This is a genomic window from Asticcacaulis sp. W401b (assembly GCF_046503825.1).
GTDB lineage: Bacteria > Pseudomonadota > Alphaproteobacteria > Caulobacterales > Caulobacteraceae > Asticcacaulis.
Genome location: NZ_JBKFEE010000001.1, coordinates 676,979 through 906,487, shown reverse-complemented (window position 1 = coordinate 906,487; position 229,509 = coordinate 676,979). Strand labels below are relative to the sequence as shown.

The 229,509-nt window shown below is 62.1% G+C and carries 202 protein-coding genes, 2 tRNA genes and 1 pseudogene (2 of these 205 only partly in view); 126 read left to right on the top strand and 79 right to left on the bottom strand.

Going from position 1 to position 229,509, the window contains the following annotated elements:
• The 8 genes in view from ACK8OE_RS04235 to ACK8OE_RS04200 are tightly spaced (each overlapping or abutting the next) and all read left to right on the top strand, a layout consistent with a single transcriptional unit that may run on beyond the window.
• Positions 1-321, top strand: partial view of an SDR family NAD(P)-dependent oxidoreductase gene (locus ACK8OE_RS04235; RefSeq protein WP_410271499.1) — the 3' portion only. It extends 480 nt beyond the left edge of the window; 321 of the gene's 801 nt are visible here — the last part of the coding sequence; its start codon lies off the left edge, out of view; its stop codon occupies positions 319-321.
• Entirely contained in the window at positions 318-1,148 is an 831-nt protein-coding gene (locus ACK8OE_RS04230) for an alpha/beta fold hydrolase (protein ID WP_410271498.1), read from the top strand. Before ACK8OE_RS04235 ends, ACK8OE_RS04230 begins: the two co-directional genes overlap by 4 nt.
• Complete coding sequence (locus ACK8OE_RS04225; RefSeq protein WP_410271497.1) at positions 1,138-1,377, top strand: acyl carrier protein; 240 nt, start codon at positions 1,138-1,140, stop codon at positions 1,375-1,377. Before ACK8OE_RS04230 ends, ACK8OE_RS04225 begins: the two co-directional genes overlap by 11 nt.
• Positions 1,378-2,487 carry an AMP-binding protein gene (locus ACK8OE_RS04220; protein WP_410271496.1) on the top strand — a complete coding sequence of 370 codons (1,110 nt, stop codon included), beginning with the start codon at positions 1,378-1,380 and terminating at the stop codon, positions 2,485-2,487.
• The gene (locus ACK8OE_RS04215) at positions 2,484-3,215 is read left to right on the top strand and encodes an SDR family NAD(P)-dependent oxidoreductase (RefSeq protein WP_410271495.1); all 732 of its coding nucleotides are present in this window, start codon (positions 2,484-2,486) and stop codon (positions 3,213-3,215) included. Before ACK8OE_RS04220 ends, ACK8OE_RS04215 begins: the two co-directional genes overlap by 4 nt.
• A complete protein-coding gene (locus ACK8OE_RS04210) occupies positions 3,215-4,228 on the top strand; it encodes a ketoacyl-ACP synthase III (protein WP_410271494.1) in 1,014 nt (337 codons plus the stop codon). Before ACK8OE_RS04215 ends, ACK8OE_RS04210 begins: the two co-directional genes overlap by 1 nt.
• Positions 4,228-5,214: a UDP-2,4-diacetamido-2,4,6-trideoxy-beta-L-altropyranose hydrolase gene (pseG, locus tag ACK8OE_RS04205; protein ID WP_410271493.1), complete on the top strand. Its 987-nt coding sequence runs from the start codon at positions 4,228-4,230 to the stop codon at positions 5,212-5,214. The genes ACK8OE_RS04210 and pseG overlap by 1 nt, the downstream gene beginning before the upstream one ends.
• Entirely contained in the window at positions 5,207-5,767 is a 561-nt protein-coding gene (locus tag ACK8OE_RS04200) for a GNAT family N-acetyltransferase (RefSeq protein ID WP_410271492.1), read from the top strand. The genes pseG and ACK8OE_RS04200 overlap by 8 nt, the downstream gene beginning before the upstream one ends.
• Before the next feature lie 128 nt (positions 5,768-5,895).
• Here ACK8OE_RS04200 and ACK8OE_RS04195 read toward each other — a convergent pair whose 3' ends face one another.
• The 4 genes from ACK8OE_RS04195 to rhmD all read right to left on the bottom strand — a co-directional run bounded on the left by ACK8OE_RS04195 (position 5,896) and on the right by rhmD (position 9,928).
• The gene (locus ACK8OE_RS04195) at positions 5,896-6,804 is read right to left on the bottom strand and encodes an amidohydrolase family protein (RefSeq protein WP_410271491.1); all 909 of its coding nucleotides are present in this window, start codon (positions 6,802-6,804) and stop codon (positions 5,896-5,898) included.
• Between the two features lie 178 nt (positions 6,805-6,982).
• Positions 6,983-7,729 (bottom strand): SDR family NAD(P)-dependent oxidoreductase, encoded by a 747-nt coding sequence (locus ACK8OE_RS04190; protein ID WP_410271490.1) that lies wholly within the window; start codon positions 7,727-7,729, stop codon positions 6,983-6,985.
• The gene (locus tag ACK8OE_RS04185; protein ID WP_298329166.1) at positions 7,729-8,601 is read right to left on the bottom strand and encodes a fumarylacetoacetate hydrolase family protein; all 873 of its coding nucleotides are present in this window, start codon (positions 8,599-8,601) and stop codon (positions 7,729-7,731) included. Before ACK8OE_RS04185 ends, ACK8OE_RS04190 begins: the two co-directional genes overlap by 1 nt.
• 130 nt (positions 8,602-8,731) lie before the next feature.
• The gene (rhmD, locus tag ACK8OE_RS04180; RefSeq protein ID WP_410271489.1) at positions 8,732-9,928 is read right to left on the bottom strand and encodes an L-rhamnonate dehydratase; all 1,197 of its coding nucleotides are present in this window, start codon (positions 9,926-9,928) and stop codon (positions 8,732-8,734) included.
• Positions 9,929-10,119: 191 nt separating this feature from the next.
• Between rhmD and ACK8OE_RS04175 the strand changes: the two genes are divergently transcribed.
• From ACK8OE_RS04175 to kduD, 4 genes are all read left to right on the top strand, one after another.
• On the top strand, positions 10,120-10,401 hold the full coding sequence (locus ACK8OE_RS04175) for a helix-turn-helix domain-containing protein (protein ID WP_290799575.1): 282 nt from the start codon (positions 10,120-10,122) through the stop codon (positions 10,399-10,401).
• Positions 10,402-10,455: 54 nt separating this feature from the next.
• Positions 10,456-11,235: an SDR family NAD(P)-dependent oxidoreductase gene (locus ACK8OE_RS04170; protein ID WP_290799576.1), complete on the top strand. Its 780-nt coding sequence runs from the start codon at positions 10,456-10,458 to the stop codon at positions 11,233-11,235.
• Positions 11,236-11,419: 184 nt separating this feature from the next.
• On the top strand, positions 11,420-12,268 hold the full coding sequence (gene kduI / locus ACK8OE_RS04165; RefSeq protein ID WP_410271594.1) for a 5-dehydro-4-deoxy-D-glucuronate isomerase: 849 nt from the start codon (positions 11,420-11,422) through the stop codon (positions 12,266-12,268).
• Between the two features lie 267 nt (positions 12,269-12,535).
• The gene (gene kduD / locus ACK8OE_RS04160) at positions 12,536-13,291 is read left to right on the top strand and encodes a 2-dehydro-3-deoxy-D-gluconate 5-dehydrogenase KduD (protein ID WP_126422511.1); all 756 of its coding nucleotides are present in this window, start codon (positions 12,536-12,538) and stop codon (positions 13,289-13,291) included.
• Positions 13,292-13,508: 217 nt separating this feature from the next.
• Here the strand turns inward: kduD and ACK8OE_RS04155 are convergent, their stop codons facing one another.
• Positions 13,509-14,147 (bottom strand): RpiB/LacA/LacB family sugar-phosphate isomerase, encoded by a 639-nt coding sequence (locus tag ACK8OE_RS04155; protein ID WP_410271488.1) that lies wholly within the window; start codon positions 14,145-14,147, stop codon positions 13,509-13,511.
• Between the two features lie 254 nt (positions 14,148-14,401).
• Here ACK8OE_RS04155 and ACK8OE_RS04150 point away from each other — a divergent pair, with 254 nt between their 5' ends.
• The 9 genes from ACK8OE_RS04150 (at position 14,402) to ACK8OE_RS04110 (ending at position 27,060) form a co-directional block, all read left to right on the top strand.
• Positions 14,402-15,541, top strand: coding sequence for an ABC transporter ATP-binding protein (locus tag ACK8OE_RS04150; RefSeq protein WP_410271487.1), 1,140 nt, complete (start codon positions 14,402-14,404; stop codon positions 15,539-15,541).
• On the top strand, positions 15,534-16,433 hold the full coding sequence (locus tag ACK8OE_RS04145) for a carbohydrate ABC transporter permease (protein ID WP_126422517.1): 900 nt from the start codon (positions 15,534-15,536) through the stop codon (positions 16,431-16,433). The genes ACK8OE_RS04150 and ACK8OE_RS04145 overlap by 8 nt, the downstream gene beginning before the upstream one ends.
• A gap of 1 nt (position 16,434) precedes the next feature.
• A complete protein-coding gene (locus ACK8OE_RS04140) occupies positions 16,435-17,313 on the top strand; it encodes a carbohydrate ABC transporter permease (RefSeq protein ID WP_410271486.1) in 879 nt (292 codons plus the stop codon).
• Between the two features lie 4 nt (positions 17,314-17,317).
• Positions 17,318-18,619 carry an ABC transporter substrate-binding protein gene (locus ACK8OE_RS04135; RefSeq protein ID WP_410271485.1) on the top strand — a complete coding sequence of 434 codons (1,302 nt, stop codon included), beginning with the start codon at positions 17,318-17,320 and terminating at the stop codon, positions 18,617-18,619.
• Positions 18,616-20,253, top strand: a complete 1,638-nt coding sequence (locus tag ACK8OE_RS04130; RefSeq protein WP_410271484.1) for a glycoside hydrolase family 28 protein — start codon at positions 18,616-18,618, stop codon at positions 20,251-20,253. Before ACK8OE_RS04135 ends, ACK8OE_RS04130 begins: the two co-directional genes overlap by 4 nt.
• Positions 20,241-21,419, top strand: coding sequence for a glycoside hydrolase family 105 protein (locus tag ACK8OE_RS04125; RefSeq protein WP_410271483.1), 1,179 nt, complete (start codon positions 20,241-20,243; stop codon positions 21,417-21,419). The genes ACK8OE_RS04130 and ACK8OE_RS04125 overlap by 13 nt, the downstream gene beginning before the upstream one ends.
• A complete protein-coding gene (locus ACK8OE_RS04120; protein WP_410271482.1) occupies positions 21,416-22,258 on the top strand; it encodes a 2-keto-4-pentenoate hydratase in 843 nt (280 codons plus the stop codon). The genes ACK8OE_RS04125 and ACK8OE_RS04120 overlap by 4 nt, the downstream gene beginning before the upstream one ends.
• 346 nt (positions 22,259-22,604) lie before the next feature.
• Complete coding sequence (locus ACK8OE_RS04115) at positions 22,605-25,547, top strand: TonB-dependent receptor (RefSeq protein WP_410271481.1); 2,943 nt, start codon at positions 22,605-22,607, stop codon at positions 25,545-25,547.
• Positions 25,548-26,040: 493 nt separating this feature from the next.
• Positions 26,041-27,060, top strand: coding sequence for a PfkB family carbohydrate kinase (locus tag ACK8OE_RS04110; protein WP_410271480.1), 1,020 nt, complete (start codon positions 26,041-26,043; stop codon positions 27,058-27,060).
• Here the strand turns inward: ACK8OE_RS04110 and ACK8OE_RS04105 are convergent.
• From ACK8OE_RS04105 to ACK8OE_RS04095, 3 genes are all read right to left on the bottom strand, one after another.
• Positions 27,050-27,454, bottom strand: a complete 405-nt coding sequence (locus ACK8OE_RS04105) for a response regulator (protein WP_410271479.1) — start codon at positions 27,452-27,454, stop codon at positions 27,050-27,052. The genes ACK8OE_RS04110 and ACK8OE_RS04105 overlap by 11 nt on opposite strands.
• Before the next feature lie 63 nt (positions 27,455-27,517).
• Positions 27,518-29,449 carry a M1 family metallopeptidase gene (locus ACK8OE_RS04100; RefSeq protein WP_410271478.1) on the bottom strand — a complete coding sequence of 644 codons (1,932 nt, stop codon included), beginning with the start codon at positions 29,447-29,449 and terminating at the stop codon, positions 27,518-27,520.
• A gap of 121 nt (positions 29,450-29,570) precedes the next feature.
• On the bottom strand, positions 29,571-31,358 hold the full coding sequence (locus ACK8OE_RS04095) for a DEAD/DEAH box helicase (RefSeq protein ID WP_410271477.1): 1,788 nt from the start codon (positions 31,356-31,358) through the stop codon (positions 29,571-29,573).
• Positions 31,359-31,922: 564 nt separating this feature from the next.
• Here ACK8OE_RS04095 and ACK8OE_RS04090 point away from each other — a divergent pair.
• Positions 31,923-32,378, top strand: a complete 456-nt coding sequence (locus ACK8OE_RS04090; protein WP_410271476.1) for a PilZ domain-containing protein — start codon at positions 31,923-31,925, stop codon at positions 32,376-32,378.
• A gap of 189 nt (positions 32,379-32,567) precedes the next feature.
• On the opposite strand, the gene ACK8OE_RS04085 is transcribed toward ACK8OE_RS04090, so the two are convergent.
• Both ACK8OE_RS04085 and serA read right to left on the bottom strand, forming a co-directional pair.
• Positions 32,568-32,945, bottom strand: a complete 378-nt coding sequence (locus ACK8OE_RS04085; RefSeq protein WP_410271475.1) for a hypothetical protein — start codon at positions 32,943-32,945, stop codon at positions 32,568-32,570.
• Between the two features lie 44 nt (positions 32,946-32,989).
• Positions 32,990-34,918, bottom strand: a complete 1,929-nt coding sequence (gene serA / locus ACK8OE_RS04080) for a phosphoglycerate dehydrogenase (RefSeq protein ID WP_410271474.1) — start codon at positions 34,916-34,918, stop codon at positions 32,990-32,992.
• A gap of 283 nt (positions 34,919-35,201) precedes the next feature.
• Between serA and ACK8OE_RS04075 the strand changes: the two genes are divergently transcribed.
• The gene (locus tag ACK8OE_RS04075) at positions 35,202-36,104 is read left to right on the top strand and encodes an Hsp33 family molecular chaperone HslO (protein ID WP_126422543.1); all 903 of its coding nucleotides are present in this window, start codon (positions 35,202-35,204) and stop codon (positions 36,102-36,104) included.
• A 37-nt stretch (positions 36,105-36,141) separates the two neighbouring features.
• Here ACK8OE_RS04075 and ACK8OE_RS04070 read toward each other — a convergent pair whose 3' ends face one another.
• The 5 genes from ACK8OE_RS04070 to cysG are packed head-to-tail and all read right to left on the bottom strand — an operon-like array spanning position 36,142 to position 40,747.
• Entirely contained in the window at positions 36,142-36,885 is a 744-nt protein-coding gene (locus ACK8OE_RS04070; protein WP_126422545.1) for a phosphoadenylyl-sulfate reductase, read from the bottom strand.
• 15 nt (positions 36,886-36,900) lie between these two features.
• Positions 36,901-37,410 (bottom strand): DUF934 domain-containing protein, encoded by a 510-nt coding sequence (locus ACK8OE_RS04065; protein WP_410271473.1) that lies wholly within the window; start codon positions 37,408-37,410, stop codon positions 36,901-36,903.
• A complete protein-coding gene (locus ACK8OE_RS04060; protein WP_410271472.1) occupies positions 37,397-39,040 on the bottom strand; it encodes a nitrite/sulfite reductase in 1,644 nt (547 codons plus the stop codon). Before ACK8OE_RS04060 ends, ACK8OE_RS04065 begins: the two co-directional genes overlap by 14 nt.
• 1 nt (position 39,041) lies before the next feature.
• Entirely contained in the window at positions 39,042-39,353 is a 312-nt protein-coding gene (locus ACK8OE_RS04055) for a DUF2849 domain-containing protein (RefSeq protein ID WP_410271471.1), read from the bottom strand.
• Positions 39,350-40,747 (bottom strand): siroheme synthase CysG, encoded by a 1,398-nt coding sequence (cysG, locus tag ACK8OE_RS04050; RefSeq protein ID WP_410271470.1) that lies wholly within the window; start codon positions 40,745-40,747, stop codon positions 39,350-39,352. Before cysG ends, ACK8OE_RS04055 begins: the two co-directional genes overlap by 4 nt.
• Before the next feature lie 191 nt (positions 40,748-40,938).
• Here cysG and pseH point away from each other — a divergent pair, with 191 nt between their 5' ends.
• The 3 genes from pseH (at position 40,939) to ACK8OE_RS04035 (ending at position 42,812) form a co-directional block, all read left to right on the top strand.
• Complete coding sequence (gene pseH, locus ACK8OE_RS04045; RefSeq protein ID WP_410271469.1) at positions 40,939-41,508, top strand: UDP-4-amino-4,6-dideoxy-N-acetyl-beta-L-altrosamine N-acetyltransferase; 570 nt, start codon at positions 40,939-40,941, stop codon at positions 41,506-41,508.
• Positions 41,509-41,687: 179 nt separating this feature from the next.
• The gene (msrB, locus tag ACK8OE_RS04040) at positions 41,688-42,161 is read left to right on the top strand and encodes a peptide-methionine (R)-S-oxide reductase MsrB (protein WP_410271468.1); all 474 of its coding nucleotides are present in this window, start codon (positions 41,688-41,690) and stop codon (positions 42,159-42,161) included.
• A 282-nt stretch (positions 42,162-42,443) separates the two neighbouring features.
• Positions 42,444-42,812 (top strand): hypothetical protein, encoded by a 369-nt coding sequence (locus tag ACK8OE_RS04035; protein ID WP_290795850.1) that lies wholly within the window; start codon positions 42,444-42,446, stop codon positions 42,810-42,812.
• Between the two features lie 205 nt (positions 42,813-43,017).
• Here ACK8OE_RS04035 and ACK8OE_RS04030 read toward each other — a convergent pair whose 3' ends face one another.
• Positions 43,018-44,451: an aldehyde dehydrogenase family protein gene (locus tag ACK8OE_RS04030; RefSeq protein WP_290795853.1), complete on the bottom strand. Its 1,434-nt coding sequence runs from the start codon at positions 44,449-44,451 to the stop codon at positions 43,018-43,020.
• Positions 44,452-44,822: 371 nt separating this feature from the next.
• On the opposite strand from ACK8OE_RS04030, the gene ACK8OE_RS04025 reads away from it, so the two are divergent.
• Entirely contained in the window at positions 44,823-45,983 is a 1,161-nt protein-coding gene (locus ACK8OE_RS04025; RefSeq protein ID WP_410271467.1) for a DegT/DnrJ/EryC1/StrS family aminotransferase, read from the top strand.
• Here ACK8OE_RS04025 and ACK8OE_RS04020 read toward each other — a convergent pair.
• Entirely contained in the window at positions 45,973-46,548 is a 576-nt protein-coding gene (locus ACK8OE_RS04020) for a PIN domain-containing protein (protein WP_410271466.1), read from the bottom strand. The genes ACK8OE_RS04025 and ACK8OE_RS04020 overlap by 11 nt on opposite strands.
• A complete protein-coding gene (locus ACK8OE_RS04015) occupies positions 46,545-47,009 on the bottom strand; it encodes a helix-turn-helix domain-containing protein (RefSeq protein WP_410271465.1) in 465 nt (154 codons plus the stop codon). The genes ACK8OE_RS04020 and ACK8OE_RS04015 overlap by 4 nt, the downstream gene beginning before the upstream one ends.
• A gap of 345 nt (positions 47,010-47,354) precedes the next feature.
• On the opposite strand from ACK8OE_RS04015, the gene ACK8OE_RS04010 reads away from it, so the two are divergent.
• The 4 genes from ACK8OE_RS04010 to ACK8OE_RS03995 all read left to right on the top strand — a co-directional run bounded on the left by ACK8OE_RS04010 (position 47,355) and on the right by ACK8OE_RS03995 (position 55,525).
• Positions 47,355-48,638: an ammonium transporter gene (locus tag ACK8OE_RS04010; protein WP_410271464.1), complete on the top strand. Its 1,284-nt coding sequence runs from the start codon at positions 47,355-47,357 to the stop codon at positions 48,636-48,638.
• Between the two features lie 414 nt (positions 48,639-49,052).
• Positions 49,053-50,498 (top strand): NAD(P)-dependent oxidoreductase, encoded by a 1,446-nt coding sequence (locus tag ACK8OE_RS04005; protein ID WP_410271463.1) that lies wholly within the window; start codon positions 49,053-49,055, stop codon positions 50,496-50,498.
• The gene (gene gltB, locus ACK8OE_RS04000; protein ID WP_410271462.1) at positions 50,495-55,015 is read left to right on the top strand and encodes a glutamate synthase large subunit; all 4,521 of its coding nucleotides are present in this window, start codon (positions 50,495-50,497) and stop codon (positions 55,013-55,015) included. The genes ACK8OE_RS04005 and gltB overlap by 4 nt, the downstream gene beginning before the upstream one ends.
• Before the next feature lie 285 nt (positions 55,016-55,300).
• Positions 55,301-55,525: a sensor signal transduction histidine kinase gene (locus tag ACK8OE_RS03995; RefSeq protein WP_410271461.1), complete on the top strand. Its 225-nt coding sequence runs from the start codon at positions 55,301-55,303 to the stop codon at positions 55,523-55,525.
• Between the two features lie 141 nt (positions 55,526-55,666).
• Here ACK8OE_RS03995 and pgi read toward each other — a convergent pair whose 3' ends face one another.
• The 5 genes from pgi to ACK8OE_RS03970 are packed head-to-tail and all read right to left on the bottom strand — an operon-like array spanning position 55,667 to position 61,078.
• Entirely contained in the window at positions 55,667-57,280 is a 1,614-nt protein-coding gene (gene pgi / locus ACK8OE_RS03990; protein WP_410271460.1) for a glucose-6-phosphate isomerase, read from the bottom strand.
• Complete coding sequence (locus ACK8OE_RS03985; protein WP_410271459.1) at positions 57,277-58,263, bottom strand: glycosyltransferase family 2 protein; 987 nt, start codon at positions 58,261-58,263, stop codon at positions 57,277-57,279. Before ACK8OE_RS03985 ends, pgi begins: the two co-directional genes overlap by 4 nt.
• Entirely contained in the window at positions 58,253-59,419 is a 1,167-nt protein-coding gene (queG, locus tag ACK8OE_RS03980) for a tRNA epoxyqueuosine(34) reductase QueG (protein ID WP_410271458.1), read from the bottom strand. The genes ACK8OE_RS03985 and queG overlap by 11 nt, the downstream gene beginning before the upstream one ends.
• Complete coding sequence (locus ACK8OE_RS03975) at positions 59,419-60,111, bottom strand: glutathione S-transferase family protein (RefSeq protein ID WP_410271457.1); 693 nt, start codon at positions 60,109-60,111, stop codon at positions 59,419-59,421. The genes queG and ACK8OE_RS03975 overlap by 1 nt, the downstream gene beginning before the upstream one ends.
• A gap of 1 nt (position 60,112) precedes the next feature.
• Positions 60,113-61,078, bottom strand: a complete 966-nt coding sequence (locus ACK8OE_RS03970; RefSeq protein ID WP_410271456.1) for a cation diffusion facilitator family transporter — start codon at positions 61,076-61,078, stop codon at positions 60,113-60,115.
• A gap of 267 nt (positions 61,079-61,345) precedes the next feature.
• On the opposite strand from ACK8OE_RS03970, the gene ACK8OE_RS03965 reads away from it, so the two are divergent.
• The 3 genes from ACK8OE_RS03965 (at position 61,346) to ACK8OE_RS03955 (ending at position 63,882) form a co-directional block, all read left to right on the top strand.
• Positions 61,346-62,536 carry a citrate/2-methylcitrate synthase gene (locus tag ACK8OE_RS03965; RefSeq protein ID WP_410271455.1) on the top strand — a complete coding sequence of 397 codons (1,191 nt, stop codon included), beginning with the start codon at positions 61,346-61,348 and terminating at the stop codon, positions 62,534-62,536.
• Positions 62,537-62,583: 47 nt separating this feature from the next.
• Entirely contained in the window at positions 62,584-63,381 is a 798-nt protein-coding gene (locus tag ACK8OE_RS03960) for an undecaprenyl-diphosphate phosphatase (protein WP_410271454.1), read from the top strand.
• A gap of 111 nt (positions 63,382-63,492) precedes the next feature.
• Entirely contained in the window at positions 63,493-63,882 is a 390-nt protein-coding gene (locus ACK8OE_RS03955; RefSeq protein WP_410271453.1) for a hypothetical protein, read from the top strand.
• A 50-nt stretch (positions 63,883-63,932) separates the two neighbouring features.
• On the opposite strand, the gene ACK8OE_RS03950 is transcribed toward ACK8OE_RS03955, so the two are convergent.
• Positions 63,933-64,898 (bottom strand): complex I NDUFA9 subunit family protein, encoded by a 966-nt coding sequence (locus ACK8OE_RS03950; protein WP_410271452.1) that lies wholly within the window; start codon positions 64,896-64,898, stop codon positions 63,933-63,935.
• 231 nt (positions 64,899-65,129) lie between these two features.
• On the opposite strand from ACK8OE_RS03950, the gene ACK8OE_RS03945 reads away from it, so the two are divergent.
• The 4 genes from ACK8OE_RS03945 to ACK8OE_RS03930 all read left to right on the top strand — a co-directional run bounded on the left by ACK8OE_RS03945 (position 65,130) and on the right by ACK8OE_RS03930 (position 67,611).
• Positions 65,130-65,216, top strand: a tRNA-Leu gene (locus tag ACK8OE_RS03945).
• Positions 65,217-65,406: 190 nt separating this feature from the next.
• Entirely contained in the window at positions 65,407-65,721 is a 315-nt protein-coding gene (locus ACK8OE_RS03940) for an Arm DNA-binding domain-containing protein (RefSeq protein ID WP_410271451.1), read from the top strand.
• 349 nt (positions 65,722-66,070) lie between these two features.
• Entirely contained in the window at positions 66,071-66,352 is a 282-nt protein-coding gene (locus ACK8OE_RS03935; protein WP_410271450.1) for a helix-turn-helix domain-containing protein, read from the top strand.
• 2 nt (positions 66,353-66,354) lie between these two features.
• Positions 66,355-67,611, top strand: a complete 1,257-nt coding sequence (locus ACK8OE_RS03930; protein ID WP_410271449.1) for a type II toxin-antitoxin system HipA family toxin — start codon at positions 66,355-66,357, stop codon at positions 67,609-67,611.
• Positions 67,612-68,451: 840 nt separating this feature from the next.
• On the opposite strand, the gene hppD is transcribed toward ACK8OE_RS03930, so the two are convergent.
• The 3 genes from hppD to ACK8OE_RS03915 all read right to left on the bottom strand — a co-directional run bounded on the left by hppD (position 68,452) and on the right by ACK8OE_RS03915 (position 71,242).
• Complete coding sequence (hppD, locus tag ACK8OE_RS03925) at positions 68,452-69,513, bottom strand: 4-hydroxyphenylpyruvate dioxygenase (RefSeq protein ID WP_410271448.1); 1,062 nt, start codon at positions 69,511-69,513, stop codon at positions 68,452-68,454.
• Between the two features lie 88 nt (positions 69,514-69,601).
• Complete coding sequence (locus ACK8OE_RS03920) at positions 69,602-70,615, bottom strand: LacI family DNA-binding transcriptional regulator (RefSeq protein ID WP_410271447.1); 1,014 nt, start codon at positions 70,613-70,615, stop codon at positions 69,602-69,604.
• A gap of 108 nt (positions 70,616-70,723) precedes the next feature.
• A complete protein-coding gene (locus ACK8OE_RS03915) occupies positions 70,724-71,242 on the bottom strand; it encodes a GcrA family cell cycle regulator (protein WP_126421509.1) in 519 nt (172 codons plus the stop codon).
• A 374-nt stretch (positions 71,243-71,616) separates the two neighbouring features.
• Between ACK8OE_RS03915 and ACK8OE_RS03910 the strand changes: the two genes are divergently transcribed.
• The 3 genes from ACK8OE_RS03910 (at position 71,617) to ACK8OE_RS03900 (ending at position 73,047) form a co-directional block, all read left to right on the top strand.
• A tRNA-Gly gene (locus ACK8OE_RS03910) sits at positions 71,617-71,690 on the top strand.
• 154 nt (positions 71,691-71,844) lie between these two features.
• Complete coding sequence (locus ACK8OE_RS03905) at positions 71,845-72,711, top strand: hypothetical protein (protein WP_410271446.1); 867 nt, start codon at positions 71,845-71,847, stop codon at positions 72,709-72,711.
• Positions 72,712-72,729: 18 nt separating this feature from the next.
• A complete protein-coding gene (locus ACK8OE_RS03900) occupies positions 72,730-73,047 on the top strand; it encodes a helix-turn-helix domain-containing protein (protein WP_126421505.1) in 318 nt (105 codons plus the stop codon).
• 16 nt (positions 73,048-73,063) lie between these two features.
• Here ACK8OE_RS03900 and ACK8OE_RS03895 read toward each other — a convergent pair whose 3' ends face one another.
• The 5 genes from ACK8OE_RS03895 to ACK8OE_RS03875 form a co-directional block, all read right to left on the bottom strand.
• On the bottom strand, positions 73,064-73,570 hold the full coding sequence (locus ACK8OE_RS03895) for a GNAT family N-acetyltransferase (protein WP_290795914.1): 507 nt from the start codon (positions 73,568-73,570) through the stop codon (positions 73,064-73,066).
• Positions 73,567-73,842, bottom strand: a complete 276-nt coding sequence (locus ACK8OE_RS03890) for a DUF1778 domain-containing protein (RefSeq protein WP_410271445.1) — start codon at positions 73,840-73,842, stop codon at positions 73,567-73,569. Before ACK8OE_RS03890 ends, ACK8OE_RS03895 begins: the two co-directional genes overlap by 4 nt.
• A 68-nt stretch (positions 73,843-73,910) precedes the next feature.
• Positions 73,911-74,459: a class I SAM-dependent methyltransferase gene (locus ACK8OE_RS03885; protein WP_410271444.1), complete on the bottom strand. Its 549-nt coding sequence runs from the start codon at positions 74,457-74,459 to the stop codon at positions 73,911-73,913.
• Between the two features lie 219 nt (positions 74,460-74,678).
• A complete protein-coding gene (locus ACK8OE_RS03880; RefSeq protein WP_410271443.1) occupies positions 74,679-75,563 on the bottom strand; it encodes a quinate 5-dehydrogenase in 885 nt (294 codons plus the stop codon).
• An 8-nt stretch (positions 75,564-75,571) separates the two neighbouring features.
• Positions 75,572-76,468 carry a LysR family transcriptional regulator gene (locus tag ACK8OE_RS03875; RefSeq protein ID WP_410271442.1) on the bottom strand — a complete coding sequence of 299 codons (897 nt, stop codon included), beginning with the start codon at positions 76,466-76,468 and terminating at the stop codon, positions 75,572-75,574.
• 96 nt (positions 76,469-76,564) lie between these two features.
• Here ACK8OE_RS03875 and ACK8OE_RS03870 point away from each other — a divergent pair, with 96 nt between their 5' ends.
• From ACK8OE_RS03870 to thpR, 7 genes are all read left to right on the top strand, one after another.
• Positions 76,565-77,854 carry an NAD(P)/FAD-dependent oxidoreductase gene (locus ACK8OE_RS03870; protein ID WP_410271441.1) on the top strand — a complete coding sequence of 430 codons (1,290 nt, stop codon included), beginning with the start codon at positions 76,565-76,567 and terminating at the stop codon, positions 77,852-77,854.
• A 42-nt stretch (positions 77,855-77,896) separates the two neighbouring features.
• Positions 77,897-79,408: an aldehyde dehydrogenase family protein gene (locus tag ACK8OE_RS03865; RefSeq protein ID WP_410271440.1), complete on the top strand. Its 1,512-nt coding sequence runs from the start codon at positions 77,897-77,899 to the stop codon at positions 79,406-79,408.
• Entirely contained in the window at positions 79,401-80,570 is a 1,170-nt protein-coding gene (locus tag ACK8OE_RS03860; protein ID WP_410271439.1) for an acyl-CoA dehydrogenase, read from the top strand. Before ACK8OE_RS03865 ends, ACK8OE_RS03860 begins: the two co-directional genes overlap by 8 nt.
• On the top strand, positions 80,570-80,926 hold the full coding sequence (locus ACK8OE_RS03855; RefSeq protein WP_410271438.1) for a hypothetical protein: 357 nt from the start codon (positions 80,570-80,572) through the stop codon (positions 80,924-80,926). The genes ACK8OE_RS03860 and ACK8OE_RS03855 overlap by 1 nt, the downstream gene beginning before the upstream one ends.
• Complete coding sequence (locus ACK8OE_RS03850) at positions 80,923-82,029, top strand: CaiB/BaiF CoA transferase family protein (RefSeq protein ID WP_410271437.1); 1,107 nt, start codon at positions 80,923-80,925, stop codon at positions 82,027-82,029. The genes ACK8OE_RS03855 and ACK8OE_RS03850 overlap by 4 nt, the downstream gene beginning before the upstream one ends.
• Before the next feature lie 112 nt (positions 82,030-82,141).
• Positions 82,142-83,821: a thiamine pyrophosphate-binding protein gene (locus tag ACK8OE_RS03845; protein WP_410271436.1), complete on the top strand. Its 1,680-nt coding sequence runs from the start codon at positions 82,142-82,144 to the stop codon at positions 83,819-83,821.
• Positions 83,822-83,830: 9 nt separating this feature from the next.
• Positions 83,831-84,361: an RNA 2',3'-cyclic phosphodiesterase gene (gene thpR, locus ACK8OE_RS03840; protein WP_410271435.1), complete on the top strand. Its 531-nt coding sequence runs from the start codon at positions 83,831-83,833 to the stop codon at positions 84,359-84,361.
• 298 nt (positions 84,362-84,659) lie between these two features.
• On the opposite strand, the gene ACK8OE_RS03835 is transcribed toward thpR, so the two are convergent.
• The gene (locus ACK8OE_RS03835) at positions 84,660-85,139 is read right to left on the bottom strand and encodes an Lrp/AsnC family transcriptional regulator (protein ID WP_126421459.1); all 480 of its coding nucleotides are present in this window, start codon (positions 85,137-85,139) and stop codon (positions 84,660-84,662) included.
• A gap of 168 nt (positions 85,140-85,307) precedes the next feature.
• Between ACK8OE_RS03835 and ACK8OE_RS03830 the strand changes: the two genes are divergently transcribed.
• The 4 genes from ACK8OE_RS03830 to ACK8OE_RS03815 all read left to right on the top strand — a co-directional run bounded on the left by ACK8OE_RS03830 (position 85,308) and on the right by ACK8OE_RS03815 (position 91,764).
• Complete coding sequence (locus tag ACK8OE_RS03830; protein WP_410271434.1) at positions 85,308-88,733, top strand: indolepyruvate ferredoxin oxidoreductase family protein; 3,426 nt, start codon at positions 85,308-85,310, stop codon at positions 88,731-88,733.
• A complete protein-coding gene (locus tag ACK8OE_RS03825) occupies positions 88,726-89,763 on the top strand; it encodes a Leu/Phe/Val dehydrogenase (RefSeq protein WP_410271433.1) in 1,038 nt (345 codons plus the stop codon). The genes ACK8OE_RS03830 and ACK8OE_RS03825 overlap by 8 nt, the downstream gene beginning before the upstream one ends.
• A 141-nt stretch (positions 89,764-89,904) precedes the next feature.
• Positions 89,905-91,005, top strand: a complete 1,101-nt coding sequence (locus ACK8OE_RS03820; RefSeq protein ID WP_410271432.1) for an enoyl-CoA hydratase/isomerase family protein — start codon at positions 89,905-89,907, stop codon at positions 91,003-91,005.
• An 81-nt stretch (positions 91,006-91,086) separates the two neighbouring features.
• Positions 91,087-91,764, top strand: coding sequence for a CAP domain-containing protein (locus ACK8OE_RS03815; RefSeq protein WP_410271431.1), 678 nt, complete (start codon positions 91,087-91,089; stop codon positions 91,762-91,764).
• Here ACK8OE_RS03815 and ACK8OE_RS03810 read toward each other — a convergent pair whose 3' ends face one another.
• Genes ACK8OE_RS03810 through ACK8OE_RS03790 form a run of 5 tightly spaced genes read right to left on the bottom strand, consistent with a single transcriptional unit; the run spans position 91,765 to position 97,959 of the window.
• A complete protein-coding gene (locus ACK8OE_RS03810) occupies positions 91,765-92,661 on the bottom strand; it encodes a hydroxymethylglutaryl-CoA lyase (protein WP_410271430.1) in 897 nt (298 codons plus the stop codon). It abuts the gene before it with no gap.
• Positions 92,658-93,818 (bottom strand): isovaleryl-CoA dehydrogenase, encoded by a 1,161-nt coding sequence (locus ACK8OE_RS03805; protein WP_410271429.1) that lies wholly within the window; start codon positions 93,816-93,818, stop codon positions 92,658-92,660. The genes ACK8OE_RS03810 and ACK8OE_RS03805 overlap by 4 nt, the downstream gene beginning before the upstream one ends.
• Before the next feature lie 46 nt (positions 93,819-93,864).
• Positions 93,865-95,574: an acetyl/propionyl/methylcrotonyl-CoA carboxylase subunit alpha gene (locus tag ACK8OE_RS03800; protein ID WP_410271593.1), complete on the bottom strand. Its 1,710-nt coding sequence runs from the start codon at positions 95,572-95,574 to the stop codon at positions 93,865-93,867.
• On the bottom strand, positions 95,574-96,353 hold the full coding sequence (locus ACK8OE_RS03795; RefSeq protein WP_410271428.1) for an enoyl-CoA hydratase/isomerase family protein: 780 nt from the start codon (positions 96,351-96,353) through the stop codon (positions 95,574-95,576). Before ACK8OE_RS03795 ends, ACK8OE_RS03800 begins: the two co-directional genes overlap by 1 nt.
• 1 nt (position 96,354) lies before the next feature.
• Entirely contained in the window at positions 96,355-97,959 is a 1,605-nt protein-coding gene (locus ACK8OE_RS03790; protein ID WP_410271427.1) for a carboxyl transferase domain-containing protein, read from the bottom strand.
• A gap of 293 nt (positions 97,960-98,252) precedes the next feature.
• On the opposite strand from ACK8OE_RS03790, the gene ACK8OE_RS03785 reads away from it, so the two are divergent.
• Both ACK8OE_RS03785 and ACK8OE_RS03780 read left to right on the top strand, forming a co-directional pair.
• Entirely contained in the window at positions 98,253-99,137 is an 885-nt protein-coding gene (locus tag ACK8OE_RS03785) for a LysR family transcriptional regulator (RefSeq protein ID WP_410271426.1), read from the top strand.
• Positions 99,138-99,237: 100 nt separating this feature from the next.
• Positions 99,238-100,578: a hypothetical protein gene (locus ACK8OE_RS03780; RefSeq protein ID WP_410271425.1), complete on the top strand. Its 1,341-nt coding sequence runs from the start codon at positions 99,238-99,240 to the stop codon at positions 100,576-100,578.
• A 121-nt stretch (positions 100,579-100,699) separates the two neighbouring features.
• Here ACK8OE_RS03780 and ACK8OE_RS03775 read toward each other — a convergent pair whose 3' ends face one another.
• Both ACK8OE_RS03775 and ACK8OE_RS03770 read right to left on the bottom strand, forming a co-directional pair.
• Positions 100,700-101,785 (bottom strand): DUF2336 domain-containing protein, encoded by a 1,086-nt coding sequence (locus tag ACK8OE_RS03775; RefSeq protein WP_410271424.1) that lies wholly within the window; start codon positions 101,783-101,785, stop codon positions 100,700-100,702.
• 9 nt (positions 101,786-101,794) lie between these two features.
• Positions 101,795-103,111, bottom strand: a complete 1,317-nt coding sequence (locus ACK8OE_RS03770; protein ID WP_410271423.1) for a hypothetical protein — start codon at positions 103,109-103,111, stop codon at positions 101,795-101,797.
• Positions 103,112-103,351: 240 nt separating this feature from the next.
• On the opposite strand from ACK8OE_RS03770, the gene ACK8OE_RS03765 reads away from it, so the two are divergent.
• A complete protein-coding gene (locus tag ACK8OE_RS03765) occupies positions 103,352-103,930 on the top strand; it encodes a hypothetical protein (protein WP_410271422.1) in 579 nt (192 codons plus the stop codon).
• Positions 103,931-103,981: 51 nt separating this feature from the next.
• Positions 103,982-104,554 (top strand): DUF2846 domain-containing protein, encoded by a 573-nt coding sequence (locus ACK8OE_RS03760; RefSeq protein WP_410271421.1) that lies wholly within the window; start codon positions 103,982-103,984, stop codon positions 104,552-104,554.
• Between the two features lie 153 nt (positions 104,555-104,707).
• Here the strand turns inward: ACK8OE_RS03760 and ACK8OE_RS03755 are convergent, their stop codons facing one another.
• Positions 104,708-106,516: an ABC-F family ATP-binding cassette domain-containing protein gene (locus ACK8OE_RS03755; RefSeq protein WP_410271592.1), complete on the bottom strand. Its 1,809-nt coding sequence runs from the start codon at positions 106,514-106,516 to the stop codon at positions 104,708-104,710.
• 294 nt (positions 106,517-106,810) lie between these two features.
• Between ACK8OE_RS03755 and ACK8OE_RS03750 the strand changes: the two genes are divergently transcribed.
• Positions 106,811-107,290, top strand: coding sequence for a YcgN family cysteine cluster protein (locus ACK8OE_RS03750; RefSeq protein WP_410271420.1), 480 nt, complete (start codon positions 106,811-106,813; stop codon positions 107,288-107,290).
• 244 nt (positions 107,291-107,534) lie between these two features.
• On the opposite strand, the gene ACK8OE_RS03745 is transcribed toward ACK8OE_RS03750, so the two are convergent.
• Positions 107,535-108,140 carry a TetR/AcrR family transcriptional regulator gene (locus ACK8OE_RS03745; protein WP_410271419.1) on the bottom strand — a complete coding sequence of 202 codons (606 nt, stop codon included), beginning with the start codon at positions 108,138-108,140 and terminating at the stop codon, positions 107,535-107,537.
• A gap of 79 nt (positions 108,141-108,219) precedes the next feature.
• Between ACK8OE_RS03745 and ACK8OE_RS03740 the strand changes: the two genes are divergently transcribed.
• From ACK8OE_RS03740 to ACK8OE_RS03680, 13 genes and pseudogenes are all read left to right on the top strand, one after another.
• Positions 108,220-109,131 (top strand): SDR family oxidoreductase, encoded by a 912-nt coding sequence (locus ACK8OE_RS03740; RefSeq protein ID WP_410271418.1) that lies wholly within the window; start codon positions 108,220-108,222, stop codon positions 109,129-109,131.
• A 746-nt stretch (positions 109,132-109,877) separates the two neighbouring features.
• Positions 109,878-110,909, top strand: a pseudogene (locus tag ACK8OE_RS03735) (glycoside hydrolase TIM-barrel-like domain-containing protein); the annotation flags it as partial.
• Between the two features lie 189 nt (positions 110,910-111,098).
• Positions 111,099-112,574, top strand: a complete 1,476-nt coding sequence (locus tag ACK8OE_RS03730) for a phage tail protein (protein WP_410271591.1) — start codon at positions 111,099-111,101, stop codon at positions 112,572-112,574.
• Positions 112,575-112,690: 116 nt separating this feature from the next.
• The gene (locus ACK8OE_RS03725; RefSeq protein WP_126421407.1) at positions 112,691-113,644 is read left to right on the top strand and encodes a DnaJ C-terminal domain-containing protein; all 954 of its coding nucleotides are present in this window, start codon (positions 112,691-112,693) and stop codon (positions 113,642-113,644) included.
• A 135-nt stretch (positions 113,645-113,779) separates the two neighbouring features.
• Positions 113,780-114,124: a hypothetical protein gene (locus ACK8OE_RS03720; RefSeq protein WP_410271417.1), complete on the top strand. Its 345-nt coding sequence runs from the start codon at positions 113,780-113,782 to the stop codon at positions 114,122-114,124.
• Positions 114,124-114,804 (top strand): response regulator transcription factor, encoded by a 681-nt coding sequence (locus ACK8OE_RS03715; protein WP_126421403.1) that lies wholly within the window; start codon positions 114,124-114,126, stop codon positions 114,802-114,804. Before ACK8OE_RS03720 ends, ACK8OE_RS03715 begins: the two co-directional genes overlap by 1 nt.
• Positions 114,805-114,846: 42 nt before the next feature.
• Complete coding sequence (locus ACK8OE_RS03710) at positions 114,847-116,256, top strand: ATP-binding protein (RefSeq protein ID WP_410271416.1); 1,410 nt, start codon at positions 114,847-114,849, stop codon at positions 116,254-116,256.
• A gap of 77 nt (positions 116,257-116,333) precedes the next feature.
• The gene (locus ACK8OE_RS03705; protein ID WP_410271415.1) at positions 116,334-117,689 is read left to right on the top strand and encodes a hypothetical protein; all 1,356 of its coding nucleotides are present in this window, start codon (positions 116,334-116,336) and stop codon (positions 117,687-117,689) included.
• Positions 117,690-117,759: 70 nt separating this feature from the next.
• Positions 117,760-118,824, top strand: a complete 1,065-nt coding sequence (locus ACK8OE_RS03700; protein WP_410271414.1) for a tetratricopeptide repeat protein — start codon at positions 117,760-117,762, stop codon at positions 118,822-118,824.
• Positions 118,825-118,876: 52 nt separating this feature from the next.
• Positions 118,877-119,371, top strand: coding sequence for a cytochrome c maturation protein CcmE (ccmE, locus tag ACK8OE_RS03695; protein WP_410271413.1), 495 nt, complete (start codon positions 118,877-118,879; stop codon positions 119,369-119,371).
• Positions 119,368-121,338: a heme lyase CcmF/NrfE family subunit gene (locus ACK8OE_RS03690; RefSeq protein WP_410271412.1), complete on the top strand. Its 1,971-nt coding sequence runs from the start codon at positions 119,368-119,370 to the stop codon at positions 121,336-121,338. Before ccmE ends, ACK8OE_RS03690 begins: the two co-directional genes overlap by 4 nt.
• The gene (locus ACK8OE_RS03685; RefSeq protein ID WP_410271411.1) at positions 121,335-121,847 is read left to right on the top strand and encodes a cytochrome c-type biogenesis protein; all 513 of its coding nucleotides are present in this window, start codon (positions 121,335-121,337) and stop codon (positions 121,845-121,847) included. Before ACK8OE_RS03690 ends, ACK8OE_RS03685 begins: the two co-directional genes overlap by 4 nt.
• Positions 121,848-122,071: 224 nt before the next feature.
• Positions 122,072-123,571, top strand: coding sequence for a Do family serine endopeptidase (locus ACK8OE_RS03680; protein WP_126421389.1), 1,500 nt, complete (start codon positions 122,072-122,074; stop codon positions 123,569-123,571).
• Positions 123,572-123,749: 178 nt separating this feature from the next.
• Here ACK8OE_RS03680 and ACK8OE_RS03675 read toward each other — a convergent pair whose 3' ends face one another.
• The 3 genes from ACK8OE_RS03675 to ACK8OE_RS03665 form a co-directional block, all read right to left on the bottom strand.
• Positions 123,750-124,130, bottom strand: coding sequence for a group II truncated hemoglobin (locus ACK8OE_RS03675; RefSeq protein ID WP_410271410.1), 381 nt, complete (start codon positions 124,128-124,130; stop codon positions 123,750-123,752).
• Positions 124,131-124,330: 200 nt separating this feature from the next.
• The gene (locus tag ACK8OE_RS03670) at positions 124,331-126,751 is read right to left on the bottom strand and encodes a glucan 1,4-alpha-glucosidase (RefSeq protein WP_410271409.1); all 2,421 of its coding nucleotides are present in this window, start codon (positions 126,749-126,751) and stop codon (positions 124,331-124,333) included.
• A gap of 345 nt (positions 126,752-127,096) precedes the next feature.
• On the bottom strand, positions 127,097-127,900 hold the full coding sequence (locus tag ACK8OE_RS03665; RefSeq protein WP_410271408.1) for a lipid II flippase Amj family protein: 804 nt from the start codon (positions 127,898-127,900) through the stop codon (positions 127,097-127,099).
• Between the two features lie 281 nt (positions 127,901-128,181).
• Between ACK8OE_RS03665 and ACK8OE_RS03660 the strand changes: the two genes are divergently transcribed.
• The 5 genes from ACK8OE_RS03660 (at position 128,182) to ACK8OE_RS03640 (ending at position 133,092) form a co-directional block, all read left to right on the top strand.
• Positions 128,182-128,655: a DUF2975 domain-containing protein gene (locus ACK8OE_RS03660; RefSeq protein WP_410271407.1), complete on the top strand. Its 474-nt coding sequence runs from the start codon at positions 128,182-128,184 to the stop codon at positions 128,653-128,655.
• Between the two features lie 2 nt (positions 128,656-128,657).
• The gene (locus ACK8OE_RS03655; RefSeq protein WP_126421380.1) at positions 128,658-128,873 is read left to right on the top strand and encodes a helix-turn-helix domain-containing protein; all 216 of its coding nucleotides are present in this window, start codon (positions 128,658-128,660) and stop codon (positions 128,871-128,873) included.
• 42 nt (positions 128,874-128,915) lie between these two features.
• Positions 128,916-129,851 (top strand): TraB/GumN family protein, encoded by a 936-nt coding sequence (locus ACK8OE_RS03650; RefSeq protein WP_410271406.1) that lies wholly within the window; start codon positions 128,916-128,918, stop codon positions 129,849-129,851.
• 288 nt (positions 129,852-130,139) lie between these two features.
• Entirely contained in the window at positions 130,140-131,723 is a 1,584-nt protein-coding gene (locus tag ACK8OE_RS03645; RefSeq protein ID WP_410271405.1) for a sodium:solute symporter family transporter, read from the top strand.
• Positions 131,724-131,844: 121 nt separating this feature from the next.
• Positions 131,845-133,092, top strand: a complete 1,248-nt coding sequence (locus tag ACK8OE_RS03640) for a dicarboxylate/amino acid:cation symporter (RefSeq protein WP_410271404.1) — start codon at positions 131,845-131,847, stop codon at positions 133,090-133,092.
• 197 nt (positions 133,093-133,289) lie between these two features.
• On the opposite strand, the gene ACK8OE_RS03635 is transcribed toward ACK8OE_RS03640, so the two are convergent.
• Positions 133,290-134,075 carry a FadR/GntR family transcriptional regulator gene (locus ACK8OE_RS03635; protein WP_126421648.1) on the bottom strand — a complete coding sequence of 262 codons (786 nt, stop codon included), beginning with the start codon at positions 134,073-134,075 and terminating at the stop codon, positions 133,290-133,292.
• A 316-nt stretch (positions 134,076-134,391) separates the two neighbouring features.
• Between ACK8OE_RS03635 and araD1 the strand changes: the two genes are divergently transcribed.
• A complete protein-coding gene (gene araD1 / locus ACK8OE_RS03630) occupies positions 134,392-135,414 on the top strand; it encodes an AraD1 family protein (protein ID WP_410271403.1) in 1,023 nt (340 codons plus the stop codon).
• Between the two features lie 163 nt (positions 135,415-135,577).
• Here the strand turns inward: araD1 and ACK8OE_RS03625 are convergent, their stop codons facing one another.
• On the bottom strand, positions 135,578-135,751 hold the full coding sequence (locus ACK8OE_RS03625) for a hypothetical protein (protein WP_172961154.1): 174 nt from the start codon (positions 135,749-135,751) through the stop codon (positions 135,578-135,580).
• Positions 135,752-136,142: 391 nt separating this feature from the next.
• On the opposite strand from ACK8OE_RS03625, the gene ACK8OE_RS03620 reads away from it, so the two are divergent.
• The 9 genes from ACK8OE_RS03620 to ACK8OE_RS03580 all read left to right on the top strand — a co-directional run bounded on the left by ACK8OE_RS03620 (position 136,143) and on the right by ACK8OE_RS03580 (position 143,678).
• Entirely contained in the window at positions 136,143-136,445 is a 303-nt protein-coding gene (locus ACK8OE_RS03620; RefSeq protein WP_290795419.1) for a hypothetical protein, read from the top strand.
• An 81-nt stretch (positions 136,446-136,526) separates the two neighbouring features.
• Positions 136,527-136,979, top strand: coding sequence for a hypothetical protein (locus ACK8OE_RS03615; RefSeq protein WP_410271402.1), 453 nt, complete (start codon positions 136,527-136,529; stop codon positions 136,977-136,979).
• Between the two features lie 106 nt (positions 136,980-137,085).
• Positions 137,086-137,241, top strand: coding sequence for an entericidin A/B family lipoprotein (locus tag ACK8OE_RS03610; protein WP_013479491.1), 156 nt, complete (start codon positions 137,086-137,088; stop codon positions 137,239-137,241).
• Between the two features lie 97 nt (positions 137,242-137,338).
• A complete protein-coding gene (locus ACK8OE_RS03605; protein WP_410271401.1) occupies positions 137,339-139,183 on the top strand; it encodes a sensor histidine kinase in 1,845 nt (614 codons plus the stop codon).
• Positions 139,184-139,187: 4 nt separating this feature from the next.
• A complete protein-coding gene (locus ACK8OE_RS03600) occupies positions 139,188-139,652 on the top strand; it encodes a response regulator (protein ID WP_290795412.1) in 465 nt (154 codons plus the stop codon).
• A gap of 7 nt (positions 139,653-139,659) precedes the next feature.
• Complete coding sequence (locus ACK8OE_RS03595; protein ID WP_410271400.1) at positions 139,660-141,237, top strand: response regulator; 1,578 nt, start codon at positions 139,660-139,662, stop codon at positions 141,235-141,237.
• 109 nt (positions 141,238-141,346) lie between these two features.
• On the top strand, positions 141,347-141,844 hold the full coding sequence (locus ACK8OE_RS03590; protein WP_410271399.1) for a hypothetical protein: 498 nt from the start codon (positions 141,347-141,349) through the stop codon (positions 141,842-141,844).
• Positions 141,845-141,924: 80 nt separating this feature from the next.
• Positions 141,925-142,737 carry a sensor histidine kinase gene (locus ACK8OE_RS03585; protein ID WP_410271398.1) on the top strand — a complete coding sequence of 271 codons (813 nt, stop codon included), beginning with the start codon at positions 141,925-141,927 and terminating at the stop codon, positions 142,735-142,737.
• A gap of 158 nt (positions 142,738-142,895) precedes the next feature.
• A complete protein-coding gene (locus ACK8OE_RS03580) occupies positions 142,896-143,678 on the top strand; it encodes a response regulator (RefSeq protein ID WP_410271397.1) in 783 nt (260 codons plus the stop codon).
• A 97-nt stretch (positions 143,679-143,775) separates the two neighbouring features.
• On the opposite strand, the gene ACK8OE_RS03575 is transcribed toward ACK8OE_RS03580, so the two are convergent.
• On the bottom strand, positions 143,776-144,261 hold the full coding sequence (locus ACK8OE_RS03575) for a MarR family winged helix-turn-helix transcriptional regulator (RefSeq protein WP_410271396.1): 486 nt from the start codon (positions 144,259-144,261) through the stop codon (positions 143,776-143,778).
• Between the two features lie 70 nt (positions 144,262-144,331).
• Between ACK8OE_RS03575 and ACK8OE_RS03570 the strand changes: the two genes are divergently transcribed.
• Complete coding sequence (locus tag ACK8OE_RS03570; protein WP_410271395.1) at positions 144,332-145,171, top strand: alpha/beta hydrolase; 840 nt, start codon at positions 144,332-144,334, stop codon at positions 145,169-145,171.
• A 48-nt stretch (positions 145,172-145,219) separates the two neighbouring features.
• Here ACK8OE_RS03570 and ACK8OE_RS03565 read toward each other — a convergent pair whose 3' ends face one another.
• From ACK8OE_RS03565 to ACK8OE_RS03540, 6 genes are all read right to left on the bottom strand, one after another.
• Positions 145,220-145,402, bottom strand: coding sequence for a DUF1328 domain-containing protein (locus ACK8OE_RS03565; protein ID WP_013479482.1), 183 nt, complete (start codon positions 145,400-145,402; stop codon positions 145,220-145,222).
• Positions 145,403-145,845: 443 nt separating this feature from the next.
• A complete protein-coding gene (locus tag ACK8OE_RS03560; protein ID WP_013479481.1) occupies positions 145,846-146,553 on the bottom strand; it encodes a response regulator in 708 nt (235 codons plus the stop codon).
• 124 nt (positions 146,554-146,677) lie between these two features.
• Positions 146,678-148,177: a tryptophan halogenase family protein gene (locus ACK8OE_RS03555; protein ID WP_410271394.1), complete on the bottom strand. Its 1,500-nt coding sequence runs from the start codon at positions 148,175-148,177 to the stop codon at positions 146,678-146,680.
• 107 nt (positions 148,178-148,284) lie between these two features.
• Complete coding sequence (locus ACK8OE_RS03550) at positions 148,285-151,140, bottom strand: TonB-dependent receptor (protein WP_290795387.1); 2,856 nt, start codon at positions 151,138-151,140, stop codon at positions 148,285-148,287.
• Between the two features lie 394 nt (positions 151,141-151,534).
• Positions 151,535-152,548 (bottom strand): LacI family DNA-binding transcriptional regulator, encoded by a 1,014-nt coding sequence (locus tag ACK8OE_RS03545; protein WP_410271393.1) that lies wholly within the window; start codon positions 152,546-152,548, stop codon positions 151,535-151,537.
• Between the two features lie 69 nt (positions 152,549-152,617).
• On the bottom strand, positions 152,618-154,699 hold the full coding sequence (locus ACK8OE_RS03540) for a glycoside hydrolase family 2 protein (RefSeq protein WP_410271392.1): 2,082 nt from the start codon (positions 154,697-154,699) through the stop codon (positions 152,618-152,620).
• A 165-nt stretch (positions 154,700-154,864) separates the two neighbouring features.
• Here ACK8OE_RS03540 and ACK8OE_RS03535 point away from each other — a divergent pair, with 165 nt between their 5' ends.
• From ACK8OE_RS03535 to ACK8OE_RS03515, 5 genes are all read left to right on the top strand, one after another.
• A complete protein-coding gene (locus ACK8OE_RS03535) occupies positions 154,865-155,593 on the top strand; it encodes a polysaccharide deacetylase family protein (protein WP_410271391.1) in 729 nt (242 codons plus the stop codon).
• Between the two features lie 140 nt (positions 155,594-155,733).
• On the top strand, positions 155,734-156,126 hold the full coding sequence (locus ACK8OE_RS03530; protein ID WP_410271390.1) for a MerC domain-containing protein: 393 nt from the start codon (positions 155,734-155,736) through the stop codon (positions 156,124-156,126).
• 85 nt (positions 156,127-156,211) lie between these two features.
• Positions 156,212-156,520 carry a Dabb family protein gene (locus ACK8OE_RS03525; RefSeq protein ID WP_126421331.1) on the top strand — a complete coding sequence of 103 codons (309 nt, stop codon included), beginning with the start codon at positions 156,212-156,214 and terminating at the stop codon, positions 156,518-156,520.
• A 298-nt stretch (positions 156,521-156,818) separates the two neighbouring features.
• Positions 156,819-157,709 (top strand): alpha/beta hydrolase, encoded by an 891-nt coding sequence (locus ACK8OE_RS03520; protein WP_410271389.1) that lies wholly within the window; start codon positions 156,819-156,821, stop codon positions 157,707-157,709.
• A 185-nt stretch (positions 157,710-157,894) separates the two neighbouring features.
• Positions 157,895-158,323 carry a hypothetical protein gene (locus tag ACK8OE_RS03515; protein WP_410271388.1) on the top strand — a complete coding sequence of 143 codons (429 nt, stop codon included), beginning with the start codon at positions 157,895-157,897 and terminating at the stop codon, positions 158,321-158,323.
• A gap of 120 nt (positions 158,324-158,443) precedes the next feature.
• On the opposite strand, the gene ACK8OE_RS03510 is transcribed toward ACK8OE_RS03515, so the two are convergent.
• Positions 158,444-159,838: an L-serine ammonia-lyase gene (locus ACK8OE_RS03510; protein ID WP_410271387.1), complete on the bottom strand. Its 1,395-nt coding sequence runs from the start codon at positions 159,836-159,838 to the stop codon at positions 158,444-158,446.
• A gap of 115 nt (positions 159,839-159,953) precedes the next feature.
• Between ACK8OE_RS03510 and ACK8OE_RS03505 the strand changes: the two genes are divergently transcribed.
• The 7 genes from ACK8OE_RS03505 to ACK8OE_RS03475 all read left to right on the top strand — a co-directional run bounded on the left by ACK8OE_RS03505 (position 159,954) and on the right by ACK8OE_RS03475 (position 167,857).
• Positions 159,954-161,930, top strand: coding sequence for an ArnT family glycosyltransferase (locus tag ACK8OE_RS03505; protein ID WP_410271386.1), 1,977 nt, complete (start codon positions 159,954-159,956; stop codon positions 161,928-161,930).
• 48 nt (positions 161,931-161,978) lie between these two features.
• On the top strand, positions 161,979-162,998 hold the full coding sequence (locus ACK8OE_RS03500) for a LacI family DNA-binding transcriptional regulator (RefSeq protein WP_410271385.1): 1,020 nt from the start codon (positions 161,979-161,981) through the stop codon (positions 162,996-162,998).
• A gap of 373 nt (positions 162,999-163,371) precedes the next feature.
• Positions 163,372-165,432, top strand: a complete 2,061-nt coding sequence (locus ACK8OE_RS03495) for a glycoside hydrolase family 97 protein (RefSeq protein WP_410271384.1) — start codon at positions 163,372-163,374, stop codon at positions 165,430-165,432.
• A 2-nt stretch (positions 165,433-165,434) separates the two neighbouring features.
• On the top strand, positions 165,435-166,397 hold the full coding sequence (locus ACK8OE_RS03490) for an alpha/beta hydrolase (protein WP_410271383.1): 963 nt from the start codon (positions 165,435-165,437) through the stop codon (positions 166,395-166,397).
• 120 nt (positions 166,398-166,517) lie between these two features.
• Positions 166,518-166,832: a type II toxin-antitoxin system RelE/ParE family toxin gene (locus ACK8OE_RS03485; protein ID WP_410271382.1), complete on the top strand. Its 315-nt coding sequence runs from the start codon at positions 166,518-166,520 to the stop codon at positions 166,830-166,832.
• Positions 166,810-167,088, top strand: coding sequence for an addiction module antidote protein (locus tag ACK8OE_RS03480; RefSeq protein WP_126421313.1), 279 nt, complete (start codon positions 166,810-166,812; stop codon positions 167,086-167,088). Before ACK8OE_RS03485 ends, ACK8OE_RS03480 begins: the two co-directional genes overlap by 23 nt.
• A 73-nt stretch (positions 167,089-167,161) precedes the next feature.
• Positions 167,162-167,857: a DsbA family oxidoreductase gene (locus tag ACK8OE_RS03475; RefSeq protein WP_410271381.1), complete on the top strand. Its 696-nt coding sequence runs from the start codon at positions 167,162-167,164 to the stop codon at positions 167,855-167,857.
• A gap of 306 nt (positions 167,858-168,163) precedes the next feature.
• Here ACK8OE_RS03475 and ACK8OE_RS03470 read toward each other — a convergent pair whose 3' ends face one another.
• Positions 168,164-168,961 carry a rhamnogalacturonan acetylesterase gene (locus tag ACK8OE_RS03470; protein WP_410271380.1) on the bottom strand — a complete coding sequence of 266 codons (798 nt, stop codon included), beginning with the start codon at positions 168,959-168,961 and terminating at the stop codon, positions 168,164-168,166.
• 194 nt (positions 168,962-169,155) lie between these two features.
• On the opposite strand from ACK8OE_RS03470, the gene ACK8OE_RS03465 reads away from it, so the two are divergent.
• The gene (locus ACK8OE_RS03465) at positions 169,156-171,003 is read left to right on the top strand and encodes an ABCB family ABC transporter ATP-binding protein/permease (RefSeq protein ID WP_410271379.1); all 1,848 of its coding nucleotides are present in this window, start codon (positions 169,156-169,158) and stop codon (positions 171,001-171,003) included.
• Here ACK8OE_RS03465 and ACK8OE_RS03460 read toward each other — a convergent pair whose 3' ends face one another.
• From ACK8OE_RS03460 to ACK8OE_RS03445, 4 genes are all read right to left on the bottom strand, one after another.
• The gene (locus ACK8OE_RS03460) at positions 171,004-171,291 is read right to left on the bottom strand and encodes a type II toxin-antitoxin system RelE/ParE family toxin (RefSeq protein ID WP_410271378.1); all 288 of its coding nucleotides are present in this window, start codon (positions 171,289-171,291) and stop codon (positions 171,004-171,006) included.
• On the bottom strand, positions 171,288-171,551 hold the full coding sequence (locus ACK8OE_RS03455; RefSeq protein ID WP_410271377.1) for a type II toxin-antitoxin system ParD family antitoxin: 264 nt from the start codon (positions 171,549-171,551) through the stop codon (positions 171,288-171,290). Before ACK8OE_RS03455 ends, ACK8OE_RS03460 begins: the two co-directional genes overlap by 4 nt.
• A 66-nt stretch (positions 171,552-171,617) precedes the next feature.
• Positions 171,618-172,400 (bottom strand): 3-hydroxybutyrate dehydrogenase, encoded by a 783-nt coding sequence (locus ACK8OE_RS03450; RefSeq protein WP_410271376.1) that lies wholly within the window; start codon positions 172,398-172,400, stop codon positions 171,618-171,620.
• 10 nt (positions 172,401-172,410) lie between these two features.
• Entirely contained in the window at positions 172,411-172,782 is a 372-nt protein-coding gene (locus ACK8OE_RS03445; RefSeq protein WP_410271375.1) for a phasin, read from the bottom strand.
• 223 nt (positions 172,783-173,005) lie between these two features.
• On the opposite strand from ACK8OE_RS03445, the gene ACK8OE_RS03440 reads away from it, so the two are divergent.
• Both ACK8OE_RS03440 and ACK8OE_RS03435 read left to right on the top strand, forming a co-directional pair.
• Positions 173,006-173,680: a response regulator transcription factor gene (locus tag ACK8OE_RS03440; RefSeq protein WP_126421297.1), complete on the top strand. Its 675-nt coding sequence runs from the start codon at positions 173,006-173,008 to the stop codon at positions 173,678-173,680.
• Positions 173,681-173,689: 9 nt separating this feature from the next.
• Positions 173,690-175,159: a sensor histidine kinase gene (locus ACK8OE_RS03435; RefSeq protein WP_126421295.1), complete on the top strand. Its 1,470-nt coding sequence runs from the start codon at positions 173,690-173,692 to the stop codon at positions 175,157-175,159.
• On the opposite strand, the gene ACK8OE_RS03430 is transcribed toward ACK8OE_RS03435, so the two are convergent.
• On the bottom strand, positions 175,160-175,363 hold the full coding sequence (locus ACK8OE_RS03430) for a hypothetical protein (RefSeq protein WP_410271374.1): 204 nt from the start codon (positions 175,361-175,363) through the stop codon (positions 175,160-175,162).
• 263 nt (positions 175,364-175,626) lie between these two features.
• Between ACK8OE_RS03430 and ACK8OE_RS03425 the strand changes: the two genes are divergently transcribed.
• The 4 genes from ACK8OE_RS03425 to ACK8OE_RS03410 all read left to right on the top strand — a co-directional run bounded on the left by ACK8OE_RS03425 (position 175,627) and on the right by ACK8OE_RS03410 (position 180,364).
• Entirely contained in the window at positions 175,627-178,587 is a 2,961-nt protein-coding gene (locus ACK8OE_RS03425) for a bifunctional [glutamine synthetase] adenylyltransferase/[glutamine synthetase]-adenylyl-L-tyrosine phosphorylase (protein WP_410271373.1), read from the top strand.
• Between the two features lie 101 nt (positions 178,588-178,688).
• Positions 178,689-179,366 carry an RNA polymerase sigma factor gene (locus tag ACK8OE_RS03420; RefSeq protein WP_410271372.1) on the top strand — a complete coding sequence of 226 codons (678 nt, stop codon included), beginning with the start codon at positions 178,689-178,691 and terminating at the stop codon, positions 179,364-179,366.
• 15 nt (positions 179,367-179,381) lie between these two features.
• The gene (locus ACK8OE_RS03415) at positions 179,382-179,816 is read left to right on the top strand and encodes a hypothetical protein (protein ID WP_410271371.1); all 435 of its coding nucleotides are present in this window, start codon (positions 179,382-179,384) and stop codon (positions 179,814-179,816) included.
• The gene (locus ACK8OE_RS03410) at positions 179,816-180,364 is read left to right on the top strand and encodes a periplasmic heavy metal sensor (RefSeq protein WP_410271370.1); all 549 of its coding nucleotides are present in this window, start codon (positions 179,816-179,818) and stop codon (positions 180,362-180,364) included. The genes ACK8OE_RS03415 and ACK8OE_RS03410 overlap by 1 nt, the downstream gene beginning before the upstream one ends.
• Here the strand turns inward: ACK8OE_RS03410 and ACK8OE_RS03405 are convergent.
• The 5 genes from ACK8OE_RS03405 to ACK8OE_RS03385 form a co-directional block, all read right to left on the bottom strand.
• Positions 180,356-181,270, bottom strand: a complete 915-nt coding sequence (locus ACK8OE_RS03405; protein WP_410271369.1) for a DMT family transporter — start codon at positions 181,268-181,270, stop codon at positions 180,356-180,358. The genes ACK8OE_RS03410 and ACK8OE_RS03405 overlap by 9 nt on opposite strands.
• Before the next feature lies 1 nt (position 181,271).
• Entirely contained in the window at positions 181,272-183,866 is a 2,595-nt protein-coding gene (locus ACK8OE_RS03400; protein ID WP_410271368.1) for a PAS domain-containing sensor histidine kinase, read from the bottom strand.
• 157 nt (positions 183,867-184,023) lie between these two features.
• Positions 184,024-184,581, bottom strand: coding sequence for a response regulator (locus tag ACK8OE_RS03395; RefSeq protein ID WP_410271367.1), 558 nt, complete (start codon positions 184,579-184,581; stop codon positions 184,024-184,026).
• 131 nt (positions 184,582-184,712) lie between these two features.
• Positions 184,713-187,316, bottom strand: a complete 2,604-nt coding sequence (gene pepN, locus ACK8OE_RS03390; protein ID WP_410271590.1) for an aminopeptidase N — start codon at positions 187,314-187,316, stop codon at positions 184,713-184,715.
• A 119-nt stretch (positions 187,317-187,435) separates the two neighbouring features.
• Complete coding sequence (locus ACK8OE_RS03385) at positions 187,436-188,053, bottom strand: hypothetical protein (RefSeq protein ID WP_410271366.1); 618 nt, start codon at positions 188,051-188,053, stop codon at positions 187,436-187,438.
• A 153-nt stretch (positions 188,054-188,206) separates the two neighbouring features.
• Between ACK8OE_RS03385 and ACK8OE_RS03380 the strand changes: the two genes are divergently transcribed.
• The 13 genes from ACK8OE_RS03380 to ACK8OE_RS03320 all read left to right on the top strand — a co-directional run bounded on the left by ACK8OE_RS03380 (position 188,207) and on the right by ACK8OE_RS03320 (position 208,262).
• Entirely contained in the window at positions 188,207-188,590 is a 384-nt protein-coding gene (locus ACK8OE_RS03380; RefSeq protein ID WP_410271365.1) for a group III truncated hemoglobin, read from the top strand.
• Between the two features lie 342 nt (positions 188,591-188,932).
• Complete coding sequence (ppc, locus tag ACK8OE_RS03375) at positions 188,933-191,605, top strand: phosphoenolpyruvate carboxylase (RefSeq protein ID WP_410271364.1); 2,673 nt, start codon at positions 188,933-188,935, stop codon at positions 191,603-191,605.
• A 222-nt stretch (positions 191,606-191,827) separates the two neighbouring features.
• Positions 191,828-193,309, top strand: a complete 1,482-nt coding sequence (gene zwf, locus ACK8OE_RS03370; RefSeq protein WP_290795312.1) for a glucose-6-phosphate dehydrogenase — start codon at positions 191,828-191,830, stop codon at positions 193,307-193,309.
• Complete coding sequence (gene pgl, locus ACK8OE_RS03365) at positions 193,302-194,033, top strand: 6-phosphogluconolactonase (protein WP_410271363.1); 732 nt, start codon at positions 193,302-193,304, stop codon at positions 194,031-194,033. The genes zwf and pgl overlap by 8 nt, the downstream gene beginning before the upstream one ends.
• A gap of 29 nt (positions 194,034-194,062) precedes the next feature.
• Positions 194,063-195,880: a phosphogluconate dehydratase gene (gene edd, locus ACK8OE_RS03360; protein ID WP_410271362.1), complete on the top strand. Its 1,818-nt coding sequence runs from the start codon at positions 194,063-194,065 to the stop codon at positions 195,878-195,880.
• A 6-nt stretch (positions 195,881-195,886) separates the two neighbouring features.
• Positions 195,887-196,903 (top strand): glucokinase, encoded by a 1,017-nt coding sequence (locus ACK8OE_RS03355; protein ID WP_410271361.1) that lies wholly within the window; start codon positions 195,887-195,889, stop codon positions 196,901-196,903.
• A 56-nt stretch (positions 196,904-196,959) separates the two neighbouring features.
• Complete coding sequence (eda, locus tag ACK8OE_RS03350; RefSeq protein ID WP_126421265.1) at positions 196,960-197,589, top strand: bifunctional 4-hydroxy-2-oxoglutarate aldolase/2-dehydro-3-deoxy-phosphogluconate aldolase; 630 nt, start codon at positions 196,960-196,962, stop codon at positions 197,587-197,589.
• Between the two features lie 185 nt (positions 197,590-197,774).
• Positions 197,775-198,833 carry a LacI family DNA-binding transcriptional regulator gene (locus ACK8OE_RS03345; RefSeq protein WP_410271360.1) on the top strand — a complete coding sequence of 353 codons (1,059 nt, stop codon included), beginning with the start codon at positions 197,775-197,777 and terminating at the stop codon, positions 198,831-198,833.
• A 545-nt stretch (positions 198,834-199,378) separates the two neighbouring features.
• On the top strand, positions 199,379-201,970 hold the full coding sequence (locus ACK8OE_RS03340; protein WP_410271359.1) for a glycoside hydrolase family 3 protein: 2,592 nt from the start codon (positions 199,379-199,381) through the stop codon (positions 201,968-201,970).
• A 175-nt stretch (positions 201,971-202,145) separates the two neighbouring features.
• Positions 202,146-203,735, top strand: coding sequence for a sodium/sugar symporter (locus ACK8OE_RS03335; RefSeq protein WP_126421259.1), 1,590 nt, complete (start codon positions 202,146-202,148; stop codon positions 203,733-203,735).
• Between the two features lie 131 nt (positions 203,736-203,866).
• Entirely contained in the window at positions 203,867-205,786 is a 1,920-nt protein-coding gene (locus ACK8OE_RS03330; RefSeq protein ID WP_410271358.1) for a polysaccharide lyase family protein, read from the top strand.
• Between the two features lie 57 nt (positions 205,787-205,843).
• Positions 205,844-206,764 (top strand): 5'-methylthioadenosine/S-adenosylhomocysteine nucleosidase, encoded by a 921-nt coding sequence (locus ACK8OE_RS03325; protein WP_410271357.1) that lies wholly within the window; start codon positions 205,844-205,846, stop codon positions 206,762-206,764.
• Between the two features lie 178 nt (positions 206,765-206,942).
• Positions 206,943-208,262: an NCS2 family permease gene (locus ACK8OE_RS03320; protein ID WP_410271356.1), complete on the top strand. Its 1,320-nt coding sequence runs from the start codon at positions 206,943-206,945 to the stop codon at positions 208,260-208,262.
• Between the two features lie 99 nt (positions 208,263-208,361).
• On the opposite strand, the gene ACK8OE_RS03315 is transcribed toward ACK8OE_RS03320, so the two are convergent.
• The 4 genes from ACK8OE_RS03315 to ACK8OE_RS03300 form a co-directional block, all read right to left on the bottom strand.
• Positions 208,362-208,601, bottom strand: a complete 240-nt coding sequence (locus ACK8OE_RS03315) for a hypothetical protein (RefSeq protein WP_410271355.1) — start codon at positions 208,599-208,601, stop codon at positions 208,362-208,364.
• A 306-nt stretch (positions 208,602-208,907) separates the two neighbouring features.
• The gene (locus ACK8OE_RS03310) at positions 208,908-209,123 is read right to left on the bottom strand and encodes a DUF6587 family protein (protein WP_410271354.1); all 216 of its coding nucleotides are present in this window, start codon (positions 209,121-209,123) and stop codon (positions 208,908-208,910) included.
• Positions 209,120-210,952 carry a ferrous iron transporter B gene (locus tag ACK8OE_RS03305; RefSeq protein ID WP_410271353.1) on the bottom strand — a complete coding sequence of 611 codons (1,833 nt, stop codon included), beginning with the start codon at positions 210,950-210,952 and terminating at the stop codon, positions 209,120-209,122. The genes ACK8OE_RS03310 and ACK8OE_RS03305 overlap by 4 nt, the downstream gene beginning before the upstream one ends.
• 15 nt (positions 210,953-210,967) lie before the next feature.
• Positions 210,968-211,204 (bottom strand): ferrous iron transport protein A, encoded by a 237-nt coding sequence (locus tag ACK8OE_RS03300; protein ID WP_013479430.1) that lies wholly within the window; start codon positions 211,202-211,204, stop codon positions 210,968-210,970.
• A 226-nt stretch (positions 211,205-211,430) separates the two neighbouring features.
• Between ACK8OE_RS03300 and ACK8OE_RS03295 the strand changes: the two genes are divergently transcribed.
• The 4 genes from ACK8OE_RS03295 to ACK8OE_RS03280 all read left to right on the top strand — a co-directional run bounded on the left by ACK8OE_RS03295 (position 211,431) and on the right by ACK8OE_RS03280 (position 214,882).
• On the top strand, positions 211,431-212,702 hold the full coding sequence (locus tag ACK8OE_RS03295) for a 3-phosphoshikimate 1-carboxyvinyltransferase (protein ID WP_410271352.1): 1,272 nt from the start codon (positions 211,431-211,433) through the stop codon (positions 212,700-212,702).
• Between the two features lie 71 nt (positions 212,703-212,773).
• A complete protein-coding gene (modA, locus tag ACK8OE_RS03290) occupies positions 212,774-213,517 on the top strand; it encodes a molybdate ABC transporter substrate-binding protein (RefSeq protein ID WP_410271351.1) in 744 nt (247 codons plus the stop codon).
• Positions 213,518-213,521: 4 nt separating this feature from the next.
• Positions 213,522-214,199 carry a molybdate ABC transporter permease subunit gene (gene modB, locus ACK8OE_RS03285; protein WP_410271350.1) on the top strand — a complete coding sequence of 226 codons (678 nt, stop codon included), beginning with the start codon at positions 213,522-213,524 and terminating at the stop codon, positions 214,197-214,199.
• The gene (locus tag ACK8OE_RS03280) at positions 214,196-214,882 is read left to right on the top strand and encodes an ATP-binding cassette domain-containing protein (RefSeq protein ID WP_410271349.1); all 687 of its coding nucleotides are present in this window, start codon (positions 214,196-214,198) and stop codon (positions 214,880-214,882) included. The genes modB and ACK8OE_RS03280 overlap by 4 nt, the downstream gene beginning before the upstream one ends.
• A gap of 31 nt (positions 214,883-214,913) precedes the next feature.
• Here ACK8OE_RS03280 and ACK8OE_RS03275 read toward each other — a convergent pair whose 3' ends face one another.
• The 3 genes from ACK8OE_RS03275 to ACK8OE_RS03265 all read right to left on the bottom strand — a co-directional run bounded on the left by ACK8OE_RS03275 (position 214,914) and on the right by ACK8OE_RS03265 (position 216,800).
• Positions 214,914-215,165: a hypothetical protein gene (locus tag ACK8OE_RS03275; protein WP_410271348.1), complete on the bottom strand. Its 252-nt coding sequence runs from the start codon at positions 215,163-215,165 to the stop codon at positions 214,914-214,916.
• A gap of 71 nt (positions 215,166-215,236) precedes the next feature.
• Positions 215,237-215,998: an SDR family NAD(P)-dependent oxidoreductase gene (locus tag ACK8OE_RS03270; RefSeq protein WP_410271347.1), complete on the bottom strand. Its 762-nt coding sequence runs from the start codon at positions 215,996-215,998 to the stop codon at positions 215,237-215,239.
• Positions 215,988-216,800: an alpha/beta hydrolase gene (locus tag ACK8OE_RS03265; RefSeq protein ID WP_410271346.1), complete on the bottom strand. Its 813-nt coding sequence runs from the start codon at positions 216,798-216,800 to the stop codon at positions 215,988-215,990. The genes ACK8OE_RS03270 and ACK8OE_RS03265 overlap by 11 nt, the downstream gene beginning before the upstream one ends.
• Before the next feature lie 162 nt (positions 216,801-216,962).
• Between ACK8OE_RS03265 and ACK8OE_RS03260 the strand changes: the two genes are divergently transcribed.
• Both ACK8OE_RS03260 and ACK8OE_RS03255 read left to right on the top strand, forming a co-directional pair.
• Complete coding sequence (locus ACK8OE_RS03260) at positions 216,963-217,874, top strand: SMP-30/gluconolactonase/LRE family protein (protein WP_410271345.1); 912 nt, start codon at positions 216,963-216,965, stop codon at positions 217,872-217,874.
• Positions 217,875-218,009: 135 nt separating this feature from the next.
• Complete coding sequence (locus ACK8OE_RS03255) at positions 218,010-220,124, top strand: malate synthase G (protein ID WP_410271344.1); 2,115 nt, start codon at positions 218,010-218,012, stop codon at positions 220,122-220,124.
• Positions 220,125-220,140: 16 nt separating this feature from the next.
• Here ACK8OE_RS03255 and ACK8OE_RS03250 read toward each other — a convergent pair whose 3' ends face one another.
• The 3 genes from ACK8OE_RS03250 to ACK8OE_RS03240 all read right to left on the bottom strand — a co-directional run bounded on the left by ACK8OE_RS03250 (position 220,141) and on the right by ACK8OE_RS03240 (position 223,876).
• Positions 220,141-220,989, bottom strand: coding sequence for an IclR family transcriptional regulator (locus tag ACK8OE_RS03250; protein ID WP_410271343.1), 849 nt, complete (start codon positions 220,987-220,989; stop codon positions 220,141-220,143).
• 40 nt (positions 220,990-221,029) lie between these two features.
• Positions 221,030-221,425 (bottom strand): MliC family protein, encoded by a 396-nt coding sequence (locus ACK8OE_RS03245; protein WP_410271342.1) that lies wholly within the window; start codon positions 221,423-221,425, stop codon positions 221,030-221,032.
• A gap of 264 nt (positions 221,426-221,689) precedes the next feature.
• A complete protein-coding gene (locus ACK8OE_RS03240) occupies positions 221,690-223,876 on the bottom strand; it encodes a prolyl oligopeptidase family serine peptidase (protein ID WP_410271341.1) in 2,187 nt (728 codons plus the stop codon).
• Between the two features lie 208 nt (positions 223,877-224,084).
• Between ACK8OE_RS03240 and ACK8OE_RS03235 the strand changes: the two genes are divergently transcribed.
• On the top strand, positions 224,085-224,699 hold the full coding sequence (locus ACK8OE_RS03235) for a hypothetical protein (protein ID WP_290795251.1): 615 nt from the start codon (positions 224,085-224,087) through the stop codon (positions 224,697-224,699).
• A 3-nt stretch (positions 224,700-224,702) separates the two neighbouring features.
• Positions 224,703-225,008, top strand: coding sequence for a winged helix-turn-helix domain-containing protein (locus ACK8OE_RS03230; RefSeq protein WP_126421220.1), 306 nt, complete (start codon positions 224,703-224,705; stop codon positions 225,006-225,008).
• Between the two features lie 193 nt (positions 225,009-225,201).
• On the opposite strand, the gene carB is transcribed toward ACK8OE_RS03230, so the two are convergent.
• From carB to carA, 3 genes are all read right to left on the bottom strand, one after another.
• On the bottom strand, positions 225,202-228,510 hold the full coding sequence (carB, locus tag ACK8OE_RS03225; protein ID WP_410271340.1) for a carbamoyl-phosphate synthase large subunit: 3,309 nt from the start codon (positions 228,508-228,510) through the stop codon (positions 225,202-225,204).
• Between the two features lie 126 nt (positions 228,511-228,636).
• A complete protein-coding gene (locus tag ACK8OE_RS03220; RefSeq protein ID WP_410271339.1) occupies positions 228,637-228,951 on the bottom strand; it encodes a hypothetical protein in 315 nt (104 codons plus the stop codon).
• Positions 228,952-228,955: 4 nt separating this feature from the next.
• Positions 228,956-229,509, bottom strand: the 3' end of a protein-coding gene (gene carA, locus ACK8OE_RS03215; protein ID WP_410271338.1) for a glutamine-hydrolyzing carbamoyl-phosphate synthase small subunit. The gene runs 619 nt beyond the window's last position; 554 of the gene's 1,173 nt are visible here — the last part of the coding sequence; its start codon lies off the right edge, out of view; the stop codon is at positions 228,956-228,958.

Below are 229,509 nucleotides of genomic sequence, written 5' to 3'. Positions count from 1 at the left end.
GCACTCAAGACCGCGCCGGGCAATGTCGTCTATGCGGCCTCCAAAGGTGGCATTATCTCAGCCGTCAAGGGGCTTGGGGTCGAGCTGGTACGCGACGGGGTGCGCGTTAATGCCGTGGCTCCAGCCATGATCGACACACCGATGTCGGATCAGTTCCGCGCCCTTCTGTCCGAAGAGAATTTTCAGCGGGTTATCGATCTGCACCCGCTGGGTTTGGGCCAGCCGGATGACGTGGCTGCGGCTATTGCTTTTCTGCTCGCCGACACCTCGCGCTGGATCACCGGTTCGATTTTGACCGTGGATGGAGGATTTCTGGCGTGACAGTCCTGTCTGTCCCCTCTGTGCCGCGACCCGCCAGCCGTCGGCTGGCCTTAAGCCGCAGCGAGGCCCATTCATGCGGGACGATGAGTTATCTCGATCTGGGCGACAAGGCGGCACCCGCCATCGTTTTCGTCCACGGCTTTGCTGCCGATCTGCTGACCTGGTCGTTTTGTCTGATTCCCCTAGCGGCCCGCTATCGTGTGGTGGCCATAGACCTGCCGGCGCATGGTCGTAGCGCTGATGCGGCGGGCGATTGCAGTCTGGGCTTTATGGCCGGATGGTTGTCCGAAGCGCTGGACGTGCTTGGTATCGAAATGGCGCATTTGGTTGGTCATTCGATGGGTGGGCGCATCAGTCTCAGTATGGCTGAAGCCCACGCAAAACAGGTCATAAGCCTTACCCTTATTTCACCCGCGGGTATGGGGGGTAGGTTTGACCGTGGTGCCCTGGAGGGCTTTCTGATCGAAGGGGATCAGGCGAGCGCCCGCCGCGCTGCCGCGCAATTGCTCGGACCGCAGAGCCAGTCGTCGGTGGACGCCTTGGCGGCCTCATTGCAGGCGGCCGCCCCACCCGCGCGACGGGACATACTGCTGCGCTTTTTGCGACGCATAGATGCGGCGCATCCATCGATGGGGTGGTATGACTGGCGTGGCCTGAGCGTGCCGCATCAGGTCATCTGGGGGCGGTCTGACCGGGTCATACCGCTGCCACCGCCCCAGCATCTGCCCGCCCGGCTGCATGCGCTCGACGGGGTAGGCCACCTGCCGCATATCGAGATGCCGGGGCGCGTAACCGGTCTGATTACGGAGTTTCTCAATGAGCTTTGATCTTGTTCGCGACGAACTGATCCAGATATTGAACGAGAAAGGTGCGACGGTTTTACCTATTGAGGCCGATTCGCCGCTGCTTAATGGTCCGCTCGATATCGACAGCCTCGATCTGGCGACTCTGGTCGTCGCGTTGGAAGAAAAAACTGGTCTTCAGCCTTTCCGCGAGGGATTTGTGCTGTTCCACACGGTGGGCGAGTTGGCCGCCCTGTTTACGAAGGCGGTCTAGATGGGGCTGACCGTCGGCGCGTCCTTCCGCCTGATCGAAGACGGGCAGGTTTTGTCCGCCGATGATCTGCGCGCGCGTGCCGAGGTTTTCCCGAAAGCCGTCCGCATTTACGGCGCTGATGAACGTTCGGTAGCCGGGCTGATCGTCGCGTTGATCGCCGCGTACATGCAAAAGACAGACCTGTTCGTTCAGCGTGTTATTGGAGCGTCCACGGCAGTATCAGAGGGCGCGTCTTCGGCCCGCCTGTGGCTGCAAACCTCCGGCACCACGGGCTCGCCCAAATGGGCCGGACACGATCTGGCAAGGCTCACTGCCGCTATCACACCGGGGACAGGGGGGGAGGCGCGCTGGCTTCTGACCTATCACCCGTTTAGCTTTGCCGGTATTCAGGTGATCCTGTCGGCACTGATCGGTGGTCACACCCTTATTGCACCGCCCGAAGGGGCAGATGTCGCGGTCATGGCTCAACTGGCTGATCACCAGCAGGCGACGCACATGAGCGGCACCCCGACCTTCTGGCGCGCCTTTCTGATGAGCGCCCCTTCTGACCTCTTCTTGCGCACCGTGACGCTGGGTGGTGAAGCCGTGGATCAGGGGCTGCTCGATGCCCTGCGCGCGCGTTTCCCGGCGGCGCACATTCGCCATATCTACGCCACCACTGAGGCCGGGGTGATCCTTACCGTCAGCGATGGTCAGGCCGGGTTCCCGGAGTCGGCTCTGGGCGGGCGTCTGGCCTTGTCGGAAGCCGGGACGCTGCTCGTTGATGGTCACGATACGCGCGACGTCGTGCATGTTGAAAATGGTCGCGTGCGCTTTCGCGGCAGACTGGACAGTCTCGTCAATATCGGCGGCGTTAAGGTCTTCCCGGAGGAGGTCGAGGCCTGGCTGGCGCTGTGTCCCGCTGTGGCAGATGCGCGTGTCTGGGCGCGACCAAACCCGATCACCGGGCACGTTCTGAGCGCTGAAATCGCTCTTGTGCCGGGGGCGGATGAGAGCGAAGTGAAGGTGCATATTCAGGGTCTGCCGCGCACCAGTCGCCCGGTAGGGCTGCGCTTCGTCGAAAGCATTACGCGCGCAGACACAGGCAAAAAATCGAGGGCTGAGGTATGACGCGCTGGGTGATGATAAGCGGGGTGAGCCGTGGTCTGGGGCACGCCTTGGCCGCCGATCTGCTGGCGGCGGGCTATGCGGTTGCGGGCTGTTCCACCACCCACAGCGATGAGGTGCGTTCCCTTCAGGATCAGTACGGTCAAGGCTTTTTCTGGCAGACTTGCGATATGGGCGACACCGACGCCATCGAAGCCTTTACCGCAGCGGCGGTGACGCATTTCGACAGTGCGCCCTGGGGCGTCATCAACAATGCCGGTATGTCGGTCGAAGGCATCCTATCGACCCTACCGTTGGCCGATATCGAGCGCGTTTTACAGGTCAACCTTACCGGGGCGATGGCCTTGACCCGCGCGGCGCTGCGCCGGATGCAGCGTAGCCGTAAGCCCGGTCGCATCATCAATATTTCCTCGATCACAGGCCTGCGCGGTTATACGGGGTTAAGCGCCTATGCCGCCTCAAAGGCGGGTATGGATGGCTTTGGCCGTGCCCTGTCGCGCGAAGTCGGACGGCTGGGGATCACCGTCAATTCCATCGCGCCGGGCTATATGAAGACCGCACTGTCTGCCGGGCTTGATGACCGCCAGTTGGAGCAGATCGTGCGCCGCACGCCTCTGGGGCGTTTGTGCGAACTGTCCGATATCACACCCCTGGTGCGCTTTCTGTTGTCCGATGAGGCCGCCTTTATCACGGGTCAGACCCTGACCGTGGATGGGGGCCTGACAAGCTGATGGCCGCCTTCGCCACAACAGGTCCGGTTTTGAGGGGAATCGTCACGGCGCTGCCCGAAAGCGTGAGCGAAAACCGCGATCTGGGCGCGCAGTTTGGCGACGAGGCCATCACCAAGATTATCGCCGCGACGGGTATTGAGCGACGCCCCGTTTCTGAAGCCCACACCGTCTCACAACTGGGTGAGGTGGCGGCCCGCCGTCTGCTGGATGGGCTCGGCTGGGCAGCGGACAGTGTGGGATTGATGATCGTGGTGACCCAGACGCCGGACTATCCGCTGCCTTCGACGGCCTGTGTGCTGCAAAACCGTCTGGGTGTAGGGCCGGGAGCGCTCTGTCTCGATATCGCTCTGGGTTGTTCGGGCTATGTCTATGGTCTGTCGGTCGTATCCTCTCTGATGCAGTCGGCGGGTATTGCCCGTGCGCTTTTGGTGGCCGGGGATATGACGACGCGCATGATCGACGAAGACAATCGCGCACTTAAGCCCCTTTTTGGCGATGCCGTGTCGGTGACGGCGCTGGAAGGGGCTGAGGCCCAAATCGCCTTTGATCTGGGTTCGGACGGGTCGGGTGCCCCCTATCTGATATCGCGGACCGGCGGCCTGGTGGAAAGCGGCCCGCCGCGTCTTTTTATGGATGGTACTCAGGTCATGGCTTTTTCGCTAAAGCAGGTGGCCCCCAGTATCGCCCGCGCGCTCGATGCCGCGGGTGAGACGATTGAGGCGATGGAGCATGTGGTGCTGCATCAGGCCAATGCGCTCATGCTCAAGACCTTGGGGCACAAGATCAAGGCGCGCGATGATCAGATGGTCTATGCCGTGCGTGACTATGGCAATACCTCATCAGCCTCTATTCCACTGGCCTTGTGCGACCGCTTTCTGACTGGCCAAAAGCGCCTGTCAAATGCGACGCCGTTACGCCTGCTGCTGTGCGGTTTCGGGGTCGGCTGGTCGTGGTCGAGCGCCGTATGGACGACCCCCGCGCCCGACCTTATCGACATTGTTCGGGTGCGCTGATGCAAGTGTGGATACGTACCGAAGCCTCGGCGCAGATTGGTCTGGGCCACTTTATGCGCTGTTTCGCTGTGGCTGAGGCGGCGCGTCATCGCGGTATGGCCGTGACCTTTCTGCTCAACGAGTCCACGGAGGCCATCCGTTCGCGTCTGGCGCAGATCGGCGCAGGATGCCGACGACTGGAGACAGCGATCGGCAGTCCGCAAGATGCCGCGGCCATACGCGCCTGCGTGCCCACGGGCGAGGTGTTGCTGGTCGATTCCTACGCGGCGGTGGCCGCGTTTTATACGGATCTTTGTGCGGATTATCGGCTGGCTGTGTTCGATGATCTGGCGCAGGTGCGGCCGCTGAACGTGCATCTGGTGATCAATGCTGCCGCTTCGGCATCGCCAGAGATGTATGCCGAAATCGCCCCGGATGCGCAGCTCTGTCTGGGCCCGGACTATGCGCCCATCCGCCACGAATTTCGCCGCTCCTACCCCACATCAGGCCGCGCGCACATCAGCGTCCTGTTTGGCGGTTCTGACCCCAAAGGCTTTACCGCCCTGTGTGCCCAAGCCCTGCTTGAGGTCGCGCCGCGCTATGATATCCGCCTGATCGTCGGCCCGGCCAATCGCGATGTCGATGCCCTGCGTCGCCTGTGTGCGGCCCATGCGGCTTTGAAACTCTATCTGTCGCCTGACAATGTGGCCGAGGTGTTAAGCGGGGCGTCTCTGGTCGTCACGGCGGCCGGCGGCAGCGTCGGTGAAGTTGCCGCCATGGGCCTGCCCGCTCTGGTCATGGTGGTGGTCGATAATCAGGCGGCCTTGCTTAGCGCCTCGCCCTATCCGGTGCTGGATGCGCGCGAAGGCTGGCCCGACGATTTCAAAGATAAGGTAAAGACCCTTCTGTCTGATGTGCTCGGCCGTGTGACCGAGGCGGCCAGGGCTCATGCTCTGGTCGATGGGCGCGGCGCGAAACGTATAGTGGAGGCCATGACCCGTGTATGAGTTTTTAAGCTACAGGCCGGTACAGCCGGATGACGCCAGGCTGTTGCTGGATTGGCGCACATCGGCGCGCATCACGCAATTCATGCTCACCGACGTGCCCTACGATATCGAGCGCCAGCGCGGCTGGATCGAACGCTGCGCCAGCCGTGACGACTATCATCACCGCATCATCTGCATCGAAGGCCGTGATGTCGGCTATACCTCGATCACGGTGACGGATCGGGTGAATGGCATAGGTGAGGTGGGCGTCTATGTGGGCGACGAAGTCGTGCCGCCCACCCTGTCGGCCTATAATTTTATCGGCACACTGAACCACGCCTTCTGTACGCTGGGCCTGCATAAGCTGGTCAATCACATCGTCCACTGGAACGACCGCGTGGTGCGGGCGCAAACCTTCAACGGCTATCGCCATGTCGGGGTGCTGAAAAATCACGTCCTCAAAAACGGGGTGCGCCACGACCTGCATATCTTTGAGCAGGAGGCGGCAGAATGGCGCACCTTCCGTAAAAAATTCCCCGACACCCGCGACTGGGACGGTAACGAGACAGAGTAGTCTCATACCAAGGGTCATTGAAAATGACTCTTGGTATTCCCTTCGAGACTGTCTCATGTCACTGAGACATATGAGACAGTCTCGTGTCTTCAACGGCCGGATGCGGTCAGCATCTTCGGCCGTTGGTATCAGAGCGCAAGATTCAGACGATAAAGCCGGTTGGCATTGCCCGCGAACATGGACTTGCGCTCAGCGTCGGAGAAATCACGGGTCACCGCGTCAAACGACTCCATTATGGTCTTATAGTCCGAGAACAGCTTGTCGGTCGGCACGTCAGAGGCGAACATCACGCGATCCGTGCCAAAGATGTCGATGACGGTCAGCACCAGCGGGCGGATGGATTCGGTCGTCCAGTGGCGATTGGCAAAGCCCATGCCGGAAATCTTCACCGAGACATGCGGCTGGGCGGCCAGCGCTTTCAGGCCCGCTTCCCAGCGGCTCAGATAGCCCTCGCCGTCATTGACCGGCATACCGGCATGATTAAGCATGACCGGAATATCAGGGTGCTTTGCCGCCAGGGACGCCGCTGCCGCCATCTGGTTTTCGTAGATTTGCAGGTCGAAGGACAGGCTGTACTTGGCCAAAAGCGCATAGCCGGCCTGCCACTGCGGGTCTTCCAGCAAATTGGCGGGCGTATAGCTGAAATAGGGATTCGGGTGCCAGTTGAGTATGTGGCGGATGCCGCGCACGGCCGAATGCTGCGTATGGGCTTCCATCAGGGCTTCGACCTTCGGATCGTTCAGCCCGGCAAAGGCGACAATCGCTGTAGGCAGACCGGTCTGTTCATGCAGCTTTTGCAGCCACTGCGTCTCGGCCAGGGCGTCGTCCGGATGCGCACCGGCGTCGATATGCACGGTGCCGCGCACGTCGAACCCTGTGGCGTCGGCCTGATAATGAGCGGGGAGGTAGGTCGAGGCAATGGCCTCGGTCGAGCCGTTGACGCCTGTATCGTCGAACGGCGCGCTCAGCCAGCTGTAGCGCAGATGGTCTAGGTCCCACAGGTGAATATGGGCGTCGATGAAAGGCAGTTTGGTCACGTTTCCTCCGAGCCAGCCGCTCTGGAGGTCTGCAAAGCCTCATCCGTCTGCGATACGCGGCTAACGTACTCAACTACGCTAGAGCATTCGTCGGCTAAGTCTTTTCGACTCACCATAGCGATTTTTGTGCTTTGTTATAAGAGAACGGCGGCCCCGTCAGGCGCCGCCGTCAGATCATTTAGTAGGTCGTGCGACCACCCGATGTATCAAACACCGAGGCAGTGGTGAAGGAGCACTCTTCCGAGGCCATGAAGCACACCATGGCGGCCGATTCATCGACAATGCCCAGACGCCCCATCGGGATTTTCGAGCGCATATAATCGACCTGGCTTTGCGGCAGTTGCGCCAGAATGGGCGACTCGAAGGTGGCCGGGGTCAGGGCGTTGACGATGACGCCCTTGGTGGCCAGTTCCTTGCCCAGCGACTTGGTGAAGCCGATCACGCCCGCCTTGGAGGCCGAATAGGCCGAGGCGTTGGGATTGCCTTCCTTACCCGCGACGGAGGCGACATTGACGATGCGGCCATAGCCGTTTTCGAGCATGAAGGGGATGATCTCACGGTTGCAGTAGAACAGGCCGTTGAGATTGATGTCCATGACCTTTAGCCACGACTCGACCGGGAATTCCCACACCGGCACCGTCGCGCCGGTGATGCCCGCCGAAGCGACCAGAATGTCGATCTTGCCCAGGATTTCCGCGGACTTTTTGGCAGCCGCAGAGACTTCCTCCAGCTTGGAGACATCGAGCGCCACAAATCCAGCCGCGCCGATTTCCTTAGCGGTTGTTTCCAGCAGTTCGGCGTTCAGGTCCCACAGGACAACCTTACCACCTTCGGCGATAATGCGTTGAGCGGCAGCCTTACCGAGGCCCCCGGCGGCACCGGTGATGACGGCGCAGCGGTTTTCAAAACGTCCAGCGTAGGTCATTAGCCGATGATCTCCTGATGTTCGAGCGAGAAGGGCACAACGGTCTGGCGCTGTTCGCCGAGGCCGGTGATGCCGAGGTGCATGGTATCGCCCGCATTGAGGTAGATCGGGTTGGGCTTCTTGCCTTCGCCGACGCCCGGCGGCGTGCCGGTGATGACCAGATCGCCCGGTTGCAGGGTGATGAAGCGCGAAATGTAGCTGATGCAGTGGGCGACGTTGAAGATCAGGGTCTTCGTATTGCCGGTCTGCATACGCTCGCCATTGACGTTGAGGAACATGTCGAGGTTATGCACGTCGCCTATCTCTTCCGGCGTGACCAGCCACGGGCCGGTCGGGCAGAAGGTGTCGCAGCCCTTGCCCTTGACCCACTGCGTGCCGCGCTCTTTCTGGAAGGCGCGTTCGGAAATGTCGTTGACCAGCACGTAACCGGCGACGTGGCTGAGCGCGTCGGCTTCCTCGACATAGCGGCAGGTCTTGCCGATGATCAGACCGAGTTCGACTTCCCAGTCCATCTTGGTGGCATCGCGCGGCTTCATCACCTCGTCATTGGGACCGGTGAGCGAGGTCACGGCCTTGGTGAAGAAGATGGGTTCCGGCGGCACGGGCAGGTTCGATTCGGCGGCGTGGTCGGCATAGTTGAGGCCCACCGCGATGATCTTGCCGATCTTGTTGACCGGCACGCCATAACGCACGTCGCCTTCGACGACGGGCAGGGCCGAGACGTCGGTGGCCTTGAGGCCGGCCAGCTTCGACAGGCGCACCTCTTCGGGGGTGATGTCGGCCACGACCGACGACAGATCACGCAGTTTGCCGTCAGCGTCGATCACGCCGGGCTTTTCCTGACCCTTGGGGCCAAAACGGACGAGTTTCATTTAAAGTATTCCTTTGCGAAATTCCCCCTCATCCGGCCCTTTCGGGCCACCCTCTCCCTCAAGGGAGAAGGGTAAATAAAAAAGCCCCCTCTCCCTTGAGGGAGAGGGTTGGGGTGAGGGGGCCTGTCTCTTAGTGCTCGTAGGGGCGATAGAGCTTCACTTCGGGGTTCAGGTCCACCCCGAAGCCCGGCTTATCCAGCGCCGTGACTTTCAGGCGGCCTTTTTCCGGGATCGGCTCATTGAGCAGTTGCGGATGGAACATCGGCGCGACGTGATCGGCCTTCGGCGCCATCATCAGGAACTCGGCAAACGGCGAATTGTGGCGCGTAATGACGAAGTGATAGCTATAGACCGACGATCCGTGCGGCACGACCAGTGCGCCGTGCGCGTCAGCCAGGGCCGAGATCTTCAGAAGTTCAGTGACGCCACCGCACCAGCCCACATCCGGCTGGATGATGTCGCAGCAGTCCATTTCCAGCAGCATCTTGAAGCCCCAGCGCGTCGATTCGTGCTCACCCGTGGTGACCAGCATCCCGGCCGGGACGTTCTTCTTCAGTTGCTGATAGCCCCAGTAGTCGTCCGGATTGATGGCCTCTTCGATCCACTTCAGGCCGTACTCATGGCACTTATGTGCCAGCTTGGTGGCGTAGTTGACGTCGAGCGCCATCCAGCAGTCGTACATCAGCCAGAAGTCTTCACCGACGCGCGAACGCATATCGGCGATCAGCTCGACATTCTTCTTCAGGCCTTCGTCGCCTTCGATGGGGCCGTGATAGAGCGGCAGCTTGCCGCCGATAAAGCCCATCTCCTTGGCGAGGTCCGGGCGCGCGCCGGTCGCATAGAATTGCAGTTCGTCGCGCACCGCACCGCCCAGCATATGATAGACCGGCTCCTGACGCAGCTTGCCCATCAGGTCCCACAGGGCCAGATCGACGCCGGAAATCGCATTTACGACAATCCCCTTGCGGCCATAGTATTGCGAGCCGAAATACATCTGATCCCAGATGCGCTCATATTCGAACGGGTTGCGGCCTTCGAGGAAGCGGGCAAAGTGCTTTTCGACCATATAGCAGGCGGGCTCGCCGCCGGTCGTCACCGCAAAACCGACCGTGCCGTCATCGGCTTCGATTTCAACGACCAGCGTGCCCAGCACATTGATGCCGAAGCTCTTGCGGCTCTGGCGATATTCCGGATAGCGCCCCATCGAGGTCGCAATGTGATTGTCGATCCAGTGGCCTTCGCCCTGATCGTGGTAGTCGGCGCCGCCGCCGCCCTCGCCACCTTTAATGACGTATGCGCGCACCTGCTTGATCTTGGGGTAACCCATAATAGAAGCCTTTTTAACCCTGCGTGTCGAATGCGGTTCCGGGAGGACCGGAAATGATCGGTTTGTGGTGAAATTGCTCAATAATGAGCATAAATGCGATTGCCAATCTATTTATTCCAATATATGAAATTAAGCCAACGCTTATCAAGCAAAAAACGTCAAGCGTGAACGCAGAAACGTCGAAACCGGGCATGAACGCAAATCCGCCGACCACCGAACCCAAGCGCGACAAACCTGGCGGTAGCCAGACCCTTGTCCGTGGGCTGATGATCGTTGAGGCGGTGGCGTCGGGGCGGGGCAGTTTAAGCGAAATCGCCGAAACCGCGGGCCTTGCGCGTTCCACCGCCTATCGTCTGGCCTCGACCCTTGTCGAGCAGGGCTATCTCAGCGTGGCCCCGCGCGACGGCAGTGGTGGCGGCTACCGATTGGGGCCCAAATTTATTCGCCTGTCGCAGCAGGCAATACACCAATAGATGGAAGGAAACGGGGGGCGTTTCGCGCTTCCGGTCAGAGAGAAGAGACAAAAGATGTTGCTCAAGGACAAGGTATTGCTGGTCACCGGCGGCTCAAAAGGCATTGGTCGCGCTATTGCCATCGGGGCGGCGCGTCAGGGCGCGAAGGTGGGTATCAACTATGCGGGGGATGAAGCCGCCGCCGAATCAGCGGTGAAGGAAATCCGCGGTTTCGGGGGCGAAGCCTTTGCGCTGCGTGGCGACGTCGCTGACCCGGCTTCGGCGACGGCCTTTGTGGCGGCGGCGGTGGAGGCCTATGGCCGCGTCGATACCTTCGTCAACAATGCCGGCATCTGCCCCTTCCACGGCTTCCTCGACATGCCGGTCGATGTGGTGGACCGCACCATCAAGGTGAACCTGAACGGCGCATATTATATGTGTCAGGCCGCCGCCAACCAGATGGTCAAGCAGGGCAAGAAGGCCAACGGCTTCGCCGGGTCCATCGTCGCCGTCTCCTCCATCTCGGCGCTGGTCGGCGGTGAGTTCCAGACCCACTACACGCCGACCAAGGCCGGTGTGCTGTCGCTGATGCAATCGACCGCCATTGCGCTGGGTAAGCATGGCATCCGCTGCAACGCCGTTTTGCCCGGCACCATCCTGACCGACATTAACAAGGATGACCTGGCTGATGAGGCCAAGCGCAGCTACATGGAAGGCCGCATTCCGCTGGGCCGTCTGGGGCAACCCGAAGATCTGGCCGGGCCGGTCATCTTCCTCGCCTGCGAAGAACTGGCCGGATATGTGACAGGGGCGTCGCTTCTGGTCGATGGCGGGGCCTTCGTCAACCTGCAATAAAATCGTTGACAGAAAAGGAAGGAAACCGGTTTCCTTCCTTTTCATTTGTCGCTATAGGAAGTCTCATTATGTGGCGAAGCATCCCGTAAACCGGGATTTCGTCGCGCAGGGATGGAAAGCGCCGCGCCGTCGCGCCCGGGGCTGATTATAAAAAACCGGAGCTGCTGCCATGTGCCAGACGTCTTTGTACGCCAAGATTTATCACGCCACCCATCCGGACATGATGGCCTATGCGGATACGGATGATCTGCGTGACAAATACCTGATGCAGGGCCTGTTTGCCCCGGACTCGGTGGTCCTCAACTACACCCATTTCGAACGCTTTGTGGTCGGTGGCGTCGCCCCGGTGTCGCAGAGCGTGCGCCTGCCCAATCAGACCGAACCGGCTTCGGCCGCCGGTCACCCGTTCCTTGAGCGCCGCGAACTGGGCGTGATCAATGTCGGCGGTGGTGCCGGGGTGGTGACCGTCGATGGCGTCGCCTATGATCTCAGTCAAAAGGATGGCCTGTATATCCCGATGGGCACAAAGGATGTGGTCTTTGCGTCGAACGATGCGGCCAATCCGGCGCTCTATTATCTGACGTCTACGCCCGCCCATGCGCGCTATGAGACGGTCAAGATTTCGATAGATCAGGCCGTGCCGCTCGAGCGCGGTTCGCTGGAGCAATCGAACCAGCGCGTCATCTATCAGTACATCGTGCCGACCACGGCCAAGTCTTGCCAGTTGTTGCTGGGCCTGACCATTCTGGCCCCCGGCTCGGTGTGGAATACCATGCCGCCGCACCTGCACGACCGCCGCTCGGAGGTCTATTTCTACTTCAATCTCGGTGAAAACGACCGCGTCTTCCACTTCATGGGGCAGCCGGACGCCGCACGCCATATCGTCATCCAGAATAACGAAGCCGTCGTTTCACCGCCGTGGTCGATCCATATGGGCGCGGGCACGTCGAACTACGCCTTCATCTGGGCCATGGGTGGTGAAAACCTCGACTATACCGACATGAAGGTGCTGGACATCTGTCAGCTCGCTTAGAGCGCATTTCGTTCATTCTGAATCGAAATGTCGCTCTAAGTTTTTGTTTTGTCGCGTTTTTTAACGCTCAACCGGTATCCACTTGAGCGAAAAACGCTCTAGTCTCACCTCCCGATGCTGGCGCATCGAGAGGTGGTTTCAGAACGGTCAAAAAATCTCCAGGGGCGGCCCGTCGAGATTTTTTGCCTTCTTAGTTTGGCGAGGCTCTGCCTCGCGCTCCTCCGCTCTTACTGAGTAGGGGGAAGGATTGAAAAAGGGAGATATTTCATGAGCCATCCATTTGATCTGACCGGTAAGGTCGCCCTCGTCACCGGGGCCAATACGGGTCTGGGGCAGGGCATTGCGCTGGCCCTGGCCGAAGCGGGTGCCGACATTGCCGCCGTGGGCATTGTGCCTGCCGATGAAACCGGCGAGAAGGTCAAGGCGCTGGGCCGCAAGTTCGTCAATATCGACGCCAATCTCGGCACGCTGGAGCCCATCGAGCGCGTTGTGAAGACCACGATCGACGAGCTGGGTGGTCTGCACATCCTCGTCAACAACGCTGGCCTGATCCGCCGCGCCGACGCCGTGGACTTCTCGGAGAAAGACTGGGACGACGTGATGAACGTCAACATCAAAGGCGCCTTCTTCATGGCGCAGGCCGTGGGGCGTCACTTCATCGCTCAGGGCTATGGCAAAATCATCAATATCGCCTCGATGCTCTCCTTCCAGGGCGGTATTCGCGTTCCTTCCTACACGGCATCGAAGTCCGGTATTGCCGGTATTACCCGCCTGCTGGCCAACGAATGGGCGGGCAAGGGTATTACCGTGAACGCCATCGCGCCGGGCTATATGGCCACAGATAATACGGCGCAACTGCGCGCCGATGCCGATCGCAACAAGGCCATCCTCGACCGCATTCCGGCGGGTCGCTGGGGTGAGCCGTCTGACCTTGGCGGGGCGGCCGTTTTCCTTGCCGCACCGGCGTCGGACTATGTCAACGGTGCGATCATCCCGGTGGATGGTGGCTGGCTGGCGCGCTAAGTCACTAGTTTCTAATCGAAACGATAACGACTTAGCGTTACTTTAGCCCCTCGCCGGGCGGTGGCTGCGCCACCTTGGCCGCCGCCGCAATGGCGGCTTGAGCGGAACGATTTCATCAGAGATCATTCCGCTCTGATATGGGTCAACTCGAAAGCTAAAAAGAAAACCCCTTCCGTAGGAACGGAAGGGGTTTTTTGTATGCCGTTGAAGCGGAGGGTCAGCCCAAAATGCCCTTGATATAGGCCTTGATGTCTTCGTCCTGCGCATTCGCGAAGAAGTATTCCGAGAACTTCTCACCGGCGACGGCGGCCTTCAGCAGGTCCTGATCGACGGTCTTCAGAACCGTCAGCATGTCCTTGCACGAGGCTGCCTTGAGGTCCTTCAGGATGCCGCGGTTCTTGGCCATGATCTGCGCGCGTTCCTTCGGGTAGCCGAGGCCGCGTTCACCGTCGAACAGCTTACGATAGACGTCCTGCAGGTTCAGTTCGGCAGCCCAGCCAAAGCCCTTGGCATAGGGCATGGAGATAGCGTTGCCGTCATTGATCTGACCGAACAGGAAGGCGTCGGTGGGGTCGATGACCAGACCGCAGAATACGCCCGGCATCGAATTACAGGCCAGCATGGCGCCCATGCCGGTGCCGCAACCGGTGACGACGAAATCGGCCGCCTTCGAATTCAGCAGGATACCGGCCAGCAGACCGTTCATCACGTAGGTCAGCGAGGCCGAATCGTCGGCGCTGTACATACCGTAGTTGAAAACCGTGTGGCCCAGCGGCTCAGCGACCGTCTTCAGGGCGTCGAAAATGATGCCGTTCTTGGCGGCCTGGCTGTTTTCGTTGATCAGAGCGATTTTCATAAAAGTCTTCCTGCGTGTTTTTGCGTGAATATGCGCGTGGATGCTTCAATAGCGGGCTAAGCGAGGGACAGCAAGCCGCGAAGCGGCGCAAGGGTCCGAAAACCGTTTGCACGTCGCTGTGCGCTACCTATCCTGAGATGGCCCCTTATCATAGCCGGAATTTTTGCCTGTGTGCATAATCACCGTTGAAAATGACACCGGTTTCCCCTACACATAAAGCCAATCAAGAATAATCAGATCAAAAGTGGGGAAACGTGTCGGTTGACAGTGTCAGACTTACGGATGTGCGCAAGACCTTTAATGGCCATGAGGTCATCAAGGGCGTCTCGCTGGAGGTCAAAAAGGGCGAGCTTGTGGTCTTTGTCGGGCCGTCGGGCTGCGGGAAATCGACCCTGCTGCGCCTGATTGCGGGCCTTGAAACGCCGACCTCAGGCCAGATTGATATCGCAGGCCGCGATGTCACCTACGCCCACCCGTCGAAGCGCGGCGTGGCCATGGTGTTTCAGTCCTACGCCCTCTATCCGCACATGACCGTGTTCGACAATATCGCCTTTGCCCTGAAGATTCAGGGCCTGCCCAAGGCCGAGATCGAGCACAAGGTCAATGCGGCGGCAGAAACGCTGCAACTGACGCATCTTCTGAAGCGCCGCCCCAAGGCCCTGTCCGGCGGGCAGCGTCAGCGCGTCGCCATCGGCCGCGCCATCGTGCGTCAGCCCGATGTCTTTTTGTTTGACGAACCGCTGTCCAATCTCGATGCGGCGCTGCGCGGGCAGATGCGCGTCGAAATCGCACGCCTGCATACCAAGCTCAACGCCACCTCGGTCTATGTGACGCACGATCAGGTCGAGGCCATGACCCTGGCCGACAAGATCGTGGTGCTGAACGCCGGGCGCATCGAACAGGTTGGCTCGCCGCTTGATCTGTACCGTAAGCCAGCCAACCTGTTCGTCGCGGGCTTTATCGGGTCGCCGCGCATGAACACCATCAAGGCCCGCGTGCGCGAAGTGTCGTCAGACGCCGTCGGGCTCGACCTGCCGCAGACCATCCTGTCTGTGCCGCGCGTCGGCGCACAGGTCGCGGCAGGGGGCACTGTGACCTTTGGTGTACGCCCGGAAAACCTGCATCTGGCCGCGACAGACGAAGAGGCGCACCTCAGCGGCTACGTCATCCTGATCGAGCGCCTGGGCGGGGAGACCTTCGCCTATGTAACGCTGAAAGACAGTGAAGGCGAGCCGCTGATCATGAAGCTCGACGGTGAGGCGGCGCTTTATAACCATCAGGAAGTGCGCCTGAAAATCGACCTCAACCGCGCGCATCTGTTCGCCGAGGACGGTCAGGCGATTGGTGTGTCGCCCGACTTTGCTGATAAGACAGACGAGTCCGTCCATGTATAGCAACAAGTGGATCGGCAGCCTTTATATTACCCCGTTCGTGATCGGCTTTTTGCTGTTCACGGCCTTTCCGTTCGTGGCCTCTTTCGTGCTCAGCCTCACCGATGCGCGGCTTCAGGATCAGTTGGGGGCGGCCAATTTCGTCGGCCTGTCCAACTATACGGAGATGGCGGCTGACTCGACCTTTCGGCAGTCGCTGGGCGTGACCTTTGCCTACGTCTTTATCACCGTGCCGCTGAAACTGGCCTTTGCCCTGTTCATCGCCGTGGTGCTGAATTTCAAGCTTAAGGGCATCGGCCTCTTCCGCACGGCCTTTTATCTGCCCTCCATTCTGGGCGGCAGCGTCGCCATCGCGGTGGTCTGGCGCTTCGTCTTTGCCGGTGACGGCCTGCTCAATCAGGCGCTGGCCGGTATCGGCATCGGCGGCGTCAACTGGCTGGGGGAGCCCACCACGGCCATGTTCTCCATCGTGCTTTTGCGCCTGTGGCAGTTCGGCTCGGCCATGGTGGTGTTTCTGGCCGGTCTGAAAGCCATCCCCGAAGACCTCTATGAGGCCGCCGATCTCGATGGGGCGTCGCGCCTCAAACAGTTCTTCATGATTACCCTGCCGCTCTTGACGCCGGTGCTGTTTTTCAACTTCATCATGCAGATCGTGCAGGCGTTTCAGGAGTTCAACGGCCCCTACATCATCACCGCCGGCGGCCCGCTCAAATCGAGCTATCTGCTGCCGCTGATGATCTACGAAGAGGCGTTCAAATACTTCAATCTGGGTTATTCCTCGGCCCTGTCCTGGGTGCTGTTTATCATCATCGCCGTCTTCACTGCGGTGGCCTTCTGGTCGCAGAAACACTGGGTGTTTTATGCGCAGGACCGCGACGATAAGGGAGGACACTGAAATGGCGTCTTCGCTCAATCCGGCTGATCACGGCTGGCGCAAACATCTGCCGGTGATCAATGCCTTCGTGCGTTATGGCCTGCTGATTCTCGTGGGCTTTCTGATGATCTATCCGCTGTTGTGGATGATCGGCGGAGCGTTCAAAAACAACACTGAAATCTTCTCTTCCGTGGGCTTCATTCCCAAAAATCCGACCACGGACGGTTTCATCAACGGCTGGAAGACCTCGACCGAATACACGTTCGCGACCTACCTTCTCAACACCATGAAGATCGTGGTGCCGAAGGTGATCGTCACGGTCATTTCGTCGGTCATCGTCGCCTATGGCTTTGCGCGCTTCGCCATCCCCGGCCGCAAGTGGCTGTTTGCGCTGCTGATGGCCACGGTGCTGCTGCCGAAGTCGGTCCTGCTGATCCCGCAATATCTGATGTTCCGCGAATTCGGCTGGCTCGACACCTATCTGCCGCTATATGCACCGCAGGCCTTTGCGACCGAAGGCTTCTTCGTCTTCATGATCATCCAGTTCATGCGCTCCCTGCCGCTCGATATGGAAGAGGCGGCGGTGATGGACGGTTGTAATTCGTTTCAGGTCCTGACCCTGATCGTCTGCCCGGTCATCCTGCCCGCCATTATTTCGGTCGCGCTGTTTCAGTTCATGTGGTCGATGAACGACTTCCTTCAGCCGCTGATCTACCTGTCGTCGGTGGAAAAATATCCCGTGGCGCTGGCGCTCAAAATGTCGATCGATGTGACCGAAGCGACCTCGTGGAACGAGATTCTGGCCATGTCCACCATCGCTCTGGCCCCCTCGCTGATCCTGTTCTTCCTGGCGCAGAAATACTTCGTTGAAGGCGTCACCTCCGGCGCGGTGAAGGGGTAGGGCGATGGACGCTTACAGACTTCACCGCCGGTTCGTCCTGCTGGGCGCGTCTGCTGCCGCGCTCACCGCCTGCTCAAAGCCGCGTCCGGCCCCTTCCACCGGGCGTGAATTGCGCATGAGCTGGTGGGGCGGGTCTTCGGCGCACAAGGCGACGCTTGAGGCGCTGCGCCTGTTCGAGGAAAAGCACGGCATCCGCGTGCGCGGCGAATATACGGGCTTTGCCGGCCATCTGGAGCGGCTGACGACGCAGATCGCCGGGGGCACCGCCCCGGACGTCATGCAAATCAACTGGTACTGGCAGACCCTGTTCTCGCGCGACGGTACGGGCTTCTACGACCTGAAAAAGCTGACGGACAAGCTCGACCTCAGTCAGTTCGATGCGCGCACGCTCGGCATGGGTACCAATAAGGGCGTGCTGAACGCCGTTGCGGTGTCGAACGCCGCGCGTCTGTTTTATCTCAACCAGACCACCTATCAGAAGGCGGGCCTCAGCCTGCCCACGACCTGGGACGAGCTGTTTGCACGCGGGCCGCAGTTCCGCGAAAAACTGGGTGATGGCTATTATCCGCTCGATGGCCTGTTTCTGGAGTTTATCGCTCTGGCCCGCACCTATGTGGTGCAAGGCACGGGGAAGCCCCTGATCAATGCCGAGACGAAATCGCTCAACTGTTCGCGGTCCGACATGTACGACTTTGCGGGCCTTTACGCCCGCATGACGCGCGAGCACGTCTGGCCCAGCGCGCAGGTGCGTGCCTCCTATGGCAATGTGGCGCAGCAGGAGATGCGCCCGTGGATCAATGGTCAGTTCGCCGGTACCTTCCAGTGGAACAGTTCGATCGACAAGTATAGCGATACGCTGGCCGGAAAGCAGACACTGGCGCTGGCCCCATATCTGCTGCGGCCGGGGGCGAAGGACGCCGGGATGATGTATCGTCCCGCCATGATGTTCGCGGTCAATGCCAAAACGGCGTACCCGGACGAAGCGGCGCTTTTGATCGAGTTTCTGCTCAATGACCCGGACGGCATCCGCGCCATGGGGCTGAAACGCGGTGTGCCAGTATCGAAGGCGGCGCGCACCCTTCTCGACAAGGAAGGGCTGATCACGCCCATCCAGCAGCAGAGCGAGGCGCAACTGGCGGCGGCGCAGATCAATGTGGTTGAAAGCCCGTGGTTCGAGCATCCGCGCGTGCGAGACGGCTTTCAGGACATTCTGGAGGCGCTCGGCTATGGCCGCCTGAGCGAACGCGAGGCCGGCGACCGGCTCTATGACGACATCAACGCCATCCTGCACCGCGTCGTGCGATGACGGGGTTGCGCTGTCTGGCTGTCCTGCCGACGGCCCTGAGCTTTGAGGTCGATGACGGCTCGATCTGGGCCGCGGATGCGCCGCGCGACGTATGGGTGGATGGCGCGGTGGTGTTGCGGACAGACCGGAATGTCTTTTCGCTCTATGATCTGCGACCGGACACACAATACGCGGTGCGCGTTGGGACCGACCGGTTGGTGGTGCGCACCGCCGCCTGCAAGGCCGTGGTTGATCCGCGTGCCTTCGGAGCCAGGGGCGATGGCGTCAGCGACGATACGGCAGCGCTTCAGGCGGCACTGATGGCCTGTCCGCCGGGCGGTCTGGTGCGACTGAGCGCAGGGCGCTACCTGACCGCGCCCCTGTTCCTTAAAAGCGATATGGCTGTGGAACTGCGCGAAGGTGCAGAAGTGGTGGGTCATCGCGATATAACAAAATGGCCGGTCTTACCGGGCGTACTACCGGACGCCGAGGGGACGGAACGGACCTGTCTCGGCTCGTGGGAAGGCGAGGCGGAGACCTGCCACGCCGCCCTGTTCAACCTGTTGTTTGCGCGCAATGTGCAGCTTTACGGCCGCGGTGTCATCGACGGTCAGGCCGGGTTTGATACGTGGTGGAATAGGTCTTTTATCGCTCACGAAAAGCGCGTTCCGCGCCTTTCTCCGCGGGGGCGGCGAACGATCGCCGACGCCCGCTTGGGCGTTGAGGGAGGTAGTACTGAAAGAGCGGAACCCTTGGGAGGCTGGCGTCCGCGCCTGATCTTTATGGTCGAATGTGAGCAGGTCATACTGCACGGTCTGACCCTGAAAAACAGCCCGTCGTGGACGGTCCACCCGCTGTTGTCGCGCGGTCTGACCTTTGCTGACCTGCGCATCGAGGCCCCGGCCGACAGCCCCAATACCGACGGCCTCAATCCGGAAAGCAGCACCGATATTGTCATCAGCGGTGTCGATTTTGCCGTGGGCGACGACTGTATCGCGCTGAAGTCAGGCAAGATCAGCATGGCGAGACGCACTGTGCGTCCGACCCGCCGTGTGCGTATTTCCAACTGCCGGATGCGCGACGGTCATGGGGCCGTGGTCATCGGATCGGAGATGGCCTCGGGTGTGTATGACGTGTCCGTACAGACCTGTCTGTTTATAAACACCGATCGCGGTATCCGCCTCAAAACGCGGCGTGGCCGTGGGCGTGAGGCGGTGATCCGGGGCCTCAATTGCCGCCATATCCGTATGGAGGGCGTAGGCACGGCCTTCGTGATCAACAGCTTCTACTGGTGCGATCCCGACGGCCAAACGGACTATGTGGGCGACCGTAACCCGCGCCCGGTCGATGACGGTACACCCGCCATCGGCGACATCCATCTGAGCCATATCGACGCCACAGGTGTGCGTCACGCGGGCCTCTACGTGCTGGGCCTGCCGGAGCAGCCGGTGGACGGCCTGACGCTCGACCACATCCGTCTGCGCTTCGACCCCGACGCGCAGCCCGGCGAACCCGATATGGCCGCTTCGATTGCGCCCGTGGCGCGTCTCGGCGGCCTGATCGCCAATGTCAGACATCTTCGCACAAACGCGCTGGACATAGACGGCCAGAGCGGCGAAACCCTTACGCTGGAAAATGTCACATGCTTGACCTGAAACACAACATCCCCGTCGATGTCACGGCGGTACCGACGCAGCGCGCCTTCGATCTGTCGCCGCAGACAACCACGTCTCTGGCGCGCTTTGGCGACTCTGTCCCCGCCTTCATCAGCGGTTATTTCCGCACCTGGGAACCCTATCGCCCGCACTGGAACTACGAAGACGGCGTGGTGTGGAAGGGGGCACTCGACCTCTATCAGGTGACGCAGGATCGCGTCTTTCTTGACTATATTCTGGGTGAGATGCAAACGCGCGTCCTGCCCGATGGGGCCATGCCGACCTTCCACCCGCAGGAATACAATATCGACAACGTCAATGGCGGGAAAATCCTGTTTCCGCTCTACGCCATTACGGGTGAGGCCCGCTTCCGCACGGCGATGGACGTGCAGTTTGCGCAGCTCAAAGACCATCCGCGCACGCAGTCCGGCAACTACTGGCACAAGCAGATCTATCCGCATCAGGTGTGGCTGGACGGCCTGTTTATGGCCCAGCCGTTCCAGACCGAATACGCCCGCATCACGCAGGACGAAGCCCTGTTTGCCGACACGGTGGCGCAGTTCCGCTTCGTCGATCACACCCTGCAAAAGGGTAACGGCCTCTATGCCCACGGCTGGGACGAAAGCCGCACCGAACGTTGGGCCGATAAACAGACCGGTCTGTCCAAAAATGTCTGGGGCCGGGCCATGGGCTGGTGGATCGGGGCGTTGGTCGATGTTTATGAAGCCTCAGAAGGGTTCAGCCCCTCCCTGCGCGCCGATATTGCCGACATTACCCGCCGCACGCTTGAGGCCTTGCTGACGTTCCGCTCGGACAACGGCCTGTGGTATCAGGTCGTCGATCAGGGCCAGCGCGAAGGTAACTACGAAGAGGCCTCGGCCTCGCTGATGGTCGCCTATGGCCTGATGAAGGCGGCGCGTCTGGGCATCATGTCCGAAGACACGGGCCGCACGGGCGTCGAGTCGCTGAAAGCCGTCTGCGCGCGCTTTGTAACGCCGTCGGCGCTCAATGGTGTGTGCGGTGTGGCCGGGCTTGGCAATGTGCCCTATCGTGACGGCTCCTACGCCTACTACCTCTCCGAAAAAATCACCCCCAATGATCCCAAGGGCGTGGGGGCCCTCATGTGGGCCCTGTCCGAAGGGATACGCACAAAGGACACCCTATGAGCCTGAAAGAGATTGCCCAGAACTTCGTTGCCGCCCGCCGCGCGGCGCGCGCCCTCAGTGACTATCCGGGGCAGATTCCGGCGGAGCTGACGGACTCCTACGCCATTCAGGAAGAGGCGATCAGGCTGTGGGATCGCCCGGTCATCGGCTGGAAGATCGGCCGTCTGGCGCCGGAGCGTCAGGCCGAACACGGCACCGAGCGCCTGGCCGGTCCTATTTTTGAGACCGTCTTCAAACCCTCCGAAGGCGAGGTCGAAATCCCGGTTTTTGAGAACGGCTTTGCGGCGGTCGAGGCCGAGTTTGTCTTCCGCATCGGCGTCGATGCCGAGCCGGGCAAGACCGACTATAGCGAGGCCGAGGCCCTGCGTCTGATCGACGCACTGTTTGCCGGGGTCGAGATGGCCGGCTCGCCGCTGCCGACGATCAACAAGCTGGGGCCGACCGTCGTGGCGTCTGATTTCGGCAATAATTTCGGCCTGATTCTGGGGGCGCAACTGGCGGCCTTTGATGCGTCAAGCACGGTCGAAGCCTTAAGCGAAGCGGTGGTGAAGGGCTATGCGGCCACCACCGAAATCGACGGACAGGTGGTGGGCGAAGGCGGCCTGTTCACCATGCCGGGCGGCCCGCTGAAGGCCATAGGCTGGCTGGCCGGGCATCTGGCGGCGCGCGGGCGTCCGCTGACGAAGGGCCAGTTGATCTCATCGGGGGCGACGACCGGTATCCACGACATCCTGCCCGGTCAGTCGTCGGTGGTGACCTATGCGGGTCCGCACCATGAAACGACGCAGATTCGCCTGAGGACCGTCACCCTGACCGAGGCGCGTCCGGAACTCGCGTGATGTTTATGACACGGTGGCGGCCAAGAGACGCAGCTCACGGAGGCCGCCGCCTTTTTTATTCAGCCTTTGTTAAAGGCCCGCGCCGACTATGGGGCAAAAAGCGCCGTCAGAGCGTCATATCAGCGGGAGTGCACCTATGGCAGATTTGTCACCCTTTTAATCAACCTGAACGAAGGCGCTTGTCTTTTGTGCGCGCCTGTGTCTAGCTGAGGCCACTGACACCGGTTACCATGCGTGTTTGACACCGGTATCATTTCAACATTAAAAACCTGCCCTCAATGGGCGTCCACTGCCTGATCAGCGCGCCAGCCAAGAGCGTGCAGCGGGCCGAACGGGGAGTTACAATATGAAAACCAAGTCCAACCACAGTCGTACTGCGTCCGCCATCGCCCGCTATGGCGTATCCGTTCTGGCGCTGGTCGCCACGGGTGCGGCCATGCCGGCTCTGGCACAGGAGGCCGCACCGGCGGCGACTGATGAAGTCGAAACCGTCGTCGTGACGGGTTTCCGCAACAGCCTCCAGACGGCGATCAACGAGAAAAAGCGCTCGACCGACATGGTCGATGTGATTAAGGCCGAAGACATCGGCCAGTTTCCTGACCTCAACCTCGCCGAATCCCTGCAACGCATTCCGGGTGTGTCGATTGATCGCGACGGCGGTGAGGGCAAGCAGATCACGGTTCGTGGCCTGAACTCCGAATTTTCGCGCACGCGCATCAACGGCCTTGAGGCGCTGGCCACTACGGGCTCGAAGGATTCGTCCGGCGGCACCAACCGTGGCCGTGGGTTTGACTTCAACGTCTTCGCCGCCGACCTTTTCAACTCGCTGACCGTGCGCAAGTCCATGTCGGCCGAAGTCGATGAAGGGTCGCTGGGTGCCACGGTCGATCTGCAAACAGCGCGTCCGTTCGACTACAAGGGCTTCACCATGGCCTCGTCGGTGCAGTTTGGCTATAACGACAAGTCAGGCAAGACCGAGCCGCGCGGCACCTTCATGATCTCCAACCGCTGGGCCGATGGCAAGCTGGGGGCGCTGTTGTCGGTGGCCTATGGTGAGCGTACCGTCATCGAAGAAGGTGCCAATACCACTCGCTGGGAAAATGCCTATGCGGCGTCGAACATCGGGCGCTTCCAGAGCTTCTCGACGGATGGCGGCAAGACCTTTACGGCCATTACGCCCTGTACCGGTGGGGGCGCGACGCCAAACACGACGCGCGTCTGTAACACCAATTCGGCGCTGGAACCGGCCCTGACCGGCGAAGCGGCCAAGATCTCCAACTCGCTGCACCCGCGCATCCCGCGCTTCAACCACTTTGAAACCGAGCAGAAGCGTCTCGGCGTCACCGGTTCGTTCCAGATGCGTCCGTTTGACGGCACGCTGATCTCGCTGGACGGCATGTACGCCAAGTTCGGGGCCAATCGCGATGAGTGGGAAATCGAAGCCATCTCCTTCAGCCGCAGCGGTCAGGGCAACCCTCAGACGGACATCTACGACTATACGATCGACGGTAAGGGCACCATCACCAAGGCCTCGTTCAACGATGTCGATATCCGTTCGGAACACCGCTTTGATGAGCTGACCACCACCTTCACCCAGGGCAATCTGACCTGGGATCAGACCTGGGGTGAGCGCTTCTCGACCAAGCTGATGATCGGTTCGTCGAAATCGGTGCAGGACACGCCGGAACAAACGACCTTCACGCTCGAATCCTATGATGTCGATGGCTATTCCTACGATTTCACCGACATGACGGCGCCGAAGTTTAACTACAGCACGAAGAATGGCTGTACGCCGGATCAGGCCTGTTACTGGACCTATTCGTCCAGCACGGCGAGCGGCGATGCCTCGCTGATCCGTCTGCGTCCGCAGCAGGTAACGAATAAATTCACCACCACGCGGCTGGATGCCAAGTTTGACCTCACCGATAATGTGACGATCAAGGCAGGTGTTTCGTCCAAGAAGTACGATTTCAACTCGACGGAATCCGGGCGTTATACCACTGATGTCAATGCGCGTAATGAAAATGCCAGTGGCAATATCGTCACGGAAATCAACAGCAATATCGCCAAATACAGCCAGACGGTTTCGGTGGCAGGGAACACCTATCTGATCCCCAATCTTGACCTGATCCGCTCGACCTTTGGCTATGACTGTAACTGCGCCAATAGCTGGGGCATCTTTACCACCAACTCGACCAACTCGTCGTCGCGCACCAATAACCGCGTCGCCAGCGAAACCGACAATGGCTGGTTCCTGCAAGCCGACTTCAGCGGTGAGATCGCGGGCCTGCCCTATCGCGGCAATATCGGCACGCGTCAGGTTGAAACCAATTTGGTGGCGACGGGTATCGTCGGGACGGCTAACAACAACTTCCAGCGCACGACGGTCGAACGTTCGTACAAGGATAATCTGCCCTCGTTCAACCTGATGATCCAGCCGGTGCCGAGCGTCTACCTACGCTTTGCCGCGGCCAAGACCATGGCCCGTCCGACGCTTCTGTCGATCATTCCGGGTGGCGGTTCGGTGAACACGTCGGCCAAGACCATCACCACGGGTAACCCGGCTCTGGACCCGGTACGCGCCAATACGCTCGACTTCTCGGCCGAATGGTACGTCGATAAGGACACCCTGTTTACGGTGGCCCTGTTCAAAAAGGACATCAAGTCCTACATCCAGCAGCGTCAGACTCAGGCCAAGCTGTCCGACTACGGCTATAATCCGGCCGACTTCGGCGAAGCGGCGGACGTCACCTATACGGTCACCACGCCCGTCAACACGCCGGGCGGTGAGCTGAAAGGCTACGAAATCTCGCTGCAAAAGCCCTTCCACTTCCTGCCGGGCTTCCTGCGTCACACGGGCGGTATCATCAACTACACCAATGTCGAGTCGCAGATTAACTACTACACCTCGGCAACGGCCACGACGACGACGCGCGCCAACCTGCTGGGCCTGTCGCCCAAGGCGTGGAACATCACGGCCTATTACGAAGACGACAAGCTGTCGGGTCGTGTCGCCTTCGCCTATCGTGACGGCTACCTGTCACAGCTCAATCCGGGTTCGTCGGCCGACTTCTGGGGCAAGAACGAGACCTTCAATATCGACGCTCAGGTCACCTATCAGATCAACAAGAACCTGACCTTCATCCTGGAAGGGATCAACCTGACCAACGAAGCCGATGACCGCTTCATTGCCTACAACACCGTGCAGGGCAATACGGCGCAGGACCTGCTCTATGACTACTCGAAGTCGGGTCGTCAGTACTATCTGGGCCTGCGTTACAAGTATTAGGCCATTGTGACGAATTAACGGTTGCGATCTTTCTCCTCCCCATTTTATGGGGAGGTGCCGAGCTTACGAGGCGGAGGGGTATCTTACGGACGGTAATACCCCTCCGTCAGCTTCGCTTCGCTCGCTGCCACCTCCCCACGCAAGCGTAGGGAGGAGAAGATAGCCGCATTAAATCTTAAATCGTCGCCTCAACCTAAGCCGGTCAGAGTGTAAAGTAGCGTAAGCGTTCAACAGCCTTCTGACTTAGAGCATTCGTCGGCTAAGTTGAGCCGCCGAATGGCTCTAATTATTTCTAACGCCTCATGTTTTTCCGAAAAGTGGTGTCCACTTTTCGGCATGAGGCTCTAGAGGCGTCGGGTCACCGGCGCCTCTTTTTTATGAGAAGGCGACGCCTCGTCTCTTTCTACGAAGCCAGCCCCAAAAAGCGCTTCACATGGATAGGGATGCGCTCTAAACCCTTCCGGACAAACAAAAACACCAACGGAATGCTGCCATGACCAAAGCCTTCACCTGTTTCGGGGAACTGCTGATCCGCCTGTCCACCGCCGGCCGTGATCCGCTGTACACCCTGCCGGAACTGACCCCCTATGTGGGCGGGGCGGAGGCCAATGTGGCGGTCGGTCTGGCGCGGCTGGGGCACGCCACGCGCATGATCAGCGTGGTGCCGGACAATGATCTGGGCCAGGCCGCTGTGGGGCAATTGCGCTATTTCGGCGTCGATGCCAGCCGGGTACGCACGGCGTCGGGCCGCATGGGGCTCTATTTCCTGACCACGGGCGGCATCCATCGCCCGTCGGACATCCTTTATGACCGCGCCGGTTCGGCCTTTGCCACCGCAGATTTTTCGGCCTTCGACTGGGCGCAGTTGCTGGAGGGCTCTGAGTGGCTGCACGTTTCCGGCGTGACCGCGGCGCTGGGGCTCAACGCCTTTCAGGGCGCCTTGAAGGCCATGCAGGTGGCGCGCACGCTCGGCATAAAAGTCTCGTTTGACTGCAATTATCGCCCCAAGCTGTGGGAAGCCTGGGGTGGCGATGCGCCGAGCCTGATCCCGCAACTGATGGCGCAGGCCGATCTGATCTTTGGTGGCTACCGCGACATCGAACTGGTGTTCAAGACGACCTTTGCCGGTGAGGCGGGCAGCCACGCGCGCAGCCGTGCCGCCGCCGACCACGCCTTCAGCGCCTTCCCGGACCTCAAGCGTCTGATCTGCACGCGCCGGGAACAGGTCAATGTCGATCACAACCGTCTGGCCGGGCTGATGTACACGCGCAGCGAAACGCTGGAGACCGAGACCTACGACATTGCGCGCATCATCGACCGCATCGGCGGCGGCGATGCCTTCGCGGCCGGCGTGCTGCACGGTATCCTGAGCGGCAAGACGGATCAGGAGGCGCTGAACTACGGCATTGCCGGGGGCTGCCTGAAACACGCCATGCCGGGCGATTTTGCGCTGGCCACCGTTTCGGAGCTTGAGGCCTTCCTCAGCGACGACGGTTTCGACGTCAAGCGCTGATGCGATAGCCGCCTTGTTGGGGGCGGGTGGCTTCGGCCACGGCCGCGATCAGTTGGTCCGGATCAAAGGGTTTCAGCACAATCTGCGTGACGCCTAAGGCCCGCCATTGCGCGCGGTCATCATCCATGCCGGTTACGGCGATGACCGGTGTGTCGCGGTTGGGCCCGTCGGACTGGCGCAGGCTGGCCGTGGTCTGGAGCCCGTCCATACCCGGCATCACCCTGTCCATCAGGATCACATCGAAGCGCTGTACCGCCGCGATGTCCAGCGCTTGCGCCCCGTGTGTGGCCATAACGGCGCGCCAGCCGAGCGGCTGTAAAAACAGCGACGCCAGACGACGGTTGATCTCATGGTCATCAACGATCAGGACGGTGCGAGCGGGTGAGTCAGACATGGTACGTGTATGGAAAATAACAAATCTTCCGTACACTCTAACCCAAGAACCTTAAGGATCGCTCTACTTTACGGTTTCATCCACCGTGGCGCGCGTCACCGAATGATAGAGCGGCCGAGCCTTCGCATAGACGCGCTTGGCCATCTCCACGCCCCAGCCCTTTTGCGCCATCAGCGCCGTATAGAGCGGGCTGACAAAGCGGCGGCGGCCCTGCGAGGTGAGGAAGGTCTCAAGTGCCGGCAGGGCCGGTTCATAGTGGTGCACAATGGCCAGTTTCAGCCAGGCAAACAGGATTTCCGAATTGCGCGAGCTGGTGAAGCTGAAGGCCGTATCAAGGTCCTTCATCTGTTCCAGCGTCAGGGTGTCCGGCAGGGACTCGATGAAATGCTGCCATTCCTGTGTCACCCAGCCCTCGGTGACCAGAGACTTGGCGGGCGTGCCCTTAGTGAAGGCCTCGACCTGTGCTTCGACGCGCGCAAAGGCTTCGGATTGCGGCTTGACGGCGTTGGACGGCAGGCCGGGCTTGTAGAGCCACTCATTCAGTTTCAGGCGATCTTCCGCACCCGGATCACCCTTGATCAGGGTTTCGCGCAGGTCTTCGACGAAGCCTGCCGTGGTCATGCTCTTGAAGGCATAGCGCGTGAAATAGCCTTTGAGCCACGCGTCAAACTTCTTGCGGCCATAGGTCTGTTCCAGAAGGCGCAGGAAGGCCGCGCCCTTCTCATACGGAATGTCCGAGAAGCCATCGTCCGGGTCGCGCCCTTTAAGGTCGGTATGCAACTGCGTCAGGCCCGGTTCCTTGAGGCTGGCCAGCGTCTCCTGAAGGCTGCTGTAACCCAGACTTTGCAGCATCAGGGCGCGGTCCTTGCCGTACATCTCCTCCATGATGCGGTTTTCAAAATAGGTGGTGAAGCCTTCGTTGAGCCAGAAATCGTCCCAGGTGGCATTGGTGACGAGGTTGCCCGACCACGAATGCGCCAGTTCGTGCGCGACCAGCGACACCAGCGACTTGTCGCCGGCCAGAATGGTTGGCGTGGCAAAGGTCAGGCGCGGATTTTCCATGCCACCGAAGGGGAAGGAGGGCGGCAGGATCAGCACGTCGTAACGTCCCCAGCGGTAGGGGCCATAGAGTTTTTCGGCGGCGGCGACGAATTTTTCGAGGTCTTCCAGCTCTGCCGCGGCGCGGGCGATGGTGGCCCTTTCGGCATAGACGCCCGTGCGGTCGCCGGTCGGGCGGAAGTTGATATCGCCAATGGCCAGCGCGATCAGATAGGGCGGTATGGCCTGATCCATCTTGAAGCGGAAAGCGCGCAAGCCCCCGTTACCCGGCACGGCCTCACCATCCGGCGTCAGCATTTCGGCGCTCATCACGGCTTTGAGCGGTGTCGGTACACGGATGATGGCGCTGTAGGTTTGACGCACCATTGGGGAATCCTGCGTCGGAATCCAGGTGCGGGTCAGGATCGACTGGCCTTGCGACAACAGGAAGGGGTGCTTTTTGCCCTCGGTCTGCGACGGGTCGAGCCATTGCAGGGCCTGCGTATTGGCGGTGGTCTTGTATGTCACTACCACCTTCTGCGCCCCCTGCGGCAGTTCGATGGTCAGCGGCGCGCCAAAGATGGGGTGGGGCGTGCCCAGCGTGTATTTGAGTGGTTCGCCAGAGGCATCGGTGACGCCTTCGATGTCGAGCGCCTTGACGTCCAGCACGACCTGTTTGGCCGTCGGCGCGGTTTCCAGCGTCAGGGCCGCCGTGCCTTTCAGCACCTTGGCGCGGAAGTCAGCGGTGAGGTCGAGATCGACGTGGCGCACGCGCGCGACGTTCGGTTCGGCGTAGGAGTGGACGTCTTTGGCGCTGCGCACCAGAGCCAGCGGGGCGGAATCGTCCGAGGCCGGCTCTACCTTCGGCTCACAGGCCGTCAGAAAGGTCGTCCCCATCAAAGCCGCCATAAAGCCGATTGCCGAGCGCCGGTCCGGCGCGAAACCCTTAGTCCGCATATCGCCACTCCATAAGACGACGCCCTCTGAAAGCCGTTTCAGAGGGCGCTGAGGAGAAGTTAAAGCGGAAACGAGCCGTCTTAACAATGGTAAAGTGTCGCGTGGATCGCGACGAAGAGCTTTAGCCGTTGCGCGAACGGCGCTTCAGTTGTGCGCCTTCCGAACGATTGACGGGCTCATTATGGTGGGCGCGCGGCTTGGTGTTGGTCTTGCGACCACCCAGCTTGCCGCTGGCCGACTTGCCGAAGGGCTTCTTCTTGCGCTCCTCGAAGCGACGCTCGCCGGTGGGGCGTTCACCACTGCGCTCCGCCGCCGGGCGGGCCGGACGGTCATCAAAAGAGCGGGCTTCGCCGCGGGCGTCGTCGCGCTTCTTGAACGGACGGTCACCCTTGGGCTTGTCGAAGCGGGGCTTTTCGCCGCGCGGCTTATCGCCGAAGCCCTTATCAACCGGGAAGTCGCGGGCAGCCTTGGTCGGTGCGCGCTCAGCGGCCATCGGATCGTAACGCTCGGTGCGTTCCGGACGCTCATTGCGGGCCTGACGCTCGGCACGGTTACCAAAGGCGTCCTTCTTGCCAAAGGTGCGTTCACCGCGGCTGTTGTCGCCATCGCGGCCATTACCACGACGCTCGTCACGATTGGGACGGTTGCGCGAACGCTTGTGCACGCGCTCGGCGTCCGGATCGAGGTGACGGGCGGTCTTTTCGACCACGCGGTCCGGGGTCTTCGGCTTTTCGGTCTGACCCGACGCCAGAATGGCCTCATCGAGCAGTTTCAGCGCCTGATCCTTGCGACGATCCCATGAGGGGATGCGCTGACGCGTGATGCGTTCGATGTCTTTCAGCAGCTTGCGCTCATCATCGGCGACCAGCGTGATCGAATGGCCTTCCTTACCGGCGCGGGCAGTCCGGCCGATGCGGTGCACATAGGCTTCCGCAACGAACGGCAGTTCGTAATTGATGACGTGGGTGACGTTGTCGACGTCGATACCACGGGCGGCGATGTCGGTGGCCACCAGCGCGCGGACGCGACCGGCCTTGAAGGCCTGAAGCGCGCGTTCGCGTTGCGACTGGTTCTTGTCGCCGTGGATGGCGGCAGCTTCGACGCCCCCGGCTTGCAGATAGGCAGCGACGCGATCGGCGCCGCGCTTGGTGCGCGTGAAGATCAGGGTGCGGGCCAGCTTCTCATCGGCATAGAGTTCCGACAGAAGCGCGCGCTTGCGCTGCTGCTCGATGAAGATGACCTGCTGGGTGACGCGCTCGGCCGTGGTGGCTTCTGGCGTGATCTCAACCTTCTTCGGATTGGTCAGCAGTTCGTTGGCGAGGCCTGCGATTTCCTTCGGCATGGTGGCCGAAAAGAACAGGTTCTGACGCTGGGCCGGCAGGCGCGAGGCGACCTGACGGATCGGCTTGATGAAGCCCATGTCGAGCATCTGATCGGCTTCGTCGAGCACGAGGTGTTCCACGGCCTTCAGGTCGATAGTCTTCTGCTCGATATGGTCGATCAGGCGGCCCGGCGTGGCGACCAGAATGTCGATGCCACCCTGCAACGCCTTGTATTGCGGGCCGTACTTTACGCCACCGAAGATGGTGGCGATCTGAAGCCCCAGACCCTTGGAATAGGCCTTGAAGCTGTCGGCGATCTGGGTGGCCAGTTCGCGCGTCGGCGACAGGACCAGAACGCGGCACGAGCGCGGGGCGGGGATGATGCGGTTGCTGAGGATGTGGTGCAGGATGGGCAGCGCGAAGGCCGCGGTCTTGCCCGTACCGGTCTGGGCGATGCCCAGAAGGTCATGCTTGTTCAGCAGGATGGGGATGGCCTGCGCCTGAATGGGGGTCGGGGTGTGATAGCCCTCTTTTTCAAGCGTGGCGAGCAGGCTGGCCGAGAGGCCCAGATCTTTGAAGGTCGTCAAGACGATGCGCTTTCAATACGGATGCGCGCACACCCGGCAAAATGACCGGCGCACACCATCCTTCGGCCCGGACGCGCTTTTTTGGCGTGGCGGGCGGTTTCGGATGAGGCCAGCGCGTGTCTTAGCTCTCGGGTTTCATTTTTAAAGATTATCAAGCACGAACCGGGTTCGCACATCTGTCATCCGTTAAAACTGGCTTGTCGGGACACATACCAGGGACTATGTCCTGTGTCGCCCGACCTCACGCGGCCAGTCAGGTGCGGCATTGCACCGCAGCAAACCGCCATATGCGTTGCGGCGGTGGAAAAGTCAACCCCCGTAAAGGAAGTCTTCACCGCTACGCCTTAAGGTTCGCGGTAATTCCGGTGCGTTGCCAAACGGCGTTCAGTACCCGGCCCCTCTGGGTCATAATTTCGCGTTTTCAATAAACAGTAGCGTTGCGTCATCTCTGGGTGTGGGTTGTGCGTATGCACGGCTGTGCCTGATCACATCTATAAAAAGAACTTTTTATAAATGGCTGTGTACTATCTTAACCCAACCTCCCCGCGAAAGACTCCCAACGCCATGCCTGGCTCAGACGGTCGCTCTCCATCGCCTTCCGTGACCTCGCCGCAGGCGGGGGTCGAGGTGATTCAGCCGTTTCAGCAGTTCCTCAACCGCCGCGCCGAGCCGCGTTTTGATTGCAAGGCGTCGGGCGCGCTGCTGTTGCTGCCCAGCGGGACCGAGGTGGCGTGTGATATCGTCAACCAGAGTGCCTCTGGCGCGCAGGTTCTGGTCAAGGACATGCCGCAAAACGCCGGTGATCTGTGGCTGCTGGATGTGGCCGGTCAGATGGTCAAGTTCGGCTCACCGGTGTGGACCCAGCCGCACAAGATGGGCCTGCGTTTCAGCTTTGTGCAGAAGCTCGATCCCAACGGGACCCGCCCGCCGCGCGTGCCGGAACCCGTATGGAAGGCCTGGCGTCGCCTCGCCGGACTGGATACCCCGCCGCCGCAGGACGATGTGTTCTTTCTCGACTGAGGCGCTTCAACGCGCGCAAAACACAAAAGGCCCTCTTGCCAGTTGGCGGGGGCCTTTTCTGTACCATACCAACGGCCGAAGATGCTGACGGCATCCGGCCGTTGAAGACACGAGACTGTCTCATATGTGTCAGTGACATGAGACATTCTCGAATGGAATACCAAGAGTCATTTCCAATGACCCTTGGTATCAGCCTATGGCGGCTTTCAACGCCGCTTCCTGAGCCGCCGCTGCCTGGGTCAGGGCGCGCAGGTCTTCAAACAGGGCCGGGTCGATCTTTTTAAAGGCAAAGCACGTCTTGCCTTGTCGTTTCTTTTCAAGAGACGCGGGGACAAGCGCATTCAGTTCCGGCAGGCTATAGAGCGGCAGGATGTGATAGGCGACGTAGGATTTTTTGAGCGCCAGCCAGCCGAACCAGGCCGGCTCACCGGTGCGCGCTTCGGCCCACGTCGTTTTCAGCGTCAGGCAGCAGTCGGTATCGGCGGTGATGGCCATGCCGGGCGCGGCGTCGATCATCAGGGCGCGCAGGGCCTGAAAGACAGCGGGAAACGCCTCGGAAGTCGCCATCTGCCCTTTGCCCACTACACCCCAGCTTACTACACCCCAGCCTACTACACCAGTGAGCGGAACTTCAGCGTACCGGTGACGGCCTTCAGCTCATCCAGCGCCTCACGCGAATAGCCGCGGTCCACATCGACGATCACATAGCCCAGCTGCTCATTGGTCTTGAGGTGCTGGGCCAGAATGTTGAGATTGTATTTGGCGATGATGTTGTTGATCGCCGCCATAACGCCCGGCACGTTCTGATGGATGTGCAGGAAGCGGTGACGCCCTTCGACCTCAGACAGTTGCACGTTCGGCATATTGACCGAGAAGGTGGTGTCGCCGCGGCTGATGAAGTTCAGCAGACGCTCCGACGCGAACTCACCAATGGCTTCCTGCGCCTCTTCGGTCGAACCGCCGATGTGCGGCGTCAGGATGACATTGGGCAGGCCCATCAGCGGGCTTTCAAACGGATCGTCATTGGTGCGCGGTTCTTCGGGGAAGACATCGACCGCCGCGCCGTAGATCTTCTTTGTACGGACGGCTTGGGCCAGGGCCTCGATATCGACGATGTGCCCGCGCGACAAATTGATGAACAGCGCGCCGTCCTTCATCTTGGCAAACTGCGCCTTGCCGAAGATGTTCTTGTTTTCGGCGCGCCCATCGACGTGCAGCGACAAAACATCCGCTTCGGCCAGAACGGCGTCCATGGTGCGGTAGCGTTTGGCATTGCCCATGGTCAGCTTCTCGGCGACATCGTAATAGATGACGCGCATCCCGAAGGCTTCGGCCAGCACCGAAAGCTGCGAGCCGATAGCGCCGTAGCCGATGATACCCAGCGTCTTGTTGCGCACCTCGTGCGCGCCGGTGGCCGACTTGTCCCACTTGCCGGTGTGCATCTGGATCGACTTGTCGTAGATGTTCCGTGTCAGGATGACCGTCAGGCCCATGACCATTTCCACCACCGAGCGGGTGTTGGAATAGGGGGCGTTGAACACGGCCACGCCCTTTTCAGAGGCCGCCTTGAGGTCGATCTGATTGGTGCCGATGCAGAAGGCCCCGATGGCCATCAGCTTGTCGGCGGCATCGAGCACCTTGCGCGTCACATTGGTTTTGGAGCGGATGCCCAGAACGTGCACGCCTTGAATGGCCTCGATCAGGGCGTCTTCGTCCAGCGCGCCTTTCAGCGTCGAAACGTCATAGCCTTCGTCGCGGAAGTGCTGGATGGCGACCGGGTGGACGTTTTCCAGCAGCAGCATCTTCATGCGCGAGCGCGGGAAGGAATAGCGGCCTTCATAGCCTTCGTTATGCAGCACTTCGTCGAACGACGCGACGACCTGCGTCGCCTCGCTGGCCGTGGTGGCGGCCACGACCTTTTCGCGGCTGACGTTTTCGGTGAAGGCGTAGAAGCGGTCGGCCGCGCCGCCCTGATAGACTTCGTAGTCGGTCCAGCCGTCGCCGACCATCACAATGGCTCCGGACAGGTCGGCCCAGCTTCTGAGCGCTACGATCTTGCCGCCGTCCTTCGACAGCGGATTGTCCTGATCGACGCCGGTGGCCACGCCATCGTCACCAAAGACCAGACGGTTGGCCAGCACGTGCTCCGGCTTGATGCCGTACTCGGCCACGACGGGGTCGATAAATTCGTGGAAGCCGCCGGAGATGATGCGGATCTTGCCGGGGTTTTCCTCAAACACCTTGCGATTGCGCGCGATGGACGCCGACACCTGGGCCTTCAGGGCCTCAGCCAGCGCCTCAATATCGGTGCGCGACGGTTTCAGGATACTGATACGGCGTTGCAGGGCCTCACCGAAACCGATCTCCCCCGACATGGCGAGGTCCGTCAGGTCCTTGATCGACTTGAGGTCCGTCAGGCGCGCCGGATCGCTCGAAAACAATTGCTCGGCCAGCACATCGAGGGCTTCGACCTTGGTGAAGGTCGAGTCGAAATCGAGAACGAGTGTCGCGAGGTTTACGCTTGCGGGAGCCATGTGCATGATCATGTCCGTTGGAGCGCATCTCCAAAAGTGGGTACCGGTTTTCGGATCAGATGCGCGATAGTGTAAGGGTAGAGACGGGTCGCTGAAGCCACCAAATTTATGCGCGGGATTAGGCCAAAAGCCCCCGCAAGACAACCGCCTTTGTCAGTATTTCCGACGTCTTCGGCTTTTTTTGACCGGGCGGATCGGCTAAGGTGTCAGTATTGCCGCAGTAATGCCTTGAAACCGGTCAAGGTTGAAACTATCTCCGCCGCTTATGTCCCTTTTTGTGTGATTTCCGATGACCTCCTATCCTTTGCCGTCGCAGGACTATGCCGCCCGTTTTGTGCTGGACACGCTTCCCGTGCATGGGCGTCTGGTGCGCCTTGACGAAACGCTGAACGCGATTCTTGACGCCCACGCCTATCCGGACGCCATTGCGACGCTTTTGGGTGAAGCCTGCGTGCTGGCCGTCATGGTCGGTTCGGCGCTGAAGTTCGAGGGGCGGCTGATCATGCAGGCGCAGGGGCAGGGCGTGGTGCGCTATGTCGTGGCCGACTACGATACGCGCGGATCGCTGCGTGGCTTCTGCCGCTTCGATCCGGAGGAGTTGAAAGCGCTTGAGGCCGAAAATGCCGGCAAGTTTCAGTCGCTGGGCGCGCAGCAACTCCTGGGGCAGGGCACCTTTATCATGACTCTGGAGCCCGACGGCATGGGCGACCGCTATCAGGGCGTGACGCCGATTGAGGGCGATTCCCTGTCTCTGTGCGCTGAGCATTATTTTGCGCAGTCCGAGCAGATTCCGACGCAGATCAAGCTGGCCGTGTCGCGCGAAACGACGCCGAACGGTGAACGCTGGCGCGCCGCCGGGGCGATGATTCAGGCGCTGGCCGGCGACGACAGCCGCGGCGACACGCGCGAAGCGTTTGAGCATGTGCGCGCCCTGTTTGCGACTCTGGGCGAAGAGGAACTGACGGATTTCGAGCTGGAAGCCGATCGCCTGCTCTATCGTCTGTTCCACGAGGACGGCGTGCGCCTGTCACCGCCCAAGCCGATCGCCAAGCTGTGCCGCTGCTCGCAAACCCGCGTCGAGGAACTGGTGCGCTCCTTCTCGGCGGACGAGCAATCCGACATGCTGGAGCCGGACGGTCAGGTGCATATCACCTGCGAATACTGCTCGAAGACGTTTTTCGTCGCGCCGTAAGACGCGCCTCAATGTGGCGAAGGCATAGGGATTTAGCTTAAATCCCTTCACCGTCGTCATAGACATTGAGGTGGATGCCGCACTCGGTCTTGTCCTGACCAGCCCAGCGGCCGGAGCGCGCGTCCTGACCTTCTTCGACCGGCTTGGTACAGGTGAAGCAGCCAATCGACGGATAGCCCTGCGCCACCAGCGGGTGTTCGGGCAGGTTATGGGCGCGGATATAGTCGGCTACGTCCTGCGCCGTCCAGTTGGCCAGCGGATTGATCTTGAAATTGCGCCCGTCAAATTCGACGACCGACAGGTTGGCGCGCGTCGCCGCCTGATGGCGTTTGCGGCCGGAAATCCACGCCGCATAGTCTTTCGTCACCGCCGCCAGCGGCTTCGTCTTGCGGAAGTCGCAGCAGGCGTCCGGGTCGCTCTGGAACAGGGTGTTTTTGGGATCGAGCGCGCGGATGTCTTCCAGCGCCGGGCGCAGATTGGTGAGGTTGGTCAGCCCCAGTGCCTCGACCAGCTCATCGCGGTATTGCAGGGTCTGAAAGAAATGGCGGTCGGTGTCGAGGAAGATGACCGGCGTGGTGCGGTCGATCTTCGCCACCAGATGCAGAAGCGCCACCGCATCGGCCCCGAAGGAGGAGGTGAGGGCGATCTTGCCGGCGAACTCCTGCCCGATGGTGTCGCGCAGGATCGACTCGGCGTTCCAGCCTTCGTACTTCGCCGACAGTTGCCGCGCGTGTTCGTGGTCAGGCGTATCGGCCACCAGATTGTTGATCAGCACAGTCATAACGGACTCCGGACCTTACGCGGGATGGCGCAGGGCCCATACGGGTTTCAGACCGTCGGCGGCGGACTGATAGGCAGTTTTGTACAGAGAGCGGGCGTACTTTATCGCGCCTGCCGGGTCGGCGTCCTTCAACAGGAAGCTGTCGAAGCCGCAGCGCATCATCCAGAACAATTGATCGCGCAGCACGTCACCGACGGCGCGGATTTCGCCGTCAAAACCTAAGTCCTGACGCAGGATGCGCGCGGTCGAATAGCCGCGCCCGTCGCGGTAGCCGGGAAAGGCCACTTCGATCAGGGCGATCTTGGACAGGAAGGGGGCCAGCAAGCGCACATCGTCGCCGGGCGCAATCCGCACGCCGTAGCGGCCATTCAGCCCATCCAGTTCAGTGACGGCGCGCGCAAAGCTCAACACCGCCTGATCAACGCCGATGGCCTCATCGTCGGCCAGCAGGGTCCAGCCATTGGCGCGCACCTCGCCCTGATCGCTGACCAGTTGCGGCGCGTGGGAAGAATTAAGCTGGCTCATGCAGGGCTCCGGCAAAGGCGTCGCGGCCAAGGCGGCCCACGGTGTCGATAAAGCGCTCGGTCTCATCCGTGCGCAGGTCGAGATAGAGTTTGATCAGGCGCTCCAGCGCGGCGGGCACGGCTTCGGCGCTCAGGCCCTTGCCCGTAATGACCCCCAGCGCGGCCTGCTCATCGGCGCGGCCGCCCAGCAGGATCTGATAGAATTCCTCGCCCTGCTTATCGACGCCCAGAATGCCGATATGGCCGACATGGTGGTGACCGCAGGCATTGATGCAGCCGGAAATCTTGATCTGAAGATCGCCAATCTTATCGGTCAGCTCGGCATCGGCAAAGCGCTGCGAAATATCCTGCGCCAGCGGGATCGAACGCGCATTGGCCAGCGAGCAGTAATCGAGGCCAGGGCAGGCGATCATGTCGGTGATCTTGCCGACATTGGCAGAAGACAGACCGTTCTGATCAAGCAGACGATAGAGGTCATACAGGTCGGCTTTGGCGACGTGCGGCAGGATGATGTTCTGCTCATGGCTGACGCGCAATTCGCCGTAACCGAAGCGATCGGCGGCGTCGGCCATGACGTCCATCTGCGCCGAAGAGGCATCACCCGGCGGCAGGCCCGTCGGTTTCAGCGAAATCGTCACCGACACGTGGTCGTCGCGGCGGTGGGCCAGCGTATTGTTGCGCACCCAGCGGGCAAAACCGGCATCGGCGGCCTTGGCGCGGTCCAGAGCGGCGGCGTCAAACGCCTTGTCGGCATAGGCCGGCTGCGGGAAGAAGCTCTTGATGCGCGCGATTTCGGCGTGCGGCGCGTCGATCTGCGCCTGATCGAGCGTCGCCCATTCCTCATCGACCTGACGCGCATATTCCTGCGGCCCCAGCGCTGAGACGAGGATCTTGATACGCGCCTTATAGATATTGTCGCGGCGGCCATACCGGTTATAGACGCGCAGCGCCGCTTCGAGATAGCTGAGCAGCTTTTCGCCGGGCAGGCCCGACCTGATCAGGTGCCCCAGATGCGGGGTACGACCCATGCCGCCGCCGACATAGACATCAAAGCCCTTGTCGGTCAGTTGCAGCCCGATGTCGTGCACGCGGATGGCGGCGCGGTCGCGGGTGGCGCCGGTAATGGCGATCTTAAACTTGCGCGGCAGGAAGGTGAATTCCGGGTGGAAGGTGGACCACTGACGGATCAGCTCGGCCCACGGGCGCGGATCGTCGATCTCATCCCTGGCCGCCCCGGCGAACTGATCGGTGGTGGTGTTGCGGATGCAGTTGCCCGACGTCTGGATGGCGTGCATTTCGACGGCCGCTAGGTCTTCGAGAATCTGCGGCGTGTCGGCCAGCTTGATCCAGTTGAACTGGATGTTCTGGCGCGTGGTGAAGTGGCCGAAATCGCGGTCATAGGTGCGCGCAATATGGGCGAAGGTGCGCATCTGACGCGACGACAGCACGCCATAGGGCACGGCGATACGCAGCATATAGGCGTGCAGTTGCAGGTAGAGGCCGTTCATCAGGCGCAGCGGCTTGAACTGATCCTCGCTCAGTTCGCCCTTCAGGCGGCGCTCGACCTGATCCTTGAATTCGGCGTTGCGGGCGGCGACCATGGCGTGGTCGAACTGGTCATACTGATACATGTTAGAAAACCTCTCCGCGCTGGTGCTGACGGGCGGTGTCGAAGGCGGTCTGACCCGCGGTAGGGCCGTTGGCGCGCACGTGCTCACGCACATATTCGCGCTTGACCAGGGTATTCTCATCAACGAGCGGCACAAGGTAGGGCGCGACCACTTCGGTTTCGCGCGCCTTCCAGTCTTCAAGCAGGGTCGCCGCCGCCTCGTCCTCAAGGCGGGTGGCCAGCGCCGCGTCTTCGGTCCAGCCCGACAGGTCCGGGCCTCCGGCGTACCACAGCACCAGACCATCGGTCAGGCGATTGGCGGTCAGGAGTTTCATGCAATCCTCGCAGGTTCGGCGACGGCGGGGTGCGCGGCCGTCGGCTGATAAAGAGCGGCGACTTCGCCGATAATGAGCAGGGCCGGGCCCTTGGGCGGATCGGCGCGCAGGGTTTCCGGCAGATCAGACAGACAGGTCAGTCTGCGAACTTCGTCGGGCCGCGTACCGTTTTCGACCACCAGAACCGGCGTATCGGCGGCGCGCCCGTGCTGGGTCAGCTTTTCGGAAATGGTCTGGGCCGTGTGGATGCCCATATAGACGACCAGCGTATGATTGTGCGCCGCCAGCCGGTCCCAGTCGAGCGCCAGCGGATTGTGCTCGAAATCTCCATCCTTTGCATGGCCAGTAATAAAGGACACGCTTTGCGCATGGTCGCGGTGGGTAAGCGGCACGGCGGTGGAGGCGGCGCAGCCCAGCGCCGCCGTAATGCCCGGCGTGATATGCACTTCGATACCGGCGGCTTTCAGCGCTTCGACCTCTTCGCCGCCGCGTCCGAAGACGAACGGATCGCCGCCTTTGAGGCGCACGACGCGCTTGCCCAGCCGCGCTTGCTCGACCAGCAGGCTGTGGATCTGATCCTGCGGCACCGAATGGTTGGAGCGCGCCTTCCCGACATAGAAGCGTTCGGCGTCGCGGCGCGCCATATCCATAATGCCGTCACCGACCAGCCGGTCATAGACGATGACATCGGCCTCACTGAGCAGGCGCAGCGCTTTCAGCGTCAGAAGCTCCGGGTCGCCGGGACCGGCCCCGACCAGATGTACGACGCCCTGACGCGGTTGCGGGTTACGCGCGGCAGCGAGCGCGATGTCTACGGCCTGATCAATGCGGCCTTCGCGCGCCAGACGCGCCGCGTCGGATTCCAGCACGCCTTCCCAGAAGCGGCGGCGCTCATCGACGTGCGGCAACAGAGCGCGCAGGTGCGGGCTGAGGCGCAGGGCAAATTCCGCCAGTTGCGCTTCGGACGGCGGCACCGCCGCCTCAATGCGGCGACGGGTTTCGCGGGCCAGAACCGGGGCCGTGCCGCCGGTCGCCACACCGATCGACAGCGGACCGCGGTCGATAATCGCCGGGACGTGGAAGTCACCCAGATCAGGATTATCGACGACATTGAGTGGTTTATGCGCCGCGCGCACCAGCGCCGCCCCCTGTTCGGCCAGCGCGCGATCCTCGAACGCCACGATGACAAAGGTGGCGTCGCTGAGGTCTTCGAGCGTGGGCCAGCGGCGTTCGGGCGCCACGCCCTCATAGGCCGTCTCATCCTCCGGCGTATAGACGCTTAAGCTCGCCGGGGTGCGCCGCAACAGGGTCAGCTTGCGCGCAAGCCAGTCGCCCGTCCCGATCAGGACGACGCGCCGGCCTTCGAGCGGCCAGGAGAGCGGCAGTGCGAGCATAAGGAGGGTCCGCGGCGGTTCAGAAGATGAGGGTCTGGTGCCTCTTTACGAAGGCTTTTAGTCCTCGCCCGCTGCGAAGGAAAGCGATGCTTTGTACAGACTGGGTTTAGGGCGGCTAAAGCGCTGCGAACGCGATGTTAACCGCACCATGTTATTCTCACAGGGTTCCGTCTGTGAAAGATGTAGTGCTCATGTTGGCGTCACCTTCTCTGGCCACCCTGCGGCCGCTGGCTTCCGAAGACCGCGAGCGTCTGTTTGACTGGCGCAACCGCGAAGAGGTGCGCCGGTACATGTACACCGACACCCTGATCCCCTGTGAGCGGCATGAGGCGTGGTTTGAGGCCTTAAGCGGCAATGAGACGCGGCGCTATTTCATCATCGAATGGGACGGGCAGCCGGTCGGGCTGGCCAATTTCGTCGATATCGACCGGGTGTCGCAAAAGGCGGCCTGGGCCTTTTATCTGGCCGAAACCACGGCGCGCGGGAAGGGTTTGGGCGCGTGGGTCGAATTTCAGATGATCGAGCACGCTTTCAGCGTCCTCAACCTCGAAAAGCTGTGGTGTGAGGTGCTTGAAAGCAATGGCGCCGTGTGGAAGCTGCACCAATCCTTTGGCTTTCAGACCGAGGCGCATTTCCGCCGCCACGTCGTCAAATCCGACGGGCCGCACGATGTGATCGGGCTGGGGCTGTTGCGGGCCGACTGGGCCGCGGTGCGCGACGATTGCCGGGCACGGCTTCTGAGTCACGGATACACAGTTTAAGCCCCTGTGAAGGACGGGCGGATGTGCCTATATTATGGGCACATGAATTTAGGTGGACACAACATTTCGCTCCGGCACCTCCCCTGATTTGGCTTCGCCGAACTTCGTTTCAGGGGATGTGCTTGAATGAAGCGTTCATCTAAAACCATTCTAGGGGCACACTGTAAAAGGACATCCGCATGGCCCGTTCCGAACTGGGGTTCGACCTGACCCCGCCTACGCCTGAAAAGCTGCGTCTGCTGGCTGAAAAGCTCGATCCCGAAGCGCGGCGCATCCTGCTCGATCACGGCACCGAACCGCCCTTCTGCGGCAAGTTTGATGAGTATGAGGAGGAGGGGTTGTACACCTGCGCCCTGTGCGCCCTGCCGCTGTTTTCCTCGCGCGCCAAGTTCCATTCGGGATCGGGCTGGCCCAGCTTCTATCAGGGCGTGGGTGAGGGGCATATCCGCTATCTGCGCGACGTCTCGCACGGCATGGTGCGCACGGAAATCCGCTGCGGCCGCTGCGATTCGCATCTGGGGCATGTGTTCGAAGACGGCCCGCGCCCGACCGGGCTGCGTTACTGCCTCAATTCGGTGGCGATGGACTTTGTGCCGGACGGTCAGGCCCTGCCGGACCCGCTGGAACGCGACGATCCGGCGGCGATTGGCTGATTTCTGAAACATTTTTGCGTGTGAGCCCGGCCCTTAGGTCGGGCTTCTTTTTTTCCCTTGAAGAGCAAAATTCTTTTATTTCACAATATTATTAGCTCATTTAATCCGTAAACTGATTAAATATCGGCGGTAAAAAATCCGTGATTTTGTTCAGGGTCCGGAATATTTTTTGTTGCCAAACCTCTGAATTGGCGCATTCTTTATGGGCAGTCCCACGGGTTACGGTTGCGCCCTTGAACAAGGCATTCGCCCAAGAACAAGAAAAAATGGAGTGAATTCGTCATGATGAAATCTGTCTATGGTGCCGCCGCCGCTGCGGCCTTTCTGACCCTCGCCGTGCCGGCCTTTGCCGAATGCGACGCTCAGCAGGAGCGCATGGTGGGTAAGGCGATTGCCGACTCGGTGAAGGCCGATGCCGAAAGCGTGTCCGGTCCGGTGCGCAAGGCGGTGGTGGACCTCGATCGCTGCGAAGGCGGCAGCACGCATTTCGATACGCAGTTCAAGGTCAAGGCGGCTCTGGCCGATGGCAAGGTGGTGTGGGTCGAAGGCCACGCGCGCGGCGTCAATGATCAGATCGAGTCGATCCAGTATCGTCAGGCCAGCCCGGAACTGGTGGCGTTGGTGCGCGGCACGGCTCTGGCCAGCCGGTAGAGCGAAATGACTTTGAGTGGAATCGCCATTTCGCTCTAAATTTTTGTTTTGTCGCGATGCTTTTGCGGAAAACCGCTCACACTTTTCCGCCCATCGCTCTAAACAACCGCCCTCTCAGGCCAAAAAAAGCGCCCTCGTTGCCGGGGGCGCTTTTAATGTTTCGGGGTGTGGGGGCGGCTGCCCCCACGTCCTTTGTCCAGCGAACTTAACCCGCGAAGGTATAGGCCGTCTTCACGATGGTGTAGAATTCCTTGGCGTAGGCGCCTTGTTCGCGCGGGCCGTAGGAGGAGGCTTTGCGGCCACCGAACGGCACGTGGTAATCGACGCCGGCGGTCGGCAGGTTGACCATGACCATACCGGCCTGAGCCTTACGCTTGAAGGTTTCAGCAGCCTTCAGCGACGAGGTGCAGATACCGGCCGACAGGCCCATTTCGGTGTCGTTGGCGACCTTGATGGCTTCGTCGAGGTCCTTGACGCGGATGACCGAAGCGACCGGCCCGAAGACCTCTTCCTTGTTGATGGCCATGTCCGGGGTCGTCTTGTCGATCAGGGTCGGGGCGTAATAATAGCCCGGCGTGCCGAAGGTCAGGTCTTCGCCACCGGCGACGACCACACCGCCTTCGGACTTGGCCTTGGCCACGGCGTCCTGCGCGATCTTGAGTTGTTCCTGAGAGGCGATCGGGCCCATCTGCACGCCATCGGCGCGGCTGTCGCCGACCTTGATGGCCTTGGCGGCGTCGGCCAGAGCGGCCACGAACTTATCGGCGATGCCTTCCGTCACGATGATGCGCGACGAGGCCGTGCAGCGGTGACCGGACGAGAAGAAGGACGAGTTCAGCACCGAGTTGACGGCGATGTTCAGATCGGCGTCGTCGAGCACGATGACCGGGTTCTTGCCGCCCATTTCACACTGGATGCGCTTGCCCTTGGCCACGGCGGCGTCGCGCACGCGCGTGCCGGTCGGGACCGAGCCGGTGAAGGTGATGGCGTCGCAGCCGTCGATCAGCAGCGGACCGGCGACCGAACCGCGGGCGAAGACGACGTTCAGCACGCCCTTGGGCAGGCCGGCGCGCGTCAGGATGTCGGCCAGCGCCCAGGCGCAGCCCGGCGTCAGCTCAGCCGGCTTGCACACCACCGTATTCCCGAAAGCGATGGCCGGTGCCATCTTCCACGCCGGGATAGCGATGGGGAAGTTCCACGGGCAGATCAGGCCGATGACGCCGACCGGCTCACGGGTGATTTCGACCTTGATGCCCGGACGCACGGAATCGAGCACTTCGCCGTGGGCGCGCAGGGCTTCACCGGCGAAATATTTGAAGATGTGACCGGCGCGGGTCACTTCGCCGATGCCTTCCGGCAGGGTCTTGCCTTCTTCGCGCGACAACAGCGCGCCCAGCTCGGCCTTGCGGGCCAGGATTTCCGTGCCGGCGGCGTCGAGAATGTCGAAACGCTGCTGCGGCGTCGAATATTGCCAGGTTTCAAAGGCGGCGCGCGCGGCGGCGATGGCGGCCTTCACTTCCGGCTCACCGGCGGTCGAATAGACGCCGATGATGTCGTTGGTGTCCGACGGGTTGATGTTGTTGAAGGTGGTGCCGGTAACGACCCATTCGCCGTTGATCAGATTGCCGAAGGTGGTCAAGGTAGCTCTCCCTGAATGAATAAGGCGTTTGCCCGTGCGACGGAAATAAACCCGGACCCGCGTCCGTACCAATGCCGAACGGGTATCCGTGAAAACATGTTAGCGCTCACACGCCGCTCTTATGCGCAAAAGCCGCGACGGGCTCAAGCGAAATCCGAAGGGCGCGGATCACGTCTGCCGCCGCCTTAGCACGGCGCATCGCCCGCGTAAATGTCCGACAAGTAACTGTGTATACGGTATCCGAATATTTGACCTGCCGCGCCGCGACGATAGGCCGCAGATGAAACGATAGGTAATGCCTTTTGAGGTGCGCCGGGCGCGAGGGGTGATAAGTCTCTGCCTCAACTGATGTGGCTTACCGAAGGTGTCTCATGGCTATTCCCTTTATTGATCTGGGTGCGCAGCGCGAACGCATTGGCGCGTCTATCGAAGACGGGATCAAAAAAGTGCTCAATCATGGCGCCTATATTATGGGCCCGGAGGTCCGCACCTTTGAGGCCAATCTGGCGGCCTTCGCCGGATCGAAGCACGCCCTGTCGTGCGCCAATGGCACGGATGCCATCGAGCTGGTCCTGCTGGGGCTGGGTGTGGGCAAGGGCGATGCGGTGTTTGTCCCGGCCTTCACCTTCGTCGCCACCGCCGAGGTGGTGCCGATGACGGGGGCCGAGCCGGTCTTTGTCGATATCGACCCCAAGACCTATAATATGGACCCGATAAAGCTTGAGGCCGCCATCGCCGCCGTTAAGGCCGAGGGGCGTCTGAAGCCCGCCGCGGTCATCGCCGTCGATCTGTTCGGGCAGGCTGCCGACTATCCGGCGATCTCAAAAATCACGCAGGCGTATGGCCTGTTCCTGATTGCCGACTCGGCGCAGGGCTTTGGCTGTACCATTGACGGCAAGCAGCCGCTGGAATGGGCGCACGCCACCTCGACCAGCTTCTATCCGGCCAAGCCGCTGGGCTGCTATGGCGACGGCGGGGCGGTGGTGCTCAATGATGACGCGCTGCTGGAGCGCCTGATCTCGTTCCGGGTGCACGGTGGCGCGACGCCGACCGATGCGGCGACCATGAACTACACGCACGAGGCCAAGTACCTCAATGTGCGCATCGGCATGAATTCGCGCCTCGATACGATTCAGGCCGCCGTGCTGATCGAAAAGCTGGCCATCTTTGCCGAAGAGATCGCGCTGCGTCAGGCCGTGGCCAAGCGCTATAATGAGGCGCTGGACGGCTATGTGAGCAGCGTGCCCTATGTGAAGGACGGCTACGTCTCGACCTGGGCGCAATATACGATCGAGCATGAAAACCGCGACGGCCTGCAAATTTTTCTTCGTGAAAAAGGCATCCCGACGGCGGTCTATTACCCCATCCCCCTGCACCAGCAGCCGGGCTATGCGATGTTCAAATCCGGCACGGGCGATCTGAGCGTGTCAGAAGCCAAGTCGAAGACGGTGATCAGCCTGCCGTTCAGCCCCTACCTCACCGCCGAAACGCAGGCTGAGATCGTCGCGGCGGTAAAGGCGTTTAAGGCATAAGCACTTCGAACGCCTTGAGCGCATGGGCTAATTTGGGCACTCCGGCTCTGGTCAGGCTTTCGATATCGGTGTCAAAGGTCAGGGGCGGATTTTTGTAGTGCGCAAAATCCGCCCTGACCGCTTCGATGAAAATCTCTGGTGACAGGCTGAAGGCGTCCAGCAGGAATTCGTCCGGATGTTTGGCGTGAAGCCGGAGCGGTTTCAGTGTTTCGGCGGGGAAATCTTTTTCATTGAAGGTCACAATGACGTTGGCCCGTGTCATGATCGCTGCGGCGACCACGTGGCAATCATCTTCATCCGGCAGAGCCAAACCGGCGATTAAACTTTCGTAGCGCTCTACGAGGCAATCCGGTACGGCGGCGTTCATGGCCGCCCGTGTTTTGGCAAGGTCCTCCATTTTCAGGTCAGGCCTGTTGAGGAGGAGATTACCCATCCATTCGTCATGAATTTTTTCGGACCAGCGCGCGCGGAACAGCTTGGTCTGCGCAATAAAAAGCACGAGGCTTCGCAGCCTCGCGCCATAAAATACATTCGCATCAATGAAGGCGGTGAAGGTGGAAATCATTCCAGTCCCAACCGCCGGGCTTCTGCGTTGAGTTCCGCCAAGGCAGCCTTCTGTGTCTCCCGGCACGCGCGTTCGTAAGCCACCAGATCGGCGAACCGCACCCGGCGATGGCTGCCGACCTTGCGAAAAGGCAATTTGCCACTATCCAACTGGCGAACGAGATGGGGACGTGACACGTTGAGATAGTCTGCGGCCTGTTGTGTCGTTAGTTCTGCCGCATGCGGAATAAGTGACATCGGGGTCTGATCGGCCATGGCGACCAGCACCTGATGGATCAGCGTGACGGCGCGCGCGGGGAGGGGCACAATGACCCTGTGATCGGCTTCACCGTCCACGGTAATCCGGATACTTTCCCCCGCCTCAGCCACGGCCTTCAACCGATCCGCGGCCTGCCGCGCAATCAGGGCTTCCGCTTCGTCGGCGATGAACGGTTCGCGCGTCTGATCCAGTAACGCCAGCATTTTCGCCTCCTGCGACGGGGTTTGTTTTCCTGCACAGGATAGCAAGTGAAGACAGCCTTGTCTACAAACGAAATAAACGAAACATACGAAACAGCCGAAACTATATATCGGTTCGGTTTCGAGGGGACAGATTTGTGACCTTACCGCTCTGCAACAGTTCGAAACGCGGTTTGTGAATTTTTTTGCCAGATGACGCAAAATTTGCTCGCTTTTCGGTAAAATTTCGCGCAAAGAGCAAAAATGTCGGAAAAACTGTGACGCGCAACGTCAAGCCTGAGGGCTGGGCGCTGTGTGCAGATGCGAGTTTTCCAAACCTTTTCAGAGTGCGATCGGGGTTCAGGCGGTATGACGACGGGATCAGTGGCAGCAGCAGCGACGGCAGCACCTGCGCTTCTCGAGCATCAGGCGGTTTTGGCGCTTGATAGCGGTCACACGTCGTGGATCATCGTCTCTACGGCGCTGGTGCTGCTGATGACCCTGCCGGGTCTGGCCCTGTTCTACGGCGGCATGGTGCGCAAGAAGAACGTGCTGGCGACCATGGCGCAGTCGGTGGCGGCAGCCGTTGTCGTGTCCGTGCTGTGGATCGTGGCCGGTTATTCGCTGTCGTTCGGCCTGAATGGCAATGAAGGGCTGAACCGCTTTATCGGCTCGTTCGATGCGGTGCTGCTCAACGGCGTGACCATGCAGACGGCGTTCGGTCTGGCGCCGCAACTGCCGGAGTTTCTGTGGGTCGCCTATCAGATGACCTTTGCCATCATCACCCCGGCCCTGATCGCCGGGGCCTTTGCCGAGCGTCTGAAGTTTTCGGCCTTCCTGCTGTTTACGGCTCTGTGGACGCTGCTGGTCTATGCACCGGTGTGTCACTGGGTGTGGGGCGGCGGCTTCCTCGGCGGTATGGGCGTGCTCGATTTTGCCGGCGGGGCGGTGGTGCACGTCAATTCCGGTATCGCCGGCCTTGTCTGCGCGCTGGTTCTGGGGCCGCGCCGGGGCTTCCCGCGCGACTATATGCCGCCGCACAATCTGGCCTTTACGATGATCGGCGCGTCGCTGCTGCTGGTCGGCTGGCTGGGCTTTAACGGCGGGTCGGCCTGGACGGCGGATGCGCTGGCCAGCGTGGCCGTGCTCAACACGATTGTTGCCGCCATGACGGGCGCGGTCGGCTGGACCATTGTCGAATGGTTTGAGCGCAAGCAACCGACCCTGCTCGGCATGATTTCGGGCATTGTGGCGGGCCTTGTCGCCATTACGCCGGCGGCGGGCTTTGTCGATCCCAAGGGCGCGCTGGCCATCGGCTTTATCGGCGGCATCGCCTGCTTCTTCGGGGCGACGGCCCTCAAAAAAGCCTTCAAATACGACGATACGCTGGACGCCTTTGGCGTGCACGGCGTCGGCGGTCTGGTGGGCGCGGTGCTGACGGCGGTCTTTGCCAATCAAAGCATCAATGCGCTGGCCAAGGACGCCACCGTACTTAAACAGGTGCTGGGCCTCGTGGTCGTGATCGGCTGGAGCGCGGTGGTCACCTTCCTCATTCTGATGATCTGCAAATTCACCACAGGCCTGCGTGTGGACGAGGAGCAGGAGATCGAGGGTCTTGACGCTACTCAGCACGGAGAGACCCAGCACGGATAGCCCGGAGCCCGCCAAAGGGACAAGGGGCTGAACCGGAACCGGTCAAGGACAGCCCCGCCCGAACCGAGCGGCAAGGACTTACAAAACCGGAACGGAAACGCCCCTCAGGATTTGCCGGGATTGCCCCGGCAGACACTGGGGGGTTCTTATGTCTGGACCTTCGGTTTACGCTCCGGAAACGGGGTGATAAAACCAGGAAAAGGCATGTGAAATAGTACGATTTGTAACTACCCCGGCAAAAATCCCACGACCTCGGTTTTTGGTCGCGATTTTGGCGGGAAACGCCGGAAAACATCATTTTCCGCTTTAACTCAGCGGGCTTTTGCGCTTTAGGGCGTTTTAGCGCGCTGTAACAAACTAAACTCCATCTTCCGAAAACGGAAGGTTTTTGCACCGAGTTGTGAGGTTGGGCCTATGACCTACGAGACGAACCGCTTCGTCGTTGAATACAAGAAGACGCCATCGAAGGCCGAAGCGAAGACCCGCATCACAAATTTCAATGAAATCTACGCCGATTTCAAACCGGAGCAGGCCAATGCGCAGGCGTCGCGCTGCGCCCAGTGCGGTGTGCCCTTCTGTCAGTCGGGCTGCCCGTTGCAGAACAACATCCCCGACTGGCTGCGCATGACCGCCGAAGGACGCTTTGAGGAGGCCTTCCGCCTGTCCTCGGCGACCTCGACCCTGCCGGAAATCTGCGGCCGCATCTGCCCGCAGGACCGTCTGTGCGAAGGCTCGTGCGTGCTGGAGCAGTCGGGCTGGGAAAACGTTACCATCGGCGCGGTCGAGCGTTATGTGAACGACATGGCCTTCGAAGAGGGCTGGATCGAGCCCATCGTCCCGGCGCAGGAGCGTTCGGAGAGCGTCGGCATCATCGGCGCGGGCCCGGCAGGGATCGCGGCGGCCGACCGTCTGCGCACGCTGGGCTATAAGGTCACCATTTATGACCGTTACGACCGTCCGGGCGGCCTTCTGACCTATGGGATTCCGTCGTTCAAGCTGGAAAAGGACGTCGTTCTGCGCCGGACCCAGCGTCTGGCCGACTCTGGCGTCGAATTCGTCCTCAACTGCGATATCGGCAATGACGTGTCGTTCGAGGAGCTGCGTCAGAAGCACGACGCCATTCTGATCGCCACCGGCGTCTATAAGGTGCGCCGTCTGAGCGTGCCGGGCTGCGGCTCGAAAGGCGTCGTGGCGGCGCTCGACTACCTGACCGCCTCCAACCGCAAGGGCTTTGGCGATGCGGTTGAGGCCTATGACAACGGCACGCTGAACGCCGAAGGCAAGACCGTCGTGGTCATCGGCGGCGGCGACACGGCCATGGACTGCGTGCGCACCGCCACCCGTCAGGGCGCGAAGGCCGTGACCTGCGTCTATCGCCGCGACCGCGCCAACATGCCGGGCTCGGACCGCGAAGTGGCCAATGCCGAGGAAGAGGGCGTGAAGTTCGAATGGCTGTCGGCCCCCAAGGCCGTGCTGGGCGATGCCGAGCACGTGTCGGGCCTGCGCATCCAGCGTATGCGCCTGACCACGCCGGACGCGCAGGGCCGTCAGGGCATCGAGGACATCCCCGGTGCCGAAAACGACCTGCCCGCCGATCTCATCATCGAGGCGCTGGGCTTTGAGCCGGAAAACATCCCGGTTCTGTTCAACCAGCCGGGCCTCGAAGTCACCAAGTGGGGCACGATCAAGGTGCAGGCCGGTGAGTTCCAGACCTTTGTGCCGGGCGTCTTTGCCGCCGGCGACATCGTGCGCGGCGCGTCGCTGGTCGTGTGGGCCGTTCGCGAAGGACAGGACGCCGCCGCCGACATCCACCACTTTATTCAGTCAAACGTTTCCGCTTCTCTGGAGGCCGCTCAATGATCTCTTCCGGCTCCTCGTCTTACGAACTCTATCACCGCAACCGTAACGCTCTGATCGAGGCCGATGCCTATGATCCGCGCACGGAATTCGATGCCTGCGGCGTCGGTGTGGTCTGCTCCATTGATGGCCGGCCGCGCCGCGACGTGGTCGAACTGGCGGTCAAGGCGCTGAAGGCCCTGTTCCACCGTGGCGCGGTCGATGCCGACGGCAAGTCGGGCGACGGCGCGGGCATCATGATCAATGTGCCGCAGGACTTCTTCCGCGAGCAGGTGCGCAATATCGGTCATGAGCCGCGCCCCGGCCCGGTGCTGGTCGGTCAGGTCTTCCTGCCGCGCAACGACCTGGGGGCTCAGGAAGCGGCGCGGACCATCGTCGAATCCGAAATCCTGCGCTCCGGCTTCTACCTCTATGGCTGGCGTCAGGCCCCGGTTGATGTGTCGCAACTGGGCACGCGCGCCAATTCCACGCGCCCGGAAATCGAGCAGATCATGCTGGCCGCGCCCGACGGTCTTGAGGAAGAGGCGCTGGAACGCGCCATGTTCCTGTGCCGCCGCCGCATCGAAAAGCGCGTCGAAGAGGCCAATCTCGACTGCTATCTGTGTTCCTTCTCGTCGAAGACCCTGATCTATAAGGGCATGTTCCGGGCCGAGCTGGTCGATGACTTCTATCTCGACCTGAAGGACCCGCGTTTCGTCTCGTCCGTGGCGGTCTTCCACCAGCGCTTCTCGACCAACACCTTCCCCGAATGGCGTCTGGCCCAGCCCTTCCGCATGCTGGCGCACAACGGGGAAATCAACACCCTGCGCGGCAACGTCAACTGGATGAAGTCGCACGAAATCCGCATGGCGGCGGCGACCTTTGGCGACAATGACCGCGACGTGAAGCCGGTCATTCAGCCGCGCGGCTCGGACTCGGCGGCGCTCGACAATGTGTTTGAGCTTCTGGTGCGCGCCGGGCGTTCGGCCCCGATGGCCAAGGCCCTGCTGATCCCGGAAGCGTGGTCGAAGCAGGCCGTGACCATGCCGGAATCGCACCGCGCGCTTTACGCCTACTGCAACGCCGTGATGGAGCCGTGGGACGGCCCGGCGGCTGTTTGTGCCACCGATGGCCGCTGGGTCATCGCCGGTAAGGACCGCAATGGTCTGCGCCCGCTGCGCGTTACCCAAACGCAGGATGGCCTGCTGATCGTCGGCTCGGAAGCTGGCATGACGGGCGTGGCCGAAGACCGCGTGGCGCACCGCATGACCATCGCGCCGGGCCGCATGATCGCCGTGGACCTCGAAGCCGGTAAGCTGTTCAGCGAGGACGAAATCCTCGACGCGCTGGCCTCCAAGCACGACTACACCAAGTGGCTGGAAAACATGGTCGATGTCGATTCGATCATCGAGCCGGGGCCGGAGCCGCGCGCCTATTTCGGTGAGGAGCTCGACCGCCGTCAGATCGCCGCCGGCCACACGCTCGAAGACCTCGACACCGTGCTGGACGCCATGGTGAAGGACGGTAAGGAAGCCATCGGCTCGATGGGCGACGATACGCCTCTGGCCGTGCTGTCGGAAAAGTGGCGGCCCCTGTCGCACTATTTCCGTCAGAACTTCGCGCAGGTCACCAACCCGCCGATCGACCCGCTGCGCGAAGAAGCCGGCATGTCGCTCAAGACGCGCTTCAAGAACCTCGGCAACATCCTGGCCGAAGACGCGACGCAGGCCAATGTGCTGGTCATGGACTCGCCGTTCATGACGACGGGCATGTATGAGCGCCTTTTGGCCACCAGCAATGTCGGTCAGGTGGCGGAGCTGGATTGTTCCTTCCCGCTGCCCGCCGAAGGGGCGGCGCCGGGGGCGGGCCTGCGCGCCGTGCTCGACAGCTTGCGCGGTGAGGCCGTGGCTGCTGTGAAAAATGGCGCCGCCATGATCGTCCTGACCGATCAGAAGTCGGGTCCGGAGCGCATGGGCGTGCCGATGATCCTCGCCGCTGCGGGCGTCCATGCCCGTCTGGTGCAGGAAGGTCTGCGCTCGTTCGTCTCGATCATCGTGCGCTCGGCCGAAGCGCTGGACAGCCATGCCTTCGCCGTTCTGGTCGGTGTCGGCGCGACCGCCATCAACCCCTATCTGGCGCTTGAGCTGATGCAGGAGCGTCTGGACAAGGGCCGTTACGGCGCCCAGACCTCGTACAAGTGCTTCATGAACTACAAGAAGTCCATCGAGGCGGGTCTGATGAAGATCCTCGCCAAGAAGGGCATCTCGGTCATCTCCTCCTATCGCGGCGGCTATGAGTTCGAAGCGCTGGGCCTGTCGCGGGCGCTGGTCGGTGAGTTCTTCCCCGGCGTGACCTCGCGCATTTCCGGTATCGGTCTGGCCGGTATCGAAACCAAGCTGAAGGCGCTGCACGCCGAAGCCTGGGCGTCGAAGCGCGCCCTGATCCCCATTGGCGGCTTCTACAAGATGCGTGCGGCGGGTGAGACCCACTATTATCAGCCGAAGCTGATCCACCTGCTTCAGGACGCGACGACGCGCGGTGACTATAAGGTCTTCAAGACCTATTCGGGTCTGGTGGCCAAGATGTCGAAAGACGCGCCCACCGCGCCGCGCGACCTGCTCGACTGGGCCCCGAAGGCGAAGCCCATCGACATCGAAGAGGTGGAATCGGTCAACGAAATCCGCAAGCGTTTCGTGACGCCCGGCATGTCGCTGGGGGCCCTCAGCCCCGAAGCGCACGAGACGCTGAACATCGCCATGAACCGCATTGGTGCGCGCTCGGTCTCCGGCGAAGGCGGCGAAGACCCCGAACGCTATGTCCGCCGTCCGAACGGCGATAACCCCAACTCGGCCATCAAGCAGATCGCCTCTGGCCGCTTTGGCGTCACGGCGGAATATCTCAACCAGTGCCGCGAAGTCGAAATCAAGGTCGCGCAAGGGGCCAAGCCCGGTGAGGGCGGTCAGCTTCCGGGCTTCAAGGTCACGGAATTCATCGCCCGTATGCGCCATTCGACGCCGGGCGTGGGCCTGATCTCGCCGCCGCCGCACCACGACATCTATTCGATCGAAGACCTGGCGCAGCTCATCTACGACATCAAGCAGATCAATCCGAACTGCCGCGTCACGGTGAAGCTGGTGTCGCAGTCGGGCATCGGTACGGTGGCCGCGGGCGTCGCCAAAGCCAAGGCCGACGCCATCCTCGTCTCCGGTCAGGTCGGCGGCACGGGCGCGTCGCCGCTCACCTCGATCAAGTTCGCCGGCCTGCCGTTCGAGCTGGGCCTCAGCGAAGCGCATCAGGTCCTGACCATGAACAATCTGCGCGGTCAGGTGCGTCTGCGCTCCGACGGCGGGATGCGCACGGGCCGTGACATCGTGGTCGCCGCCATGCTGGGGGCCGAAGAGTTCGGCATTGGCACGGCCTCTCTGGTGGCCATCGGCTGCCTGATGGTGCGTCAGTGTCAGTCCAACACCTGCCCGGTCGGTGTCTGCGTGCAGGACGAACGTCTGCGCGCCAAGTTCACCGGCACGCCGGAAAAGGTCATCAACCTGTTCAGCTTCATCGCCGAAGAAGTGCGCGAAATCCTGGCCTCGCTGGGTCTGCGTTCGCTGGATGAGGCCGTCGGCCGCACCGACCTGCTACGTCAGGTATCGCGCGGCGGGGCGCACCTCGATGACCTCGACCTCAACCCGCTGCTGGTGCGCGTCGAAAAAGACCCGACCGCGCCGGTCACCCTGCCGCATGAGATCAATGCGGTGGCCGACACGCTGGACGCTCAGATCGTCAAGGACGCCGTGCCGCTGGTCGAACGCGGTGAGAAGATGTCGCTGACCTATGACGTGCGCAACACCATGCGCGCGGTGGGTACGCGCACCTCGCACCTGCTGGTCAAAAACTTCGGCGACACGCTGGCCGACGGGCACCTGACGCTGCAACTGCGCGGTTCGGCGGGTCAGTCGCTGGGGGCCTTTGCTGTCAAGGGGCTGTTCATCGACCTCGTCGGTGAGTCGAACGACTATGTGGGTAAGGGCCTGTCGGGCGCGACCATCGTCGTGCGTCCGAAGCAGTGGCAGCCGAACCAGATGCTGGCCGGCAACACCAACCTCTATGGGGCGACCTCGGGCAAGCTGTTCGTGGCGGGCCGCGTCGGCGAACGCTTCGCCGTGCGCAACTCCGGCGCGGTGACCGTGGTCGAAGGGGCCGGTGCCCACGCCTGTGAATATATGACGGGCGGCAAGGTGGTCATCCTCGGCTCCACCGGCGCCAATTTCGGCGCGGGCATGACCGGCGGCGTCGCCTATGTCTGGGACACCGAAGGGGCGTTCGCCAAATACATCAACCCGGAAGGCATCACCCTGCGCGACGTGCCCGAAAGCGATCAGGCCGATCTCAAGGCCCTGATTGCCGAGCACTTCGAAAAGACGCAGTCCCCGCGCGCCGAGACCATCCTCGACGACTGGGACAATGCACTGAAGGCCTTCGTTCAGGTCATGCCGAACGAGATACTGGCCATTCAGGCGAAGACAGCAGCCGCCGTCGCTTAAGCAGGGGCACAGCCTCTGCACCCCTTCGCTGGAGCATAAAAAAGCCGCCTCTGCAAAGGGGCGGCTTTTTGTATTAAGCGCCAATTGACTGGCGACAATCATGAGGGACGAACTCAAGATCAGATCGTGAATCCGCATGAACGGCTGCAAAAATGGGAGCCATAATGCGGTTCACAGAACCGGAGCATACGGGTCAGGCAGGTCTTCAAGAGTATAGGTTTTGACATTGTCAGAGTGTATATGCCGTGCAGGCTTGTGTTTGCGATGTCAGAGAAAGATCACAAAATGCGCTGGTTTTTCCGGATGCCAATCCTTGTTTCCTTTATCGTATCGACCATAATTACAGCCAGCTATCTATATGAAATAGCATTCGGCCACGGCAGAGCCGGCTGGCCCAATGTATTGGCAGGGCTAGGCTTTATGATCGCATGTGTTGGCTTTCATTTTGTCTATAACTTCATCGAGTGGCTCGGAAAGAAAATAGATGGCGAAACCAATAAACCAGAGTGACAGGGTTGACGTTAAGTCCTCTGACGGACTGCTCGTGCCACAAAAAGCACCAACAAGGTTGCGCCGCATACGAACAAAGCCGCCCCTTGGCAGAGGCGGCTTTTTTGACTCCCACTAACGGGTGCAGGGGCTGTGCCCCTGCTATTTCACCCGTGCGATGGCCGCTGTCGTGGACGGGTCGTGCGCCTTGATGGCGCTGCCTGTGATGTCTTCCAGCACGGCATTGGCCAGAGTCTTGCCCAGTTCCACGCCCCACTGGTCGAAGCTGTTGAGGCCCATGACGATCCCTTCGGCAAAGGTCTTGTGCTCATAGAGTGCCAAGAGGGCACCGAGCGTTTCCGGCGTCAGGGCGTCGAGCAGGACGAGGGTCGAGGGCTTGTTGCCAGGGCAGACCTTTTGCGGGGCGATGATCGCGGTCTTTTCGGCGTCGAAACCGGCGGCGCGGCATTCGGCCTCAGCGGTTTCCAGCGACTTGCCGACCATAAAGGCCTCACCCTGCGCGATGACGTTCGACAGCAGTTTTTGCTGCATGTCGAGCGGCGCTTCGGGGTTCGACTTCACGGCGATCAGCTCCAGCGGCACGATGTCTTCCGACTGGTGCAGCATCTGGAAGAAGGCGTGCTGGGCATTGGTGCCTTCGTCGCCGAAGACGACCGGGCAGGTCTTCGTCGGTAGCAGTTTGCCAGAACCGTCGGTGCGCTTGCCATTAGATTCCATCTCAAGCTGTTGCAGGAAGGCGGCCAGTCGGCGCAGACGATGCGCATACGGAATAACGGCGCGGGCGGGGCGGTCGAGGCCGATGCGGTTGAACACCTGAGCGGCGGCCAGCAGCAGCGGCGCGTTCTTTTCAAACGGCGCGGTGAGGAAGTGCTGATCCATCTCATAGGCACCGGCGAGCAATCGTTCGTACACGTCATAACCGGCGGCAATGATGACCGATAGCGATACCGCCGACCACAGAGAATAGCGGCCACCGACCCAGTCCTTGAAGCCGAACACGCGGTCTTCGGGGATGCCGTAGGCCGAGGTCTTGGCCGGGGCGGCAGAGACGGCGGCGAGGTGCTTCGAGGCCGCCGCTTCGCCCAAACCGGCGATCAGCCAATCGCGCGCGGCGAGGAAGTTGGCCAGCGTTTCCTGCGTGGTGAAGGTCTTCGACACGGCGATGACCAGCGTTTCGGCCGGGTCAAGATCGGCGGTGTTGAGCGCCAGCTCCGAGCCATCGACATTGGCCACAAAGCGGATGTCGATTTGCGGCTTCAGAGGCGTCAGGGCCTGCCATACCAGACGCGGGCCGAGGTCTGAGCCGCCGATACCGATATGCAGGATGGTCTTGAACGGCTTACCCGTCGCGCCGACGATCTGACCAGAGCGGATGCCGTCGGCGTAGGCCTTCATGGCGTCGCGCGCCGTCTTGACGTCGGCGGTGATCTCCGCGCCACGCAGGCGGGCGTTTTCGCCGTCGGAATCGCGCAGCGCGACGTGCAGAACGGCGCGGTTTTCCGAGACGTTGATCGCCTGACCGGTCCACATGCGCTCACGCGCGGCGCTCAGGTCGGCGGCTTCGAACAGCTTCAGCGCCGCCTGAAAGCCCGCGTCAGACCACGACTGCTTCGACACATCGACATAGAGCCCGGCCACCGACAGGGACTGCGCACCCAGACGGTCGGCTTCGTATTCAAAATGCGCCACGATGGGGGTTTTGGCGTCGATGGCGGCCTGGGTTTTGAGGGCGGTAAAGGCTTCGGAAAGGCTCATCTCGGGCTCCGTAGGTCCAGGCCGCGCCGCAGGATCAGGCGCAGGTCCCAGCTAAATTGAGATAATAAATCGGTTGAACGCAAAAGACGGGTACTTTGTAATTGGTGGCGGTCCCGCATCACCGCGCCCAAGCCCATAACGGCTTCCCTCAGGGCGCGACCGACGACCGGGCCGCGTCCCTTCAATACATCCTTCAGCGCCCCTGACAAGCTAAACAAGAGGTGCGGCACGAGCATCAGCCACAGGACGGACGCGGGCGTGTTCTTGACGAACAGCCACAGGCGGTTGCGATAGCCGTGGAACAGGGCGAAATCCGAGCGCGCCCCCAGCGTGGCCGAGCCGATATGATCGACGCGCGCCTGCGGGATCAGCAGCGTGCGCTCCCGCCGCAGCCGCGCGCGATAGCCCAGATCGGCGTCTTCGCAGTACATGAAAAAGCGCTCGTAAAAGCCCCCCAGCGCCTCAAACAGCGAGCGTTTGATGACGAAGGCGGCACCGCACGGTGAAAACACTTCGCTGACCGGAATGTGCGCCGGGCGCGCGGCGCGATAGCCCATGCGGAAGGGAAAGCCAAAGAAGCTCATGCCGTCCCCGGCCCCGTCCAGCACGCCCTGATCCTGCGGGTCCAGTTGCAGGGAGGTGAAAATGTGCGTGTGCGGATAATCCTGGATGGCCTGCGCCATTTCACTGAGCCAGTGGGCGTGCACAAACACATCCGGATTGATGAAGCCCAGCCATTCGCCCCTGGCAAAGCGAACGGCGGCATTGTTACCGGCGGCAAAACCCAGATTGCCGCCATTCTGGATCAGGCGGACCAACGGAAATTTCGCCACCACGGCCTCCGGCGCGCCATCGGTTGAGGCATTGTCGGCCAGCAGGATTTCAAAATCATCCGTAGTCTGAGCAAGCAGGGCCTCGATACAGCGCTCAAGATAGGCACCGCTCTGATAGGACAGGACGATTAAGGAAAACCTAGGCGACATGGCGGCTCCATTCGCTCCACACGTCGGGATCGTCCTCCTGCGGCAGGTGCTGCACGCGCAGGGCGCGGAAGTCTTCGGCGCTCAGGCCGCGCGACAAGGCCCAGACGGCGGAACCGCGCACCACCGGGCTGTCGTGGCCGAGGTTACGTGTCAAAACCGCGATCTTGTCCGGGTCCACCAGATCATCAAAACTGTTGCCCAGCGCATAGTGCACATTGCGCAGGAAGGTGGCCAGACCGATACGTTTGATCGGCGACTTGCTGAACAGGGCGCGGAACGCTGCATCATCCAGTTGCGCCAGCTCGACCAGAGACAGGGCATTGAAGCCTTCGCGCGCTTTCAGCCTGGCTTCGGACGCTTCCACCGCGAACTTGTTCCATGGACAGGCGGCCAGACAGTCATCGCAGCCATAGACACGGTTGCCCATGGCCGTGCGGAAGCGGTCGGGCCAATGGCCGCGAAATTCGATGGTCAGATAGGACAGGCATTCGCGGGCGTCGAGCTGATACGGCCCGACAAAGGCGTCGGTGGGGCAGGCGTCGAGGCAGGCCCGGCACGAGCCGCAATGGTCGCGCTCGGTCAGGCTCTGCGGCAGTTCCATATCGGTCAGGATACTGCCCAGAAACAGCCACGAGCCAAATTCGCGCGAGACGAGATTGGTGTGCTTGCCCTGCCAGCCCAGCCCGGCCAGTTGCGCCAGCGGCTTTTCCATCAAAGGCGCGGTATCGACAAACACCTTCAACTCGCAGCCATAGGCGGCCACGATGTCGCCGGCCAGTTGCTTGAGTTTTTTCTTGATGACGTCGTGATAGTCGTCGCCGCGCGCATAGACGCTGATATTGGCCAGATCGCGCTCGGAAAGCCCCAGAAGCGGGTCGCTGTCGGGGCCGTAGTTGAAGCCCAGCACGATGGCGCTTTTGGCGCCGTTCCACATGTTTTGCGGGTGCAGACGCCGCTCCAGCGTCTCTTCCATCCACGTCATCTCGCCGTGAAAGCCGGCGGCGATGAAGGCCTTCAGGCGCTGCGCCGCGTCCCATGCCTGCGGCAGGTTGGTAAAGCCGACGGTGGAAAAGCCGAGCGCCTTTGCCCGTGCCGTGATGTCTGCCTTAAACCCCGTCTCCCTGTGCGCGGCGGGGTTGTCGGGTCGCGCGTCCATCAAAAATCCAGTTCGCGGTAGTGCGCTGACGGGGCGACGCCCGGCAGGGTGTCGGCCAAAAGCGGGCGGAAGGCCGGACGCGACTTGACCACCATGTACCAGGTCTTGAGGTGTTTATAGCGGTCCCAGTTCATCTCATCGACATAGTCGATCACGCTGAGGTGCGAGGCCAGCGCGAAATCGGCATAGGACATGTGGCGTCCGGACAGCCAGTTGCGCGCCTCAAGCAGGCTTTCGAAATAGAGCAGGTGGTCGCGCAGCGCGTCGCGCCCGGCGCGCAGGGCCGACAGATTCGGGGCGCCCATGCCCATCAGGCGCTTTTCCATCTTTTCGTGCAGCAGAAGCGCGTTGACCTCGTAATCAAACTTGCGCTCGAACCAGCCGACCAGACGCCTTGCCTCACCGCGCTCCTGCGGGTCGGTGGGCCACAGCCGCACCTCGGACGCGGTCTCATCGAGGTGTTCGAGGATGGCGCGGTTCTCACACAGGGTGACGGAACGCCCGTGGTCGTAGCTTTCGACCAGCACGGGCAGCAGGCCCGACACGTTCAGGCGCAGAAACTCATCCGTCGGCTCCCAGTATTTGACCGGGGCCTCCTCAAAGGCCAGCTTCTTTTCGCCAAGCGACAGCCGGACCAGCCGCGAATGCGGGTCGAAGGCGAAATGATAAAGGGTGCGCAGGGGTGTGTTCATGTCAGATCTGATGCACCCGGTCGTGCGCTTCGGCAAAGACGCCGCCATGCGGCTCCGACGCGCCGTCCGGGTCGGGATGAATCAGGATGTCGGCATTGGGAAAGGCCGACAATATGCGTTTTTCAGCGCTTACGATTATTTCATGGGCTCTGACAAGGGTCAGGTCGGGCCGCAGCGCCATGTGCATCTGGATAAGCACGTGCGGTCCGGAAATGCGCGTGCGCAGACGGTGGACATTGAGCACTTCGGCGTCATCAGACGCCAGTTCGTGGATGCGCGCCTGATCTTCGTCCGACAGGGCGCGATCCATCAGGCTGTCGGCGGCGTCTTTCAGCACGTGCAGCGCCCCCCACAAAAGCCACAGGGCAATCGCGCCCCCGGCAATGGCGTCGATATGCGGCACGCCCAGCGCACCGGCCCCGACGCCGACCAGTGCGATACTGTTCCCGGCAATGTCGGTCAGGTAGTGGGCGCGGTCGGCGGACACGGCCACCGACTGCGACGCCTTCAGGGCGGCGTTCTGCGCCACGATCAGAAGCCCGGTCAGCAGCAGCGACACGATCATCACCGCTACGGACAAAAGACCACCGCTGACCGGCTCAGGCGCGCGCAGATGGTCCCAGGCGTCGCGCAGGATCAGGGCCGCCGATGAAAAGACCAGCGCCGCCTGAAACAGGGCCGAAAAGGCCTCGGCCTTGCCATGACCAAACGGGTGCTCCTTATCGGGCGGGGTGCGGGCAAATCGTACCGCGAAAAAGGTAATCAGCGAGGCCAGCAGATCCAGCCCGGAATCGGTCAGCGAGGCCAGCACCGCCACCGATCCCGACGCCATCAGCGCCAGCGTCTTCAGCCCGATCAGGGTCAGGGCCACGAACACCGACAGGGCCGACACGCGCAGGATCATCTCCTGCGGCGTCAGGCCGCTGAAGCTGAACGGGTTGATCAGGCGCGTAAAGGGCAGGGCCATGGCGGGAGCCTTAAAATAACCAGAAGCGGCATCTGTATACGCCTGAATCTACCACGCTACAAAAACTTTAAGCCCCTGTTAAACATGGCTGGATTTTAAACCCGGCTGTGTTTAAAGTTCCTGATAATCAATCTTGATTATCAGCCCGGATGTCAGAGCCGGGTTTCGCTCAAATGGAGCGAAATCCCGCTCTAGCCTTTCGTTTCGTCGCGCATTTCATCCGAAAACCGTTTCACACTTTTCGGAATGCGCTTTGAGGGTTTACCCATGTCGCGTCAGTGGATCAGCCGCGCCGAAGCCTTGCAGCGACTGGATGTCAAGCCGCAGACCCTCTACGCCTATGTCAGCCGTCAGCGCATCGCCGCGCGTACCGACCCGGATAATCCGCGCCGCTCGCTCTATGCCCTCGACGATATTGAGCGCCTGACGCAGCGCGGGCCGCGCCCGGCCGAAGATGCCCCGGCGGTTCTGCCGGCGCTCAGCGGTAAATCCGCCCTGCGCGGTGAGGCGACGATCGATTCCGACATCTTTATCGCCATCGACAACCGCCCCTTTTACCGCACGCACGACAGCCTGGCGCTCAGCGAAACCGAGAATTTCGAGACCGTCGCCGCCCTGTTGTGGAAGGACGAAGCCACCAACCCCTTCGGGCCGTTAAAACCGCGCCCGGACGTCAACTTCACCGGCGGGCCGCGCGCCCGCGTGTGGGGGATGCTGTCGCGGCGTCTGGACGAAGACGCCCTGTCGGAACAGGCGACCGAACGCCATTTGCGGCTTGAAGCGGCAGGCATACTGAATGAGCTGTTCGACGCGGTGACCAATGGCGGACCGCGCCTCTATTTCCATCAGCGTCTGGCCCGCGCGTGGAAGGTCAATGATCTGCGCGACGTCGATCTGATCCGCCGGGCGCTGGTGCTGTGCGCCGATAACGGGCTCGATGCCGCGACTCTGGCGGCGCGTGCCGCCGCCGTGTCGCAGGGGCCCTTGTCATCGCCGGTGATGGCCGGTTTTGCCACCCTGAGCGGTCCGGCCATGGGCGGGCGGGTGTCGCGCGCCGAAGCCTATGTGACGCAGGTGCGCCGTCAGGGCAATCCGCGGCTGGTCGCCGAAACCTTCCTACGTCAGGGCGTTGAACTGCCGGGCTTTGAAGCCGAACAATCGCCCTGCGATGCCCTGCGAGCCGAAGCCCTGATGGCCGCCGCCCCGCACATCGGCGAAGACCTCAAGACCATCCGTGCCGTCGGTGAGGAACTGACCGGGCGACCGCTGGGCTTTACTCTTGCGCTGGCTCTGATCGGGCGACACCTCGATCTGCCCAAGGACGCGCCCTTTACGCTGATGGGGCTGGGGCGCTCGGCCGGATGGCTGGCCCACGCCATTGAACAAACCGAAACCGGCACCGCGCCCAATGTGCGGCTGCGCTATGTCGGCGAACATCCTTTGGCCGCAAATGCCTGAGATTAGGCAGATTTCCTTCATCTAAGCCTTTTTTGCGGACCGATTTTATGGACTATCTGATTGCCTTGTTTCTCGGTTTCGTCGAAGGCCTGACCGAGTATATTCCCGTCTCCTCGACCGGCCACCTGCTGCTTCTGTCGCATTTTCTGGGCTTTGAGTCCCCCAGCAACACCTTCGCCGTGCTGATCCAGTTGGGCGCCGTGCTGGCCCTGCTGAGCCTCTATTTCAACAAGCTGTGGAACGTGCTGATCACCCTGCCGACCTCGCCGGAATCGCGTGGGTTTGCGGTGTCTATTCTTGTGGCCTTCTTTCCGGCGCTGGTGATTGGCGTGCTGGCCCACGACTTTATCAAGAGCGTGCTGTTCGAAAGCCCGCGCCTGATCTGCATCAGCCTGATCGTCGGCGGCATCATCCTGTGGCTGGTGGACAAGTACGCGCCGACGCCGGACAAGGGCGACGCCTTCCGCATCGATTTCAAAACCTCGCTGATCATCGGCGTGTTTCAGTGTCTGGCCATGATCCCCGGCATGTCGCGCTCAGGCTCGACTCTGATCGGGGCCATGCTGTGCCGCGTTGAAAAGAAGGCGGCGGCGGAGTTTTCCTTCTTCCTCGCCATGCCGACCATGCTGGGGGCCTTTACCTATGATGTGTACAAGACCCATAACCAGATGAATTTCAACGACATGGGTCTGGTCGCCGTAGGCTTTATTGCGGCCTTTGTGACGGCGCTGATTGTGGTCAAGGCGGTGCTGAACTTCGTGGCGAAGAACGGTTACGGCATCTTCGCCATCTGGCGCATTGTGGTTGGCGGCCTCGGCCTGATTCTGCTGTCACTGGGGCACTAATCCCAAGATTTTTCTTTACAGGCTTCCGTTTTTTTGTGTCCGCTCTGTATCAAACGTCGCTATCTGTACCCCGCACGGGCAGCGGCCAAAAAACAGACGAGGACGCTCACCGTGCTGGAAATCGACATAGACCCTGACCGCAAGCTGATGACCTTTCGGGTCCTTGGCGAAATCGACAGTGCGCGTCTCACCGACCTGATCATCGAGGGCTATAAGGCCAACCGCTCTGCCTGGACCTATCGCCGTATCTTCGATTACCGCCGCGCGACGGGGCTTTATGACTATGGCGAGGTGGAGCGGCTGCTGGCGTGGTGGCACGGCGAAACGGCCGGCATGGACATCTGCAACAAGGTGGCCGTCATCACCAACGAAGTGCTATTTGAAGTGCGCGCCCGCGTCTTTGACGAAGCCTATACGCACGGGCAGATCCTGACCTTTGACCGCACCTCCAGGGCGCTCGAATGGCTCGATTCCGTAGCGCCCGTGTCTTCGAGACCATAAAAAACCCTCCGGCGCAACCGGAGGGTTTTCCTCAAACTATCCTGACCGCCTCAGCCCGCGTATTCGGCAAACTGACCGTTCTTGCGGAAGCGCCACAGATAGGACGGCACCACCGACTCCACAGCCGTCGGCACGATGCCCAGCTCACGCAGGCCCGGCAGCTTGCCCGACGCCACATTGTCCTTTTGCAGCAGCAGCACCTGATCCGACGTCAGCAGCGGCTTGATCAGCAGCGAGCTGATATCACCGACCAGACCGATCAGGCTGGCCGCCGCGAACGGCATCCAGACGAGGGCGCGTGGCGATTGAATCTCTTCGCCGACATATTTGATCAGCTCGTTGAAGGTGAAGGTTTCCGGCCCGCCCAGCTCAAAGGTCTGACCCGCAAAGGCCGGATTGCCCAGCGTATCGGCAATGGCGCGCGCCACGTCGCCGACATAGACCGGCTGGAACTTCGTCTTGCCGCCGCCGATGGAGGGCATGACCGGGAAGGTCTTGATTTGCTCAGCCAGACCGGTGAAGAAGCCGTCCTGCGGCCCGAAGATCACCGACGGGCGCACGATCACGGCCGACGGAATGGCGGCGCGCACGGCCTCTTCGGCCTTGCCCTTGGTCGAGGCGTATTTCGATGAGGATTTGGCATCGGCCCCCAGCGCCGACATCTGCACAAAATCGCTGATGCCGAGCTTCGCGGCCCCTTCGGCTATGGCTTTCGAAGCGGCGCGGTGCACGGCGTCGAACGAGGCGCCCGGCGTCTGATACAGAATGCCGACCAGATTGACCACCGCCGACGCGCCGCTAAGCGCGGCCTGCACCTCGGCCTCCTTGCGCACATCGCAGCGCACGACCTGAATCTGCCCCACAGTCCCCAGCGGCTTGAGATCGTAGGCGTAGGTCGGCTTGCGCACCGCGACGCGCACGCGCCAGCCCTTTTGCGCCAGCGCGCGGACGACCTGCTTGCCGACAAAGCCCGACCCGCCGAACACGGTGACCAGTCTGGAGGACAGTTGAGACATGATGGAAACCTCAGGATGCGCGGATGCCTTTGGGGCGGCACCCTTTGTAAACCCTCAATTAGCGCATGGGCTTGTGCGTCGCAATCCCTGACGGGCACAGCGTCCGCCATTTTCCGCGCAGTCATCTGTGGAAATGTAAAAAACTTTCAAAAAGGCCATTGACCTGCCCCGGCCTTCTCTGTATTTCACCGGCCTCCGGTCGCAAGATCGGAACGCAGCCTGATTATAAGTGCCCAGGTGGCGGAATTGGTAGACGCGCTGGTTTCAGGTACCAGTGGCTTAACGGTCGTGGAGGTTCGAGTCCTCTCTTGGGCACCAATCAGCTTTCCGGACAAGTCCGGAAATATTTGAAAAATCCTTTAAAATAAGGTAGTTTAGCGGATTAATTATCCGCGAACTTCCACGTGCGTCCGGCGTTGTCCGGCGCATTTGTGGGTAACGAGTGGGTAATAGGCCTTTTACCCACACTTTCTGAAAATCCGTTACCCACAAGGCCCTCACAGATAAGATGGTGCGTACGGCGCAACCGCAGGAAAAAGCTTACAAAATCTCCGATGGGAACAGCCTTTATCTGTCGGTTCAACCGTCAGGAAATCGCCTCTGGCAGATGCGTTACCGGCATTTTGGGCGTGAAAACATCCTGTCGCTGGGAAAGTACCCTGAGGTAACGCTCAAACAGGCCCGTTTTAAGCGTGACGATGCCAAGCGGTTGCTCTCAGAGGGCATTGATCCGGCTGCGGAAAAAAAGCGAAGAATCGTTCAGGCGAAGATCGCCCATGCCAGCACTTTCGATGCCGTAGCCGCCACAGGTTCGACCCACTGAGAGCGCGACTAAATCCAATTGTGCAGTGAAGCCGAGGACAGCCATCCCCGATCCCTTCCCCGGCCAACTGGAGCTACCGTGGCGCAAATAGAGCCTGTCGCGAGCTAGGGCCATTCATTACACGACTTCGCATGAGAAGGACGTCATTCAAAAAAAGTGCGCCATATCTTTGCGTTGCTACGGGAGGATAGCCTCAATTGAGGCGAGCCGAATCCCTGTTCTCCTTGGATCAAACGACCCGATCGGGGTGTTTTTTCCCAAATCCGGCTTTAGAAATTGAAATAATCCCGAACGGGATGATTTGTTGTTTTTTTCAAACTGTAATGCTACGATCGTCCCGAAAGGGTTGATGATGACGCATATCAGAAGGGCCGAGGACATTGGTCGCAGCGTTCGCCGAGCGCGTAAGGGCCAAGGGCTTACACAAGAGCAGCTTGCTTCCACATCGGGCGTTGGGGTGCGCTATCTGCGTGAACTCGAGCAAGGCAAGGAGTCCTGCCATATCGGGAAAGCTCTGATCGTGTTGTCAATGCTGGGCCTTACCCTTGAGCTTCATGGTATTAGTGAAGACGGGGATGGGAGAGGTCTTGGCGCAGGACGCGGTAACGGGGACGGATCGGGTTGGGGTTAAGCATGAGCCAAACGCTTAACGTCTATCTGTACGGTCACCTTACAGGAACCCTTATCCAGAATGATCGGGGTGGACTGGCCTTTCAATATGATGAGGCTTACCTTCAGGCGAAGCCGCAGGCGATATCGCTATCATTACCCCTTCAAACTCAACCTTTTGAAGGTGATGTCGTTCGTGCGTTTTTTTCCGGGCTGCTTCCCGATGACATCATCAAACATCGTCTTGCACGCTTTCTAGGCGTTTCCGAAAAGAACCCGTTCGCCTTGCTGGAAGTCATCGGGGGCGAATGCGCAGGAGCTCTATCTCTACAGATTCCCGGAGGGCCGGTCGATCTGACCGATGAGGGTGATGTCGAGGTTTTAGACAGTCAGAAGCTCAAAGACATTCTGGACCAACTTCGGCGTCGGCCTTTGATGGCGGGCGAAGACGGCTTGCGGCTGTCTCTTGCGGGGGCGCAGGACAAAATGGCTGTAGGCATGGTTGATGGCAAAATCGCTCTGGTAAAAGGGGGCGCCCCCACGACCCATATCCTGAAGCCGTTGATTGACGATATTCCGGACAGCGTACACAACGAACTTTTTTGCATGCGGCTGGCGCAGCGGGTCGGTATAGACGCACCGAATGCCCAGATCATTTATGTCGGTGAAACGCCATGTTACCTTGTGGAACGGTATGACAGGATCAAGCGTGATGGCAGAATTGTGCGCATCCATCAGGAAGATTTTTGCCAGGCCTTAGGCATTCTTCCCGATGTAAAATATGAACGCGAAGGTGGGCCAACGCTCGCTCAATGCTTTGATTTGCTCACACGATTTTCGGCGAAGCCTGCGGCAGATATCCTGGCGCTCCAGGACCGCGTGATATTTAACTTCCTGATTGGAAATGCTGACGCGCATGGGAAAAATTTCTCGTTCCTATACAAGTCAAACAAGCCTGAACTCGCGCCAGCCTACGACCTTCTCAGCACGGCTGTGTATCCGGACATCGCCTCGAAAATGGCGATGAAAATTGGCGGGAAGTATGAGGCAAAGGACGTGTTTTTACGTCACTGGCATCAGCTTGTCCCTGACACAGTGTCGGCTAAACGGAACCTCGACAAGAAACTCCTGAGTTTGAGCAAGGTGGTCTTCGAGCGTGCAGAGGCACTTGCCGGAGATTTTGCAAAGGAAGGCATTAAATCGAATATCCTCGCGGATATTGTAAATGTCATCGGGCAGAGAGCGAAACACCTTCAGATCAGCGTCTCAGGTGAAATTTAAAAACGGCTCCTGGCCTTTTGACGCCCACAAGGTGCGACGATTGCAGACAACGTGGCGACGGTCCTGCCTGATACGAGCCATAATCTCCGCACTTTATGCGGAGGTTAGTCGTTCCATTCTCCGCACCCGTTGGGTAACGAGAGGCCCGAAGGCATTTTAGAATATTCGGCCCTTGGTCATATCTCGACTGCCCGCGGGAAAATTTTAGGATTGTAGTTCGCTCTGTTTCTATTCATCTGTATACGGATTATATCCCTTTTCTGCGTCTAAAAGCATCGCGGACGCGCATGGCCAGACACGATCAGGCATGGATAGTTGCCTTCGATTGACGAAGCAGATATTGTTCCCGAAGGGCCTAGATTTTTCGTTGGGGCCGCGCTCAGGCTGACGAAAATCCGAACCGTCACCCGCGTGCAACACAAAGCGTGTGGGTAACGGTGTGGGTAACGAGATAGCGCCAAAATAGCTCAAATTTCTGAAATCAAACAACTATTTCCAAAATTTGAGTCCTCTCTTGGCACCAATCAGCTTCAAAACCCGCCGCAAGGCGGGTTTTTTGCTTTGAGTTGGTGATGGCAGTTGGAAAGTCAAGAAATTTTAATTTCTGGTAAGTGTTCAAAATGGAAGTGAATACTGAGCGAACTCATCCATTCGAATAATGCCATTGATAAGCCATGTGTCTGGATATTGAGAATGGGTCCACGATTCCCGCGATTTCATTTCGCGTCGAAAGGGGCGCGTGTCCTGACAAATTTGACGAAATTTCCATGCTCCGAGACCCGAGTCTCGTCTTAATTCAGCCGCTGATCCGCCGCAGCGACGACAACGTCTGAGCCTGGCCTAAACCCTCAGTAACCCCTTGCGCATCTGATCCAGTCCGGTGGCCTCCATCAGGGCCTGCACATTGCCGCCGCCAAAGCCCGTGTGACCTTTGCGCTGGATAATCTCGAAAAAGACCTGACCGACGCTCGTTTCGCAGAAGGTTTGTAGCAAAATACCTTCGCGGCGTGCATTGCCATCGATCAGCACGCCGTTGTGGCGCAGCCGCGCGACGTCTTCTTCGTGGTGCGGGACGCGCGCCGCGATCAGGTCGTAATAGGGCTCAGGCACGGCCTGAAACCGCACGCCGCGGGCGCGCAGGGCTTCGACCGTTGCATGAATATCGAAGGTTTCCAGCGCGATATGCTGCACGCCTTCGCCGCCATTGGCCTCCAGAAAGGCCTCAGTGGCGCTGTAGGCCGAGCGGCTCTCGTTCAGCGGGATGCGGATGGGGCCCTGCGGGCAGATCAGGGCCTGCGTCTCCATGCCTGTGGCGTGGGCGTCGAGGTCGAAATAGCGTTGCGATTCAAAGCCCAGCACCCGCACGTAAAAATCGGCCCAGGTCTGCATCTGGCCCTTGCGCAGGGCGTAGTTTAGGTGATCGACCGCAATCAAACCCGCCCCCTGCACCTGTTGGATGGGCGGCCTGTGCAGGGCGCGCCAGCCGTCGAACAGGTGCCCGCTCAGGTGCGTGTCGTCGATCAGGTAGATCAGCGTGCCGCCAACACCTTTCAGCGCCGGGACGTCTTCGGCAAACGGGGTGAGCAGGCCTTCGACCGCTGCGGCGCCGTTTTGCAGGGCCAGTCGCCGGGCGCGCTGAGCGTCACGCACGCGTAAGCCCATACCGCACACGCCCGGCCCGTGCTGCGCCGCAAAGGCGGCGGCGTAACCGGACGGTTCGGCATTGAGCACAAAGCGGATGGCCCCCTGAAGATGGAGGCCGACATTTTGCCAGCCGTGCCGCGCGGTTTCGACAAAGCCCAGCCGCTCAAAGGCATCGGCCTGCGCGTCCGCCTCATGCGTGGCGAACTCCACGAAGGCGATCCCTTCCAGTCCCAGAGGGTTTTCGCAGCTGAACGCCATTTATTCGCGATTTCTCGAATTGTCTTACAATTACAGGAAACGAGAAAACGCCGGAGGAGTCCAGTTAACCTTGCGTAATGAAGTCCTGTTAGTTCGGGGCCTTGCCGGCGGAGTCGCGCACGATAAGGCTGTGGGCCGTCATATAGGTGGCCGCTGTGCCGCTGCTGAAATTGGCCTCCCAGTTGTCGAGCGCCTGCACCACGCGGCGCGACATGTCGAGATAGGGCTGGGCGATGGTGGTCAGGGCCGGCCACACGGCGGCGGCGATGGGCGCGTCGTCAAAGCCAATGACCGACAGGTCGCCGGGGATGCTCAAACCGCGTTTGTGGGCTGCGACGCTGACCGCGGCTGCGGTTTCGTCATTGGCGGCAAAGATGGCCGTGGGCGGCTGTGGCAGGGACAACAGGGCTTCGGCGGCCTCGATCCCCTTGCGGAACTGAAAATCCCCGGCGACCAGCAGGTCGGGCTCCGGGCGCGGCAGGCCTGCGGCATCATAGGCCTCAAACAGGCCCTGACGGCGCAGGATGGCGGCCGAATGGTCCGGGTGGCCGCTGATGTGGCCGATGCGGCGGTGCCCCAGGGCAAACAGGTGCTCGATCACCTCACGCGCGGCGGCGCGGTCGTCCATGACGACCGACGGAAAGTGCGGATCGAAGACCGAGGGCGCGATCAGCACGGCGCGCGCTCCGCGTTGGCGTAGATGGGCCTTTAACGGCGCAAAATCGCACAGGGGCGGCAAGAGGATCAGGTCGCGCACCCGCCCTTCGTCGAGGAAGCGATCCAGCCGCTCGGCCCAGCCGGGCTGCATGTCGAACAGCTCGACGCTGATGTGTTTGCCCGCCTCCATACAGGCGGTCAGAAGCGCGTGGTGAAAGCGGCTGAGATAGCCCGACACCGGGTCTTCGAGCAGCAGGCCCAATGAACTGGCCCCGCCCAGCCGCAACTGCCGCGCGGAAGGGTTGGGCGTGTAGTCCAGCGCCTTCATGGCCGCCTGCACCTGAGCGCGCGTCTCCGGCCTGACCCGGTCGGGCTCATTGAGCACCCGCGACACGGTCTTGGCCGAAACCCCGGCCAGGCGGGACACATCGTAAATCGTCGTCATGGGCTTAAGGCTAACAGCAAGCGGCGAGAGGGGGAAGGGCAACGGGCCCAGAAACGCAAACGGCCCGCCTCCGGGGGAAGCGGGCCGTGCAACTAACAGGCGGAAACCTTAGAGATAACGGCGCAGCGACCGCGACAGCTCGGTGCCGGTATCCTTCTTCTTCTTTTGCTGCGGCTGATAGGCGACGCGCGAATGTTCGACGCAGTAGGGGATGCCGTCGGCGGCGCGGCGACCGCAGAAGGTGAATTCGTCCGACGACGGATCACCGATCGGCCACTTGCACATCTTGGACCCCAGCGTCAGGACCGTGGCCGTACCCGGACCTTCGATCACCGGCACGGCCGGCACCTGAGCCACGGGGCGCGGTGCAGGTTCAACCGAGACACGGCGCGGGGCCGGTTGCGGCGCGGGCTGGGCCTGAGCGGCAGGACGCGGCGGCTTGGCCGGCTTATACAGCGGACGGGCCGGTTGCGACGGGGCCGCGCGACCCGACAGGCCGAGACGGTGCACCTTACCGATGACGGCATTGCGCGTTACGCCGCCCAGGGTCTTGGCGATCTGACTGGCGGAATGGCCTTCCTGCCACAGCTTTTTCAGCGTTTCGACCCGTTCGTCTGTCCAGCTCATGGTCAAGCCTCCGTCCCCTAAATGACGGGCGCACCCGTCAAGCCTCAGCACTAGATATGGATTCGCCGATTACGATAAAACCGGCCTCCCTACCGCTAATCGTAAACAAAAAGTTAAAAACCGCAATATCTAGTGTTTCGCCTGTTGGGGGATGTCCACAGCAATCTATATCTAGTGTTTCGCTGTGGAAAAACGCAGCTTTCCACAGGGGTGATCCACAGATTTTGGGCTGTCCGCTATTTATCCCCTGCGGGCGTTGAGTCGCGCGGCCGCCCTGTGGAACAAATGGCGGCGGGGCAGGGTTCGTGTTGACAGGGGCGGGCCCGCTGAGGCATTAGAGCGGGACGCAAAGGCAGGCCTCGTTCGCCTCAGACGCGGGTGTAGCTCAATGGTAGAGCAGCAGCTTCCCAAGCTGAATACGAGGGTTCGATTCCCTTCACCCGCTCCAATCTCTTTAAATTTGAATACGTCGAGGATCATATTTAGCTTCCCTTTCCTCGAAGTTTGTCGAAAAGGGTATAAGTGCCCCGCCCTTATATGCTCTTGTTTGCTGTAAGTGCCCGAATTGCGCTAATCTCAAGTATGAACAGGGGTTGGAGAGAATGCGCGATCTTTATCGTAACGCGGTGGCTGTTATGCATAGTGCCTTTAGGCGACTAGAGCAGCAGACTCCTCGACCTATTGAAAAAGTCATTCAGGGCGGATACGCGCGCCGCTATCAAGAAGAAACAGTCCAGCAAGCGGTGCTTCTCAAACTGGCCCGATATATCAGCGGCCTCAACGCCGGTGATTTGCTTTTACAAAATGGTTATGTTCAAGAGCTAGCGGTTTTGCAGCGAACACTTGATGAAATTCACGAAGACATTTTATTTCTTCTATTTGAACCGCCTGCGACCGGTGAGGGACGCGGGCTACGAAAGGATTATTTGAAACGATTTTGGGCCGAAGAGTTTGAAGAAGGCGTGCCTATAATGGAGCAGTCTAAGGGCCGCTACCACATTCCGCGCGGACAGATTCGAGCTTACATCGAAAAGCGGACAAAAAGCAGTACACAACAAGGCGAGAGAGCCGCGGCCATTCTCCACCAAGCCTATTCAGGGTTTGTACATGCGGCAGCGCCGTTTGTTATGGAGATGTGTGAAGGTAATGACTGCACATTCTTGCTACAGGGTTTACTTGGAACGCACCGTGTTCGAGAGCATGAAGAGGATTTTTGGAACCAGCATTATCGCGGGCTGCTTTCTTTTCGAGCGACAGCAAATGTCTGCGGCGACCAAGCCCTTGAAACTGAAATAGACGACTATATGACCATTTTCGAGGCGCGTTCCGGAACTTCCTACATGGCCGACGCCCGTCGCGAATTGTCAGGCAAACATAGAGCGCGACGAACTGGACGGCCTCAGGAAGCTGGCTCCGGTGCTTCTGGGGGCGACGGACGCGCAGATAGAGATGTTGCTGAGGACGGGTAAGTTTACGGAGATCAAGCCATGACCAAGACCTATAAGAGCGACGTTTCGGCCAGCCTGCATGAACTGGCGAGCGATCTGCATGAGGTCGGTTTGATCGACAAGGCAACCATGCGTCATTTTGACGAAAGCTGCCTGACGCCCATCCATGAATTTACGGCTGAGGACATCCGAAAATTGCGCGAACGCGAGCAGGTCAGCCAGACGATCTTTGCGGCCTATCTGAACGTCTCAAAAGACTCGGTCAGTCAGTGGGAACGCGGCCAGAAGCAACCGGCGGGGCCGTCGCTCAAGCTGCTGTCTCTGGTGGAGCGCAAGGGCCTGTCGGCGATCGCGTGAGGGACGCCAGATACTTTCACGACCGAAGCACCGCCCTGGCGTCTGAGAGGCGCAGAAACAGGGTCATGGGCTGGATAGGTGAGGCCACAAACCCGCGCGACAGATAAAAGCGGCGCGCCTCTTCGGACAAGGCATGGACCAGCAGGGCGGTCGCGCCCGCAATGTCGGCGGCGGCCAGTGCGCGGCGCGTGGCGTCCTGCAACAGGGCCTTGCCCAGCCCCTTGTTCTGCCAGCTCAGGTCAATGGCCAGTCGCCCCAGCACCACAACCGGAATGGGATCGGGCATGTTTCGCGTCAGTGTCTTCGGCGTTTCACTGAGCGCGACGGCTCCGGCGGACAGGCAATAATAGCCCACCACGCGGTGGCCTTCGCAGGTGACATAGGTGCGCGAAGCGAGCGCGTTTTCGTTCTTCAGGGCGCGTTTTTGCAGCCATTCATCCAGCGACGCGACGCCGGACTGAAACTCCGCTATCTCATGCGCCGGGGTAATCGGCGCGGGCGGCGTAAGCTCAGAGAGCTTCATGCGTCGTCCCAGGGCGAGGGTTCGCTGAGGAAACGACGCAGGCGGGCGTTCGGCTGAGGCGGCGCATCCAAAAGGGCCTGAAACTGCGCAAAGGCATCGGCATCGAGGCGGAAAAACGCCTGATCGAGCAGGACATCCTCGGCCTTGCGCGTGGCGGCCTCCAGCATGAAGTCCGAACGGCTGCGGCCCAGACGTTCCGCCGCCTGATCAATCAGATCGCGCTGCGCGGCCTTGGCGCGGATATTGATTGAGACGGGGTTCTGGGCGGGCATGGAACGGCTCCTGTTGGAGATGTTCCATACACGAATATGCGCACATTTTCTATACAAAACTGCCTGCGTTAATTCCGCACCAGATGGTCATACACGTGCGTCACGGCGTCGAAGCGCACGCGCGACGGATGGCCCGCGAACGGGGCCGGGGTGAAGTGGGTAGTGGTCAGGCCCGCTGCGATGGGATCGCTGATCTTGTCCGTATTCCAGCCGATCAACAGGTGCCCGCCGGGGGGCATGATCGCCGCCAGAGCGTTGAGGGCGCGCACTTGCTGGGCTTCGGAATCGACGCCATAGCCCAGAACGCCATTGCACACGATGCCGTCGAAACGCAGGTCGGCAAACAGGCTATCGGCTTCGCAGATATCGCCCGTGCGGTGGCGCGTCTTATGGCCAAAGCGGGCCGAGCGCGGGTCTATGTCGGTGGTCCAGGCTTCGGCCCCATGCTGTTCCAAAATGCGGTAATAGCCGCGATTATAGCCACGGCAGCCGACAAACAGCAGCCGGCCTTTCAGCGCGGCAAAGGCGGGCAGATAGGCGTCGGTCATCAGCCGCCGGTCGGGCAGGTCGTGAATCTCGGACCGTTTGGATTTGAACAGACTGGCCAGAAAGCCCATGCGCGTGTCTCCGTTTGAAGCGAGACTAGGCGGGGTTTGCGCGGGTGTGAAGCCTGTTTCTCGGCCCCGCATTGAGCAAACGTAGCTATACCCCCGACGTACTGGATAGGAGAGAGAACCACAGATTTCACAGATTGGCGCTTCGCGCCTTTATTCATAAGGGCGAAGGGGGGCATCGACCCTCGTAATCTGTGTCATCTGTGAAATCTGTGGTTCCTTTTAAGACCCCAGCAGCACCTCAGCCGCCGCGAGGTCCTGCGCCGCTTCGCCGACGCTTTTGAAGACGCTGAGGCCGCTGTGTGGCGCAAAGGCCGGGTCGCACAGGTCGTGCAGGGTGCCGCGAATATCCTTAAGCGTAAGACCGCTCAGATCGCCCGCCGTCGAAAGGGCCGCCGGGGTATCGATATAGACGCAGGCGCGGCGCAAGGTTTCGGCGTCGGCTTCGCGCATATCGGGCGTAAAACCGCCGATCAGCGACACGTGCTGATCGCTGAGGTGGTGGCCTTCGATCCACGGCGTGCGGCTCAAGGTGGCGCAGGCGATCAGGTCCGCGTGCGGGATTTGCGACGCCATATTTTCGCACACCGAAGCCGCAAACCCGGCCTGCGTCAGGCGCGACACAAGGGCTTCGGCATGGGCGCGGGTCGGGCTGAAGACCGAGACGCTGTCGATGGCACGTACCGCACGGAAGGCAAAGGGAATCTCGGACGCGATGCGTCCTGAGCCGATCAGCAGCAGGCGGCGCGCCTCAGGTTTGGCCAGCCGGTCCATCGCCACGGCGGCCACGGCAGCGGTGCGCCGCGCCGTCAGTTCCTCGCCGTCGATCAGGGCCAGATGCCGGTGCGTTTGGCCGTCAAACACCAGATAGGAGGCCGCTACGCACGGCAGGTGGCGGGCCGCATTGTCGGGCGTCACGTGCACGATCTTGACCCCGCCCAGACGCTCAGACCACGCCGGCATCAGCAGCAGCGAGGCGTCGTGCCCCAGGTCGAAGACCGGCCTTTGCGGCGTCTGCGCCCCGGCCCGCAGTCGCGCCGGTAGCTCGCGTACAAGCCGCGCATAGGGCAGGGCGGCTTTGAGGTCATCGGCGGTGATCAGGCGCATGGGGTTTCCTATCTGTAAGTCGCCGTTTCTTTCAGCAGCCAGTCGCGGAAGGCCTTGAGCGGCGGGTGATTGACGCGCTCAGCCGGCCAGACGAGGTGGTAGGCTTCACCTGTGCTGAACGGGGCCTCCAGCGCCGGGACCAGCGCGCCGGAGGCGAACTCTTCTTCAGCCAGAAACTGCGGCAACAAAGCGACGCCAAGGCCGGAGCGGGCCACCTGAGCCACGGTGGCGAACTGATCGAACAACATGCCGTGCACGTGGTCGGCGGGCGCGCCGTGCGCTTCCAGCCAGTTTTCCCAGGCGTCGGGGCGCGAGGTGAGGTGCAGCAACGGCGCCTGACGCAGATCGGCGGGGTCCGCAAAGCCATACTGCGCCTTAAGCTCCGGGGCACAGGCCGGGATGACCACTTCGGGCCGCAACAGGGCGCTTTCCGCGCCGGGCCAGTCGGGGCGGCCGAAATGGATGGCGGCGTCGAGCCCTTCGCTGCGGAAATCGAAGACGCCGATGCGCGTGATCAGATTGACCTGAATGCCGGAATTATTGCGCAAAAAATCGGGCAGGCGCGGGGCCAGCCAGCGCGTGCCGAAGGTCGGCAGTATGGCCAGTTTCAGCGTCCCGCCGTGCGGATTGGCGCGCAGGCTGAGCGAGGCCGACGAGATGATTTTCAACGCTTCGCGCACCTCACGCGCATAGGCCTCACCCCCGGCGGTCAGGCGCACGGTCTGGCGTTCACGGTGGAACAGCTCGACCTCCAACTGCGCCTCCAGCGCGGCGATCTGGCGGCTGACGGCGCTTTGGGTCAGGTTCAGTTCGCGCGCGGCGGCGGTGACCGAACCCAGCCGCGCCGTGGCCTCAAACGCGGCCAGAAGCGACAGGGACGGGAGGAAGCGGCGAGGTGAGCGCATATTCGATTTCGGAATGAAGTCTTGTCAAAATGGCCCTTGTTGAGGCCGTTCGGGCACGGTACAACCGGTTTAGCCATTACGCAAGAGAATGAACCCTTGGCCCCTGCGCTTGAGCCTCTTACCCACGGACTGTGGGCCGCCACGGCCCCCGCTGCGCCGCTGACCGTGGCGCTGAGCGGTGATCTGCGCGCCGATGTGGCGGTGGTGGGGGCGGGCTATACCGGCCTGTCGGCGGCCCTGACCCTGGCCGAAGCCGGGGCAAAGGTGGTGGTGATCGAGGCGCGCGAGATTGGCTTTGGCGGGGCCGGGCGCAATGTCGGGCTGGTCAATGCCGGAATGTGGGTCATGCCCGACGAACTGCCCAAGGTGCTGGGGCCGGTGCATGGCGAGCGACTGTTGCAGGTTCTGGGCAATGGCCCGGCGGAGGTGTTCGCGCGCGTCGATAAACACGCCATCGCCTGCGAACTCAGGCGCGAAGGGACGCTGCATTGCGCCGTGGGTGAGGCGGGGGTGCGCGAACTGCGTGACCGGGCGCAGCAATGGCAGGCGCGCGGCGCGGATGTAAGTCTGCTGGATGCCGCCGAAACGCAGCGGATGGTTGGCACGGACGCCTATCCGATGGCCTTGCTGGATCGCCGCGCCGGGGTGATTCAGCCGCTGGCCTATGTGCGCGGTCTGGCCACGGCGGCGGTGGCGGCGGGCGTCGATATCCGCAGCGAAAGCCCGGTCGAACAGATCGAGGTGGCCGGCGATCAGTGGCGCGTGACGACGCGCGACGGCTCGGTGACCGCTCCAAAGGTGATCATGGCCACCGATGCCTACACCAAAGGGCCGTGGGAGATCATCCGGAAGGAGCAGGTCTGGCTGCCCTATTTCAACTGCGCCACCACGCCCTTACCGGATGACATTTTGCGCCACATCCTGCCGGAAGGTCAGGGGGCCTGGGACACGGCGGAGGTCCTGTCCTCCTTCCGTATGGATGCCGCCGGGCGGCTGGTCTTCGGCAGCGTCGGGGCCTTGCGCGGGCCGGCGCAGGGCGTGCACAGCGGCTGGGGGCAACGCGCCATGACGCGCCTGTTCCCGGCGCTCAAAGGTATTGGTTTTGAACACGAATGGTATGGCTGGATCGGCATGACCGACGATAACCTGCTGCGTTTCCATCGCTTTGCCGAGGGCGTGGTGGGCGTGTCGGGCTATAATGGTCGGGGGATTGCGCCGGGCACGGTGATGGGGCGGATTCTGGCCGAACACGTGCTGGGGCCGCTGTCCGAAGACGATTTGCCGCTGCCGGTGACGACACCGCAAGAGGCGAAGCACCGGGCGGCCAAAGAGGTTTATTACGAGGCCGGTGCGGCAGTGCTGCATGCGGTGGAACACAGGTTTTGAGCATCCCCTTCGGATTTACGGGCGGATGAAAAGGGAAGACAGATGAGCGCGGATACACGTATTTTGCTGGAGTCTCTGGGCGTTACCGGCGGCCACACGGGCGGGACCTTGAAGGTCCATTCGCCCAATACCGGCGAGCTGATCGGGGAGGTCGTTGAAACAAGCATTGATCAGGCCAGGGCACGCATCGACGCGGCGCACGAAGCGTTCCTCCAATGGCGTCTGATCCCGGCACCCAAGCGCGGCGAACTGGTGCGCCTGTTCGGTGAAGAACTGCGCGCGCACAAAGAGGCCCTGGGCAAGCTGGTGTCGATTGAGGCCGGTAAGGTTACGTCCGAGGGCCTTGGCGAAGTGCAGGAAATGATCGACATTTGCGACTTCGCGGTCGGCCTGTCGCGGCAACTGTACGGCCTGACCATCGCCACCGAGCGCGCCGAACACCGCATGATGGAAACCTGGCACCCACTGGGCGTGGTCGGCATCATCTCGGCCTTCAACTTCCCGGTCGCCGTGTGGGCGTGGAATGCCTGTCTGGCGCTGGTGTGCGGCGACGCCATCGTGTGGAAGCCGTCGGAAAAGACGCCGCTGACGGCGCTGGCCACCCATGCCCTGTTTGAGCGCGCCGTCGCCGCCTATAGGGCGGCGGGCCATGCGGTGCCCCAAGGCCTGTCGGCCCTTCTGATCGGCGGTAAAGGCGTCGGCGAAGCGCTGGTCGAGCATGAGAAGGTGCCGCTGGTCTCGGCCACCGGTTCGACGGCCATGGGCCGCGCTGTGGGCCCGAAGCTGGCTGCGCGTTTTGCGCGGGCCCTGCTGGAGCTGGGGGGCAATAATGCCGCCATTATTGCACCGTCAGCAGACCTCGATCTGGCTTTGCGCGGTGTGGCCTTTGCGGCGATGGGCACGGCGGGTCAGCGCTGCACGACCCTGCGTCGCCTGTTCGTGCACGAAAGCCTTTATGACACCTTCGTGCCGCGCCTGAAACAGGCCTATGCCTCGGTGAAGGTCGGGCATCCGCTGGAAGACGGCACGCTAATCGGGCCGCTGATCGACGCGCACGCCTTTGATCTGTTTGAAAAAGCGCTGGACGAAGCGCGCAGCGTCGGCGGTCAGGTCACCGGCGGGGCGCGTGTAGATGTGAACGGTAAGGACAGTTATTATGTGCGTCCGGCCATTGTCGAAATGGACGCCCATGCGGGGCCGGTGCTGCGGGAAACCTTTGCACCAATTCTATATGTTATGAAATATGGAAATATTCAAGACGCCATCGCCATGCAGAATGCCGTCGGCGCGGGTTTGTCGTCCTCGATCTTCACCAATGACATCCGCGAAGCCGAGCTGTTTGTCTCCGCTGCCGGGTCGGATTGCGGCATCGCCAATGTCAATATCGGGCCGTCGGGCGCGGAAATCGGCGGGGCCTTTGGTGGGGAAAAAGAAACCGGCGGCGGGCGCGAATCCGGCTCGGATTCATGGAAAGCCTATATGCGCCGCGCCACCAACACCATCAACTATGGCCGCAGCCTGCCTCTGGCCCAGGGGGTGAAGTTCGATGTCTAAATTTGATTGGTCCGATCCGTTCCTTCTCGATGCGCAACTGTCCGATGAGGAGCGCCTGATCCGCGACGCGGCGCACGACTATGCGCAGTCGCAGCTTCTGCCGCGCGTGCTCAAGGCCTATGCCGAGGAGCAGACCGACCTGGCTATTTTCCGCGAAATGGGTGAGCGCGGCTTGCTGGGCGCGACCCTGCCGGAAACCTATGGCGGGGCGGGGGCGTCCTATGTGGCCTATGGGCTTATTGCGCGTGAAGTCGAGCGTGTGGACTCGGGTTATCGGTCGATGATGAGCGTGCAGTCCTCACTGGTCATGTATCCGATCCATGCCTATGGCTCGGAGGCGCAGCGGCAAAAATACCTGCCGAAACTGGCCAGCGGCGAATGGATCGGCTGCTTCGGTTTGACCGAGCCGGATGCCGGTTCAGACCCGGCGTCGATGCGCACGACGGCGCGCAAAACCGACGGCGGCTATGTGCTCAACGGCGCGAAGATGTGGATTTCCAATTCGCCGATTGCCGATGTGTTCGTGGTGTGGGCCAAGCTTGAGGGCGTCATTCGCGGCTTCGTGCTGGACAAGGGGGTGGCGGGCCTCAGCGCGCCGAAAATTCACGGCAAACTCAGTCTGCGCGCCTCCATCACCGGCGAGATCGTGATGGATAATGTCGAGGTCGGTGAAGACGCCCTGCTGCCGAATGTCGAGGGGCTGAAAGGGCCGTTCGGCTGCCTCAACCGGGCGCGCTATGGCATTAGCTGGGGCGTGATGGGGGCGGCCGAAGACTGCTGGCACCGCGCGCGGCAATACGGCCTCGACCGGCAGCAGTTCGGGCGGCCTCTGGCGCAGACGCAACTGTTCCAGAAGAAGCTGGCCGACATGCAGACCGAGATCACGCTGGGGCTTCAGGCCTCGTTGCGCGTCGGGCAGCTGTTCGACGCCGGGCAGGTGCAGCCGGAAATGATCAGCCTGATCAAGCGCAATAATTGCGGCAAGGCGCTCGACATTGCGCGCATGGCCCGCGACATGCACGGCGGTAACGGCATACACGAAGAATACCACGTCATGCGCCACGCCCAGAACCTGGAGACGGTCAATACCTATGAGGGCACGCACGATGTGCACGCCCTTATCCTCGGTCGGGCGCAGACGGGTTTACAGGCGTTTTTTTGATGGATGAAAGCCCGGCTATATCTTTTGGCGATAACGTTCGAATTGCCTCAACACCCGAGACAATTAAGCTCGGCGTGGCTGGGAAAAATGGACAGGTTTACGGGATAACCACGCCTTCGGTCACTGGAATCGAAATGATCGGCCAATCTCCCAAAGACCACGCGGTCAATGTCTATTTTGAAGACGCATCAGAGGCATTGTGGTTTGCGCCGGAGTTGGTCGAGTTCGTCGACCATGGTGCTGGAACAGTCGTGGAGATTGATGGCCAGAAATCTGTTCGCAACACAGATGGCAGTTGGTCCAATCCAACTGCCCAAAATACTTTTTTATCTCGGTTTTTAGGATTGTTCAGGTGAAACCCCTTGCCGGACTGAAAGTTCTCGAACTGGCGCGCATACTGGCCGGGCCGTGGGCCGGTCAGATTCTGGCCGATCTGGGGGCCACGGTCGTCAAGGTTGAACGCCCCGGCACAGGTGATGATACGCGCGGCTGGGGCCCGCCCTTTATCGGTGATGCGGCAGCCTATTTCCACGCCTGTAACCGTGGCAAAGCCTCGGTCGCCATCGACATCACCACACCCGAAGGTCAGGCGGCCATCCGTGAGCTGGCGCGCGAGTCCGACGTGCTGATCGAGAATTTCAAGGTCGGCGGTCTGCGCCAATACGGCCTCGATTACGACACCCTGAAAGCCGTCAATCCGCGCCTGATCTATGTGTCGATTACCGGCTTCGGGCAGGACGGGCCCTATGCGCAACGCGCCGGCTATGACTACATCCTGCAGGGCATGTCGGGCCTGATGGACATTACCGGCGACCCGGACGGTGAGCCGCAAAAGGTGGGGGTGGCGGTGGTCGATCTGTTCACCGGCGTCTATACCTCAACCGCCGTGCTGGCGGCCTTGCGACAGCGCGACGCGACGGGGCAGGGCTGTCATATCGACATGGCCCTGTTTGATGTGGCCACTTCCATGCTGGCCAATCAGGCGATGAACTATCTGGCGTCGGGCGTATCGCCGACGCGGCTGGGCAATGCACACCCCAATATCGCGCCCTATCAGGTCTTTGCGGTGAAGGACGGCCACGTCATCGTCGCGGTGGGCAATGACCATCAGTTTTTGCGCTTCTGCGACGTTTTGGAAGCCGACTACATCGCACAAAACCCGGCCTATGCCACCAATGCCGGGCGTGTGGCGGCGCGGCATCAACTGGTGGCCGAGTTGGAGCCGTTTTTGCGCAATATGACGCGCGCAGAGCTTCTGACGGCATTGGAAGGGGCAGGCGTCCCGGCGGGGCCAATCAACCGCATCGAAGACGTGTTCAACGACCCGCAGATCGTGCATCGCGGCCTGCGCATCGAAATCGATGGCGTCCCCGGCGTGGCCTCGCCCATAGTGATCGACGGCGTGCGGATGACGGCGGATACGGCGTCACCGGAGTTGAATCAAAAGCACCTCCCCTGATTTCAGGGGAGGGTGGCCCGAAGGGCCGGGTGGGGTTAATGGCGTAGATGCCCCCCCTCCGGTTCTGCCTTCGGCAGCCCGGTTTCCCCCCGCCAAAGGCAGGGGGATATAGATGTATTTAGCGCGACCCGACTGGGTAAAGAATGGAAAGGCAGCCATGCGGACTGGCGGACAGATTCTCGTTGATCAACTGATACGCAATGGCGTGGAGCGCCTGACCTGCGTGCCGGGCGAGTCGTATCTGGCGGCGCTGGATGCGATGTACGATGCCGATATCGACGTGCTGATCTGCCGTCACGAAGGCGGGGCGGCGATGATGGCCGAAGCCTATGGCAAGCTCACCGGGCGACCCGGCATCTGCTTTGTGACGCGCGGCCCGGGGGCGACCAATGCGGCGCACGGCGTGCATATTGCGCAGCATGATTCCACACCGATGATCCTTTTTGTGGGGCAGGTCGAACGCGCTTTTCTGGGCCGCGGGGCGTTTCAGGAACTGGATTACGTGGCGGCCTTTGGCGGCATCGCCAAATGGGTGGTGGAAATTTCCGATCCGAAGCGCATCCCGGAAATCGTCGCCCGCGCCTTCCGCGTAGCCATGCAGGGCCGCCCCGGTCCGGTGGTGATTTCGCTACCCGAAGACATCCTGACCGAGGTGGTCGAGGTCGCCGATGCGCCGCCGGTCGAGGCGGTGGAGGCCGCGCCGACTCGCGCGGATATGGCGGCGTTTGCGCAAGCGATAAAGGCGGCGGAGCGTCCGCTGATGATCCTGGGCGGATCGCGCTGGACGGCCGAAGGCTGCGCCGCGGTGGCCGATTTTGCCGCGCGCTACGACCTCCCCGTGGCGACCGAGTTTCGCCGGACGTCGCTGTTTCCCGCGCACCATCCCTGCTATGCGGGCGATCTCGGCTTCGGGCAGAATCCGGCCCTGTCGCAGCGGGTGAAGGACGCTGATCTGCTGATCCTGCTGGGCGCGCGTATGGCCGAGGTCCCGTCGAATGGCTACACGCTGATCGGCGGGCAAAAGCTGGTGCACATCTTCCCGCAGGCTGAGGAAATCGGGCGGGTCTATCCGCCCGCTCTGGCCATCGTCAGCACGCCGGATCAGTTTGCTAAGGCCTTATCGTGGATGGACGAAGCCCCATCGCCGCAGATCATCAGGGGCGCGGCGGCGCATCAGGACTGGCTCAAATGGACGAGCACGCCTGCGTCCATCCCCGGCGATTTTCAGTATGGCGAGGTGATGGTGTGGCTGCGCGAGCACCTGCCGCCGGAGACCATCATTACCAATGGGGCGGGCAATTACGCCATCTGGGTGCACCGCTACTGGCGGCACGAGCGGCCCTTTACGCAGGTCGCACCGACATCGGGCAGCGTCGGCTATTCGGTCCCGGCGGGCATTATGGCCAGGCGTCAGTGCCCGGACGCGCCGGTGGTGACCTTTGCCGGTGATGGCTGTTTCCTGATGAACGGCAATGAGTTCGCCACCGCTGTGCAATACGATATCCCGCTGATCATTATCGTTATCGACAATGGCATGTGGGGCACGATCCGTATGCATCAGGAGCGTGAATATCCGCATCGCCCGATCGGCACGGAGCTGAAGAATCCGGACTTTGCCGCCTATGCCAAGGCTTTTGGCGGGCATGGCGAAACCGTGCGCACCACGGCGGACTTTGCCCCGGCCTTTGAACGGGCGCAGGCGTCCGGCAAACCGGCCATACTGCACTGCCTGATCGATCCGCAGGCCATCACGCCGGCTAAAACGCTGGATCAGGTCTCGCGCGGGGCGTAAACTCGCGCCATGCACAGACTGTTTATCGGGGTTGAACCACCGCGCGCTATCAAGACGCAACTGCTCGGCCTGATGGGCGGGGTCAGTGGCGCGCGTTGGCAAAGCACGGCGCAACTGCACCTGACCCTGCGCTTTGTGGGGGAGGTCGATCGGCATCAGGCCAACGCGATTGCCGAGGCTCTGGCCGACCTGCACCATCCGGCGTTCGCCCTGTCGCTGGCCGGTGTGGGCACGTTTGAGCGCAAGGGTCAGGTCCATACGTTGTGGGCCGGGGTGACGCCGTTCGAGCCTGTGCACGTGCTGCACAAGAAGGTCGATCAGGGGCTGGTGCGCGCGGGGGTGTTGCCGGAGACGCGGGCCTTTCAGCCGCACATTACACTGGCGCGGTTGAGCGGTCGTGTCGGAACACTTTCGCACTTTCTCGATGCCAATGAGGGGCTGACGAGCGAACCGTTTGTTGTGGATACGGTGTGTTTGTACGAAAGCACCTTGACCAGCGAAGGCAGTGTTTACACAGTCGTGGAACGGTATTCGCTTTAATCTACGTCCTGTGACGACGGCGCGGGAAGCGAGGCGGGTATTGCGTTTTCTCTCCTCCCTGCGCGTTAGCGTGGGGAGGTGGATTTTGCCGAAGGCAAAAGACGGAGGGGGGCGACTCCGGAGGCGGGTTTGGTACTGGCTTTAGCCGGGCGTACGCCCAGTCGGCGAGGGGCTATCTTCGGCAGAGTCATCCCGTCAACCGCTTCGCGGTCCCCCTCCCCATGCTCCGTATAGGGAGGAGAAAGGAAGGCGGTTATTGCGCTTCTCCCCTCCCTACGGCTTACCGTAGGGAGGGGAGTCACACCGACGGCGACGGTTCGCGTTTCAGGCGGCGCAGGCAAAAGGTCGAGCGCGTGTGGCGGATGCCGGGGAATTTCAGCAGCTTCTTGCGCAGGAACTGCTCATAGCCCTCCGTGCCATCGACCGCCGCAATCAGCACATAGTCGTATTCGCCCGTCGTCAGATAGGCGTCGGTCACTTCGGGCAGGTTCAGCACATAGCGCGAAAAGGCTTCGATGCGCTCGTCGTCGTGCGATTCGATATTGATTTCGACGATCACCGTATCCGGCTTACCCACCTGTTCCGGATCGAGCAGGGCGACATAGCCGGTGATGACGCCATTTTCTTCCATCCGCTTGATGCGCGACCAGCAGGGGGTGGGCGACAGGCCCACCTGATCGGCGATTTCCTGCGTCGTCAGGCGACAATTGCTGCGCAGCAATCGCAGGATTTTGCGGTCGGTATCGTCAAGGCCACGGCCTTCAGAACTGCGTGACATGGGCATTCCATCTGTAGCAGGCATCCCATTCTGCGGCAAAGCGCCGCAACGGAATGTCATTTTGTCTATGCCCTCAATAGCACGAAATTCGAAAATTCATTCTCCTGATTTCGTGTCATCCTGCAAAAAAATTCCGCGATAGACGGAAAGCCTAGCAGGGATGATTAAATGCGCGATCAGGTTTCCTTAAGCGACAAGTACGTCCTCGAAGAGGGCCGCGCCTTTATGAGCGGGGTTCAGGCGCTGGTGCGGTTGCCCCTGATGATCGCGCGGCGCGACCGGCGGGCGGGCCTCAACACAGCGGGTTTTATTTCCGGCTATCGTGGCTCACCGCTCGGCAATTACGATCAGCAATTGCAGCAGGCCAAATCGCTGCTCGATCCGCTGAATATCGTGGTGCAGCCGGCCATCAACGAAGACCTGGGGGCCACTGCCGTATGGGGCACGCAGCATGTTCCGCTGTTTGAAGGGGCGCGTTACGACGGCGTCTTCGGCATCTGGTATGGCAAGGGGCCGGGCGTGGACCGCTCAGGCGACGTGCTCAAACACGCCAATATGGCCGGGACGACGCCACTGGGCGGTGTGCTGGCCGTGGTCGGCGACGACCATGCGTGCAAATCCTCGACCCTGCCCAATCAGTCGGAACTGGCCTTTATCGACGCCGAAATCCCGGTCCTGAGCCCCGCCACCATCGCCGAGGTGCTGGAATACGGCGTCAAGGGGCTTGCCCTGTCGCGCTTCTACGGCGGCTGGGTGGCGCTGAAGACCATTTCCGACCTGATGGACGCTTCGGCCGCGGTCGATCTCAGCGACCGTTTCGACACGCGCGACCCGGTGATCGACCTGCCCGCCGATGGCCTGCATATCCGCGCCAAGGACACCCCCGCCGAAAAGGAAGCGCGTCACCGTCATTACCGCCTGCCCGCGGCTTCGGCCTTTGCGCGGCTCAATGGTTTCGACACGGTGGTCTGGCCCCAGGCGCGCCCGCGCATCGGTATCGCCACGGCGGGCAAGGCCTTCACGCAGGTTATGGAGGCGCTTGACCTGCTGGGTATCACCGAGGCCGAAGCGTGCGACATCGGCCTCAGCGTGTGGAAGGTCGGCATGGTGTGGCCGCTGGATGCGCAGGGCGCGCGCGCCTTTGCCGGTGGCCTTGAAAAGCTGCTGGTGGTCGAGGAACGGCGCGAGGTGATCGAGCCGCAACTGCGCTCGGCGCTGTACGCCCTGCCCGATGGTCGTCGCCCGCTGATCCTCGGCAAGCGGGGCTTGAGCGGTGAGCCGCTGATCTCCGACGTGCTGGAACTCGATACGCTTCAGGTGGCGCTGGCGCTGTACGACCTGCTGCCGGAAGCCGCGCGGAACGCTCAGCGCCATGAGCGCGCCGAAGGCTTCCGCCTGCGCCTGACGACGAAGGACGCGCTCAAACCCGACCATATCCGCGGGCCGTTTTTTTGCGCCGGATGCCCGCACAATGGATCGACCGTGGTGCCCGAAGGGTCGCGCGGTCTGGCCGGGATCGGCTGCCACTACATGGCGACCTTCATGCCGCGGCGCACCGATATCTGCACCCATATGGGCGGCGAAGGCGTGACCTGGATGGGGCAGGCACCCTTTACCGACGAAGGCCACGTCTTCACCAATCTGGGCGACGGCACCTACTTCCATTCGGGGCTTCTGGCGATCCGTCAGGCCATCGCTGCCGGGGTCAATATCACCTATAAGATCCTCTATAACGACGTGGTGGCTATGACCGGCGGGCAGTCGGTCGATGGGCAACTGACTCCCGTCAAGGTGGCCCAGCAGGTGCGCGCCGAAGGGGTGGAACGCATTGCGCTGGTCTCCAATGATCCGGGGCGCTGGGAAGGCGAAATGCCGTCGGGCACCACCTATGCTCACCGCGACGATCTTGAGGCCGTGCAAAAGGACCTGCGCACGCACAAAGGGGTCTCGGTGCTGATCTATGATCAGGCTTGCGCCACCGAACTTCGCCGCCGCCGCAAACGCGGCACAGCCCCCAGGCCCGCCGCGCGTATCTTCATCAATCCGGCGGTGTGCGAAGGCTGCGGCGATTGTCAGGCCAAGTCGAACTGCGTCGCCATCAACCCGCTGGAGACCGAGCTGGGGCGCAAGCGCGAAATCGACCAGTCGGCGTGCAATATCGACACGGCGTGCGTCAAAGGCTTCTGCCCGTCCTTCGTGGCGGTCGAAGGGGCGGCGCTGAAAAAAGCCGCTGCGCCCGATCTCACGCCGCTGATCGCCGACCTGCCCGAACTGACGCCGCCGCCGGCTACGGCGCGCCCGGTCAATATCCTGCTGGCCGGGATTGGCGGTCTGGGCGTCACCTCGCTGTCGGCCATGCTGGGGATGGCGGCGCATATCGACGGCTGCGAAGTGTCGGTGGCCGATCAGACGGGCCTGGCGCAACGCGGTGGCGGCGTCGATGCCCATGTGCGCATCGTGGCGCAAGGCGTGCGTTTGCCTGCGCCGCGCATCAGCGCCGGAGAAGCGGATGTGCTACTGGCCGCCGACATGGTGCAGGCCACGGGCAAGACGGCCCTGCCTCTGGTCAGCCCGGACCGCACCCTGAGCTTTGTCAATTCGGCCCTGACCTCGACAGCGGCCTTTACGCTGAACCGCGACGTGGTGTTCGATAAGGGCGGCCTGATGGGACGCTTGCGCAAGGCGTCGAAACGCTGTGAGCCGCTGGATGCCGGCGGTGTGGCGCGGCGTCTGCTGGGCGATGCCGTCTATGGCCATATGATCCTTTTGGGGGCCGCCTGGCAGGCCGGGGCTGTGCCGCTGAGCCGTCAGGCGATCGAGCGCGCCATCGACCTCAACGGGGCCGAAAAAGCCAACAATCATAAAGCCTTTGCACTGGGTCGCGCGCTTTATCTCGGCCGTATCGCCCCCCCGAAGTCCGAGGCGCCATTCGATGTCGAAACCTTTATCACCCGGCGTATGGCCGACCTGACCGCCTATCAGGACGCTTCTTACGCGGCGCAGTATCACGCCGTGGTCGAGGCGGCGCGCAAGGCCGGGTCGCCCGCCCTGCTGGAGGCCGTGGCGCGCAATGCCTATAAGCTGATGGCCTATAAGGACGAATACGAGGTGGCGCGCCTGTACAGCGATCCGGCCTTCCGTCAGCGTCTCGATAGTCAATTCGATAATACGGGAAAGATAGCCGTTTACCTCGCCCCCCCTCTACTGGCGCGTAAGGACCCGGTGACCGGTGAACCGCGCAAGATGAAGTTCGGCGGCTGGGTCTTCACCGCCTTTGGTGTGTTGAAAGAGCTGAAAGGCTTGCGCGGCAGCCTCCTCGATCCGTTTGGTCATACCGAGGAGCGGCGTATGGAACGCCGCCTGCGCGACGACTATCTGCGCCTGATCCCGGAACTGGTGGCGAAGCTCTCTCCGCAAACGCTGGAGCCCATTGTGGCGCTGGCCCGCCTGCCCGAAGACATCCGCGGTTTTGGCCACGTCAAGGCCGCTTCGGTCGCTGCCGCCGAGGCGCGCAAGGCCGCGCTTCTGACGCAAATCGAGGCGGTGAAACCCGTCTCTAACCCTCTCTCACAAAAGGAACCCGCCCATGTTTGATACGCCTGCTTATGACGCGCACGAAAAGGTCGTCGATGTCAACGATCCCGAAACCGGCCTGCGCGCCATCATCGCGGTCCATTCGACGGCGCGGGGACCGGCGGCGGGCGGTTGCCGTCTGTGGACCTATGACGATGCGGTGGCGGCGCGTACCGATGCGCTGCGTCTGTCGCGCGGCATGAGCTACAAGAACGCCATGGCGGAACTGCCCTTTGGCGGCGGCAAGGCGGTCATCATGGGCCCTGTGGTACCCGAAAACCGCGAACAGATTTTCACCGCCTTTGGTCGCGCCGTCGAAGCGCTGGGCGGGCAATATATCACCGCCGAAGACGTCGGTGTCGGCGTGTCGGACATGATGGTCGTGGCGCGTCAGACGAAGTACGTCTCCGGTCTGGCCACAGAGGGTTCGGTGGGCGGTGACCCGTCGCCCTTCACGGCGCGCGGCGTCGCCATCGGCATCGAAGCGGCGGTCAAGGCGCGTCTGGGGCGCGACAGTCTGGAAGGCGTGCGCGTCGCGGTGCAGGGGCTGGGTCATGTCGGCGGCTATCTGTGTCAGGAACTGCACGCGCGTGGTGCGAAGCTGATCGTGGCGGACATTCACACGGCGCGCGTTGTCGAAATGGTCGAACGTTTCGGCGCCGAAATGGGGAGTGTGACCGACATCCTGCTGAGCGATGCCGATGTGATTGCCCCCTGCGCGCTGGGGTCAATCATCACGCCGGAGGTGGCCGAACGCATGACCGCCGCCGTGGTCGCCGGGGCCGCCAACAATCAGTTGTCGGTGCCGGAAGTGGGCGCAGTTCTGGCCCGTCGCGGCATCCTCTATGCGCCGGATTATGTGATCAATGCCGGCGGCATTATCGCCGTGTCGGCGGAATATAATGGTGGTGTTGATCGCGCCGGTATCGACGCGCAAATCGACGCCATCGGCCCGCGTCTGGGTGATATTTTTGCCCGTGCGCAGAGCGAAAAGCGCCTGACCGGCGACGTGGCCGACACCTTGGCCAGAGCGAAAATGGTGCGGGCGTAACGCCCAAAGCGCCTCCCCTAAAATCAGGGGAGGCGCTTTTTTTATACAGTTCCCAATCCACCGATTCCGTGGTTATCTTTCAAAAATGCTGCACCCACTGAGGTGCAGCAAAAAGCACAGGAAAACGCGAAAGGAAGGCCCATGGACGCGCTCGGTGTTGAGGAAAAACCCGTTCTAGCTCAGGTGGATAACGGCGTCGGGCGGCTGACGCTTAACCGGCCTCAGGCGCTCAATGCCCTGACCACCGCCATGTGCCGCGATATGGCGCAGACGCTGAGCCAATGGGCCACGGATGAGCGCGTGCGCTATGTGGTTTTGGACCACAACGGACGCGCCTTTTGCGCCGGGGGCGACGTGCGGGCGGCGGCCCGCTCAGGCCGTGGCGACGGCGAAGCGGCGCGCGACTTCTTCCGCACCGAATACCGTCTCAACACCCTGATCAAACGTTTCCCCAAGCCCTTTGTCGCCCTGATCGACGGCGTGACCATGGGCGGCGGCGTGGGCATCAGCGTGCACGGATCGCATCGCGTCTCGACCGAAAATACCCTGTTTGCCATGCCCGAAACCGGCATCGGCCTGTTCCCGGATGTCGGCGGCGGGTGGTTTTTGCCGCGGATGGGCGCGCCCGCCGAAAAGTGTGAAGCGGTTTTCGCAGACGTGGGCGGGCAAAACTATTCCGAGATCGGTACGTGGCTGGCCCTGACGGGTGAGCGGCTGAAAGGGGCCGATGTGCGCGCGGCGGGGATCAGCACGCACCATGTGGCGGCCTCTGACCTGCCTGCATTGAAGGCGGAACTTCTGAATGGTGGGGATATCGACAATATCCTGCATCGCTATGACCGCCCCGTCGGTGAACCGTCCTATCAGGAGCATCTGGAGGCCATCAACCGCATCTTCGGCAAGAGCCGTCTGGCCGACATCGCCATTGCGCTCAAGCTGGAGGACTCCGACTGGGCGCAGCATCAGGGCGAGGTACTGGCCACCCGCTCGCCCTTCTCGATGAGCGTGACGCTGCGCCATCTGCGCGAAGGCCGCCGTCTGGAGACGTTTGAGCAGGTGATGCAGATGGAGTTCCGCATCGCTTCGCGCCTCTGCCAGAGCCACGACTTCCTTGAGGGCGTGCGCGCCGTGCTGGACGACAAGGACCACTCGCCGCACTGGCTGCCGCTATCCATCGGCGGCGTCAGCGCCCACAGCGTCGAGGCCCTGTTTGCGCCCCTGCCGCGTGAGCTTTATGACTAACGCCGCTTAAGCCTGTTTCTTACCGGAACCTTTACATCTGAGGCCACAACATGTCCGTCTAAGCCAAATTCGGGGATGGCTATGCGGGCAGTGGTTTTATCAGCTCTGGTGTCGGCGCTGTTTGCCGGCGCAAGCGCGGCGGACGAGAAGATTCAGCGGCTGGATGCCACGGCCGAAGCGGCGGTTGAATCCCTCCTGACCTCGCCTTCGCCGCAGGCCGGGACCACCGGCATGACCTATCGGCGCGTCAATACGGTGGTCAAGGCGCCTGACCTCAGTGCGGCGCTGGTGCCGGACGCGCCTCGCTTTGTCATCAGCGAAGACATGCAGCATCAGGCGGCCATCCTGCTCGAACGGGTCAATCAGGTGCGCGCCGAAAACGGCTGCGGCCCCTTGCGCCTCAGTGATCAGTTGATGCAGGCGGCGCAGCGCCAGAGCGTTTCCATGTCCGAGAAAAACTACGTCTATCACTATACGGACGACGGTATAAAGTTAAAGGATCGGGTGCACGCCACCGGCTATGTCTATACGCTTCTGGGCGAAAATGTCGCGGCAGGTCAAAAGACGGCTGATCGGGTGTTTGAGGAATGGATGACCAGCCCCGGCCACCGTGCCAACATCCTCAATTGCGGCTATGAGGAGATGGGCGTCGGCTATGTCCACGACACGCAGGATCAGCCGGTGGGGCAGGCGCAGGTCCCCTATTATTTCTACTGGACGCAGGTCTTTGGTCGCCACATGAAGGTGGCCGGAAACTGATCAGCGGCCGCGTGCCACGGCGGCCTTGGAACGTGGCGGGCGGCCCAGCGCATCGGAGATAAACCACGCGGTGTCGATCACCTTATCGAGATCAACGCTCGTCTCTACGCCCAAGCCCTTGAGCATGTAGAGCACGTCTTCGGTGGCGACATTCCCCGACGCGCCCGGCGCATAGGGACAGCCGCCTAAGCCCCCGACCGAGGCATCAAGCGTGGCTATGCCATAGTCGAGCGATACCAGAATATTGGCCAGAGCCTGCCCCCAGGTATCGTGGAAATGCACGGCCAGCTTCGCCGCTTCGACGCGCCTTAACACGACGTCCAGAAGGCGCTGTGTATCGCCCGGCGTGCCGCGCCCGATGGTGTCGCCGAGCGACACCTCATAGCAGCCCATGTCGATCAGTCTTTGCGTCACCTCGGCCACGGCGTTGGGCGCAATCGGGCCTTCATAGGGGCAGGCGATGGCACACGACACATAGCCGCGCAGGGCTATGCCGTCCTGGCGCGCCCGTTCGGCAACCGGGGCAAAGCGCGCAAGGCTTTCGGCTATGCTGGCATTGATGTTTTTCTGGCTGAAGGTTTCGGACGCCGCCGCAAAAACAGCGACGCTTTGCGCCCCCGCCGCCCGTGCCGCCTCATAGCCTTTGAGATTGGGTGTCAGCACCGGATAGGTCAGATGAGGCCTGCGAGTGATCCCGGCCATGACCTCAGCCGCATCGGCCATCTGCGGCACCCATTTCGGCGAAACGAAACTGCTCGCTTCGATAAAGCGCAGCCCCGTTTGCGACAGGCGGTCGATCAGGGCGATCTTGGTCGCGGCGGGGACGATCTGTGCCTCGGCCTGAAGGCCATCGCGCGGCCCGACTTCGTAGAGGGTGACGTGGCTGGGGCGGGTCACTTTGTTTCCTCGAACAGTTCGCGTCCGATCAGCATACGCCGGATTTCGCTGGTCCCCGCACCGATTTCGTAGAGCTTGGCGTCGCGCCACAGCCGCCCGGTCGGGTACTCATTGACATAGCCATTGCCGCCCAGACACTGGATCGCTTCACCCGCCATCCACGTCGCCTTTTCCGCCGCATAGAGGATGCAGGCGGCGGCGTCCTTGCGCGTCGTCTCGCCCCGGTCGCAGGCCGCGGCCACCGCATAGACATAGGCGCGGCAGGCCCCCCAGGTGGCGTACATGTCGGCAATCTTGCCCTGCATCAGTTGAAAGGTGCCGATGGGCGCGCCGAACTGCTGACGCTCATGCACATAGGGGATGACCACGTCGAGGCAGGCGCGCATAATGCCCAAAGGCCCGCCGGACAGCACTACGCGCTCGTAATCCAGCCCCGACATCAGCACCGCCGCGCCGCGACCTTCGGCGCTTAACACATTCTCTTCCGGCACCTCGCAATCGGCAAAGACCAGTTCACCCGTATGAGAGCCGCGCATCCCCAGCTTGTCGAGCTTTTGTGCCACGGAAAAGCCGGCAAAGTCCTTTTCGATCAGGAAGGCGGTGACGCCCTTTGAGCCTTCGCCCGTGCGCGCATAGACGACCAGCACATCGGCGTCCGGGCCGTTGGTGATCCACATTTTGGAGCCGTTGAGCATATAACGGTCGCCGCGCTTTTCGGCCCGGAGCTTCATCGACATGACGTCCGATCCGGCCCCCGGCTCCGACATGGCCAGAGCGCCGACGTGTTCGCCGTTAATCAGGCGCGGCAGGTAGCGCGCCTTTTGCGCCTCGTTGCCGTTGCGCACGATCTGATTGACGCAGAGGTTGGAATGCGCGCCGTAGGACAGGCCGACCGAGGCCGAGGCGCGGCTGATCTCTTCCATGGCGATGGTGTGCGCCAGATAGCCCATCTCCGCCCCGCCATACATGTCGGGCGCGGTGAGGCCCAGAATGCCCAGCTCCCCCATCTTGCGCCACAGGGGCATGGGAAACTGATCCGTGCGGTCGATCTCAGCGGCGTGCGGCGCGATTTCGGCGGCGGCGAACTTCGCCACCGTGTCGCGCAGGGCGTCGATTTCGTCGCCGTGGGCGAATTGCAGATGCGGAAAATCGGTCATGGGTGTCTCCCTGCTTATATCGCCCGCCAAAGGCAGGGGGATAGGATTATGTGACGTTCAGCAGCACCGCTTTTTCGATGACCTGCTCGCCCGTGGTGGCGCTTAGGCCCGTCACCACACCGGCGCGCGGGGCCTTCAGCGTCAGTTGAATCTTCATGGCCTCCAGCACGATCAGCGGCTGGTTCTTCTCGACCACCTCACCCTCTGTGACGTGCACCGCGACGACCAGTCCGGGCATGGGTGCGATGACCTCAGAGGCCTCATGCGCCTCGTCCAGAGCGTCCGTGAGGTGCCGCACATCGACCGGTGAGGCGGGGGGCAGGTTGAGGCGGAAGCCCGTCGCATCATGCCACGGCGAGGGTGGGGTATCCGTCGGCAAATCATAATCGGGCCAAGGCGCGGTCAACCGCTCGACATGGCGGCCGATAAAGCCCGTATCAATCTCCCCGGCGCGGAAGGCCGGATCGGAGGCGATGCGCCGCAGGAAGGCCAGATTGGTCCTCAGCCCTTCGGCGCGGGTGTGGATCAGGGCGGTGCGAAGCGCGTCTAACGCCGCCGCCCGATCCTTACCATGCACGATCAGCTTGCTGATCATCGGGTCATAAAAGACGCTGACCGTATCGCCCTGCGCCACGGCGGAATCGGCGCGAACCCCGGACGGAAAGACAAGACGGCTCAGCGTGCCGGTGGACGGCATAAAGTCGTGTTCTGGGTCTTCGGCATAGAGGCGCGCTTCGATGGCGTGGCCGTTCAGCGGCACCTGAGCCTGCGTCAGCGGCAGAGCCTCACCGGCGGCGACGCGCAACTGCCATTCGACCAGATCGAGCCCGGTAATCGCCTCGGTCACCGGGTGTTCGACCTGAAGCCTTGTGTTCATCTCCATGAAGTAGAAAGCCGCTTGCGTGATCCCTTTGGACACATCGACAATAAATTCAATCGTGCCCGCGCCGCGATAGCCAATGGCTTTGGCGGCCTTCACCGCCGCTTCGCCCATGGCCTGACGCATGGCCTCAGGCAGACCGGGGGCCGGGGCCTCTTCGATCACCTTCTGGTGGCGGCGTTGCAGCGAGCAGTCGCGTTCATACAGATGGAGCGCGTTGCCGTGGCTGTCGGCAAACAACTGGATCTCGATATGGCGCGGCACCTCGATATATTTTTCGATCAGCACGCGCGGATCGCCAAAGGCACTCTGCCCTTCGCCCTGAGAAGATTTCAAGAGTTCCGAAAATTCAGATTCGTTATCGACGCGGCGCATCCCCTTGCCGCCGCCGCCAGCCACGGCCTTGATCAGGACCGGGAAGCCGATGTCGCGCGCGGCGTCGAGCAGGGTGGCTTCGTCCTGCGCCTCTGCGTGGTAACCGGGGGTGACGGGCACGCCCGCCTCTTCCATCAGCGCCTTGGCCGCGCCTTTCAGCGCCATGGCCCGAATGGCCTCCGGCGTCGGACCGACAAAGACGATACCGGCGGCGGCGCAGGCCTCCGCGAATTCCGCGTTTTCCGACAGGAAGCCGTAGCCCGGATGGATGGCCTCGGCCCCCGTGCGTCTGGCGACCTCGATGATCACGTCGCCGCGCAGATAGCTTTGCGCCGCCGGGGCCGGGCCGATCAGGTGCGCTTCGTCGGCCTGACGCACAAACAGGGCCTTGGCATCGGCTTCGGAATAGACGGCAACGGTCTGGATGCCGAGCCGTTGGCAGGTACGGATGATGCGGCAGGCGATTTCGCCGCGATTGGCGATTAGGAGTTTGCGGAACATCATCTCACCCACCCCGGTTTACGCTTCTCAAGAAACGCACTGATGCCTTCGCGGCCTTCGTCGGAGGCGCGGCGCTTCGCGATGCGGCGGGCCGTCAGGCGCAGCAGGTCGTCATCGACGGCGCGGCCGGATACGTCGCTTATCAGCGCCTTGGCATCGGCCACGGCCTCAGGCCCGCTGGCCAGCAGACCGTCGATCAGCGGCGCGGCGGCGGCATCGAGCCCGGCCTTCACCTCATGAACCAGACCGATGCGGCGGGCCTCTTCGGCGCTGAAGCGTTCCCCGGTCAGGAAGTAACGCCGCGCCGCCGAGGCGCCAATCTTTCCCACCACAAACGGCGATATGGCCGCCGGGATCAGGCCCAGCCGCACCTCGGTCAGGCCAAAGCGCGCATCGGGAGCGGCCACCACCATATCACACGCCGCCGCCAGCCCGACGCCGCCGCCAAAACACGCGCCGTGGATCAGGCCGATCACCGGCTTGGGGCAGGCGTTTATCGTGTGCAGCATGGTCGCCAGCGCCAGCGCATCGGCCTCATTTTCGGCCTCAGTCTTCTGAGCGGCGCGCTGCATCCAGTGGAGGTCGCCACCGGCGCAGAAGCTTTCCCCCGCACCATTGAGCACCACCACGCGCACGGCGGGATTGGCCCCCAGCGTGGTGAAGGTGGCGGTCAGGTCGGAGATCATCGCCTCATCAAAGGCATTGTGCCGGTCGGGCCGGTTGAGCGTCAGGCGGGCTATGCCATTGGCAGCGATGTCTAATTTAAGCGCGGTCATCATCCTACATCCTGAACACGCCGAACCGCGTCGGCTCTATGGGCGCATTGAGCGCCGCCGAAAGGCCCAGCCCCAGCACACGGCGTGTATCCGCCGGGTCGATCACGCCGTCGTCCCACAGGCGCGCCGAGGCGTAGTAGGGATGGCCCTGTGCCTCATAGGTCTCCAGCAGCGGGGCCTTAAACGCGGCCTCCTCTTCGGCGCTCCAGGTGCCGCCCTTCGCCTCGATGCCATCGCGGCGCACGGTCGCCAGCACATTGGCCGCCTGTTCGCCGCCCATGACCGAGATACGCGCATTGGGCCACATCCACAGGAAACGCGGGTCGAAGGCGCGCCCGCACATGCCGTAATTGCCCGCCCCGTAGGAACCGCCGAACACGAGGGTTAGTTTAGGCACATTGGCGCAGGCGACTGCTGTCACCATCTTGGCGCCATGCCGCGCAATACCTTCGTTTTCGTACTTGCGTCCCACCATGAATCCGGTGATATTTTGCAGGAAAATCAAAGGAATGTTGCGCTGGCAGCACAGTTCGACAAAGTGCGCGCCCTTTTGCGCGCTCTCGGAAAACAGCACGCCATTATTGGCGACAATGCCCACCGGATGGCCGTACAGGTGCGCAAACCCGCAGACCAGGGTTTCGCCGTACAGCGCCTTGAACTCATCAAACTCCGAACCATCGACAAGGCGCGCAATGAGTTCGCGCACATCAATCGGGATGCGCTTATCGACGGGGATCAGGCCGTAAAGCTCGCGCGCCTCATACAGCGGTTCGACGCTGTCGCGCACCTTCAGCGACGCCGGTTTTGTGCGGTTGAGATTGCGCACAATGCGGCGCGCCATCGCAAGCGCTTCGGCGTCGTTGGCCGCCAGATGATCGACCACGCCGGACACGCGCGCATGGACATCGCCGCCGCCCAAATCTTCGGCGGAGACCACTTCGCCGGTCGCCGCCTTGACCAGCGGCGGGCCCCCCAGAAAAATGGTCCCCTGACGGCGCACAATGATGCTTTCATCCGACATGGCCGGCACATAGGCCCCGCCGGCGGTACACGAGCCCATCACTACGGCGATCTGCGGGATGCCTCTGGCCGACATCTGCGCCTGATTGAAGAAGATGCGGCCGAAATCGTCCTTGTCCGGAAAGACCTCGTCCTGATTGGGCAGGTTGGCCCCGCCGGAGTCCACCAGATAGACGCACGGCAGGTGGTTCATCTGCGCCACCTCCTGCGCCCGCAGGTGCTTTTTGACCGTCAGCGGATAGTAGGTGCCGCCCTTCACGGTGGCGTCATTGCACACCACCACGCATTCGGTGCTTTCGATCCGGCCAATGCCGGTGATGATCCCGGCGGCGGGCACCTCGTCCTCATAGACGCCGTGCGCCGCCAGCGCCGACAGCTCCAGAAAGGGCGAACCGGGATCGAGCAGGGCATCGACCCGCTGACGCGGCAGCAGTTTCCCTCGCGACACGTGCTTTTGCCGCGCGCTGTCTGAGCCGCCTTCGGCGATGCGCGCGGTCAGGGCGCGCAGATCATCGACCAGCCCCTGCATATGGGCGCTGTTGGCGGTGAAATCGGCGCTGTTCTTGTCGATCTGGCTGGTAAGGCGCATGGGGCGTTTCCTTTAAGGGAAACCTACACCGCTCTTGATCATTGGAAAAATTGATAATAAAAATAGAATGAATAGATGATGTCTATGATTGTCTATGCCTCCCCGACTTGTCGGGGAGGGGGACCGAACGAGCGAACGTAGTGAGCGAGATGTGGGGGTGGGGTATCTTTTGAACGATCCACATGCGGCGCTTGTCGAGAGTCCGTAAGCCCCCACCACCGCATCTCGCGCTTCGCGCCTCGTGCGGTCCCCCTCCCCAGCAAGCTGGGGAGATATGTAAGCGGAGGTGTCCAATGGAACCCTATCTTCTTCGCTATTTTTTGGCCGTGGTCGAAACGGGCTCCTTTACGCGCGCCGCCGAAGCCTGCCTGATCACCCAGCCGTCGCTCTCCTCCGGGATCAAGCGCCTTGAGGAACAGCTCGGCGTCACCCTGTTTATCCGCAACAACAAGCGGGTGTTTCTGACCACGGCGGGGACGCGCTTTTTGCCGCGCGCCAAGACCATTCTGCACGAATGCAATGTGGCTATGGCCGAGCTGGCGCAAACCGAACAGGCGCGCGTCCTGCGCCTTGGCGTGTTGCAGACCCTGTCCGGGGCCTGGGTGGCGGGGCTGCTAAAAGGGATTCGTGACGCCGGTCTGACCGAAGACATGGGCGGGCGTTTCGACCTGTTCGAAGGCACCGAGCAGGAGATACTAAACCGTTTTGACGAGCGGGGGATAGATTACGCCCTGTCGATCCGCCGCGTCGAAGACGACAGTTCGGTACCTTTGTATAGCGAGCCCTATGTGTTGGCCCTGCCCGCCGATCATGCTTTGGCCGGGGCAGCGCAGGTGCGCGGCGAAGACCTTTCGGATCAGCCGATGATCGTGCGTTCGCGCTGCGAGGTCCTGTCCGAAACCAGCCGCTATTTCACCGACCGCAATGTGCGCCCGCCCCTGGCCTATCGTACGGCCAATGACGAGCGGGCGCTGCGCATGGTGGCCGCCGGTATCGGCGCGACCGTGGTGCCGCAAAGCCATACGGCGCAAGGGGTGGTGACCACCAGGCTGCACGGCTTTACCCATAGCCGCACCGTGGCCCTGTTCCGCCCGCGTCATGCCCTGCCGGACCATCTGACGGCGATGGGCCAAGCATTTGAGCGCTATGTGACGGAGCTTGCGCCGCCGCTGCGGTAATGCGGGGTTTGCGGCAACACAGTTGCAAGACAGCCCAGAGGCAAGGGCCGGACGTTCCGTTCTGGGACGATTGGGTGACCCGCGCTGCAGGGTAGTTTTCATGTTTGAATTTGGCCGTGAACTGAGGCGCATCATGGGGCAGGGCGGGCGTTATGAGCCCGATGTGAGCCTATATGAGCTGATGACGCTGGAACTGCTGATCACGCAGGGGCGCGGCCTGGACGTCGAAGGCGGGCGTGTTTCGACGCGCAGCCGCTTTGAGCCCTATCTCGAATCGGCACTGGTGTGGCGCGAATACGCACGGCGCACCGGCGACACCCTGGCGCTCAGCAAGGCCACCACGGCGGCGGAGTCGGCGGGCAAGGCCGCCAAGACCCTCAGCGAGGCCGCCAGTGCGGCGCTGGTGCAGGCGGAAATCTGCCTGCTGGGCTACGACTTGTTTGAAACCGCCGAACTGCTGGTTTCGGCCGAAACGCTGGTGGCCACCGGGCGCGGCGCCATTGGCAGCGATGCACCCTTGCTGGCGGCCTTTACCCTGACCGAAGGGCGTCTGGCGGCGCGTCTGGCCGTGCGGCACGGCATTGGCGAAGACCTTGAACCGGCGCTGGTGGCTATGGCCCATATCGACCGCGCCATTGAACGTTTCGACGCGCTGGTGCGCCAGACCAAGGCCGCCAAGGACAAGATCAGCGCCGCCGATGCGCGGCTGGAGCGCGCGGATCTTTTGATGCTGGTGGGGCTTGATCGTCACGACAGCCGGCTGATGACGGCGGTGATCAACGATCTGACGGCGCTCTTGGCGCGGCTTGATGCCGACTATGAGCCGGTGACCTTTGTGCGCGTGACGCAGCGTCTGGCGCTGGCCCACGTCTGGGCGGGGCAGATCGACGGACAGCCGCAGATGATCAGCGAAGGCATCGCGCTTCTGACGCCGCCGGAAGAGGTGGTGACCTATGAACACACGCCGCTCGACTGGGTGGCGCAGACGCATTTCCGCGCCCTGGCGCTACAGGCCCTGTCGGAGCTGATTCAGGAGGACGGGCTGGCCGAGCAGGCGGTGGCGGCCTTCGATCTGGCCCTGTCCAAGGCGCTGGCCAAACCCCTGTCGATCCGGGCTCAGATCGTTAATAACCGCGCCGCCTGTCTGGCGCGCCGCGCCGAGCTGAAGGGCGATCTCCTGTCGCTCGAAGACGCCGAAGCGGCGTTCAAGGCGGAACTGCGTCAGGTCAAGCCGGGCGAAGACCCGGTCGGCTGGGCCATCCTTCAGACCAATCTGGGGCGTCTCTATGTGGCACGCGGCGACATTACCGGCTTTATGCTGGATCGCGCCGAAGCCGCCTATGCGCTGGAGGCCGCGCACGAGATTTTCAGCGAGCATGGGTTGAAGTCGCTGGCCGAAACGGCGCTGGAAAACCTCAACCGCGTGCGCGAGCAGGCGTAGGGCTTTCTTCTGACCTGCACTTTGTTAAAAAAGCAAAAATCCCCGACGGGCCGCCCCGAGGGGATTTTTTCAATATCAACCATGAAAAAGTACCCCGCTTGCGGGGCAAATTTTTCATGACTCACGCCGCGTGGCCTTCGGCGCGGCGCATGCGCCAGAAGCGGATGGTGCGCAGGGCCGTATCGCGCGGCAGTTGCTCATAGAGCTTGCCGTATTCGGCGGCCTTGCCCATGGCATTGTCCTGCGAGGCCAGCATGATCATGGCATAGGTCAGGAACAGCGACTTTTCGAGGTCGGCGGCTTTACAGGCGATGGCCAGCGCGTCCAGTTCGCGCTTATCCACCACGTGCTTCGCCGTCAGGAAGTCGATATCGGCCATGATGGCCAGCGCACACAGGAACCAGGTCGGGTTCGGATCGCGCATATAGCGGGCCAGCAGGGCCGGGGTCAGTTTCTGATTATTATAGAGGGTTTCCACCTCGGCCATGATCTTTTCATAGTCGGGCGGGAAGGAGCCGTGGGCAATGGCTACCGTATTGCGCGACTTCGACAGCGCCTGTTCCAGCACCGCCGGATCGACGCGGGCGTTTTCCTGCATGATGCGTTCGCGCAGGCGGGCTTCGACGACAAAATACATGTCGTTCATCAGGTCGATGGGGAAGTCCTTGCGGTTGACGATGGCGTCGTGCAGGGCCGGGCTGGTCTGGGCGCGCTGAACGACCACCTCGTTGGTGGCGCGCGACAGGCGGGCTCCGTCATTGCGCAAAAGCGTGTTGACCGTGGTGTCGTCGCCACGATCGACGATGACGCCCGACACCGATTCCGGCACCTCTTCGCGGCGTGAGACGGCGCGCAGGTGGTCCTGACCCTTGGTCGAAACGACGTGCATCAGGTCGCTTTCGGTCAGGGCTTTTGAGCGGACCAGAATGGCTTCGGCGACCTCGATATCGTCGGAGGCCAGACGGCGCAGCAGACCCAGCGGGGCGACCTTGGCTTCGGCCAGCTTGCGCGCGATTTCGGCGCGCACGACCGTTTCCATTTCGGACGATAACTGGCTCATCACCTCGTCATAGAGGGCCATCTCAGGCCCTTCGACCTGTTCCGGGTGGGCCATGAAGACGGTGGTGACCTGACGCAGCAGTTCACGGCGCTTCTGCGAGGAGGGTTCCTTGGCCAGATCAATCAGGTGGTGCAGGGTCGAGGGCATGGCGGAGCCTTAAAGCGTCTTGTCTTTGGCGGGTGTAGGGTCGGTCTTTTGAGCTTTACTGGTCGCCCCGGAGCCTGACGTCTCAGAAGCCTTGCCCTGAGCCGGGGTCTGCACGGCATTGGGGTCGATTGCCAGATCGCCGCCCGTGTGCGGGGCCGGATCGGGCTCATAGCCGTAGGCGCGGTGCAGCGAATAGAAGCGCGGGGCCTGCGACGCCGTGGTGGCGCGGCTGCCCGGTACGAAGGGGGTGTAGGGCTCGGCCGATTCCTGCTCAGCGGCCTGCGCCAGAGGGGCGGTGGCGGCCGGAGCGGTGGCGGTCTTGACGTCCGCCGGCTTGGTTTCGGCGGTTTTGGTGTCTGCGGTTTTCGCCCCAGCTTTTGGCGCGGACGCCTTTGCTGCGGGCGTCCTGGCGGTTGCGGCCGGTTTGGCCTCAGCGGTGGTTTGCGGGGCGGTTTGGGCCTGCGCTTTAGGGGCGTCCGGCTTTTGCGCTACGGGCGCGGCGGCCTGTGCGGGGACCGCCGGGCGGCCCTCCAGCTCCGGCGACACGCGACCGGCATATTTGCTGTTGGCCGGCAGACGGTAGCCGCTGTCGGGACGCGGCTGGGGCTGAGCTTGCGGCTGAACCTGAACCGGAGGCTGGGGTTTCGGCTCGGCCTGCGCCTGAACCGGCGGCGTCGGGACCGGCGGAGTCGGGGCCGGTTTAACCGTGGTCACGGGTGCGGTTTCGCGCGCGACGGTTTCGGCGCTGACGACGGGCGGCTTGGGCTGCGGCAGGGGCACCGGATTGGCGACGCGCGCCGGAATGGTTTCGGGCGTCCTGGGTGTCGGCAGCGGGGCGGCTTCGACCTTTTGAGGGGTGGGCTGAACCGGGGGCGTGATCGGTGCAGGCGCAGCGCGGCGCGGCGCGTCAAAGCGCGATTGCGGCACCGGCGTCCAGTTGGAGGCCAGTTCGGTCTTCGGCGCGGTTTGCGAGGCCGTCTGAGGCGCGGTGGGCTGAGCGGTGACCGGGGCGGTCTTGCCGCGCCAGTTCAGTTCGTGGCGATAGGGGTTGCCGACCTGCCCATAGGGCGACGGCGGGATGTCAAAGCCCGGCTGACCCGTGGCGGCATTGGGCAGGGCGTGTTGCAACAGCGTCGCGGGGGCGGTTTCGGGGACCTCTGGCGGTGTCGATTCTTGCGGCGCGCGCTTGCCGGGCCAGTCGAGATACGGGCGTGCCTGAGCCTGAGTCTGCGCCAGGGCGGGCGCGTGGACGCTCAGGCTCAAAAGGGCCACGCCCACAAGAGCCTGAGACGGGGCAGACAGACGGGTTCGACGGGTGCGGGTCATCAGGCGCGCGGGTTCCGGTAAGGTTGCAACGGCCTTAACCTAAGCTCTGCCGCTTAATATTGCCCTAATGGAACGCCGATATTGCCAGCCTGTGGGTATAATAGTGCTTTACGAGGCGGCTCCGCGGCCGCGGCGCGCGGTGGCTGGGTGCGGAAAACGATTTGCAGGTGCCCGATAGTCTGTTAAAACGCGCGCGGGGTGCCGGAAACGGCGAAAGACGACCGGGGGAGACTTTTTCAGATGCCTAAAATCCTGACAGCGGCTGTTCTGGCGGCGCTGACTGCGCTTGTGCCTGTGACCGTGTGGGCGCAATCCACCGAAACCCCGCCGTCTGAAACGACGGCTACCCCGGTGGCTGAGCCCGTGGCGGTCCCGGCTGCGGCGGTGGTGCCCAATGGCACGCCGATCGTGGTTGAAATCACCGAGCTGGTCTCCACGCGCAGCGCCACGGTCGGCGACATGTTCCCGCTCAAGCTGGCCGAACCCGTGCTGTTGAATGGCACCGTGGTCATACCCGAAGGCACGCCCGGCAAGGGGCAGGTGGTCGATACGGGTAAGCCCGGCATGGGGGGGAAGCCCGGCAAGCTGGTGCTGGCCGCCCGTTATCTCGAATTCGAAGGCCGTCAAATCCCCATCCGTGCCCTGAAACTGGGGCTGGGAGCCAAGGATAATGCCGGCGCGTCTGCGGCGACCACGATTGCCGTGGGCGTGTTCGGTCTGGCGGTGACTGGCGGCCATATGGAGGCCCTGCCCGGTACGCGGGCCTCGGCCAAGCTGGCGGCCGATTTCACGCCGGCTACACCGCCTGCCTCACAATAGGCATGGCGGGATCGTACACTTTTTCAAAAGCCACAAATGGGGGTTACTTTTATGAAAAACATCAACGCGAAAACGGTCATGGCGCTTTGCCTGAGCCTGACCCTGATGGGCACCAGCGTCTGGGCCCAGACCACTGAGCCGCAAACGGCGTCCTCTTCGTCTTCGTCGTCTTCGTCTTCGTCCGAGGCCTCGTCGTCTTCCGCCTCGTCGAGTGCGTCGTCTTCGGCGTCTGCAACGGCCGCCCCGGCCGAGGCGGTGGCCAAGCTGAACCCCGTCGATCCGGTGCCGGAAGGCAAGGGTCAGATCGTCTTCTTCCGTCCCTCGCGCTTTGTCGGCGCGGCCGTCAGCTTTTCGGTGCGTGAAGGTGATACGGGCATCGGCAAGCTGACCAACGGCACCTATTTTGTCCATGTCGCCGAACCGGGCACACACGAATACAATATCTCCTTCGAAACGCGCGATACGCTGCGCCTGGAAGTGGAAGCCGGTGAGACCTATTACGTTATCCAATCCATCGCCATGGGCGTGATCGGCGCGCGTCCGAACCTGACCCCTTCGACCGAAGAGGCGTTTCAGGAAAAGAAGCTGAAGGTCACCAAGGCCAAGGCGACGGATCGCAAGTAGGGTCGAACTCAGCCCGTCAGGTTCATACTCCCCCAGTTTACTGGGGGAGGTGGATTTTTGCGGGACGCAAAAAGACGGTGGGGGGCGGCCCTGCCACCACGCCCGTCAGGCGCGGTCCCCGGCCCCTGTAAACGGCGGATGCAGGAGACGGGCTTACTTCAACGTCTCGCGTTTTTCCTCAAGCTCCAGCCACTCCATCTCGCCGTTTTCGAGATCAGCCCGCGCCTTTTCCAGCGCCTTCATGGTGGCGTCGAAGCGTTTAGGGTCCTTGGCATAGAGGTTGGGGTCGTTCAGCGTCGCCTCCAGCTTTTTGATCTCAGCCTGCCATTGCGGCATCAGCTTGTCGAGGTCTTCGAGGCGTTTCTGATCCTTATAGCTGAGCTTTTTGGCCGGGGCCTTGGGCGCTGGCGCGGCGGGCGTTGCGGTTTTGGTCGCGGTCTTCCCTGCCGGAGCCTTGTGGCTCAGTTGCTCGAAAAAGTCCGGATTTTGTCGCAGGAAGTCCTGCCAGCCGCCGGGGGTTTCCACCGCCTTGCCCTTGCCATTCAGGGCCAGGGTCGAGGTGGCCAGACGGTCGATAAAGTCGCGGTCGTGGCTGACCAGAATCAGCGTGCCGTCATAGTCGGCCAGCATCTCCTCCAGCAGGTCCAGCGTGTCCATATCAAGGTCGTTGGTCGGCTCATCGAGCACCAGCAGATTGGTGGCAGACGCCAGAGCGCGGGCCAGTTGCAGGCGATTGCGCTCACCGCCCGACAGGGATTTCACCGGCTGACGCAACTGGTTTTCGCGGAACAGAAAGTCCTTGGCATAGGCGGCGACGTGGCGCGGTTGCCCCTGCACCATAATCTGATCCGAGCCGGAATTGGCCAGCGCGTCCCACAGGGTCTCATCGCCTTTCAGCGTGTCGCGCCCCTGATCGAGATAGGCGACCTCAAGCGCCGTCCCCAGACGGATTTCACCCTCATCCGGCGCGATCTGCCCGATCAAAAGCTTGACGAGGGTCGATTTGCCGGCGCCGTTCGGCCCGACAATGGCCAGCCGGTCCCCGCGCAGGATGCGCGTCGAAAAGCCTTTGAGCAGTTCCTTGTCGCCAAAGCCCTTGGAGATGTTTTTCAGCTCGGCCACCAGCTTGCCCGACGTGCCGCCGGAATCAATGCTCATTTCCAACTGACGCGGCAGTTGCTTGGTACGCTCCATCTTTTCGGCGCGCATGGCCTGAAGCCGGGCGGCGCGGCCTTCGTTGCGCGTGCGTCGCGCGGTGATCGAGCGGTAGAAGGTATAGGTTTCGCGCTCGATGGCCTTTTCCAGACGGCGCAGGGACTCAGCCTGCTCCTCCATGATCTTTTCCGACCAGGCTTCAAAGCTGGCATAGCCGGAATCGAGGCGCATAATGCGGCGGTCGTGCAGCCAGTAGCAGCGCTGGGTGACGCGCTCTAAAAAGGTGCGGTCGTGGCTGACGATCAGCGCCGCGCCCTTGAACTGACGCAACTGGTCTTCGAGGGCTTCGATAGCGAAGATGTCGAGGTGGTTGGTCGGTTCATCAAGGAAGATCAGGTCCGGGTCTTCGGCAAAGGCCTTGGCCAGCGCGGCGCGACGCTTTTCCCCGCCGGACAGAGAGGCGCATTTGGTCGAAGGGTCGAGGCCGAAGGTGTAAAGCTCGGCTTCGGCGGTGTAATGCTCCGCCCCGTCTGACGTCACCCAGTCGAGCACCGTGTCGCCGACGGGCTGCGGTTCCTGAAGCACATAGGCGTAGCGCATCCCCTGCATGACGACGCGTTCACCGGAATCGGCCTCGATAAGCCCGGCCATCAGCCGCATCAGGGTCGATTTGCCCGCGCCGTTGCGCCCGACCAGACAGGCCCGCACGCGCGGTTCCAGCGCGATATCGACACCGTCAAACAGCGGGTTAAGGCCGTCCATCAGGCGGACGTCTTTCAGGGCGAGCAGGGGGGCGCGTGTATTCATGGGGCGGGTGTAGCGTTCGGCGCGAATAACGGCAAGCACTTGATTTCCACACCCACAGAGCGGATAAGCCGCAAACAGCCTCCCCTGCGCCGTGGTGTAGGGGGCGGGTTTCAGACTCTGCCCCCTCCGTCTCGACGCGCTTCGCTAGAGCGCTTGCCGAAAAGTGTGACGCACTTTTCGGATGAATAGCGCGTTAAAACAAAACTTAGAGCCATGCGGCGGTTCGACTGGGCCGACAAAGGCTCTCGACACCTCCCCCGTTCGCCTGGCTCACAGGGGAGGATGAAAGATGAAATGACCCAGCCCTCCACCCGACCCTTCTGGCAGACCAAGACCCTTTCGCAAATGACCGTACCCGAATGGGAGTCGCTGTGCGACGGCTGTGGTCTGTGCTGCCTGATCCGGCTGGAGGACGAAGACACGGGCGAAATCATCCCGACGCGCGTCCATTGCCGCCTCTTCGATTCCGGCACCTGCGCCTGTTCCAACTACCCGGATCGGCACAAATACGTACCCGACTGCATCAAGCTGACGCCGCACAATATCGAGGCGCTGGAATGGATGCCGGCCTCATGCGCCTATCGTCGTCTGCATGAAGGGAAAGACCTTCCTGTCTGGCATTATCTGATCTGCGGCGACCGCGAAGAGGTGCACCGGCGTGGCGTGTCTGTCCGTGGACAGACGATTTCGGAAACGGCGCTCGAAGACCCCGAAGACGCACTCGATTTCGCGGCCTTTGACCTGCTGGAAGACATGTCCAACAAGGGCGAGTAGGGTTTAGAGCGAAATGATTTCTAGTGAAATCATTTCGCTCAAGCCGCCATTGAGGCGGCGGCCAAGGTGGCGCAAGCCACCGCCCGGCGAGGGACTAAACAAAAAGCAAGATCATTATGTTTCTGACAGAAATCATAATGATCTTGAGCGGGATGATTTTGAATGTAAGCATCATCCCGCTCTCAATTTTTGTTTTATCGCGATATTTTTGTCGAAAACCGCTCACACTTTTCGACATATCGCTCTAGATTTCCGCCTTCAGCGCCGCAAAGGCTTCGTGCAGCAGGTCGGCTATCGGACGTGCGCCGTTTTCGCGGTTCAGCGCCTCGAACGACAGGCGGATCGCCCCCATGGACAGCATGGCCACCAGCCGCAGCCCGGTTTCGCGCTGCGGGTCGGGCCAGCGCTGACGCAGGGCCTGAAACAGATCGTCCTCATGCTGAACATAGCTCGCCTGTTTGCGCGCCTGTACGGCCGGGATAGAGCGCATCAGCCGGTCAATCGCCCTCATCTCGTCGGCCGGAAAGCGGGCGCACACGGCGATCACCGCGTCGCGCACCGCATCGAGCGGGCGCTTATCGGCGCTTTCGGCTTTCAGGGCCGCGACAATCACTTCGCCCATACCGTTTTGCAGCGACAGCAGGATGTCATCCTTGGACTTGAAATAATAGAAGAAGGTGCGGCGCGAAATGCCGGCGGCGGCGGCGATCTCATCCAGAGTCGTCGCCTCATAACCCTTTTGCAGAAACAGACCCATGCCGACATCGGTGATGCGCTGCAAGGTTTCGCGGCGCTTGCGTTCGCGCAGCCCGTCCTTGGGCGGGGCGTTCGGACCTGTGTCAGCGGGCATAAAATTTCTCTTGGTGTAAAATTGCACTTAGTGTAATTCTATTTTACACCAAGTGTAATTTCATTGAAAGGGAAAGCCGATGGTCAGATGGACCGCCTCCAACATGCCGTCGCAAAAGGGCCGTCTGGCCGTCGTTACCGGCACCGGTGGGCTGGGCTACGAGGACGCGCTCGCCCTAGCGCAGGCCGGGGCCGAAGTCATCATCGCCGGGCGCAGCGCAGACAAGGGGGCGCAGGCGGTCAGCCAGATCCGCAGCCTCCTGCCCTCGGCGCAGGTGCGCTTTGAACCGCTTGATCTCGCCAGCCTGCGCTCGGTTGCCGCCTTTTGTCAGAGACTGAGTGCCCAGACCGATCATCTCGACCTGCTGATCAATAATGCCGGGGTCATGATGCCGCCCAGACGGCTGGAGACCGAAGACGGGTTCGAGGTGCAGATGGGCACCAACTGTCTGGGCCACTTCGCCCTGACGGCGGGTCTGATGCCCCTGCTGCGAAAGGCGGATCAGGCGCGCGTCATCAGTTTGTCCAGCGTCGCGGCGCGCAATGGTGTCATCGATTTCAATGATCTCAATGCCGAACGGTCGTATGATCCGATGCGCGTCTATAGCCAGTCGAAGCTGGCCTGCCTGATGTTCGCGCTGGAACTGCATCACCGCAGCGAGGCCGCCGGGTGGGGCGTGGCCAGTATGGCGTCGCATCCGGGGGTCGCGCGCACCGATCTGCTGCACAATGCGCCGGGCCGTCACAGCGCCATGGGCTTCACGCGCAGCGCCCTGTGGTTCCTGTTCCAGCCGGTATGGCAGGGCGCCCTGCCGACCCTGTTTGCGGCCACCTCACCTCTGGCGCGCTCGGGCGGCTATTACGGACCTGATGGGCTGAGCGAGGTGCGCGGCTATCCGACCGAGGCCCGCATCCCCAAGGCCGCCCTTGACGCAAAAGCCTGTGCGCGTCTGTGGGACGCCTCTCAGGCCCTGACCGGCGTGACCTTCTGAGGCGGTGGCATCCAGAACCGGGGCGTCGCCGTAGAAAAAGAAAGGGGCCGCAGTTGCCTGCGGCCCGACTTTGAAAAATGGGTAAAGTAAGCTTAAAAAAAACAATGATGCTGAAAACCGCCGCATCGCCTATCTGTGCGAAACAACAGGTAGCATAACATTGTGACAGCTTTTTACAGGTTACATGCAAATTAGGCATACGGCCCGTCCCCGCTATCCGTCCGGATTTCATAAATCAGATCATTGACTTGATTTTTATAAGCGCCGTTTTGTCCCCGCATTCCGGGGCCGGGCTATAAAAGGCGCATGGACGGACATGCGCTCACACTCTCAGGACATCGCCCTCATGCGTCAGGCCCAGACGGCCCGTCTCATGGGTTTCGCCAACGATCTGATCGAAGATTTTGGTAAGATATGCGACGACGCACAATGCCGTGCGTGAGGGCCTGAGCGGCGCGCGCTGGGAAACGCTGAATACCGCCGACCGGCGGCCGGATTTTCTCGTCTCGCTCGATCAGCTTGAGGCGCACCTGCCGAACGTAAAGCGAGTTAATCTGATCATAAGCTGGTTCGGCGACAGTCTGGAGGCGGGGGTGTGCCGCCTGTGGCCCGGCGTCGTACAGGCGATCAAGCGCACAGAACCCGAAGTGTGGTCCGTGGCCGGCATCGGACGCGACGCGGCTCACCTGATCAGCACGCAGGACGGTCGCCCGGTCTATGGCGGCACGCCGTCCGATGCGTCAGTGATGGCGGCTATCCGGGTGCTGAAACAGCGCGGTTACGAAGTGACTTTGGTGCCCTTCATCCTGATGGATTGCGAAGGCTTTCCCTGGCGCGGGCGCATCACCTCGGCGCAGGATCAGACACCGCAGGCGGCACTGGACGTGGACAGCTTTTTTGGCACGGACGGCGGCTGGGGGCTGCGGCGGTTTGTACGCCATCTGGCCGAGCTGGCCGTCGCGGCGGGTGGCGTCGATGCCTTGCTTTTGGGCTCTGAGTTGCGGGGGATTACCACCCTGCGCTCGGATGCCGTCACCTATCCGGCAGCGGCCGCGTTCAAGGCGCTGGCGGCGGACATACGCGCCATCGTCGGGCCGCAGACCAGGCTGTCCTATGCCGCCGACTGGAGCGAATATTTCGGTCATCACGTCGGTGCTCATGCTGTGTTTCATCTCGACCCGCTGTGGGCCGATGCGAATATCGACTTTGTCGGCATCGACTGGTACGCGCCGCTCACGGATTGGCGCGACGGTGGGCATCTCGATGCGGCGCTGGCGCAGACGCCCTATGATCCCCACTATCTGCGCTCGCGCGTGCGTGGCGGTGAGGGGTTTGACTGGTTTTACGCTTCTCAAACAGACAGAGACGGACAGGTCCGTTCACTCATCATTGATGGGGCCTTTGGCGAAGACTGGATGTTCCGCCCGAAGGATATTCACGGCTGGTGGAGTCATCTGCATCACGATCGTCCGGCGGGTGTGCGGCAGGCGACGCCGACGGCGTGAGTGCCGCAATCGAAGCCTGTGCGTTTCATCGAATATGGCTGCGGCGCGATAGATAAGGGGACGAACGCGCCCAACCTGTTTGTCGATCCCAAATCCTCCGAAAGCGCCGTTCCGCCCTATTCCAGCGGGGCGCGGGATGACCGGGCGCAGCGGTCCTACCTGACGGCGCTTAGCCAGTTCTACGCCGATCCGGCCAATAATCCGCTTAGTGCAGTCTATGGTGGCCGCATGCTGTCGGGCATGGAGGTTTGGTGTTGGGACGCGCGGCCCTATCCGGATTTTCCGCAACGGAGCACCGTATGGGGTGATGCCGGCAACTGGCGCACGGGGCACTGGCTGAACTGTCGCGTCGGGTCGGCCGAAGCGAAGGCCCTGCTGAGCGCCCTTGCCGATCAGGCGGGGGTGGCTCTCGACGTGAGCGCGGTCGAAGGCGTGATCGACGGCTATGTGATCGAACAGCCGATGACGGCGGCGAGCGCGCTCGAGCCGCTTTTGTCCTACCTGGGGCTGGACCTGTGCGAGCGCGGAGCGGGCCTGAAAGTCATAGGCGCGCCGACTGCGGAGGTCGTGTTGTCTGCGGGCGCGCTGGCCGATCACGAGCGGGAGCCGGTTCTGGCGCGGCGGGAGCTGATCGAAGCGCCGTCGGCCCTGACGCTGCGCTGTTACGATCTGGACCGCGACTATCAGGCGCTGGCCGTCCATGCGCGCTCAGAGGTCGAGGGCGGGCCGACGTTGCAGCTCGATCTCGGGCTCAGCCTGTCGGCGGCGCAGGCGCGGGCGTTTGCCCGCCGCACCCTGTCCGAGGCGCGGCGCGTGCGCGAAGCCGTGACGATGGATGTCGGGCCTCTTGAGTTGCTGCGCTTTGAAGCGGGGGATGCGGTGCGCTTCGATGGGCGGCCCTACCGCATTGCCGAGAGCGAAGACGCGGAACGCCCGACGCTTACCCTGGCGCCCGTGTCAGAGCCGGCGGTGGTCATACCTTACGAACCGTCAGGCGGTACGACCGTCAGCCGGGCCCTGCTGACCGGGTTCTGGCTGCTCGACCTGCCGCCGTTCGGGGCCGATGAGCGCAACGGGCGACCGGTGCTGGCGGCCACCGCCGTGCCGTTCAGCGGCGTCGATATCTATGCCGGGACCTCCGCCAGCACGCTGACCCTGCGTGGCCGTGTCGATCAGGCGGCGGGGGTGGGGACGACGCTTCAGAGCCTGCCCGCCGGACAGGTTGCCAAGTGGAACAGACCGGCCTGTCTCTACATTTATCTCGAAAACGCGACCTTGCAGACGCGCTCGGAGGCCGATGTGCTGTCCGGTGAGAATTTTATCTGCGTTAGGGGCGCGGGCGGCGAATGGGAGATCATCCAGTTCCTCCGGGCACAGATGATCGCGCCGCGCCAGTGGCGCTTGAGCGGCCTGTTGCGCGGGCAATGGGGCACGCAGACCCAGCCGATGGACGAAGGGGCATCGGTCATCGTCCTGCCCGAAGTTGTGCGGGCGGATGTTTCGGACGCCGAACACGGACTGCCGCGTCTGTGGCGGGCGGGGCTGTCGGGCTTCGGCGCGCAGGCGCAGGGCGCGATTGATATTGAGACGGTGTGGACCGGTATCGGCCTGAGACCGCGCGCGCCGGTGCATGGGCGGATAAGGCGGGAGGCGGAGGGTTTGCACTGTCGCTGGATACGCTGTGCCCGTTATGGCGGGGACTCACTCGATTACGAACCGCCGCTCGAAGACGGTTATGAGGCCTATCGCCTGTGCTTTTATCAGGGGACGGATTTGCGCCGTGAGGTGGAGGTGACGCAGAGCGCTTATATATATGGCTCAGACGCCATCGCTGCCGACTATCCCGCGGGTTTCGATGGTCTCAGCCGGGTTGAAATCGCGCAGAAAGACCCCACATCGCGTGTTGGTTTGGCGCTGGAGATGTCTTTATCGGCTTGACTTGTGACCTCTCCTTCGCCAACGGCTTAGCGATTGTATGAGTTGAGCCGCCAGACCCTTACCACCGGTAAATCGGTGAGGTATGTGGGGCGGGCGGCAGGCGGAGGTTCCATTTCGTGGCAGGTGATCCCTATTCCGAACTCGGTGTGGCGCGCAACGCCAGCGCGGACGATATCCAGAAGGCGTTTCGCAAGCTGGCCAAGGAACTGCACCCCGACCGCAACCCGAATAACAAGGCGGCCGAGGATCGCTTCAAGCGCGTATCGGCGGCCTTCGACCTGCTGAAAGACCCGGAAAAGCGTAAGAAATACGATGCGGGTCAGATGGATGCCGACGGCCGGGAAACCTATCGTGGCGGCTTCGGCGGTGGCGGGTTTGGCGGCGGGTCGTCGCAGGGCTATGGCGGCGGGGCGCGCGGTTCGTTCGACGGCGTCGATCTCGATGATATTTTCGATATTTTCGGCTCAGGGGCCGGGCGTCGCGCGGGCTTTGGGCCGGGCGGCGGTTTCGGCGCGCAGGCCCAGAAGGGCAGCGATCTGCGGATCAAGCTCGATATCGACCTGATGGATACGATCGCCGGCAATACGCGCCGGGTGCAACTGACCGATGGCCGCACGCTCGACGTCACCATTCCGAAGGGCGCCAAGGACGGTCAGACCCTGCGCCTGAAAGGGCAGGGCGCGCCGTCGCCCAACGGGCGCGGGCCGCATGGCGACGCGCTGGTCGAACTGTCGCTGAAGCCGCACGGCGTATTCCGCGTCGAAGGCAATGATCTGCATATGGACCTCTATGTGTCGATCCCCGATGCAGTGCTGGGCGGCAAGGTGCAGGCCCCGACGCCCGACGGCCCGGTCAATGTGACCATCGCCAAGGGCTCCAATTCCGGCGGTATCCTGCGTCTGAAAGGGCGCGGGGGCTATGATGCCAAGACCGGGGCGCGCGGTGATCTGTTTGCGCACCTGGTGCTGGCCCTGCCGGACGTGGTGGATGGCGATTTTGTCGCCTATGCCGAAGATTGGCGCAGGCAGGCGCCCTATACGCCGACCCATCCGGCAATGCGGAAGAAGTAGGGGGTGTATTTAACCCCCCTCCGCCGATTCCGGCGGTATCCCCCCTGATATCAGGGGGGACGCTTTTTGCCATTTTAAGTTTTCCTTAGGGCCCTGTTCAGCTAAGGTTCAGGTCGGGGACTGTACAAAGTGACTATGAAACCGATCCTGACCCTTTCCGCCCTGCTGCTCGTCGGCGCGCCGTTCGCCGCCGAAGCGCGCGAACGTGCCGCTTTTGGCTGGCCGCCGGCGCACGAAGAGGTGCGCCAGATGCCGCTGCGGCCGGAGGCGCGTCCGCGCTTCGATGAGGCCGAGCGCCTGACGGTGCAGCAGCGCTATTCCATCGACGACGCCATCACCCTGGTTGAGCAGCGCACGGGCGGTCGCTACGTGTCGGGCAATCAGACCGGGCCTTCGACCTTTGTGATCAAGGTGCAGATCGGCCCCAATATCGTGACCTATCGCGTCGATCTCGCCAACCGTTCCATGAGTAAGATGTAATGCGCATTCTGCTTGCCGAAGATGATCCCGACCTGTCGCGTCAGCTCAAGGCCTCGCTTCAGGATGCGGGCTATGTGGTCGATCACGCGCCCGATGGCGAAGAAGCGCACTTTCTGGGCGATACCGAGCCCTATGACTGTGTGATTCTTGACCTCGGCTTGCCCAAGATTGACGGCGTGTCGGTGCTGGAACGCTGGCGGCGCGATGGCAAGGCGACGCCGGTCCTGATCCTGACGGCGCGCGGGGCGTGGTCGGACAAGGTGTCGGGCTTCGACGCCGGGGCCGATGATTATCTGACCAAGCCGTTTCATACCGAAGAACTGCTGGCGCGTCTGCGGGCCCTGGTGCGCCGTGCCGCCGGCCATGCGCAGCCGCTGCTGGTCTGTGGCGGGGTGCGCCTCGATCCGCGTGCGGCGCGGGCGTCGGTCAATGGCGAGCCGCTGCGCCTGACCTCGCTGGAATATCGTCTGCTGCACTATATGATGCTGCATCAGAACCGGGTCATTTCGCGTACCGAACTGGTCGAACACCTCTATGATCAGGACTTCGATCGCGACTCCAACACCATCGAGGTGTTTATGGGGCGTCTGCGCAAGAAGATCGGCAATGAGCGCATCGAGACGGTGCGTGGGCTGGGCTATCGCCTCAAGCCGCTGCACAATGAAGTCAGCGAGATTTAGCATAGGTATGAGAACGAAGGTGCTGACGGAGGGGGGCGTTAAATGACAGCCGTCCTGACCCATCTGAAGCGCTTCATCAGCGTACTGATTTCCGGGCGCGGGTCGCTGGCCGGGCGGCTGATTCGGCTGGCCGCCATCTGGTTCATCTTTTCGCTGATCCTGATTTCGGCAGGTCTGACGGCGTTCTTCAACTACACCTCGGTGACGCGCTTTCAGGCGGGTATTTCCGACATTGTGCGCAACCTCTATACGCACACTGAATTCGACGAAGACGGGCGCATCCGCATCCCCGAACTCTACATCATCCGCACCGACGACATCTATTCCGGCCTCTACTGGCAGATTGTTGAGCTGGATGGTCAGGACCGCGTGATGGCGGTCTATAAGTCGGGCTCGCTGGCCGAGCGCGTGCTGCAAATGCCCAAGGCGCTCGATAAGACGACGGGTCAGCTTCAGTATTATAACGCCATCGGGCCGCGCGATCAGCCGCTGCGGCAGGCCACCGTCTATCTGCGCATTCAGGGGCACAATCTGCTGTTTATGGCCGCCGAGGACCGTTCCGAGGTCGATCGCAATGTGGGGCAGTTCGCCCTGATCACCGGTGGGGCGCTGATCGTGCTGGCGCTCGGCTCGCTGATCGCCATCTACCTTCAGGTGCGGATCGGTCTGAAGCCCTTGTTTGCCCTGACCGACGAACTGCACGACATCCGCAAGGGCAAGCAGACGCGGCTCCTCAACATCTATCCGGCGGAAATCAAGCCGGTCACCGAAGAGGTCAATGGCCTGCTGGAATACGGGCAGGACGTGGTGGAGCGGCAGCGTACCCATGTCGGCAATCTGGCCCACGCGCTGAAAACGCCGCTGTCGGTGCTTTTGACCTCGGCCGGCGATGATCCGGCCCCTCTGGCCGATACCATCCGTAAACAGACGGCCTTGATGCGGGCCCAGGTCGATCACCATCTGCGTCGGGCCCGCGCCGCCGCCCGCGCCCAGAATATGGGCGAGCGCACGCCGGTCGAGCCGGTGCTGGACGAACTGGCCGTCATGCTGGAGCAGGTGTTCCGCGACAAGGGCGTGACCATCGACTGGCGCGCGCCCGAAGACCTGGCCTTCCGCGGCGAAAAGCAGGATTTTCAGGAGATCGCCGGAAACCTGATGGAAAATGCCTGCATCTGGTCTCAGCGCCGCGTGCGCGTCACGGCGACGCTGGAGGACGAGGCGAGCGGCATGACCCTGCTGATCGAGGATGACGGGCCGGGGATGCCGCCGGAACGCTATGACGAAGTGCTCAAACGCGGCGCACGACTCGATGAGTCGGCCCCCGGTTCGGGGCTGGGCCTGTCGATTGTGGATGAGCTGGTGCGTGCCTATGGCGGTCGCCTGAGCTTTGACCGCTCAGGGATGGGTGGCCTGAGATGCGTTGTGATATTACCGGCCAATTTCATAGGCTGAGTAACGGCGTTTTGGGGTCAGAAAATATTAACCACGCGCCTCCCATACTTGACGGGTTGTAACAACGGCAGAACCACATGGGTGTGTTATCGGAGAAACGGCTGAACGCGGTCGGCGGGCTGGTGAAAACCTTGCCCGTAAACATTCTCCGTCAGTTGAACAGCAGTCTGGGGCTGACGCACGACGCCGCTCTGGGCGAGGTGCGCGACCTTGTGGCGCGTCAGCTTGAGTCGCATCATCTCAAGGAACAGGTCTTCCGTCCCTTCGTGCCTTTGTTCATGGCGCGCGAAGACGGCATGGAAGGCGTTATTTTTCCGCAGTGGCTGCTCGATCGTCTGTGGAGCGCGCTTGAGCGTGAAGAGGCCGAACTGATGACGGAGGCGCGCCGCAGCGTGCACAGTCCCCGCAGCGGCGACCCGGTACCCGTGCCCTATTTTCGTCTGGTCAATGCGGCGGCGGTCATCCTGCGGGAACGGCCTGAGACGGTATTGCCGCCGGGTGAGGACGAAGACGAACTCGAAGAATTTGCCGCCTATCTCGACCTGCACCGCCTGTTGCGCGAGGCTCTGGCGCGGTTGCCGGAATGGATGGGGCGTATTGATGCCGAAAAGGCGGCGGCCGTCCGGCTGATGTTCAAGGATGCGTGCAGCAAGACGCCGGACGGCGAGGGCGGGGTACGCTTCCTCGAAGCCCTGCTGGCCAATATGGATGACGCCACGCTGGTGCTCAAATTTGTCGCCGTCATCTCGGATGGGGCCAATGACCGTTTCTTAAGCGAGTCGGAACTGGCCGGGTTTGGCGAACGCGTGCTTGTCGCCGCCGAAGAACGGATGAAGGTGTTTTCGGGGCTGATGCGGCGGCGCGACCCGTCGCTGCTGGGCGAGGCCGGGGGCTGGGTGGCCCAGTGCCTGAGTCTGGTCAGCAGCCTGCAAAAATCGGTCGAACTGACGCGCGACGGGCCGTGGGGCAAGCGCGTCCTGGTGATCAATCAGACGATCAATGGTCTGGTCGAAGACCGTCTGAAAGGCGTGGAAAAAATCATCGCTCAGGCCTTGCCGCTGAAGACCGAGCGGATTTTTGGCCGGGCGACGCGCGAGGTGCCTGACTATGCCGGGCCGAAACCGGCTCAGGCCGAGGCGGCGCTGCAAACCGTCGCCTTTATCAATCAGGTGCGCCCCACCGCCTCACAGGGCGGCTATCTCAGCCTGCTCAACAAAACGGTCGAAGCCGCCGAAGTGCAGATGGACGCCTATTTCACCGTCGTGCTGGGCGTCGCCGTGGGCGAAGATCCGTTCGATGCGCAGGCGGTGATGGACTGTTTCGACCGCGTGATCGCCCTGATGGAGGGGCTTTTGGGGGAAAACAAGGCCAATCTGGCGCGACGTCGTGTCACGGCCGCCGATGTCTTCCGGGCACCAAAAACGGTTGCCTAAGGCGACGAAAACAGGCTTATGACACAGTCCCGGTGCGTTCGTTCCGGTCAACCCGCCGCTTAAGACACGTATGCTGCTGTTCTCGCTTACCGCTGCACTTGTGTGCGCCGCCCTTCTGGGGCTGGCGGTCGCGTGGCTGCGCCGTACACCGGACAGCGCGCTGGATCAGGCGCGGCAGCGGTACGAAGCCTTTGTGGCCGATCTCGACCGCCGCGTCGCCGCCGGACATACGGACGTGGCTCTGGCGCGTGAAGAAAAGACCGAAGCGGCGCGCGCCCTTTTGCGCGTCGAAGAGGCCGAGGCGGTGACACCGGTTGATCCGCGAATCGGTTTTGCCGGGGCCGTCGTGATCGCCGTGGCGGCGCTGGGCCTGTCGGTCTTTGTGGGCAAGCCCGACCTGCCGGATCAGCCCTATGCGGCGCGCGTCAAGGCATGGATGGAGACGCTGAATAGCGCCCCCGAAACGCTGGAGGCCAAGCCCGCGGCGGTGGCGCTGCAACAGCTATCGGGCAAGTATGGCGACAAGCCGGCCTACTGGCTGCAACTGGGGCAGACCCTGGTGGTGGCGGGCGACTATTATGAGGCGGCGCAGGCCTTCAAACGCGTGACGCAACTGGCCCCAGAAGTGGCGGTCGGCTGGTCCAATCTGGGTGAGGCGCTGACGCTGCTCAACAAGGGGCAGAGCAATGGGGAGGCGCGCGCTGCCTTTGCCGAGGCCCTGACGCGCGATGGCGACGACCTGACAGCGCTTTATTACTCGGCGCGTATCCTCACCACGGATGGCCGCTATGAAGAAGCGCGGCGGCTCTATGGTGTCGTGCAGTCGCGGCTGTCGGCCGATGACGGGCGTCAGCAGACGGTGGCGGCGGAAATCGCTGCGCTCGATCAGTCGGCACAGACAGCGGCGACGGTTCAGGCGCAGATCGGCGGCATGGTGGCGGGCCTTGAGGCCCGTCTGGCCAAAAATCCCGAAGACCCCGACGGCTGGGCGCGTTTGCTGCGTTCCTATCGCGTGCTGAAAAACGTCGAAGGCGAAAAGCGGGTGCTGGCGGCGCTGGATCGTCTGTATGCGGATCGTCCTGCCATTGCGCGCGACATCGTGCAAAGGGCCGACCGGCCGGTGGGGGCGCAATGAGAAACCTGTTACGCTTACACCTCCCCGCTGGCGGGGCGAGGGGGAGATCGTCATGACCCTGCTTCCCAAATCCATGAAGGCGCGTCGGCGTCTGATGATCTTTCTGATCGCCGCGCCGATCCTGATGGCCGGTGTGGCGCTGGCCCTGTTCGCCATGAAGGATCAGGTCGTCTATTTCTACACCCCGGCGCAGGCCTATGAGGCCAGGGCCGAACTGCACCGCACCATGCGCCTCGGCGGCCTCGTCAAGGCGGGCAGCGTCGTCAAGGGGGCTGGCGGTGAGGTCACCTTCGTCGTGCGCGACCAGAAGGCCGAAATGACCGTGCGCTTCAAGGGCGATCTGCCCGACCTGTTCCGTGAAGGGCAGGGCGTGGTCTGCGAAGGCCAGCGTGTCAGCGCCGACGTGTTCGAGGCCAAGACCGTGCTGGCCAAGCACGACGAAACCTACATGCCCAAGGAGGTCGTCAAGGCGATCAAAGAGCAGGGCGAGTGGCGGCCGGAAAGCGCGGCCAAACCCGATTCCAAACCCTTTGGTGAGGCGGAATGATCGCGGAACTGGGCACCTTCTGTCTGGGGCTGGCCTTCCTTCTGTCGCTGGCGCAGGCGCTCAGCGTGGCGGGTTCGGCGTGCCGACCCTTACGCGGCATGGCGCGCTGGAGCGAAGGCCTGTCTCTAGCCGCGGCGATGGCATCGGTTCTGGCCTTTGCGGCCCTGCTGCACGCCTTTGTGACGTCGGATTTTTCGGTGTCCAACGTCGCCAGACATTCGCACACGCTGAAACCGCTGCTGTACAAAATTTCCGGAGCCTGGGGCAGCCACGAAGGCTCGATGCTGTTGTGGTGTATGGTGCTGCTCAGCTATGGCGCGCTGGTGACGCTGTTCGGGCGCGGCTTGCCGTCCGGCCTGCGGCACAAGGTGCTGGGGGTGCAGGGGCTTCTGGGGGCGCTGTTCAGCGGCTTCACGCTGTTTTCGTCCAATCCGCTGGCCCGCCTCGACCCCGCCCCCTATGAGGGGCAGTCGCTCAACCCCATGCTTCAGGACCCGGCTCTGGCCTTTCATCCGCCGCTGCTCTACCTCGGCTATGTCGGGTTTTCGGTGGTATTTGCCTTTGCCGTGGCGGCGCTGATCGAAGGGCGTATCGGGCGCGAATGGGCGCGCTGGGTGCGGCCGTGGACGCTGGTGGCCTGGGTGTTTCTGACGCTCGGCATCGCTTTGGGGTCGTTCTGGGCCTATTATGAGCTGGGCTGGGGCGGCTGGTGGTTCTGGGACCCGGTGGAAAACGCCTCCTTCATGCCGTGGCTGGCGGCGACCGCCCTGCTGCATTCGGCCATTGTGCTGGAAAAGCGCGACGCGCTGAAATCGTGGACGGTGTTTCTGGCGCTTCTGGCCTTCACCTTCTCGATGCTGGGGGCGTTTCTGGTGCGCTCCGGCGTGCTGACCAGCGTCCACGCCTTCGCCGTCGATCCGCAGCGCGGCATCCTGCTGCTGGCCATTCTGTTTGTGACCGCAGGCGCGGGGTTCGCCCTCTATGTGTTCCGCGCCTCGGCGCTGAGTTCCGGCGGCGTTTTTGCGCCGGTCAGCCGCGAATCGACGCTTGTACTCAATAACCTGCTGGTCTTCGTGGCCCTGTCCACCGTCTGTCTGGGGACGCTCTATCCGCTGCTGATGGAGGCCCTGACCGGCAGGACGATTTCGGTCGGCACCCCCTATTATAACCTGAGCTTCGTGCCGGCCATGTCGGTGGCCATGCTGATCCTGCCCCTGGCCAGCCTGATGGCGTGGAAGCGCGGCGACCTCAAGGCCGTAGGGCAGAGGCTGGCTCTGGCGGCGGGAATCTCTGTGCTGCTGGCCGTGCTGGGGGCGGTGCTGATGGGCAGCGGTGAGGCGAAAAAAATACTCTCGCTGGGCGTCGGCTTTCTGCTGGGCGGCTGGGTCATCCTCGGCTCGTGGCAGGTCTTGCAGGAACGCACGCACCTGCTCAAGGTGTCGTTTTCCGAGAGCCTGCGCCGCTTTCGCGCCCTGCCGCTGGCGACGCACGGCATGGTGCTGGCGCATGTGGGGCTGGGCCTGTTCGTGCTGGGGGCGGTGGTTGAAACCCAGACCAAGCTCAGCGCCGTCGATCATCTGCGCGTCGGTGGGGCGTTGCGCGTCGGGACCTATGAGGTGCGCCTGAGCGACATCAAAAGCGTGGTCGGGCCGAACTATGAGGCCGAACGCGGTGTCCTCGAAGTGCGCCGTGGCGGCAAGCCCATCTGTCAGGCCCTGCCGGAGCGGCGATTCTATCCGGCGTCCGCGACCGTGACGACCGAGGTGGCCCTGTGTTTTCAGCCGCTGAACGATCTCTATTTTGTGCTGGGCGAACCGTCGGCGGAGGGGTGGCAGGTAAGAGCCCTGTACAATCCGTGGGCGCGGCTGATCTTCTTCGGGCCGCTGCTGATGGCCATAGGCGGGGTGTTGTCGCTGTGTGACCGCCGCCTGCGGCTGGGGCTGGTCCATCGGGGGAAAAAGGGATGAGGCACCCACGCTGCACCCCGCCAGCGGGAAGTTATCTTCGGGCGCTCCTCATCACCCTGTTTGCCTTTTCTCAGGTCGCCGGGGCCGTCCTGCCCGGTGAAACCCTGTCGGACAAACAGCAGGATGACCGCGCCCGCACGCTCTACCGCGAAGTGCGCTGTGTCGTCTGTCAGAACGAGTCGATTGCCGATTCCGGGGCCGATATTGCCGCCGATATGCGCCGTGACATCCGCGCTCATATCTCAGAGGGCAAAAGCGACAGCGATATCCGTGACATATTGCGCGCCCGCTATGGCGACTATGTACTGTTCCGACCGCGCTTTTCTCTGGCCACCGGCCTGCTCTGGGGCCTGCCTGTGGCGGTGTTGCTGGTCGGCGGGGTGATCTTTATCGCCACGGGCCGCCGCAAAAGCGCTAACGATGCTGAGCCAGATACCCCCGGTCTCAGTGCCGAAGAACAGGCACGGCTGGACGCGCTTTTGAACCGTGACCCTGACAGTCACAAATAAGACTGTATCTAAGCCACGATTTTGCCGCACCGCTTTGGTTGCATTCAAGCGCATCCCAAAAAGTGTGAAACGGTTTTTGGATTCACATGCGCGACAAACAAAAATCTCAGGGCCGGTACGGCTCTGAGACGGATTAAAAGATGGTAAGCCCGCATGAAAACACTGGCTTGCGGCCTTAAAATGCCTATGTTGACCGTAACAGCGTATAATCAGGACGAAGACCCATGGGGAACGTGCTTAACTCGGTAAAGAAGAATAAGGGCCTGGTGGCGGGCGTGGCCGGTGGCCTGATGCTCGGCGCAGCAGTCGCCGGTGCGGCGGTGTCCGGTCTGGGCGGCTATGACGGCTCGACCCTGATCAAGACGGCGGCCGTGACCCCGGTGAAGCCGCCGGCGGGCGCGCCCATGTCGTTTGCCGACATCATCGAGCGGGTATCCCCCGCCGTTGTCTCGATCGAGACCAAGGGCAAGGTGAAGGTGCCGAACGGCCTGATCATCCCCGGCTTCGAGCCGCCTTCGCAGGACGACGGCGAAGGGGAAGGCAATGAACGCGAAGTGCGCGGCGCCGGTTCGGGCTTCTTCATCACCGCCGACGGCTATGTGGTCACCAACAACCACGTCATCGAAGGGGCCGACGAAATCACCGTCGTCCTGACCAACGAACAGAAGCTGACGGCCAAGGTGATCGGACGCGACCCGGCCACCGATCTGGCCGTGCTCAAGGTCGAAGGCAAGAACTTCCCCTTTGTGCAGTTTGAAACCGATCAGCGTCCGCGCGTCGGCGACTGGGTGATCGCGGTCGGCAACCCGTTCGGTCTGTCGGGTACGGCGACGGCGGGCATCGTCTCGGCCTTTGGGCGTCCGGACGGCGCGCAGGGCTATGTCGATTACATGCAGATCGACGCCGCCATCAACCGCGGCAATTCCGGCGGCCCGACCTTTGACCTCAACGGGCGCGTCATCGGCGTCAACTCGGCCATCATCACGCCGTCGGGCGGCAATGCGGGCGTCGGCTTTGCCATCCCGGCGGATACGGCTTCGGCCATTGCGCGCAAGCTGATGGCGGGCGGTAAGGTCGAGCGCGGCTATATCGGCGTGCAAATTCTGCCCGTCACCGACGAATATGTCGAAAGCCTGAGCCTGCCGGACAAGGACGGTGCCTATATTGCCGACGTTACCAAGGACGGCCCGGCCGCCAAGGGAGGCGTGCAGGTCGGCGACATCGTCAAGAAGGTCAATGGCAAGACGGTCAAGCTCAATACCGACCTGACCCGCAACGTGGCCGATGTGCGCCCCGGCGAAAAGGTCGAGATCGAGGTGTTCCGTAATGGCAAGATGGTCAAGCTGACCATTGTCGCGGCCCTGCGTCCCGGCGAAGACGAACTGAACAAGGTGCTGAATGGCGGCGGGGCTACGACGCCCGAAACCGGCGCGCCGGTGCTGGGCCTCAGCGTCAAGCCGCTCGACCCGACCTCGCGCAAGACCTATGGCATCGAAGCCGATGTCAGCGGTCTGGTGGTCACGGCGATTGAGCCGACCTCGGATGCGGCCAAGAAGGGCTTGAAGGCTGGTGACGTCATCGTGCGCGCCAACAACCTGCCTGTGGCCAACCGCGCCGAGTTCGACAAGATCGTCACCGAAATGAAGGCCGCCAACCGGCCCTCGATCCTGCTGCTGGTCAACCGCGGTGGCCGCAATGTGCCGCTGCCGCTGAGCCTGAAATAAGGGGCTGGCAACGGACTGAATACGAAAACCCCGGTGGATACCCAGAGTCATTGCAAATGACTCTGGGTATGCTTTTCGAGACTGTCTCATGTCGCGGACACATAGTAGACAGTCTCGAGTTTTCAACGGCCGGATGCGCTCAGCATCTTTGGCCGTTGGGGTGAGAGACCGGGGTTTTTTATGCCTTGTTCTGCATGTGGAAGGCCAGCCGCTCGACGGGTTCGCGGATCAGGTCGCGTAAGCGCGGATTTGCGATGATCTCGTCCAGGGCGCGATTGAAACACAGTAGCCATTCGTCGCGCTCCAGTGGGCCGATTTCTGCACCGAAGTGGCGCGAGCGCAGACGCGGATGGCCGTGCTTTTCGACATAGACCGGCGGCCCGCCCAGATAGCCGGTCAGGTAGTCGTAGAATTTTGCCTCGCTGCCCGACAGGTCGGCAGGATGGATGGCCCGGCAGCGCGCGGCTTCGGGCAGGGTGTCCATCAGATGATAGAAGCGGCGGCACAGAGCTGAGACGCCGTCCGCACCTCCGATGGCCTGATATAGGGTGATTTCCATGCGGAGGTATTAGGGTGCTGCACCATGCGCGACAATCCCCTTTCTCCTCCCTATGCCAAAGGCATGGGGAGGTGGCGCGCCGAAGGCGTGACGGAGGGGGATGACTCAGGCGAATCTAAGAGCATTGTAATGCTCAAAATGCCACCTCCCCACGCCGAGGGCGTAGGGAGGAGGAATGGCGATTCAATTTTCGTTCGCCTCTACTTCGCGAACGTCTCTGCGGTCAGCGGGTTGCGGTCCCACACCTGACCATCGGCCAGAGAGCGCAGCAGCTTCACATATTCCGCGTGGGTCCAGGCCAGAGGCGTGGCCGAGTTGGTGCCTTCGCCCGTTTCGTAGCCTGCGGGCTTGACGCCGACGCCGTCCCACACCTGTTCCGGCAGCATCAGGCCTTCATTGGCAAACAGCTCCATACCGCGCACATAGGTGGCGCGGATGCGCGTTTTGTCCGTATCCGTCACACCGCCGCTTTTGAGAGCGGCGCGGGCCAGTTCGTAATGGCCGCGTTCGCCGGTGAAGAAGGGCCACACGCGCCCGCGCTGACCGGGGGTTGAGCCGCCCAGCACACCGTAATTGGCACCGGTCGTCTCGTCTTCGCCATAGCCGTCATTGCCGTAGCGGCGGAAGCCGGGGAAGGCGCCTTCGACGCCCTTGAAACGGAAGGTGTATTTGACGCGCAGGTTCTCCGGCAGCGTCTCGTCATCAAGGAAAGTCAGTGAACGGACGATGTTGGCGTCATCGGCGCGGCGCACGCCATAGCGCACCAGTTCCAGGAAGCCGCCGTCGAGGATCAGGTCGCCTCGCATGCCTTTGCGGCCATTGCGTTCGTCCTGCACGCCCGGAGTATTGGCGTCGTCCGAGCGCGACAGGCGCATATAGTAGGTGTCTTTACCGCCCTTGATCGCACCGGTCGTGGTGACCATGCGGGCTTCGATCTTCGCCGAAATGTCCGCGGCGCGGGCCTTCAGTTGCGCGGCCATGTCGGCGTCGCCCGACCGCGCGGCGATGTCAGAGGCGGCGATCAGGCCGGCGACAATGGCGGCGGTGGTGGAGGGCGAATAGCCTTCCTGTTCTTCCCAGCGCTCCTGCTGCGTGTAGGGCGGGGTAATCTTGGCGGTGTTCCAGCCGATATGCGTCGTGCCGCCGTCCTTGAGGAATTTCGCCGCGGGTTTGAGCATCGACGTCCACGAGGCCTTGAGATCAGCGTCGCTCATCAGGCCGCGGTGATTGAGGTTCCAGCCCAGCATGATCGGCATGGCCGTCTGATCGAGTTGCACACCTACCCATTCCGGCGTGCCATCGACGTGCGCCTTTTGCAGGAACCAGCCGCCGTCGCCCTTATTGCCCGGCGTGTTCGGCCCGACTTGCACCTTCGGCAGATAATGATAGGCGGCCAGCGGCGTTTGTTTGTCGCCCAGCGCCGCCAGCGCCATCGCCACCTGATAGAAGTCGCGCGGCCACACGGCCTTATACCCCGTCGCCGACTGCTTGGCGAAGACGGTCTCGCCCCACGGGTTCGACAGGGAGGCGATCAGCGCCCCGGCATAGGTGCGGTCTTCCTGCACCTTGAGCATCAGTGCTGAGGCATAGAGCAGCTTGCCATTATCGGTCGATTGGGCCGTCAGGCGCGGCAATTCGCCTAAGGAAGCCAGATAATCTTCCCAGCCGACCGCCTTACCCTGACCGTTATAGCGCGCCAGCACGGTGGCATAGCCGGTCTTCAGCGTCGCGGCGGCTTCGGTATCGGCGGCGGCGACGTCCTTGCCGAAGCCGAGGGCCAGATCGAAGGTGGCCGAGGTGCTCACCGGCCGGAAGGCGGCGACGGCGCGGATATTGCCTTTTTCGCTGATTTTGGCGTTCAGCGCGCCCAGCCTGCCGTCTTTCAAAAGGCCAACCAGCGCGTCCTTGCCCGTAAAGCCGATGCTGGCGGCCTCATAGGGCACCGAAGCGCGCAGCGACAAGGCGTGCGGGCCGTCAAAGGCGCGCAGGGCGGTCTTCGAGGCATCGCCCTGATCGTCGCCGGAGGTATTGTTGACCGACGGATCGAGCACGACATAGGGCGTCACCGTGCCCTTCAGCGCCTTGACCGTGACGCGCAGCATCAGGGTCTGACGGTCCGGGTCAGTGAAGACGTCCTTGATGACCACGAAGCGGCCCTGCTTGTCCGTATTGGTCAGGCGATAGGCAGGCGACAGCGGACGCCCGGCCTTGTCCTTATGCAGATAGTCGATGTGCGACACCGTATCGGCGGCTTCACTCGCCACCCAGCCGTCGCCGACAAGAACCAGCGACAGGTCGCGGATCTGCGCTTCGTGGATCAGGCCGTACATGGTTTCCGACACCACGCCGTTGGCCAGCGAAAACCACACCTTCGACACCGTGCCGGTGGAGGCTTTGTCGCTATATTGCAGGTTCCTATAGGCCTCATAGGACGCGCCGATGCCCTGCTTGGTCGCCGCCGCCCAGGGCGAGGCCTCAGCAGGGCCATCCGTGGCGTCGGTTGAGACGACCTGATTGGGCGTGTGGGCGGTATTGCTCGGCGTTTCGTTGTCTTGGGCAGCGGCGGCAGCGGCGGCCAGAAGGGCGCACAGGCTTACCGATGCGATGAGGCGCTTGGACATAAGGTCACTCCCTGAATACGCACCGTTGGCGGCAGAAGCGGACCTCTGCGGCGGTGCGTTTTTACACTCTTTCCCTATTGGTACAGCGCCGCCGCCCCTGACGAAACCCGCCCCCGACGTGAATACGTATTCAGATCGCAGGCATCTTATACCTCCCTGCACTTCAGTGCGGGGAGGATATAGATTCTACGACTGACGCCTTGGTCTTAGCCGCTGCGCAGGCGAACCCGTGTATATGTCTTCTGTCGATCGTCCGGCCCTATCGGTGACCCTCACCCTGAAATGCCCGCCGTAGATTCGGTCGAGGGCAAAGCCAATATCCAGCCTGACACTCTGAACGGCGGGTTATAAATGCACCGCAATCACAGCAATCAGGGTGGCCGCAGGGACCAGAAGAACCTGCGCGAGCGCTGTGCCTATCAAACGTGCCCCCGCCAGCCAAACGACAGCCTTTCGAAACTCCGACTCACTGGTCCGCCCTTCCATAACGTCATCTGTCATGATGGAGAGTTGCGGGTCGATAAAGACGAAAAGCAGTATCGTGGCTAAACCATTCACGACCGACGAAAGCTGGCTGGCTGTGACTCTGTAGTCCGGGCTGATCGCGCCCGCATAGAGGGAGGCAAAGACGCCGACCGTAAACAGTGCTTGCGCCAGAATATTCAGTAACAGCGCAGAATGGGGCAGGGAGGTGGGGCGGCCTCCCTTCGTCAGGTGTGAAAGAGCCGGAACGGTTACAGAGTCCCGGAGGAAGGACAGACCGCCTTTTGCGAAGCCGTGCATAAGGAGTTTCGGCACCGAACGGTGGACCTGAAAATGCTGAACCGCGCGGCTGAAAATCCGCTGAAATGTCGGAATAGCCAGAACGCCAGCCACCGTTCCGATCAGGGCCGCCGTTATCAGCCAGCGAAAATCGCCGAGCAGCGTATCCGAAATACCCGTGCTCAGCGCTACTTCAATGCGTTTGCCGAGATAGGGGCCCTGAAAGGAGTTGGACGTTCGTGAAACCAGCACCAGCACATTGAAAAGCGCAAAGGATACGGCAATTCGCCGTGTACGGATGCCAGCAATCCTGACGGCGTAGGCAAGGGTGCCAATCATCTGGATGACAAGGGTCAATGCGCATAATGCGATCAGATCAATATCCAATCTATCCCCCCGAACAAAAGCAACTGCCGCTTCACGGCACCCTGCGCCCACTATGGAATGGTTTTCCCAAAACCGTTAGCTGAATATTGTCGCGTTTGGCCGCCGATCGCCTGTACCTACCACACGCAAAATCACATGCCAGGGCTGCTTCCCCTCTGCGTCCCTTTGAACATCAGGCACAAGCCCATGCCAATCTCGGAATTTAACGTTTATCATTAAATCATTTGACATTCCTCGCTATGTAATTTATCGATAATCATGAAATTTATCGGGAGGGTCCCATGCCTGCAAAACGCCGCCGTCTGTTCACCGGCACGCTCTGGCTGCTTAAGGCCGCGCTTGTCATCTACGCCATCGGCGCGGTTCTCAGCGCGATCCGTCTGGGGATGCTGGTCGCTTTTGGGCCTGAACCGTGGCCAAAGGGGACGCAGATCGACGTGTCCGTTGCCGCGCTTGTTATGATCGCGCTGGCGGTGCCGGTGTTCATGAACCTGCTGGCGGTGGTGCGTTCCGGTCAGGCCGGCACCCCCTTCACGCCAGAAAATGGTACGCGCCTGCGCTGGATCGGTATATTCCTGACGGCGGGCTATGTGGCGCACCCGATCCTCGTCTTTCTGGCCGATGCCTCACGCGCGCCGGAAGCGCTGATAGCGTCTCTGGCCAAAGGGCTACTGCCGGTCGTGCTGTGCTTTGTGGTGGCCCATATTTTCGATATCGGCACCGACCTGCGTGAGGATCTGGAAGGCACGGTATAGCCATGCCCATTATCAGTAAGCTTGATGATCTGCTGTATGCGCGTCGCATGACCTTGTCCGAACTGGCTGAGCGCGTGGACATCGCCCTGCCCAATCTGTCCATCCTGAAAACGGGCAAGGCGCGGGCCATCCGCTTTTCGACGCTTGAGGCCATCTGCCGTGAGCTGGATTGCCAGCCGGGTGACCTGATCGCCTATCAGCGGGACGACAAAACCTAAGCGGCGCTGTTTGCGCCTGAAAGAAAAAAAGAGGGGGAGCCCATGCTCAAATCTATCGTTTTCGCTGCCGCGCTTGTGGCGGCGGCCGGGTCGGCCTGCGCCCAGACGACCGTCAGCCTGACGCCTGCTGCAGATGACTGGTCCCTGACCGAAGTCAGCGTCGTCAAGAACCTGCCCGGCCCCGCCCTGTGGAAGGTTATCAAGGGCGATAAGGTCGTCTGGCTGATCGGCGATGAACGGATCGATACCACAAAAACGTGGGACAGCGCCCGTATAGACCGGATACTTTCGGATGCCGAAGGGCTCTATCTGCCGCCGGCCCCGAAGTTCAGTCTTCTGGCGCTTTACGCGGTGATGAGCGGCAAGGATTTGCCCGGCAAGCAGACCCTGCGTGACGTTCTGCCGCCGGCTGAATATGCCCGCTGGACCCAACTCGCCCGGACGTATGAGATCGACACGCGCGACATTGAAAAGGACCGGCCGCTGTGGGCGGGCGTCCGCTTTCTCGACGCGGTCAGCACGAAAAAGGGGTTTTCATCACAGGTCATCACGCAGCACCTCACTCAGGTCGCCAAGCGTCACAAGGTGAAGGTCGCGCGCATTTCGCGGATGGAGACGCGCGCTCTGGTCAAGCAGACCAACGCCATTGACGAGGCCGAAGGTCGCCGGTGCCTGACGGTTATGCTCGACCTGACGGAATATATGGTGGCCACAACCGCCGCACAGACCGATGCCTGGGCCTCCGGAGACGTCGAGGCCCTGAAAGCGATCCTGCGGGCTCAGCCGAAGGCCGATTGTCACGAGGCGCTGGGGGGGCAGTTGCGCGCGCAATGGACAGCGGACACTCTGCGCATGGTCGATACGGCCATGCAGGGCACCCGCCGCAGCGTTCTCCTTTTGCCCATGCCCATGTTGCTGGATGAGCGGCTTGTGAACGATCTGAGGGCGCAGGGCTATCAGGTCCGCACCCCCGGTTAGAGTGGAGATTTCTGATGGGCTCATTCCACTCAAGCCGCCGTTGAGGCGGCGGCCAAGGTGGCGGGGCCCGCACCCGGCGAGGGGCTAAACAAAAGAGCGTAACCTTTCGGCACCTGCCACAACCTGTTTTAGACCCGATCCGATGCCCCTGCGCCTGTTGGATGACGCAAAGCTGGATCGCAACTCGGCAGAGGCCTCAGGGCGTCTGCCGCTTTTTTTGCGTCAGGCGCGGAAGTGGATACCTGTTTCTCTGAGTCTGGACTAAACTTTCATCAAAAAGGGCGGGCCGTGACTCAGTTTCACCTCAACAGCATAGATATCGGCGTGGCGGCGGCCTATGTGCTGGGGCTGGTGGCGCTGGCGCTTTTGTCGCGGCTGAAGATCACCACGCTGAAGCAGCAGTTTCTGGCGGCGGGTCAGGCGCGCTGGCCCGTGGTGGGGTTCACGCTTTACGCCGCTACCCTGTCGTCCTCGGCCCTGATCGGGGTGCCCGGCTCGGCTTACGCGCATGGGATCAGCGTTTATAATTACGACTGGGTGGCGGTGCTGGTCCTGACCCTGTTCTGTGCTGTGGTGCTGCCGACCTATCTGTCGTCGGGCGTCTTCACCGTCCCGGAGTTCCTTGAAAAACGCTATGGCCGTTTTGCGCGTACCTATGTGTCGGGCCTGTCGATCGCCCTGATGACCTTTGTCGATACGGCAGGGCTGCTATTTGCGGGCAGCCTGTTGTTCCGTCTGCTCTTTCCGGCGTTGAGCCTGTTTGAGGTGGGCGCGCTCCTGTCGCTATGCGCCGGGCTGTTCCTCGTCGCCGGAGGCTTGCGCGCCGTGCTGATCACCGACACGGTGCAGGCGGTCTTCCTGATCGGAGTCTGCGCGGTCATCAGCGTCCTGGCGCTGAAGGCCGTTGGCGGCTGGCAGGGGGTGGTTGCCCACAGCGACGCCTTGCGGCTGCATCTGGTTCGTCCGGCCACGGATGATGTGCTGCCGTGGACAGGGCTGGTCACCGGTCTGCCGCTGATCGGCTTCTATTTCTGGTGCACCAATCAGTACATGGTGCAGAAGGTTCTGGCCGCCAAATCGCTCGATCATGGCCGCTGGGGCAGCCTGTTTGCCGGGGGGCTGAAGCTGACGACTCTGGGGCTGCTGGTCGTGCCGGGCCTGTGCGCGCCGCTGCTGTTCCCGGCGCTGGAAGCCCCGGATCAGACCTTTTTCGCTCTGGCTTTCAGCCTGTTGCCGACGGGCGTCGTCGGCCTCGTCGCCGGGGTGTTTCTGGTCACCATCCTGTCGTCTCTGGCCTCCAACTACAATGCGGCGGCGACGCTGGTGACGCTGGATTTCCTAAAGACCCACTGGCCTAAGATATCTGAGGCGCGGCTGCTGCTGGCCGGGCGGCTGGCCATCCTCAGCGTAATGGCACTGTCCATCCTGTGGCTGCCCATGCTGGGGGCCATTCAGGACACGCTGTGGAACTATCTTCAGGCCATGCTGGCCTATTTCGTGCCGCCGGTGGCGACGCTGTTCCTGATGGGGTTGTTCTGGACGCGCGCCAATGCCTTCGGTGCGGCCTGTGCGCTGATTGTCGGCACGACGCTCAGCCTTGGCCTGTTCGTCAGTGTAGAGATCATCGGTGTCTTGCCGCTGCATTTTCTGGTGGCAGCCTTTGTCATCTTCCTCGTCAGCGCCGCCGCTTTGATCGCGGGCAGCCTGTTGCGTCCGGCCCCGGAGGCTTTGGTGAGCGCGCTCGTTTTCACCCGCGCCGTGTGGGACCGCGAAAGCGCCGCACTGAAAGACGTGCCCTGGTACAAAAACTACCGCTGGCTGTCGCTGGGCCTGCTGCTGTTCACCGCGCTTGTGGTCGCTCCGCTGTTGTAATCCCCTCTCCCTTGAGGGAGAGGGTTAGGGGGCAACGCCACCTAATTTCAGCCGTTACTTTTCCTCGCTTGCGCCTTTACCGTTTCGGCCTATCTTCGGGGCCTTACTGATGAGGCTCGACATGTCCAAAATTCCCTTCTGGTTGCGCGTTCTGGTGGCTTTTGCGCTGGGGACCGGGGTGGGGGTGGCCTTCGGTCAGCAGGCCGTGCCGTGGGTTGAGCCTATCGGTGACCTCTTCGTCAACCTGATCAAGATGCTGGTCGTGCCGCTGGTCTTCTTCACCATTGCGGCCTCGATTTCGCGGCTGGGCGAGGGGGCTCTGGGCGAAGGCGGCGGCGGCAAGGCCGTGCGTCTGGGGGTGGTGACGATTGTGTGGTTCATCATGACCGCCGGTCTGGCCGTGTCGCTGGGCTTTGCCATCGGCCACCTGATCGAGCCGGGCCGCGGCTTAAGCGGCCTGCCGGTGGCCGACGTCAAGCCCAAGGTCATCCCGCCGGTCCAGGACGTGCTGATCGGCATTGTGCCGACCAATATTTTCAAGGCCTTTGCCGAAGGTCAGGTCCTGAGCGTCGTCTTTGTCGCCCTGTTTGTCGGGGCGGGCCTGAGCGCCCTGGGCGAGCGCGCGGCTGAGTTGAAAACCCTTGTCTCTCAGGGCAGCCAGTTGATGTTCAAGCTGACGCGCTGGGTGATCCAGTTGACGCCGTTTGGCGTGTTTGGCCTGATCGCCTCGGTGGTCGGGTCTTATGGGTTAGAGAGCCTGACGCCGCTCCTGAGTTTTATCGGGGCCATCTATCTGGCCTGTCTGATCCACGTGTTCGTCGTCTATCCGATCCTGCTCAAGCTGCATGGCTTGCGCGTCGTGGCCTTTTACAAGGGCGTGTTCGAAGCGCAGCAAACAGCCTTTTTCACCTGCTCGTCGCTGGGCACCCTGCCGGTGTCGCTCAATGCCGCCATCGAAAAGCTGAAGCTCAATCCGGCCTATGCGGGCTTTGCCGTACCGCTGGGGGCCAATATGAAGATGGACGGCTGCGGAGCCATCTATCCGGCCATCGCCTCGATCTTTGTGGCCAACTATTTCCATATCGAACTGACTCAGAGTCACTACGTGATCATCGCGCTCACGGCCATGTTGGGGTCGCTGGCCACCGCCGGTGTGCCGGGCGTGGCAACGGTCATGCTGACCCTGACGCTTTCGACGGCGGGCCTGCCGCTGGAGGGGATTGCGTTGCTGGCCGCCATCGACCGCATTATCGACATGGTGCGCACGGCGACCAATGTGACGGGTCAGATCCTGATCCCGACTCTGGTGGCGCGCGAAAACGGCCTGCTGGAAGCGACCTCGCCCTTGGTCAAGGCCAAGGCTGAATAGACAGAATTGGCCACGAAAAACACGAAACGAAGTTCGGCGTAGCCAAAAGCACGAACGGGGGCTGTTGAAGCTGCCTTGCCCGAAGGGCCTTTACCTATTTGGGGCAGGTAGATTGGTGGGCGCTTCGCGCCGCGGTTTCCGCCTGTCATTTTCGTGTCTTTTGGTGTTTTTCGTGGCCAAAAACCTTTCGTGCCCTCTCACCCTCTCGGTTCGAGGTACTGGGTTTGCATGGAGCGCTGGGTGTCGTCGAGGGCCATGCGGATGAGCGATTCCATGCACCAGCGAGCGGCGCCTGAGTCCTGACGTTTGATGGCATCAAACACGCGGCGGTGGTCGGGGATGGGGTCGCGGGTCAGGGCCTGATGGCGCTGCTTGAAGCGCGTGGACCAGGCGACCGCCGCGCCGATCGAATGGCTCAGCGAGGCGAGGGCTTCGTTGTGCGTGGCGTGCATCAGCGCGTCGTGGAAGTCGAGATCGGCCTTGCGCCCGGCCTCGGTGGCCAGGGTCTCGGCCTCCATCAGGTCGAGCGCCTTGTCCATCAGGCGCAGGTGCTCGTCCGTGCGGCGCAGCGCCGCCAGCTCGGCCGCCGCCGGTTCGGTAATCAGACGCAGCTCAAACAGGCCCTTGATGAAGTCCTCCGACGGCTCCGTCTCGAACATCCAGCCCAGCACCTCCGGATCGAGCACGTTCCAGCGGCGGCGCGCCGTGACGCGCGTCCCGGCCTTGGGGCGGCTTTCGACCATGCCCTTGGCCGCCAGAATGCGGATGGCCTCCCGATAGGCCGAGCGCGAGATGTCGAGGGTTGAGGAGGAGTCGATCTCATTGGGCAGGACCTCGCCCGGCTGATAGACGCCCTTGAGGATGTCCACCCCCAGCCGGTGGGCCAGCGCCCCGTGCAGGCGGCCCTGAAAATGCACGCCGTAAGCGGAACTTTCGGTGGCCGGGGAGCGGTCAAACGTAGCAGCGGGTCGGGTATCGGTCATGCAGGTCCCTGTGTGTTTTATTCCTCGGTCATCGGACGGAGCCGGTTTAAAGCCTCCCCCCTGATGTCAGGGGGGATACCGGCTGAAAGCCGGAGGGGGGTTATACGTCGGTATTAACCCCACCGTCTTCGATACCAAAGGCATCGAATCCACCTCCCCTGAAATCAGGGGAGGCGCTTTAAAGCGGGCTCGTAAAATCCTGTCGAGCCGATAGAAACGAGTCTGATCATAAACACGATTTGACAAACGGCAAAGGCGGGCCTAAGTCACAATCAATTGTCTGAGTTTTAAGAGCAATATTTGTTGGGAGTGATCCATGACCCTTCGCCTGATCCAGTTTGTCGATGCCCACGGGACGCGCGGTGTGGCCGCTGCCGAAGATGACGGGTCGGCGAAGATTATTCTGGGCGTGTCCACGACCTATGAGCTGGCCAGGGCCGCCATCGCCGCCAAACGCTTGATCGCCGATCAGGTGGCGCAGCAGGGGCTGGGTGAGGCCGTGGATATCGCGCTGGCCCTGTCCGAAGGCCGTGTGCTGGCCCCCATCGACCATCCGGACCCGGCGCACCTGCACCTGACCGGGACGGGCCTGACGCACCTGGGCTCGGCTGAGGGCCGCGACAAGATGCACGCCAAGGCCAAAGAGGCGACCAAAGACGGGGGCGGCGAAGAGAACCTGACCGACTCCATGCGTATGTTCCTGATGGGCGTGAAGGGTGGCAAGCCGGCTTCGGGCACGGCCGGGGCGCAGCCGGAATGGTTCTATAAGGGCAATGGCTATGCGCTGGTCGGACCGGGCGCCGAGCTGGTGTCGCCGGGCTTTGCCGAAGACGGCGGCGAGGAGCCGGAAATGGCCGGTATCTACGTCATCGGCGAGGACTCTCAACCCTATCGCATCGGCTTTGCGCTGGCCAACGAGTTCTCGGACCATGTGACCGAAAAGCAGAACTATCTGTGGCTGGCCCACTCCAAGCTGCGTCCGGCGAGCCTCGGTGTCGAGATCCTGACGGGCGACCTGCCCAGCCACGTCGAAGGCACGTCGAAGATCGTGCGCGGCAATGAAGTGATCTGGGAGAAGCCGTTCATCTCCGGCGAGGACAACATGTCCCACACGTTTGAGAATCTGGAACACCACCACTTCAAGTACGAACTGTTCCGCGTGCCGGGCGATGTGCACGTGCACTGCTTCGGGACGGCAACGGCGAGCTTTGCCGACGGTGTGAAGACGCAAGAAGGCGACGTGTTTGAAATCGACGCCCGCCCCTTCGTCCACCCGCTCAGAAACCCCCTCAAAACCACCGAACCGCTGGCCCACACCGCGAAGGTGGTGCGGTTGTAACGCCTGTCTTACACCTCCCCGGCACGCCGGGAAGGTATAAAAAACCGCCCTGATCTTTGCGGATCAGAGCGGTTTTCCGTTGCTAGCGGTCTGACGTTAGAGCGATGTGCGGAAAAGTGTGAGCGGTTTTCCGCAAAAACATCGCGATAAAACAAAAAAGGCCTTAAGGCTTTTCGGAGCCGACCGGGTTCACCTTGGGCATCTTGCCCTGTTCGATGCGGCCTTCGTTGCGCAGCTTGCGACCGTCTTCGGCCATCTTGTCGTTGTGCAGGGCTTCGCCCAGTTCCTCTTCGACGCCGCCGGCGGTTTCCTTGATCGAGCCTTTGATATCGCCCATGTCTGATCTCCTTTGTGAGGGTAGGGGTGTGAAGGTCGCGACGCGGGTGAAAGCGCGCGACCCTGATGCTAAGCTGCGCCCGCGCTGCGTCAGTTTTCGCCGGGTTTGCAAGGCCTTGCGCGTAAGTAAAAAATCAGGAAACGCGCCTTTATCTGCCCCTTATTTTTGCTTTCAGCCATAGGCATCGCATCCTTAAAGCCGCGCCGATAGGGTTCAGTCATCACATCCACACGGACCAAGACACGGACGAAAACGAGATACCCCCCCCCATCCTCGTTTTGATGCTGTCTCAGACGGCCTTCCGTGTCAGACATCCCCCCCCCGCCCCGCGGTCCGTGTGGATGTGACCCCCATTCCTCCCCCATATCGCACGCCCTCAAAGGAGAGATTGATGCTGTCCCCCGCCACCAAAGCCGCCGCCGGAGTCACCAAGGTTCTGGCCGAACACGACGTCCGTTCGGAAGCCGACCGTACCGTTGAAGGCGTTGAAAAGACCGCGCGCCACGTGGCTGATGACCTGTCTTCGCGCGCCAACGAAGCCGGTGCCAAGCTGCGTCATCTCTTTGATGACGCGCAGGGCCATCTGAACAAGGCCGGTGGCCGCCTCAATAAGGAAGTGCACGAAAACCCCGTGCGCACGGGTCTTCTGGCGCTGGGTGCCGGTGTGCTGATCGGCATGATGCTCAAGCGCTGATCGGGCGTTTCGTCTGAAGGTTTAAGGGCGAGGTCCACAGCGGCTTCGCCCTTTTTTGTATCGGTTGTGAAAGGGTCGCGAATGTCTGTGCTGTTACGTGTGGCGGAACTGTTTTTTGTGCGTCAGCGCTTTCGTCAGGTGCGGTCGCAGGCCCTGGCCTTTCTGAGCGCGCTGGGCGTGCTGGTCGGGCTGATGGTGTTTACGCTGGTGGCGCTGGCGCTGGGGCTTTCGGTCTTGCTGCTGCTCGCCTTTCACGGCTTGCAGGCGCTGGGGCTCACGCCGCAGGGCGCGGGCGGCATCGTCGCCGCTCTGGTCATTGCTGTGGGGCTTGTCCTGCTGGTGGCCATCGGCCGCGCCCGGCGCGCCGTGCAGGGGACGCTTGAGCACCTGATCAGCGAAACCTCGGCCCTGCCGGGTGAGCGTGAGGTGCAGGGCGTGGTGACGCGCACCGCCGGTGGGGCCGTGTCGGTGTGGCGCGCTTTTCGCGACGGGCTGAGGAGCGGAAAATCAAGCCGCCGTAAAACAGCCGCCTGATTTTTCTTATGATTTATTTATTAAGGCCTCTGTCGATGGCATGGACCCATTACCGGTGCGGCGGCAAGCTCTGAGTAAGATGGGGCATTTGAAAAGGACCAAGCACATGACCAACAAGATCGCCAAGATGATCGTAATTGCCGGCGTTGCGCTGGCGGCCGTTCCGGCCCTGTCTGCCTGCAACACCATTGAAGGTGCGGGCAAGGACGTTCAGGCCGGGGGCGAAGCGGTTTCCGACGCCGCCAAGGACGCCAAGAATTAAGCCAGTCGTAAGGCTGGACATTTCCGGTTTTCGCAGGTTCTGATGCCGCAGGGCTTCAGGGCCTGCGTTTGCGTATATGATGGACGGGGAAAGACGGATGATGTGGCAAAAGCTGCTGCGGCAGCGACGATACTATCTGGTGCTGTTTGTCCTGCTGTCGATTGCGACCGTGGCCTTTTCGTTCATCGTCTACGCCCATTACAACCGCATTCAGGACCAGAACCGGCAATCCCTGTTTGAATACGAGGCCATTCGCCAAAGCCGGGTGGTGCTGGTCGATCTGCTCGATATGCAGACGGGGGTTCACGCCTATCTGGTGTCCGGCGATGAGGCGACGCTGACCAGCTATCGCACGGCGCGCGATATGCTGGAGCGTGATCTGTCGGCCTATCGCACCCTGGTGTTGCGCCATGATCCGCAGGCGGCGCGCGACATCTATCTGTGGCTCGATAATATCCGATCTCTGCGCAAGACCTTCGACGATCAGGTCGAAAACCGCCGGCTGGGGCGCGGGGCGGCGCTGACGCGCGAAGCGTTTGAACGACAGGTGCGCGACATGGCGCACGTGCGCCGCGCGCTGGAGGCCACCAATGTGCGGCGTCTGGTCGAGGTGCGGCTTCAGACGGCGGAGGTGGTGAAGGCGCGTTCGGATTTTGTCTTTACGCTGGTCATCGGCAGCATCCTGCTGATCGGCGTTATGTTGCTGGGGACAGTGACGATCCTCAATCTGGAGGCCGATTTCCGCAACCGTCTGGCCGAGCAGGAGGCCGTCATGCAGCGCTATCGTGAGGTCACCGAAGGCATTAACGACGGCCTGTTTGAGGTGAATTTCGTCAGCGGCGACGTCTATTGCTCCGCGGCCTATAAGGCCATGCTGGGCTATGCCCCGGACGAGGTGGAAAACCGCTGGGAGGTGTTACGCGACATGATCCACCCGGATGACCGCGAGGCGGCGGACGCCGATCTGCGCCGCTATATGGAGGGCACGGACGCCACCTATCGCAGCATCTTCCGCATGCGGCACAAGGACGGCGGCTATCGCTGGATTTTGTCGCGCGGCGTCGGCACCGGGGCCGATTTCAGCGGCATCAAGAGCATGATCGGCACCCACGCCGACATTACCGAACAGAAGCAGCGCGAGGAAGAGTTGCGTCAGCTCTATGCCGATCTGGAAACCTTCACCTACATCACCTCGCACGACCTGCGCGCGCCTCTGGTCAATCTGAAAGGTTTTTCCAAAGAACTGGAAATATCAATGAAGGCGGTGACCAACGCCATCGCCCCGTATCAGAAAGACTTTGCGCCAGAGCATCAGAAGGCGCTCGATCTGGCCCTGAAAGAGGACGTGCCGGAGTCGCTGGGCTTTATCGCCAAAGGGGTTGAGCGCATGGACAGCCTGACGCGCGCCATCCTAGACCTGTCGCGCATCGGTAAGCGCGTCTATACGGTCGAGCCCGTTAACACCCAGACTATATTCGATAAATGCGTTGGGGCTCTGGGGTACGATATTACGCAAAAGGGGATCGAGATACGCTGTGACCCCTTACCGCAGATCATGAGCGACGCCGTGGCGCTGGAGCAGATTTTCGGCAATCTGCTCGATAATGCGGTCAAATATCTGCGGCCGGATATTACCGGAAAGATAGAAGTCTCTGTGCGCGAGACGCTGCATGATTACATCTTCACCGTGTCGGATAATGGCCGCGGCATCGCCGATATCGACAAGCCGAAGGTGTTTGAAATCTTCCGCCGGGCTCGCAATACGACCGAGGTCGGTGGGCTGGGGCTCGGCATGGCCTATGTCAAGGCGACGCTGAGGCGCCTGTCCGGTGACATCTGGTTCGACTCGAAAATTGATGAAGGGACGCGCTTTCATGTGCGCCTGCCCAAACGCCCGCGCCTGAGCGAAGCGTCACGCCCTGTAACTGCGATGGAAGCCTGAACCTATGATGGTCCCTGCCTTTGACGATCAGTTCACCTTGGTCATGATCGAAGACGATGCCGGTCACGCGCGCCTGATTCGCAAGAATCTGGAGCGCGCCGGTATCGGCAATCCGGTGCGCCATTTCGAAGACGGAGCGGCGGCCATCGACTATTTCTTCGGTGAGCACCTCAGCGCGGCCCAGACCGCCGAACGCCATGAGCGGACTCTGGTGCTGCTCGACCTCAACATCCCGCATATCGACGGCTATGAGATTCTGCGCCGCCTCAAGGGCGATCCGTCCACGCGCGCCATTCCGGTGATCGTGCTGACCACGACCGATAATCCGCGCGAAATCGATCGCTGCTATGAGCTGGGCTGCAATGTCTATATCACCAAGCCGGTCGAATACGACAACTTCTCCGACGCCATCCGCAAGCTGGGCCTGATGCTTGCCGTGGTGAAGGTTCCCAACACCGTGGTGAAATAAGATGCCGATGTCTTCCCCCCCCCTGACCCGCATCCTGTATATCGAAGACGATGAGGCGCTGGGTCGCCTGCTGCAAAAGCGCTTTCGCCGCCACAGCCTTGAGGTCGATCTGGCCGTCACGGCTGAGGCCGGGCTGGAGGTGATGGCGCAGCAGGGGTTTGATCTGATCCTGCTCGATTACAACCTGCCGGGCATGAATGGCCTGGAGATGCTGAAGGCCCTGAAGGCGCGCGAGATCACGACGCCGGTCATCATCCTCACCGCCGGCGGTGACGAAGCCATCGCGCTGGAGGCGATGGAGCTGGGGGCGGCTGACTATGCGGTTAAGGACATCAATCAGGCCTATCTCGACCTGCTGCCCGCCGTCATGCAGGCGGCCTTCACCAAGGAACGCCTGCTGCGCGAGAACGAACGCCAGCGTCAGGAGCTTCAGGCGGCCAAGGAGCGCGCTGAAGCCGCGTCGCAGGCCAAGACGGACTTTCTGGCCACCATGAGCCATGAGATTCGCACACCGCTCAACGTGGTGACGGGCCTGTCGGACATTCTGATCAAGTCGCCGCTCAATGACGATCAGTACCGTATTGTTGAGACTCTGCGTACCAATGCGCAGCTTCTGTTGCGGCTGATCAATGATCTTCTCGATATTTCCAGAATTGAGGATAATAAGATCGAACTGGAGTCCACCGCCTTCCGTCCGGCCGATGTGCTGGAAGACCTTAAGATGATGTTTGCGCAGGATATTGAGCGCAAGGGGCTGGACTTTGCCCTGACCGACAACACGCAGGGCGTGACGGTGCGCGGTGACCGCACGCGCTTGCAGCAGATCGTGATGAACCTGATTTCGAACGCGCTCAAGTTCACCGCGCGCGGTGAAATCGAGCTGATCGGTGAGGCGCAGAGGCGCGGCGACCGCGTCGATCTGAGCCTTGCGGTCCGCGACACCGGCATCGGTATCCCCGAAGCCAAGCGCAGCCAGATTTTTGACAAGTTCACTCAGGCCGATGCCTCGATCACGCGGCGTTTCGGCGGGTCGGGGCTGGGCCTGTCGATCGCGCGCGCGCTGGTGGAGGTGATGGGCGGCGAGATTGCGGTGGACAGCGAAGAGGGGCGGGGTTCGCTGTTCAGCGTGCGCCTCAGCCTGCCGGTCGCGGTGATGGCAGTGGCCGATGATGAGCGTCCGCCTGTGCCGCCGCCGGGGCCGGGCGAGAGGCCGCGCGTGCTGATCGTCGAAGACTATGCGCCGAACGTGCTGGTCGCCACCCTGATGCTGGAAGAGATGGGCTATGAGGCCGAGGCGGCCGAGTCGGGTATCGAGGCGCTGGCCCTGCTGAAGGACAGCGATACGCCCTACCATGCCATTCTGATGGACGTGCAGATGCACGAGATGGACGGCTTTGAAACCACGCGGCGCATCCGCGAACTGGAGCCGGCGAGGGGCTTCCGCTACCGCATTATCGGCGTGACGGCACACGCCCTGGCCGGTGACCGCGAACGCTGTATAGAGGCGGGCATGGACGATTATCTGTCGAAGCCGATCCAGCCCGGACTTCTGGCGCAAAAACTGCGGGCACTGACCCCGGCCTGACGATGAGCAAAGGATTTCAGGCTTTTTACCGTCCCTTTATAGGCGGGTGGCCGCTCCGCACTGCGCCCTTGCGGAGGTCGGATTAGGGTTTCAGGACAAGGAGATAACCATGTCCGACCCTGTCGAACGCGATCCCGCCCTGACCTCCGCCCAACCGGCTGATCCGCCCGCGGATGCCGCCGCCTATGAGGCCCCCAACCCCGCGCCGGAGGCCGAAAAGGCGACGTCTGTGCCGGTGGATTTCACCCTCGATATCGAAGACGCGCAGCACCTGAGGCGCGATCTTCAGGACCTGCTGAGCGGGGTGGAAACCGTGCACCTCAAAAGCGATGTGAAGGCGCAGATTTCGCGCCTGAACGCCTGGGCGACGCGCTACGCCGAAGGGCTTGAGGCCGCGCGGCAACTGGGGGAAACCGGCCTGACCATGCTGGAAGAGGCGCGCGTGCATCTGGCGGCGCAGCTTGACGACTATCTGCGGCTGGAAGGCGAGGGGGGGCAGGTGGCGACGCCGGATCAGGGCCGCCTGATCGATGAACTGAACCGCGCGCTGCGCCGCATCACCCGTCTGCAAGGCGCGCTGCGCGGGCAGTTCATGCAAACCCAGTAATCTGTAACCTGTGCCCCCTGATGGTTGTTTTTAATGACCCGACGGGGTGTTTCGCTTGGCCTTGTGTACCGGAATAAGGTATGTCTCTGACCGCAGATGCCCATTCGGGGTTGGTTATGGATACAGAGGTCAGGGTGGACAAGGCAGAACCGGCTCCGGGGCTTGATCCGTCGCAGGAAACCCAACTCAAGGAAGCGCTGTACCGTCAGATGTTGTCCGCTGTATCCCACGACCTGAAAACCCCGCTGGCGACCATTATCGGCTCGCTGGAGGTCTATACCCTGCTCGAAGCCAAGCTGTCGGAGGAGAAGCGGCGCTCGTTGATTACGTCCGCCCTGTCCGAAGCCTATCGCCTCGACAAGTTCATCACCAACATCCTCGACATGGCCAAGCTGGAAAGCCGCGCCGTGCAGCCGCGCGAGGAGACGGCCAATCTGACACCGCTGATCCGCGATTCGATCACGCGACTGGGGCCTTTGAAGGATAAGGGCGAGATTCGCCTGCACGATCTGGGCGGTGCCGAGGCCTTTCACACGGATACGGTGCTGTTGTCGCGCGTGGTTGGCCTGATTATTGAGAACGCGCTGAAACATACGGGCAAGGCCCCGGTGGTCGATATCGACTATGGGGCCTCGGGCGAAGAGGCCTTTGTGCACGTGCGCGACCACGGGCCGGGCATCCCGCCGGACAAGATGCGCGCCATCTTCAACAAATATACGCGCCTGCAAAAGCAGGATCAGCAGAATGCCGGGACGGGTCTGGGCCTGTCGATCGCTGAGCTGATCATGACGCTTCTGGGCGGGCGTATTGAGGTGCGCAACCACCCCGAAACCGGCGCGGTGTTCAGCCTTTATGTGCCGGCGCAGATGGCCCCAACGGGTGTGGAAAGGTAAGGCGGAGTGTTTTGTTATGAACGCCTGGCGTTTGGTTACCAAGGCTTAACAAGCCTCCTTTAAAAGACGCTGCGAACCAAAGAGTTCAGTATTGCTCGCCAGAACAGGGGCCATACACAAAGGCGTCACCGCCAGATACAGGATCGTCTCAGGACCGCATGACCCATTCGACCGCGCTCATTATTGAGGACAGCGCCGTGCAGGCGCAGATGATCGGCCGATTGATTTCGGCGCAACCCGGATGGAGCCACATCCATTTTCCGACCTTCCGCGAAAGTTATGATGCGCTGAGTTCGTTTTCGGTGCAGGCGCTGTTTATGGACATCTTTGTCGGCACCACAAATGGGCTGGCGCACATAGAGGCCTTTCGCAAACGCAGCGGGTCGGCCCCGATTATCCTGATGACGGCGGGATCATCGCAGGAAAGCATCGAAGAGACCCTGCGCAAGGCGCGTCAGGCGCGCGCCGATTTCATCCTGCGCAAGCCGTTCGGCGAAGGTGACGTGCGGCGCATCTTTCAGACGGCCTTCAAGGACCTGAGTACGCGCACGCGAAAAAAACATGCGCTGGTGATCGACGACAGTCGCACCCTGCGCAGCTTTATCCGTGGCGCGTTGGAATTTGGCGGCTATCGCGTGTCGGATGCCGAATCGATGGAGGTGGCCTTCCGCGATGTCGATATTGCTCACGTTGATCTGGTGGTCTGTGACGTCTTTATGCCGGGCATGGGCGGTATCAAGGGCATGAGCTATATCAAACAGACCTGGCCTGCCGTGCCAGTGATCGCCATGTCGGCGGGTCTGGATGGACAGCTCAGCGAAACCGACGCGCTGAACGCCACTGGCCGCATCGGGGCCGATGCCGGTATCGCCAAGCCGTTTGAGGGCAGGCAGTTGCTCGAACTGGCGGATCGTCTTTTGAAAACGGCGGTACTGGTTTAGAGCGCATTCCGAAAAGTGTGCAACGGTTTTCGGAATCAAATGCGCGACAAAACAAAATGTTAGAGCGGAATTTAGATTCAGGCTGAACAAATCCGCTCTAAACCCGATCCGGTTCGGCCCACTGCGCCATACCGGCCGTGATGCGGCGCATATAGTCGCCCAGCGCCTGACATTCGGCGTCGCTGAGGATCGTCATCATTTCGGTCACCACGCCCGCCTGCACGGCCAGCGTCTGTTCGGTCAGGGCGCGTCCCGCCTCGGTCAGCCACAGCCGCCGCACGCGCTTGTCCGCCGCATCGCTGCGCCGTTCGATCAGGCCGCGCTTTTCCAGCTCCGGCAGCAGCATGGACAGGTTGGAGCGCCCGACCAGCAGCCGCTGCGCCAGTTCGTTCTGCGTCAGACCGGAAAAGCGGTAGATATTGGCCAGAATATCGTGGTGGGCGATACGCACCCCGTGCGGGGCCAGCCGGGCATTGAGCGTGCGCTCGACGATCTGATGGGCGCGCGCCACGGCGATCCAGTTGCGAAAACGCGGCAGCTCCCACGGCATGAGGCCGGTCGGGGCCGGGGTGTCTTGCGTCATCTCCGTCCTTGTGATTTGTTCAAGATTGAACTAATTATGGTTCAATCTTGAACAGAATAGGCCGTGATTGATGACTGTGCAACCGGATGCCGCGACGGAATCGCCCAAGGCGCAGGCCGACCGTCTGTTTGAGCTGTTCTGCACGCCGGAACCGCTGAGCGAGGCGGCGCAAAAGGGCATGGCGCGGGTGGCCGAACGCCTGAGCGCCGCCGAACCGCTGCGCATCCCGTTTCAGGGCGGCGAATTACAGGCCTATCGCTTTGCCGGAACCGGTCGCGGGACGGTGGTGCTGCTGCACGGCTGGACCGGTCAGGCGGCGGTGATGACCTTCTTTGTCGAGTCGCTGGTCAGCGAAGGCTTCGACGTGGTGGCGCTCGATTTTCCGGGCCATGGGCGGTCTGATGGTGAGCGCCTGCACGTGGCGCTGGGGGTGGCGGCCCTGCACGCGCTGCACGCCGTCACCGGGCCGTGGCACGGCGTGGTCGCCCATTCGTTCGGGGGCGCGGTGGCCTTTGCGGGCCTGTCGGGGCTGGTTGGTGACCTGCCGCCGCTTCACTATGGGCGGCTGGTGCTGATCGCCGCCCCCTGTTCCATGCCGCGCGTCTTCGATACCTTTGCGCGCCGCCACGACCTGTCGCCAGAGGCCACGGGGCATCTCAAAGACCATGTGAAGCGCCTGACCGGCCATCCGGTCGAAGCCTTTATGGGCGATGCGATCCTCAAGGCCCATCCGCTGCCGACACTGGTGCTGCACGCGCCGGAGGATCAGGAGGTGCTGTTCCTCAGCGCCGAAAGCTTTGCCGCTGCGGGCGATCATGTCAGTCTGCATCCCCTGCCCGGGCTGGGCCACCGCCGCATCCTCTATGCGAGGGAAACCGTGCAGGCCACGGCGGCCTTCCTTGCGAAGTAAAAAACCCCGCCGGTGAGGGCGGGGTTTTGTGTCAGGGATTCAATGGCCTCACATCGGTGGGCTTGAGCGACGCCCGGTCAGCGCGCTGTACACCAGACCGGCGATAAACAGCACCACAAAGACCACGGCGATGAACTTGGCGATATCGGCAAAGGTGCCAGCGAGGCCCGTAAAGCCGAACAGGGCGGCCACAACCGCCAGAATGAAGAAGGTGATGACCCATCTCAGCATTGGAAATCCTCCATAGGGATGTTTGTTGCTGAGACCAGCATCGCGCTGACCGCGTAAGGATACAAAACGGGGTAAAGTCTGCGTCCGTAAGCGCCGGGTAAGGCGCGGGATAATGGCTTAGAGCGGAATGATGTTAGGTGGAAACGGCTTGGCGCCATAGTGCCTCCCCTGATTTCAGGGGAGCCGGGCGGCCGGTGCCGGTGGCGCGTAGCGACGGGTGGGGTTAACAGCAGGGAATTTAACCCCACCCTCTTTTGTCGCTACGCTCCAAACTCCACCTCCCCTGAAATCAGGGGAGGCACTTGAATGATGATTCCATTCAGTATCATCTCGTCCTGAAATAACAAACGGCGGCCCCTGGGGACGGGGGCCGCCGTTTCTTCGCAGGGAGGGGGCCGAAGGGCGATCGGGGGAAGCGCCCTTAAGGACCTGATCCGGGGTGATCAGGCCGCGGTTTCGGCGACGATCTCCATGCGGTAACCGATACCGGATTCCGAGACGATGGACTTCGACAGCCCCGGCTTGGTTTCCAGCTTTTCGCGCACCTGACCGATATAGACGCGCAGATACTGGGTATCGTCCACGTGGGCCGGGCCCCAGACCTCTTTGAGGATCTGCTTGTGCGTCAGCATACGGCCGCGGTTGACGAGGAAGAAGCGCAGCAGGTCGTATTCCTTCGGCGTGAAGGGGACCTTCTTTTCGTCGATAAACACTTCGTGGCGGACAAGGTCCATGCGAATCGGACCATTGACCACATCGGGTTCACCCACTTCGCGCACGACCGACTTGCGCAGATTGGCATTGATGCGCGCCAGCAGGACTTCGGCGGAAAACGGCTTGGTGACGTAATCGTCGGCGCCCAGATTGAGGGCCGGCGCAGCGTCCATGTCTTCCGAGCGCGCGGTCAGCACGATGATCGGCACGTTCGACCACTGACGGATGGTCTGGATGACCTCCTTGCCGTCGATATCGGGCAGGCCCAGATCGAGCAGGATCAGGTCGGGCTTGACCGAAGCCGACAGGCGGATGGCCTGCTTACCGTTCTCGCTCTCGACGACCTTGAAATCGGCGACATCGAGGAAGATGTTCAGCATCTTGCGGATTTCGTCTTCGTCATCGACCACAAGAATGGTGTTCTTCTTTTCGATCATAAGGCGTCTCTCAGCAGGCAAGGGAGCATCAGGCCCCGCATTTACTATGGCCTTATGGGTAGCGTTCCGAAAATAAAAATTAAATGTGTGCGTCCGTAACGGTGTTTAAACAGCCGATAGCAAACTACACCGCGCGGCAATGCTGGGCGATATAGGCCTCGTGCGTCGGCAGGCCGTTTGCCGCCCGCCCGATAATGGTCCGCAGATTGGCCAGATAGTCCTGACGCGCGGCTTCGGGCACGGCGGCGACGAAGGGGTGCGCGGCGGCGGGGCGGACATTCTGCCCCACCATGACCTGAAGCCAGGCGGGAAGCTGAAACAGGTCGTTGGGGTGGGGCTGAATCATTCCTGACGCGCGGAACAGCGCCATCTTGTGCGCCAGCGCGTCCGGAATGGCCATGTGGCGCACCTGATCCCAGAAGGCTTCGCCGTGCCGTTCATTGGCGTGGTAGTGCAGGACGATAAAGTCGCGGATCAGCTCGAATTCCAGCGCGCTCTGACGGTTATATTCGGCCACCACAGCCGGGTCGAAACCGGCGTGCGGGAAGAGGGTGATCAGGCGCGCTATGCCTGACTGGATGAGGTGGATGGAGGTCGATTCCAGCGGCTCTATAAAGCCGGATGACAGGCCCAGCGCGATGACATTGCCGTTCCACTGAAGACGCCGCCGCCCGGTTTCAAAGCGAATCAGGCGCGGATCGGCCAGCGCCTGACCATCCAGCCGCGACAACAGGCGGGTGGCGGCCTCGTCTTCGGAGATATGGTCGCTGCAGAAGACGTAGCCATTGCCGGTGCGGTGCTGAAGCGGGATGCGCCACTGCCAGCCGGCTTCGCGGGCGATGGAGCGCGTATAGGGGGTGAGCGGCGAGACGCTTTCGCAAGGCACGGCGAAGGCGCGGTCGCACGGCAACAGGTTCTTCCAGCTTTCGAAGCCGGTTTTCAGCGCCCCTTCGATCAAAAGGCCGCGAAAGCCGGAACAGTCGATAAACAGATCGCCCTCGACCTGCTGGCCATCTTCAAGGCTGAGGCGCGTCACATGGCCCGTTTCGGCGTGCAGGGCGATGTCGCGGATACGCCCTTCGATGCGGCGTGCCCCCTTCGCTTCGGCCAGTCGGCGCAGATAGAGGGCGTAGAGCGAGGCGTCGAAATGATAGGCATAGGGCATGCCGGGCAGGGGCGTATTGGGGATCTGGTTCAGCGGTGCGAAACGGTTGGCGTAGGCGGCGCGTTCATTGAGCGAATAGGCCCACAGATCGTCGTCCTGCCCGTCGAGATGCGCCTGAAGCCAGTAGTGGTGAAACGGCACCGAGCCCAGATCGCGCCCCAGCGTGCCAAAGGCGTGCATATAGCTGTGGCCTTCGTGCCGCCAGCCTTCAAAGGCGATGCCGAGCTTGATCGTACCCTTGGTTTCGCGCAGGAAGTCGTTTTCGTCGAGGCGTAAGAGGGCGTTGAAGTGCGCGATCATCGGGATGGTCGCTTCGCCGACGCCGACCGAGCCGATCTCTTCGGACTCGATCAGGGCGAGGCTGAGCTGTTCCCCCATGATCTGCGACAGGGCGGCGGCGGTCATCCATCCGGCCGTGCCGCCACCGGCAATAACGATGCGCTTGACTGTATCGACCATGCCTGTTCCCGGATAAAAAGGAGAGGGTGAAAACAAAACACCCGCCGAAGCGGGTGTCCAGTACCCGGTCAGAGCGGAAACGCTCCGGCCGGGGAGGTTCTGAGCAATCAGAACTTGTAGTTGATACCGATGATGTAGCTCGAACCGTAGTCTTCGTACTTACGCACTTCGGCCGGGGTCGAGTAGTAGGTCATGAACGGCTCGTTGGTCAGGTTGTTGCCTTGCAGCAGGATGCTGAGGTCCTTCAACGGGCCGCTCTGGAAGGTGTAGGAGAGCTGCGCATCGACGATCGATTCGCCCTTCACCATGACCAGTTCGGCATTGTTCTGATAGTCGGGCACTTCACCCAGGAAGTCATCGCGCTTGCGCTGCGAGACGCGGGCCGAGAAGCCGTACTTTTCATAATAGACGGTGGTGTTTTCCACCTTCTCCGACAGGCCGGGGATGGGGATGGCCGTCGTGCCGTTCGGCTTGATCTCCGACTCGTTCTTGGTGAAGCTGTAGATCACCCCGAACCCGTCCAGCCACGGCGTGATCAGCTCACCCGGAATGGAGGCCGAGAATTCGAGGCCGCGGATATAGCCGCCGTCGCCGTTCAGCTTGGTCGAATAGATGCCCACGCGGTTGGTCTGGGCCGGGTGCGCCGGCAGGCCGGCCCCCAACTGGTTCGGATTGACCGCAAACTTCGTCGTGTCGCTGAAGTCATAGGTGGTGCGCGCGTCGAAGACGTAGGAGGTCAGGTCCTTCTTGAACAGGGCCAGCGCGACATAGCCCTTGCGACCGAAGTATTTTTCGATCGACAGGTCGTAAGAGGTCGCCCGCCACGGCTCCAGCGCCGGGTTGCCGCCATTGGCCGTCCAGTAGTAGTTGGTGGTGCCGCCCGTGCCGGTAACCGTGGCGCAGGGATTGCGGCAGGTGTCGTAGCTGAAGCCCGCCGACATGTCCTCCATCTTCGGACGCGACAGCGTCTTGGCCGCGGCAAAGCGCAGTTGCGTGTTGTCGAAGATTTCCCAGCTCAGGTTCAGGCTGGGCAGGACGTCATTATAGTCGGTGCCGCCCGTGATGACCTGACCGTTGTCAGGCGACACTGTGCCGCCGGTATAGATGGAGGTCGCCGTCTGTTCGGCGTGCTGCTGCTGGACACCGATATTGCCCAGAAGCGGCTTACCCAGCAGTTCGGTATTGATGTCGGCCATGAAGTACAGGGTGGTGACGGTTTCATCCACGGCCCAGGTGTTCTTGATGGCATTGGCGGCGACGTTGCGGCGGAAGGTATAGACGCCGTCGTTGTACATGCCGAGCGCATCGTAGGAGATCATCCCCTTGATGCCGATGAAGTCGAGCGCCGTGGTGCCGCGACGATACTGTTCCGGCACGGCCATCGACATCGGGACCGGCGTGGCCGCCTTCGACAGGGTGAGCGTGCCTTCGTTGCCGACCTTCGACTTCGAACGCTCCGTGCGGTTGATACCGAACGAGACTTTCGAGAACAGCGGGTTGTTGTCGAAGGTGCGCGTGGCGGCCAGACGGATGATGTCCAGTTCGTCCACAATCGTCGGGTTCTTCAGGTAACCGGCCTGCGTGCCGCCGCCCCAGCCGCGCGGGTCGGTCAGGAAGATGGTGCTGTAATTGGTGTAGTCGAGCGCCGAGGTGATGGTGGCGCCTTGCTGACCCGACTGCTTGATGGTCACGGTGTCGAGCGCGCCCGAACCGTCAAGACCCGTACCGGCGGTGGTTTCCAGAATCAGGTCCGTGCGATCGACCTTGGCGTGCGACAGGTCGGCTTCGAGCAGCCAGTTGTCGCTGAGGCGATAGCGGGTGTTCCAGCCGATATTGTCGAGCGTGGCTTCGCGCTGCGTGACGTAGTTGCCGAGCACCGTTTTGATGCCGGAGAAGGTGGCGCTGTTCACCAGACCGTTGGAGGCGGTGTAGGAGACGAGGCGCGTCTGGCCATCCCAGCCCGGCGGCACGGCGGCCCCGGCGCAGCCCGTCGGGCAGGCGGAGGAGCCTGAGTTATTGGCCGGGTTGAACAGCGGGAATTCGATGCGCGAACGCAGTTGCGTCTCGTTGAACTCCGAATGGTAGGCATCGACGGTCATGTGCAGACGGTCGTTCGGCTTCCATTCCAGCACGGCCATCAGGCCGTCGCGGTCGAGGTTGGACGAGGCGACTTCGGGCTTGGCGCCGTCGATGATGGTGTTGTTGGTGCCGTAGAAGTTACGCGTATAGCCCCAGGCTTCCCACTTTTGCAGTTGCGACGGCGAAGAGGTCGAGGCGTAGCCGATGGCCACACCCAGAGTCTTGTTGAAGAACTGGTCGATATAGGTGACGGCGTAGCGGTTGCCGGTATTGCTCGACCCGCCGATAAAGGCATCGTTGGAGTTTTGCTCGCGGCGATAGTTGAGCGCGACGACCTGCTTGCCGAACGACAGCGGGCGCACGGTGCGCAGATCAGCCGTACCGGCGATGCCTTGCGTCGGCATGGAGGCGTTCGGCGTCTTGTACACCAGAACCTGAGAGATCAGCTCCGACGGATACTGGTCGAATTCGACGCCACGGCCGTCATTGGTCGAAACCTGTTCGCGGCCATTGAGCGTGGTGACAGTGAAGTCCGGCCCCAGACCGCGCACGCTCAGCGACTGGGCGCGGCCATTGGTGCGTTGCGCCGCGATGCCGGGCAGGCGGGCGATGGATTCGGCAATCGACTGATCCGGCAGCTTGCCAATGTCTTCGGCCGAGACGGCTTCGACGATGGAGGTCGAGTTACGCTTGGCGGAAATGGCGTCCTGGATGCCGCGGCGGATACCTGTGACCACCACCTCGGTGACGCCATCGTCAGCCTGTTTCGCGGCGGTGTCCTGCGCCATGACGGGCGCCGACAGGGCCAGCGAGGTGACGAGCGCGATGCCCGCTCCGCTGCAGAGCAAGGTGGCGCGGCGGAAAGTGCCGTGTCCGGTTTTCATGATGTAGAGCCTTCCTGACTGTCTCTTATGGATCGCAAACTCTTCTGGTTCGCGTGGCAACACTCTGGTCCCTGTAACTTCTCAATAACCGGCCTCTGTCGGGCCGTGTCCGGGGTCTATGACACGGAGTTAATGTTTTTGCAACTGAGTGAAAATATTGCCCCGGATTTCCTGTACGCTTTGAGGCTGCTTGTGGCTCTGATGTAACGTTTTGCGCGCAATTGTGCGACAATAGGGCGGATTCAGCCACTTTTTCTCGCATTTGCGAGGTAAATATCTCGCAACCTCGGATCATACCAAAGGTACTGTTTTTTGCAATCTAATGCAAAAAATTACAAAATTATGCAAATTTTACGATAGCGCTAACATCTGACGTGGCGTTAATCTTGGGGTTCTACCCGCCGCAGGATTCGCGCACGACCAGTTCGGTCGAAAGACGCTCGGACAGCATTTCGCCCTCATTGAGCGACCCCAACAGTTTCGACACCATCAGGCGGCCGGCGCGCGCCAGTTCCTGTGAGATGGTGGTCAGCATGGGGTGGGCATAGGCGGCGAGCTGGATATTGTCGTAGCCGACGACCGAGACGTCCTGCGGCACGTTGCGCCCGCCGCGCGTCAGCCCCTTGATAGCCCCCAGCGCAATGATGTCCGAGGCGGCGAAGATGCCGTCAAATTCTATGCCCTTGTACAGGAGGTGGGTGACGGCGGCCTGCGCCGACTCCATCTCGAAGTGACAGGGCACGATCAGATGCGGGTCGAAGTCGAGCCCGGCGGCGTTCAGGGCGTTGAGATAGCCCTGATAGCGCTGCTTCATTTCCGGGGCTTCGCCGACATCGCCCAGATAGGCGATGCGCCGCCGCCCCAGCCGCGCCAGATGCGCTGTGGCGCGCGCCCCGCCGTGCAGATTGTCCGAACCGACGCTGCAATAGGTCTGACCGGCGATTTCCGCCCCCCAGACGATGAAGTTGCGGTGCGACTTCATGAGGTGGTTGAAGCGTTCGTGCAGGTAGGACTGCCCCAGAAAGATCACCCCGTCGGCGCGGATATTGTGCATCAGCGACGTCAGGTCGTGCTGGTTCTTGGGCGTCAGGTGCGACAGCAGCAGGTCGCAGCCCATGTCGCGCGCCGCTTCGCCGACATCGGAGATCATTTCCAGATAGAAGGGATCAGAGAAGCGCCCTTCGCGCCCGTGCGGCGGTGGGATGACGATGGCGATGGTGGCATTGGCACCGGACATCGGCACAGGCGCTTCGGCATCGCCGAAATAGTTGTGCTCGCGCGCAATCGACCAGATGCGCCGCTTGGTGACGCGGTTGACCGACGGCGAATCGGACAGGGCACGCGACACGGTGGCCACCGACACGCCGGCGATGCGGGCTATATCCTGAAGGCGGGGGCGGGGCGACACGATGCGATAATCCTTTGCGAATACCGCTTGCTTAATCGCCCTTGTGGCAAATGCAAAGTGTATTCAATGTCAGGGTGAGGGGATAAGGGTGTCCATGGGCGTCGTGTAGGCCCAGCGCACGCGGTCGTAATAGGCGCCGTTTTCGGCCTGTATCGTATTGACGCCGGGATTGAGCGGCACGCTTTTGAAGATCACCACGCCATTGACGGCGTTTTGCGTCGCCAGCTTGGCACCATTAACCGTCAGGGTGATCTGCGGCTGGTTGGTGTAGATCTTCACATCGGCGCGCGGCTCAGAGCGCTGGTTGAAACGGCGTGAGGTAATATAGACCACCGGTGCCTTCGACCACTGCGCCTTGTAGAACCAGAAGGCGTCCTTGCGCGTTTTGCGGTCATAGGTGACCAGGCCCTTGTCGTTGATGCCCGACTGCTCGCCTTCGTTGCGCCCGTCCGAGGCCGCGTCGAACATCTGCCACACGAAACGGCCCCAGATGAAGGGGCGGGCCTTCAGCATGGCCCAGTTGGTTTCGTGATACAGCGCCTGATACTGTTCCGGATGCCAGCCGGAGGCGGGCACGACCGCGCCGGGGGTGTCGTCCTGATGGGCGACGCTGCCGCCCGCGCCGTATTCGGTGACGGCGAACGGCTTGGTCGGGAAGCGCTTGTGATAGGCGTCCGCCCAGTCGCCCAGCGTGCCCTTCTGTTCCGGATACCAGCCGAAATAGCGGTTGAAGCCGAGCTGATCGGTGACGAGGGCGCGGGCATCGTCGTCGGCGACGCAGCAATGGGCGTAGATCGTTGCCCGCGTCGGGTCTTCGGTTTTGCTCACGGTATTCAGTTCGCGGAACAGACCGGCTATGGCCGCGGTTTCGCCGTGCAGTTCGTTGCCCAGCCCCCAGGCGATCACCGAGGGGTGGTTGAGGTTCTGCCGGATCAGTTCGCGCAGTTGCTGCGCCGCATTGGCGCGGATCGCTTCGGTCACCACAGGCAGGTGGCCAACAAGCGGAATCTCGGTGAGGACCAGAAGCCCGCGCCGGTCGGCCTCCTCATAGGCCGTTTCGGCGTGCGGATAATGGACCAGCCGCACCGCCGTCGCCCCCATCTCGTCGATCAGGTTGAAGTCTTCGACGATATCGGCCGGGGTGATCGCCCCGCCCTTGCCGGCGCGGCTGGCGTGCAGGTTGACGCCATTGACCTCATAGGGCTGGCCATTGAGTAAAAGCCCCTTTTGCGCATCGAAACGCACGGAACGGATGCCGAAGGCGACCGAATTGCGGTCCAGCGTGGCGCGGTCGTCGCTGATTTCGGTCACCGCAGAATAGAGGTAGGGGTCTTTTCGGCCATTCCACAGGCGCGGGGCTCGCAGTTCGCCTTTCAGGTCAGCCGTGGCCGTGCCGTTGGCGGCGACGTTGACGGCCTTGGAGACGCTTAGGACCGGGGTGCCCGATGCGTCGAAAATGCGCGTTTGCACAATCAGACGCGCCGCCTGAGCGCGACCATTGCGCAGGCTGACGCGGATATTCAGGGTCGCGCTTTGGGTGGATACGGTGGGCGTGGTGACGGCGACGGCGGATGAGCCGTGATCGAGCCAGTCGAACCCGGCTTCGCGCGCTTCGATCAGCGACACGCCGCGATAGAGCCCGCCATACACGGTGAAATCCCCGCCCGGCGGCGCGATGTGCGGCCAGACGGCGTTGGACACGCGCACGGCGATCACATTGCGCCCGACGGTGACGTAAGGCGAAACATCAAACCGGAAGGTGGCGTAGCCGCCTTCGTGCCGCCCAACAAAGGTGCCGTTGACGAACACATCGCTGACCAGCGCCGCGCCGTCGAATTGCAGATAGAGCCGCTTGCTGGCGGGCAGGGCCTTCAGGTCGATGGCTTTGCGATACCACATGGTGCCGCGGTAATAGTCGCTTTTGCCCGCCGTCGGGCCGTCTTCGCCATCGCCGGCATTGGCCGTGTGGGGCAGGGTGGCCACGCGCCACGCGCTGTCGTCAAAGGCGGGGGCTTCGGCGCCTTTGGCATCGGCCCTGAGAATGCGCCAGCCCGTATCGAGCGAGGCCGTGGCGTGAATCTGTGCGGCAGCGGGCAGGGCGATGCCGATACAGGTCAGCAGGACGAAGATCAGGGCGCGGGGGAGGCTCATCCTTGGCGTATCCTCTTTTTTTTCAATGGCCGGATGCGTTCAGCATCTTCGGCCGTTGCTATAATCACCCTAACGGCTTTCCAACGGTCGATTATGCAGGCAATATGGCTGCAAATAAGACCGTGCGGGTTTATCCGTCCGGATCATCTTTGTGGAGTGTGTTGCATGATTCGTTCGCTTGTTGTCGCGGCCTGTGTGAGTCTGGCCGCCCTGCCGGTGACGGCGCTCGCCTGTGCGGCGGACGCTTTGGGGACATCACGGACGCTGGTTTTAAAGCGCGAAGGGGCCGCCTACGGCACGGCGCAGCACGGGGCCTTGCCCTTGCAGCCGGGCGAGGTGGTGCTGACCTTCGATGACGGGCCGCGCGCCGAATCGACACCCCCGGTGCTCAAGGCGCTCGCCGATCAGTGCGTGAAGGCGACCTTCTTTATGGTCGGCGACAACATGGCCAAACACCCCGATCTGGCGCGTCAGGTGGCGGCGGGGGGCCATTCGACGGCGATGCACAGCCTGACTCACCTCAACATGACGCAACTGAGCCCCGACGCGCAACGCAGCGATCTGAAAACGACGCAGGACATTTACGCCGCGACCTTTGGCCATGCCGCCCCGGCCTATCGCTTTCCGTTTCTGGCCGAAAGCCCGACCCTGATGGAGGCGCTGAAAGCCCAAAAGATCACGGTGATGTCGGTCGATCTGGGCATTGACGACTGGCTGCCGGATCAGACGCCGGACATGCTCACGGCGCGCCTGCTGGAACGCTTAAAGGCCAAGGGCGGCGGCATTATCCTGATGCACGACGGTCAGGATGGCACGGCGGCGGCCCTGCCGCAGATGCTGAAAGCGCTGAAAGCCAATGGCTATAAGGTGGTGCATATCGAGTGGGAAAAATAGTCGGTCAGAGGGCTTGCTAAAAATGTTATAAAGTAACATGTGAGTTGGGCTATCTTTTTCGTCGCCCCTTGCAAAGAGTTACGGTATAACATATGTCTGAAGCCCGATCTTGCTCCGAAGCTGCGAAGCCCCCGCCCCCTATGACCACCGCGCCCGACCCCAAGCCGAATTCGTGGATGGATGCCACCGCCATTGGCCTGTCGGGCCTGTGTCTGGCGCACTGTCTGCTGCTGCCGTTTGCCGTGGCGGCCCTGCCGGTGCTGGGTCAGGTGGCGGGCGACCATCTGGTGCATCAGGTGCTGATCCTGATGGCCGCGCCGCTGAGCATCTGGGCGCTGCACCGCACGGGCGGTTGGAAAAAGCCGCTGGTGGCCGCTTTGGCGGTTATTGGTCTGGGCCTTCTGGCTGCGGCGGCCTTTGTGCCGGTGGTGGCTGCGCATGAAACCCTGATCAGCATTATCGGCGCGGTGTTTGTCGCCGGGGCGCACTATCTCAATTCGCGCCTGCATCGCCGGGGCCATAAGCACGGTTAAGCCCGGCATTTTCCCTCATGACGGTTGACTGAGCCGCCTGACGCTTTAAGAGGGGCGGCGGTTACATTTTGTACGGATTGCCCCGATGCTGCGTCACATCGTCATGTTCAGTTGCAAGGATAGCGCCGATCGCGACCGCATCCGTCAGGGCCTGTCCCTGCTGACGCAGATCCCGCACGCCCAGAAGCTGGAGGTCGCCTTTAATGAAAAGGTCGATCAGCTCGGCAACGATATCGAAGTCGTGGTCTATGGCGAATTTGCCGATGTGACGGCCTTGCGCGCCTATAAGGACCATCCGCTGTATCAGCAGTCGATTGATATTGTGCGCCCCTTGCGTGAGTTGCGCGTAGCGGCGGACTACACGGTCGAAGCGGCGGCCACCACGGCGTTGTAGAACGAGATGATTTTAGGTGGAAACGGCATAGCGCCATAGCACCTCCCCTGATTTCAGGGGAGGGTGGCGCGTAGCGCCGGGTGGGGTTAAAGCCGTGGTGTTAACCCCACCGTCTTTGACGCCTGAGCGGCGTCAAATCCCATCGCTTGCGAAAGCTATACTTTCGCTGCGCTATACCCCTGAAATCAGGGGAGGCGCTTGTTTGATGTTTCCATCAAAAGTCCTAACGTCTAAAAACACGTTTCCCCTTTTTACTGAGCTGCTTTAGTGTCCTTCCAAAACATAAGGGAGGATGATCATGCGCGCCTGTTTTGTCGCCCAAATGCTGGCCGGTGTAGTCGCGGTTTTGAGCCTGTCGCCCGCGCTGGCGGCAGAAACGATCCCTCAAAAGGCGGGCGTCGTTATACCCCTGTGGGATAAGGGTGCACCGGGCTTTGAGGCCTTGCGTGATGTGCCCGAAAAATCCGGCGACTGGTGGGTGCGGGGCGTCAATAATCCGTCCCTGACCGTGTTTCGCGCAGACCCCGCCCGCAACAGCGGTACGGCCATCATCGTCCTGCCGGGCGGGGGGCACGAAAACCTTGCTTTCAATTCCGAAGGGGTGAAACCGTCGCGCTTCCTTCAGGCGCAGGGCGTTACGGCCTTTGCGCTGAAATACCGGCTGGGGCGCGAAAGTGATAACCCGAAAGCGGATTATGACATCGCCATCCACGGCGCGGCGGACCTGAGGCGGGCCGTGCGCTGGGTGCGCGCCCACGCCGCCGAATATGGCATCAAACGCATCGGTGTGATGGCCTTTTCCGCCGGGGGCGAGCTGGTGCACATGACGGCCTTTGCGGGGTTTGACGGGGAAGCGACGGCGGCCGATCCGGTGGATCGCCTCAGTGCGCGCCCTGACTTTATCATCGAGGTCTATCCGGGGCCTTTGGGCGTGCCGGAGCGCTTTGAGACGGCGCCACCCCCGGCCTTCTTCCTGACGGCGCACGATGATCGAGGGCCGGTGGCGGTGCTGGACCGTCTGTCGCGGCTCTATGCGGCGTGGCCGGAGGTGCCGGTCGAAACACACATACTGGCCGCCGGTGGTCATGCCTTCAATATGGGCGAGCGGTCGAGCCTGCGCGCGGTCAAGGACTGGCCCGCGCGGTTGTCGGACTGGCTGATCGACAGGGGCTATGTCACCGTGCCATAATTGGGCCGCGCGCCGATGCTACTGGCACGGTTTATTCAGAGGGGAATGATCTCTTCGGGATCATTTCGCTCAAGCCGCCATTGAGGCGGCGGCCAAGGTGACGGAGCCACCGCCCGGCGAGGGGCTAAACAAATCCAGATCATCATGTTTTCATCAAAAAACATAATGATCTGGCGGGGAGTTTCATGAGCCTTGTGCGTCACGCGACCGCGATAGGGATGGGCCTGACGGGGCTGCTGATGGGCGTTGCTGCGGCGCAGACGGCCCCTCAATCGGCGGCACCTGTCACTGAGGTGAAGCCGCTCAGCGCTGCCGAGGCCAGCGAATGCCGCGCCATTGCCGAGGTGCTGCGCGATCGTCAGTACGAGATTATGGACAGTCTGATCGTGCGTATTGAACGCTCACCCAACCTTTCGACCGAGGGGCTGGTGGCCGCCAAAAAATCGCTCAGCGAAGCCGATGCGGCCATCAAGATCGCCGAAGGTCACACCGAACGCTTTGTCTTCGCCGCTGTGGCGACCCCCGCCGTCAAGACAGAGTTAGGCAAGGTGGACAGCGACACCCTGACGCCGCGCCTGAATGACTGCCTGAAACGTATGCCGCTGAAAAACTAGAGGAGGATGATTTTAGGTGGAAACGGCTTCGCGCTTTAGCACCTCCCCTGATTTGGCTTCGCCGAACTTCGTTTCAGGGGAGGAGCTGGAAACACGATTCCACCTAAAATCCTCTTCGCCCTAACACTCCACCACGTTGACGGCCAGGCCGCCTTGCGAGGTTTCCTTGTACTTCGACGACATGTCGAGGCCGGTCTGGCGCATGGTTTCGATCACCTGATCCAGCGTCACCTTGTGCGGGCCTTCGTCGCGCAAGGACAGGCGCGCGGCATTGGCGGCCTTCACCGCGCCGATGGCGTTGCGTTCGATGCATGGGATCTGCACCAGCCCGCCGACCGGATCGCAGGTCAGGCCCAGATTGTGCTCCATGCCGATCTCGGCGGCGTGCTCGATCTGAGGGGCGCTGCCGCCCCAGACGGCGCTGAGGCCCGCCGCCCCCATCGAACAGGCGACGCCGACCTCGCCCTGACACCCCATCTCGGCTCCGGACAGCGAAGCGCGCTGCTTATAGATCATGCCGATCCCGGCGGCGGTGAGCAGAAAGCGCCCGATCTTGCCGTCCGAGCGCGTGTCGGCCTCGCTCCAGCCATCAAAGGCGCAGTAATAGCGGATCAGGGCCGGGATAATGCCCGCCGCGCCATTGGTGGGGGCGGTGACGACGCGCCCGCCGGCCGCGTTTTCCTCATTGATGGCCATGGCAAACACGTTCAGCCAGTCGAACAGGCGCTCGGATTCCTGATTGTGCGCTTCGGTTTTTAACGTCTCAAACAGGCGCGGGGCGCGGCGCTGCACGCTGAGGCCACCGGGCAGGATGCCACTGGTTTTCAGGCCGCGATTGATGCCTGAATCCATCACCGCCCAGATGCGTTTCAACCCGGCATCGGTGTCGGCGCGCGGGCGACGGGCGTCTTCATTGGCCAGCACAACGTCATAGATGTTGAGTTTATGTTGCGCACATATGTGCAGCAATTCGGCCCCCGAGGTGAAGGGTAAGGCCGCCTTCTGACCCACACTGATGCGGTCGTTTTGCGCCGGAGCCGACAGTTGCGCCGCTGAGGCGATAAAGCCGCCACCGGTCGAATAGAGGGTGCGCTCAAACACTTCGACACCCGCCGCATCGTACAGGCGCACGCTCATGCCATTGGGGTGCAGGCGCGGCGTGATGTCGCCGCGAAAGTCGATATCGCGGCGGTAATCAAAGCCAATCGTCGGGCCGCCAGACAGCGAAATCTCTGTGGCGGTTTTCAGCGCTTCATAGGTGGCATCGGCCCAGTCGGGATCGACCTGATCGGGCTCGGCCCCCAACAGCCCCAGCACCGCCGCCTTGTCCGAGCCGTGGCCAATGCCGGTCAGGGCCAGTGAGCCCTGAAGCTCCACGCGCACGCGCGCCGCCTGATCGAGCACGCCCGCCGTCTTCGCTTCGATCAGGGCGCGGCGCGTAATGCGCATCGGCCCCACCGTGTGCGAGGAGGACGGGCCAATGCCGATCTTGAACATGTCGAGGACGGAAAGCATGGGGAAACTCGATGCAGATGTAACTTCGTCGCGGCTTAACACGGTTTGGCCTGCCGCAACATCCTGATTGTGCGATGGCCAAACCCCGCTATAGAAGAGGGAAGGGAGGCCATGCATGACCCAGTTGTATGAGATCGGACAGGGACCGGAAGCCTTGGGGCCGCAAAAGCCCCTGTTTGGCGACGACCGGACGCTGATGCGCGCGGGGCTGATCATCGGCGCGGTGCTCTTTGCATGGAAGCTCTATATCGCGATGACGGCCAATGTCATCTGGGAAGAGGGGCACTTCGCCGTGTCCGGCCTCTATCCGGAACTGGGCTATCCCGATATCCCTGCTGGTTTTCCGCTGCTGTCGCGGCTGGTGACGCTGGTCTTCGGCATGGAGGTCCTGCCGCTGCGGGGGCTGTCGCTGCTGATCGCCACCGCCATACCCTTTGCTATCTGGTTTATGGCCAAGCCGGTCGTCCCGGCGCGTCAGGCCATCTGGGCCGCCATCCTGTCGCTGCTGATCCCGCCGCTGTCGATGTCGGGGACCATCTTCTATCCGGAAGGGCTGTTGCAACTGCTGCTGGCCCTGATGCTGGGCTGCCTGATCCGCGCCTTCAAGACCGATGAGTGGAAGTGGTGGCTTTTGACCGGCCTGTGCGGGGCGCTGGGCCTGTTTGTGCACTTCCGCTTCCTGTTTCCCGGCGCGGGGATTGTGCTGTTTGCCCTGCTGACGCCCGCCGGGCGGCAGTTGTGGACGCGGCCCAAATTCTGGGCGACCGGGGGCGTGGCGGCGCTTGGGCTTCTGCCGTCTCTGCTCTACAACGCCTTTAACGACTGGCCTGCCATCGCCTTCCACGTCACCAACCGGCCTGTGTGGCGGCCGGAACTAAAGCTGATGACGGCCTTTCTCAATCAGCAGATCGGGCTGGTGTCGCCGGTGTTTTTTGTCGGCCTGATCTTTGCGGCCAAGACGCTGTGCTGGGATAAGCGGCGCACGCCTCTGGCGCTTCTGGGCATTGTTGGCGCGTTTATCTTCGCCTTCTATTTCATTCAGTCGCCCGCCAATGCGCAGATCATGCCGCACTGGCCGTTTCTGGCCTATGTGCCGCTTGTGGTGGGCTTGCCCGGCGTGCTGATCCGCTTTGTCGATCAGGCCCGGACGATGGGGGCGCGCCGTCTGCGTCAGGGCGTGCTGGCGCTGGGCCCGGTTCTGGCGCTGGGCGTCGGCATCGGTATCACCGTCTATGAATACGCCTGGGCGCATACCGAAAAGCTGCCGTGGCAGTGGAAGCAGATCAACTTCATGCGCAACGAAAACTGGACCGTGCTGCACCCGACCCTGATAGAGGCGGAAGCCTTGGCGCGGCAGCAGTTCGGCCCCGAAGTCGCCGTGGCGGTGTCGGGCCACGTCCCGGCGGTGCGTCTGGAATTCCCCAACAGGCCGACGCGCACCTTCTATACGCTGGGTGAGCCCTATGACCGATTTTCGCGCTTTGGCACGGCGCGTCAGACCTGGGGGCTGGGCCTGAGCGACCTGACCAAAACGCAGGCGGGCAAGGGTGTGGTGCTGGTCCTGCCCGACCCCAGCTATCTCTACCATCAGCCGGAGGAGCTGAGCTTCCGCCGCGACCTGTGTCAGCGCTTTGACGACCTGATGCTGTATAAGCGCGTCGAACTGCCGCCGGGGCGCAATGTGGTGGCGTTTTACACCAGCCGCCTGCGTAAGGACGCTGTCAAGTCGCCGCCCGCGCCGTGCGCCCTGTTGCCGGAGCTTTATATCGCGCAACCGCCGCGTGGGCAGTTCCTTGAAGCCACGGCGCAGACCAACTATTTCGGTATCGCCGCCGATGCTCAGGGCGTGACGCGCGTTGATATACTGATTGATGGCAAGCCGGTGACGCAGGCCCATTACGGCCTTGATCCGGAAGGCTTCAGGACGCCCGACGCCCTGCGCTACGACCCAAACTGGCCGAAGCTGCAATTCGATTTTAAACTGGATAAGGCCGGGCTGACGCCGGGGCCGCACACCCTGTCGCTGCGTGCCACGCGCACCGATGGCAGCACGGTCGAAGGGGCGGAAAAGACCCTTTATATTAAGAAATAGCCGCCGCTCCCGAAGCGGGCTATGCTGCGCAAAAAAGGGAGGCTCCGCGTGGGGGTAAAACGGCCAACATCCTTTGACATAGCGGCGCTGGCCGGCGTTTCGCAGGCCACCGTGTCGCGCGCGCTCAGCCAGTCACCGGCGGTGTCCGAAGAGGTGCGAAAGCGCGTCTTTGAGGCGGCGCAGCAGCTCAACTACACGGTCGATGTAAATGCGCGCAAACTGCGCTCAAAGAAGATCAACACCATTGCCGTGCTGATTTCCGAAGACCTCGATCAGGACAATCCGATCAACCCGTTTTTTGTGCCGCTCTTGGGGGCCATCCTCAAATATGCCGGTCAGAAGGGCTATGACGTCCTGACCTCGCTGCAACAGCAGAGCGCAAGCTGGAGCAACGACTATGGCTTTGCGCGGCGCGCCGATGGCCTGATCCTGCTGGGCTATAAGGACTATGACGACTATGTGCGCAAGGCTGAGGGCTTAAGCGATATCGGCGAACCGTGGGTCGTCTGGGGGCTGGTGCAGCCAGGCGCCGGGCACAGTGTGGGATCTGATAATGAACAGGGTGCCTATGAGGCCGTGTCGCACCTGATCCGGCTGGGGCGGCGGCGCATCGCCTTTCTGGGCGAGGCCTCATCCAGCCATCCGGAGTTTCGCGACCGCTATGACGGTTATGCGCGGGCGCTGCGCGAAAACGGCCTGAGTCTGGACGCCGATCTGCTGGCCGACTGCTTTATCTCGCGCGAAGACGGGGCGGCGGCGGTGGCGCGGCTGATGCAGCGCGGGGCAGAGTTTGACGCGGTGTTTGCCACGGCGGACCTGCCGGCCATCGGGGCCATGCAGGCCTTGCAGAAGCAGGGACGGCGCGTGCCGCAGGACGTGTCGGTGATCGGCTTTGATGACCTGTGGGCGGCGGCCTGCACCACCCCGGCGCTTTCGACCGTGCGGCAGGATACGACGGCCGCGGCACGCGCGCTGGTCGATGCGCTGGATCGTATGATCGCCAATGCGTCGGTGGAGCCGGTGCGCGTGCCGACGCGGCTGATCATCCGAGAAAGCTGTGGCGGATAGGCAAAAAATAACCCCGTGCGACGGGAGACGCGCAGCGGGGTTAAAAGGTCAGGTTTGAGAAGAAACCATTCCAGGGCTGAAATGGCGGTTCCGCCGCGTTGCCACGGGCAGAAGGGGTATCAGGGGAGAGTCGTTGTGTGGTTATCCCTGTAAAATCGTTTGACTGGAAACTAGGTTGTGGGGCGCGCAGCGGCAATCTGAATACGTATTCAACGCGAGCTGCCCTCTTCTGAATACGTATGCACGCACCCTTGGCAGGGCGGTGTGCTAACCACAGGACAAACGCCGACAGCGATAAAACACAGGGAGACAGACGATGACAGTTCGCGCAAAGCGCTTTAGCTTTGGTAAGCCAGTTTTGATGGGGCTTGCCATGACGCTTACCGCTACGACCGCAACGATCGGCTGGGCCCCGCCCGCCGTAGCCGCCGCCGAAACGCTCGATGCGGCCTATAGTCAGGCAACGGGGCTGGCGGTTATCGCCACCGCTGAGTCGCCCAATAAGGTCCTGGCGGTCAAGGTCTTGCTCGATAATGACGGACGTCTGTCCTATGCCGTATCGCGCAAGGGCCATGAGATTATCGCGCCGTCGCGGCTGGGCTTCATTCTGGCCGATCAGCCCAAGCTGGACCGCAATTTCACGGTCGAAAAGACCGCCACATCGGCCTTTGACGAGACGTGGGAGCAGCCGTGGGGCGAATGGCAGACCATCCGCGACACGCACACCGAGCTGCGCGTCGATGTGGTGCAAACAAAGTACGACAATCGCCGCATGAGCGTGGTGTTCCGCCTGTTCGACGACGGCTTCGGCTTCCGTTATGAATTCCCCGATCAGCCGCAACTGAAGACGCTGAAGATCACCGACGAACTGACCGAGTTTGCCGTCAGCGACAAGGCGACCGCCTACTGGAACGTCGCCGGCGAATGGAACCGCGAAGAATATATCATCCAGAAGACGCCGCTGGCCGAAGTGTCCGAGGCCCAAACGCCGATGACGCTCAAGACCGACTCCGGCCTCTATATGAGCTTCCATGAGGCGGCCCTGATCGACTATGCGGCCATCTGGATGCGCCGCGTCGATGGGCAGCGCCTGAAGACGCGGCTGGCCCCGTCATCCATCGGCCCCAATGTGGTGCGCGACGCGCCCTTCCCGACGCCGTGGCGCATGGTGATCGTGACCGATAACGCGCCGGACCTTTATCACTCACACATCCTGCTCAACCTCAATGAGCCGAACAAGCTGGGCGATGTGAGCTGGGTCAAGCCGTTCAAATATGTCGGCATCTGGTGGGATATGCACCTCGGCACCAAGACCTGGGAGGCCGGGCCTAAGCACGGGGCGACGACCGAATACACCAAAAAATACATCGACTTTGCGGCGAAGCATGGCTTCCGCGGCGTGCTGGTCGAAGGGTGGAACACAGGCTGGGAAGATTGGTTCGCCACCGGCGATCTGTTCAGCTTTACCGAGGCCTATCCCGATTTCGACCTGCCCGCCCTGTCGGCCTATGCCAAGAAGAAGGGCGTCCATATTGTGGGCCACCACGAAACGGGCGGCAATGCGGCCCATTATGAACCGCAGATGGACGCAGGCTTTGCCCTCTATCAGCAGAACGGCGTCGATGCGGTGAAGACCGGTTACGTCGCCGATGCGGGCGGAGCCAAGGTGATGGGGGCGGATGGCAAGCCCTACTACACCTGGAACGACTCGCAGGACATGGTGCGCCACTTCCAGAAGGTGACCGAGACGGCGGCGAAGTATCATATCGCCATCAATACGCATGAGCCGATCAAGGATACGGGCCTGCGCCGCACCTACCCCAACTGGGTGTCGCGCGAAGGTCAGCGCGGCATGGAATATAACGCCTGGGGCAATCCGCCCAACCCGCCGGAGCACGAGGCCAATCTGGTCTTCACGCGCATGCTGTCCGGTCCGATGGACTTCACGCCGGGCGTCCTCAGCCTTCAGGGCAATGGCAAGCCGATCTATTCGACCAAGGCCAAGCAACTGGCCCTCTATGTGGTGCTCTATTCGCCGATCCACATGGCCGCTGACCTGATCGAAAACTACGAAAAGGAGATGCCGGCGTTTCAGTTCATCAAGGACGTGCCGACCGACTGGGCCGACACTAGGATGCTGAACGGCGAGCCGGGCGATTACGCCACGCTGGTGCGCCTCGATAAGCACAGCCGCGACTGGTATCTGGGGGCGGTGACCGACGAACAGGCGCGCAGCCTTGACATCGCGCTCGACTTCCTGACGCCGGGCAAGACCTATGAGGCGCAAATCTATCGCGACGGCGACGATGCCGATTACCGCACAGACGCCCGCCATTCGATGCAGATCGAAAAGCGCAAGGTGACCGCCAAAGACCGCCTGAAGCTGAAACTGGCGCCCGGCGGCGGTCAGGCCATCCGTTTCAAGGCGCTGTGACCATGCGCGCCTTTGCTGCGATTCTCGCCACCCTGCTCCTCGCTATACCGGTGGGGGCAGGGGCCGCCGATCCTGTGCCGACGCGCAGCGTCAGCGCCACCGCCGATGTACCGCACGGTCGGCTCGACAAGTATGAGGCCTTCCCGTCGCGTTTTGTCAGCGCGCGCCATGTCTGGGTGTGGGTGCCCGAAGGTTATGACCCCAAGGGGCCGCGCCTGCCGGTCATCTATATGCACGACGGGCAGAACCTGTTTGAGACGTCCACTGCCTATGGCGGCAAGGAGTGGGGCGTAGACGAGGCCCTCAGCGCCATGGGCCAGAAGGCCATCGTCGTGGGGGTGTGGAATTCGCCCACGCGCTATGCCGACTATTTCCCGCAAAAGCTGGCGGCCTATCTGCCCGCCGATATGCAGGCGCAGGTGATGTCTATGGCCAAAGGGCCGCTCAAGGCCGACGACTATCTGCGTTTTCTGGTCGAAGAGGTGAAGCCCTTTATCGACCGCACCTATCGTACGCGCCCCGATGCCGCCCACACCGGCATTATGGGCTCCAGCATGGGCGGGCTGATCTCGCTCTATGCGCTGGGCGAATACCCGCAGGTGTTCGGGCGCGCGGCCTGCGTCTCTATCCACTGGCCGCTGATGGCCCCGCCCGCGACGCCGGAAGCGCGCGAGGCAGCCGCGGAAGCCACGGCGCAGGCGTGGGAGGCGTGGTTCCGCACGGCGAATTTCGACCCGAAGCGTCAGCGGCTCTACATGGACCACGGCACGCGCGACCTCGATGCCAACTACCGGCCCTATAGCCTGAAGATGGAGGCGGTTCTGCCGCGCTATGGCTGGGGCGAAGGGCGCAACTGGCGCAGTTCGGTGTTCGAAGGCACCACGCACAACGAAGCCGACTGGCGCGCGCGGGTGGATATTCCATTGGGGTTCCTGCTGGCGCAGCGAAATGATAACTATAGTTGACAAATTGGAAGGTGGGTTATAGCTATTATAACTGACCGAGGGGCTTAATCCGTCCCTCCCGTTCGGTGAATGGGGTCGTTAACATGATCACGCACTACATTCTGGATAAGGAATGTTCCCATGTTCACGCTCCATCGCACTGAACGTTTCGACAAATGGCTTGTTACGCTGAAAGACCGTCTCGGCGCGGCGCAGATACTGCGCCGTATGAAACGACTGGAAAGCGGGCATTTCGGTGACGTCAAAACCATAGGCGATGGCGTCAGTGAATTGCGTATCCATAACGGCCCCGGCTACAGGGTCTATTATTGTCAACGCGGCACGCAGATCATCCTGCTGCTCTGCGGCGGTGACAAAGGTAGTCAGGAGTCTGATATTCGCCTGGCGCGGAGTTTGGCAAAGGACATTCCCGATGGAGACCATCGCTCCCTTTGATGTAGCGGATTATCTCAGCGATCCGGAAACCGCTCAGGCCTATCTGGCTGCGGTGTTTGAAGACGGTGACGCGGATGAAATCCGAAGCGCGCTTAACGATATTGCCCGCGCGCATGGCATAACCGACCTGTCGCGCGAAACCGGCCTGTCGCGTGAGGCGCTGTACAAGGCGCTGGGCCCATCGGGGAATCCGACGCTGACGACCCTGCTGGCGGTGACCAAGGCGCTTGGTATCCGCCTGTCAGTCGCGGCTTGAGGCGGTTACCTTTTCCTGCCTGCTTGCGCGGGGGCGCACAAAGACCGATATGCGGGGAGGAAAGCGAGGTCCTATGTCCGTGTCCCCAAGCCCGATTACCGTCGATATCTGGTCCGATCTGATCTGCCCCTTCTGCTGGATCGGCAAGCGCCACTTTGAACAGGCGCTCGAAGGGTTTGCGGGCAAGGATCAGGTGACGGTGCGCCACCACGCCTTTCGTCTGGGGCCGGATGCGCCGGTCGCGCCCGTGGGGCAGATGCTGCAACAGAAGTACGGTCTGACGGCGGCTCAGGCCGATCAGAATCAGGCGCGGGTCGAGCAGATGGCGGCGGCCGCAGGGCTCCCTATGACGCTCTCAGGCACGTTTTACGGCGATACGCTGAAGGCGCACCGGCTGGTGAAATTTGCGCAGGACAAGGGCCTTGGGGCGCAGGCGGTAGAGCGGCTCTATCGCGCCTATTTTGCCGAAACGCAGTCCCTTTTTGATGAGGCGACTCTGGTGGCCTTGGCCGTTGAGATCGGTCTGGAGGCGGCGGAAACCGAGGCTTTCCTGAAAACCGATCGCTATGCCGACACGGTGCAGGAGGAGCAGGAATTTATCACAATGCGCGGCGTGCAGGGCGTGCCGTTTTTTGTGATCAACGACCGCTATGCCGTGTCCGGCGCGCAGCCGGTGGCGGGCTTCACGCAGGTGCTGAACCGCGCCTGGGACGACCTGCCGCCGGAGATCAGGAGCGGCCCGACGTGCGACGATGGGGTGTGTCGCTGAGCCAGCCCCGGCGTACGCGAAGAGACGGATTGGCCCCGAAAAGCTGATTGGTGGTTTGTCTGCCCGCCCTGCTTTGTGCGGAAGGGTCTTAAGGTTTCCACAGATGGCCACAGATGCGGCCCGCAGGGCGAGCCTCACACAGATTGAAGAGGCTCACGGCTTCAGCTCTTGCACGGATCATCTGTGTGACCGCCTTTGGCGGTCATCTGTGTCATCTGTGGCAAAATAAAACCATCTAAAGGCGCAGATGGTGGGGCCGTAAAGACGCCGCACTCTTGCCCTCAACCCGCAGCCGGTGAAAGGGATTTACTTCACCAGTGCCTTCACCCTGGGATCGGCCTTAACCCACAGATCAACCACCATCTGGCCGAAATAGTCCGAACCTTTGGGGCCGAGGTGCGTGTAGTCGAAGGCCTGTGCTGAGCCCTGACCCTGAGAGGCGTCGGTGAATTTGGCAGGCACCGTGGTGCCGGTCGGGGCGGCCTCCAACACATTCTGCGGCACCGGTTGCCCGGCAAGGCTGAGCGATTCGACCGCCCCCATAGCCTGCACCTTCGCCTGACCTTCGGCATAGAGGTCGATCAGGGTGGTGTCCGTGGTGCGCGCGATCAGGCGCGTCACCTGCGCCCAGCGCAGAAGGTCATTTTGCACCTGACCCTTTTTGAAATGGCGCTGCGTCAGGGGCGTGACCAGCACCGGCACCGCCCCGGCTTTTTTCACGTCCAGCACATAGCCGCGCATGTTCGGACCAAACTCGGTTTCAAGGTCGGTGTGACGTTCGGGTCGAGAGGAGCCGTCATTATGCCCGAACTGGATCAGCACATAGGTTTTCGACGCCGTGCCGTCGTTCAGTTGCGCGATCACCTTGTCCCACAGGCCTTCGACGCGATAGCTCTTGGACGAACGCCCGCCGCGCGCCGCGTTGACGCAGACCACTTCGGGTTTGAACTGCGCGCAGAAGCCTTTGCCGTAGCCCGACTTGTCCGTCATGGTCGAGTCGCCGACCAGAATGACGCGCACCGGTCGCGTTTCAGCGGGTTTTTCTGCCGCCAGAACCGGCGTTGACAACAGCAAAGCAGCAGCGATCAGGGTGCGACGAAGCATCGGGGTGTCCTCCTATCCCTCTCTGTGCCTGGGTGAGGGGATGTGTTGATTGTGCGTGAGCATATACGATCAATTTTGATTGTAAAATTAATCTGGTCATTGGTTGGATTTTGTACCGGTCCGGACCTATATATGCGCAATCCTTTGCCGCACCGAAAATCGAGTCCCTTAGCCTGATGAACGCGCCCGCCCCCATGCCCAAGCCGAAAGGCAAGGCCTCCGATACGCTCGCCTTCCTCAAACCCTATCTGTGGCCGGAGGGCCGGGCCGACCTTAAGGTGCAGGTGCTGTGGGCGCTGGCGGCTATGCTGGTGGGTAAGCTTCTGACCATCGCCACACCCTTTGCCTATAAGTGGGCCACCAACGCCTTCACGCCGGGGGCGGCAGACGGCAAGACTGATCTGTTGACGCTGGTGCTGGTGTCGCCGGTCATCATGGTGCTGGCCTACGGCGTGGCGCGGATGATGTCGCAGGTGTTCAACAATATCCGCGACGCCATGTTTGCCGGCGTGGGGCAGCACGCGGTGCGCGGCCTGTCCAATCGTGCCTTCAATCACCTGCACAATCTGTCGCTGCGCTTCCACCTGCAACGCCGCACGGGCGGCCTGTCGCGGGTGATCGAACGCGGCAAGATGGGCATTGAAACCATCATCCGCCTGACCATGATGGTTGGTATCCCGACGGTGGTGGAGTTTGTTCTCACCGCCGGGGCGCTGGGGTGGCAGTTTGACCTTGTCTATGTGGCGGTCGTGGCCGTGACCGTTGTCGTCTATGTGTGGTTCTCCATCGTCGCCTCCAACATGCGTATCGCCATCCGCAAGGAGATGAACGAGGCGGATTCCGACTCGATGTCGAAGGCGGTGGATTCGCTGCTCAACTTCGAAACCGTCAAATATTTCGGCAATGAACAGCTTGAGCGCAGCCGCTATGACCGCGCCACCGCGGCCTATGAAAAGGCGGCGATCAAGACCTATACCTCTCTGGCCTGGCTGAATATCGGGCAGGCGGTTATCTTCTCGATCGGCATGACCATCGTGATGCTGATGTCGGCCTATGAGGTGATGAACGGAACCAAGTCGCTGGGCCACTTCGTGCTGGTCAACGCCTTCATGATGCAACTGGCCATTCCGCTGAACTTCATCGGCACGCTGTACCGCGAAATCTCCACCGGCCTGATCGACATGGAAGCCATGTTCAAGCTGCTGGATGAACCGCAGGAGGTGGTCGATACGCCGGGCGCGCCGGACCTCAAGGTGGGGCAGGGGGCTGTGGCCTTCAAGGACGTGGTGTTTTCCTACGACGCCGACCGCCCGATCCTCAAGGGCGTGTCGTTTGAGGTGCCGGCGGGCAAGACGGTGGCCATTGTCGGCCCGTCCGGCGCGGGTAAATCGACGATTTCGCGCCTGCTGTTCCGCTTCTATGACGTGAAGGGCGGCTCTATCGAAATCGACGGCCAGGACATCCGCCACGTCAATCAGGCCTCCTTGCGTCGCTCCATCGGTATGGTGCCGCAGGACACGGTGCTGTTTAACGACACCATCGCCTACAATATCGGCTATGGCCGCAACGGGGCCTCACGCGAAGAGGTCGAGGCCGCCGCCGAACAGGCCCAGATTTCGGCCTTCATCGCCTCCCTGCCGCAGGGCTACGATACCGAGGTGGGCGAACGCGGGCTGAAGCTGTCGGGCGGCGAAAAGCAGCGCGTGGCCATTGCGCGCACGCTGTTGAAATCGCCGCCGATCCTGATCCTTGATGAGGCGACCTCGGCGCTCGATACCCATACGGAGCGCGAAATTCAGGCGGCGCTGGATGAGGTGTCGCAGAACCGCACCACCCTGGTTATTGCGCACCGCCTTTCGACCGTCGTGGGGGCCGATGAGATTCTGGTGCTCAAGGACGGGCTGGTGGCCGAACGCGGCAATCACGCCGAACTGATGAAGCTCAAAGGGCTCTACTTCGGCATGTGGGAGCGCCAGAAGGCCGCCGACGCGGCGCGTGACCAATTGGCCAAGGCGCTGGAGTCCGAGGTGCCGGCGGAGTAGCTACAGAGGGGTGTCTATGTCGCGAGCGCTATGCAGGATGCGGATGACCTGCACCTTATTGGCTCTCACCACGTAAAAGATGGCATAGTCGCCGTAGGGACGCCGACGGAGGTCGTAAGGCCCATACTTGCGAATCACCGAAAATCCGAAGGGCGTGTCACCCGTGGCCAATGCCTTATCCCGGAGTTCAGCGGTGAAACTGCGGGCGCGGCTGGGATTATCTCTGGCGATATAAACGGCGATGTCACGCAGGTCCGTTCGGGCAGGTGCGGTCAGTTCGACTTTCACGCGCGCTGACCGATTTCCATCTGGGCCAGTTCGGCATCCAGTTCATCAAACACCTCGTCAAGATCGTAAACCTTACCCTCTTCGAGGGCCTGCAAGCCTTCCTGTATGGTGGCATCAAAGGCTGCCAGACGGCGTTCGCGGTCTTCCATCAGGCGGAGGGCGTCGCGCAGGACTTCGCTGGCGTTATTGTAGCGCCCGCTGGCCAGTTGTGTCTGGATGAAGTTTTCGAAGTGAGCCCCAAGGCTGTAGCTGCTGGGCATGACGCGTCTCCGTTATCATCTAATGATAATTCCGCAGACGCGCCCCGTCAAATCACGGTTCGACGCCTACGCCGCCGTCCAGCCGCCGTCGATGGATTGCAGCGCACCGGTGATCGACTTTGCCGCATCCGAAGACAGGAAGACGACCAGTTCGGCGATATCGTCGGTTTCGACGAATTTTTTGGTCGGCTGGGCCGCCAGCAGCACGTCCTTGATCACCTGTTCCTCGGTCAGGCCGCGCGCCTTGGCGGTATCTGGGATCTGCTTTTCGACCAGCGGCGTCAGCACATAGCCGGGGCAGATGGCGTTGCAGGTCACGCCGTGCTCCGCCCCTTCGAGGGCGATCGTCTTGGTGAGGCCGGCAATGCCGTGTTTGGCCGCCACATAGGCCGCCTTGAACGGCGAGGCGACGAGGGCGTGCGCCGAGGCGATGTTGATGATGCGTCCCCAGCCGCGGTCCTTCATACCCTCGAAGCTAAGGCGCGTAGTGTGGAACGCCGCCGACAGGTTCAGCGCGATGATCATGTTCCACTTATCGACCGGGAAGTCTTCGATGGGCGAGACGTGCTGAATGCCGGCATTGTTGACCAGAATGTCCAGCCCGCCCAGCTTTTGCGTCGTGTCCGTGATCAGGGCCTCGATGGCTTCGACCTTGGTCAGGTCGGCGCCGTTAAAGGCGACCTCAACGCCGAATTCGGCGGTCATGTCGGCGCGCAGCTTTTCGATTTCGGCGGCATCCCCCATGCCGTTCAGCATCACCTTTGCGCCCTTTGAAGCCAGCTTGCGCGCGATGGCCAATCCGATACCCGACGTCGAGCCGGTTACGAGGGCGGTTTTGCCAGTCAGCATGGGGATACTCCTATTTGGGTTGGGATTCTGCCCCGGACTCTTTGGGGGGAAGATCGTCGCCTTGCGGTGCCGAGGCATTCAGCGCCTGAAGGCCGCATTGTTCGACAAAGCTCATCGTGGCGCGGGTCTGGTTCTGACCATACTTGACGCAGGTCTTGGCCCACTGGCTCTGAAGCTCGCGCAGTTCGGCCGGGTCGCGCGTCTGGGCCGCCTGCTGCATCAGCGACAGGGCGTCGCGCGTAAAGGCCGTGGTTTCCTGCGCATAGCGGTGGGAGGAGGCCGAAATCATGCCGATCAGATTGACCAGACTGCGCGCCGCCAGTTGCTGCTGCGTGCCCATCATTTTCAGGCCCTGTTCAAACGGTGAATCGACTTTGGTCATGGTCTCGGTATCCCCTGTAATCTGCGCTTTTGCCTGATATTAAGCGCATTTGTGCATAGGCCGCCAGAGGTTATTTACCCGCTTTGTGCGCTGCAATAAAGTCGGAAATTGGGCCTTGCGCCGCAGGCGTTACATGACAGCTTTTTAACACCGCAACCCCTTCACAGGACCGGCGGCGCGCTTTACTAAGGATAAAGACAAGGTTGCGCGGGGCATTCAGCACATGACCAAGGTATTGATAGTCGAAGACGATGTCGAAGCGGCCCTGACTATGCAGAAGGGCCTGTCGGAACAGGGCTTTGAGTCGGTCGTGACCCACGACGGTGAGGCGGGGCTGAAAGCGCTGCGCGACGGCGAATTCGATGTGGTCGTGCTGGATCGCATGATGCCGGGCCTCGATGGCGTGTCGATGCTGGAAATCGCCCGCTCCGAAGGGATCGACGTGCCGGTGCTGTTCCTCAGCGCGCTGGGCGAACTCGAAGACCGCGTCTATGGCCTGAAGGCCGGGGCGGACGACTATCTGGTCAAGCCCTATGCGCTGGTCGAACTGGTGGCGCGGCTTGAGGCGCTGTTGCGGCGCAAGGACACGGGCGCGGTGGAAACCACCCTGCGGGTCGGCGATCTTGAAATGAACCTGATCACCCGCGTGGTGAAGCGCGGCACGTCCGAGATCGACCTGCAACCGCGCGAATTTCAGCTTCTGGAATTCCTGATGCGCCATGTGGGCCAGAGCGTCACGCGCACCATGCTGCTGGAAAAGGTCTGGGCCTATCATTTCGACCCGCAGACCAATGTCATCGACGTGCATATCTCGCGTCTGCGCGCCAAGCTGGATAAGGGCTTTGATCGCCCGATGCTGCATACGGTGCGTGGAGAAGGCTATCAGCTCAAGCCCTAAAAACAGGTCGTGATCGCCCTTCCCAACCCTGCGCGCTTTTCGCTGAAAGCCACCATGTTCAGGCAGACGCCGTTCCGTCTGACCCTGATGTTTATCACCGTCTATTCCTTCGTGGCGGTGCTGATCTTTGCCTATATCTACATCGCCTCTTCGGCCGAAACCAAGGCCGTGTCCGACGCGCAGGTCAAGTCGCGTATCGACTATCTGGAAGAGGTGTATCGCGAACAGGGCGAAGAGGCGGTGGTCGAAACCCTCAGTCAGGAAGACATAACCGAGTGGTTTTTCGTCAAGATCGTCTATCGCGACGATGGCGAGATTCTTGCCGAAAACCGCCGCGCCACAACCGAAGTGTCGCCGCAGGTCTTTGACCATATCCGCGAAAAGGCCCGCTATGTCGGCGGCGATGAGCGCGCGTTTCAGATCAATTACCGCCTGACCGATCCGGCGGGCAAACGCAAATCCTATGCCTATCGCGGGCAGGTGGTGACGCTGGAGCCCGGCCTGTCCCTCTATGTCGGCATGGACACCTCCTGGTCGGAAAAGGGCTTCGACATGGGCTTCAAGGCCCTGTGGGGCGGCGGGGTGCTGGTCATCGTGCTGGGCCTGTTTGCCGGCATGATCATCAATAACGAAGTGTCGCGCTCGGTGCAGGGCCTGATGCAGGTCTTTGATCTGGTCAAGGAGGGCGACCTCAAGGCGCGGGCCAAGCTGCGTAATTCGGGGGATGAATTTGACGCTCTGGCCGAACGGGTCAATGAGACGCTGGACCGCATGGAAAAGACCATGGGCAATCTCAAATACGCCGGCGACGCCATTGCCCATGATCTGCGCACGCCCTTGTCGCGCCTGCGCTCCAAGCTCGAAGTGTCGCTTTACGACGTCGAAAAAGACCCGTCGCAGGCTCCGGAGGTGATCGAGCGGGCGCTGGCCGAAACCGATCAGTTGCTGCGCACCTTCCAGACGGTGTTTTCGATCTCGCGGCTTCAGGCGGCGGGGCAGGCCCCGGACCAGAAGCTGTTTGACGCATCAGCGCTGGCCGAAGACATGCGCGAGCTGTTTGAAATTCTGGCCGAGGACAAGGGGCTGGAATTCACCGCCGAGATCGAGCCGGGTGTGAAGGCCTATGGCAATCGCGATTTTCTGGCGCAGGCCATGGCCAACCTGCTCGACAACGCCATCAAATATACCCAGACGGGCGGCATTACCCTGCGGCTGAGGCACAATTCGCGGCGTGAGATCGAGTTTTCCGTCACCGATACGGGGCAGGGCGTGCCCGAAGCCGACCGCGCGCGCATCACCCAACGCTTTGTGCGGCTGGAAAATTCACGCTCCCTGCCGGGTGTAGGCTTGGGTCTGTCGATGGTCGAGGCCGTGGCCGTGGCGCACAAGGGCCGCCTGAGTATCGACGAAGGCCCTGGCGTCTATGGCGATCAGGGGCCGGGGCTGCGCACCGCGCTGGTCCTGCCGCCGGTGGGGTGATCAGGCCTTGCCGCCGCGCCATTGGCGGTAGAAGGTCGCCCACATATAGTCCAGCACCAGATAGATGAAGACCATCCGCACAAAGGGCAGGGTCTCGATATCCGTAAACCGCTCGACGGGGATGGCCAGCCATAACGCTATGATCATCACCCATCCGGCGATGAGGATTTTCTTCGGCATCAGGAGCGATTTGGCAAAGGACATGGACGCGGTACTTCGATAAGGGCAGGGTGTCTTTTAATAAAGATACACGCTTTATAACGCGTTAATTTGAAAATCTCGACGGTATTGGCCTTGATTTCTTATTTCTATACTCTTCCTGTTTTTGTGAACTGAACGGGATGAAAGTAAAGACCGGTTAACGATCGTCTCCCCCTGTCCATGCACACGCGGCTGTATACCGTTTGCACAAAGCGAAACCCAAGGCCACCCTTGTGTCTGCGCCTCGATTCGCCTAACAGAGGGTTATGGCGGATATTCTTTTCTCCTCGCTGGTGGATCGTCTGCATCCCTGCGGGCCGGTGCTGAACGACGGCGCGGCGCTGTACGCCTATGAGGCGATTGCCGAAGTGGCCGAGGCCGAAGGCTGGCCCGATCTGCTGCAACGCGCCGGTCCGGCCCTGATGCCGGTGCTGGGGGCCTCGCCCTATCTGGCCGGGCTGATGCGGCGCGAACCGCAGCGCCTGCGCGAAACCCTGATGTCGCCGCCCGAAGCGCGGCTGAAGGCCATCCTGCTGGCCACCGAGGCGCTGGCCGATCAGGCCGATACGGTCGAAACCCTCGATGTCGATGCCGCCAAGCGCGTGCTGCGCCACCTGAAGGCCGATGCCCACCTTTTGACGGCGCTGGCCGATCTGGGCGATGTGTGGAAGCTCGATCACGTCACCGCCGCCCTGACGCGCTTTGCCGACGCCGTGACCCATGCCGGGATCGCGCTGGCTGTGCGCGAAGAACGCGACCGCGGCCGCCTGATCGACTATGACATCAAGGGGGAGCGCGGCCTGATGCCGGGCCTGTTCGTGCTGGCCATGGGCAAGCACGGGGCGGGCGAACTGAACTATTCGTCGGATATCGACATCACCTTCTTTGCCGAGCTGGACGCCCTGCCGCTGAAAGAGGGCGTGGAGGCGCAGGTCTTTGTCGATCGGCTGGCGCGCCGCGTGTCGAACATCCTCAGTGAGCGCACCGGCGACGGCTACGTCTTCCGCGTCGATCTGCGCCTGCGTCCGGACCCGTCCTCCACGCCGACCGTGGTCAGCGTGCCCTTCGCACTGAACTATTACGAGACGGTGGGGCAGAACTGGGAACGCGCGGCCTTTATCAAGGCGCGGCCCATTGCCGGGGACATGATCGAGGCCAAGGCCTTCATGCAGGCCCTGTCGCCCTTCATCTGGCGGCGCAGCCTCGACTATCCGGCGATTGCCGACATTCAGTCGATCAAGCGCCAGATCCATACCTATAAGGTCGATGAACGCCTGGACCCCGCCGGGGCCAATCTCAAGCTGGGCGTTGGCGGTATCCGCGAAATCGAGTTCTTCGTCCAGACGCAGCAGCTTATCCTCGGTGGGCGTGACCCGTCGCTGCGCTCACGCCGCACGCTGGATGCGCTCGATGCCCTGCGCCGTGCCGGACATCTGGCCCCCGCCGTGGCCAAGGAGCTGAAACAGGCCTATGTGCGCCTGCGCGACTGGGAACACCGCGTGCAGATGATCGCCGACGAGCAGACCCACACCCTGCCCGAAGCCGAGGACGAGCGGATGCGCGTCGCCGCCATGTGCGGCTTTTCCAACCTCAGTCGCTTCGATCTGGCCGTGTCGCGCACCCTGCGACTGGTCAACGGCCACTATGGCGAGCTGTTCTCCGATTCCGAAGACCTGTCCTCGTCCTTCGGCAGTCTGGTGTTCACTGGGGTCGAGGACGATCCCGAAACGTTGAAGACCCTGGCCCGTCTGGGCTTTGAGCACCCGGAGCAGATTTCGGCGACCATCCGTGGCTGGCACCACGGGCGTATTCCGGCGACGCGCACGCCACGCGGCCGCGAACTGTTTACCCGACTGGTGCCGCGCCTGCTGGAGGCGGTAAACGAGACGGGCGCGCCCGACATCGCCTTTACGCGCTTTGCCGTTTTCTTTTCGGGCCTCAGCGCCGGGGTGCAGATTCAGTCGCTGTTCCTCGCCAACCCCAAGCTGTTCAAGGCCATTGTCGAGATCATGGGCTTCAGCCCGCGTCTCGCGCAGCTTCTGTCGCGCCACCCGACCATTTTCGACGCCATGCTGGATGCCGGCTTCTTCGACCCGCTGGGTGAGGAACTGGATCGCCTGATCATGGCAGAGGTCGAGCGCGTCCCGCCGGACCCGGAAAACGCGCTGGAAAACGTGATGAACGCCCTGCGCCGCATCTGCCGTGAGCAGCAGTTCCGCATCGGGATGCAGATTCTCAACGGCCGCCTGACGACCGAGGCGGCGGGTGCCGCCTATGCGCGTCTGGCCGATGCCTGCATCACCCATCTGGCGCCGCTGGCGCTGGAAGAGGTGAGGCGGCTGGGGGGAACGCTGTCGGGGCAGGTGGCCATTCTGGCGTTGGGCAAGCTGGGCGGGCAGGAGATGACGGCGCGCTCCGACCTTGACCTGATGACCGTCTATCTGCCCGATGATCCCTCGGAAATGTCCTCGATCAAGGGCTGGGGGGCGGAAACCTTCTTTGGCCGCTTCACGCAGCGCCTGATCGCTGCGCTGTCGGCCCCAACTCACGAAGGCACGCTGTACGAAATCGACATGAAACTGCGTCCTACCGGGGCCAAGGGGCCGGTGGCCGTGTCGCTGGCGGCCTTTGAAAACTACTACACCAAGGACGCCGATACCTGGGAGTTTCAGGCCCTGACGCGCGCCCGCGTGGTGTGGGCGACGTCCGAGGACTTTGCCGATCTGGTGCGGCTGAAGCTCGAAACCATCCTGCGCGCCACGCGGTCTGAGGCGCGCACGGCGCTGGACGTGCTCAATATGCGCGCCCTGATGGAGAAGGAGCGCCCGGCCAAAAATTTCTGGGATTTCAAGCTGGCCGTCGGCGGTCAGGTCGATTGCGAATTCGCCGCTCAGTATCTGCAACTGGTGCACGCTGCCAATGGCGGGCCGCTGCGCGTCGGCACGATTGCCGCGCTTCAGGCCATGCAGCGCGCCGGTCTGGCGAGGGCCGAAGACATCGAAGCGTTGAGTGCCGCCTGGCGGGTGCAGCAAAGTCTGGCGCAGGTGATGCGCGTGTCGCTGGATGCCAATGACGACCCTTCGAAAGAACCGGAAGCGTTTCAGCGCAAACTGGCGCGCGCCGTGCATACGCGTCGTCTCGATACGCTTGAAAAGAAGCTGAAAGACCTGCGTAAACGCGCCCGCAATGCGTTTGAAACCGTGGTCGCGCCGCGCGACGAACGCTAACGACGGATTTACCTGTCTGCTGCGTGAAAGGCTATGACAAACGGATCGGTCAGCAGGCCGCAAACGGTTGCCTAAACCCTTGTTGCGTAAAGGCCCCGCTTATGAGTAATGTGACGCCTGAGGCGGAACACCGTCGCCCACAAGAACGCGGGACAGGACAGGTCATGACCACGGGCTTTGACCCGGATGAGGCGCAGATTGCAGCCGTGGCGCGCGGAGACGCGGCCGCCACGCAATCCCTCGTGGCCCGCAAACTGCCGCGCGTCCTGTCACTGGCGCGGCGTCTGCTCAATGATGCCTCCGAGGCCGAGGACGTGGCGCAGGAGGCCCTGTTGCGCCTGTGGAAGCAGGCCCCGTTGTGGGTGCCGGGCCGCGCGCGGGTCGATACCTGGCTGCACAAGGTGGCGGTCAATCTGTGCTATGACCGGCTGCGGCGGCGGCGCGACACAGTCGATCATACCGAGATCGAACTGGCCGACCCCTCGGCCAATCCAACGCGGCGGCTCGATCAGCAGCAGATGAGCCAGACGGTCGAATCCGCGCTGGCGACCCTGCCTGAACGGCAGCGCGTGGCCATCGTCCTCTGTTACTATCAGGAACTGTCCAATATCGAAGCGGCGGCTCTGATGGAGATTTCGGTCGAGGCGCTGGAAAGCCTGCTGTCGCGCGGACGGCGGCAGCTTAAGGCCAAACTGAGCGAGGCACGCGGCGATCTGATCGGCGGTTCAGCGGCCAGTGGCCGACCGGTGTTAAAGGTTATTCAAGGCAACAAGATTTAGGAAAGGAGCGTTATGATGCACATTCAGATCACATCCGAACGCTTCGAAGCGATCGTCGATGCCTATGGGGCAGACCCCCAGCGCTGGCCGCAGGACGAGCGCGCCGCCGCCCTGTTGTTCATGCAGCAGCACCCGGAAGTCGCGCGCCGCGTACTGGCCGAAGCACGCACGCTCGATAGCTGGCTGTCGTCGGCGGATGAGGTTGAACCCTCCGTCGCCCTGCAATGGGAGGTTCTCGCCCGCATGATGCCGGCAGGGGTCGCTGCGCGTCCCGCCCCGGTGGTGGCGCGGCCGCGTCGTCGGCGCTGGCTGGCAGGCGGTATCGGTCTGGCGGCCGCCTGTGCGGCGGGGATTATTTTCGGTGTCAATATCGGGCTGATGACCCTGTCCGAGGCGCGCGCCGAGGCGGTGCTGGCTTCGGCCAGTCTGGCTGAGGTGGATAATTGGTAATGCCTGAGACCGCTTCGCCTGTGTCCCCGAAAAAGCGGCCGACCGCCCGCACCTGGCTGGGGGTGTCGCTGGCGCTCAACGTGTTTTTGCTGGGCTCGCTGATCGGTGTGGGCGTGATTGCGTCCAAGCATTTCCGCCCCAGGCCGGACCGTGCGTCTCCGGCGCTTCTGCACATGATCGAAGGCTTGAGCCCGGCCAATCAGGAAAAGGCGCGTCAGATCCTGACCGATGCGGCGCTGGCCGGTGAAGGCGATATGGATCAGAGCCGCACCTATCGCAAATCGGCGGCGGAGCTGATGCTGCAACCCAAGCCCGACCCGGTGGCGATTCAGGCCGAAATCACCAAGGCGCGCCGCGCCGAGGCCTCGGCCAAGGACAAGATCGAAACGGCGGTCATTTCGCTGCTGATCCAGTTGCCGCCCGAAGAACGGGCCAGGGTGGCTGAACCCCTGATCAAGACGCCGTTCCGTGCACGCTCCAAGGCCCTGTCCGATGTGCGCAAGGCGGAGGAAAAGGCGAAAGCGGCAGCGGCTTCGGCCTCACGCTGAGCCGCGTGGCCGGTGAGCGGCGGCGCAGGTCAGCACGCTGGCGCACAGAAGCGCGATGGCGATGATCTCCGTCAGATGGGGCCAGCGACCTTCCCACAGGAAGCCGTAAAGCAGGGCAAACAGCGTCTCGAACAGGATCATCTGCCCTATCAGCGTCAGGGGCAGCAGGCGGCTGGCGCGGTTCCAGAAGGCATTGCCGATCACCGAACACAGCAGCGCCACGCCTGCCATAAGCCCGGCAAAGCCCCACCACTGAGCGCCTGAGTGCGTACCTGGCGACAGCAGAAAGGCGGGCACGGCCAGAACGAGCGCCAGTGCCCCGGTGACCAGACCGGTCAGCAGGCTCCAGTCCTGCGACGACACCGTATCCAGCCGACTGAGCCAGCGGCTGTTGTCCACGGCGTAGAGCGTCCAGGCGATCAGCGCCCCGAAGGCGCAGGCGATGCCGAATAGAGACCCCGACGTGCCTCCTACACTGCCCCAGACGGTGCAAGCGATACCGGCGATGCCGAGCGCCAGCGGCAGGGTCAGCCGCCGCAAGGGCACTGAGCCGTTATCGTGGCGACCCAATACCGCCACGCTGACCGGTAAAAGACCGATGATCAGCGTCGTCATGGCCACACCGCCCGACTGCACGGCCTGCGCCAGACAGACATAGTAGAGGATATTGCCGAGCAGGCTGAGGCGGATCAGGGCGTGCCAGCCTCTGGCGTCCACCTGCGCGCAGACCTGTTTCCAGCGTGGGGCGATCAGAGCCGCGGCGATCAGGCCATAGGCGACATAGCGCCCGGCCGACAGTTGCAACGGTGTAAAGCTCGCCGCCAGTTCGGGGGTGAGAAACACAAGGCCCCACAGCGCGCCGGCGATGATGCCGCAGCCTATGCCCCACAGGGTGCGTCGATCCATCTCAGGCCGCGGCGATCTGACCCGACGTGTCCGGGGTATCCGGCGTGTCGTCGGCGCTGGCGCCGGGGCTGGTCTGGGTCAGGGGCAGGATGACGCTGACCGTGGTGCCCTGACCGACGGTGGAATCGACCTCCAGACGGCCTGAATGCATCTCAATCAGGGACTTGGTGAGGGCGAGGCCGAGGCCGGTACCTTCCTTGGTGCGCGAGAACTGGTTTTCGATCTGCTCGAACGGGCGGGCCAGACGCTCCATGTCCTTCGGGGCGATGCCGATGCCGGTGTCGGCGACGTAGAGGTGCATGAAGCTGTCGGTCGGGACCGCCGACACGGTGATGGTGCCGCCCGACGGCGTGAACTTGATGGCGTTGGTCAGGATGTTGAGCAGAATCTGTTTCAACGCGCGGTAATCGGCCTGAATATCGGGCAGTTGCGGCAGGTGTACGCGCATCTTGAGCCCCGCCTTTTCCGCCCGCTGCCGCACCAGACGCAGCGTATCGTCCACCACCTCTTCGACCGAGACGGGCTCAAAGCGCAGCGTCATCTTGCCCGCCTCGATCTTCGACATGTCGAGAATGTCGTTGATCAGGGCCAGCAGGTGCTGACCGGAGCTGAGGATATCGCCCGCATATTCCTTATAGCGCGCGTGGCCCAGCGGTCCGAACATTTCGCCCGCCATGATCTCGGAGAAGCCGTTGATGGCGTTCAGCGGTGTGCGCAACTCGTGGCTCATATTGGCCAGGAATTCCGACTTGGCATGATTGGCCTGTTCGGCGCGAATCTTGGCCATTTCGTACTTTTTGGCGAGGTCGGTCTGGATGCGGCGGCTTTGTTCCAGCTTATCGACCATGGCCTGAAGCTGTTCCTCGTTGCGCCGGCTCATCTCCTCCTGAATCTTGATGGCGGTGATGTCGGCCCCGGTGACGACCGTGCCGCCTTCCAGCGTCCGGCTCTCGGAAATCTGTATCCAGCGCCCGTCGTTCAGTTCGGCTTCCACCACGCCTTCGCGGCCGTCGATCACCGGCTCCTGACGGCGGATGGCGATGGCCATGACCTTTTCGATCAGTTCGCGCGACGTGCCCGCCTTAAGGAAGCGCGGGTCAATGCTGAAGGTGCGGCCAAACACCTCATTCCACATGACCAGCCGGCCGCGGCGGTCCCACAGGACGAAGGCGTCCGACACCGAATTGATGGCCCCGGTCAGGCGCGCTTCGGCACGCTGGGCGCGGGACTGCGCTGCGCGCTCCTCGGTGACATCCAGTGCTACCCCTGACAGGCGGCTGAAGCCGGACAGATCGCGCGGACCCGTCGCCTGACCGCGCGCATCGACCCAGATCGAGCGGCCATTATCACCCGGCACCCGGAAAGACACATCGAGCGCGCCGTGGCCGCGCGCATTGAGCAGGGCCTTGCGCACCGCTTCCCGGTGTTCAGGGGCGATACGCAGCAGGACTTCGTTGGTCGTCGCCACGCCGCTGCCGCCCCAGCCGAACATGACGCCGGTGACTTCGGACATGAAGACCTGATCGCTTTCGAGGTCCCATTCCCAGATGCCGCAGCGCGCCGCTTCGACGGCCAGCCGGTAGCGCGTCTCCTTGGCCTCATACTGACGCGCGGTTTCGGAATTGCGCCGCCCCTGCACAATCAGCAGCAGCCCAAACAGCGCGCCGATGATCAGCGGCCCGATAAACAGGGAGGCCGTCCCCAGCCAGCTTCCGCTGGCCGCGCCGCCCGACGGTTCAATGTAAAGCGTGGTCAGGCCGTTTTCGCCCTCGCGCACCGCGGCTATGCGGACAAAGCCCTTTTCTTCCAGCGTGCCTTCGCTGATGCGCGCGCTGTTGGCATTGTCGCGGATCTGTTCCGGTGTGACGGTCAGGGCCTTGCGGATATTCTGTCCCGTCAGCCGCTCGTCCGAGGCGCTGAGGATGTCGCCGGCGGCATTGATCAGAACAATCTGGTTGTCGCGCGTGTTTTCCGCGTCGCGCAGCGGATTGTTGAGGCGTGCCACGGCGCGCACGCGACCGGGAGCAGGCGTGCGCACCAGATAGGCACGCGCGGTACGCGTCAGGCGCGACCCGAGCGCCAGAGCCGCAAACCCCTTGTCTTCGACCCTGGCCGCCTCGCTCAGCAGGGTGTTTTCATCCTGACCTGCGCGCGCGATGATGCGCCCTTCGGCATCAATGAGGGCCAGCGAGGCCACGGCACCGCCCGAGGCTTCAAGCGCCTTTTGCACCACATGTTGGGCTGCCCCCGGCTGTGTCTGATAGGCCGATAGCGCCCCGTCCATCGCGACGCGGGCGACGGACACGGCCTTGTCGGCCCTGAGCGCGTTCAGCCGGGCCTGCCCATAGGCGGCGGCATCGCGCGCCGCCTTTCCGGACGAGAGGTCGTTTTGCAAACGTGCCGAAGAAATGGCCGCAAACAGCATCAGGCCCAGCGCCAGGCTGAGCCCGCCAATACGCATCCACAGGGGCATACGCGGGCTGACCTGCGTCAGCAAACCGGATTTGAGCGATCCGCCACCCTGAGCCCCACCCAGCCGGAGGCGCGGGCCATCCGGGGCTCCGCTGCGGCTGGGCTGTGGCGAGAAAAGCTTCATGCGCGTCAGGATATCCGGGAAGGGGAGGACAGGCGGCGACCGGATTTGATTCGGGTACAACTGAAAGGGTAAACGTCGCGTTAACCCTTTGTCGAGAGTCTTGCGGTCGTTAAAAAGGGGACGGCCTCACTGCGCTGTGGGCAAAAAAACCTCCGCCTCAATCCGCCTTGGCCGCTGCGTTCTCGTCCGCAGCCGGTGCAGCGTCCTTGACCGGCGGCTTGTGATCCTCGCTCCAGCCCTCGCGGCGTTCCTTGCCCTGATACTTGGAATCCTGACGGCGGCGACGATCCGGCCCGAAATAGCTGGCGGTCTTGATGAAGGGGCGCGGCTTGTCGATAACGGCGGCCACCTTGCGGTACAGTTCCAGCGCCGTCACCGGCTTGGCGCAGAATTCGTTGACCCCGGCATCGCGCGCGGCGGTGACGCGTGAGCGTTCCGAGTGCGCCGTCAGCATGATGATGGGCACGTAGCGATTGGGGCTGTCCGACGAATTGCGCACCATGTGGACGAATTCGACTCCGTCCAGCACTTCCATCATGAAATCGACGATGACGATGTCGATGGCATCATTGCGCAGGCGCTGAAACGCATCGCCGGCGTCGCGCGCCTCAAACACATGAGTGGCCCCGAACCCGCGCAAAATCGTTTTCACAATGTGGATCATGTGGGTGTTGTCATCCACCACCATGAACCGCAGGCGCTCAAGTCCCGCCACTTTTGACTCCCTTACGCACATACCAAAGCGGAGGCCGTGCGGGCGGCCTCTTAAGGTCGTTTTAAACCTTAAAGTTTGTCAACAGGTTAAGCGAACGGCAATCTTCCAACGGGGGCTTGTGACGGACCCCCTTACCCCGCCAGCGCCTTTCCAGCCAGTTCGCCGACGTTTTTCGACAGGCCCTCGGTGGCGACAATCCGCTCCAGCGCCGCCTGCATCAGGCTCCGGTGCGGCTCGGCATAGCGTTTGAAGCCGCCAAAGGCTTCGATCAGGCGCGCCGCCGTCATCGGGTTGAAGCGGTCCACGCTGAGGATTTCGTCAGCGATAAAGGCGTAGCCTTCACCCGATACGTCGTGGAAAATCGCCGGATTATTGGCGGCAAAGGCCTGCGCCACGGAGCGCCAGCGGTTGGGCACCTTACGGTCAAAATCCGGGTGCGTGACGAGGGCACGCACGCGCGTCAGGGTTTCGCGATGGGCGCAGGCGGCCTGCACCGCGAACCATTTGTCGAGCACCAGAGGCTCGGACTTAAAGCGCGCATAGAAGTCGTCCAGCGCGTCCTGATAGGCGGTGCCGTGGACCTGCGACAGGGCCGACAGACCGGACATCTGGTCGGTCATATTGCTGGCCTTGTGGTAGTGAGTCTGTGCAAGCGCGGTCGCCGCAGGGGCATCGGCGGCGACGATCAGGTCAAGCAGGGCGTTGCGCAGGGCGCGGCGGCCCGCCGAAGCGGCGTCGGGGCTGAAGGTCGCCTCAGCGGGCAGGGCCGCATAGAGGGCTTCGGCATCCGCTTTCAACGCGGCCGCCAGCTCGGCCTTGAAGGCCTTGCGCCGGGCATGGATAAAGGCCGGATCGACCGGCGTCAGGCTCTGGGCCAGGTCCATCTCGGTCGGCAGGCCGCTGATCAGCGCCTTGAACGCCGCATCCAGCGTCGGATCGGTCAGGGTGGCGCGCAGGGCCTCGGCATAGGCGGCGGCCGCGCCTTGCGGATCGAGGATGAGGGCCTTGGCGAGGCTCTGGGCCGCCTCCCAGCGGTTGAACGGGTCAGGATCGCCGCGGAAGCGGGCAAAGCGGTGTGCCTCCGGCTCGTCCAGCGTCAGCTTGACCGGGGCGGAGAAGCCACGCAGGGCCGAGATCACCGGCGTTTGCGTCACCCCTTCCAGCACCCACTGCGTGTTTGCTTCGGTTAACAGGAACAGGGCCTCGGTCACGCTTTCGCCCGCGTGGACAAAACGCAGCGGCGCACCGGCCTCGGACAGCAGGCCCAGCCGCACCGGGATCGGCACCGGGGCCTTGTGCGCCTGTGACGGAGTAGGGGGCGTTATCTGCGACACGTTGAGGGTCAGACGCTGCGCCGCCGCGTCATAGGTGGCTTTGATGGTGAGCGTCGGCGTCCCCGCCTGCACGTACCATTTCAGCCAGGGCGAAAAGTCCTGCCCCGTGACGGCCTCGAAGCTGCTCAGGAAGTCTTCCAGCGTCGCCGCCGTGCCATCATGCGTATCGAAATAGTGGTCCAGTGCGCGCCGATAGGTGTCCGCGCCGCCGACCGTCTTCAACATGCCGACGATTTCCGCCCCCTTCTCGTAGATGGTGGCGGTGTAGAAATTGTCGATCTTCAGATAGGCGGCCGGGCGCACGGGATGGGCCAGCGGCCCGGCGTCTTCCGGAAACTGCCGCGCGCGCAGCATCTTGACGTCCTTAATGCGCTGCACCGCGTGGCCGCGCTGATCGCCGGAGAAGCTCTGATCGCGGAAGACGGTCAGGCCTTCTTTCAGGCACAGCTGGAACCAGTCGCGACAGGTGACGCGGTTGCCGGACCAGTTGTGGAAATATTCGTGCGCCACAACGCTTTCGATGCGCTCATAGTCGAGATCGGTGGCCGTTTGCGCATCGGCCAACAGAAGTGAGGCGTTGAAGATGTTGAGCCCCTTGTTCTCCATCGCGCCGAAATTGAAATCGCGTACGGCGACGATCATGAACAGGTCGAGGTCGTATTCGCGGCCATAGGTCTCTTCGTCCCACCGCATCGAGCGCTTCAGCGCGTCCATGGCGTAGGCGGCGCGCGCGCTCATGCCCGGATCGACAAAGATTTTCAGCGCCACAGTGCGGCCCGACATCGTGATGAAGTGGTCTTCAAGGACGTCCAGTTCGCCGGCGACCAGCGCAAACAGATAGGCCGGCTTGGGGAAGGGGTCTTCCCATACGGCGTAGTGGGTGTTCGCGTCATCGCCGCTTTCGATCAGATTGCCGTTGGACAGAAGGCGCGGGAAACCGGCCTTGGGCGCGCGCAAACGAACCGTATATTTCGACAGCACGTCCGGACGGTCAGGGAAATAGACGATCTTGCGAAAGCCTTCGGCCTCGCATTGCGTGCAGTACCGACCGGAGGACATGTAGAGCCCTTCCAGCGTCTTATTTTCCTGCGGATTGATCTCGACCTCGACCTCCAGCGTGAAGCGGTCGGGCACGCCGGGGATAGTCAGACATTCCGGCGACAGGGTATAGGCATCGGGCGTCAGTTCAACGCCATCCAGCCGCAGCGCTTTGAGGCTCAGCCGCTCACCCAGCAGCACCAGCGGGGCGTCGGTGGCGCCGCGCCTTTCGATGCGATAGGTCGCCCGCACCCGTGTCTGCGTCGGGTGCAGATCAAACGCCAACTGCGTTTCTGGGATGGCAAAATCCGGCGCGCGGTAATCGGTCAGACGGATGGGGCGGGCGATATCGGTACGGTACATTCGCGCGGCGTCTCGCAAAGCAAACAGGTCGGCAACAGAGTAGCCGCCCATCTTTGCATAGTCTTGCAAAAATCCAATTCGGCCCTACCCAATTTTCGGTAGGCAACCGATTGGAATTTTCATTCCGCGGCGGTGGCGCTGATTTCCGGTTCCGGCTTAGGTTCTATCTGGGACTCCATCGGCCGAGTCTGGGCGTCGGGCGGCGGCGTTTCAATCACGCGGCGCAGTTGCTCAAAGCGGCGTGCGATGCGCAGCAGGGGCTCCGGCAGGGCCGGTGTCTCGTCACTTTTGACATAGTCGCTTAGTTCGCGGGCCAGATTGAAAAAGCGAGGGGCCGCCGTAATCAGGCGCGCCTGCATTTCGATCAAAGCCGGATCGCGGTCGTATTCGGCCCCCGGCACGCGCCAGCCACCCCAGTCATTGGGGTCGGTGACGACCACCGGATAGGTGCCCGGATAGGGATGGTGGGCGCAATCTTCGACGGCCTGCACGCGGTTGCGCGCCCGCATCAGCCGCCACGGCGTCTTGCCCGGCGCTTCGCCCGGTGCCGCCTCGATCTCGGTTTCCGCCGTCAGTTCCTCGGCGCGGAAATCGCGCCCCAGACCGCAGTCATAGGTGACGCGGATCGGTTCCTCAAAGCCCGCGACCCACACCGGCTTTACCTGTTCGATCATGGCCCAGGTGCCGACGGGCTCGACATAAACACGTTGATTTCGATGGAAAACAGCCTTGGCCATCTTAGTTCCTTTGACGCAAACTGTACGCGGGTGATTTGTCACATGGCGCGAAGGCGTGGCGGGTGTTAACCGCTCAGGCGCCAGACCCGACCCTAACGCACAGGCTTTAGCATTTGGTGAGGGAGTGCGGTTAAGACGTGTTAAGAGTTAGCTATGACCGATCCGACCTTTGCCCCCGCTGACCTGCGCCGTCTGGTCGAACGCTTCTATGAGCGGGCGCGCAGGGATACTCTGCTGGGGCCGGTGTTTGAAGCCGCCGTTGACGACTGGCCGGCGCATTTTGACATGCTGACCGCCTTCTGGAGCATGGTGATGAATGGCCCGCGCCCGGACGTGCCGGTCTTCAAGGGGCGGCCCCTGCCCAAACATCTGGCCCTGCCGCTGAAACGGCAGCATTTTGATCGCTGGCTCGACCTGTGGGCCGAAGTGACGGCTGAGCTGTTCGACGCGCCGCGCGCCGAGGCGCTGCGCGAAAAGGCCTGGCGCATCGGTCAGTCGTTTCAGGCGGCGCAGGCGATGAACGAAATGCTGCGCTGAGTGTTACCGCTATCTTCGGATACGGTATATGTTTCAAACTAAACGGCTTTTTCCTTAATCTTGTCAGACATTTAATTTTCTTGTCGCGGGCTCACGGAGCAAGCGTTTGTAATTATTCGTCATATTATCGCGGTGCAAAAATCTGCGCCTAAACCCTCTTGCGGCGCACAAATTTTGCGTTAGGGTGGAGAAATTCCTGCCTGAGGTCTGCCGTCTGCGGCAGGTTTTGTGTGTCCTCAGCCTTGCCTGCCCTGAGCCGATGCCAACCCGCCCGCTCAGACCCGCCCGGTTCCCGCACACGCCTCAGACTGCACCGATAGACTTAAAAAAAGAGGCCCGCCGATGACCGACGCTATGATCGATCACGTCAAGCAGAACACCGCCATGCTGGAGGGGTTTCTGACTGACGCCGTCAACAGTTTCGGGCGCGGCAGTGTGTTGTCGAAGATCGAGGCGCTGCGCGCCGACAATGCCGATGTCGATGATTTAAGCGAATCCGAGGCCGCCCACGCGGCGCGCGTCCTCACCTGCCTGTCCACCCTGACCGTCCTGTCCGAGGACGTGGCCAATCTCAAGCGTGTCGAGACCTTTCCGGGGACGCAGGAGGCGATCACTCTGGCCAATGCCGTGCATCAGGCGCGCGCCAAGGGCCATTCGCAGGCCGAGATCGAAGAGACTCTGAACGGCATTCTGGCCTCGCCGGTGTTTACGGCGCACCCGACGGAAATGCGCCGCGCCTCGGTGGTGGAGCGCGAATACGACATCACGCAATTCCTGTCGTCCTATGAGCGCACGACCCGCGCCTCGGAGCGCAAGGCGCTGGAAGAAGACCTGTTCCGCGCCGTGGCCCTGCTGTTCAATACGCGCCTCAACCGCCCCGAACGCATCACGGTCGCCGATGAGATTCAGAACTCGCTGGGGGCTGTGCGTCGAGCGATCCTGCCGGCGCTGGTTGAGCTTTATGGCGACTGGAACCGCGAGATCGAACTGAAAGGCGAACTGCCCAACGTGCTGAAACTCGGCTCGTGGATCGGCGGCGACCGCGACGGTCACCCGCACGTCGATGACACCACGATGAACTACGCCTTCCACAATCAGGCGAAGCTGGTGCTCGACTTCTATTTCCAGCAACTCGACAAGCTCGATATCGAACTGACCCTGTCCGAAGAACTGGCGCCGGTCACCGATGCGCTGCTGGAGCTGGCGCGCAAATCGTCCGACACCAATGTGCACCGCGTCGATGAGCCCTATCGCCGCGCCATCACCTTTATCAAGACGCGGCTGGCCTCGACCTGGCAGGCCATTCTCAAACTGCCGCACCCGCTGGCTTCGCCGCTGGTCGGGGCCTATGAGACCTCAGAAAACTTTGTGCGCGACCTGCTGATCATCCGCGATTCGCTGATCGAATATGGCGGCAAGCGGCTGGTGGGGCGCACGCTGAAAAGCACTATCCAGATCGCGCGTTCGTGCGGCTTCCACCTGTTGTCGCTCGACATGCGGCAAAATTCCGCCGTGCATGAGCGCGTGATTGCCGAACTGTTCGCACAGTCGTCGGAACTGCTCGACTATAGCTCGCTGTCGGAAAACGAGCGCGTGTCGGCGCTGGTGGCGGAACTGACCAATGACCGTCTGCTGCGCTGGCCCTTCGCCAAATATTCCGATGAGACGCGCCGCGAACTGCGCATTATCGACGCGGCAGCCGAAGTCATCCGCACCTTCGGGCCGGACGCGATCGGGGCCTATGTGGTGTCGATGGCCAAGTCGGTGTCCGACATTCTTGAGCCGCTGGTGCTGCTGAAACAGGCCGGTCTGGTCTATGGCGGGCCTTCGCCGCACACCATGATCCGCGTGTCGCCTTTGTTTGAAACCATCGAAGACCTTGAGGCCGCGCCCGACATCATGAAGCGCTGGCTGGGTCTGCCGGCCATGCGCTCGCTGATGGGGCGTCCGGCGGTGCAGGAGGTCATGCTCGGCTATTCGGACTCCAACAAGGACGGCGGCTATACAGCCTCGCGCTGGAGCCTGCACAAGGCCTCATCGGCCATCAAGGCCGTGTGCAATCAGAAGGGCGTGGCGCTGCGCCTCTTCCACGGTCGCGGCGGTTCGGTCGGTCGCGGCGGCGGCCCGTCCTTCAACGCCATCATGGCGCAGCCCGAAGGCACGGTCGGCGGTCAGATCCGCGTCACCGAACAGGGTGAAATGATCGCGCGCAAGTTCGGTAACCAGACAACGGCGGGCAAGACGCTCGATTCCTTCGCGGCGGCGGTCTTCCTCGCCTCGCTGCCGGTCAAGGAGCGCGACGCTCACCACATCAAGGAATCCGAGGCCGAAGCCAAGTATGGCCCGCTGATGGATAAGCTGTGCAAAGCCTCATTCGACGCTTATCGCGCCCTGGTCTATGACGACCCGCACTTCCTCGACTTCTTCCGCTCGGTGACGCCGATTTCGGAGATTTCCGACCTCAAGATCGGTTCGCGCCCGGCCTCGCGCACCAAGTCGGGCAAGATCGAGGACCTGCGCGCCATTCCGTGGGTCTTTTCGTGGTCGCAGTCGCGCATGGTCCTGCCGGGCTTCTACGGCTTCAATGCGGCGGTCAAGGCGCTGGGGGTCGATGACCAGACCCTGATCGACATGTGCAACGAATGGGACTTCTTCGAGGTCTTCCTGGCCAATATGGAGATGGCGCTGGCCAAGTCGGACATGGAAATGGCGGCGCTCTACGCTGGCATGGCCTCCGATCCGGTCGAGGCGCAGCGCATCTTCGCCACCATCCGTCAGGAGCACGAGGAGATGACTGCGCTGGCCAAACGCATCCGCAAGGCGGGCACGCTTCTGTCCACCCATGAGCAGTTGCGCGGTTCGATTGAACGCTCGCACGCCCTGCTTCAGACGCTCAACCGCATGCAGGTCAAGTTGCTGAAAAAGCGCCGCGAAGGCAACAAGCACAAGCTGGTTAAGCTGGCTATGCAACTGACCGTCAACGGCATCGCCTCGGCCCTGCGCAATACGGGGTAGGCTATAACAGCCTTCGCACCACGATAATACCAATTTAATACCTTGAGGCGCGGCCCCGGCCCCTATATACAGCTTATGAAAGCACAATTCCCGGCTTGACCCGCAGGCGGACGCGCGGTATGACAGCGCTGTCAAAATTTTTTGACGCGCTGTGACGTTTGCGTAATAAGCCGCCTGCTAAAAAGGCCCGACGTCACCTCGCCAAGACCCAGGAACCCTATCGTGAGCTTATCGACTTCTTCTGCGAATCGTAAACCCGTCTTCGTCCTCGTCGGCGGCACCGGTGATCTGGCGCTGCGCATGTTGTGGCCGTCTCTGGCCATGCTGGATCAGGACGGCTTTCTGGATAAGGACCTGCGCATCATTTCGGTGGCGCGTGAGGCGGTGGACCGCCCGGCCTTCCTTGAGCGCGTCAGCGCCGCCGTTCAAAAGCGCATCGGGGCCGATCTCGAAGCGACGACGCTCGATCAGTTCCTGCCGCGCCTCAGCCATATCGCGCTCGATGCTTCCGACCCGCAGTGGGGGGCCAAGCTGAAGGCCGAACTGGGTGAGCCTGAGGCGCTTGACGTCGTCTATTTCCTCTCCGTGTCGCCGTCGCTGTTCAAGCCGATCTGCGAACATCTGGAAAGCGCGGGTCTGAGCAAGGCCCCCAACCGTGTGATTATCGAAAAGCCGCTGGGGCGTGATCTGGCCTCATCGAAAGTGATCAACGATTCGGTTGCCCACGCCTTTGACGAAGCGCGGACCTTCCGCATCGACCACTATCTCGGCAAGGAGACGGTGCAGAACCTGCTGGCCCTGCGCTTTGCCAATACGGTGTTTGAACCGCTGTGGAACGCGCAGTCGATCGACCACGTGCAGGTCACCGTTTCCGAAACCGTCGGCACGGGCGATCGTCTGGGCTATTACGACGATTACGGGGCGCTGCGCGACATGGTGCAGAACCACCTGTTGCAACTGGTCTGCCTGCTGGCCATGGAGCCGCCGTCGAACTTCAATGCCGATGCGCTGCGCGATGAAAAGGTCAAGGTGCTGCGGTCGCTGAAACCGATCACGGCGGATAATGTGCGCGATGTGACGGCGCGTGGTCAGTACGGTCCGGGCTTTGCCGAAGGCAAGCAGGTGGCGGGTTATGAGGCCGAAAAGGGCTCGCCCTCCAACACCGAAACCTATGTCGCCATCAAGGCCGAAATCGCCAACTGGCGCTGGGCCGGGACGCCCTTTTATCTGCGCACGGGCAAGACCCTGCCGTCGCGCACCACCGAGGTGGTGATCCAGTTCCGCCCGGTGCCGCATTCGATCTTCGGCTCGGCGGCGCAGCCCAACCGTCTGGTCATCCGCCTGCAACCGGACGAAGACATCAAGCTGACGGTGATGAACAAGGCGCCGGGCCTTAGCGCTGATGGCATGCAGCTTCAGCCGCTCGACCTGTCGCTGTCGCTGTCCAATGCCTTTGATGGCAATGGTGATAAGCCGCCGCGCCGTCGCATCGCCTATGAACGCCTGATCCTCGATGCGCTGAACGGCAACAACGCCGCCTTCGTGCGCCGCGATGAGGTCGAAGCCGCCTGGGCGTGGGTCGATGGAATTTCGGCGGCGTGGGCCGAAGCCTATCCCAAGCCGCAAATCTACCCTGCCGGGACCAATGGTCCGATGAGCGCCTATATGCTGCTCGACCGCGACCATCGGGTGTGGAATGACTGAGGCCCTGGGCATTCACCGCCTGCGCACCTTCGACAGCGCGGCCGAGGCCGAAACCGCCGTCCTGGCGGCCATTGCCGAGGCTCTGTCCGCCGCCATTGCCGAGCGCGGTCAGGCCCTGTGGATCGGAGCCGGGGGCGGTACGCCGAAGCCGGTCTATCAGCAGCTCGATACGCTGGACCTGCCGTGGGACAAGGTAACCCTGTCGCAGGTCGATGAGCGCTTTGTGCCGGTCGATGACGCGGCCTCCAACACGAAGATGATGGCCGAGGCCGCCGCGCCGGTGATCGCCAAAGGGATGCGCTTTGACACCCTGATCCGTGATCTCAGCGACGCGGGCCTGTGTGCGCAACAGGCCGAGGCCCTGCTGCGCGGCTTTAATGACGGTGACGCGCCGGAATTCGACCTGACCCTGCTGGGCATGGGGCCGGACAAGCACTACGCCTCGATCTTCCCCGGCCACGCGCTCAATGCCACGGTCTATGACACGGACGCGCTGGTCCTGCCGGTCGCCCCGGCCAGCGGCGGCGCAGAGCCGAGACTGCCGCGCATCACATTGACCGTAAAGGCCCTCAACCGCTCGCGCCGGATCGTGCTATATATCACCGGTCAGGAAAAGCGCGACGCACTCATGGCCGCCATCGCCGATCCCAACCCCGACACCGCGCCCATCGGTGCCTTCCTCGCCCAATGCCCCGTGCCCGTTGACATCGTCTGGTGTCCGTAACGGCCGGCCTTCAACAGCGAAAAGATAACATGACCACCGAGCTTCATCCCGTTCTCAAGTCCGTCACCGACCGCATCATCGCGCGCTCCAAGGCCACGCGCGCCGAGTATCTGGCCCGCGTCGAGCGTTACAAGTCGCGTGAGCCGCGCCGCAAGAAGCTGTCGTGCGCCAACTATGCCCACGTCGCCGCCCCGATGACCGAGACGGACAAGCTGGCTCTGGCGCTCGATAAGGTGCCCAATATCGGCGTGGTCACTGCCTATAACGACATGCTGTCGGCGCACGCCCCCTATTACCGCTATCCGGAAAAGATATTGGACTATGCCCGCCATGTGGGCGCGACGTCTCAGGTGGCCGGTGGCGTCCCGGCCATGTGCGACGGCGTCACGCAAGGCAAGCCGGGCATGGAGCTGAGCCTGTTTTCGCGCGATGTTATCGCCATGGGGACGGCCATCGCGCTCAGCCACGATGCGTTTGATTCCACTCTGATGCTGGGTATCTGCGACAAGATCGTGCCGGGTCTGGTCATGGGGGCGCTGGCCTTCGGGCACCTGCCGGTGATCTTCGTGCCGTCGGGCCCCATGCCGTCGGGCCTGCCCAATCCGGAGAAGGCCAAGATTCGCACGGCCTATGCCAAGGGCGAGGTTGGGCGCGACGCGCTTCTGGCCGCCGAAATGGCCTCCTACCATTCCGAAGGCACCTGCACCTTCTACGGCACGGCCAATTCCAACCAGATGCTGATGGAAATTATGGGCCTGCACGTGCCGGGCGCGGCCTTTGTGCCGCCGCGCGGCGAACTGCGTGACGCCCTGACGCGTGCCGCGGTCGAGCGCGCGGCGAAGGCTTCGGCGCTCAGCGATGCGCCGGCCTACATGGCGGATGTGATTGATGAACGCGCCATCGTCAACGGCGTGGTCGGGCTTCTGGCCACCGGCGGTTCGACGAATCACGCCCTGCACCTGCCGGCCATGGCGCGCGCCGCCGGGATCATCCTGAAACCCGAAGACATGAACGACCTGTCGGGCGTCGTGCCGCTTTTGGCCCGCGTCTATCCCAACGGCTCGGCCGATGTGAACCACTTCCATGCGGCGGGCGGTATCGGCTTTGTCATCAAGGAACTGCTGTCGGCCGGTCTGCTGCACGGCGATGTCAATACCGTCTGGGGGCCGGGTCTGGCCGCCTATGGCAAGGAGCCAAGCTTACGTGACGGGCAACTGGTGTGGGTCGATGCCCCCGCCGAATCGCTCGACCTCGACATCCTGCGCCCGGTGACCAACCCGTTCTCGCCCGAAGGCGGATTGCGTGAGCTACGCGGCAATCTGGGCGTGGCGGTGACCAAGATTTCGGCGGTCAAGCCGGAACACCGCGTCGTCGAGGGCCCCTGCGCCGTTTTTGACGATCAGGACGATTTTTTGAAGGCCTTCAAGGAAAATAGGCTCCCGGAAGGCGATTTTATTTGCGTTGTGCGCTTCCAGGGGCCAAAAGCCAACGGTATGCCTGAGCTGCACAGCCTGACTCCCTCCCTGTCGGCCATGCTGGATCAGGGCCGCAAGGTGGCCCTTGTCTCGGATGGACGCATGTCGGGGGCCAGTGGTAAGGTGGCTTCGGCCATCCATTTGACCCCAGAAGCCGTTGACGGCGGACCGATCTCAAAACTACGGTCAGGGGACATTGTGCGCGTGGACTGTGAAAACGGGAACCTGAGCTTCATAGGTGATGAAGCGCAATTGATGGCGCGGGAAAGCGCACCCCGACCGGCGGATGCCGACGGTCTGGGGCGTGAACTGTTCGCGCCGTTCAGGCGTCTGGTCGGCGAAGCCGTCTCAGGCGGCTCCGTTTTCTGGTAAGGTATTATGACGGCGCTTTTCGATAATCAGACCACCTTTTCTGCTTCGTCACAGGTGTTCAGGGGCCTTGTCGGTGATATCGGCGGGACCAATGCGCGCTTTGCCATTGCCGAACGGGGCGGGGGTCAGACGAAGCTGACGGAGTTCAAGAGCTTCCATACGGATGGCTATAAGGACCTCTACGCCGTCATCGACGATTATTTTGGTGGTCTGAGCGGGCGTCCGGACCTCGATTTTTCGGTCATCGCCGTGGCCGGGCCGGTCAATGACGGGGCCATCAAGTTCACCAATCTCGACTGGCTGGTGACGGAAACCGAGCTGGCGCACCACACCTCGGCGCGCAAGGTGCGCCTGATCAACGACTATGCTGGTCTGGCCTATGCGCTGCCGCATCTTCAGGACGAAGACACCCGCCGCATCGGGCAACTGCGCGAAGGCAAGGGCAATGTGCACGCCGTGATGGGCGCGGGCACCGGTTTCGGCGCTTCGGTGCTGGTGGGCGGGCCCTATGGTCCCTATTGCCTTTCGACCGAAAGCGGCCACGCCTCGTGGGCCCCGGTCAATGATTTCGAGCGCGAACTCCACCGCTTCCTGTCGAAAAAGCACGGGCGCGTGACCATTGAAATGGTGCTGTCCGGCCCCGGTCTGGTCAATCTCTACAAGGCCGTGACCAATGTGCGCGGCGAGCCGACGCTGGAGCTGACGCCCGCTCAGATCACGCATCTGGATGGTCCGGACGCACAGGGCTCGCGCTACACGGTCGAAACCTTCCTTGATATTTTGGCCTCGGTGGCGGGCGACCTCAGCCTGTGCCACGGCGCAACGGCGGGCCTGTTTATAGCCGGGGGTATCGCGCCGAAACTGGCCAAATATATCGACGAAGCGCGCTTCCGCGCCCGTATGGAGGCCAAGGCGCCACTGGTCTCCTATGTCGAAGCTATTCCGTCGCGCATCATCACCCACGAATGCGCGGCCCTGATCGGGGCGGCCAACGCCTTGACGGACGCTGAAATAATCGCTTAGTGCGCCTGAACAAGCTCCCTGCGCCACCGGGGAGCGGATGACAACAAGGATACGCCATGACCAAGCCGCTCGACGTTCACACCATCATGACCACGGGTCCCGTCCTGCCGGTGATGGTCATTCCGGATATCGAGATGGCCCTGCCTCTGGCTGACGCCCTGATGGCCGGTGGCATCAAGGTGCTGGAAATCACCCTGCGCACCGATTGCGCGCTGGATGCTATCAAGCTTATCGCCAAAGAGCGCCCGGACGCCATTGTCGGCGCGGGTACGCTGCTCACGCCGAAGGATGCCGAAAAGGCCGCCGAAGCCGGGGCCAAGTTCGGCGTGTCGCCGGGCCTGACCAAGACTCTGGCCAAGCAGGATTCGCTGCCTCTGCTGCCGGGCGTTTCGACGGCCTCCGAAGTGATGAAGGCGCTGGAATGGGGCTTTGAGCGCCTGAAATTCTTCCCGGCCGTCCCGGCGGGCGGTGTGCCCATGCTGAAGGGCATCGGCGGCCCGCTGCCGCAGGTCAAGTTCTGCCCGACCGGCGGTATCGGCCTCAACAACGCCGCCGATTTTCTGGCGCTGGATAACGTCCTGTGCGTCGGTGGCTCATGGGTCGCCCCGGAAAAGGCGATGAAGGAAGGCCAGTGGGGCGAAATCTCCAAACTGGCCGCCGAAGCCGTGCAAAAGTTTGCGGGCTGAGGTCGCGGCTTCGGACCGGCGCTAAGGCAGGTCCGGGTTAAGTTACCGCTACCATAGAGTTTTTGCGGCGCAGCGTCCTTGACAACGGGGCCTGCGCCGTTCTTCTTTGGTCTGACCAAAAAGACACAAAAGGGAATCCGGGGATTGGCCGCTCAGAATATATGTCGCATCGCAGGGATGGGGGCATGAGAACGCCCAGAGACCGCGGTGTGCCGGGGGCCGGCGGCACCTCGACCATCAATGATGTGGCGCGACTGGCGGGGGTGTCGATCAAGACCGTCTCGCGCGTCATGAATAACGAACCTAATGTGCGCCCGGAAACGCGCGATAAGGTTCAGGAAGCCGCCACGCTTCTACACTATCGCCCGAATCTGCTGGCCCGCTCGCTGGCCGGGGCGCGCAGTTTCCTGATCGGCCTGTTCTACGACAACCCGAACGCGGCTTATATCACCGACATGCAGCGCGGCGTCATCACGCGGGCACGCGAGCAGGGCTACCACCTGCTGATCGAACCGCAGGACAGCCACGCGCCCGATCTGGTGTCGAAGATTTCCAGCCTGCTGGCCACCATCCGCCTCGATGGTGTTATTCTGACGCCGCCCCTGTGCGATATGGCGGTGGTGCTGCACGCCATTGAGGCGGCAGGCGTGCCCTATGTGCGCGTATCGCCCTTCCTCAATCCCGGCCGCTCGCCCTGCGTGCGTATGGATGAGACTCAGGCCGCCTATGAGATGACGCGCCACCTGATTTCTATGGGCCACAAGGATATTGGCTTTATCCGCGGCCACCCGGAACACGGCGGCAGCCATCAGCGTTATGAGGGCTTTGTGCGGGCCCTGCGCGAAAGCCAGATCGAGCCGCGCCCGGAATGGGTCAAGCAGGGCTACTTCTCCTACGAATCGGGCGTTGAGGCCGGGCGCGCCCTGTTTGCCGAAAAGACGCGCCCGACGGCCGTGTTTTCGTCCAACGATTACATGGCGTTCGGGGTGATGGCCTCGGCGCAGCAGGCCGGTATCCGCATCCCGGAAGATGTCTCCATCACGGGCTTCGACGATGTGCCCGGTGCCATGCTGGTGTGGCCGCATGTCACGACCATCCGTCAGCCGGTCGAGGCGCTGGCCTATGCCGCCGCCGATATTCTGCTGACCCGTCAGGAAGGCGAAGAGGGCGAACCCGCGCCGCAGGCCCCGGATCGCCTGCTGCCCTTTGCCCTGATCGAACGGCAATCGGTGCGCCGTTTATAAGGCTCATGGCTTTGAAGCAAAAAAAACCGGCAGCCGGATAAACCGGGCTGCCGGGTATAAGGCCATTGCCACCTGAATAATGCCAAATCCAGATGACGATTTAAAATTCTGCGGGCGCGCGACCGTGAAAAAGGGAAAGAAGCCGCGCTCAGCCAGAATTTTAAACTCAGATTCAAACGGTCGGAGGGACCGTTCAAAAAGGAGCACCAACGGGTGGCTAAGGATTGCGATAATCTGACAGCGCTGTCAAGCGTGTTTTTGACGAAGATGGCGATAAGGGCCGTGAAATTTCGGCGCAGGCGTGAAAAATCATGAGAAAACCCGCGGTGCGTCAATGATTTAAAGGTGTGGCGGTTTTTGACGGGGGAGGTGAGAAAATCGTTTTCACAGACGCTTGGCGCGCCTTTCGCCCTGTCTCGCGGCTTGACGCTCTCTGATAGCGCTGTCATTAAGTGGGGCGCTCAAAGCGGCGGTTGCGCGCTTTCGGGCCCGATATACAAATAAGACCGGCAAACGAAACGCCGCGGGAAGAAGGAAGAGAAGACATGCGCAAATCCATGAAGGGCGCGCTGAAAGCCAGCGTGTCCGCAGGCCTTTTGCTGACGGCCCTGGCGACTTCGGGCTGCGTCACCATTATCGAGAGCAAGGGCAAGGCGGAGCCGGCACCCGTGGCGGCGACCCCGGCCGAGGTGGCGACGCCTGCCGCCGTTGAGGTCAACCCCGTGTGGCCGACGACGAAGGATGCCGGACTGATCGACGCCGATGTCGAAGCGAAGATCGACGCCCTGATGGCCGACATGACGCTTGAGGAAAAGGTCGGTCAGACCGTGCAGGCCGATATTTCGGCCATCAAGCCGGAAGACCTCAAAAAATACCCGCTGGGCTCGATTCTGGCCGGTGGTAATTCGGCCCCCGGTGGCAATGAGCGCGCCACGCCGCAACAATGGCTCGATCTGGCCGACGCCTACTGGCGCGCCTCACTGGAATATCCGTCAAAGAGCAAGATTCCGCTGCTGTTCGGGATCGACGCCGTGCACGGTCACTCGAACCTCGTCGGCGCCATCATCTTCCCGCACAATGTCGGTCTGGGGGCCACGCGCAACCCGCAACTGATGAAGGATATCGCCCGCGTCACCGCCTATGAAATGTCGCTGGCGGGCGTGGACTGGACCTTTGCGCCGACGGTCGCCGTATCGCGCGACAAGCGCTGGGGCCGCGCCTATGAGTCGTATTCGGAAAACCCTGCCGATGTCGCAGCCTATGCCGGTAAGGTCGTCGAAGGCCTGCAAGGCGATACGGGCGGTGATGAGGGCATAAAGCCCGGACACATTATGGCCTCGGCCAAGCACTTCCTCGGCGACGGCGGTACGCTGAACGGCAAGGATCAGGGCGACGCCGAGATCAGCGAAGAGGAACTGGCCACTATCCACAATGCCGGCTACCCGCCGTCAATCGAAGCCGGGGCCTTGTCGGTCATGGCCTCCTTCTCGTCGTGGAACGGTGAGAAGCTGACCGGCAGCAAGTACCTGCTGACCGACGTGCTGAAGCTCCGCATGGGCTTTAACGGCTTCGTCGTGTCCGACTGGAACGCGCAGGGTCAGGTGCCGGGCTGCACCACCACCTCGTGCCCGCAGGCCTTCAATGCCGGGATCGACATGTTCATGGCCCCCGATTCTTGGAAGGGCATTTATGAGAACACGCTGGCTCAGGTGAAGTCCGGCGAAATCTCCGAAGACCGCCTGAACGACGCCGTGCGCCGCATCCTGCGCGCCAAGATCAAGGGCGGCCTGTTTACGCTGGGCGCGCCCAAGGATCGCCCGATGGCCGGTCACTGGGAAAATCTGGGCAAGGCCGAAAACCGCGCCGTGGCGCGTCAGGCCGTGCGTGAGTCTCTGGTCCTGCTCAAGAACAATGGCTCGCTGCTGCCAGTGAAGGGTGGGGCGAACGTGCTGGTCGCTGGTGACGGGGCCGACAATATCGGCAAGCAGTCGGGCGGCTGGACCATCACCTGGCAAGGCACGGGCAATGCCAATTCCGACTTCCCGAACGGTCAGTCGATCTTTGGCGGCATCAACGACGCGGTCAAGGCGTCGGGCGGTAAGGCCACCCTGTCGGTCGATGGGGCATTCAAGGGCAAGAAGCCTGACGTCGCCATCGTGGTGATCGGCGAAGACCCCTATGCCGAATTCCAGGGCGACCGTCCGAACCTCGACTATCAGTCGGGTGAGCGCAAGGATCTGGCCCTCATCAAAAAGCTGAAGGCCGCCGGGATTCCGGTCGTCACCGTCTTCCTGTCGGGCCGCCCGATGTGGGTGAACCCGGAAATCAACGCCTCTGACGCCTTTGTGGCGGCCTTCCTGCCGGGCAGCGAAGGCGGCGGCGTGGCCGATGTGCTGATCGGCGACAAGGCGGGCAAGGCGCGCAACGATTTCAAGGGCAAGCTCAGCTTCTCCTGGCCCAAGTTCGCCAATCAGCAGCCGCTGAACCTCAACACGCCGGGCTATGATCCGCTGTTTGCCTATGGCTACGGCCTGACCTATGCCGACAAGGGCGACCTGCTGCCGCTGCCCGAAGACTCCGGTCTGAAAGACGCCGGTGTCGTCAATGTCGATACCTACTTCAATGCCGGCCGCGTGCGCGCGCCGTGGAAGTTCTACCTCGCCGACGCCGATGGCGCGGTGGCGGGCGATCACGGCACGATCAAGTCGCCGAAGGGCGTGGTCACTCAGGCCACGGTCGATGCCGGGGCTCAGGAAAACGGCCGCCTGCTGACCTTTACGGGGCAGGGCAAGGGCGAGGCCTATTTCGCCAGCGATGTGGTTGACCTCAGCCGTCAATCGACCGGCGAACTGGCCATCTCCATCACTTATAAGCTTGAGGCGGCCCCGACGGGTCCAGTGCATCTGGCGCTGGGGCGTGACCGCTTCGTCTTCCAGGAAATGGATGTCGCCAGCCTGCTGAAGGCCGACGGTCAGTTCCATACGCTGAAGGTCAAGCTGAACTGCTTTGCCGCCATCGGCCAGAACATGGCCCAGATCGGCATGCCGTTTGCGTTGCGTTCGGAAAAGCCGCTGAAACTGACTTATACGGCGGTCAAGCTGGCTTCGAACGAAGGCGATGCGGTCTGCCCGAAATAGGCCGAGCCGACAGAACTGAAAAAAATGCGCGGTGGGGTTCACTCCACCGCGTCTTTTTTTTGAGGCATGCCGATCGTCTTTTGCTGACGATTGCACATTGCCAAATTCTAAATTTCGATTAATTGTGTGACAATTGCTGCGCAACAGACGCAGCAAAAACACACAGGGGGCATTCATGCTTTCAGGTTTCCTGCCCGCCACCAACATACTGGCGGACGTCGATCTCTATATCCTGCTGGCCTATATCGTCGGCATCTTCATTCTGGCGCAGGTGGTGTCGCGCCGCAAGTCCAGCGAGGCGGTGACCTCAAAGGGCTATTTCCTCGCCGGCAATCAGTTGCCGTGGTGGGCCATCGGCGCGTCGCTGATCGCCGCCAATATCTCGGCCGAACAGATTATCGGCATGTCCGGGTCCGGCTTCCGCATCGGTCTGGCTATCGCCTCCTATGAGTGGATGGCGGCGATCACCCTGATCATCGTCGGGAAATACTTCCTGCCGGTCTTCATCAAGAACGGCGTCATGACCATGCCGGGCTTCCTTGAACAAAGGTTCGGCCCCAGCGTGAAGTACCTGATGGCCGTTTTCTGGCTGGTGCTCTACGTTTTTGTCAACCTGACCTCGATCCTGTGGCTGGGGGCGACGGCGATTTCGGGCGTGACCGGCGTTGAGCCCATCTATGCCATCGTCGCCATCGGTATTTTTGCTCTGGCTTATCAGATCAATGGCGGGCTGAAGGCCGTGGCCCTGACCGACATCGTTCAGGTGGCCCTGCTGATCCTCGGTGGCCTGATCATCGTCTATATCTCGTTCTCGAAGATCGGCGGTGATGCGGGGGTTATGGGCGGTCTGCACACCCTTTACACGCGCTTCCCGGAGCATTTCGACATGATCCTGTCGAAGGACTCGCCCTTCTATAAGGACCTGCCCGGTATCGCCGTGCTGGTCGGCGGTCTGTGGATCATGAACATCTCCTACTGGGGCTTCAACCAGTACATCATCCAGCGCGCGCTGGCGGCCAAGTCGCTCAATGAGGCGCAAAAAGGCATTGCCTTCGCCGCCTATCTCAAGCTGCTGATGCCGGTCATCGTGGTGTTTCCGGGTCTCGCCGCCCTGATCCTCGCGCCCAATATCGAAAAGGCCGACCACGCCTATCCGGCCATGATGCAGCTTTTGCCCAGCGGCCTTCTGGGGCTCGTCTTCGCGGCGCTGGTGGCGGCGATCATCGCCTCGCTGGCCTCGAAGATCAATTCGATTTCGACCATCTTCACGCTGGACGTGGTGGCCCCCCTGAAAAAGGACATTCCGGATCAGAAGCTGGTGACGATTGGCCGTATCGCTTCGGTGGTTTCGGTGATTGTGGCCATGGCCGTGGCGCAGCCGCTGCTCGGCAAGACCGATCAGGCCTTCCAGTTCATTCAGGAGTTCACCGGCTTCTTCACGCCGGGCATCGTGGTCATCTTCGCACTGGGCATGTTCTGGAAGCGCTGTTCGACCGCCGGGGCCTTTGTTGCCGTGGCCGCCTCGGTCATCCTTTCGACCGTGGCCAAATACGCGCTGCCCGATGTGCCCTTCATGGACCGCGTCGGCTATGTCTTCCTGGCGTCTCTGGCCCTGTGCGTGCTGGTGTCGCTGATCGTGCCGAACAAAAAGCCGGTCTCGACCCTTACGCTGGAAGGGGTCAGCTTCAAGACCTCGACGGCGTTCAACATACTGGCGATCGGCGTGGTGATCGTGCTGGTCGCCCTCTATGGTTTGCTGTGGTAGGCACAAGCGGAAACAACCGGAGAAGCGCCTCGCTTGCGGGGCACTTTTTCGTTTTTACACACAGCGCGGCAACGGAATCTGAGCGTTCATGACGTTTGATGAGCGATAATCACAGGCTCAGGGAAGATATCGTGACATCGAAGGCTCTCAAAACCGTCCTGCCGTTGCTTTTTCTGCTGGGTGCATTGCCGGCGGCGGCTGAGGTGACGGCGATCCGCGCCGACGGGCGGCTGACGCTCACTAACGGCCTGATCGAAGCGGTGATCGACGCCAATGGCGATGTGGTGTCGTTCAGGGACCTGCGCGGCACGCCGACCGAGCTGATCCAGAGCGGGCAGAAACTGTACTGGGACGCCAATGCCGAGGCGCTGGGCGCGACCGCGACGCCGCCACCCAAAAAGGGCTATTATCGTCCATCGCCCGCCGACACGTCTGTCGAGCTGGTCACGGAGACGGCGGCACTGGCCGATGTGAAGATCAGCAGCGGCCCGAGCGAACATTTTCCGTTCAGGGCCGAGCGCCATTACGTGATGAAGGATGGCCTGCCGGGGCTCTATGCCTATGTTGTCTTCCGCCACCCGGCCGATTTGCCCGCCGCGCGTTTGTGGCAGACGCGCTTTGTCTTTCGCACCTCGCCGCAGGTGTTCAATGCCTGGAGCATTGCGCGCAACACGCTGATCCGCATTCCACGCGCCGAGGTGACGCAGAAGCTGATGGACGCCACCTTCCGGCTGGCCGATGGGACGGTGAAGACGAAATATCTCAACTCGGTCTATTGGGGGGATGTCCCGGCCTATGGCACCTTGTCCGTCGAACCGGGCCAGAGCCGCGGCCTCTGGATGATCGAGCCGTCGCCGGAATATCACAATGGCGGGCCGATCAAGCAGGGTCAGACCGTGCACGACGATGTGTTGCTGCGCGTGCTGCAATCCTCGCATTTTGGCGCAAAATCGGTGGATGTGCAGGCCGGGGAGGCGTGGTCCAAGGTCTATGGCCCCTTCCTCATCTATGCCAATCAGGCGACGACGCCGGGCCGTCTGTGGTTCGATATCGACCGGCAACTGGCGGCCGAAAAGGCGCAGTGGCCCTATGCCTTCGTCAGCGCCCCCGAATACGCCCGAACGCGCGGCACCCTGACCGGTGAGGTACGCCTGAACGGGGCGGCGGCGGGCAAGAGCCGGGTGGTCCTGTCTGACCCAGGTGCCGTCTGGTCCGACAGCGTCAAGGGCTATAATTATTGGGGTGAGGTCTATGCCGACGGGCAGTTTCGCATCGAAGGCATTGCGCCCGGCACCTATGCTTTGAGCGTCACCGGGGCGGATCAGCCCAACGACCTGAGCGGTCGCACCGTGACCATCCGCGCCGGCGCGCAGGACACGGGCACGATCTTCTGGCAGAAGGAATCGCACGGCAAAACCCTGTGGCAACTGGGGACGTTTGATCGTCAGGCGGCGGAGTTCCGCAATGGCGATGCGGCGCGCGGCTATCAGATGTTCACCCTCTACCCGCAGCAGTTTCCGAACGATGTCGATTACACCATCGGGCGCAGCATCGCGGCGCGCGACTGGAACTACGCGCACTGGTCCTGGTACATGACGGACCCGGTCTGGCACCTGCGTTTCAAGGCGGCACCGCAAGCGGGGAAGGGGACGCTGACCATCGGCATCGCCTCGGCGCAACCGGCCACCGCGCAGGCCCAAAAGTGTGAAGCGGTTTTGGGAAAAACCTGCGTGGCAAAACCCTCTAAGCTGACAGATGTGCGCGTGGCCCTGAACGGTCAGGAGATCGGGGCCATCCGCCTGCCCAAGACCGGCACGGCTGGCTACCGCGGCGGCGTGCAGGATCAGAATTACAACGTCGTGACCTTCAACTTTGATGCCTCCTTGCTGAAGGCCGACAATGACCTGACCTTCCGCCATGCCGACGGGCAGGTGTTTGATCCGGCCCTGATCCGGGCCGCCGAAAGCGCCGCCGCTGACGACGATCAGGCCCCCGGCAGCGCCGCGCCGGGTCAGGTGATGTACGATGCCATTAAACTGGACGTGCAGTAATCATTTGCGTCTCCCGTGAAGCCGCGTTAGCTTTTCGCATTTGCGAAGAGGTGACGTATGCGGGTGTGGGCCCTCTGTCTGGCGATGGTGATGAGCGTAATGATGACGATGACGGCGCAGGCGGCGGCCTATCTGGATAAAACCCCGCGCATCGGCGTCATCTCGGCCTTTGAGCCGGAATGGCAGGCCCTGATCAGGCGGCTGAAAGACGCCCAAAGCTACAGCCTCAATGGCATGAAGTTTGTGACCGGTACGCTGGAGGACAAGCCCGTCGTGCTGACCATGTCGAGCATGTCGATGGTCAATGCGGCGATGAATACGCAGCTCCTTATTGATCGCTTCCACGTCGAGCGCATCGTCTTTTCGGGCATTGCCGGGGGCATCGACCCGTCTCTGAAGATCGGCGATGTGGTCGTCCCGGCGCGCTGGGCACAGTCGCTGGAAACCATTATGGGCCGCAAGACCGCCAAAGGCTTCGTCAAGCCGGACTGGCTGACCTGGGCACCGGACGGCATGGAAGCCTATGGCATGATCATCCCCAATTCCGTGGTGGTGGGCAGCGCCAAACACGCGCCCGCGCCCAGGGTGTGGTTTGAGGCCGATCCGGCCATGCTGGCGGTCGCCGCCAAACTTGAGCAGACGGAACTGGCCCACTGCACGGCGGACGGGCGCTGCCTTGATCACAGGCCGCAACTGCATGTGGGCGGGGATGCGGTGTCGTCGCCGGCCTTTGTCGATAATGCCGATTACCGCGACTATCTGCACCGCGCCTTCAATGCCCGCGTGGCCGATATGGAAAGCGCAGCCGTGGGGCAGGTGGCCTTTGCCAATGATGTGCCGTTCATCGTCTTCCGCAGCCTGTCCGATCTGGCGGGCGGCGACGAACACGCCAATCAGATGGCGACCTTCATGGCGCTGGCTTCGGAAAATTCAGCAACAGTCGTGTGCCGGTTTATCCGGGCCTTGCCCGCAAAATAAGGGCCGCAAGGCGCTTGCGTCTTCATACCTCCCCAGCTTGCTGGGGAGGGGGACCGCACGAGCCGCCGAAGGCGGTGAGATGTGGTGGTGGGGGACTTTGTATCGCGGTGCAAAATTTCAGCTTGCGGAACATCGTCCGCCGGGCGCTAATGAAACCGATTTTGTATGTGGGGACGATATGGGCTATCTCGACAGATATTTTGGCCTGAGCGCGCAGGGCACCACGGTGCGGACCGAGATCATGGCCGGTTTCACCACCTTCCTGACCATGGCCTATATCGTGCTGGTCAATCCGGCCATCCTGTCGCAGACGGGGATGCCTCTGGCGGCGGTGGCGGCGGCGACCTGCGCGTCGGCGGCTTTTGCCTCGATCCTGATGGGGCTGGTGGCCAATTATCCACTGGCCATGGCGCCGGGCATGGGGCTCAACGCCTATTTCACCTTTACCGTGGTCAAGGGGATGGGGCTGCCGTGGCAGACGGCGCTGGGCTGCGTCTTTTTGTCGGGGGTGTGCTTCCTCTTGCTGACGCTCGGCGGGGTGCGTCAGATGATCGTCAACGCCATCCCCAAGCCCCTGTTCGCCGCCGTAGCGGGCGGGATTGGCCTGTTTATCGCCTTTATCGGCCTGAAAGAGGCGGGGATCATCGTCGCCAGCCCGGCCACCACCGTGGCGCTGGGCGACCTCAAAACACCGGCCCCGGCGCTGGCCCTTCTGGGGCTGCTGATTATCGCCGTGCTGAGCGCGTGGCGCATCAAGGGCGCGGTGCTGATCGGCATACTGGCGACCACCGCAGCGGCGTGGGGTCTGGGGCAGGTGACCTATCAGCCGACGCCTTATGACCTCAAAGCGCTGACCGCAACGGCCTTTGCGCTGGATATTCCGGCGGCGCTCGATATCGGCAAGACGGGCTTTGGCATCCTCGAAATTGTATTCGTGTTTCTGTTTGTCGATCTTTTCGACAATGTCGGCACACTGGTCGGGGTCTCCAAGCGCGCCGGGCTGATGCAGCCCGACGGCAGCATCCCGCGCCTCAACAAGATCCTCTTCACCGATTCGATCGCCTCGATGGCCGGGGCAGTGATGGGCACTTCGACCGTCACCAGCTATATCGAAAGCGCGGCGGGTGTGGCCGAAGGCGGCCGCACGGGTCTGACGGCGGTGGTGACGGGGTTGCTGTTCCTTGTGGCGCTATTCTTCGCGCCCTATGCGCAGTTCATCCCGGCGGCGGCCACGGCACCGGCCCTGATTATCGTCGGTGCGCTGATGATGGCCCCGCTGAAAGAGATCGACTGGGAGGACGCGGGTATCGCCGTCCCGGCCTTCCTGATTCTGATCGGGATTCCCCTGACCTTTTCCATTGCCAACGGGCTGGCCTTCGGCATCACGGCCTATGCGGTGATCAAGCTGCTGCGCGGTAAAGCGCGTCTTGGCGACTGGCTGTTGCTGGTGCTGGCCGGGCTGTTTGTGGCGCGCTTTATCTGGTTGAGTGCGGGCTAGACCGGTATGACTTTTAATGGAATCGTAATTCAAGCACCTCCCCTGATTTCAGGGGGGGCGCTATAGCGATAAGCCGTTTCCATCTAAAATCATTTCGATCTAGGGGTTTGAAGTCCCTGTCTTTTCAACGCGATTGGCGTCATAGGCCGCATCCGGACCCTTCGCGGTCGGGCTGTCGCGGTTGGTGGCGGTAAAGGCGATGACAAAGCCGATCAGGACAATCATCACGGCGATAGTGCCCCACGGCAGACGACGGCGCGGCAAATTGCCGGGACCTTCGGGGCCGCTACGGGTCAGCGCGTCGCCGCGCGCGTGCAACGGGTCTTCGGAATGGGTCATGACAGGGCTCCTCAGTAAAGACTCTCAGGATGCGCCCTGCGGCGGAAAACCACAGTGCCAAAAGGCGTCCGGTTTGTAAGAATGCGCTATCGACGATCTGTGTTGCGTTGCATTCACAAACCCCATTGCGTTTGTAACTTTTGTTGAAGAGGCTTGCCGCTTAAGGCCTTGCGTTTTGCTGCATCGCAAACTAAATTGAAGATGTTCAGCGCGCTGCGCTGATTGCCCTTCCTGGGCGTTTCCTCCCTGTAAACTTTAAGCCGCGCCGCAATGCGCGGCTTTTTTTTGCCCGAAATCCCGGAGCACTTAGCTTTTGGGGGGAAGATCGAAATGCAGCGTCTTGCAGCCATTGCACGACGCGCAGCCGGAGTCGCACCCGGCGGCCGTTTTGGCAGCGGGCTTGAGGCCCAGACGGCGGGTCACGGCCTCAGCGGTTTTGGGGAACAGTCGGTGCGCCATCATGGCGGCAGCCACGGCCACAATGACCGCAACGATCAGGGTCTGGATCAGGTCGTAGCTCATCCCGTCACCATCTTCGTTACGCTATAGGTCAGGAACGAGGCCAGATAGGCCAGAGCGAACAGGTAACCAGCCGTAATCCCGACGAACTTCCACGAATTGGTTTCGCGGCGGATGACGGCAAGCGTCGAAAGGCACTGCGGCGCAAAGATGTACCAGGCCAGAAGCGAGAAGCCGGTGGCCAGCGACCATTGCGCCGCGACCGTTGCCTGCAACTGATTCGCCACGGCGTCTTCGGAGCCGGAAATGGCATAGACCGTCCCCAGCGCCGACACGGCCACTTCGCGGGCGGCCATGCCGGGGATCAGGGCGATACAGATTTCCCACGTAAAGCCGATGGGGCGGAAGATCGGCTCGATGGCGTGGCCGATCATGCCGGCAAAGGAATAGTCGATGGCCGGTTGCGTGGCGTTAGCGGGGGCGCGCGGGAAGGTGGCCAGCACCCACAGCAGTGTATTGGCGGCGAAGATGACGCCGGTGATTCTGCGCATGAAAATGCCGGCGCGCTCCCACAGGCCCAGCGCCAGATTGCGCGGATTGGGCAGGCGGTAGGAGGGCAGCTCCATCAGCAGCATGGCCGGGCTCTTGTCCGTGCGCAGCAGCTTCATCACCCAGGCGACGATCAGGGCCGACAGGATACCGGCGATGTAAAGCCCGAACAGCACAAGGCCCTGAAAGCTGAGGACGCCCCACACCTGACGTTCGGGGATGAAGGCGGCGATCAGTAGGGCATAGACGGGCAGGCGCGCCGAACAGGTCATCAGCGGCGCGATCATGATGGTGGTCAGGCGGTCGCGAATATCGTGGATCGAGCGCGTGGCCATCACGCCCGGAATGGCGCAGGCAAACGACGACAAAAGCGGGATAAAGGCCCGTCCGGTCAGGCCTGCCCGCGCCATCAGCGTATCGAGCAGGAAGGCGGCGCGCGGCAGGTAGCCCGACTCTTCGAGCACCAGAATAAAGAAGAACAGGATCAGGATCTGCGGCAGGAAGACCAGTACCGAGCCTACCCCGCTGATCATGGCGTCGGCGATAAAGCTCTGCAACAGGCCTTCGGGCATGTGGGCGCGCACCATCTCAGCGGCCCAGCCAAACAGCCCCTCAATCCCGTCCATCAGCGGCGTCGCCCAGGCGAAGACCGCCTGAAACACCACGAACATCAGCAGGGCGAGGATGGGCAGGCCAAACACCGGATTGAGCAGGACGCCATCCAGTTGGTCGTCGATCTTCGCCGTAAAGCTCGGCATGGTGACGGCCGCGTTGAGAATATCGCGCACCTCAAGGTGCACGTCGCGCTCGGTCGCGGCGATCTTCGGCGCTTCGATCGACTGCGTGTCGATGTATTCGATCAGGTGTTTGGCACCGCCCCCGGCAATGGCCACGGTCTGGATAACCGGAATACCCAGCAGGGCCTGAAGCCTGTCCTGATCAATGTGGATGCCGCGCTTGTGCGCCGCGTCCATCATGTTGAGCGCCAGCACCATCGGGCGGCCAAGCTTGCGGATTTCCAGCACAAAGCGCAGGTTGAGGCGCAGATTGGTCGCATCGGCCACGCAGACGATCACGTCGGGCGCGCCGACTTCGGCCACCGTGCCCATACAGACGTCGCGGGTGATGATTTCGTCGGGGCCCAGCGCATCAAGGCTGTAGGCACCGGGCAGGTCCAGCACCTTGATCGTGCGGCCGGACGGGGCGGTAAAGCTGCCCTCCTTGCGCTCGACCGTCACACCGGCGAAGTTGGCGACCTTCTGGCGCGCGCCGGTGAGCTGGTTGAACAGGGCGGTCTTGCCGCAATTGGGATTACCCACCAGCGCGATCAGCAGTCCGGACATCTCAGCACGCGCTCCTTACGCTGTACGCACCTGAACCCGGTCGGCTTCGGCGCGGCGCAGCGCGAAACGGGTAAAGCCAATCTGGATCAGCAGGGGTTCGGCCCCGAACGGGCCTTTGGCCACGACCTTCACCGGCTCATCGGCGACGAAGCCCAGTTCGCGCAACCGACGGCCGACGCGGTCATCGGCACCGAGATCGGCGACATCGACGACGATGGCGGCGCTATGCAGAGGCAGATCGCTGAGTTTCATATCGGGGACGCGGGTCAGACTTGCAAGTGAGAATGATTATAAAGTGGCTCTTACGCAATTGAAACCGTCCTGACAACGGTTTTGTCCGTGCCCTGTGATCTCAGGCGTCAGGCAAACGGTTTCAGATGCAAAAAATACAAGCGACTGCGCGGCCTGTGGCGGATGGCTGCACCCTTTACGAACGCCCTCTCAGTGTTTAGGAAGCGCCTGTATCGCGGAGTTTGTTATGAATATCGACGCCTTCCCTCAGCTTGAAATCGTGCCGGTCACCGGGCCGATCACCGGGGCCGTGGTGGTGCCGGGCTCGAAATCCCTGACCAACCGCGCCTTTCTGGTGGCGGCGTTGGCGAGGGGGGAAAGCACGCTGTCGGGGGTGCTGACCAGCGACGATACGGTGCATATGGCGACCGCCCTGAAGCAGATGGGGGTGGAGATCGAGGCGCTCGACGCCACCACGGTCAGGCTGCGTTCGTCGGGCAAGCTGAAAGCGCCGTCTGAGCCGCTGTTCCTCGGCAATGCGGGTACAGCGACACGCTTTCTGACGGCGGCGGTGGCGCTGGCCGACGGGGCGGTGGTGATCGATGGCGACGCGCACATGCGCAAACGGCCCATCCTGCCGCTGGTCGAGGCCCTGACGCGGCTGGGGGTCGAGGTGTCGGCCCCGACCGGCTGTCCGCCGGTGACGGTGATGGCGCGTGGCGGCTTTTCCGGCGATATCGTAGACATCGACGCGGGTCTGTCGAGCCAGTACGTGTCGGCGCTTCTGATGCTGGCGGCCTGCGGCGATAAGCCTGTCGAGGTGCGGCTGCGTGGGGATCACGGCATCGGCGGGCGCGGCTATATCGACCTCACTCTGGGTGTCATGCAGGCTTTTGGCGCGAAGGTGTCGCAGCCGTCGGACGGCGTGTGGCGCGTGGAACCGACCGGCTATGTGGCGGCGGACTATCCCATCGAACCGGACGCTTCCTCCTGCACCTATCTGTGGGCGGCCGAGGTGCTGACCGGTGGCCAGATCGACTTTCAGATGGACACGGCGGCCCTGACCCAGCCGGACGCCAGGGCGCGCGACGTCATCATGAGTTGGCCGCACATGCCCGCCGTCATCGACGGCTCGCAGATGCAGGACGCCGTGCCGACGCTGGCCGTGCTGGCGGCGTTTAACCAGACGCCGGTGCGCTTTGTTGGCATTGCCAATCTGCGCGTCAAGGAGTGCGACCGGGTTAGCGCCGTGTGCGACGGGCTGAACGCCCTGCGCGCCGGTCTGGCCCACGAAGAGGGCGACGACCTGATCGTCCATGCCGATCCGGCACTGATCGGCACGACGACCAAGGCCGTGATCGACACGCACAATGACCACCGCATCGCCATGTGCTTTTCGCTGGCCGGGCTGATGATGGCGGGCGTGGTGATCGACAATCCGAAATGCGTGTCCAAGACCTTCCCGACCTATTGGGACGTGCTGGAAAGCCTCGGTGTGGGGTTGAAGCATCCTGCATAAAGCACCTCCCCTGATTTCAGGGGGGATGCTTTTGCTAGCTTTATCGCTCCAGCCGAATTAAGGTTTGCCTCATGCAAACCCTTCGTTGTCTTCTGCTGATCGCCCTAGCGCTGTCTGCCCTGCCGGCTTCGGCGCGAGCCGAAGAGGTGCGCGTCGCCGTCGCCGCCAACTTCACCGACACAGCCAGACTGATCGCCAGCGCCTTTGAAAAGAAGACCGGCCACACTGTCACCCAGAGCTTCGGGGCGTCGGGTCAGTTCTATGCGCAAATAAAGAACGGCGCGCCCTTCGATGTCTTCCTCAGCGCCGATGCTGAACGCCCGCTGCGCCTTGAGGCCGAGGGGTTGACGGTCAAAGGCACGCGCTTTGTCTATGCCTATGGCAAGCTGGTCCTGTGGAGCGCCGATACGCGCGTGGACGCGAAGGGCGCGGTCCTCCGCAAGGGCGCGTTTGACAAGCTGGCCATCGCCGATCCGGCGGCGGCTCCCTATGGCGTGGCGGCGGTCGAGACCCTGACCCGGCTGGGCCTCTATGACCGCCTGAAAGCGAAGATCGTCAAGGGCGGCAATATTTCCCAGACCTATACCTTTGTGGCCACGGGGGCGGCGGAACTGGGCTTTGTCGCCCTGTCGCAGGTGCAGGGCAAGGGCGGATCGTCGTGGCTGGTCCCGGCTACTCTTTACACCCCCATTGATCAGCAGGCCGTGCTGCTGAACACCGGCGTGAGCAATCCCGCCGCCAGAGCCTATATGGCCTTTTTTCGCTCGCCCGAGGCGGTGAAGATCATCCGTTCGCACGGCTACGAGGTCCGCTGAACCCATGTGGGAGGCCATCCGCGTCACCTTGCTGCTGGCCGCCGTGACCACGCCCTTGCTTCTGCTGCTGGCGACGCCGCTGGCGTGGTGGCTGGCCAAAGGGACGGGGTGGGTGCGCGATACGGTGGCCGCCGTGGTGGCCCTGCCCATCGTCCTGCCGCCAACGGTGCTGGGCTTTTACCTGCTGATCGCGCTGGGGCCGCACAGTCCGCTGATAGGGCTGTTGCAGCCGTTCGGCGTCCGGACACTGGCCTTCACCTTTACCGGGCTGGTCATCGGCTCACTGGTCTATTCGCTGCCCTTTGCCGTGCAGCCCATCCGCAACGCGTTTGAGGCCATGGGGCCGCGTCCGCTGGAGGTGGCCGCTACCTTGCGCGCCTCGACCTGGGATGCCTTCTGGTCGGTCGCGCTGCCGCAGGCACGACGCGGCTATGTGACGGCGGCGCTGCTGGTCTTTGCGCACACCATCGGTGAATTCGGCGTGGTGCTGATGATCGGCGGGGCCATTCCGGGGCAGACCGAGGTCGTCTCGATCCGCATCTTTCAGGCGGTGGAACAGCTCAACTTTGCCGAAGCGCATCTGATCTCCGGCGGCCTGCTGGCCTTCTCTTTTGTGGCCCTGATGGTCATGCTGGTCATCGACCGGCGCTTCGGCGCGCGCTCGGCGGGGATACGGCCATGATTCAGGTCGATCTCAGCGGTACGGTGGGTGATCTGGCGCTGTCGCTGCGTTTTGAGGCCGGGGCCGGGCTGACGGCGCTGATGGGCCCGTCCGGGTCCGGCAAGACGACGCTGCTGCGCGCCGTGGCCGGGCTGGAGCGCCTGAGCGGGCGGGTGCAGGTGGGTGACGCTGTCTGGCAGGCGGAGGACCACTTTGTGCCCGTGCACAAACGCGCTGTCGGCTATGTGTTTCAGGAGCCGTCGCTGTTTAGCCACCTGTCGGTCGAAGGTAATCTCGATTTTGCCCTTAAGCGCAGTCCGAAAAATGTCGATAAAACCGGAATTATCGAACTGTTGCGCATCCGCACGCTGCTGCCGCGTCAGGTTACCCGGTTGTCGGGCGGGGAGCGTCAGCGCGTGGCGATCGCGCGGGCGTTACTGTCCGGGCCAGACCTGCTGCTGATGGATGAGCCGCTGTCGAGCCTCGATCAGGCGGCGCGGGCCGAGATACTGCCGCTGATCCGCGACGTGGCTGAGCGCGTGCCGGTGCTCTATGTCAGCCACGACCCGCTGGAGGTGGTGCGCCTGACGCAGCAGATCATCTACATCCTAAACGGACACCTGAGCGCGCGCCCGGCGGTGACGCTGGACGGCCTGTCTCAGGCCGAAATCGAGGCGCTGGCGCTCAAGGCCTTGGGTTCGTAGTTTACACCTCGCTGCCAGCGGGGAGAAGGCATTACATCCCCGTCGAGATGGCGGCGGTGGCGTCGGGCACTTTTTGCAACTCCGAGGCGGCGACCTTGCCGACCGGAAAGCGGTCATCGTCCCACACCACATGCACCATATCGGAACCGCTTTTGCGGGCCTCGCCGGGCGGCACGAACAGGTTGTCATCGGCGGGGTCATGGCTGACCGTGCCAAGGCCTTTTTCGGCGTGTTCGACGCGCTCGCCGTCCTCAAAGCTGTGCGGGGGGATGTCGTCGGTCATGGGCACGTTCCTTATCACAGAAGAGGCCATGATCGAAAAACCGGCATAAGGAGGCAATGGTGTAAGGTGCGCTACGGCATATACTGCCCGCCATTGATATGCACGATCTGACCGGTGACGTAGCCGCTCATGCGATCGGAGGCGAGATAGAGCACCGTGCCCACGCAGTCCTCCGGCGTGCCGATGCGCCCCAGTTGCGTGGCGTTCTTCATCGCTTCCATGCGCTCGGCTGGCGTTGCCGCGTGGAAGGGCGTGCCGATGACGCCGGGCGCGATGGCGTTGACGCGGATGCCGCGTTTGGCCAGATCGCGCGCCATATGCCGCGTCAGATTGTGAACATAGGCCTTGGCACAGGCATAGTGGCCCGACCCCGGCCCGCCGCCATCATTACCCGCAATCGAGCCGACATTGATGATGCTGCCGCCGCCCTGCTGTTCGATCAGCGGCACGGCGGCCTGAGAGGCATTGATCACCGCGCGCACATTGAGGTTCATCACCGTGTCATAAAGCGCGTCGTCGATTTCCATGAACGGGCGGCGGCCGCACAGGCTGCCCGCATTGTTGACGAGAATGTCGAGCTTGCCGAGCTTTTGCGCGGCTGCCTCGACCATGCCTTTGGCCGTTTTCGGGTCGGTCAGGTCGGCCTGCACGATGACCGCTGTGCCGCCCGCAGCCGTGATGGCGTCGGCCACGGCCTGAGCGCCTTCGGCATTGGAGGCGTAATGGATGGCGACCGCCGCGCCGCAGTCGGCAAAGCCCCTGGCGACGGCGGCGCCTATGCCCGACGAGGCGCCGGTGATGAGTACGGATTTGCCTTTGAGGTCATTCAACATAGGGAGTCCAGTCTGGAGTCGGCATCCGGGCCATCTGGCCCAGAACCGTGGGAGCGAGTTTGGTGAAGTCCGGATGGTGGTTGGCAGCGGTCAGGGTGATAAAGCGCACCCGGACATTGGCGGCGAAGGCGGCCTTTTTCAGCGCCTCGCCTTCGCTGAAAGGGATGATGTCATCCGCCGTGCCGTGGATCAGCAGAAGCGGCACCTTGATCCGGCTCACGGCTTTCAGGTTGTCGAAGCGGTCCGGCAGGATCGGCCGGGCATAGGCCGGGGCCATGGCCGTCAGCGAGGTAAAGGTGCCAAGCGTCACCACCCCGGCAATGTCTTCGCGCGTCGCCGCATCGAGCGCCACGCCGCCCCCCAGTGAATGCCCGAACAGATAGACGGGCGCGCCCGGTTGCAGGGTGCGGCCATAGGCGATGAAGGCGGCGGCATCGGCGCGCAGGCCCGTCTCGCTGGGGGTGCCCGGATTGCCGCCATAGCCGCGATAGTCGGCAATCAGCAGGCCGTCACCCTGCTCCGCCAGCGGGGCGGCATAGCGGGCGGCGGTATAGCGATTGCCTCCATTGCCATGAAAGAAGACGATCAGACGCTTCCCGGCCTCACGCGGCGGGTAATAATAGCCTTTGAGGCTCAGGCCATGGGCGGTGGTGACGCTGACCTCACGCGGAGCCTCGCCCGGCCACTGCGCGGAGGCGGGCAGGGGATCGGGCAGGTAGATGTGGCTGCGCACCAGCGGGGCGCAGGCGCTCAGGCCGGTCACGGCCAGCACCACCAGAACGGCGCGAAAAACAGATTTCATAGAATCCCCCAGTCAAGACCTACGACGACGAGCCGCCTGCGCATTAATGAGCGAAAGTGACCGGCAGGCAAGGGGTGGCTACGGTTTGTTCAGGGTTTCCTTTTGGCGGGTTTGATTTTCGGGGCCGCTCCGGTGTAGCCAGAGAGAAACCGGAGACATCGCATGTGGCAACCGTCAGAGATTTACCCCGATCCGTCCATCGAAAGCCTCGATCCGCGCTTTGACACGTACCGCCTGTCGCTGGCGGCGGTGGAGCGGCTCTATGAGGGCACCCGCTGGGGCGAGGGGCCGGTGTGGTTTGGCGACGGGCGCTACCTGCTGTGGAGCGACATCCCCAATGACCGCATCCTGCGCTGGGACGAAGAGACGGGGGCGGTGTCGATCTTTCGCAAGCCAGCGGACTTCGCCAATGGCCACACGCGCGACCGGCAGGGGCGGCTGATCTCGTGTCAGCATGGTACGCGCAGCGTCACGCGCACCGAATATGACGGCACGCTCACGACGCTGGCCAGCCATTATCAGGGCAAGTGCCTCAACTCACCCAATGATGGCACGGTGAAAAGCGACGGGTCGGTGTGGTTCACCGATCCGCCGTTTGGCATCCTGGGCGATTACGAAGGTCATCGCGCCGAACCGGAACTGCCGACGAACGTCTATCGCTGGACGGAGGCGGGTTTGAGCGTGGTGACCGACGCCATCGACCGGCCCAACGGCATCTGTTTTTCACCGAATGAGCGGCTGTGTTACATCGCGCAGTCGGGCGAGCCCAAACGCATCTGGGTGTTTGAGGTGGCGGGCGACAGCCTGACGAATGGCCGGGTGTTTGTCGAATGCGCGCCGGGGCAGCCGGATGGCTTCCGCTGCGACGAAGACGGCAATCTTTGGTGCGGCTGGGGTGGCGGGCCGGGCCTGAACGGGGTGCGCGTCTTCGCCCCGGACGGCACGGCCATCGGCCATATCCACCTGCCCAATCGCTGCGCCAATCTGGTGTTTGGCGGACGGGCCCGCAACCGCCTGTTCATGACAGCGGGGCAGTCGCTGTTTGCGCTTTATGTGAATACGCGCGGCGCATAGCGTAGAAAGTGGAAAATTTTTCTAAAATAAATTCATATATTTATATTTAAATTGAATTCTGGAAATAATTTCCGGAAAAATTGACCCCTAGGGCCATGAGCGGTTATCCTCGCATCAGTTAAAGAGGAAACCGCTATGGCCTACACCCCTGTCTCCGGTATCGAGGTTGATGACATCCTGTGGCGCTTTGTCCGCGAAGAGGCCCTGCCGGGCTCTGGCGTGGCCGAGGTGGCGTTTTGGGACGGGCTGGCCGGGCTTATCCGCGACTTCGCGCCGCGCAATGCCGCCCTTCTGGCTCAGCGCGACGCCTTGCAGGCGCAGATCGACGACTGGCACCGCGGTCACGCCTTTGAGCCGGTCGCCTATAAGGCTTTTCTGAGTGAAATCGGCTATCTGCGGCCCGAACCGGCGGCGTTCACCGTCACGACGGCCAATGTCGATGACGAGATTGCGCGCCTGAGCGGCCCGCAACTGGTCGTGCCGGTGTCCAATGCCCGCTACGCCCTGAACGCCGCCAATGCCCGCTGGGGCAGCCTCTATGACGCCCTCTATGGCACGGATGTGCTGGGGCCGGTTCCGGCGTCGGGCGGCTATGACGCCGCGCGTGGTGCGGCGGTGCAGGCGGCGGCCAAGGCCTATCTCGATGAATTCGTGCCGCTGGAGGGGCTCAGCCACGCCGCGGTCACGGCCTATGCGGTCGTAGCCGGGCAGTTGCGGGCCAATGGCGCGCCGTTGAAAGACCCATCGCAGTTCGTCGGTTTCAGCGGCCCCGCCGACGCGCCGCAGTCGATCCTGCTGCGCCATAATGGCCTGCATATCGACATCCGTATCGACCGCCAGAGCCCGGTGGCCGATGCGGCGGGCGTCGCCGATGTGGGGCTCGAAGCCGCCCTGTCGGCCATTATGGACATGGAAGACAGCGTCGGCGCCGTCGATGCGGCGGATAAGGTCGGCCTCTATTGCAACTGGCTGGGCCTGACGCGCGGCGACCTGAGCGAACAGTTCCAGAAGGGCGGTCAGGTGCAGACGCGCCGCCTCAATCCCGACCGCGCCTATACGGCCCCCGATGGTCAGGCCTTCACCCTGCATGGGCGTAGTCTCATGCTGGCGCGCAATGTCGGTCTGCATATGTACAGCGACATGGTGCGCCACAACGGGCAGGCCGTGCCGGAGGGGCTGATCGACCTGATGATCACCGCCCTGATCGCGCGCCACGACGCCGGCCGCAACAGCCGCACGGGCTCGGCCTATATCGTCAAGCCCAAGATGCACGGGCCGGACGAGGTGGCCTTTGCGGTCGCAACCTTCGCCTTTGCCGAGCGCGCCGTGGGCCTGCCTGACCGCACGCTGAAGATCGGCATTATGGACGAAGAGCGCCGCACCAGCGTCAATCTGAGGGCCTGTATCGAAGCCGCCAGGGACCGCGTCTTCTTCATCAATACGGGCTTCCTCGACCGCACGGGCGATGAAATCCATACTTCGATGGAAGCGGGCCCGGTCCTGCGCAAGGGCGAGATCAAGGGGGCGGTGTGGATCAAAGCCTATGAGGACTCCAATGTCGATTGCGGGCTGATCTCTGGCCTGCCCGGCTATGCGCAGATCGGTAAGGGCATGTGGGCCGCCCCGGATATGATGGCCGATATGATGGCGCAAAAGATCGGTCATCCGAAGGCCGGGGCCTCGACCGCCTGGGTGCCGTCACCGACGGCGGCCACCCTGCACGCCCTGCACTATCACCGCGTCGATGTCGCCGCCGTGCAGGCCCAGTTGCGCGCCCGCCCACGCGCCTCGGTCGATGATATTCTGACGCCGCCACTGGCGACGCGGACCTACAGCCCCGAAGAGATTGCCGAAGAACTGGACAACAATCTGCAGGGCATTCTCGGCTACGTGGTGCGTTGGGTCGATCAGGGTGTGGGCTGTTCCAAGGTGCCGGATATCCATGATGTCGGCCTGATGGAAGACCGCGCGACCTTGCGCATCTCCAGCCAGCACGTCGCCAACTGGCTGCGGCACGGCTGGGTGTCTGAGGTACAGGTGTTTGAGCGCCTGAAACACATGGCGAAGGTCGTTGATGCGCAAAATGCCGGTGATCCCGCCTATCGCCCGATGGCGCTGACCTATGACGGCGAGGCGTTCAAGGCGGCCTGTGACCTGTGTTTTGACGGTGCGCAACAGGCCAATGGCTATACGGAGTTCATCCTGCACGCCCGGCGACAGGCGGCGAAAAAGGTGGTGGAGCTGGCATAACACCCTCTCTCCCGTTTTACGGGGAGAGAGGGTTCAACAGGTGCCCGCCGATAAGCTCGGTGATGCGGGCGGCGGTTTCGCGCACCTGTTGCGCCAGTTGCGGCAGGCGGTCATCGCTGAGGCGTAAGGACGGGCCGGACAGCGATATCCCGGCGCGCGCTTCGCCATATTCATTGAATACCGGTGCGGCGACGCAGCGCATACCGATATGGGCCTCTTCGTCGTCCAGCGACCAGCCGCGCGCCCGAATGGCGCTTAGATCGCTGCGCAGGGCTTCGGGGGTAATCAGGGTCTTGGGTGTGTATTGCGGCAGGTCGCGGCGTTTCAGCAGGGCCTCCAGAGTGCGGCCCTCAAGCCGCGCCAGCAGGGCCTTGCCGATGCCCGACGCATGGGCCGAGCGACGGTCGCCGATACGGAAAAAGGCGCGGATAGGGGCTTCGCATTCGACCTGCGCCACGAACACCACTTCGAAACCGTCGAGCATGGCCAGATTGACCGTCTCGCCCGTCGCCTCCATCAGGCGCAGCATTTCCGGCCTACCAGCCGTGAGGATGCGGTTGCGGCGCTGAAAGGCCATGCCGATGCGCAAGGCCTCGATGCCGATGGACCATTTCTGCGACGGCTCATCCCAACTGACCAGATCGTGCGCCGACAGGGTGGCCAGAAGCCGGTGCGCCGTCGAGGCGGCCAGTCCAGCCTCACGCGACAGTTCGGTCAGGCTCATCCCGTCGTGGGCCGACAGGACTTTCAGCAGGCCCAGCGCCTTCTCCAGCGATTGATTGGTCGCCGGGGCGTCGGGTTTCAGCCGGTCTTCGCGCGGGCGACCGCGCGGACGGGACGGGGTGGGTTCGGGAGACGTAGCCATAAATGGAAACTATTTCCAAAATGCCACCCCGTCAAAGGGTTTACCCCTTGGTGCAGGCTTCGTCCGCCGAGCCCCAGGTGGCGTCATTGCCCTTGGTGTGCAGGCTGTAGCCCGCGGCCTGATAAAGGGTGCCGTCGCCGGAAGTGGTTTTCAGCAGGGTGAGTTTGCGGTTGTTGTCGGACAGCACCGTCACATCGGCCTTGTCGTCGGAAAAGACGACCGACAGCTTGGTGCCCAATGCGCAGGTATAGCTGATCGGGTCGGAGACGGCGAAATCAGCGGCGGCCGAGGACATGGCGTCCTTGGCGTCGGTGGCGATTTCAGACGTGGTTTCCTGCACCTCTTCGACGGCCTGCTGGGCTTCGGGCTTGGAGCAGGCCGACAGTGAGGCGGCGGTCAGCGTCATCAGGGCGACGGCGGTGGCGATCTTGCGCATGGGGGTGATCCTCCGTGAGTGGTCCTTCGGAGGTATCAGCCCGCGTGTAAGGAAACGATCAGATCGCCCCTTATCGAAGATTAACGAGAGGGAAGAAAAACCCCTCTTCCGACGGGAAGAGGGGGATGGAGCGGAATGATTTCTAGTGGAATCATTCCGCTCAAGCTGCCATTGAGGCGGCGGCCAAGGTGGCGCAAGCCACCGCCCGGCGAGGGGCTAAACAAAAACCTAGATCATTATGTTTCTACCAGAAATCATAATGATCTAATCCATCAGCTTCTGCGCCAGATAGGTGTATTCCAGCGCGTTCCGCTTGGCGGTTTCCTTAAGGTTGGCGGCTGCGGAATGGCCGCCGTCGGTGTTTTCGTAATAGAGGAAGGGCAGGCCCATATCCCCCATCAGCGCCGCCATCTTGCGGGCGTGGCCCGGATGCACGCGGTCATCCTTGGTCGAGGTGACGAAGAAGGGCTCCGGATATTTCACCCCGGCTTTCAGGTTGTGATAGGGCGAGATGGTCTTGAGGAAGGCGGCTTCTTCCGGCACGTCCGGCCGGCCATATTCGCCCTGCCACGAGGCTCCGGCCAGAAGCGTGTGATAGCGCAGCATGTCGAGCAGCGGCACCTGCACCACGACGGCGTTCCACAGGTCCGGGCGCTGCGTCAGTTGCACGCCCATCAGCAACCCGCCGTTAGAGCCGCCCATAATCCCCAGACGACGCGGCGAGGTGATTTTGCTCTTGATCAGGTCTTCGGCCACGGCCTTAAAATCGTCATAGATGACCTGACGCTTGGTCTTGAGGCCCGCTTCGTGCCACTTCGGCCCGAACTCCCCGCCGCCGCGGATATTGGCCAGCACATAGGCGCCGCCCTTTTCCAGCCACAGCTTGCCAATCGCCCCAGAATAGGACGGGGTCAGCGAGATTTCAAAGCCGCCATAGGCGTAGAGCAGGGTCGGCGTATTGCCGTCCAGCTTCGTGTCCTTTTTCATCACCACAAAGTAGGGCACCCTGGTGCCATCCTTCGAGGTGGCCCAGTGCTGCTCAACCTTCAGCCCCTCGGCATTGAAGCGTTCCGGACTGGCCTTCAGCTTGGTCACCGTCGTCTTTTCGGCGTCGGCGATATACAGGGTCGAGGGTTGCAGATAGCCCGTGGACCAGGCAAACAACTGGTCCGACTCGTCATCGGTCGAACCGAGGCTGAGCGACGAATTTTCCGGCAGGGGCAAGGGTTTCAGCACCCATTGGCCATTGACGAGGCTCACCGACTGCACCTGACCGGTGACGTTGGACAGGATCGACAGCACCAGATGGTTCTTCGTCTGACCGATGCCGGCGACGCTCTGATGATCGTTCGGGGCGAAGATCACCGAAGGCTCGACGTTTTTGGGGTCTTTCAGTGCGGCCTTCAGGTCAAAGGCGATCACCGCGCCGGAGGGGTATTTCGTGCCCTTGGCGCTGGTCCAGTCGTCTTTCAGCGAAAAGACGGCCTGACCCTTATAGTAGGCGTTCATTTCCGAGGTCAGCGGCAGGGGCAGCTTCACTTCGCCCGCCTCGGTGAACCAGGTCGTATCGGTCTCAAAGAAGCTGGGGCGGCGCTCGGCATAGTCCATGACGTAGTTGCCGTCGACGTCGCGCAGCACGGTGCGATAGGCCATCATGTCGGTCTTGGCCCCGCGATGGATTTCTACCGCCTGATCGAGGCTCTGACCGCGCTTGAGCACCTTGGTGACGAAGGCGTAGCCCGACGGCGTGACCTCGCCCGGCGTCCATTCGCGCGCCACATAGAGCGTGTCCTTGTCCTTCCAGGTGACGATCTGCTTGCCTTCGGGCAGGGTGAAGCCGCCTCCGACGAAGCTCTTGGTCGTCAGGTCGTATTCGCGCACCGTCACGGCGTCCTTGCCACCGTTCGACAGGTTGATCAGGCAGCGGGTGTTTTGCGGCGGCAGGCACGACGCGCCCTTATAGACCCAGTTCTGGCCTTCCGCCTTGGCGAGAGCATCGAAGTCCAGCAGGATATCCCATTTGGGTGCCCCGGCCAGATACGAGGCCTTGTCCGTGCGGCGCCAGATGCCGCGCACATGGTCCTTGTCCTGCCAGAAATTGTCGATGAAGCCGCCATTGGCGAAGCCGGGTGAGGGGATGCGGTCGGTGGCTTCGACGATTTTCAGCACATCGGCTTCGTATTGCGCAAAGCGCGGATCGGCCATCAGGCTTTTCAGGCTGCGCTCGTTCTGCGCCTTGACCCAGGCGAGGGATTTTTCGCCCTCGACCTCTTCCAGATACTGACGCGGATCGGCGGCGTCCGGCGTCAGGGTGGCGGGATTGGCCGGAGTGGATTTGGCGACGGTGGTGATATTGGTCATCTGGGCCTGCGAGGTGAGGGGCATGGCACCCAAGATGAGCAGCGAGGCGGCCATGCGCAAGGCCTGACGCGACAAGGACGTGTTTGACATGTGGAGGGTTTCCCGAGGTTGGTTTTGCCTGAAACTAACCCCGGCTTTGGCCCCTTTGGCAAGCCCGGACGGCAATCTTACGAAAATGTAATGATGGCTATGCATAAAGCACTTTACAAAATAAAGCACTTCATTCACAACAAGCTCAGGCCGCTCACACAGAGGGCCCTGACGATATCAAACGCTGCCTTATGGAGGGGCAAACCCAATGGACTCTAACGCACTTAAAAGCGACATCGACTATCTCAAGTCTCTGGCTCTGGATGGCGGGCGCGCCCCGGTCATGAACGGCGGCGCGCTCTTTTGGGCCGGCATCTGTTTCTCGGCGGCGGCCGTGGTGCAGTATTTGATTTTGGACGGTGTTCTCACGGTTCCCAATCCGTGGTTTCTGGCCCTGAACTGGGGCGTAGCGGCGGCCATCTATGCCGTCCTGTGTATTGCCTCTATCGCTGCGTCGAAGCGCCGCTATGGGGTCGGCAATGCCATGAACCGTGCCATCGGTTCGGTGTGGTCGGGCGTCGGTTTTGCCATCTTCGCCCTGTTCGTTACCTTGACGGCGGCGGCAGTCGGGATGAAGGCCATGGAGCAGATGCAGCCGTTGATCGCGCCGGCTATCGTTATCCTCTATGGCGTTGGCTGGTGGGTCGTCTCGGTCCTGTCGGGCCGAAAGTGGATGGCGGGCGTGGGCCTGCTGAGCTTTGCCAGCGCGCCCTTCCTCGCCTTTGTCGGCGGTCAGCCGCTCCAGATGCTGGGCTACGCCATCACCCTGACCCTCATTGCCACCATTCCGGGCCTGGTTCTCATGCGCTCATCGGAGGGCTGAGACATGCCGGATGAGTTCAATATCGAGCGTATCGACGATGTTATCCATGGCCGTCTGAGGCTGGGCATTATGGCCTTTCTTTCGACGGCCGGGTCGGCGGACTTCACGACGCTGAAAGCCAAGACGCAATCCACGGACGGCAATCTGTCGGTGCAGGTGCGCAAGCTGGAAGAGGCGAACTATGTCACGGTGGACAAGGCCTTTGTCGGCAAGAAGCCGGTGACGACCATTACGCTCACCGAAGCGGGCCGCGCCGCCTTTGTCGATTATCTCGACGCCATGCGCCGCCTGATCGACGAGGCGGGCTGAAACCCTATACCTCCCTGCACGTTAGTGCGGGGAGGGGGACCGCACGAACTTGCGCCGCAAGTGAGATGCGGTGGTGGGGTGCCTTGAAAAGCGCACTCAATTTCCGCTCAGAGCCCCCCATCACTACACGCTGGGGAGGTATGAAGGTCCCGCACGAAAAGCAAAGCCCCGGTTTTCACCGGGGCTTTGTTCGTTACGCATATTCCTGAATGGAGCGGACGTCCAGCTCGCCCTTGAGGCCCGACGCGATGGCCCGCACCGCCGCCACAGCGCCATTGGCCGTGGTGTAGTAGGGGATCTTCATCATCAGCGTCGTGCGGCGGATCGAGAAAGAGTCGAGCAGGGCCTGCTTGCCTTCGGTGGTGTTGAAGACCAGCGCGATCTCGCCATTCTTAATAGCGTCGAGCACGTTGGGACGGCCTTCGAGCACCTTCTTGATGGTGTCGATCTTCACGCCCTGCGCCGCCAGATAGTCGGCCGTGCCCGCCGTGCCGCACACCTCGAAGCCGAGGCTGAGCAGGGTGCGGATGGCCTCAACGATCACCGGCTTGTCCTGATCCTTGACCGAGACAAACACCTTACCCGACGTCGGCAGTCTGGTGCCGCCGCCCAGTTGCGACTTGGCAAAGGCACGGGCAAAGGCGTCGATCATCTCTTCGCCCTCGCGCACCCAGTCAAGGCCCATGACCTCACCGGTCGAGCGCATCTCAGGCCCAAGCACCGTATCGACATTGGCAAAGCGCGCGAAGGGGAAGACGGCTTCCTTGACCGCCACGTGGCGGTAATCGCGCGGCGTCAGGCCGAAGGACGACAGGGACTGACCGGCCATGACCTTGGCGGCGATCCCGGCCAGCGGTTTGCCCAGCGTCTTGGCCACGAACGGCACGGTGCGTGAGGCGCGCGGATTGACCTCCAGCACATAGATCTTCGGGTCAGTATAGGGGTTCATAATGGCGAACTGCACGTTCATCAGCCCCTTGACCTTAAGGGCCTTCGCCAGCTCGACCGTCTGACGTTCAAGTTCCTTCACCGTTTCCGGCTTCAGCGAGAAGGGCGGCAGCGAACAGGCCGAGTCGCCGGAGTGCACGCCGGCCTCTTCGATATGCTCCATGATGCCGGCGACAAACACGCCGGTTTCATCGGCCCCAAAATCTGCAATTGCATCGGCATCGACTTCGATGGCGGCGCTCAGATACTGGTCGATCAGCACCGGCGAGTCGCCCGACACCTGCACGGCTTCGCGCACATAGCGGGTCAGTTGCTCGTCGTCGCGGATGATTTCCATGGCGCGGCCCCCCAGCACGTAGGACGGGCGGATGACGATGGGATAGCCCACCTCATGCGCCGCCTTGAAGGCCTCTTCCGGCGTGCGGGCGATGGCGTTGACCGGCTGGGTCAGGTTGATCTCTTTCAGCAGTTGCTGGAAGCGCTCGCGGTCTTCGGCCAGATCAATGGCGTCGGGCGAGGTGCCGAGGATGGGGATACCTTCGTCTTCCAGCGCCTGTGCCAGTTTCAGCGGCGTCTGGCCGCCGAACTGTACCACCACACCGGCCAGCGTGCCGTTCGATTGCTCAACCGCGATCAGTTCCAGCACGTCTTCGGCGGTCAGCGGCTCGAAATAGAGGCGGTCGGACGTGTCGTAGTCGGTCGAGACCGTCTCCGGGTTGCAGTTGACCATGATGGCCTCAAGGCCCATGTCCTTATAGGCAAAGGCCGCGTGGCAGCAGCAGTAGTCGAACTCGATGCCTTGCCCGATGCGGTTCGGCCCGCCGCCCAAGATGATGGCCTTCTTGCGGTCCGACGGCGCGGCTTCGCATTCCGGCACCTGACCCAGAGCGCCCGACTCGTAGGTCGAATACATGTAGGCGGTCGATGAGGCGAATTCGGCGGCGCAGGTGTCGATGCGCTTGAACACCGGGCGCACATTGAGGCCGCGACGGGCGGCGCGCACATCCTTTTCCGTGGTGCCGGTCAGCTTGGCCAGACGCACGTCGGAGAAGCCCATGGCCTTCAGCTTGCGCAGCTCATGCGCGGTCTTCGGCAGGCCCAGCGCACCGATCTTCGATTCCTCAGACACGATGGTTTCGATCTGACGCAGAAACCACGGCTCATAGTGACAGGCCGTGTTGATCTCTTCGACGCTGAGGCCGTGGCGGAAGGCCTGAGCGATGACGCGCAGACGATCCGGCGTCGGGCGGCCCAGTTCGCGCACCACGGCTTCCTTGATGGCGTGGACGCTGGCCGCACCGGCGACGCCGGGGATTTCGACCTCATCAAAGCCCGACAGGCCGGTTTCCAGACCGCGCAGGGCCTTTTGCACCGACTCGGCAAAGGTGCGGCCGATGGCCATGACTTCGCCGACCGACTTCATCGAGGTGCCAAGCAGCGGCTCGGAGCCCGGATACTTTTCAAAGGCGAAGCGCGGGATCTTGGTGACCACATAGTCAATCGACGGCTCGAACGAGGCGGGCGTCACCTTGGTGATGTCGTTGGTCAGTTCGTCCAGCGTGTAGCCGACGGCCAGCTTAGCGGCGATCTTGGCGATGGGGAAGCCGGTGGCCTTCGACGCCAGAGCTGAGGAGCGCGACACGCGCGGGTTCATCTCGATGACGATCATGCGGCCGTCGGCCGGGTTCAGCGCGAACTGCACGTTCGAGCCGCCGGTTTCGACGCCGATTTCACGCAGCACGGCCAGAGAGGCTGAGCGCATGATCTGATATTCCTTGTCGGTCAGGGTCAGCGCCGGGGCGACCGTGATCGAATCGCCCGTATGCACGCCCATCGGATCGACGTTTTCGATGGAACAGACGATGATGCAGTTGTCCGCCTTGTCGCGGACGACTTCCATCTCGTATTCCTTCCAGCCGACGATCGACTCTTCGATCAGCACTTCGGTGGTGGGCGACAGGTCGAGGCCGCGCGTGACGATGTCGCGGAACTCTTCCTGATTGTAGGCGATACCGCCGCCGGTCCCGGCCAGCGTGAACGACGGACGGATGACGGCGGGCAGGCCGCCGATGGTCTTCAGCGCCTCAACCGCCTCTTCCCAGCTATGGGCGACGGCGGATTTGGCCGATTCAAGCCCCAGCTTGTCCATGGCGTCGCGGAACTTCTGACGGTCTTCGGCCTTGTCGATGACCTCGGCCTTGGCGCCGATCATTTCGACATTGTACTTGGCCAGCACGCCATTGTTTTCCAGCGCCAGCGCGGTGTTGAGCGCCGTCTGACCACCCATGGTCGGCAGAAGGGCGTCCGGGCGTTCCTTGGCGATGATCTTTTCGACGAATTCCGGGGTAATCGGCTCGATATAGGTCGCATCAGCCACGTCCGGATCGGTCATGATGGTGGCCGGGTTGGAATTGACCAGAATGATGCGATAGCCTTCCTGACGCAGGGCCTTACAGGCCTGCACGCCGGAATAGTCGAACTCACAGGCCTGACCGATGACGATGGGCCCCGCGCCGATGATCAGGATGGACTTGATATCTGTACGTTTGGGCATGTCTGTCTTTCTTCAGGTCTGGTCGCGCGCAAAGTTTCGGGCAAACGCCGTGCGGCCTCTGTCCGGTGGAAGATGAACCCTTGTGGGTTCTGTTATGTTTTCAGGCTAAGCGGGTGCTTTAGTGCCTTAAGGACGGGGATGCAAGTTTTGATTTTCAATAATTTGCTGTGCCGTTTCAGACGCCTCGAACCCACCATTCAAAACGATTTGGTTCAATTCAGCTTTGTATTCGGAACAATCGATGTGGCTTGCACACCAAACCAAAGTGCCGACCTGCCGGAAGGCACGGGAGGCAATAGTTTTAAACAAGGCAGGCAATAGGTGAGACGCTTTCGCAGCATCCACAAGACTTGCATCCAGAAGCTCAATCGCAAGAGCATTCCGCTCGTGATGATCTTCAGAGATGCAAAGTCTTTGCAGTTTGCGCTCAAAAACGTCCAAGCGATTACGCCGCCACCTTCGCGTCGCGCATATAATGCGCAAAACGCTCAAACAGGTATAGTGAATCGACCGGGCCGGGCGAGGCTTCGGGGTGGTGCTGGACGCTGAACACCGGCTTGCCAGCCAGAGCGATACCGCAGTTGGTGCCGTCAAACAGCGAGACGTGGGTTTCGACCACACCGGCGGGCAGGCTGTCGCGATCGACCGCGAAGCCGTGGTTCATCGAGACGATCTCGACCTTGTTGGTGGTCAGGTCCTTGACCGGGTGGTTAGCCCCGTGGTGGCCCTGTTCCATCTTGAGCGTCTTCGCCCCCAGCGCCAGAGCCAGCATCTGATGGCCGAGACAAATGCCAAAGACCGGCAGACCGGCTTCGACCAGCTTCTGAATCTGCGGTACGGCATAGGCTCCGGTGGCCGCCGGGTCGCCCGGACCGTTGGACAACAGCACGCCATCGGGCTTCATGGCCAGAATCTCTTCGGCCGGCGTCTGGGCCGGGACGATTTTCACCGCCGCGCCGACGCTGATCAGGGCGCGCAGAATGTTTTGCTTCACGCCAT

Bases quoted from the DNA above. Each gene is read 5' to 3' on its own strand.
- ACK8OE_RS03480 (WP_126421313.1), top strand. From the start codon at position 166,810: ATGGAGACCATCGCTCCCTTTGATGTAGCGGATTATCTCAGCGATCCG.
- ACK8OE_RS03960 (WP_410271454.1), top strand. From the start codon at position 62,584: ATGGACTATCTGATTGCCTTGTTTCTCGGTTTCGTCGAAGGCCTGACC.
- ACK8OE_RS03720 (WP_410271417.1), top strand. From the start codon at position 113,780: ATGAAACCGATCCTGACCCTTTCCGCCCTGCTGCTCGTCGGCGCGCCG.
- ACK8OE_RS03410 (WP_410271370.1), top strand. From the start codon at position 179,816: ATGCCTGAGACCGCTTCGCCTGTGTCCCCGAAAAAGCGGCCGACCGCC.
- ACK8OE_RS03655 (WP_126421380.1), top strand. From the start codon at position 128,658: ATGCCCATTATCAGTAAGCTTGATGATCTGCTGTATGCGCGTCGCATG.
- ACK8OE_RS03310 (WP_410271354.1), bottom strand. From the start codon at position 209,123: ATGAGCTACGACCTGATCCAGACCCTGATCGTTGCGGTCATTGTGGCC.
- ACK8OE_RS03505 (WP_410271386.1), top strand. From the start codon at position 159,954: ATGACCCAGTTGTATGAGATCGGACAGGGACCGGAAGCCTTGGGGCCG.
- ACK8OE_RS03300 (WP_013479430.1), bottom strand. From the start codon at position 211,204: ATGAAACTCAGCGATCTGCCTCTGCATAGCGCCGCCATCGTCGTCGAT.
- ACK8OE_RS04075 (WP_126422543.1), top strand. From the start codon at position 35,202: ATGACCTCCTATCCTTTGCCGTCGCAGGACTATGCCGCCCGTTTTGTG.
- ACK8OE_RS03755 (WP_410271592.1), bottom strand. From the start codon at position 106,516: ATGAATACACGCGCCCCCCTGCTCGCCCTGAAAGACGTCCGCCTGATG.
- ACK8OE_RS03270 (WP_410271347.1), bottom strand. From the start codon at position 215,998: ATGTTGAATGACCTCAAAGGCAAATCCGTACTCATCACCGGCGCCTCG.
- ACK8OE_RS04125 (WP_410271483.1), top strand. From the start codon at position 20,241: ATGCTTGACCTGAAACACAACATCCCCGTCGATGTCACGGCGGTACCG.
- ACK8OE_RS03740 (WP_410271418.1), top strand. From the start codon at position 108,220: ATGGTCAGATGGACCGCCTCCAACATGCCGTCGCAAAAGGGCCGTCTG.
- ACK8OE_RS04090 (WP_410271476.1), top strand. From the start codon at position 31,923: ATGCCTGGCTCAGACGGTCGCTCTCCATCGCCTTCCGTGACCTCGCCG.
- eda (WP_126421265.1), top strand. From the start codon at position 196,960: ATGACCAAGCCGCTCGACGTTCACACCATCATGACCACGGGTCCCGTC.
- ACK8OE_RS03715 (WP_126421403.1), top strand. From the start codon at position 114,124: ATGCGCATTCTGCTTGCCGAAGATGATCCCGACCTGTCGCGTCAGCTC.
- ccmE (WP_410271413.1), top strand. From the start codon at position 118,877: ATGACCCTGCTTCCCAAATCCATGAAGGCGCGTCGGCGTCTGATGATC.
- ACK8OE_RS04110 (WP_410271480.1), top strand. From the start codon at position 26,041: ATGACCAAAGCCTTCACCTGTTTCGGGGAACTGCTGATCCGCCTGTCC.
- ACK8OE_RS03535 (WP_410271391.1), top strand. From the start codon at position 154,865: ATGATTCGTTCGCTTGTTGTCGCGGCCTGTGTGAGTCTGGCCGCCCTG.
- ACK8OE_RS03690 (WP_410271412.1), top strand. From the start codon at position 119,368: ATGATCGCGGAACTGGGCACCTTCTGTCTGGGGCTGGCCTTCCTTCTG.
- ACK8OE_RS03335 (WP_126421259.1), top strand. From the start codon at position 202,146: ATGCTTTCAGGTTTCCTGCCCGCCACCAACATACTGGCGGACGTCGAT.
- ACK8OE_RS03430 (WP_410271374.1), bottom strand. From the start codon at position 175,363: ATGTCCTTTGCCAAATCGCTCCTGATGCCGAAGAAAATCCTCATCGCC.
- ACK8OE_RS03340 (WP_410271359.1), top strand. From the start codon at position 199,379: ATGCGCAAATCCATGAAGGGCGCGCTGAAAGCCAGCGTGTCCGCAGGC.
- ACK8OE_RS04015 (WP_410271465.1), bottom strand. From the start codon at position 47,009: ATGCTGGCGTTACTGGATCAGACGCGCGAACCGTTCATCGCCGACGAA.
- ACK8OE_RS03255 (WP_410271344.1), top strand. From the start codon at position 218,010: ATGGCCTACACCCCTGTCTCCGGTATCGAGGTTGATGACATCCTGTGG.
- ACK8OE_RS04055 (WP_410271471.1), bottom strand. From the start codon at position 39,353: ATGAAACTCCTGACCGCCAATCGCCTGACCGATGGTCTGGTGCTGTGG.
- ACK8OE_RS04135 (WP_410271485.1), top strand. From the start codon at position 17,318: ATGGACGCTTACAGACTTCACCGCCGGTTCGTCCTGCTGGGCGCGTCT.
- modA (WP_410271351.1), top strand. From the start codon at position 212,774: ATGCAAACCCTTCGTTGTCTTCTGCTGATCGCCCTAGCGCTGTCTGCC.
- ACK8OE_RS03275 (WP_410271348.1), bottom strand. From the start codon at position 215,165: ATGACCGACGACATCCCCCCGCACAGCTTTGAGGACGGCGAGCGCGTC.
- ACK8OE_RS03975 (WP_410271457.1), bottom strand. From the start codon at position 60,111: ATGAACACACCCCTGCGCACCCTTTATCATTTCGCCTTCGACCCGCAT.
- ACK8OE_RS03835 (WP_126421459.1), bottom strand. From the start codon at position 85,139: ATGTCACGCAGTTCTGAAGGCCGTGGCCTTGACGATACCGACCGCAAA.
- ACK8OE_RS03885 (WP_410271444.1), bottom strand. From the start codon at position 74,459: ATGGGCTTTCTGGCCAGTCTGTTCAAATCCAAACGGTCCGAGATTCAC.
- ACK8OE_RS03415 (WP_410271371.1), top strand. From the start codon at position 179,382: ATGCACATTCAGATCACATCCGAACGCTTCGAAGCGATCGTCGATGCC.
- ACK8OE_RS04105 (WP_410271479.1), bottom strand. From the start codon at position 27,454: ATGTCTGACTCACCCGCTCGCACCGTCCTGATCGTTGATGACCATGAG.
- ACK8OE_RS03305 (WP_410271353.1), bottom strand. From the start codon at position 210,952: ATGTCCGGACTGCTGATCGCGCTGGTGGGTAATCCCAATTGCGGCAAG.
- ACK8OE_RS03940 (WP_410271451.1), top strand. From the start codon at position 65,407: ATGGTGCGTACGGCGCAACCGCAGGAAAAAGCTTACAAAATCTCCGAT.
- ACK8OE_RS04145 (WP_126422517.1), top strand. From the start codon at position 15,534: ATGTATAGCAACAAGTGGATCGGCAGCCTTTATATTACCCCGTTCGTG.
- ACK8OE_RS04155 (WP_410271488.1), bottom strand. From the start codon at position 14,147: ATGAAAATCGCTCTGATCAACGAAAACAGCCAGGCCGCCAAGAACGGC.
- edd (WP_410271362.1), top strand. From the start codon at position 194,063: ATGACCACCGAGCTTCATCCCGTTCTCAAGTCCGTCACCGACCGCATC.
- serA (WP_410271474.1), bottom strand. From the start codon at position 34,918: ATGCACATGGCTCCCGCAAGCGTAAACCTCGCGACACTCGTTCTCGAT.
- ACK8OE_RS03635 (WP_126421648.1), bottom strand. From the start codon at position 134,075: ATGACCGATACCCGACCCGCTGCTACGTTTGACCGCTCCCCGGCCACC.
- ACK8OE_RS03745 (WP_410271419.1), bottom strand. From the start codon at position 108,140: ATGCCCGCTGACACAGGTCCGAACGCCCCGCCCAAGGACGGGCTGCGC.
- ACK8OE_RS03250 (WP_410271343.1), bottom strand. From the start codon at position 220,989: ATGGCTACGTCTCCCGAACCCACCCCGTCCCGTCCGCGCGGTCGCCCG.
- ACK8OE_RS03425 (WP_410271373.1), top strand. From the start codon at position 175,627: ATGGCGGATATTCTTTTCTCCTCGCTGGTGGATCGTCTGCATCCCTGC.
- ACK8OE_RS03800 (WP_410271593.1), bottom strand. From the start codon at position 95,574: ATGTTCCGCAAACTCCTAATCGCCAATCGCGGCGAAATCGCCTGCCGC.
- ACK8OE_RS03475 (WP_410271381.1), top strand. From the start codon at position 167,162: ATGTCCGTGTCCCCAAGCCCGATTACCGTCGATATCTGGTCCGATCTG.
- ACK8OE_RS03565 (WP_013479482.1), bottom strand. From the start codon at position 145,402: ATGCTGAGATGGGTCATCACCTTCTTCATTCTGGCGGTTGTGGCCGCC.
- ACK8OE_RS03685 (WP_410271411.1), top strand. From the start codon at position 121,335: ATGAGGCACCCACGCTGCACCCCGCCAGCGGGAAGTTATCTTCGGGCG.
- ACK8OE_RS03970 (WP_410271456.1), bottom strand. From the start codon at position 61,078: ATGGCCCTGCCCTTTACGCGCCTGATCAACCCGTTCAGCTTCAGCGGC.
- pseG (WP_410271493.1), top strand. From the start codon at position 4,228: ATGCAAGTGTGGATACGTACCGAAGCCTCGGCGCAGATTGGTCTGGGC.
- ACK8OE_RS03495 (WP_410271384.1), top strand. From the start codon at position 163,372: ATGACGCTTACCGCTACGACCGCAACGATCGGCTGGGCCCCGCCCGCC.
- ACK8OE_RS03660 (WP_410271407.1), top strand. From the start codon at position 128,182: ATGCCTGCAAAACGCCGCCGTCTGTTCACCGGCACGCTCTGGCTGCTT.
- ACK8OE_RS03490 (WP_410271383.1), top strand. From the start codon at position 165,435: ATGCGCGCCTTTGCTGCGATTCTCGCCACCCTGCTCCTCGCTATACCG.
- ACK8OE_RS03675 (WP_410271410.1), bottom strand. From the start codon at position 124,130: ATGGAAATCACCCTATATCAGGCCATCGGAGGTGCGGACGGCGTCTCA.
- ACK8OE_RS03440 (WP_126421297.1), top strand. From the start codon at position 173,006: ATGACCAAGGTATTGATAGTCGAAGACGATGTCGAAGCGGCCCTGACT.
- ACK8OE_RS03465 (WP_410271379.1), top strand. From the start codon at position 169,156: ATGCCCAAGCCGAAAGGCAAGGCCTCCGATACGCTCGCCTTCCTCAAA.
- ACK8OE_RS03230 (WP_126421220.1), top strand. From the start codon at position 224,703: ATGCCGGATGAGTTCAATATCGAGCGTATCGACGATGTTATCCATGGC.
- ACK8OE_RS04100 (WP_410271478.1), bottom strand. From the start codon at position 29,449: ATGCGGACTAAGGGTTTCGCGCCGGACCGGCGCTCGGCAATCGGCTTT.
- cysG (WP_410271470.1), bottom strand. From the start codon at position 40,747: ATGCTCGCACTGCCGCTCTCCTGGCCGCTCGAAGGCCGGCGCGTCGTC.
- ACK8OE_RS03750 (WP_410271420.1), top strand. From the start codon at position 106,811: ATGACCCAGCCCTCCACCCGACCCTTCTGGCAGACCAAGACCCTTTCG.
- ACK8OE_RS03640 (WP_410271404.1), top strand. From the start codon at position 131,845: ATGTCCAAAATTCCCTTCTGGTTGCGCGTTCTGGTGGCTTTTGCGCTG.
- ACK8OE_RS03855 (WP_410271438.1), top strand. From the start codon at position 80,570: ATGGATGAAAGCCCGGCTATATCTTTTGGCGATAACGTTCGAATTGCC.
- araD1 (WP_410271403.1), top strand. From the start codon at position 134,392: ATGACCCTTCGCCTGATCCAGTTTGTCGATGCCCACGGGACGCGCGGT.
- ACK8OE_RS03455 (WP_410271377.1), bottom strand. From the start codon at position 171,551: ATGCCCAGCAGCTACAGCCTTGGGGCTCACTTCGAAAACTTCATCCAG.
- ACK8OE_RS03770 (WP_410271423.1), bottom strand. From the start codon at position 103,111: ATGACCCGCACCCGTCGAACCCGTCTGTCTGCCCCGTCTCAGGCTCTT.
- ACK8OE_RS03585 (WP_410271398.1), top strand. From the start codon at position 141,925: ATGTCTCTGACCGCAGATGCCCATTCGGGGTTGGTTATGGATACAGAG.
- ACK8OE_RS03580 (WP_410271397.1), top strand. From the start codon at position 142,896: ATGACCCATTCGACCGCGCTCATTATTGAGGACAGCGCCGTGCAGGCG.
- ACK8OE_RS03280 (WP_410271349.1), top strand. From the start codon at position 214,196: ATGATTCAGGTCGATCTCAGCGGTACGGTGGGTGATCTGGCGCTGTCG.
- ACK8OE_RS03830 (WP_410271434.1), top strand. From the start codon at position 85,308: ATGCGCGATCAGGTTTCCTTAAGCGACAAGTACGTCCTCGAAGAGGGC.
- ACK8OE_RS03265 (WP_410271346.1), bottom strand. From the start codon at position 216,800: ATGAAATCTGTTTTTCGCGCCGTTCTGGTGGTGCTGGCCGTGACCGGC.
- ACK8OE_RS03600 (WP_290795412.1), top strand. From the start codon at position 139,188: ATGATGGTCCCTGCCTTTGACGATCAGTTCACCTTGGTCATGATCGAA.
- ACK8OE_RS03805 (WP_410271429.1), bottom strand. From the start codon at position 93,818: ATGACCGATTTTCCGCATCTGCAATTCGCCCACGGCGACGAAATCGAC.
- ACK8OE_RS03615 (WP_410271402.1), top strand. From the start codon at position 136,527: ATGTCTGTGCTGTTACGTGTGGCGGAACTGTTTTTTGTGCGTCAGCGC.
- ACK8OE_RS03380 (WP_410271365.1), top strand. From the start codon at position 188,207: ATGACCGATCCGACCTTTGCCCCCGCTGACCTGCGCCGTCTGGTCGAA.
- ACK8OE_RS03860 (WP_410271439.1), top strand. From the start codon at position 79,401: ATGTCTAAATTTGATTGGTCCGATCCGTTCCTTCTCGATGCGCAACTG.
- ACK8OE_RS03515 (WP_410271388.1), top strand. From the start codon at position 157,895: ATGAGCCTTGTGCGTCACGCGACCGCGATAGGGATGGGCCTGACGGGG.
- ACK8OE_RS04005 (WP_410271463.1), top strand. From the start codon at position 49,053: ATGACCTACGAGACGAACCGCTTCGTCGTTGAATACAAGAAGACGCCA.
- ACK8OE_RS03820 (WP_410271432.1), top strand. From the start codon at position 89,905: ATGGACGCGCTCGGTGTTGAGGAAAAACCCGTTCTAGCTCAGGTGGAT.
- ACK8OE_RS03825 (WP_410271433.1), top strand. From the start codon at position 88,726: ATGTTTGATACGCCTGCTTATGACGCGCACGAAAAGGTCGTCGATGTC.
- ACK8OE_RS04185 (WP_298329166.1), bottom strand. From the start codon at position 8,601: ATGAAACTCGTCCGTTTTGGCCCCAAGGGTCAGGAAAAGCCCGGCGTG.
- ACK8OE_RS03700 (WP_410271414.1), top strand. From the start codon at position 117,760: ATGCTGCTGTTCTCGCTTACCGCTGCACTTGTGTGCGCCGCCCTTCTG.
- gltB (WP_410271462.1), top strand. From the start codon at position 50,495: ATGATCTCTTCCGGCTCCTCGTCTTACGAACTCTATCACCGCAACCGT.
- ACK8OE_RS04170 (WP_290799576.1), top strand. From the start codon at position 10,456: ATGTTGCTCAAGGACAAGGTATTGCTGGTCACCGGCGGCTCAAAAGGC.
- ACK8OE_RS03470 (WP_410271380.1), bottom strand. From the start codon at position 168,961: ATGCTTCGTCGCACCCTGATCGCTGCTGCTTTGCTGTTGTCAACGCCG.
- ACK8OE_RS03315 (WP_410271355.1), bottom strand. From the start codon at position 208,601: ATGACCCATTCCGAAGACCCGTTGCACGCGCGCGGCGACGCGCTGACC.
- ACK8OE_RS03815 (WP_410271431.1), top strand. From the start codon at position 91,087: ATGCGGGCAGTGGTTTTATCAGCTCTGGTGTCGGCGCTGTTTGCCGGC.
- ACK8OE_RS03985 (WP_410271459.1), bottom strand. From the start codon at position 58,263: ATGTCGCCTAGGTTTTCCTTAATCGTCCTGTCCTATCAGAGCGGTGCC.
- pgi (WP_410271460.1), bottom strand. From the start codon at position 57,280: ATGAGCCTTTCCGAAGCCTTTACCGCCCTCAAAACCCAGGCCGCCATC.
- ACK8OE_RS04025 (WP_410271467.1), top strand. From the start codon at position 44,823: ATGGCTATTCCCTTTATTGATCTGGGTGCGCAGCGCGAACGCATTGGC.
- ACK8OE_RS03385 (WP_410271366.1), bottom strand. From the start codon at position 188,053: ATGGCCAAGGCTGTTTTCCATCGAAATCAACGTGTTTATGTCGAGCCC.
- thpR (WP_410271435.1), top strand. From the start codon at position 83,831: ATGCACAGACTGTTTATCGGGGTTGAACCACCGCGCGCTATCAAGACG.
- rhmD (WP_410271489.1), bottom strand. From the start codon at position 9,928: ATGGGTTACCCCAAGATCAAGCAGGTGCGCGCATACGTCATTAAAGGT.
- modB (WP_410271350.1), top strand. From the start codon at position 213,522: ATGTGGGAGGCCATCCGCGTCACCTTGCTGCTGGCCGCCGTGACCACG.
- ACK8OE_RS03680 (WP_126421389.1), top strand. From the start codon at position 122,072: ATGGGGAACGTGCTTAACTCGGTAAAGAAGAATAAGGGCCTGGTGGCG.
- ACK8OE_RS04190 (WP_410271490.1), bottom strand. From the start codon at position 7,729: ATGACCTACGCTGGACGTTTTGAAAACCGCTGCGCCGTCATCACCGGT.
- ACK8OE_RS03915 (WP_126421509.1), bottom strand. From the start codon at position 71,242: ATGAGCTGGACAGACGAACGGGTCGAAACGCTGAAAAAGCTGTGGCAG.
- ACK8OE_RS03765 (WP_410271422.1), top strand. From the start codon at position 103,352: ATGCCTAAAATCCTGACAGCGGCTGTTCTGGCGGCGCTGACTGCGCTT.
- ACK8OE_RS04065 (WP_410271473.1), bottom strand. From the start codon at position 37,410: ATGAGCCAGCTTAATTCTTCCCACGCGCCGCAACTGGTCAGCGATCAG.
- ACK8OE_RS03865 (WP_410271440.1), top strand. From the start codon at position 77,897: ATGAGCGCGGATACACGTATTTTGCTGGAGTCTCTGGGCGTTACCGGC.
- ACK8OE_RS03405 (WP_410271369.1), bottom strand. From the start codon at position 181,270: ATGGATCGACGCACCCTGTGGGGCATAGGCTGCGGCATCATCGCCGGC.
- ACK8OE_RS03710 (WP_410271416.1), top strand. From the start codon at position 114,847: ATGACAGCCGTCCTGACCCATCTGAAGCGCTTCATCAGCGTACTGATT.
- ACK8OE_RS03620 (WP_290795419.1), top strand. From the start codon at position 136,143: ATGCTGTCCCCCGCCACCAAAGCCGCCGCCGGAGTCACCAAGGTTCTG.
- ACK8OE_RS03420 (WP_410271372.1), top strand. From the start codon at position 178,689: ATGAGTAATGTGACGCCTGAGGCGGAACACCGTCGCCCACAAGAACGC.
- ACK8OE_RS03775 (WP_410271424.1), bottom strand. From the start codon at position 101,785: ATGCCCTCGACCCTGCACCACCTGATTGATCTGGCCAAGGAACCCTCC.
- ACK8OE_RS04115 (WP_410271481.1), top strand. From the start codon at position 22,605: ATGAAAACCAAGTCCAACCACAGTCGTACTGCGTCCGCCATCGCCCGC.
- ACK8OE_RS04220 (WP_410271496.1), top strand. From the start codon at position 1,378: ATGGGGCTGACCGTCGGCGCGTCCTTCCGCCTGATCGAAGACGGGCAG.
- ACK8OE_RS03590 (WP_410271399.1), top strand. From the start codon at position 141,347: ATGTCCGACCCTGTCGAACGCGATCCCGCCCTGACCTCCGCCCAACCG.
- ACK8OE_RS03320 (WP_410271356.1), top strand. From the start codon at position 206,943: ATGGGCTATCTCGACAGATATTTTGGCCTGAGCGCGCAGGGCACCACG.
- ppc (WP_410271364.1), top strand. From the start codon at position 188,933: ATGACCGACGCTATGATCGATCACGTCAAGCAGAACACCGCCATGCTG.
- ACK8OE_RS04070 (WP_126422545.1), bottom strand. From the start codon at position 36,885: ATGACTGTGCTGATCAACAATCTGGTGGCCGATACGCCTGACCACGAA.
- ACK8OE_RS03950 (WP_410271452.1), bottom strand. From the start codon at position 64,898: ATGTCTCAACTGTCCTCCAGACTGGTCACCGTGTTCGGCGGGTCGGGC.
- ACK8OE_RS04085 (WP_410271475.1), bottom strand. From the start codon at position 32,945: ATGGCGACTTCCGAGGCGTTTCCCGCTGTCTTTCAGGCCCTGCGCGCC.
- ACK8OE_RS03345 (WP_410271360.1), top strand. From the start codon at position 197,775: ATGAGAACGCCCAGAGACCGCGGTGTGCCGGGGGCCGGCGGCACCTCG.
- ACK8OE_RS03450 (WP_410271376.1), bottom strand. From the start codon at position 172,400: ATGCTGACTGGCAAAACCGCCCTCGTAACCGGCTCGACGTCGGGTATC.
- ACK8OE_RS04120 (WP_410271482.1), top strand. From the start codon at position 21,416: ATGAGCCTGAAAGAGATTGCCCAGAACTTCGTTGCCGCCCGCCGCGCG.
- ACK8OE_RS03260 (WP_410271345.1), top strand. From the start codon at position 216,963: ATGTGGCAACCGTCAGAGATTTACCCCGATCCGTCCATCGAAAGCCTC.
- ACK8OE_RS03795 (WP_410271428.1), bottom strand. From the start codon at position 96,353: ATGATGACCGCGCTTAAATTAGACATCGCTGCCAATGGCATAGCCCGC.
- ACK8OE_RS03875 (WP_410271442.1), bottom strand. From the start codon at position 76,468: ATGCGCTCACCTCGCCGCTTCCTCCCGTCCCTGTCGCTTCTGGCCGCG.
- queG (WP_410271458.1), bottom strand. From the start codon at position 59,419: ATGGACGCGCGACCCGACAACCCCGCCGCGCACAGGGAGACGGGGTTT.
- pepN (WP_410271590.1), bottom strand. From the start codon at position 187,316: ATGTACCGTACCGATATCGCCCGCCCCATCCGTCTGACCGATTACCGC.
- msrB (WP_410271468.1), top strand. From the start codon at position 41,688: ATGGCCCGTTCCGAACTGGGGTTCGACCTGACCCCGCCTACGCCTGAA.
- ACK8OE_RS03905 (WP_410271446.1), top strand. From the start codon at position 71,845: ATGCGCGATCTTTATCGTAACGCGGTGGCTGTTATGCATAGTGCCTTT.
- ACK8OE_RS03785 (WP_410271426.1), top strand. From the start codon at position 98,253: ATGGAACCCTATCTTCTTCGCTATTTTTTGGCCGTGGTCGAAACGGGC.
- pgl (WP_410271363.1), top strand. From the start codon at position 193,302: ATGACTGAGGCCCTGGGCATTCACCGCCTGCGCACCTTCGACAGCGCG.
- ACK8OE_RS04215 (WP_410271495.1), top strand. From the start codon at position 2,484: ATGACGCGCTGGGTGATGATAAGCGGGGTGAGCCGTGGTCTGGGGCAC.
- ACK8OE_RS03880 (WP_410271443.1), bottom strand. From the start codon at position 75,563: ATGCGCCTGATCACCGCCGATGACCTCAAAGCCGCCCTGCCCTATGCG.
- carB (WP_410271340.1), bottom strand. From the start codon at position 228,510: ATGCCCAAACGTACAGATATCAAGTCCATCCTGATCATCGGCGCGGGG.
- ACK8OE_RS04035 (WP_290795850.1), top strand. From the start codon at position 42,444: ATGATGAAATCTGTCTATGGTGCCGCCGCCGCTGCGGCCTTTCTGACC.
- ACK8OE_RS03920 (WP_410271447.1), bottom strand. From the start codon at position 70,615: ATGACGACGATTTACGATGTGTCCCGCCTGGCCGGGGTTTCGGCCAAG.
- ACK8OE_RS03900 (WP_126421505.1), top strand. From the start codon at position 72,730: ATGACCAAGACCTATAAGAGCGACGTTTCGGCCAGCCTGCATGAACTG.
- ACK8OE_RS03780 (WP_410271425.1), top strand. From the start codon at position 99,238: ATGTTTGAATTTGGCCGTGAACTGAGGCGCATCATGGGGCAGGGCGGG.
- ACK8OE_RS03295 (WP_410271352.1), top strand. From the start codon at position 211,431: ATGAATATCGACGCCTTCCCTCAGCTTGAAATCGTGCCGGTCACCGGG.
- ACK8OE_RS03245 (WP_410271342.1), bottom strand. From the start codon at position 221,425: ATGCGCAAGATCGCCACCGCCGTCGCCCTGATGACGCTGACCGCCGCC.
- ACK8OE_RS03555 (WP_410271394.1), bottom strand. From the start codon at position 148,177: ATGGTCGATACAGTCAAGCGCATCGTTATTGCCGGTGGCGGCACGGCC.
- ACK8OE_RS03485 (WP_410271382.1), top strand. From the start codon at position 166,518: ATGTTCACGCTCCATCGCACTGAACGTTTCGACAAATGGCTTGTTACG.
- ACK8OE_RS04210 (WP_410271494.1), top strand. From the start codon at position 3,215: ATGGCCGCCTTCGCCACAACAGGTCCGGTTTTGAGGGGAATCGTCACG.
- ACK8OE_RS03605 (WP_410271401.1), top strand. From the start codon at position 137,339: ATGATGTGGCAAAAGCTGCTGCGGCAGCGACGATACTATCTGGTGCTG.
- ACK8OE_RS03890 (WP_410271445.1), bottom strand. From the start codon at position 73,842: ATGCCCGCCCAGAACCCCGTCTCAATCAATATCCGCGCCAAGGCCGCG.
- ACK8OE_RS03790 (WP_410271427.1), bottom strand. From the start codon at position 97,959: ATGCGCCTTACCAGCCAGATCGACAAGAACAGCGCCGATTTCACCGCC.
- ACK8OE_RS03595 (WP_410271400.1), top strand. From the start codon at position 139,660: ATGTCTTCCCCCCCCCTGACCCGCATCCTGTATATCGAAGACGATGAG.
- ACK8OE_RS03510 (WP_410271387.1), bottom strand. From the start codon at position 159,838: ATGCTTTCCGTCCTCGACATGTTCAAGATCGGCATTGGCCCGTCCTCC.
- ACK8OE_RS03235 (WP_290795251.1), top strand. From the start codon at position 224,085: ATGGACTCTAACGCACTTAAAAGCGACATCGACTATCTCAAGTCTCTG.
- ACK8OE_RS04225 (WP_410271497.1), top strand. From the start codon at position 1,138: ATGAGCTTTGATCTTGTTCGCGACGAACTGATCCAGATATTGAACGAG.
- ACK8OE_RS04020 (WP_410271466.1), bottom strand. From the start codon at position 46,548: ATGATTTCCACCTTCACCGCCTTCATTGATGCGAATGTATTTTATGGC.
- ACK8OE_RS03625 (WP_172961154.1), bottom strand. From the start codon at position 135,751: ATGGGCGATATCAAAGGCTCGATCAAGGAAACCGCCGGCGGCGTCGAA.
- ACK8OE_RS04175 (WP_290799575.1), top strand. From the start codon at position 10,120: ATGAACGCAAATCCGCCGACCACCGAACCCAAGCGCGACAAACCTGGC.
- ACK8OE_RS03355 (WP_410271361.1), top strand. From the start codon at position 195,887: ATGACGGCGCTTTTCGATAATCAGACCACCTTTTCTGCTTCGTCACAG.
- hppD (WP_410271448.1), bottom strand. From the start codon at position 69,513: ATGGCGTTCAGCTGCGAAAACCCTCTGGGACTGGAAGGGATCGCCTTC.
- ACK8OE_RS03575 (WP_410271396.1), bottom strand. From the start codon at position 144,261: ATGACGCAAGACACCCCGGCCCCGACCGGCCTCATGCCGTGGGAGCTG.
- ACK8OE_RS03995 (WP_410271461.1), top strand. From the start codon at position 55,301: ATGCGCTGGTTTTTCCGGATGCCAATCCTTGTTTCCTTTATCGTATCG.
- ACK8OE_RS03445 (WP_410271375.1), bottom strand. From the start codon at position 172,782: ATGACCAAAGTCGATTCACCGTTTGAACAGGGCCTGAAAATGATGGGC.
- ACK8OE_RS04140 (WP_410271486.1), top strand. From the start codon at position 16,435: ATGGCGTCTTCGCTCAATCCGGCTGATCACGGCTGGCGCAAACATCTG.
- ACK8OE_RS03930 (WP_410271449.1), top strand. From the start codon at position 66,355: ATGAGCCAAACGCTTAACGTCTATCTGTACGGTCACCTTACAGGAACC.
- ACK8OE_RS03895 (WP_290795914.1), bottom strand. From the start codon at position 73,570: ATGAAGCTCTCTGAGCTTACGCCGCCCGCGCCGATTACCCCGGCGCAT.
- ACK8OE_RS03705 (WP_410271415.1), top strand. From the start codon at position 116,334: ATGGGTGTGTTATCGGAGAAACGGCTGAACGCGGTCGGCGGGCTGGTG.
- ACK8OE_RS03730 (WP_410271591.1), top strand. From the start codon at position 111,099: ATGACGGCGGCGAGCGCGCTCGAGCCGCTTTTGTCCTACCTGGGGCTG.
- ACK8OE_RS03650 (WP_410271406.1), top strand. From the start codon at position 128,916: ATGCTCAAATCTATCGTTTTCGCTGCCGCGCTTGTGGCGGCGGCCGGG.
- ACK8OE_RS03400 (WP_410271368.1), bottom strand. From the start codon at position 183,866: ATGAAGCTTTTCTCGCCACAGCCCAGCCGCAGCGGAGCCCCGGATGGC.
- kduD (WP_126422511.1), top strand. From the start codon at position 12,536: ATGAGCCATCCATTTGATCTGACCGGTAAGGTCGCCCTCGTCACCGGG.
- ACK8OE_RS03935 (WP_410271450.1), top strand. From the start codon at position 66,071: ATGATGACGCATATCAGAAGGGCCGAGGACATTGGTCGCAGCGTTCGC.
- ACK8OE_RS03550 (WP_290795387.1), bottom strand. From the start codon at position 151,140: ATGAAAACCGGACACGGCACTTTCCGCCGCGCCACCTTGCTCTGCAGC.
- pseH (WP_410271469.1), top strand. From the start codon at position 40,939: ATGTTGGCGTCACCTTCTCTGGCCACCCTGCGGCCGCTGGCTTCCGAA.
- ACK8OE_RS04010 (WP_410271464.1), top strand. From the start codon at position 47,355: ATGACGACGGGATCAGTGGCAGCAGCAGCGACGGCAGCACCTGCGCTT.
- ACK8OE_RS03520 (WP_410271389.1), top strand. From the start codon at position 156,819: ATGCGCGCCTGTTTTGTCGCCCAAATGCTGGCCGGTGTAGTCGCGGTT.
- ACK8OE_RS03540 (WP_410271392.1), bottom strand. From the start codon at position 154,699: ATGAGCCTCCCCCGCGCCCTGATCTTCGTCCTGCTGACCTGTATCGGC.
- ACK8OE_RS03560 (WP_013479481.1), bottom strand. From the start codon at position 146,553: ATGATCGAAAAGAAGAACACCATTCTTGTGGTCGATGACGAAGACGAA.
- ACK8OE_RS03760 (WP_410271421.1), top strand. From the start codon at position 103,982: ATGAAAAACATCAACGCGAAAACGGTCATGGCGCTTTGCCTGAGCCTG.
- ACK8OE_RS03325 (WP_410271357.1), top strand. From the start codon at position 205,844: ATGCGGGTGTGGGCCCTCTGTCTGGCGATGGTGATGAGCGTAATGATG.
- ACK8OE_RS04130 (WP_410271484.1), top strand. From the start codon at position 18,616: ATGACGGGGTTGCGCTGTCTGGCTGTCCTGCCGACGGCCCTGAGCTTT.
- ACK8OE_RS03845 (WP_410271436.1), top strand. From the start codon at position 82,142: ATGTATTTAGCGCGACCCGACTGGGTAAAGAATGGAAAGGCAGCCATG.
- ACK8OE_RS03240 (WP_410271341.1), bottom strand. From the start codon at position 223,876: ATGTCAAACACGTCCTTGTCGCGTCAGGCCTTGCGCATGGCCGCCTCG.
- ACK8OE_RS03610 (WP_013479491.1), top strand. From the start codon at position 137,086: ATGACCAACAAGATCGCCAAGATGATCGTAATTGCCGGCGTTGCGCTG.
- ACK8OE_RS03525 (WP_126421331.1), top strand. From the start codon at position 156,212: ATGCTGCGTCACATCGTCATGTTCAGTTGCAAGGATAGCGCCGATCGC.
- ACK8OE_RS03530 (WP_410271390.1), top strand. From the start codon at position 155,734: ATGACCACCGCGCCCGACCCCAAGCCGAATTCGTGGATGGATGCCACC.
- ACK8OE_RS04060 (WP_410271472.1), bottom strand. From the start codon at position 39,040: ATGTATCAGTATGACCAGTTCGACCACGCCATGGTCGCCGCCCGCAAC.
- ACK8OE_RS03965 (WP_410271455.1), top strand. From the start codon at position 61,346: ATGTCGCGTCAGTGGATCAGCCGCGCCGAAGCCTTGCAGCGACTGGAT.
- ACK8OE_RS03670 (WP_410271409.1), bottom strand. From the start codon at position 126,751: ATGTCCAAGCGCCTCATCGCATCGGTAAGCCTGTGCGCCCTTCTGGCC.
- ACK8OE_RS03570 (WP_410271395.1), top strand. From the start codon at position 144,332: ATGACTGTGCAACCGGATGCCGCGACGGAATCGCCCAAGGCGCAGGCC.